Here is a 230,686-nt window from a genome sequence, read left to right on the forward strand (position 1 = left end):
GCCGTCGAAGCCGAGGAACAGGATGTCCGCGTGCAGACCCTGCAACGCCGCCTCGGCCTGCGGTCCGCCCAACGAATAAGAACTCGGTCGCAGCACGCCGCCCAGCATGATCAAGGTGACGTGTGGCGCGCCGGCCAGCAGCACCGCGATGTTGAGCGCGTTGGTGATGACGTTGACCGACTGCAGCTTCAGGCCGCGTATCTGCTTGGCGATTTCCGCCGTCGTCGTGCCCGAATCGAGCACGATGGTTTGTCCCTCGCCGATCAGTTGCACGGCCGCCTCGGCGATTCGCATCTTCTCGGCGCGCCGCAAGGTTTGCTTGACGCCGATCGGCAGGTCCTCGTCGGCCCGCTGGGCCAGCGCGCCGCCGCGCGTGCGCACCACCGCGCCGATCTCCGCCAAGGCGTTCAGGTCGCTACGGACGGTCACTTGCGAGATGTCGAACATCGTCACCAGTTCGGCCACCGTGATCCGGCCGCGTTCGGCGACCAGCTCGCGGATGTGGCGGCGCCGTTCCTCCACCAGCAGGTTGTTGTCGGCTGGCGCTTCCTTCGCTATGGCTTTCGTTTCCGTCTTCTGGGTTTTTTTCATTGCCGATCTTTCCGATTTTGCGCAAATAAAGAGTGTTCCCGATGATACAGGACGCCCGGCGCGAAAAGAATCGAAAGTTCGGCGATATCCCCGGTTCAGCCTTTGGCGGCCCTTGCCGACGCGTTTTGCCAGGCGTTCGGGAAGGTTTTTTCGGCGTTTTCCCGGAACAGCTTGTCGATTACCCGGCGCGGCAGGGACAAACCGCGTGCGGGCGTGTCCAGTTCAGGCACCGTCACGCTGTCGCCGGTCGCGAAGTAGCGCCAGTCGCGCCGCCAGACGGTGTCCAGGTCCTTTGCGAACTCCTGGTCGGGCTGGGCGGCCGATTGGGCCAGGTCGGAGCCGTACATCAGCTGGTCCTGATACTTGATGAAGAATGCCCGCACGCGCACGCGGTCGCGCTGCGACTGGTATTGCAATTGGCCGATGCGCGCGGCAACATCGACATTGACGGCCGGGTGGGCGTCCAGGAAACGCGCGAGCCGGTCGATGTCCCATTCGAGCGAGGCCAGGTGAACCCCGGTGAAGCGCAGCTTCGGATGCTGGGCCAGCAGGCGGTCGCGGGCGGCCATTTGTTGTTCGTAGCTTGGCATCTCGGGGTGCCGGTACATATGGTAGGCAGGATGGGCCTTGAAATATTCGCGGTCGCTGTTGACCGTCATTTTCTCGAGCGGCAGCCAGCAGTTGTGCGGTTCGCCCTGGTGGCCCAGCACCATGGCGTTGCGTTTGGTCAGACCGTCGAACAGGGGGGCGAAGCGGGCGTCGTCGACCATCACCAGTTTGCCGGCGGTGTCGCGCAGGTCCATGCCGATGTTTTTCCAGACCTTGACGCCGACGGCGCCGCCGGCCAGGGCGGTGTCGAGGTCTTTCAGGGTTGTTTCCGTCCAGTCGGGGCGCTCGAAGCCTTTGGTGGAGAATGTCGCAACCCATGCGACTTCGGTCGGATGGGCGTGGGCCAGTTTGCTGGCCACTTCGCGTTGCCGGGCGGGGGGAGGGAAGTCGCCGTAGTCGACGTTGATGGTCAGCGCGCGGAAGTTGTCCTTGCGGGCTTGCGCAAGGTAGGCGGTTTGGCTGTCGCCGTGCAGGTGCAGGTGGGCGTCGATCTTCGGCACTTTGTCGAAGTCGGCCATGGTGTAGTTGTCGTTGGCGGCTTGCGCCGGCAGGGCGGCCAGGGCGCCGAATACGATTGAAATGAGGGTGGAACGCATTGGTGCTTCCTCTTGTATTGGTGGTTTATTTATGCCGCGTGTCCGCACGCATGGCCGATTACGCTTCGCTAATCCGCCCTACGTGACTCCGTAGTTAAGCGGCTGGCCTGCACCACGATGGACATAGGGCGGATTAGGTGGAACGCCGTAATCGGCCATCTATGCGCCGTCGATATCGTATGCATGACCAATCACGCCGCGCCAACCTGCGCCAACCCGGACAAACGATGCAACGCGATGGCATCGAGCGGCGTGCCGGCGTTGCGGGCGGCGTACAACGCCGCGCCGATCACCGGCGCGAACAGCGGCGCCGCCACCTGGTATGGCCGCGCGCGACCCTCCAGCGCCTTGGTGAGCGGCACCCGCAACGGTCCGTCCGCGCCAACCAGCCCGCCGGTGAACGACACCGCGACCTTGACATCGTCCGCCACCCCCAGCGTGCCACGCACCGCATCGATCAGGTCCGCCAGCTCGCCGGCGGCGGCCTCGATGATCGCTGCCGCCTGGTGGTCGCCCAGCGCTGCGGCCTCGCTCACCAGCCTCGACAACCGCGCCACCCCGCTGCGTTCGCGTTTCAGATCGCCATAGACGACGCCGCACAGGTCCAGGTCTTCCCGCAGCGCCAGTCGCTCGCGCACCAATTCATACAGCTCGCCGCGCGGCGCCCGTCCATCGCTCATGCGCGAAAACAAGGCCAGCCCGGCGCGGGCGATCCAGTGCGCCGAACCCTCGTCGCTGAACAATTCTCCCCAGCCGCCGGCGCGGGCCCGCCTGCCGGCGACCTCGCCGTAGGCCATCGAGCCGGTGCCGGCGATGACGCTGATGCCGTCGGCGCAGGCCAGCGAGCCGGCCCAGCTGCACACCATGTCGTTGCCGCAACGGTAGCGGTCGTGGCCCAGAATGGCGCGTGGCAGTGCGTCGAGCGCGGGCAGGACGGCGCGGTCCTCGCCATAGGCGGGCAGGCCGAAGAACGCCTGCGCGATATCGCCGGCCTGCACACCGGCGGCGGCGAACAGCGCGCGGCAGCCCCGCTCCAGCATCGCGGCGACGCCGTCCATCCCCACTTCAAGGTAGTAGGCGCTGCCTTCCTCGTGCCATGCACGCACGTCGCCGTCCGCGTCCACCAGTGCGAACGCGGTCTTGGTGCCGCCGCCGTCAACGCCCAGAAACATCGTTTTTTCCTTCACATGGATAGATCGTCACGCCGCGCACCACGCGGTTGACCGTGCCAGAGACGCTGGGCGTGTCCGGCCGCAGGCCGAGGTCGAGCGATTGCAGCAGCGCGTAGCATTGGCAGAATACGATATACGGCAGTGCCAGCGCCAGTTCGCCGGCGCCGTCCATGCCTTCCAGCGGCATGCAATCGTCGCCCAGCGTCGCTTCTGCGACGCCGCTCAGCGCCAGGACGCGGCCGGCGCGGCCGTCGTTGCGCAGTTCGCGCAGCAGGTCGAGGTCGTAGCGGCGCGCGTGCGCGTCGTTCGACAGCATGACCACCACCAGCGTGCGGTCATTGACGATGGTCTTCGGCCCGTGGCGGAAGCCCAGCGGCGAATCGAACAGCGCCACCACCTGGCCGTCGGTCAGTTCCAGCAGTTTCAGCGCGGCCTCGCGCGCCAACCCCCGCAACTCGTTGCTGCCGAGGTAGACGACCCGGTTGAAGCGCTGCGCCACCAGCTCGTTCAGCAGCGGCAGGGCGCTATGCAGCAGTCGCCGCGCGGCGGCCGAGGGCGCTTGCACGGCGTCGTCCGCGACCGCGCCGAATGCCAGCGCGGCCGACAGCAGCATCGAGGTGAAGCTGGTGGTCATGGCGAAGCCACGGTCGTGCGTCGCCTCCGGCAGCAGGATCGCCAGCGCGTTGGCGCGGTCCCCGGCCATGCGATACAGTTCGCCGTCGGCGTTGCAGGTGATGACCAGATGATGCACGTCGGCGACCAGTTGGTCGGCCAGCGCCACCGCCGCCACGCTTTCCGGGCTGCTGCCGGAGCGGCCGAACGAGACCAGCAGGGTCGGCACCGCCGGTTGCAGGAACGACAGCGGACCGGATACCAGATCGGTGGTCGGCACGGCCTCGGCGCGCAGGCCTTGGCGCAGCAACGCGGGGACTAAGCATTCGCCGATGAAGGCCGAGGTGCCGGCGCCCGTCAGCACGATGCGCAGGTCGGGCCGCGCCAGCAGCGGAGCGAGGAAGGCGTGCATGTCGGCGCGCCGGCTATTCAGTAGCGCGGCGATCGTCGGCCAGACGTGACCTTGTTGTGCGACTTCGCGCGCCGTCAGGCCCGCGCCGGCCGCGTCCAGCGTGTCTTCGTCGATGCCGATGATGCTTGTTTTACTATCCACTACTAACATGTTTCCAACTCCTTTGTTGCGGCGCCTGCCGTGCAGGCGTCCATATATTGGCGCAGCACTTTGGCTACGCCCTCCTTGAGCAAGTCGGTCGGCCGGTTGCGCAGGCGGCCTTCGCGCACGGCCTCGTACTGGGCCGGCAGGTATTGGCTCAGCAGGGTCAGCGGCGGCGCGTGGTGTTCCAGGTAATCGATCAATGCCGTCTGGGCCTGCTGGATCGCCGGATGTGGCCAGTAGTAGCGAATCCGGTCGCTCAGGCTGTACTGCTGGTCGAAGCGGACCCGCACCGGATCGCCGTAGTACTTGAGCCAGTAGCCTGGTTCGGCGCGCATGGTCTCCAGCACCACGTTCTTGAAGTTCGAGCCGGGACGGCCGTCGAGCATTTCCTCCTCGATGTCGGCCAGCGCCCACAGCGTTTCGCGCAGCGCGAAGGTCAGGCCGGGGCCGACCTTGAGGATGGCGAAGTGGTCGCGCACCAGCGCGGCCAGGCTGTCGCGGATTTGGTAGTCGGTCGAATGGGCTTCGTAGACCAGCGTGGATTCGCTCTCGATGAAGCGGCTCAATTCGCGCGCCTTCTCGGGGCGGTAGTCGATCACCTTGTGGTGGTCGAACTCGACGCCCGGCTGCACCACCAGGCCGACCACGCGCGGCCACGCGGCGTGCAGGCCGGCCTCGGCGAATGCTGCGCGGTGCACCGCACTGGTGGCGGCGGCGGCCTGCGGCGTGGTGACCGCCAGTTCGTCGAGGTCCTCATGCGCGCCTCCCGGAACCGGTACTTCGGTGCCGACGATGTAGACCGGCGCCTCGTCGCCGGCCTGCTTCCAGGCGGTTTCGGCGACCGCGCACAGGCGCGCGGCGCGGCGGGCGACGATGGCGTCGGGCAGGGGCATCGGATCGCCGGCGCAGGACATCGAGCAGTCCAGATGGATCTTGCGGAAGCCTGCCAGCACATATTGTTCGATTAGCAGCTCGGCTTTCGCCATGGCGTCGTCCGCCGGCTGGTCCTGCCAGGCGTTCGGGCCCAGGTGGTCGCCGCCGAGCAGCACGCGTTCGCGCGCCAGGCCGACCTTGTCGGCGATGCCGTGCACGAAGTCGCGGAAGGTGGCGGGCGTCATGCCGGTGTAGCCGCCATCCTGGTTGACCTGGTTGGAGGTGGCTTCGATCAGCACCGGCTCGCCGGCGGCCGCCGCCACTTCCATGGCCGCTTCGATCACCAGCGGATGGGCCGAACACACCGAATAGATGCCGGCCGCTTCGCCGGCCTTATGGCGCCGCACCAGATTGAGAAGATATTGCATGTCAAGTTCCTTGAAGTCTGTGTATTCAGGCGGTTGGGTTGTCGTCCGGCTGCAGCGCCAGGCATAGCGCGGCGGCCAGCGACAGCGCGATGCCGGCCAGCTTGTAACCATTGGGCAGCGTGGCCGCCAAGGTCATGGCGATGACGGTGGTCAGCAGCGGCGCGCCGGCATTGACCAGCGGCGACACCACCAGCGCCTTGCCGTGCCGGAAGGCGTGCACCAGGGTGAGGGCGCCCACCGCGTTGAGGATTTGCGTGACGGCGGCCAGCAGCGGTCCGCTCGGGCCGTAGTTGATCGGCTGCGAGAAGTCGGTCATGGCCAGCGCCACCGGAATGAACAGCAGGGCGCTGGCGGTCATGTAGAAGAAGATGCTCTCGGCGTCCATGCTGGCGTTGGCCAGTTTCATGAAGTAGGCTTGCAAACCCCAGGCCAGCAACACGCCGATGGCCAGCACGAACCACAGGCCATACTGCCGTGGCGCGCCGCCCGGCGTGAAGTCGAACAGCGGCAGTGCGCACACCGCGAGGACGATGCCGGCCACACCGAGCATGCCCGTGCGCTCGCGCAGGAACAGGTAGGACAGCGCGATGGTGATCACCGGCGACAGCGAAATAAGCGGAAAGATCAGGTAGGTCGGTCCGGCCTTGACGGCGTAGAACAGGATCATCTGTCCGCCCGCGCCGAGCAGGCCTATCGTCAGTCCGAAGGCGACCGCGCGGCCGTCGCGCCGCACGCGCCAGCCATTCCGCGCCAGCACCAGCAGCGCCGGCGGCACCATCGTCAGCGCCCACACCACATAGATCAAAGTCTCGGGAAAGCCGTTCTGGCCCGGCAAGCCGGCGAAGGCGCCCCACACGCCCCACAACAAGGTGGTGGTCAGCGCGTAGCCGAGCCAGCCGGTGGGACGCGCGCCGACTTTGTTCGTCATCGTTATCGAAGAGGTCATGTTCAGAACTTCACGCTCATGCCGGCGGCGTAGGTGCGGCCCCAGGTTTCGAAGCCGTACTGCGCGTCGGCGCGGCCCAGGTTGGAGCGCATGACCGCGTCGCCGAGGTTCTTGCCTTCGACGAACAGCGTGATTTTCGGCGTGATGTCCCAGGAGGCCGAGGCGGTGATCCATGTCAGCGAATCGACCTTGTTCGGGAAACCGGCGATCACATTGGTGCTTTGCGTGTATTCGCCGGTGTAGTCGAACGAGATGGAGGCGTTGACGCCGCCCTTCTCATACAGGAAGCCGATCGACGAGGCGGTCGGCGCCACGCCTTCGAGCTGACCGACGTATTCGCCGCCCTGGTATGCCTTGGTCCACGTCTTGGCGAACTTGGCGTTGATGCCGAAGCCGTTGTCGAACAGGTGCTGGACGCCGATTTCCATGCCGCGCACGCGGGCCTTGTCGCCGTTGACCGGATGTGTGACGGTGTACAGGTAGCCCGGAACGCCGATGTCGACCTTCTCGTCGGTCTGGTAGGTGACGAAATTCTTGATCTGTTTGGCGAAGACGGCCGCCGTGATCGCAGATTTCGGACGGTAGTACCATTCGACCGACAGGTCCTGCTGCACGGCCGTCGTCGGTTGCAGGTTCGGATCGCCGACGATGTTGAGGATGTAGCTGCGGTCGAGCGTGTTGTCGGTGCGGGTCGGTGCCAGCTTGTCGAGCGAGGGACGGGCCATCACTTTGGCCAGCGCGCCGCGCACCACGAAGTCGTCGCGCGCCCACCAACTGAGGTTGGCCGATGGCAGCAGCTTGGTGTAGCTGCCGTCCTGCGACACCGGCACGGCCGGGCTGTAGGTGACGATCGGGCTGCTGGTCGGGATGTCCGGCGTGGCGTCGTCGATGGCGACGATCTGGTCGATCGCGCTGCGCGAGCTGGTTTTGGTGCGCACCAGGCGCGCGCCGATGTTGCCGCTCCAGTTTTCGCCGGACAGTTCCAGCTGGCCGTGCAGGGTGGCGGTCTTCTCTCGCACCGAGTAGGAATCGGTCGGCACGAACACCGGCTGCGATTTGCTGACGTCGAAGGTTTCGCCTGTCGGGTTGCCGCTGTCGTCGAGGACCGGCTTGCCGTCCAGGCTCTTGAGCGCGGCGAAGTAGGCCGGCACGTCGAAGCGCATGAAGCTGCCCGGGAAGCTGCCGCCGGCGTTGCGCATATAGTTCGGCAAGGTCATCGGGCTGACGACGTCGGCGCCCAGCGACGAGAAGGTGGTCGAGTACATATTGCAGTACTGGCAGGCGCCGCCGCTTTTCTCGTTGCCGATGGCGTTGCGGTCCTTCTTGCGGTTGGTGGCGCTGACGCCGAACTGCAGGCCGTCGACATGCCAGGCGCCGCCCAGCGACAGGCGGCCGTCGAGCGTGGCGCCGTCGACGGTGTCCTTGATGTCGGTGCCGGTCAGGCCGGCGAAGTGGACGCCGTAGTCCTTGTTGCCCAGGCGGCCGGCGGCCAGCTCGGTGGCGAGGTCGCGGCCATCCTCGAGCGTCACGCGGATGTCCGGCAGGCGGCCGTTGTTGGCGCGGTAGTAGCCGGTGTTGCGTCCGCCAATGCCCGCTACCACGAAGCTATCCTTGCCGCCTGAATTGCGCTCCGACGTGGAGCGGTACAAGTCTCCCGACAGCTTGAGCGCGGGGCTGGGTTTCCAGTCGCCGTGCCAGCCCAACTGCCGGGTGTCGACCACGCGGTCGGTGGTGACGTTGCTCATTTCGGGCACCAGGTCGCGCACCGTCATGCTGGTGATCAGGCGGTCCTTGACGACCACGTCGGACCAGCGGTCCGGCGCGTGCTCGACGTAGTAGGACTGCTGGTAGCCTACCTGCGGGGAATCGAGGCGGGTGGCCAGCGCGTCGACCGTCATGCGCAACTGCGGCGTGACCTTCCATTCGAACGCGCCGGACAGCGCTGTGCGTTTCTTTTCCTCGAAGATGGAACCGAAGGAGATGCAGCACGGCGCCAGCAGATTGCTTTCACCGGTGCCGATGGCGCCGTCGCCATTGGCGTCGAAGCTGCCCGGCGAGTCGGCGTTGAAGGTCTGGTAGCCGAGCGAATCGGTGCGCACGTTGCGCTTGGAGAGCACGGCGCCGACGATCACACCCATGGTGTTGTTGTTGAAGGTGTTGCTGACGACGCCGGAGAGCTTGCCGCCGTTCTTGCGCGACAGGTCGTTGCGGTCGCCCTCGAAGCGCACCGACGCGTGGTAGCCGGGATTGTCCATCGGCCGCGCCGAGCGCAGGTTGACCGAGCCGCCGATGCTGCCTTCCATTTGGGCCGCCTCGGCCGATTTCATCACGTCGGCGCCGCTGATCACCTCCGACGGCAGCACGTCGAAGGCGAAGTCGCGGCCGTCGCCGTCGGTGGCGAGGATGCGCTTGTTCAGGGTGACGATGTTGTAGCCCGAGCCCAGCCCGCGCACATTGATGTACTGGCCTTCTCCGCCGCGTGTGCGCGAGACCGAGATGCCGGAGATGTGCGTCAGCGAGTCGGCCACGTTATCGTCCGGGAAGCGGCCCAGTTCCGTCGCCGAGATCGAGTCCTGGATCACGTCGGCGTTGCGCTTCAATTCGAGCGACCGGGCCAGCGCGGCGCGCGCGCCGGTCACGACCACGACCGGCGGCGGTTCCTGCGCCGCGCCGGCTTGCTCCTGGACCGGCGCCGCCGGTTGGGTTTGGGCATGCGCGATGCCACACAACGCCATCTCCACCGCCACCGCCATCAGGCTGCGCCGAAGTCCCTTGCCGATTACTCCATCCATGCCATTCTCCTGTTTTTTTGTTGTCTGGAACCGATAGTAATAAAACGAAATCGGAAATGCAAGGAACTTTCGAATTCTTTCGATAAGTGTGGATGTAATCGCCGAATGACTCATGAAAAGTCATTTTTGTTGTAAAGCGAAATGTTTCGAAAGTTACTTGTGTTTTCTTTGTTTGCTTACTACTATTCTTTTCGCGACCCCGGATGAGATGGCCGGTCGCCTAACCTAATTGGAGAATCGCCTATGAACTGTGTCAAAACTGCCGCGCGCCACGTGGTTGCCGGCCTTCTGCTGTCAACCTGTGTCGGCGCCGCGCTTGCCGCCAGCATGACCGTCAACCCTGGCCAGTCGATCCAGGCCGCCGTGGACCAGGCGGGCGCTGGCGATACCATCCGGGTGCTGCCCGGCACTTACGCGCAAAAGGTGTCAATCTCGGGCAAATCCGGCACCGCGAGCGCCTTTATCACCTTGAAAGGCGATCCCGGCGCCATCATCAGCGGCAGCGGCTTGAGTCCGACCGGCCGCCAGGGCCTGATCACGATCAAGAATTCAAACCATGTGCGGGTGGAAGGATTCGACGTGACGGGGTTCACGTCCAGCGGCAGCAATACGCCGGTCGGCATTCTGGTCGAAGGGAACGGGGCGAAGCTGCAGATTGTCAACAACAAAATCCACGATATCCGCAACACCAGCACCTGCAAGGACCCGTGCTCGGTCGGCGCCCACGGTCTGGCCGTGTTCGGCACGAACGCGACCGGCGTCACCGACCTGCTGGTGCAAGGCAACGAAGTGTATAAAAACGTGCTGCAGGCCAGCGAGGCGCTGGTCATCAACGGCAATGTGGACCGTTTCGAGGTGCTGAACAACAATGTGCACGACAATAACAATATCGGCTTCGATTTCATCGGCTACGAGGGCGAGTGCTCGGGTTGCGGCGAGAACGACCGGGTCCGCAACGGCATGGTGCGCAACAACGTCGCTCAGAACAATTCGAGCACGAGCAACCCTTGGTACGGCGGGGAGGGCTCGGCCGGCGGCTTCTATGTGGATGGCGGACGCAATATCATTTTCGACCGCAACAGCTCGACCGGCAACGACATCGGTTTTGAATTCGCGAGCGAGCACAGCGGCAAGGCCACCGAAGACATCGTGATGACCAATAATTTCGTCTACAACAACCGCGAGGCCGGCTTGTCGGTGGGCGGTTATTCGTCGGGAGCGGGCCAGGCGCGCCGCATTCATGTGAACAACAATTCCTTCTACAAGAACATGGGCTGGGGGACGGAGGTGGTGTTCCAATACAAGGTGATCGATTCGCGCTTCAGCAATAACATCTTCTATGGCGAGGGCACGATCGCGGAAAACTACGTGCAAGAGGGTAGCGGCTATAGCGGCAATGTGTGGGGCGTCAATCTGTGGTGGGGCAGTGCGTCCGGCTCGACCAACCTGCCGGGCACCCAGGTCAAGGCCGATCCGCGTTACGTCGCGCCGCAGACCGGCAATCTGAACCTTCAACAGACGTCGCCTGCCATCAATGTCGGCAACGCCGGCGCCGCGCTGACCACCTGGACCTCGCCGCTGTGGGCGACGTATTTCCCTTCCGGCGCGATCCCGGTCAACGGCGTCAAGGACATCAACGGCCAGGCGCGGGCGGAAGGCGTGATCGATCTGGGCGCGGACGAGTACGGCACCGCGCCTTGACCGGGCTTTAGAATCCTGGCGCCGGCACCTCCGGGATTTGGTTGTGCAGACTGGCGTTGATCACGTTCCAACCACGGATCACCGCGATTGCGTAGCTCAGTTCGGCAATCGCGGTCTCGTTGAAGTGTTCTTTGAGCTGGGCGAAATCGGCGTCGGTCGGCTGCTTGTGGGGCAGCGCGTTGACGGCTTCGGCCCAGTTGAGGGCCGCCCGTTCGCTGTCGCTGAAGAACGACGACGGCGCCTCGCGCCAGCCGGCGATGGCGTTCAGGTGGCGCGGGTCGGCGCCTTGTTTGATCAGGTCGCGCCAGTGCATGTCGATGCAGACGCCGCAGCCGTTGATCTGCGATACGCGCAAATTGACCAGTTCGACCAGGCGGACGCCCAGCGAGCTTTTCTTGACCGACGCCGACAGCGCGATCATGGCTTGCAGATTGGCCGGGGCGACCGAGTAGAAGGAGGAAATGCGGGCGGTTTGCGTCATGATGATGTCCTTTCAAAGGGTAGGTGGCGCACCATTGCGCCCCTCATACCTTGTTAGACGGGCTGCCCGTACCGCCTGTGACAGCTTTTGGAAAATATTTTGCGGCACCGTTGTGGGAGCCTTCATGGCGGACCGGTCCGCTCACGGCCGCGCGTTGCCGGCGCCTTGCGTCGGGTTGACACGCGTCGAGGCGGCGGGCGCGGCGTCGCCAACGCATCGCTAAGCCGACTGATGAACCCTGGCTCGTCGCCGCGCGAACCGCCCCTGGCCGCCACCGCCACCGCCTGGCCCAGCGCCCGGGTGGCGATATGCCGCCCCAGGCTGCGATAGCTGTCGAACTGGCTTTCGTCGAACCACTGGTCGGCTGTCGTTTCGTGCGGAAAAGATGGATGCAAACGGCTGTAGTTGAAAATGTCGGCGTTCTCGCCACCGGTCAGCGCCGGCTTCAGGTACAACAGCACGCCTTCATGGCTGCCGCCGTCGGCCTGGTGGTAGTGGATGCGGCCGTTGACAAAACTGCCGCGCGGAGCGCCGCCGGCCGCGCCGGGCAGTTTGGCCACGTCCAGCGTGATTGGCACGTTGAAGTCGGTCAGGCATTTGCGGATGGCGTTGCCAAGGTCCTCGAAGCGGTCGTCGTTGTCGCAGCTGGCGTCGACCACAACGATCAGTTGGCAGCGGCGCCGCACCAGCTCGTATAAGCCGAGGTTTTCAAAATGGCCGCCGTCCGACAGGTAGACGAAGTCGGATTCCGCGTTGGTCAGGCCGAACAGTTCCTTGACGATGCAAAACAGGCCGAACGCCGGCGAGGCGCGCTGCCAGTTGGCTTGGGCGGGATTGGGCGACCAGCGTCCAAGGCGCAGATTGAACAGCGTCATCAGGAAGCTTAGCGGCGGCGACGAGTGGTAGCCCATGTTGGGGCTGGCGGCCGCGCCGGAGATCGCGACGGCGGTGCCCAGTTTGATGCCGTTGTCGTGGTCGTCACCGAAGGCGCTGTGCGTGGCGTAGGCGGCGGTGGGGCGAAAGCCGCCGGCCGCGCCGTTCGCGGCCGGCAGTTCGAAGCCGCAAAAAGCCGGGCTGAAAACAAAGTTGGCGGCCTTGCGGGTCTGCCACGCCAGTTCCGTGCCTTGCACCAGGTTGACCGCGCTATTGAACAGGTGGTAGGGCCGGGGCACCGGCCCGGCCCGCAACGGCTCACCCGGCGGCGGACGCGGATGCAGCAAGTCCTTCAGCGGCAGGTCGTCGCCGGGATCGAACCCGGTGAAGGGATGGGGCAGTCGGGCGGTGTTGCTGGCGCCGAAATAGGCGCGGGCCAGGCGCAGCCGGTACATCATATAAAGCGAAAATTTATTGATGTCGACCCGCCAGCCCAGCAGCAAGGCCGCCAGCGCACAGGCGGCCATGGTTGGCAGGATGTCGCGCCAGGCCAGGTTATCGCTGAGCATCAGGTAGCGCTCGAAGAAGAGCGGCAGGACCGCCGCGGTGTCGAAAAACGGTGGATACGTGACGGGTGGCAGGCCGCCGGCGATCAGCGTCAGCAAGCCGGTGGTGAGCAGGCCGAGAAACAGCAGGCTGAACGCGTAGGGCGCCAGTTGGGCCACCAGTTCCAGCTTGCCGGTTTTGCCCGGTTGGCCGGTCCCCTTGCCGCTGCCCGAGCGCAAGCCGAGGTAGGTGACCAGGGTGGTGAAGCCGGCGGCCAGCGACGCCGACGTGGCGTACCGGTCGAACGCCCAGGCCAGCAGCGGCGGCAGATAGAACGTGGCGCAGCACACCACCAGCCAGGCCACCGCCATGATCACGGTCCAGGCACCCTGGCGGGCCCACCATTCGCGGCTGGCGTCGCTGTAGAGGCGGCCGATCAGCCCGATCATCAAGGTCATCGTCACGCCGAAGACGCACAGCATGGCCGGCATTCCCAGCGTCACCAGGTGGACGTTGATCAAACCGCTCAAGGCGGTGGCGCCCAGGCTTTTACACAACCACACCGTCAGCAGGGTGCCAACCGCCAGCGCGCCGACGGCGCACAGGGCGTGGCCCAGCGCCTCGGAGCCGGTCTGGCGCCACGCGCCCGGCGAAAAGCGCCAGCGTCTCGGGGCGTCCGGCGCCAGCGCCGCGCGCCGGTTCAAAAGTTGCGCCAGCAGCCAGCCGCCGCCCCAGAACAGCGAGTACACGAGGCCCGGCAACAGCAGGTAGGCGGCCTCGCGGGATGGAAAGGTGAGCTCGTCCAGGTAGCGGATCATTTCGTCGCGGTACTGGACGAAGGCGATGCTGCCGAGGAAGGCGGCGATCATCAGCGGGTAGCAGACGCTGCGCAGCACCCACTTCTGGTCTTGCAGCCAGCCATAGGTTTGCAGCACCGGCCCCTTGAGCGAGATATTCAATGCCATGCTGGAGACGCATAGCAGGAAAATGAGCGCGCTCAGCGGCAGGACGACGGCGCGCTGATGGTCGCGGAGCCCGTCGACCACCAGCAGCATCACGCGCGGCAGCAGGAACAGCAGCGCCATCCAGGTCACCAGCATGGTCATGTTGAGCAGAGTGTTGCGCACATAGGTGCAGATCAGCGTCCAGGTGTCGGCGGTGAACAGGCCGCTTTTGGGCGTCAGGTAGTTGCTGTATTTGCGCAGGAATTGCACTTCCGGCGGCTCCGAGCGGGGCGCGGGACCGTCGCCGGCGCTGCGCAGTTGCTTTTCCACTTCAGCCACGCCGCCCGGCTCGCCATGTATCCATTTGCTCAGCCAGCCGCCGATGTAGCCGCCGCCCGACACGGTGGAGAGGTAGTCGAATTTGCTCAGCAAGCCCAGGTCCGCCAACGCCTGCAGGACGCCGAGATTGAACGTCGCGCTGCGGATGCCTCCACCGGACAGGGCCAGTCCGGCGAACTGCCGCTCGGCCGCCTTGTCGTAGAGCGACGACAACATGGCCGCCTTGGGCTGTCCGTCGGCCGCCGCCGTGGCCGATGAGGGTGCCGGCGTGAATAGCGCTTGTTCGTGGGCGAACACCTCGGCGAACGTGTGCGGCGTTTGTTGATCAGCCATGACATCTCCCCTTGATTTTTCTCAAGTCGTTGAAGCCGCTTGCATGATAAGCATACGCCCGCAGGATGAAACAAAAACGCCTTATGATATAAAAAATATAACTGTTGTAATTGTGAAGATATATGCCGTAAAAATTGTAATTGTGATATTTTTAAGGGTTGGCGAAAGCATGAACGGTTCGCCGCCGCCCGTGCCGACTTTCAGAAAATGGTTTGCGGAATGCCCGCCAGCTTGTCCGGATTGCGCACCACCAGCACGGCGGCGATGCGGCCGTCCTCGATGACGAAGGATTGCGCCGACTCCAGCTTGCCTTCGACGTAGCGCAGCAATCCCGGCTCACCGTTGACCCTGGCTTGGCGGTAGGCGACGTTGTGGGGATACTGGTGCTCCAGCGACCAGAACACGCCCGCCACCCGGCCGGCGCCGCGCAGGATGCGCAGGAACGATTTGATCTTGCCGCCGCCGTCGGCCACCAATTGCACGTCGTCGGCCATCATGGTCTTCATGGCCGCGCGGTCGCCGGCCTGGGCGGCGGCCATGAAGCGTCCCAGCAGGGCGCGGTGCGTGTCTTTGGGCACGTCGAAGCGGGGCGTTTGCTGCCGCACGCGCTCCTGGGCGCGGTGTACCATCTGCCGGCAGGCGGCCTCGCTCTTGCCCAGCATGTCGGCGATGTCCGCGTAGTCGTGGTCGAACACTTGCCGCATCAGGAAGGCGGCGCGCTCCTCGGGGGACAGGCGTTCGAGCACCCACAAAAAGGCCATGGATACCTCGCTGGCCATTTCGGCGCTGCTTTCGGGCGTGCGCTCGTCAAGCTCGACGATTGGCTCGGGCAGCCACCAGCCGACATAAGTTTCTCGCTCGGCCTGGCGCGCGCGCAGGCGGTCGATGGCCAGGCGGGTGGTGAGGGTGACCAGCCAGGCCTCGGCCGACTGCACGACCAACTGGTCGCTGCCGTGCCAGCGCAGCCAGGCGTCCTGCACCACGTCCTCGGCATCGGCGCGCACGCCGAGCATGCGGTAGGCGATGGAGAACAGGCGCGGTCGGAGGGCGGTGAAGGTGGCGGAGTCGGTCATGGCGTCTACAAATGGAGTGGTCTTCCCTGCTAGACGCGCGAATGGCGCGTTTTGTGACATCCTACCTCAACTGGCGCCCCCGCCCGGAATGGCCCGGGAGCGCCGTCTCTCAGTGATCCGTATGCAGATACGACGGCGTTTTGGGCAGGCGCGTGCTGAACAAGAAGGCGATCACCATCATCACCGTGACATAGATGAAGAACCAGTTCTCGTGGCCCAGGTTCTTGAACGTCAGGCCGACGAATTCCGCCGAGCCGCCGAAGATGGCGTTGGCGATGGCGTAGGAAAATCCGACACCCAAAGCGCGTACTTCCGGCGGGAACATCTCGGCCTTCACCAGGCCGCCGATCGAGGTATACAGGCTGATGATCGCCAAGGCCACGGTGATCAGCGCGAAGGCGATGTAGGGACTGGTGTTGCCGCGAAGGATGGCGAGGATCGGGTAGGTCGCCAGCGCCCCCAACGCGCCGAACAGCATCATCGAATGCCGGCGGCCGATGCGGTCGGCCAGCATGCCGAACAGCGGTTGCATGCACATATACAGGAACAACGCCCCCGTCATGACCACGCTGGCCGTCTTGGCGGGCATGCCGGAGGTGTTGACCAGATACTTTTGCATGTAGGTGGTGAAGGTGTAGAAGATCAGCGAACCGCCGGCGGTGTAGCCGAGCACGGTGATGAAGGCGGCACGGTGGTTCTTGAAGATGCCCGCCAGGGTGCCGGCATCCTTGTTCTTGCTGTCTTCCGGCTTGATGGTTTCGTGCAAGGTCCGGCGCAGCATCAGCGAGACCACGGCGGCGATGGCGCCGATCACGAACGGGATGCGCCAGCCCCAGGCCTTGAGTTCAGCTTCAGTGAGGAACTGCTCCAGCACCACCACGGTCAACACCGCCAGCAGCTGGCCGCCGATCAGGGTCACGTACTGGAACGAGGAGAAGAAGCCGCGCTGGCCGCGCAGCGCCACTTCGCTCATGTAGGTGGCGGTGGTGCCGTACTCGCCGCCCACGGACAGGCCCTGGAACATGCGGATGATCAGCAGCAGGATAGGCGCGGCGACGCCGATGGTGGCGTAGGTCGGCAGCACCGCGATCGCCAGCGAGCCGCCGCACATCATCAGCACGGAGATGACCATCGACTTCTTGCGGCCGACCCGGTCGGCGATGCGGCCGAACATCCAGCCGCCGATCGGTCGCATCAGGAAGCCCACCGCGAAGACGGCGGCCGCTTTCAGGAATTCGGCGGTGGAGTCGCCGCTGGGGAAGAACTGGCTGGCGAAGTAGATCGATGCGAACGAGTAGACATAGAAGTCGAACCATTCGACCAGATTGCCGGAAGATGCGCTGATGATGGCGAATACCCGCTTGCGTTTTTCTTCGGCGGTGTAGTGGGGTTGGTCAGTGGCGGCCATGTGGGTTCCTTGCTAGATAGTTGGATACTTTCATCGCGGCGCAATATGGATGGGGCCGCAATATGGGTTGCGATTGTAAAGTATCCCAGCTGAAATCGCTGGCGCGTTAGGTTGAATCCGGCCCGTCCTGGCTACGCGCCTTCGATCCCGCGCCGCCAGAGGCATAAAGTGGCGATGTGCGCCGCGTCGATTATCTGGAAGAGGATTTCGCAGCTAACTCCGCGTCGCAAGCGGGGCGTCAGGTCTTCGCACACGCGGAAGCGCATGCTTTGGGCGGACAAATCGATGTGTTCGAGCTCGATGGCGTCGAAGTTGAAGTAGCGTTGCACCTCGCCGTGCACCGCTTTGAAGAAGCTTTCCTTGGCGGAAAAAACCAGGGTCAGGGGAACGTTGGGACCGAGCCTGTCTTCAAATTGGGTGAGATAGCGCAGTTCGCCGTCGTTGGCCACGATGGCGCGCACCTCCTGCGCGCCCTGGCCGCCGAGGATGTTCTCGATATCGATGCCCACGCCCCGATAGCCCATGGAGACCGGCAGGACCACCGCCGCCGCCATGTCGGACGCGTGGGTGATGCTGCCGATGAGATCGGCCGGCCACAGCGGTTCGCGCATCGGGCCCGTGCCGATCTGGGGGAAGGCCCGGCGCAGCGGCTCCATCGCCGATCTAGCGCACAAGCGGCCATAGAAGAACTCCCGCTGTCGCTTGGGCACGGCGGCGGCGATGTGGGCAGGGCAGTCGATGCCGGCTGAACGGAAGCTATCCGCGTCGATCGGCGCCGGCTGGAAGCGGATGCAGGCCACGGGGAGCGTTGTCGCGCCATCGACCGGCCAATCCAGTAAATACACATGCTCTTGCAATATCACGCTCATTAAAATCAACCTCGGCGGTCGGTGCCGCCATCTTACCGGATTACCGGAGGACAAGCACTGCCGGTGGAGGGAAGGGCATGGTATCGTGTTCGTTTTCATATCACCGCATGACGGTCAAGGAATCCCATGTATCGAAACCCTCTCGGAGTACAACCATGACGCTGCGCTTTCGGGCGAGTATCGCGCTGGCGTCGCTGGCGTCGCTGGCGTCGCTGGCGTCGCTGGCCATGCTGGCGCTGACGGCGCCGGCCGCCGCCCAGCAGTTGGCGCCGACGCCGGACCCCGACTTGCCGTTGTGGGAGGTCGGCCTCTTCGGCGGCGCCGCCTCCACGCCGGCCTATCCCGGCTCCGAAGACCGTTCCACCCGCGCTCTGGTGCTGCCGATGGTGATCTATCGCGGCAAGGTGCTGCGCGCCGACCGCTCCGGCATCGGCGCGCGCCTGATCAACACCGAGCGGGTCGAACTCGATGTTGGTTTCGCGCTGTCGCTGCCGGCCCGCTCCGACGACGTCGCCGTCCGCGCCGGCATGCCGGATCTGCGTTCGCTGCTGGAGTTCGGTCCGCGCCTGAAGGTGATGCTGGCCGAGCCCACGGCGACCAGCCGAGTGCGGCTGGAGCTGCCGCTGCGGGTGCCGGTCGAGCTCAAAAGCGGTTTTAAGCGCCAGGGCCTGGTGTTTGAACCGCGCGTGGTGTTCGAGGCCGGCGACGGCACCGGCAAGTGGCAGGCCGACGCCAATGTCGGCGCGGTGTTCGGCAACGCCCGCCTGCATCAGTATTTCTATGGGGTCGAGCCGCGGTACGCGACGGCGACCCGCCCGGCCTACGAGGCGTCGGGCGGCTTGCTGATGACCCGGCTGGGCTTGAGCCTGTCGCGCCGCTTGTCGCCGGACTGGCGCGTGTTCGGCTTCACCCGCTACGACAATTACAGCCACGCGAGCAACCGCGAGAGCCCACTGTTCTTGCGCAACAGCGGCCTGTCGGTCGGCGCCGGCTTCACGTGGACGATACACCGCTCGGCGGCGCGGGCGTGGGAATAAGCGTGGCCGGAGCCTGACGCCGGGGGGATTATGGGCGACGACATTTGGGCGACATGGTCTCGCTACGATGGCGTCTCCCTTAACCACCAAAGCAAACCATGTTCCGTAATCGAACCGCTTTCCCGGCCGCATGCGCCGTGCTGACCGCGCTGCTGGCGTCGACCGCAGCCCAGGGCCAAACGGCCCAGCCTTCCCAACCCCGCGCGGCCGCCTGGCCGGCCCCCGGCCTGGCGCCGATGGACAAGGCGCACACATTCGCCCAGGTGCGCCATGGCGACAAGACCAGCACCTTGCTGGTGACCGCGCTCGCCGGCGGCACCGTCTCCGCGATCGACCTGAGCGAAATATCCGAACTCTACAGCGTTGATGCTTTCGATGTCATCGGCCGTTTCGACAACGCCGCGCTGGCCGGCCTGGCTGGACAGTCGCGGCGCGTCCGAACCTATGCCGTCGGCCGCTTGATCGGCGTCGGGCCGCGTGGTGTGGCGCATATCGCGGCCGGCACCAACTATCCGGCGCACGGCGAGGAAGTCGGCCATGAGCAAGCCTTCCTGTTTCCCAAAATATCAGCCGCCACTGGCCCGCGCTCGACGATCGTGGCCGACCCGGGCGGCCTGCTGGACTACGAAGTCGAGGTGTGCGCCCGTTTCGACCGCGAACTGCGTTCCGTGGCGGATTTCGATGCGGCGCGCAAAGGCTTGTTCCTATGCGGGGATTTCAGCGACCGCGCGACCCTGGTCAAAAAGCTCAACTTGCGGGATGTGGGTTCGGGCGATGGCTTTCCGGACGCTAAAAGCGGATCCGATCGTTTCCCCGTCGGCGCCTTCCTGGTGGTTCCGCGCGACTGGAAGTCGTTCCTGAAGGAGGTCGACATCGCCACCTATGTCAACGGCGGGCGCCGGCAGTACGCGCAAGCCGGCGACATGCTCAAAGACCTGCGCGCCATCGTGGGCGAGACCCTGGAGGGCGCGCAAACCCGCACGTGGCTGTTTAAGGACGGACGTATCGCCATGGTTGGCCGGACCGCCATCGACACCGGCAGCGCGGTGCTCACCGGCACGGGCGACGGCGTCGTGTTCAAGAAGCCTGGCGCGGCCGTCATGAAAAGCGTGATGCAGGCAAACGGACGTCCCGAGCAGCTGGCGGCGCTGGATCGCTACGTGAAGGACGAGATCAAGAAACGGATCTACCTGCAACCCGGGGACAAGGTGGTCTACGGCAGCAATTATCTCGGGACGATAGACACCAAGGTGGTCGCGGCCGCAGTGGGAGGCCGGTGAGAACGACATTTCGACGACATGCCCGCCGTAATATTCATCTTAAGGGCGGCGCTGGTGCCGCCCATAACTTGCCAGGTACTTCCATGAAACCTTCTTTATTGTTGTTTGCCGTCCTCTGCGCCGTATCCACCGTAGCGATCGCCCAAAACGCGGGCGCCGCGGGGCAGTCATCCCAGTCAGCCAACCCGCAGGCGCCGCGCTGGGGCCTCGGCGTCGGCGCGGCGGTATCGGACAGCGTCTATGCCGGCGAGGGCACCCGCGTGACGCCGTTCCCGCTGGTCTCCTACGAGGGCGAGCGCTTCTTCTGGCGCGGCATCTCCGGCGGCGCCCACCTGCTGCGCAGCGGCGCCTTCACGCTCGACGCGACACTATCCGCCCGCCTCGACGGCATAGACCGGGACGACTTCGGGCGCACGGAGCTGGCCGCGCGCGGCATCGACCGCTCGCTGCTGGGGAACCGCGACGACGGGGCCGATCTCGGCCTGGCGGGCGGCTGGCGCGGCGCGGCGGGGCAGTTGGAACTCGGCGTCAAGGGTGACATCACCAGCGCCAGCAAAGGTTACGAGGCCAGCCTGAAGTATGGCTATCCGGTGCACTGGGGGCGCACCAGGATCACACCCACCATCGGCGTGTCGCACCTGTCGAAGAAGCTGGCGAACTACTACTTCGGCACGCTGCCGGAGGAAGTGGCGCGCGGCGTGGTCGATTACCGCCCCGGCAGCGCCACCGTGGCGCGCATCGGTATCGACGTGGTGCGGCCGTTCGCCCAACGCTGGGTCTTCATCGGCAACGTATCGTATAAGCGCCTGCCCGGCAAACTGGCCGACAGCCCGCTGGTCGAGAAGGACACCGATGGCGTGGTGTCGGCCTTCATCGGCGTCTCGCGCGGCTTCTGATCGCCCGCCGCGACCGCTGACTGTAGAATGAAAGGCGGCGCCGGCCCGGTGGCAGCCGGGCCGGTTCCGTCAAAAAGAAGATTATGATCGATCAGAAACTGAGCGTGCTTATCATCGAGGACAACGCCTCGCTGGCGGCCAACATCTACGAGTACCTGGAGGCTTGCGGCCACACGGCCGACGCCGCGCCGGACGGCGAGTCGGGCCTCGGCCTGCTGGCGCTGCACCGCTACGACGCGGTGGTGCTGGACTGGATGATGCCGCGCCTCGACGGCATGGCCATGCTGGAGCGCCTGCGCACCGGGTTGAAGTCGCGGGTGCCGGTCATCGTCATCACGGCCAAGGACCAGCTGGAAAACAAGCTCCAGGGATTCATGACCGGAGCGGACGATTACGTGGTCAAGCCGGTGGCGTTGGCCGAACTCGAAATACGGCTGCGGGTGCTGGTGCGGCGCACCCGCCTGGCGCAGGAGGAGACGCGGGTGCTGGAAGTGGCCGACCTGCGCTTCGACCTCGGCACGCTGGAGGTGACGCGGGCGGGCAAGCCGTTGGCGATGACGCCGGTGCGGCGCCAGTTGCTGGAATACTTGATGCGCAAGTCGCCCAACCTGGTGCGCCGCGAGGAACTCGAGGGCGTGATCTGGAACGATCGCGTCCCGGACGGCGACGTGCTGCGCTCCCACATGCACATGCTGCGCAAGGCGGTCGATGGCGACGCCGCGCGAAAGCTCATCAAAACCGTCGCGGGCACCGGCTATCGCCTGTGCGTGGCGGATGACTGAGCCCCAAGCCAGGCGGACGCGCAGCCTGCCGTATAAGATCAGCGCGCTGTTCATCCTGTTCGGCATGGTCCTGGCGCTGGCGCTGACCATCCAGGGCAATCTGAGCCAGCGCCTGATCGTCCATCCGATCTGGAGGGAACTGCTGGAGGCGGGCACGGCGCAATACCTGGCCGGTACGGCGGCGGCGCCGGCGTCGAACCAGGCGCCGCCGGCCAACGGGCGCGTGCGCGGCTGGCGGATCAGGCCGGGGGAGGCCGCGCCCGGCATGCCGGCGTACTTCGCCACGCTGGCCCCCGGCTTTTACGACGAGGCCCGGACAGACGACTTCGACAGCGAGAACAGCTACGCGGTGCTGGTGACGCCGGTGGGCGCCGAGCGCGTGGTGATGGCGGTCGATATCAGCGATCTCGAGGATTTGCAAAACAGGGGGGCGTTGATCAGCCTGCTGATCGCGGCGTTGAGCGCGCTGATGATAGGCGGCTCGATCGTGTGGCTGTACCGCTGCATGCAAGGGCCGATACGGTCGCTGGCGCAGCGGATGGACGGACTCGATCCGGAACAGCCCGGGGAGCGCCTGCCGACGGCGTTCGCGTTGAGCGAGTTGAACGATATCGCCGTCATCGTCAACCGCCATCTGGACCGCGTCGAGCGGTTCATCGAACGGGAGCGCAGCCTGCTCGACCAGGCCAGCCACGAATTCCGCACGCCGATCGCCGTCATCGCCGGCGCGGTCGACGTGCTGAAGCTGCACGACCTGCCGCCGGCGGCCAGGGCGCCGCTCGAACGCATCGAGGCGACAACCGGGGACTTGACGCAGATTATGGCGGCGTTGCTGTTCCTGTCGCGCGAACCGAACGGCGCGGCGCTGCCCGAAACGACCCGGCTCGACCACCTGGTCGCCGCGCTGGTGGACGACCATGCCCATCTGGTGGCCAGCAAGAGCGCGCGCTTCGTGGTGGAGGCGTTGCAGCCGCTGTCGTTGAATTGTCCCGAGGCGATCGCCCGCATCGTGGTCGGCAACCTGTTGCGCAACGCGGCGGAGAACACCTACGACGGCGCCATCGCCGTGCGGCTGGCCGGCGGGCGCCTGAGCATACAGGACAGCGGCGCCGGCTTCGACACGGTCGCGGCCGCGCGCCGCTACACCCAGGGCTTGCGCGAGTCGGCCAAGCATGGTGGCGGGCAGGGGCTGGGATTGTTCCTGATCCGCCGCGTGTGCGAGCGGTTCGGATGGCGCTTGCACATCAGCTCGGACCCGGCGCGCGGCACCCTGGCCGAGATGGATTTTTCGACGGCGCACGCCGCCCAACCGACCGAGCCCGGGCGCTGACGCGACGTTGCCCTTTGGGTCCGGCGGCCGATTTGTTGTTCTGTGTCAATTATGCAGTTAATTGCCCCGCTACAATAATCTCTCCACCATGTATCACGGCCGGAGGCGAATGTATGAATCAGGGCGTCAACATCGGCAAGCGGCAGCGCGGCGCCATCGCCATCGTCTTCGGCCTGATGCTTGCCTGCCTGATCGGTTTCGTCGGCATCGCGCTCGATTTGGGGCGGGTGTACAACCGCCGGGCCGACCTGCAGGCGGTGGCGAACGTGGCGGCGCTGACGGCGGCGCGCCAGCTCAACGGCACCGCGGCCGGCATCAATGGCGCCACCACCCAGGCGTTGATCGCGATGAACGCGCTCAAGTATCAATACAACCAGTTGCCCGTGGCCTGGGACCAGCGGGCGCTGTCGTTCAGCGCCTCGCCCAGCGGCGGCTGGGTCGACGTCGACACGGCCCGCGCGGCCCCCGACGGCCTGACCTACGCGCGCGCCGCCACCGGCGATCTCGACGCGTCGATGGGGAACATCGAGCTGTTCTTCATGCGCGTGCTGTCCGATGCGCTGGCGTCGATGGATGTCGCGGTGACGGCGGTGGCGGGGCGCTCGGGGATCGACGTCGCGCCGCTGGCGGTGTGCGCGCTGTCCAACATCGCGGCCGCCCCGCGCGCCAATCCCTTGCCCACCGCCAACGTCGAACTGGTGCAATACGGCTTCCGGCGCGGCGTCGCCTACGACCTGATGCAGCTCAATCCCGGCGGCACCGGCGCCGAGAATTTCGTCGTCGACCCGTTTTCGCCGCCCGGCGTCGCCGGCGCGCTGGCCAACATCGCGCCCGGCGTGGTCGGCCCCTATGTCTGCACCGGGCAACTCGGCATGCCGCGCGTGACCGGCGGCGCCCTGACGGTCGGCCGGCCGTTCCCGCTGGCGTCGCTGTTCAACCAGCTCAATTCCAGGTTCGACCAGTACACCGGGGCGCTGTGCTCGTATTCCACCGCGCCGCCCGACACCAACATCCGGCAGTACGCGTTCGGCGCCGCCGGCAGCGGCACGCCATGGATGAGCGTGGCCCCGGCCGGGCAGGTGGCGCAGCCGACGACGGTCGACGGCAAGCTGTGGACCGTCGCCGATCCCCTGGCGCAGCCGCCGGGCACCACCGGTCCGATGTACGGGCCGCTGTGGGCCTACGCCCGCGCCGTCCCGTACAGCGCGTATGTGGCGGGCGCCGCCGAGCCGGCCGGCGGCTACACGCCGTTCGCCACCAGCGCCTGGAGCTCGCTGTACGGGCCGGGGGCGCCCGCCGCCGCCGCGTCGTACCCCGGTGGCAGCTCGACGCCCTACCGGGCCACCAGCGGCGCCAACTTCCAGGCGCCGCCGCTGGCGCGCAAGGGCGCGGCCGGGCGCCGCGTGCTGAACGTGGCCTTGCTGTCCTGTCCGGTGCCGGCCGGCGCGCTGTCGACGGCCACGGTGCTTGGCATCGGCAAGTTCTTGATGACGGTGCCGGCCACCGCCACCAGCGTGCGCGCCGAGTTCGGCGGACTGGTGGCCGAGCAATCGCTGGGCGGCGCGGTGGAGCTTTATCCATGAGGCGCGCGGACCAGCAGGGCGCCCGGCGCCGGCGCGCCGGCGCCATAACCGCCGAGTTCGCCATCGTGATCACGCTGTTCCTGGCGGTCGTCTGCGGCGTGGTCGAGATAGCGCGCCTGTTGTACATATTTAATACGCTGCAGGTGGTCACGCACCGGGCGGCGGCGGCGGCCGCGAACGCCGACTTCAGCGACGCGGCCGCCATGAGCGGCGTGCGCCAGCGCGCCATCTTTCGCGCTTCGTCCGGCACGCTGACCCTGGGCGCGCCGGTGACCGACGCCCACATCCGCATCGACTATCTGGCGCTGTCGGACGCCGGCGGCGGCGCGATGAACGAGATCCCGACCGCGTCGCTGCCGTCGTGCCCGGCCAACAACCGCGTCACCTGCATGCGCAACCCCTACGACGCGAGCTGCATCAAGCTGGTGCGGGCGCGCATCTGCGACCCGGCCGACACCGGCCAATGCGTCCGGGTCGCGTATCAGCCGATGTTTTCCTTCCTCGCCATACCGCTCAGCTTGCCGATGGCGCCGGCCGTCACGACGGTCGAGACGCTGGGAGCGCCGCCGGGGCAGGCGCCGTGTCCCTGAGCGGCGCCTGCTGGTCCGGCCGGATCTTGAACCAGATCGAATACATCGCCGGCAGGAACACCAAGGTCAGGATCGTCCCGGCGAAGGTGCCGCCGATCAGGGTGTAGGCCAGGGTGCCCCAGAACACCGAATGGGTCAGCGGGATGAAGGCCAGGATCGCCGCCAGCGCGGTCAGCACCACCGGCCGCGCGCGCTGCACGGTGGCCTCGACCACCGCCTGGAACGGCGCCAATCCCGCCTGCTCGTTGTGGTGGATCTGCCCGATCAGGATCAGGGTGTTGCGCATCAGGATGCCCGACAGCGCGATCAGCCCGACCAGCGCGTTGATGCCGAACGGCTGCGCGAACAGCAGCAACGTCGGCACCACGCCGATCAGGCCCAGCGGGCTGGTCAGGAAGACCATCACCATCGCCGAGATCGAACGCACCTGGAAGATCAGGATCAGCAAGGTGACGGCCAGCATGATCGGGAACAGCGGCAGCATCGCTTGCATCGCCTTGCCCGATTCCTCGATGGAGCCGGCCTCGTCGAGGCGGTAGCCGGCCGGCAGCTTGTCCTTGATCGGCTTCAACTGCGCGGTCATCGCGGCCGATACGTCGGGCGGCTGCAAGCCCTCGGCGATATCGCCGCGCACGGTGATGGTCGGCACGCGGTCGCGCCGGCGCATGACCGGTTCCTCGGCGCGCACCTCGACCGTGCCGACCTGCGACAGCGGGATGCGCTGGCCGTTGGCGCCGGTCAGGGTGAAGTCGGCGATCCGGGCCGGGTCGAGCCGTGCATCTCCGGCCGAGCGCGCCACCACCTGCACCGTGCGGATGTCTTCGCGCACGGCCGTCAGCGGCACGCCGCTGAGAAGGAATTGCAACTGCTGCGCCACGGCGCTCGAGCTCAGGCCGACGGCCTGCAAGCGGTCCTGCTGCAACGTGAAGTGCAGGGTCGGCACGCGCGTGCCCCAGTCGTTGTTCACGGTGCGCATCATCGGGCTGGCGTTCATCACTTGCTGCACCTCGGCGGCGATGGCGCGCAGCTGCTCCGGGTCCGGCCCGCTGACGCGGTAGGCGACCGGGAACGGCGAGTAGGGACCGAACACGAGCTGGGTGACGCGCACGCGCGCCTCGGGGGCCACGCCGTCGGCGATGGCCTGGCGCAGGCGGTGCTTGAGCGCCTCGCGCTGCTCCTGGCTGTCGGTGCGCACGACGATCTTGGCGAACGACGGATCGGGCAGTTCCGGTCCCATCGCCAGATAGAAGCGCGGCGCGCCCTGGCCGATGTAGGCGGTGACGATCTTCGCCTCCGGTTGCCTGGCCAGCCAGGCTTCCACCCTGGCGGCGCTGGCGCTGGTCTGCGCGATGGAGGAACCATACGGCATTTGCACCTCGACCAGCACCTCGGGGCGGTCGGAGATCGGGAAGAACTGCTTCTTGACGATGGCCATGCCCGCCACGGACAGCGCGAACAGGCCGATCACGGCCCCGGCCACCAGCCACTTGGCGGCGATGACGCGCGCCAGCGCCTGGCGGAAGCGGTTGTAGCGCGGCGTGTCGTACAGCGCCTCGTGGCCGCCCGCGACCTGCTTGAGTTCGGGCAGCAGCTTGACGCCGAGGTAGGGCGTGAACACCACCGCCACCACCCACGAGGCGATCAGCGCGATGCCGACGATCCAGAACATATTGCTGGTGTATTCGCCGGCCGTGGAGCGGGCGAAGCCGTTGGGCATGAAGCCGACCGCCGTCACCAGGGTGCCCGAGAGCATGGGCGCGGCCGTGTGGCTCCAGGCGTAGGCCGAGGCGGCGATGCGGCTGTAGCCTTCCTCCATCTTGACCACCATCATTTCGATGGCGATGATGGCGTCGTCCACCAGCAGGCCCAGGCCCAGGATCAGCGAGCCCAGGGTGATGCGGTCGAAGTTCTTGCCGGTCGCGGCCATGACGATGAACACCACCGCCAAGGTCAGCGGCACGGCCGCCGCCACCACGATGCCCACGCGCCAGCCCATGCTGACGAAGCACACCACCATCACCACCAGCAGCGCGACGAAGAACTTGACCATGAATTCGTCGACCGCCGAGCCGATATTGACGGCTTGGTCGGTGACCTTGGTCAAGGCCATGCCCAGCGGCATGTCGGCGTTGATGGCGCCGACTTCCTTGTCGAGGGCGGTGCCCAGGTCGAGGCCGTTCCAGCCGTCGCGCATGACGATGCCCAGCAGTAGGGCCGGCTCGCCGCCGTTGCGGATCATGAAGGTGGCCGGGTCCTCGTAGCCGCGCTCGACGCTGGCGATGTCCGACAGCTTCAGGGTGCGGCCCTGGGCCACGACCGGCGTGTCGCGGATTTTTTGCAGTTCGTCGAAGGCGCCGTCGAGGCGCAGGAACACCGACGGCCCCCTGGTTTCCACCGAGCCGGCCGGCGTCAGCACGTTCTGGGCGTTGAGCGCGGCGAACACCTCCTGCGGGCCGACGCCCAGGGTGGCCAGGCGCTCGTGCGAGAACTCGACGAAGATGCGCTCGGGCTGCTCGCCGACGATGTTGACCTTTTTGACGCCAGGCACGTGTAGCAGGCGCTGGCGCAAGGTCTCGGCGTCGCGCACCAGCAGGCGCTGCGGTTCGCCCTTGGCCTTCAAGGCGAACAGGGCGAACGTGACGTCGGCGTATTCGTCGTTGACCATCGGCCCGATCACGCCGGACGGCAGGTTGCCGGCCTCGTCGCCGACTTTCTTGCGGGCCTGGTAGAACTGTTCCTGGACCTCGGCCGGCGGCGTGCTGTCGAGCAGGGTGAGGGTGGTGAAGGCCAGGCCGGGACGGGTGTAGGTCTCGGCGCGCTCGTACCAGCGCAGTTCCTGCAGCCGTTTTTCCAGCTTTTCGGCGACCTGGTCCTGCATCTCGCGCGCGGTGGCGCCGGGCCAGGCGGTGATGACGGTCATCACCTTGACCGTGAAGGCGGGGTCTTCCGCCCGGCCGAGTTTGAAGAAGGAGAGGACGCCCGCCAGAGTGATCAGGCAGATCAGGAAGAGGGTGACGGAACGCTCGCGCACGGCCAGCGCCGACAGGTTGAAACGCCCCTCGCTCATGGCCGCGCTCCCTCGGTCCGGCCGGCTGTCGCCGCCGCGGGCTGGACGGCCAGGCGCACCTGCTCGCCTTCACGCAGCATATGCGCGCCCAGCGCCACCACCCGGTCGCCCTGCTTGAGCGGGCCCGACACGCGGGCGGTGTCGTCGCCGATGCGCTGTACCGTCACGGCCCGCCAGCCCACCTTCGCCGGTTCGCCCTGGATCACCCAGACCCCGGGACCCTTGCCTTGATCGGACAAGGCGCCGATCGGCACCGACCAGCCGGCTTCCGTGCCCGCATGGCCATCCGCTATCCGGATCGTGACCGTGGTGCCCAACGGCGCGTTGGAGAGTTGGCCATCGAGCACATAGCGCGCCTCGAAGGTGCGGGTCTGGCGGTCGGCGGCGTTGGAGAGCTGCCGCAGCCTGGCGGCGACGATGCCCCCTTCCTTGCCGAACAAGGTGGCCTGGCCGATCGAGCCCAGCGCGGGGCGCAGGGTTTCCGGCAACTGGACGACGGCCTCGCGCTGGCCGGCGCGGGCGACGCGCACGACGACCTGGCCGGCGCCGACGACCTGGCCGGGCTCGGCCAGCGTTTCCATGACGACGCCGTCGCTATCGGCCACCAGCTCGCCGTAGCGGCTGGCGTTGCGGGCCACCTCGGCCTGGGATTCGGCCGCGTTGAGCTGGGCCCTGGCGGCATCGGCCGCCGCCTTGACCTGGTCGTAGGCCGACGCCGAGATCGCGCCTGTGCCGCGCAGGTCGCGGTAGCGCGCCTCCTCGTCGGCCGTCTGGCGCGCGCGGGCGCGGGCGGCGGCGACTGTTTCAAGTTGGGCGTTGGCCGCCAGTTTCAGGTCGACCGGGTCGATGCGCATCAGCGTTTGCCCACGCTTGACGCTTTGGCCGGCGTCGACCAGCCGCTCCAGCACCTTGCCGCCGACCCGGAAGCCGAGGTCGCTTTGCACGCGGGCGGCGACGGTGCCGGTGAAGCTGCGCATGGTGGCGTCGGCCGCCCCCTGGACGGTGGCGGCGCGCACCAGCGGCGCGCCGGCGCGTGGATCGGGTGGCGTCTTGTCGCCGCAGGCGGCGAGCGCGAGCGGCAAGACGGCGAGGACGGAGGTGAGGGCGGAACGATGGCCGAGCATGGGAATCCCGTTGAGAACTGAACAGGACCTTATTTTGTAACTAGTGACCAAATTTGTCAATGGTCACATAAAAATGCCTGGTTTTACGGCGACAGGCTGCGCAGCACCAGGCTGGAAAGGAGGGCTGGCGCCACGGCGGTGTGATCGAGGCTGTGTTGTAACAGCAGTGGATTCAGATACGGGCGCATCACCAGATGGATCGCCGCCGCCGCCTCGTCGAGCGGGGTCTTGCGCTCGAAATCCTCGCTCTCGCGGCCCTGGCGCAGCACGTCCTGCAGCAGCAGCCGGATGCGCTCCTCGTAGGCGCGCGCGGCCGGCCACTGCTCCGTGGCCGCCGAGGCTGCGATGTCGTACAACTTGCGGTCTTCGAAGAACAGCCGCAGGCTCGATTCGACGGCGGCCTTGAACAGGCGCCGCAGCTTCTCCGGGGGGCGGTCGGCGCCGTCGACGGCGGCCCGGATGTCGCTTTCGATCTCGCGCAGGCAGTCGGCGCAGATCTGTTCGCCGATGGCCTGCTTGGATTCGAAGAACTTGTAGATATAGGACTTGGAAAAACCGATGGCCTTGGCCAGGTCGGAGACGGTGGTTTTCTCGTAACCGTACAGACGGAAATGTTCGGTCGCGGCGGCGACGATCTGGTCGCGCACGTCGTGATCGGCGGGGCCCCGCGCGGAGGCCGAAGGTGTGTTTGGTTTGGTCATGTGGTTTACGTTACTCGGTGTGCGGAGATTGTACAACGAGTGACGATTTAGTGATATAGTCACTAAATCGTCACTCACATGGAAAATCCCATGCCGCTCACACGCTCTCTCCTGATACTCGCCGCCGCCGGTGCGGCGGGTTGCGCCGTCGGACCGGACTACAGCCGGCCCGCCACTCCCTTGCCGGAACGCTACCTCGGACAAGCCGCCGTCGAGCAGCGCCAGGCCGTCGCCAGCGCCGACCTCGTCGCCTGGTGGGAGGGGTTCGGCGATGCGCAGCTGACCCGCTACGTTACGTTGGCGCTGGCGCAGAACCTGGACCTGGCGCAGGCGGCGGCGCGCGTGGCCCAGGCGCGCGCCGGACTAGGCGCGGCCAACGCCGCGCTGCTGCCGTCGGGCACCGTCGGCGCGCAGGGCGCGCGCGCCTACCAGTCGGTGGAGACGCCGCTGGGACAGGTGCTCAATTCGCAACCGGGCTTCGACCGTTACGGCAACTCGTACGAGGCCAATCTGGGCGTCGGCTGGGAAGTGGACGCCTTCGGCGGCTTGCGCCGCGGGCGCGAGGCGGCGCTGGCGGATTACCAGGCGTCGGCGGCGGGGGCGGCCGCGGCCCGGCTGGCCGTTGCGGCCCAGACCGCCGACATCTATATCGGCATCCGCGGCCTGCAAGCCCGCCTCGACATCGCGCGCGGACAGGTGAAGACGCAGCAGGAGTTGCTGTCGACGCTCAATCTGCTATACGGCAAGGGCCTGGCGGCCGAGCTGCAGGTGCGCCAGGTCGAGGGCGCGCTGGCGCAGGTCCGGGCCACGGTGCCGGTGCTGGAGGCCGGGCTGGACACCGCCATGAACGCGCTGGACGTGATGCTGGGCACGGCCCCGGGCACCCACCGCGACGAGCTGGCGGCGGCCGGCGCCGGTACTTCGATAGCGGCGACCGCGGCGATACCGGCGGCGCCGGCCATCGCCGCCACCGGAACGCCCGGCGACCTGCTGCGTCGCCGGCCCGACCTGATCGTGGCCGAGCGCCGGCTGGCGGCGTCGAACGCCCGCATCGGCGTCGCCGTCGCCGAGTACTACCCCAAGCTGTCGTTCAGCGGATTGATCGGCAGCGCGACAGCGGTGTCCGGCGGCAATCTGTTCACCGGCGGCGCCAGCCAGGCCGCCGGCGTGCTCGGCTTGCGCTGGCGCCTGTTCGACTTCGGCCGCATCGACGCCGAGATCGAACTGGCCAAGGGGCGCGAGGCCGAGTCGCTGGCCGCCTACCGGCTGGCCGTGCTGCGCGCCACCGAAGAGGTGGAAAACGCCTTGTCGGCGCTGGTCAAGCGCGAGGACCAGGCCGTCATCCTGGCCGGGGGTGTCGACGCGCTCGGGCGGGCCCGGGGCGCCGCGTTCGCGGCCTACCAGAAAGGGGTGGTCAGCCTGATCGAAGTGTTGCAAGCGGACGAGAACCTGTTGCGCGCCACCGACGCGCGGGCGCAGGCGCAAACCGAGTCCGCGCGGGCGGCGGTGGCGGCCTTCAAAGCGCTCGGCGGCGGCTGGCAGTCGGGGCAAGCCGGGCCGGCGGCGGCCGTGGCGCTGGCCGGCGCGCGTTTTTCGCGGTAATTGCTTAATAGTATCTTGTGGAGATCGCCCATCACAATTAAGATTGTGCGATTGAAAACAAAAGTCGTTGCGGCACGCTGGCGTCGCCGAAATGCGGAAAGTTAGCCGGTCACCATGTTTCAACCCCGCTATCGATGGGCCACTGGCCGCGCCTCATGGCGCGCCGCCGCCGCGTGGCTGGCTGCGGGGGTGATGAGTTGGTTGCTGGCGGCCGCCCCGGCGGCGGCCCAGCAGTTGTCGCTGCGTAACTACGGTCAGTTGGACGGCTTGGCCAATCTGGTCGTCATGGCGCTGGCCCAGGACCGCGCCGGCTATCTTTGGGTCGGCACCGAGAACGGCTTGTTCCGCTTCGACGGCAATCGGTTCCAGCGCATCGACCAAGGGCTCGACGACGCGCTGATCAGCGCGCTGCATGTGGATGCCGGCGGACGGCTGTGGGTGGGCACGGAGCATGGATTGTTCGTGCTCGACGGACAGCGGCTGCGTCCGGTGTTGGGAGCGGACGGCGGCGTGCTTGGGATGGCGACCGGGCAGCGGTTCGCGTCGGTGGACGCCAACGAGTTGCTGGTGCTGGATCAAAACCAGCTGCGGCGGGTGCGGCCGGACGGCAAGGGCGGCTGGCAGGCCACGCCGTTCTACAGCGCAGCGCAAATCGCCGCCACGCCCGCCCTGGCCGACATCGCCGGCATCCTGCGCGACCCCGACGGCACCTTGTGGCTGGGCTGTGGGCGCGCGCTGTGCCGCCAGCGGGGCGGCGCGCTGACGGTGCTCGGCGCCGCCCAGGGCCTGCCGGACCAGCGCTGGTTCGCGCTGCGGCGCGACGCCGGCGGCATGCTCTGGGTGGGGGATTCGAACCGGCTGATGGTGCTCTCGGCGGACGAGCAACATTTCAGCGAGCGCACCCCGGAGCACTTCGGCATGCCCAAAAAAGGCTGGCCGACGCCGCTGTTGCTTGACGGCGACGGCCGCATGCTCAGCATCACCGACAACGGCGTGTTCCGCATCGGCGCCAAGGGCACGGAACGTTACGGGGCGGAGCAGGGCCTGCGCGTCGGCACCGACCTGCATGCGCTGCTGCTGGACCGGCACGGCGATTTGTGGATCGGCGTGCCCGGAAACGGCCTGGTGCAGTGGCAAGGCTATCGCCGCTGGGAGAACTGGTCCACGGCCCAGGGCTTGCCGCATGACGACGTCTGGGCGCTGTTGCGCACGCGCGAAGGCGTATTGCATCTCGGTACCGGCGGCGGACTGGTGTCGCAACGCGGCAACCGTTTCGTGCCGTGGACCGGCGATCCGGCCCAGCCCCAGCGCTGGACCGCGTTGGCCGAGGACAGGCACGGCGACGTCTGGGCGGGAGGCCAGGGCCGCGTGGTGCGCCGCGACCGCAACAGCGGCGAGGGCCATATCGTGGCGCGCCTGCCCATCAGCGATATCTTCCAATTGTTGTTCGACGCCGACGGCCGCTTGTGGATCTGCACCCGGCGCGGGCTGTATGTGATCGACGATCCCTACGGCGAGCCGGTGGCGCGGCGGGTCGACACGCCCGCCGAATTATTGGGGGCGCACGCCGCCTTCGCCAGCGCCTGCCGCGACGCCGGCGGCCGCCTGTGGTTCGCCAGCGACAAGGGATTGCTGCGCCTCGGCATCGACGGTAAATGGTCGCGGCTGTTGTCGCCGCGGGCCGGCGACTTCTTCCAGCTCGTCGCCTGTGACGGCGATACGTTGTGGTTGGGCGACGACACGCATTTGTGGCGCGCCAACGCGGCCGAATCGCAGCCGCAGCCGCGCCAGATCGAGCATGCCGTGCTGGACGGCAGGAGGCTCCAATCGCTGCTGGTGGACCGGCGCCACTGGCTGTGGCTGGGCACCGACGCCGGACTGATGGTATGGAACGGCCAGCGCTGGCGCCTGTTCAACCAGCAAAGCGGCATGGTCTGGAACGACAGCAACCAGAACGCGATCATGGAGGATCGCGACGGCTCGATCTGGGTGGGCACCAGCAACGGCACCGCCCACCTGCTGCGGCCCGAGGAATTGTTCGGACCGCACACCATCCCGCTGCAGCTGGCGTCGATGCGCTATGGCGGCAGCGCGCTGGCGGGCGCGGTCGCGCCGTGGAGCGGCGCCACGCTGGACGTGCAACTGGCGGCGCCGGTGTTCCAGAACCACGAATCGCTGGCCTATCGCTACCGCCTGCTGGGCCAGGAGGAGCAATGGACGACCAGCAAAAATGGCGAGCTGCGCTACGCGGCGCTGGCGCCCGGCAGGTACCGCCTGCAAGTGGTGGCCGACCACGGGGCGTTGCAGACCAGCTCGGCCATGCTCGACCTGCCGCTGACCATCAGCCCGCCGTGGTGGCGCACGCTGTGGGCGTATGCCGGCGCCGCGCTACTGATCGTCGGCGCGCTGATTTATGCGTACCGGCTGCGGATCTGGAAGCTGGCGGCGCAGCGCGACGCGCTCGAGCGGGAGGTGGCGGCGCGCACGGCCGAGGTGCTGCGGCAAAAAGCGCTGGCCGACCAGCAGCGCCGGGAGGCGCAATCGGCCCGCGCCAAGGCGGAGGAGGCGACCCAGGCCAAGTCGATGTTCCTGGCCAATATGAGTCACGAGATCCGCACGCCGATGAACGCGGTGATCGGCTTGTCGCATCTGGTGCTGGCCGGCGAGTTGCCGGTCGGGCAACGCGACTACATCCAGAAGATCCACAACGCCGGCAACTCGCTGCTGGCCATCATCAACGACATCCTGGATTTCTCCAAGATCGAGGCCGGCAAGCTCGATATCGCCTATGCCGATTTCGACCTCGACGACACGCTGGCCCACGTCGCCGTCATCAGCGCCGGCGGCATCGGCGACAAGGCGCTCGAATGCCATTTCGACGTGGCCCCCGACGTGCCGCGCCGCCTGCGCGGCGACGCCCAGCGCCTGGGGCAGGTGCTGATCAACCTGCTCAACAACGCGCTCAAGTTCACCTTGCGCGGCGAGGTGGGGCTGGCGGTGCGCATGCTCGAACAGCAGGCCGGGCGGGTGTTGCTGGAATTTAGCGTGCGCGACACCGGCATCGGCATGTCGGCCGAAGAGCTGGGGCGGCTGTTCCAGGCGTTCACCCAGGCCGACAATTCCGCCAGCCGCCGGTTCGGCGGCACCGGGCTGGGCCTGAGTATTTGCCAGAACCTGATCGGCTTGATGGGCGGCACCATCCGCGTCGAGAGCGAGTTCGGCGTCGGCAGCCGTTTCATCGTCGAGCTCTGGCTGGAGCGCGCCGCCGCCGCCGCGCCGGCGCCGCACCCGGCGCCCGGCCAGCGCGCCTACGTCCCGCAATTCAAGGGCGCGCGGGTGTTGCTGGTGGAGGACAACGACATCAACCAGGAGATCGCCGTCGGCTTGCTCGGCGCCTGCGGGATCGAGGTCGACCTCGCGGTCAACGGCCGCGAGGCCATCGATCTGCTGCAGGCGCGGCACGCGGCCGGCATGGACCAGCCCATGGACCACTATTACCAGCTGGTCTTCATGGACTTGCATATGCCGGAACTCGACGGCCACGCCACCACCATGCGCCTGCGCCGGGACGCGCGCTTCGACGCGCTGCCGATCGTCGCCATGACGGCCAACGCCATGCCCGAGCAACGCCAGCGCTGCCTGGCGGAGGGATTCAACGACCATATCAGCAAACCGCTGATACCCGCCGAACTGCACCGCATGTTGCATCAGTACCTGCCGGCCGCCACGGCGGACCGGTCGGGCGGTGGCGGGACCGGCGTGCCGGCGCGGTCGCTGCCAGACAAGCTGCCGGGCCTGGACATGGCGTGCGCGCTGCGCGGCGTCAACGGCGACGAGGCGCTGCTGCTCAAGGTGCTGCGGCTGTTCCTCCGGGACGAGCGCGATTGCGCCGGCAGGATACGCGCGGCGGTGGCGCGGCGCGACTATGGCGCCGCCATGCGCCATGCGCATTCGCTGCGCGGCTTGGCCGCGGGCATCGGCGCGGCGCCGATCGCGCAGCTGGCCGGGGAGCTGGAGCAGGCGGCGCGCGGCGCGCCGTCCACGCTGTCGGCCATGGGGCCGGCGCTCGAGTCGCTCGAGGACGCGCTGGCGCTGCTGTGCGACGGTCTGGACGCGTGTTTGCCGGCGGAGGATGTGGCCGCCGCCGGCCCCGGGCGGGCGCGCGGGGATTGGCTGGCCGACTTGCGGCGCCTGGCCGACCTGATGCGCGACGGCGACACCGCCGCGATCGCCATGTTCGCCGCCTGCGCGGCGGAGTTCAAGACCGACTTCGGCGCGTGGGACGGCGAGGCGATACAGCGCGGCCTGGACGATCTCGATTTCGAGGGCGCGCACGCGGCCTTGCAATGGGTGATCTACAAGCATGAGCTGGCCCTATGAACTGGCCCTATGAACTGGCCCTATGAGCGGCCTGCGTGAGCTGTGCCGGCCGACCGGAGGCGCGCATTGACTTTTACGTCAAAGCGCGAGACTATATTGTGAAAACGTTTTCATAAAATAGGAGATCATCGTTGAAACCAGCACCAGTCCGCCGTCGAGGCGCAGGAAAAATCACCGCGATGGCGGCCTTGTTGCCGCTGTTGGCCGCCGTCGGCCACGGCCACGCCGCACCCGCCGCGCTCGCCGGCGAGCGTGAAATCAAGCTCGACCAGATCGGCTACCTGCCGGGATCGGCCAAGGTCGCCGTGGTCCCGAACGTCGACGGCGCCGCCTTCAGCGTCGTCAAGGCGGGCAGCGACACCGTCGCGATGCGCGGCACCCTGGGCGCGGCGGCGGCCTACGCGCCGGCGGGCGAAACCGTCCGCCTGGCCAACTTCAGCGACTTGGCGGCGCCGGGGCGCTACCAGCTGCGCGTGGCGGGGCTGCCCGATTCGGCGCCGTTCACGGTCGGCGCCGACGCCTACCAGGCGCTCAACGCCGCCGCGATCAAGGCCTATTACCTCAACCGCGCCGGCATCGCCTTGCCCGAAAAACATGCCGGGATCTTCGCCCGCAAGGCGGGGCATCCGGACACCAACGTGCAGATCCACGAATCGGCGGCCAGCGCCGCGCGCCCGGCCGGCACCGTCATTTCCAGCCCCAAGGGCTGGTACGACGCCGGCGACTACAACAAATACATCGTCAACTCGGGCATCACGACCTACACCTTGCTGGCCGCCTACGAGGATTCCCCGGAGTTCTACAAGGCGCAGAACCTCAACATCCCCGAGAGCGGCAACGGCATCCCCGACATCCTCAACGAGGTGTTGTGGAACCTGGACTGGATGCTCACCATGCAGGACCCCGCCGATGGCGGCGTCTACCACAAGCTGACCGACAAGTCCTTCGATGGCATGGTGATGCCGGACCAGGCCAGGCAGCAGCGCTATGTGGTGCAAAAGACCACCGCCGCAGCGCTCGACTTCGCCGCCGTGATGGCGACCGCGAGCCGCGTGCTGAAGCCGTATGACGGCAAGCTGAACGGGATCTCGGCGCGCGCGCTGGCCGCGTCCAAGGCCGCGTGGCAGTGGGCGCAGAAGAATCCCGCCGTCTATTATCGCCAGCCCAAGGACATCCGCACCGGCGAATACGGCGACGCCAATGTGAGCGACGAGTTCGGGTGGGCGGCGGCCGAGCTGTATATCGGCACCGGCGACGACGCCTACTACAAGGCGATGCGCGCGCCGCAACTGAAGGCGACCATTCCATCGTGGAGCGATGTGGGCGGGCTGGCCTGGATGTCGCTGGCGCGTCACCGCAAGCAGCTGACGCCGGCCGCCGACCAGGCGCTGATCGCCGCCAGGATAGACGGCCTGGCCGGCGATCTGGCCAAGGTGTGGAAGGACTCGGCCTATGGCATCACCATGCAGGCCGGCGACTATGTCTGGGGCAGCAGCGCCGTGGTGTTGAACCAGTCGATGATGCTGCTGCAAGGCTACCGGCTGAACGGCAAGCGCGAGTATCTGCAGGCGGCCCAGTCCGGGCTGGACTATGTGCTCGGCCGCAACGCGGTCGGCACGTCGTTCGTCACCGGCTACGGAACGCGGTCGGCGCTGCACCCGCACCACCGGCCTTCGGCGGCGGACGGCATCGCCGCGCCGGTCCCCGGCTTCCTGGTCGGCGGCCCGCAGCCGGGCCAGCAGGACAAGGGCGATTGCCCGGTGTCCTATCCGTCGGCGGTGCCGGCCAAGTCCTGGCTGGATCACGATTGCTCCTACGCCAGCAATGAAATCGCCATCAACTGGAACGCGCCGCTGGTGTACGTGTCGGGGGCGATCCAGGCGCTGACGCCGGCGCCGGAAGGATTATCAAAAAAGTAAGCGCCGCAACGGATAGTTGTGTATAAAGACACTTCGTTCAGCAACGTCGTGTCTGTTTATGAATCACCCTCGCATTCGCGCCATCCTGTGGGCGGCCGTTCTGGTTATCTGCCTGGGCGGCTGTTCCCTGGTCAAACTCAAGGACGACTCCAGCGCTTTTTACTCATCCACCGTGCTTGCCGGCTACGTCACCAGCGCGGTGCCATGGGACAAACCGGTGGTGGTCGCCGCCTATGCCCGCCACGGCCGCGATGGCTTGCCCGACATCGCTCACCATGCGCTGCTGCATGAAGCCGGCGGCTACGAGCTGATCGTGCCCAAGGGCGATTACACCGTCTTCGCTTTCGGCGACGCCAACGGCAACCTGGCGCTGGACGCCGGCGAACCGTTCGGCGTCTACACGACCGTGCCGGTGCGGGCCAGCGGCGCGGGCGCGCTGATCAATCTCGATTTCGCCATATCGAACCTGGCGCCGCCGCAGGAGCGCGCGGTGCCGCCTGGAACGTCCGTCGCCGGGCGCCCGGCGCACAGCACCCAGGGCGGCGCCATCGCCAGCCTGGACGATCCCGTGTTTTCGGCGGAATCCGGGCGGCGCGGCTACTGGGCGCCGGTCGAGTTCTTCAAGGAGGTGGGCGGCAATATCTACTTCCTGGACGAGTATGATCCGGCCAAGACACCGATTTTGTTCGTCCATGGCGCGGCGGGCTCGCCGCAGGACTGGCGATATTTTGTCGAGCATCTGGACCGCCGCCGCTACCAGCCATGGATTTTTTACTACCCGTCCGGGGCCTCGCTCGATTCGATGTCCTACCTGCTGTACTGGAAGCTGGGCAATCTGCAGCGGCGCTACCACTTCAATCGGCTCTACCTGACCGCGCACAGCATGGGCGGCCTGGTCGCGCGGTCCTTCCTGGCGACCTACGGCGATCAATTTCCCTCCATTAAGCTGTTCGTCAGCCTGTCCTCGCCGTGGGGCGGGGACCCGGCGGCCGACCAGGGCGTGGCGTACTCTCCGGCCGTCATCCCGTCGTGGCGCGATGTGCGGTCCGGCGGCCGCTTCGTGCACAAACTGTTCGACAAGCCCTTGCCGCGCGATCTGGATTATTACCTGTTCTTCGGCCACGGCGGCCGTTACAGCCTGCTGCGCCAGGCCAGCAGCGATGGCGTGATCACGCTCGACAGCCAGCTGCGTCCGGCGGCCCAGGCCGAGGCCCGGCGCCTGTTCGGCTACGGCGCCGACCACGTCGGCATATTGTCGTCGCCCGCGGCCTTCGCGCAGTATGCGGCGCTGCTGGGGGAGGCCGACCGCAAAGGCGGCGAGTCCGGCGCCGCGCGCGAGGGCCGCTTGCGCCTGGGGTTTTCCTACGCGCCGGGAAGCGCGGCGACGGCGGCCCAACCCGTGCTGGTGCTCACGCCCGAGCAGGCGGGTGGCGAGCCTATCGTCGTGCCGATCAGCGCGCTCGACAGCGGCCGCGAGTTGGGGCCGTTCCCGGCCGGCGCCTACCGTGCCGGCCTGGTCGCCCGCGCCTTCCGCAGTACGCCGGCGAGCGTGCCGGTCACCATCGGCGCCGGCGCGACCGCCGACCTGGCTTTTCTGCTGGCGCCGCAGGGAACCTTGTCCGGTTATATCGGCGCCGACGTCACCGCCGCCGACAACCCGGCCGGCAGTTTTCGCGAGGGGCGCCGCGACATCGGCATCGAGTCCATCGTGCTGACCGATGGCACCGACCGGCGCGAGATCCGGCCGGCCGGCGACACCCGGGACCGTTCGTTCGATGCCTACCTGGCGGGCGAGGATTATGCCTTCGGCTCGTTCTTTTCCTTCGTCGGCCTGAACGAAGGCAGCTATGAACTGACGATCAAGGTGAGCGGCTTTCAGCCGTACCGGCAAACTTATTCCGTTGCGCCGGGGACGTACGGGTACCTGACCCCGATCGATCTGGAACCGTTGCGATGAGCGCCGCCGGACGATTCAAGAGCGGTGCGCCAGACGGGCCTGGCGCCAGCGCCGCGGCGGCATGCCGGTGAGTTTTTTGAACACGGCGCTGAAGTGCGCCTGGGTGCGAAAGCCGACCATCAACGCCACGTCGAGCACCCCGTGATCGGTGTGCAGCAGGGCGGCCTGCGCGACCTCGATGCGACGACGCAGTACATAGTTGTGGGGCGAGAGGCCCGTGCTGGCGCGAAACAGCCGGGCGAAATGCATGGCGGTAAAGCCGGCAGCGCGCGACAGTTCGGCCAACGATAGCGGCTCGGACAGGTGCGCCTCGACATAGGCGCAGGCCCGTTTCAGCCGCCAGGATTGCAGGGGAGGGGACGGGTGCATGTGGCCCAGCGTACGCGCATGGCGCCGGCGTTCAGTGTGTTTCCGCGCATTGGGCGGAATAGTTTTCCGTGGTGCGTTTAGACAAACCGGCACCGCCCGGCGCGGCCATGCTGGGTGTGCCGCAGCCGTCGGCACGCCGCGAGCTTCGCTCAGAAAGCACCGCCATGATCCAGCACCTCCCTTTCTTTGGTCGCCGCCACGCGACCATGACCGCCACGGGCCGGCCGTGAAGGCGCTGGTCTACCGGGGTGGTGGCCTGATCGCGTGGCAGGACCACCCCATGCCGGCCTTGCGCGATCCCGGCGACGCCATCGTCCGCATGCTCAAGACCACCGTCTGCGGCACCGACCTGCACATCGTGCGCGGCGGGGTGCCCACCTGCACCCCGGGCCGCGTGCTCGGTCACGAGGGCGTCGGCGTCATCGAGTCGGCCGGCGCCGGCGTCACGCTGCTGCGCCCGGGCGACCACGTGCTGATCTCGGGCATCTCCAGCTGCGGCCGGTGCGGACACTGCCAGCGCGGATTGTTTACGCATTGCCCCGCCGGCGGCTGGAAACTGGGCAATACGATCGACGGCACGCAGGCCGAATACGTCCGCATTCCGCACGCGCAGACGAGCTTGTGCGCCATCCCCGCCGGCGCCGCCGAGGCGGCGATGGCCACGCTCGGCGACATGCTGCCGACCGGCTTCGAATGCGGGCTCTTGAGCGGCAAGGTGGCGCCGGGATCGGCGCTGGCCATCGTCGGCGCCGGAGCGGCCGGACTGGCCGCGCTGCTGGCGGCGCGCTTGCTCGCGCCGGCGAAGATCATCGTCATCGATCTCGGCCAGGACAGGCAGGCGCTGGCGTTGCGGCTCGGCGCCACCTACGCGCTCGACAGCGCGCGCGGCGATACCGTCGCGCGCGTGCTGGCCCTGACGGCCGGGCGCGGCGTCGACGTGGCGATCGACGCGGTGGGGGTGCCGGCCACCGTCGCGCTATGCCGCGACATCGCCGCCCGCCAGGGCGAGGTGCTCGAGCTCCGTACGGGGGACAAGGCGGCGCGCCCGGGGCTCGACAAGTTGTGGTCGCGCAACATCGCGCTGACGTCGCGGTTGATCGACCGGGTGTCGACGCCGGCGCTGTTGAAGAAGGCCGCCGCCGGCCTCGTCGAACCGCTGGACCTGGTTCCCCAGCGCTTCCAGTTCAAGCACATGCTCGACGCCTACGACGCCGTGCGCCGCGCCGCCGAGACCGGCGCGCGCCGGGTCATCGTCGAGGCCTGAGGGGCGTACGGGCGTCCGGCGCCGTCACGGGAAAAGCAGCGCGAGCTGGGCCTCGCCGGCGACGCCCTCGTCGCCGCGCGCGGCCGCCAGGCGGCGGTCGGTGCGGCCGGTGCGGCGGTTCGGCTGCGCGCCGCGCGCCGGCCTGTGCTCGGGCGCCGCGCCGGCCGGCGGCGACGTCGCCAGCAGGCGCGTCGTTTCGCGCCGCATCACGCCGTAGCACTCGCACACGTGTTCCTCCAGGCCGGCGCGCGTGAGCACGCGGATATGGCCGCGCCTGCAACTGATGAGGCCCAAGGTCTGCAGGCGGCCGGCCGCGTCGGTGATGCCTTCGCGCCGCACCCCCAGGATGCCGGCCAGCGCCTCCTGGGTCACCGCCAGCTCGCTGCTGGGCGAGTGGTCGAGCGCCTGCAGCAGCCAGCGGCACAGCCGTTGCACCGTCGAGTGGTGGCCGTTGCACACGGCCGATTGGGCCAACTGCACCATCAACACCCGGGTGTAGCGCATCAGCAGGTCGAACAGCGGCCCCTTGCGGTGGAATTCGGTCAGCAGCACGCCGGCGCGCAAGCGGTAGCCATGGCCGGCGCTGTGCACGACGGCGCGGTTGGGGGCCGCCGCGCCGCCCATGAACAGCGTCACGCCCAGCAAGCCCTCGTGGCCGACGCTGGCGATTTCCGACGCGCCGCCGTCCTCCAGGTCGTACTGCACCGAGATCACGGCCGTGGCCGGGAAATAGACGAACGTCAGCGGGCTGCCGCTTTGATACAGCACGTCGCCTTGCGCCATGTCCACCAGTTCGAGATGCGCGGCCAATCTACCGAACTCGGCGGGCGATAGCAGCGCCAGCATCGCGTTCTGTTTGGGATGGGCATTTCGCATGGGGTCAAATCCTTAATGAAAAAACAATTTCCATAATGCAGGCTGGCACCCCGGCCGCGCGCCGTCTGTGCGCTTCCCCACACAGCGAAGTCGATAACACGGCGATATGCGGATGTTTTGTGCGAAAACCCACAGAAGCGCGGCCGCGCCGACGTCAGCATGTGTCAACGGGACCGGCGCTTCGGGGCGATCCCGGAAACCCGCTCTTCGGCGAGGCTTTTACTGTGCAGTGCGTCGGATGGGAACCTCATGACAGCCGACACAGACTATCCGCAAGCTATTCTGACCTGGCTCGAAACCAACGATACGCTTTTGCTGTGCCGCCGCTCGCTCCAGCTGTGGAACGCGATCCATGAGGAACTGTCGCCCATCGTCGGCGCCGAGGGCTTCCTCGCGCTGTACGGCCGCTGTATCGACCTGTGCGGCGAGGGCCGCCCGTGGCTGCGGCGCGCGCCTGCCGGCAGCGCGCCGGCGCTGTGTTTCGTCACGCTGGGCCTGCAACTGGCTTCGCGCGGCGCGCCCGAGGCGCTGGCCGCCAGCGGCGCCCTGTTCGGCAGATTCCACGCGTTGCTGCGGGTGCTCATCGGCGCGCCGCTGACCGACGGCGTGCTCGACGCGGCCTGGCGCGCGCTGGCGCCGGCGCCATCATCGCCACCATCATCATCACCACCACCAGAGGTTACGCTATGAGCGGCAACAGCATCGATCCACCGCGCGGGGAGCGCCGCGTCACGCGGCTCGACCGGCGCGCCACGGGCAAGGCGGCCGACGCCGCGCTGGCCGACCGCGGGCGTCAGATGAGCGCGCGCGAGGCGGTCATCGGCGCCGGCGAGGAGGCGTCGGCGCAGATGAAGCGCACCTTGCACCGCCATATCACCAAGTTGCGGCAAGCCAACGCCCATCTGGTCATCGCCACCCTGGAGGCGCACGTGATGACCGAGGAGGTGCGGCGCGCCAAGGACGCGCTGGGCCACATGGCCCACCACGATTTCCTCACCAACCTGCCCAACCGGCTGCTGCTGATGGAGCGCATGGCGCAGGCGATCGGCATGGCGCAGCGCCAGGGCGGCAAGATGGCCGTGCTGTTCATCGACCTGGACCGGTTCAAGGTCATCAACGATTCGCTCGGGCACGCCATCGGCGACCTGCTGCTGCAGACGGTGGGGCGGCGCCTGCTGGCGGCGATACGGGCCAGCGACACGGCCAGCCGCCAGGGCGGCGACGAGTTCGTCGTGCTGCTGGCCGAGGTCGCCGACGAGCGTTCGGTGTCCGGCTTCGCCGACAAGCTGTGCCGCGCGCTGGCCGAGCCGTATGAACTCGACGGCCAGACCGTGCACATCGGTGGCACCATCGGCATCAGCATGTACCCGGACGACGGCGAGCAGGCCGCCACGCTGATCGGCAACGCCGACGTGGCCATGTACCACGGCAAGCAGAGCGGGCGCGACCGGTGTTATTTCTACCGGCCCGAGATGAACCTGCGCGCGCTCGAGCGCCAGCGCGTCGAGGCCGACCTGCACCGCGCGTTGACGCGCGGCGAGTTCGAGCTGTATTACCAGCCCCGCGTCAATCTGGCCACCGGCGCCATCGCCGGCGCCGAGGCACTGCTGCGCTGGGCACATCCCGAGCACGGCGCGATGGCGCCGGCGCGCTTCATCCCGGTGGCCGAGGCCTGCGGCCTGATCGTGCCGATCGGCCATTGGGTGCTGCGCGAAGCGTGCATGCAGGCGGCGCGCTGGAAACGGGGCGGGCTCGATCCCGGCGTCATCGCGGTCAACATCTCGGCGCTGGAGTTCCGCGACGACGGCTTCGCCGGCCGCCTGCGCGCCGTCCTGGCCGACAGCGGCATGGCGCCGCACTGCCTGGAGCTGGAGATCACCGAGGGCGTGCTGATGGACGACGCCGGCGCCAGCGCGGCCATTCTGGCCGAGCTCAAGGAAATTGGCGTGCTGTTGGCCATCGACGATTTCGGCACCGGCTATTCCAGCCTGAGCTACCTGAACCGGTTTCCCGTCGACGTGCTCAAGATCGACCAGTCGTTCGTGCGCGAGATCAGCGCGGCGCCGGGCGACGGCATCATCGTCGGCGCGGTGATCGCCATGGGCGCGAGCCTCGGGCACAAGGTGGTGGCCGAGGGCGTGGAGCACCAGGCGCAACTGGACTTCCTGCGCGCGCACCATTGCGACGAGGGCCAGGGTTTCCTGTTCGGGCGGCCGTTGCCGGCGTCGGCGCTGGCGCCGTTGCTGGCGCGGCGCGGCCCGTGACGGCGCCTTGGCGGGCGAGGTATTTCCCTGCCGGAGGGCAAACCGGGGTATGGTGTGCTCATGTGCGCGGCGCCGCCGCGACACCGTTTCATCTGACTATTCAAGGCTCGCTTCACGATTATGAATGACAACGCGGAACCCGATACCAGCGCCGTATCGCCAGTGCCGCCCGGCCGGGACGGCCAGTACACGCAGGCCTTGCACGACAAGGAGCGTGGCGATCTGCGCGCCTTGATCGCGCAGTTGCTGATGCAGCTGGAGGCGCTGCAACAGCAGCACGCCGGCGCGCAAACGGCCGAGCGCCACGTGACCCAGTTGCGCGAGGCCAACGCGCACCTGGTGCTGGCGACCTTCGATGCCCAGGACAAACAAGCGAGCGCGGAAGCGTCGATGCGGCGCCAGACCGACTTCCTGTCGATGCTGGCGCACGAATTGCGCAACCCGCTGCAGCCGATCGCCTACGCCAGCACCTTGCTGGCCAAGATGGCGGGCGGCGACCCGGAGCTGCCGCGCCTGCACGCCATCATCGAGCGCCAGATGGGCCATATGACGCGCCTGATCGACGATCTGCTCGACGCCTCGCGCATCAGCAGCGGCAAGATCGGCCTCGACAAGTCGTCGCTGCTGCTGGCCGACATCGTGGCGTTGGCGGCCGAGGGCAGCCAGCCCCGCCTCGATGGCCGGCACCAACAGTTGAGGATCACGCAGCCGGCGCGCGAGGTGCGCCTCTACGGCGACCGCACGCGCCTGGCGCAGGTGTTCGCCAACCTGCTCAACAACGCCTCCAAGTTCTCGCCCGAATACGACGTCATCGAGCTGGAGGCGCAGGTGGTGGGCGGCATGGTGCAGATCGCCGTGCGCGACCACGGCATGGGCATGGCGCCCGAACTGCAGCCGTTCATCTTCGACCTGTTCACGCAGGGCCTGCAATCGCTCGACCGCGCGCAGGGCGGGCTGGGCATCGGCCTGACGCTGGTGCGCTCGCTGGTCGAGATGCACGGCGGCACCGTGCGCGTGCGCAGCGACGGCATCGGCCAGGGCAGCGTGTTCACGGTGCTGCTGCCGCTGGGCGACGACGCGGCCGCGCCGCCGGCCCTGCCACTGCCGCCGCTGCCGAGCGCGCGCCCGCTGCGCATCCTGCTGGTCGAGGACAACCTCGACGCGGCCGCCACGCTGGACTTGCTGTTGCAACTGGGCGGCCACGCGGTCGACCAATGCCACGACGGCGCCGAAGGAGTGCGGCAGGCGCTGGCCGGCAGCTACGACCTGGTCATCTGCGACATCGGCCTGCCCGGCCTGGACGGGTTCACCGTGGTCGAACGCATCCGCGCCGGCACGACCGGCGCGATGCCGTTTTTCATCGCCACTTCCGGCTACAACCAGGCGCAGGACCGCGCCCGTGCCATCCGCAGCGGCTTCGACCGTTATCTGGTCAAACCGGTGGCGATCGATATGTTACTCGCGTTGATAGAGTTGCATGTACACTGACGGCCTTCGGCAATCCCACTCATCGCTTCACAGTATTCACACTTAATTATGGCGACTAACGAAGAGCGGCACCAGATGATCGAGCGCAACGTGATGCGCAGCCCGGACACGCTGCGCGCCAACGTCATCGTGCTGTGGGAGCGGCTTGCCGTCGAACTGACCGCCATCATCGGGCATAGCGGTTTCGATACGCTGTACGCGCGCAGCATCCACGTGGCGCGCGCGCGCCACCCGTGGCTGGAGGAGGGCGTCGACGCCGGCTTCGAGCGGCTCGGGGCCGGCCTGGAGGCCCAGGCGCCGGCGGCCGCGGGCGCCGCCAGCATCGAGCTGCTCACCACTTTCACCGACACGCTGGTCCGATTGATCGGCGCGTCGTTGACCACTGCCATACTGCGATCGGCCTGGGGCCAGGACACCGCGGACACTGCCGCTAAGGAATTGAACAATGAGCAATAAAGTCGATATTCAGCGCCTGGCGACGGGCGTGCCCGGGCTGGACGAACTGCTGGGAGGCGGCATTCCGGAGTTCTCGTTCAACCTGCTGGCCGGCACGCCGGGCAGCGGCAAGACCACGATGGCGCACCAGATCATGTTTTCGCTGGCCACCCCGGAGCGGCGCGCGCTGTTCTTCACCGTGCTGGGCGAGCCGCCGCTCAAGATGCTGCGCTACCAGCAGCAGTTTCCGTTCTTCGACATCGCCAAGGTCAACGAGTCGATCAGGTTCGTCAACCTGGCCGCCGATTTGCTTGACGGCGACTTCGACCGCGTGCTGGCGCGCATCGCCGACGAGGTGCGCGATTTCGCCCCCAGCCTGGTCTTTGTCGATTCGTTCCGCTCGGTGGTGCAGTCGGCCCAGGGCATGGACCGCGGCGCCGCCGGCCTGCAACACTTCGTCCAGCAACTGGGCATGCAGATGACCAGCTGGCTGGCCACCACCTTCCTGATCGGCGAATACCTGGCGCCGGAGGCCGAGTCGAGCCCGGTGTTCACGGTGGCCGACGGCATCATCTGGATGTCGCAGCTGGTGCACCGCGACGCGCTGGTGCGCAAGATCCAGGTGGTCAAGATGCGCGGCCAGGCACAGAGCCTGGGCGTGCACACGTTCCGCATCGGCGACGGCGGCATCGAGATCTTCCCGCGCGCGATGCTCGGCGCGGCCGCCACGCTGATCAGCATCGACGGCCAGCAGCGCCTGTCGATGGGGGTGCCGGAACTCGACGCGATGATGGGTGGCGGCGTGCCGGCCGGCTATTCGCTGTTGCTGGTGGGGCCGTCGGGCTCGGGCAAGTCGGTGCTGGCCACGCAGTTCCTGGCCGAGGGCGTGCGCAACGGCGAGGCCGGGGTCATCGCCGCCTTCGAGAAGAGTCCGAACCAGTTGCTCAGCCGGCAGCTCGACACGCTGATCGCCAGCGGGCGCGTCGGCGTGATCAACACGCGCACGCTGGACCTGTCGATCGACGAGATCCTGCACGACCTGGTCGGCATGATCAAGCGCATGGGGGCCAAACGGGTGGTGATCGACTCGCTGTCGGGCTTCGAGCTGGCGCTGGCGTCGGCGTTCCGCGACGACTTCCGCGAGTCGTTGTACCGCATGGTGGCGGTGCTGACGGCGATGGGGGTGACGGTGCTGATGACGGCCGAGCTGGAGGACCGCTACGAGGTGCTGCGCTTCAGTTCCTACGGCAACGCCTTCCTGGCCGATTCCATCGTCATGCAGCGCTATGTCGAGCTCGAAGGACAGTTCAAGCGGGTGATATCGGTGGTCAAGGTGCGCGCCAGCGAGCACAGCAAGGATATCCGGTTCTTCGACATCACCGCCGACGGCATCGTCATCGGCGCGCCGTTGACGCAATACGTGGGCATCCTGACGGGCCGGCCGGCGGCCGCGGCGCCAACGCCACCCTAGCCGCGCGGCGCCCAGGGTGCGCCGCCGCACACAAGTGGAAGATCCATTGCGCGCGCCGGGGGGCGCACGATTCAGCGTCGTGCGATTTCGATTATGATGGGCTTCGTTGTTAGTGTGTCATGCCCACATAATGAAAATACGCCCAAGCCCGCTCCAGTTCGCCAGTCTGCTGTTCTGTTCAATGTTTTCCTGCGCGCCAGCGGGCGCGGAGGAAGGCCGCCTCTCCCTCATGGTGCAAAACGATGTGTTCGTCGGCAGCGACGGCGGCGGCTACACCAGCGGCATCACCTTGTCGCATCTGCGCAGCGTCTCGCCCGGCGAGGCGTCGATCGCGCCGCTGCCGGTGCTCGGCACGGTGGCGCCGTGGCTCGGCGTCGGCCCGGCCGCGCTGACCCGGTTCTCGCTCAGCCAGATCCTGGTGACGCCGCGCGACATCACCCGCAAGGAGCCGGACCCGCTCGATTCCCCCTACGTCGGCGCGCTATGGCTGGGCGCGGGGCAGGTGTCGGTCGACGATAACGTGGCCGACATGCTCGGCCTGCGCCTCGGTGTCATCGGCCCGGCGGCTGGCGGGCGCCGTTCGCAGACGCTGATCCACCGCCTGATCGGCTCGGATCGTCCGGAGGGCTGGGATTCGCAGGGCCCCACGCGCCTGTTGCTCGGCGTCGAGCGCTACAGGGCCTGGCGCCTGGCCGCGGCCGGTGCCGACGACGGCCGGCCGCACGCCGACGCGATCGTGTCGGCCGGCGCCACCGCCGGCAACCTGCAATCGTCGCTCGGCGCCAGCGTGCTGCTGCGCTACGGCACCGGACTTCGACGCAACTTCCCCAGCGCTGTCCATCAGGAAATACGCGGCGGCGATCCGGTTTTCCTGGGCAATGGCTGGTTCGTATATGCCGGCCTGGTCGGCGACAGGGTGTTCTCGCATGCGGGCATCGGCAGGAACCACTATCCGGAAAACAATATCGCCGAATTGCGCCGCAATCAGAGCGTGGCGCTGGTCGGCGTCGCCTACGGCTTCCGTAGCGCGTCGGTGTCATTCTCCCTGCAAAGCGCCAGTCCGCTGGTCACGGCGTCGAGCTCCAAGCGCGAGCCCTATGGTTCGCTGACCTTGACGATACCGTTGTGACGCCGGCGCAGTCCGGTTGCTCAACACCTGGGCTAAGTCGCGGGACGCCTGCTTCGACGATGGGTGTCATTGGTTTGGGTCTCGGGTGCATCAGGCGTTGAGCGGACGGTCCTTGATGAACAGCGCCGTGACCAGCCCGATGCCGCACAGCGCCATGACGTAGTAGGCCGGCGCCAGCGGCTGGGTTTTCAGCATCAGCGTCACCATGATGGGCGTCAGGCCTCCGAAGATGGCGTAGGCGACATTGTAGGAAAAAGACAAGCCCGAAAAACGCACCGGCGCCGGAAATGCCCGCACCATCGCGCTCGGCACCACGCCAACCACGCCCACGCTCAGCCCCAGCAGGGCGTACAGCGGCAGCAGCAGATGCGGTTGTGCCTTGAGGGTAGTGTAGAAGACGTAGGTGCAGACGGCCAGCAGCACGGCGCCGGCGATCAGCATGCGGCGCGCGCCGAGCCGGTCTGCCAGCACGCCGTAGATCACGCAACCGAACGCCAGGCACAGGGTTGCCACTGTGTTGGCGGACAGTGCGGTGCGGGCGTCGAAGCCGTAGACCTTTTGCAGCAACGCGGGCGTCATCAGGATTACCACGACGATGGCGGCAGACAGCATCCAGGTCAGCAGCATCGACAGCGCGACCGCCTTGCGGTGCTCGCGCAGCACCGCCTTCAGCGGCATCTCGGCGGCCAGCGCCTTACGCTGCTGCAACTCGACGAAGACCGGCGTTTCGTGCAGCCAGCGCCGCAGATACATCGCGCCCAGGCCGAACACGCCACCCAGCACGAACGGCAGGCGCCAGCCGTAGTCCAGCACCTCCGCCGGCGTGAACACGCTGTTGATGCCGGTGGCCACGAGCGAACCGAGCAGGATGCCGAAGGTCAGGCCGGCGGTGAGGGTGCCGCAGGCGTAGCCGATGTGGCGCGCCGGCACGTGTTCGGACACGAAGACCCATGCGCCCGGCACCTCGCCACCGACGGCGGCGCCCTGGCATATGCGCAGGAAGAGCAGCAGCAACGGAGCGGCCAGGCCGATGCTGGCGTAGGTTGGCAGCAGGCCGATCAGCAAAGTCGGCACGGCCATCAGCAGGATCGACAGGTTGAACATCTTCTTGCGCCCCAGCAGGTCGCCGAAGTGGGCCATGACCATGCCGCCCAGCGGGCGCACCACGTAGCCGGCGGCGAAGATGCCGAAGGTTTGGAATAGCCGCAGCCAGTCCGGCATCGTCGGCGGGAAGAACAGCGCACCGATCGACGTGGCAAAAAAGACGAAGATGATGAAGTCATAGAACTCCAGCGCGCCGCCGAGCGCGGCCAGCGACAGGGTTTTGTAGTCCTGGCGGGTCAGCGGGCGTTCGGGGGCGGTGCTGTGGCCTGATGCGGCCTTGGCGAGCGATGCTTGGTTGTTTTCTTTGTTATGCATATGGGTTCGCCTCGTTGGTGTGGTCGATAGCCGGCGTTTCTTCGCGTCGCGGTGACCGGCTGAGCAAAAGCATTATACAAAGAGAAAGTTGATCGTAGGGATAGGACGATTGACCGAGGCGGCTATTTGCGGTGGTCTGCGGAGACGATTTTCCAGACCTGATCCAGGTGTTGCGTATATGCGGGCGAGGTCGAACAGGTCTCGCCATGTTTGTGTTCGCCGCCGAATGGCGGCTGGCCGGGCTTACAGCCTTTCCACCAAGGACAAGTTCGGAAGGTCCTGCCCGCTCGCCGAGCACGCAGACCGCTAGGTCCGGCTTATGAAATATGACTGCTGACATCAATAGGAATAATTTCTACTTCACCCAATTGTTCAAGCAGCAAAAGATGTTCAATTATTTTGACCTTTACAAGATTTTCTAGACGAGGCATGCCACCAATGCATAAGGCCGGTTCAAAGCCATACATTTCGTCCTGTTTTAACTTTCCCAGTTTTTTTAATGCCTTTTTGAATAAAGGCTTTTCATTCTCATCTTCGAAATCAAGATCTTTAGGGGCCTGATCACTAAAGAAGGATGCTATCGCGGACTCGGGGCGAGTTAGTAATCTCTTATCGTCCGGATAAAAATACATGGTAGCATCCAGCGGACTTATTGTAACGGTTTGCCCGCTTTTTTCACCCCATAAAAATAGTTCGCCAAAGGCGGTACGTGCAAAAGCGTGGTAAATGTCCCGATTTTCGGCCCCTGAGCCGGCAAGCCATTCTTCAACTATTGAGGCAAACTCTGCTGGATTGATCATCCAAAATAGCCCATCGTTATAACAGCCCCAACCATAATTTTTCCAATATTCCAACAAGCGTGCCGGCAGTTTTCCTTGGTACTTTTCTATGTCGCTGGGTTGCGGCTGCTGTGCTTCTCGGAACGCTGTACCAAAGGTTTTTAAGAAGTAATCAAAATCCTCATCCATTACTATATCCTTCAGTTAGTCTTTGCACGGGGCATGCACTTTTGCAATTTCCGAAAGATGTCTTCTGGAATGAAGTCATTACTTTGGCAGCTTCAGTCCCCTTGGGTAACAACGTTGGCGATTAAATCAGATCTTCCCTCGGTAGGCCAGGATATTCGATTTTTTGGTACCCATTGCCGTAATTGAATCGTGGCATTGTCTACATAGCTGCAGTAATTACAAATGACGGCTCACATCTATATGCATTATCTCGATTTCTCCAAGTTGCTCCAGAAGTACTAAATGCTCAATTATCTTAACTTTTCTAATGTTTTCCAATACGGGCATGCCGCCAATGCAGAGTGCTGGTTCAAAACCGTACATTTCGTCTTCGGCAACACGCCCCAATTTCTTCAGTGCTCGTTTGAATAATTTCTTTTCTTTCAAATCTTCTATATCGAGACGATCCGGTTCTCTTCCGATAAGGAAGGACTGTAATGGAATAGTATCCTCACCCGCCTCGATTTTTTTATTTGCGGGCGAAGTAATAATTTGTGATTCAAGGGAAACAATCGTCACATTTTGGCCAGTTTTTTTATTCCACAAAAAAATACGACCAAATGCTGTTCGCGCTATAGCCAAATAGGCGCTCTTATTTTCGACCTGCGTCCTTTCTAGCCAGGCATCGACAACTGAAACGTAATCATCTGGATTAACCAACCAAAAAAGGCCGTCATAGTATCCACCCCAACCGTAAAGTCTCCAGTATTCGAGAAGTTGTTCGGGTAAACGTTCCTGAAATTTTGCTATCTGCTGCGGAGATGGCTGCACCTTTACAAATTGTGGGCCTAGTTCCGAGAGGAATATTTCATAACAATCATCCATAATAGCGCCAGCTATTCAAAATTTTATTTGCCATGTTCCAAGCACGAGCGAGCGTAGGTCGGCACAGCGGTGGACCTGCGACATGACCGCTCTGCGTAACAATCCATGTTTCTTCTGAGACAGTACGCATGCGCCCTTAACCTGCTAATGCCTGTATTCTATCCAAGTTCTAGAGGTGCCGGCTTACGTCCATATGAAGTATTTCAACATCGCCAAACTGTTGTAATAAAATCAGATGTTCAGTTATTTTAACTTTCACGAGGTTCTCGAGCTTTGGAGGGCCGCCAATAACCAGAGCTGGCTCAAAACCATACATTTCATCGGCCTTTAAAGTGCCAAGTTTTTTTACGGCGCGTTTGAATAGCTTCTTCTCTTTTTCATCTTCGATATCTAAGGCATCTGGTTCCTTCGTCGCCATAAATGCCTCCACAGCACTAACCTCATCTCCAGCGAGAACAGATCTATTCGGCGGCGTGGTAATTATTTCGGAAAACAAGGCGTTAATGGTAGCAGTTTGCCCACTGGATTTATTCCATAAAAACACACGTCCGAATGCGGTTCTGGCAATTGCTAAGTAGCCATCGCAACCGTCGATACCGGTGTTGGTCAGCCATGCGTCAACAACCTCAGTGTAATCGCTGGGATTTACTAGCCAAAATAGTCCATTGTGGAAGCCGCCCCAACCATGATCCCGCCAATATTCCAGCAATTTCTCTGGCAGTTTTCCTCTAAATTTTTCGATATCCGATGGTGCCGGCTGTACCTTATCAAATTGGGGGGCAAAACTTTCTAGAAAATATTCAAAACACTCATCCATATTAATCTTCTCAACAATGTGGAAGTTTTACACTCATTTTAGTATTGGCCTTATCGATATCAGGGACATTAGGGGCAGGTCCGCCATTGTTACACGTCCTCGTCCGTTGGGACGGATAAACCATCCGCCCCAACGGTTTTGGACGATTGCGGCTAAGCCCGTGTAGCAATGGCGGACCTGACGCTAATGCCTGTTCGCGGCTGCTGCGACCTTAGGATTAGCTACATTCGCAAGAATGTTCACGCGTAAATTTTGCTTTGAGAAATCTTCGTACTCGATGCGTGCATCTCGTTGTGCGGCTCCGGTTCCTTTCCTCTTATTCGCTCCGAAAAACGCCCTAGCTTCGTTAAATTCCTTCAGGGTCATTTTGTTGATGGCATCTTCTTGTCGCCGTAACTGCTCCGCAAATTCCTTCGCCTTGGACGGATCGAGCTTTTTAGCGCTAAAGCAAGGTTTGACCTCAACCTGCTTCATTACCTTGGCTGGCTTGCTAGCTTTGCCGCAGTCCTCGCAATCATTATCTTTATCTTTATCTTTGGCCTTGGCCTTGGCTGCCGCCTTTTCCTGCTCCGTAGCGGCCTTTTCCGCGTCCTTCGCCTTCTTTGCGTCTGCTGCAATTTTAGCTTCTTTGGCGGCCAGTTCCGCAGCGTCCTTTTGCTTTCTCGGCGAATTGAGGTCTGCCAATTCCTTGGTCAACAAGGTCGCTTCTTTTTTGAGCGCCAGAACACGTTTGGTCACGCGCGCCGCCTTGATCGGCTTCGCTACGGCGTCACCGAGGTAGGGGATGGGTGGGAAAGAAGCCGGCATCGGAATCCAGGCCGGGGCAGTCGACACCGTCGCGTATGTTTCATTCTTGCCGCCAGGGCGATTGGCTCTTGGTGAAGTAGTTGGCGTTCACCCGGTAGGAATCAGCGGCAAGTGGGGGGCTAAGTGTAGGTTGCCACGCGAAGAGACAAATCAGCATTTCTAGCCGCCTGCACTGATAAGGTTGGCTTTTACCATCATTAATAAAGTCGTTTTGTTCAAGATCATAGAGGAAAAACGACGGAAAATATCGTAGGAAGAGGTATAGAACGCGGGAATTGCTTTCCAATCCCACTTTATGAAACGAAGCCCGCCGGACCACACCATCGACGGGCATGGTCGGTTCAAGCTGGCCGGTATTTCAGCAGCCTGCTAGTCACACGGTTGCCTCTTTGTCCTTCAAGTTCAAATAAAAGTGAGATGTAACCGTCGCGGCGTAGGCCGAGCAGATCAGCCCAATCGGCCATGCTGTTCAGTCAGGTGAGATCAGGAATTTTGTAGGGAAGAAAATTCTGAACTATTCCATCAAACCGACCTTTTGATATTGCTGTAACTGATAGATCGTCATGGTTGTGCAGTCCGGTTGTGGATATGCCAAGAGTGGGGAAAAACAGTATGCCCACATATTCTAACGGCAAATCAATCTGGCTCAATTTTATTAATGCTGAGTTGTCATTGAATATATCAATTCCATTTAATAACAACGTAATATTTGGCCGGAAAGACATTTCCAGTATTTTAGTCCCATCCGCTGGAAGAGTGAATTCGATCTCATCATAGACAAGCTTGGTTTCATTTTTGCGAGTTTTGGAACGTCGAACTGGTACTCCAAATATTTTTTCACATTCGACTTCAGACGTAGAAAACGACACCTGGTCGATCCCATGGTACGGTGTAAGAATAATGGTTTTCATTACTTTCCTTTCTTATTTAACCATTCCATTTTCTTTGAATACTCAAGCATTTCTTGAATGGCTTCGTTATATTTGGTAGGTTTGCCGGAGACAACGCCGGCAGCCCTGCGTACATCTTTAATTTCTTTGGCCATCGCATCCCGCATTCGCCCTGCGTCAAGCAGCTCTTTAACTTCTGCTCGATACTCAACTGCATCCAGACCGCTGCCACTGCTGGAGGTTTCTTTGTGGTCGGCCGGATCCATTTTGATGGCCGGCCCCTTTTCTCTTGGTATCGGGCTAATGGCATCCGCAGGTAAGTGGTGTGAGTCGAGCTTATCGCCGACAGGCAGTTTTGTCTCCGAGTGCGGTCCGCCACGATATGGTCCCTTTGGTGGCGGTTTCGGCGAGCTACCATTTGTTGCGGCGCAGTCCTCGCAATCTTTATCTTTCTTTGCAACGCTCTTTTCCTGCTGAGCAGCAGCGTCTTTCGCGGTATCCGCCTCTTTGGCAAGTTTGGCGTTCTTGGCCGCTTCTACAGCTTCCGCTTCTTTTTTTGCTTTCTTGAGATCGTTGACTGTCTTCGTGAGTGCCGCTACTTTCTTTTCAAGTCCTGCGATGGCTTTAGTCGCACGGACTGCTTTTACTGGCTTCGCAACCGCGTCGCCTAAGTAAGGCACCATGCTTACCGTGCTCAGCGCTGCGCCCCAATAATCTCCTCTGGCAATGGATATGCCCGCGCCGACCAGGTCTGAAGTCGGCGTCGGATCAACCAGGCCGGCTGCGTCGGCGGCGGCGCCCGCAATCTCCAGCTTCAAGTCCTTGTCCGCTTTGGCCAAAGCGGTCGTGGCATCGGTTAGTTTTTTGGTGATGTTTGTAAGATCCATTATGCCCGCCCGCCTTGTGGATCGGCCGGAAGTTCGAACAGTGCATCCATGCGCTTGCTTGCGGTGATTTGCTCCCAGGCTTCGCTTGGCAGGGCGCTGATCATATTGCTGAGTCTATCTGCTGGGGGCACATCCTCAGCTTTGAGGTACGACTTCACAAGGGCGTTGTCGTCGAATGAAGGCGACACGGTCATCATCAATCCCGCGAAAAGGTGTTGCGCTGCCGCGTCGCTGATGCCGTAGCTTTTCGCCCGCGCGACGGCGGTAATGGCAATCTCGCGCAACATGCTTGGCTTGATGCCAGCGATGTCATCGGGGCAGGTATCCCGCCACTGCTGGATGATGCTGTCGTACAGGTTTTCGTTGTCGAAGTACATGAGCTGATCGCGCTGCGGCAGCGTGAGGCTGATTGGGGCGAAGGCGAAGCGCGCGATGTCCGCCGACGTGGCCGGCTCGATATTGATGGCGTACCGTTCCTGGCGGCGCGGTTCCCACGCGATCCAGCTACTCACCGGCGCGAAGAAATACCGCTTTTGTTGCGCTGTCAGCGCCGATGGGAGGCCGAGCAGAATTCGCGGATCATAAAACCGCAGCACGACCTGCTGATCGTCGTTGATCTCGCACTGCAGCCTGCGGGTGAGCATTGGCGCCAGAACGGGCAGGGCGTAGGGGCTGCCGATCCAGCTCACGCTTGGCGCGGCCTGCTCCAACTCTTCCAGCCATGCGATGAGTTTGTCGTTGTCGCGCGGCGTGGCAATCAGCAGCGGTGCTGCTGTCACTAGATGTTCCTCAGGCGTGCCGTCAAAAAGCGACTTCCATTGCACATCGGCGAAGCGCGTTCTCAGGTCGCGGAAAGCATGCTCATGCGCCGAGCAATCGAGCAGAGCATAGGTATAGGTTTGCGTTTCCATGGATGTCTTTTATTAGCGGACCAAGAAGCTGCTGGCCTTGGCCGCCGCGTTCTTCAAGCATTCGATACAAATGGCGCTGCCGGTCGGCAGGGCGGGAAGCGCGGCAGAACCGCTGCCACCGCCTTGGAAGATATGCTGCCCGCCCTTGACCGTGAAATTTCCCGGGCAGGCGAAAGTGATGTTTCCACCCTCCAGCGTCACCGACGATTGTCCGGCCTGCAGTACGATCTTCTGATTGGCCTTGACTTCGATGACATCGTTGACCGACACGATCGTGATCGCCTTGTCGGCCAGGATCTCCAACTGATCCGTATGCGCCTGCAGCGACACCGGCCCGTTGGCCGCGATCGCCTGAATACCACCGGCGTGCGTGAACAACCCGGTCGCGTTGGCCGACACCGACGCCACCGTGAACGCGGCGGCCATGTGCATATCGGACTGCGTGGTCCACTGCAATTGCCCACCGGCGAACAGCACGGTGGATGCCGGCGTGGCCCAGTTGATGCTCGCCGGCGCTTCCATCAGCACGATCGGCTCGCCGAACTTCTCCACCGGCGCGCCGCTGTCGAGGTCGCGCGCGCCTGCGGTGGCTTTCAACGGATCGTGCCCGCCGACGGCGCCATCAAATTTCCCTTTTTGCTCAGGATCGATCTGTGTGATGAAATCGATCTGCGCCTGGTTGGCGTCCTTGCTGACGAGCGCCTTCTGCTGCGTGGCGGCGTCGGCCAGGTTCTTGCTCAGTTCGGAGGCGGCGCGCAGCAGGCCGGTGGCCTCCGCGCTGTCGAGCTGGGTCGAGGTGACGCCGGCGCCTTGTTGCGCGCGCGCGGTGGCCGAGATCAGCATGCCTTCGCCCGAGCGCAACACGCCCCAGGCGTCGGTGCGCAGCTCGAACCCTTGGCCACGATAGTTGCCGCGTTGCGCCGAACCTGGCGTCTGCTGCACCAGGTAGCCCAGGTTCAGCTGCGTGGCGGCGCTTGACGTGGCCAGGCGCGTGCGCAGCTGGCCGGGCGTGTCGTCGACCACCCATTGGTTGTAGCCGCCGCCGTCGAAATTATTGCTGTGCATGCCGGAGATCACCCCGGCGTGGTTGATGTCGGTATCGACGCCGGCCGAGTAGGGCGGGGTGTCGGCGCCGGTGTAGAGCTGCGCGACCACCAGCGGACGGTCCATGTCGCCCTCGATGAAGTCAACCAGCACCTCGGTGCCGATGCGCGGCGTGAACTGCGAGCCCCAGTTGGGGCCGGCCAGCGCCTCGGCCACGCGCACCCAGGTGCCGGAGCCGTCATTGCCGGGGGCGTTGCCCCTGTCGTCGGTGTTGTGCGGCAGGCCGCCTGCGTTGGCGCCGGCGCCGCGCTGCCAGGCGAACTGGATGCGCACCTGGTGTTCGCGCGTGGTGGTGTTGATGGCGTCGGGCAGGCCGACCACCAGCGCCGTTTGCGGTCCCAGCGAGGCGCCGTTGAAGCGCTCGGCGCTGGCGCGCGGGACGATGGCGACCGTGTCGCGCACGCAGGCGAAGCGGTTGCGGTAGGTGCCGGCCTCCAGTTGCGCGCCGGCGAACTTGGCCAGCGTGGCGAGGCCGGCCTTGGCCGCGCCGATCAGCTTGCCCAGGCCGCCAAGGGCCGGTTCGACGTTGTTGCGTCCCTCGTGCTCGACCCACAGCGCGGTGAATTTGTTGGCGCCGTCGGCGTAATGCTCGTGCTGGGTCAGCTGGAAGCCGTGGCCGGCCGCCAGGCGGCGCACCGATCCCTGGCCTTCGAACAGTTTGTTGTCGAGCTCGAGCGCTTGCAGCATCAGCCGGCTGTGCGGATCGGCGGCGGCGCTGTCGGCGTGGCGTCGCTCGGCGCTGCCGTCGTAGATCGACAAGGCCGGCAGTTCGCCGATGTCCAGGCTGGTCGCTTGCTCGGCGGCCGGGGCCACCAGTTGCGTCGGGTCCCAGCTGCTGATGGTCACGGCGTTGGCCTGGATGCGGCGCAGCGCGTTGAATTCGTCGACGGCGTCGTCGCTGTCGGTGGCGCGCACGCCGTGGAAGCGCAACGCGGCTCCGCCCACCGTTTCCGGCGCGACGGCCTTGCTGTCGAAGAAGACGACCTTGTGTTTGGCTTGCTTCTGGCCGCCGCCCGAATCGGCCGCGCCTTCTTCCTGGTCGTGTTCGAAGCGCCAGCTCAGGCCTTCGGATGCCAGCACCCGTTGCAGGAATTCGAGGTCGCTTTCGCGGTATTGCGTCCAGATCGGCCGCGCCACCAGGGTTTGCGTGATGTCGAATTCGAACCGCACCTGCTTGTAATCGGCCAGCAGCTCGGTGACCAGGTCTTGCGCGTTCTTGTCCTGGAAGATGTAGCTGTCGCGGCGCAGACCGAGCAGGGCCAGGCCCGGCTCGAGCCGCAGCCGGTAGCGCGCGAGGCCGCCGTCGGCGCCGAGCCAGGCGGCGTCGGTGCAGATGCCGTGCCAGGCGCGGCGCGTGCCGTCGGCCTGCAGCAGCTTGAGCGTGATTTCCTCGCCGATGAAGTCGGCCAGCTCAAGGTCGGTCGAGGTGCTGAGCGCGTCGATGTCGAAGCGGAACAGCTCGTTGACGGCTTCGCGCCCCGTGAAGCGCTCCGGCATCAGCGACTCGGGCAGGGTCGAGTCCTGCGCGCAGGCCAGGGTGATCAGGCGCGCGTGCTGGCTCAGGCCGGTTCCGAACAGCCCGTCCACCAAGGACGAGCCCGGCAGGTCGGGCATGCTCATCACGGCAAGGTGATGGTCAGGTTGGCCTGCTTGGGTGCGAGCTTGACCACGTCGTTGTAGGCGCTCATGCTGGTTTCGGTGCCATGGCCGAGCATGCTGCGCAGGCCGAAAGCAAAAAAGGCTGGCCGAGCGTCGAGAATCAAATAGGGGCTCCTAGTAGTCATCGAGTAGTATTCAGAAAGTGACGGCGGTAAGTCCAATTTTAGGTCGCGTCTATCGGTAGAAATTTAGATAGATCAATGGCACCAATAGCAAGCTCAATTAATGGCCATAGAACTCTTCCTTATCTGCTGATTACATGATCTCCGCGCTTTATAGCGTTTGCTTCGAGGATTTTTATCATCTCGCGAGTCGATTCAGTAGACTTTTTCTGTCTTTCCGTGCTGCCCCAACCCTTCTCGTCACCTTCTTTAAGACTAAGCTGGGTTCGTTGTTCATCTTTTCGCTTTTTGATAGAAAAGTCATCGAACTCCATAAAGAACTTATATGTAATGCCACGGCTGTCTTCGCTGTAGGCTATTCTGAACGTGGCGAGAACGCCATCGCCTATCCATTGGTATCTCTGCTCTTCGCGCATCATCTGGATCCACTCATCCTTGGTCAGCGTGTAACCTGGATCCAATGGGCAACCGGCTATTTGCCCAAGATTTCCCTCGGTGTCCAGAAATGACGAGCGTCCGGTTACGGCAGGGCAAAGTTCTTCAATATAACGGCGCCATTTTTTGCTGTTCATCTCTTCGATGACTTTTTCCGCAAATCGCTTTCCGTCTTCATGCGTTTTATACGGTTTGCTGGAAAACTGTAGAGTTGCGTTCTCCACGCCCAGATTGTTTTGATTGCTTTTATCCGCGTTCATAGTGAAGGCGAATAAAGGAGCCAAACTAATTTCATATCCGGGTTGTTCATAGCGTACCGCTATATCGGCAGGGATATCATTGATACTATAAGTAATGAAGCCTTGGATGTCCCGCGTACTGTATTCTGGAACCCCAGACTGTCGTGCTGTTTCAACTATGTTTTTATTAAGCACAAATCTAATTTCATTCATATCTTTATCTCGAATAAAAAGAAAGAACAACAGTGCGACCGCTATCATTCCGACCGCCAAGCCACTGGCCTTCACTACGTTGCTCATGCGTTCAACCAGCTTTGAATTTTTCGGAGTTCTCCATCCATATACGCTTTCCGCTCGCCCATAAGCCTGTTAAAGTCGTCCGCAATTTGGCCCACAAATTCCATCCTGTCTGCTTGATTGGGAAGACTTTTTACTTTCATTTTAAAACGATCCAGCATTCCTTTTGGCGCGTCGAAAACGGACTCAAGGCTAGGGTCATCTTTCTTGAGGGGAGCGAAACTATAAACGACCTTGAACTGCGGAGAAAGCCAACCACCGGTCATTCGGCTGAAACGATGATTCATATTCATAGTACTTGTCAAAGCCTCATCATTGTAGATCAGCGGTTGCAACACATTGATTTGTTCTTGCTCAGCAATAGCTACTAACTCGGACTGTTGGAACGATCGTTTTTTTGCTTCTGAGGCGGAGTAGCCCTTTATCATTAGATCGTAGGCGGTGCTTACTGCAGAAGTAGTAGAAAATTCGCGGCATTTCGTTAGGGCGGCAATTGCCGCGCTATCATTGATGACACGCTTCAACTCGATGTGCTCGGCTTCCATTATGTAATAGGCTTCCGGAAACCTCGTCCAGTACTGACTAGGAGGCGTGCGATATCCGTTGTCGTATTCTCGAACATGTTGCTTGCAGGAGTTATGGGCGAAGATCGCAGCGGCGGCGTGCTGTCCGTATCCTTCTCCGCTAATCCACGCTGGCTGGGCACCAAAGTATTTTCCTGCTTCTTGAAATACCGGATCGGCCGCGAGTCGCTGCTTCAGCCTGCCGAGCCAATTCGGTCCGAAGGGGAGTTCTTCGACGGCCTCCTTTGAAGCGACCTGATAGGTATTCCAATTTCTTTCGCCCTGACAAGCGTTAATCCGAGTTTTATTTAGGCTGCCATCGGCATTGATCCCAAACTCTAGGAAAAACCATAGCCAAGGGTGAATATCCATAAACAGCCAAAGGTTTCCTTTTGCCAGGGCCGTGTAAGTGCGAATGACGTGCTGATATGGTGAGTCACCGCTCATCGCCAAGCTACCTAGATCCGCCCCGATATTGTTTCGGGCGATGCTGGCGGCGCTATTCCACTCTCGTTGGAGCACCTCTTCACGCGAAAATCGAAAAGCTTCGACAATGTCTTTAACGACGAACGCGGCCAACGCTGGCCAATAAAATTGTAGTTGTCCTTTAGATTTCTCGGCGCTTTTGAAATAGAGATCAGCATAGTTTGCCGCAATACGCTTCGCCCGCCGTTCTGGATCCGTGATCAGGTGGTAACACGAGTCGCTTGCGACCTTTTCGCTCACTGCAATGAGCGCCGCCTGTTGAGCGTATGACCAAAGATGGCGATATTCGACCTTGGCATCGTGCTGCGATTCAGGCTTGGTGTTAGTCATGCATTGCCCTAAGACCTCTAGGGAAACACCTTTGTCCGCTGGTGTAGTGGCCATAGTTAGGGCTTTAAATTGACATTTTTATTTAAACTTGAACTTTGCGTAGCGCAAAGCGTATTCAAGTGGCTCAGCTTGCTTCGTATTCAACCGTTGCAGCGCACCTTCGGTGGGGACGGTATCGACAAGTTTCTGCTGGGTATTTGCCTTGTTGTTCACGGTGAAAGGCAGGCCCGGGATACTCTCGCCATGCGAGTCTTTGTAAACAATCTGCTCGTCGAAATTCGTTAGCAATGTTTTACCAGGTGGTACTATGGTGGCGGTGACACTGGGCAGTGTGCCAAGCTCTGCATTGACGCTCGCGCCGCCATCGAAAATATGCTGCCCACCCTTGACCGTAAAGTTGCCCGGGCAAGCGAAAGTGATATTCCCACCTTCCAGCGTCACCGTGGACTGTCCAGCCTGTAGCACGATCTTCTGGCTCGCTTTGACTTCGATGACATCGTTGACCGACACGATCGTGATCGCCTTGTCCGCCAGAATCTCCAACTGATCCGTATGCGCCTGCAGCGACACCGGCCCGTTGGCCGCGATCGCCTGGATGCCGCCGGCGTGCGTGAACAAGCCCGTCGCGTTGGCCGACACCGACGCCACCGTGAACGCGGCGGCCATATGCATATCGGACTGCGTGGTCCACTGCAACTGCCCGCCCGCGAACAGCACGGTGGATGCCGGCGTGGCCCAGTTGATGCTCGCCGGCGCTTCCATCAGCACGATCGGCTCGCCGAACTTCTCCACCGGCGCGCCGCTGTCGAGGTCTCGCGCGCCGGCCGTGGCCTTCAACGGATCGTGCCCGCCGACGGCGCCATCAAATTTCCCTTTTTGCTCAGGATCGATCTGTGTGATGAAATCGATCTGCGCCTGGTTGGCGTCCTTGCTGACGAGCGCCTTCTGCTGCGTGGCGGCGTCGGCCAGGTTCTTGCTCAGTTCGGAGGCGGCGCGCAGCAGGCCGGTCGCCTCCGCGCTGTCGAGCTGGGTCGATGTGACGCCGGCGCCTTGTTGTGCGCGCGCGGTGGCCGAGATCAGCATGCCTTCGCCCGAGCGCAACACGCCCCAGGCGTCGGTGCGCAGCTCGAACCCTTGGCCACGATAGTTGCCGCGTTGCGCCGAACCTGGCGTCTGCTGCACCAGGTAGCCCAGGTTCAACTGCGTGGCGGCGCTTGACGTGGCCAGGCGCGTGCGCAGCTGGCCGGGCGTGTCGTCGACCACCCATTGGTTGTAGCCGCCACCGTCGAAATTATTGCTGTGCATGCCGGAGATCACCCCGGCGTGGTTGATGTCGGTATCGACGCCGGCCGAGTAGGGCGGGGTGTCGGCGCCGGTGTAGAGCTGCGCGACCACCAGTGGGCGGTCCATGTCGCCCTCGATGAAGTCGACCAGCACCTCGGTGCCGATGCGCGGCGTGAACTGCGAGCCCCAGTTGGGGCCGGCCAGCGCCTCGGCCACGCGCACCCAGGTGCCGGAGCCGTCGTTGCCGGGGGCGTTGCCCTTGTCGTCGGTGTTGTGCGGCAGGCCGCCTGCGTTGGCGCCGGCGCCGCGCTGCCAGGCGAACTGGATGCGCACCTGGTGTTCACGCGTGGTGGTGTTGATGGCGTCGGGCAGGCCGACCACCAGCGCCGTTTGCGGTCCCAGTGAGGCGCCGTTGAAGCGCTCGGCGGCCGCGCGCGGGACAATGGCGACCGTGTCGCGCACGCAGGCGAAGCGGTTGCGGTAGGTGCCCGCCTCCAGTTGCGAGCCGGCGAACTTGGCCAGCGTGGCGAGGCCGGCCTTGGCCGCGCCGATCAGCTTGCCCAGGCCGCCAAGGGCCGGTTCGACGTTGTTGCGTCCCTCGTGCTCGACCCACAGCGCGGTGAATTTGTTGGCGCCGTCGGCGTAGTGCTCGTGCTGGGTCAGCTGGAAGCCGTGGCCGGCCGCCAGGCGGCGCACCGATCCCTGGCCTTCGAACAGTTTGTTGTCGAGCTCGAGCGCTTGCAGCATCAGCCGGCTGTGCGGGTCGGCGGCGGCGCTGTCGGCGTGGCGCCGCTCGGCGCTGCCGTCGTAGATCGACAAGGCCGGCAGTTCGCCGATGTCCAGGCTGGTCGCTTGCTCGGCGGCCGGGGCCACCAGTTGCGTCGGGTCCCAGCTGCTGATGGTCACGGCGTTGGCCTGAATGCGGCGCAGCGCGTTGAATTCGTCGATGGCGTCGTCGCTGTCGGTGGCGCGCACGCCGTGGAAGCGCAACGCGGCGCCGCCCACCGTTTCCGGCGCGACGGCCTTGCTGTCGAAGAAGACGACCTTGTGTTTGGCTTGCTTCTGACCGCCGCCTTCGGAATCGGCCGCGCCTTCTTTCTGGTCGTGCTCGAAGCGCCAGCTCAGGCCTTCGGATGCCAGCACGCGCTGCAGGAATTCGAGGTCGCTTTCGCGGTATTGCGTCCAGATCGGCCGCGCCACCAGGGTTTGCGTGATGTCGAATTCGAACCGCACCTGCTTGTAATCGGCCAGCAGCTCGGTGACCAGGTCTTGCGCGTTCTTGTCCTGGAAGATGTAGCTGTCGCGGCGCAGGCCGAGCAGGGCCAGGCCCGGTTCGAGCCGCAGCCGGTAGCGCGCCAGGCCGCCGTCGGCGCCCAGCCAGGCGGCGTCGGTGCAGATGCCGTGCCAGGCGCGGCGCGTGCCGTCGGCCTGCAGCAGCTTGAGCGTGATTTCCTCGCCGATGAACTCGGCCAGCTCGAGGTCGGTCGAGGTGCTGAGCGCGTCGATGTCGAAGCGGAACAGTTCGTTGACCGCTTCGCGGCCCGTGAAGCGCTCGGGCATCAGCGACTCGGGCAGCGTCGAGTCCTGCGCGCTGGCCAGGGTGATCAGGCGCGCGTGCTGGCTCAGGCCGGTTCCGAACAGCCCGTCCACCAAGGACGAGCCCGGCAGGTCGGGCATGCTCATCACGGCAACGTGATGGTCAGGTTGGCCTGCTTGGGTGCGAGCTTGACCACGTCGTTGTAGGCGCTCATGCTGGTTTCGGTGCTATGGCCGAGCATGCTGCGCAGGCCGATGTAGCCGAGCGCGCCGATCAGCGCGAACACCGAGCACAGCACCCACAGCGGGACGTCGTTGCGCAGCTTGTGGATGATCTGGTCGGGCCGTTCCGCGTGCGGCGCGAAGCCCGATTTCTTGCCCTTCATGTGGGCGATCTCGTCGCCCAGGCGCGCCGTCAGGTAGGCCAGCTTTTCCGAGCCCTCGATGATGTAGCGGCCCTGGAAGCCCAGCAGCAGGCACATGTGGAACACTTCGAGCGCCTGCAGGTGGGCGCTGCCGCGCGCGCGCAGGCTTTCGAGGCGGTTGAAGAAGTTTTCGCCGGCCAGCTGGTCGCCGAACAGCACCAGTTGCAGCGGGCGGCGCTCCCAGGCGTCGCGGATGCCGTACGGCGAGCGCAGGATGATCTCGTCGACCGCCGCGCAGAAGGCGTACTTGGCGTTGTCGATGTCGTCGGCCGAGGCGCCTTGCTTCTTGGCGCCACGGCTGAAGTCGTCGAGGAACTGCGTCATCTTGGCGATAAAGTCGGCGTTGGCCTGCGGACCGTTGCCGTTCTTGAGCATGAACAGGGCGTAAAAACCGTCGTACATCAGGTCCATCAGCGTGTGTTCGGTGCCCGGGCCGGCGGCGATGGCCGGCGAGAAGGCGGGCTGGCCGCCGGGGATCAGGGAAGGAGGGGCGCTAGTAGTCATGGGTTGGTCTTCAGGAAGTGACGGCGACGAGGTCCAGTTTCAGGTCGCGCATGCCGGACGGAACGTAGATCGAGATCGATTGCGCTTGCAGCATGCGCTCGTACATCTGACCTTTGGCTTCGAGGGCGAAATAATAGGTGTCGGGCCGCACCGGCACGGCCGCCGGCACTTGCGGCGCATGCGTCAGGCGCACGCCCGGCATGGCCGAGAGCACGAATTTCTCGACGTCGTCCGGGGCGCCGATCTTGAAGCGCAGCGGCACCACGTCGACCATTTCGACGCCCGGCAAATCGGCCGAGACGCCCAGGTAGAAGGTGGTCTGGGCGTCGATCTTGCCCGAGTCGAGCATGCCGTGGTGGTACGACGGCTTGACCTCGTTGAGCGCGATGGCGAAGTATTTCGACGAGATGACGGTGTCGAGCAGCTCGCGGATGATGCCGTGCAGGCGGGCGAAGCCGGGACCGGGATCGAGGTGGTCGTACTGCGGCAGATCGCTGAGCGAAATGCCCTTGGAAAAGGTCATCAGCGCGCCCGACAGGCCGAGCAATTGCTCGTAGAGCCGCTCCGGGTGCAGGGTCGGGTGGTGGAAGTAGTGGCTTAGCGAGGCGTAGGCCGAGCTGGCCGTGTGCAGCAGCCAGAACGAGGACATGTCGCCGGAGCGGAATTCGATGACGTGCTTGCTCGGCTCGCGGTGGTGGCCGTACAGCGCGTTGACCTTGGCCTGCAGCGCGTCGAGCAGGCGGCGCAGTTGCAGGAACAGCAACGGGGCGCTGCGGATCGACAGGCTCGGCGGAATGAACGACGGGTCCTGCTCGAAGCCGCCGGTCGACAGCCGGCGCAAGCGCAGCAGCGGCAGGCTGACGTAGGAGTCGCGCGGCTCCGATTCCGACACCAGGCGCAGCGTTTTCTTCAGGTAGGTCAGCTGCGCGTGCGCGGCCTGGGTGTACAGGTCGGGCGTGTCGAGGTTGCTCTGGGCGTAGCGGGCGGCGTTGCTGGGCTGGCCCTCGGGCGCGAAGTTGCCGCCGAAATGCTTGAACGCGGGCAGGGCGGCGTAAAAGGTCAGCGCCTGCTGCGATTGCGGGATATTGCTCAGGTCGATCTCGGCCGGCAGCTCGTCGGCGCCGGGCGCCTGGTAGATCTCGCCGTCCTGGAACACCAGCGCCAGGTCGAGCAGGCGCAAGGTGTTGTTGTGCAGGGCGTCGCGGTCCAGTTGCAACTGGCTCACGCCCCAGGCATAAGGATGCAGCGCCTTGACGCTGTCGTGCAGCCGCTGCTCGTGATAGCGGTCCTGCTGCTGAAAATGCTGGGGACGCAGGAACAGTCCTTCACCCCATAAAAGTTTTCCCGTGATGCTCATCGAATGCCTTATCGCCTCATGCCTGCGAACCAAAAAAAATAATGCCCAATCACAACTGCCAGAACAATAACATTTTCTGGCGCACTGTGAGTGTTTCTTCTACGTAACGTGCTAAGCTTTATAATCTTTCTTTTCGGTAACGCTGTACGGTTGAGTTCGTATTGTACGAGGTAAATTATTAAATTTATGATATTCTGCCGAAAAATGAGAAATTGGCAACAGTTTATGGCAACTGTTCCCGCGTTTAACACATCTGACTTTTGAGGAATACATGAGTACATCCATCCACTTTCGCCGCCTGTTGGGCGGTGCCGCCTGCATCCTGGCCCTGAGCGCCTGCACCACCGCGCCGGTGGTCAAAGTGCCAGAGGCGGTGCCGACCATCGCCGAAGTCATGGGCAAGGCCGCCGCCGCAGACAGCGCCGGCCAGAAGGAAGCGGCGATCGCGTTGTGGAAGCAGGCCGCCGCCGCCTACCCGGCCGACAAGGATCCGTGGACCCGCATGGCGCAGACCAAATACGAGGCCGGCCAGTATGGCGAAGCGATCGTCAACGCCCAGGAGATCCTGGTGCGCGACCCCAACGACCAGCTGGCCAACAGCATCATCGCCATCAGCGGCCTGCGCCTGTCGACCCGCGCGCTTGCCGACCTGAGCCGTCAAAACAACCTGTCCGGTTCGCTGCGCACCGAGTCGCAGGACCTGGCCAAGCTGCTGCGCGAGAGCCTGGGCGAGCAAGTGCTGGTGCCGCCGGCCAAGCCCGCCACGCCGCCGCCACGCAACACGGCAACGAATAAAAAGGGCGGCAAGCAGCCGACCCGCGAACCGAAGGCCGACCCCTTCGACGCGCTGAAGTAATCAGGGTCGAAACGGTCAGTAATTCAGCAATTCCACCCGGCGGCGTCGCCGCGACGCCGCTGTTTATTTTTGAAATGGGGATGTCATGTCGAAAAAAGAGAGTGTTCAGAAACGCCTGCAAAAGGTGCGTCCGCCACGGGTCCAGATGACCTATGACGTCGAGATCGGCGACGCGATCGAGAATAAAGAGCTGCCGTTCGTGATGGGCGTGGTGGGCGATTTCGGCGGCAACTCCGAAGTCGAACAGAAGCGCTTGAAGGAGCGCAAGTTCGTCAACATCGACCGCGACAACTTCGACGAGGTGCTCAAGGGCGTCGAGCCGCGCGCCGCCTTCCGCGTGGCCAACGAGCTGGGCGAGGGCGGCGGCGAGTTCGCCGTCGACCTGAAGTTCAAGTCGATGGACGATTTCCGTCCCGAGGCGGTCGTCGAACAAGTCGAGCCGCTGCGCAAGCTGCTCGAGGCGCGCACCAAGCTGGCCGACCTGCGCAACAAGCTGGCCGGCAACGACAAGCTTGAAGACATCCTCAACGACGTCCTGCACAGCACCGAGAAGTTGGCCGAACTGGGCCAGCAAACCACCCCGAAGAAAGATTGAGCCATGTCCGTCCAAACTTCCCCATCGTCGGCCGGCGCGGCCACCACCGAGCTGGCCCTGCTCGACCAGATCGTTGAGCAGAGCAAGGTCGCCAAGTCGAGCGTCGAGCACGCCCGCGCAAAGGACATCATCTCCGAGCTGGTCAGCCAAGTCATGGAGGGCACCGTCGTGGTGTCGGACAACCTGGCCGCCACCATCGACGCCCGCGTCGCCGAGCTCGACAGCCTGATCTCGAAACAGCTCAGCGCCATCATGCACGCGCCGGAATTCCAGAAGCTCGAATCGAGCTGGACCGGCCTGAACTACCTGGTCAAAAATTCGTCGACCGGCCAGAACCTCAAGATCAAGATGCTCAACGCGACCAAGAAGGAGTTGGTCAAGGATTTCCAGAGCGCGCTCGAGTTCGACCAGTCGACCATGTTCAAGAAGGTCTACGAGGAAGAGTTCGGCACGTTCGGCGGCGCCCCGTTCGGCTCGCTGATCGGCGATTTCGAGATCACCCGCCAGCCCGAGGACATGTACTTCATCGAGCAGATGTCGCACGTGGCCGCCGCCTCGCACGCGCCGTTCATCTCGGCCGCCTCGCCGGAGTTGTTCGGCCTGGAGACCTACAGCGACCTGGGCAAGCCGCGCGACCTGTCGAAGGTGTTCGACACTGTCGAGTACGCCAAGTGGAAATCGTTCCGGGAGTCCGAGGATTCGCGCTACGTCGGCCTGACGTTGCCGCGCTTCCTGGGCCGCCAGCCGTTCAACCCGGCCGACGGCATGACCGTCGAGGGCTTTAATTTTGTCGAGGACGTCGACGGCACCGACCACCACAAATATTTGTGGTGCAACGCCGCCTACGCCTTCGGCACCAAGCTGACCAACGCGTTCGAGGACTACGGCTGGTGCGCCGCCATCCGCGGCGTCGAAGGCGGCGGCCTGGTCGAGGACTTGCCGACCCACACCTTCAAGACCGACGAGGGTGAAGTGGCGCTCAAGTGCCCGACCGAGATCGCCATCACCGACCGCCGCGAGAAGGAATTGAGCGACCTCGGCTTCATCTCGCTGGTGCACTGCAAGAACACCGACTACGCCGCCTTCTTCGGCGCGCAATCGACGCAAAAGGCCAAGAAATACAACACCGACGCGGCCAACGCCAACGCGGTGCTGTCGGCCCAGCTGCAATACATCTTCGCCGTCTCGCGCATCGCCCACTACATGAAGGCGATGATGCGCGACAAGATCGGCAGCTTCGCCGCCGCCTCCAACGTCGAGGACTTCCTCAACCGTTGGCTGACCCAATACGTGCTACTGGACGACAACGCCAGCCAGGAACAGAAGGCCCAGTTCCCGCTACGCGAAGCGTCGGTGCAAGTATCCGAGGTGCCGGGACGTCCTGGCGTATACCGCGCCGTGTCGTTCCTGCGCCCGCATTTCCAGCTCGACGAGCTGTCCGTTTCACTCCGTCTGGTCGCGGAGCTGCCTCAATCGACCAAGTCGTAAGTTTTAACTGTTTGTTTTTTAATCCAAAACCGAAAGGAATACCATGGCAATCGACGTATATCTGCAAATCGACGGCATCAAAGGCGAATCCGCCGACAGCACCCACAAAGATTGGATCGAGTGCAAATCGGTCCAGTGGGAAGTGCTGCAGCCTAAATCGGCTACCGCCTCGTCGGCCGGCGGCCACACCGCCGAGCGCACCGAGCACAAAGAGATCGTGATCGCCAAGCTGGCCGACCTGTCGACCCCGCTGCTGCTGCAGACTTGCTCCTCGGGTAAAACCATTCCTAAGGCCAAGTTCGAGTTCCTGCGCGCCGATGGCCAGGGCGAGCGCATCAAGTACTTCGAAATCGAACTGGAAAACGTCCTGATCAGCAGCGTCGCACCGCAAGTGCAACCGGGCGACATCCTGTCCGAGCACGTGTCGATCAAGTACTCGAAAGTGAAGTGGAAGTACACCCAGCAGAAGATCGGTGGCGGTTCGGGCGGCAACACCTCGGGCGGTTGGGATCTGTCGGCCAACAAGACGGCCTAATAACCATTCGCCGTGGATTGCGTGGCGGCGTCGGGACGCCGCGCAATCGACGCCGGCGACCGGGACGACGCGCGTGCGCCATGACGCTCGCCGCGCCCCGTTCGCCATCGCGTCCGGTTCCCCTGTGGCGGCTTGATGCCGCCGCGAACGGGTAGGGAGCCGGCGCGAAAGCTGGATTTATTGTGGCAACCGCCGCCGCCCGACGCGGCGGCGGACGCTGCACTATGTCCGACATTGGGTTTTAATACTGATATTCAGGATGCACATGAAGGGTTTTTCGCCGGGACTGTTCGACCGCCTGATGGACGCGCCCGTCCACGGCGCCACCAGTGCCACCGTGTCCCGGTTGTCGATCGAGGACTTGAAGGACACCGTTGCCCGCGACCTCGAAGCGCTGCTCAACACGCGCACCGTCATCAGCGAGGAGCTGATCAAAAAATTTCCCGAATGCGGCCGCTCGATCCTGACCTACGGCCTCAACGATTTTGCCGGACTCAGCCTGTCGAGCGCCGACGACCGCGCCTACATCTGCGCCTGCCTGGAAAAGGCCATTGCCCGCCACGAGCCGCGCCTGCGCAACGTGCGCGCCTCGCTCGAGATCCAGGAGGGCACGATCAACCGCCTCAATTTCGCCATCACCGCGCTGCTGGTGGTGCACGCGGCGCAAGAGCCGGTCAACTTCGACGCCGTCCTGCAGCCGTCCAGCCTGCATTACACCATTAGCAAGGCGCGCCGTCTGGCGTCGCCGGGAGTCTGACTTGGAAGAACTGTTACCGTACTACGAACGGGAGCTGGGTTTTCTGCGCCGCTATTCGCGCGAATTCTCCGAACGCTATCCTAAAATCGCCGGCCGCCTGTTGATGGGCGGCGAGGTCTGCGAAGATCCGCACATCGAGCGCATGATCCAGTCGTTCGCGCTGCTCAACTCGCGCATCTCCAAGCGGCTCGACGACGACTACCCCGAATTCACCGAGGCGCTGTTCGAGGTGCTGTATCCGCACTACCTGCGGCCGTTCCCGTCGTGCTCGATCGCGCGCATGGACTACAGCGCCGCCGCCGCGCAACTGACCACGGCCACCGAGATCGCCCGTGGGACCGAACTCGACACGCGCCCCGTCAAGGGCGTCGCGTGCACCTTCCGCACCACTTATCCCGTCACCGTCGCGCCGATCGCGCTGTCGCACGCCTCGTTCGCCGCCATCATCGACGCGCCGGAGGCGGTGATGCTGCCGCCGAACGTCAGCTCCGGCCTCAGCATCACCATCGAGACCACCGCCGCGCAGGTCACCGTGTCGCAGCTGGGCATCAAAATGCTGCGCGTGTTCATCGACGGCGAACCGTCGTTCTGCGCCGCGCTGCGCGACGCGCTGTTCCTGCGCACCGTCAAGGCCTGGGTCGAGCCGGAACAGAACGGCCGCTGGACTCCGCTGGCGGCGGTGCCGGTGTGGCCGGCCGGCTTTGGCGAGGACGAATCGCTGATCCCGTTCTCGGCCCGCTCGCATCCGGCCTACCGGCTGCTGACCGAGTATTTCTGCTTCCCGGAAAAATTCAACTTCATCGACATCGACCTGTCGGCGATCGGCGTGTCGCTGCCGGTCGGCTGCAAGCGTTTCACGCTGCACTTGGGCATGAGCGGCCTGCGCACCGATTCGAACACCGCGCGCATGCTGGGCACGATGTCGACCAACAACCTGCTGCTGGGCTGCACGCCGGTGGTCAATCTGTTCCGCCAGCGCGGCGAGCCGATTCGCGTCACGCACACCACCGCCAGCTACCCGGTGCTGGCCGATGCCCGCCGCGCCTACGCCTTCGAGGTGCAATCGATCGACTCGGTCAAGCTGGTGCGGCAGACGCCGCAGGGCGAATCGGTCATCGAGTTCCGGCCGTTTTATTCGCTGCGCCACGGCGAGACGCCGGAAAAGAACGGCCACTACTGGGTCATGCGGCGCGACGAGGTCATCGCCCGCAAGAGCCCCGGCTACGAGACCGAGATTTCGATCGTCGACATCGACTTCGATCCGGCCGCCATCGAGACCAACACCCTGAGCCTGGAGCTGACCTGCACCAACCGCGACCTGCCGGCGTCGCTGACGTACGGCATGCGCGGTGGCGACCTGTTCCTTGAGGGCGGCTCGAGCGTGCGCAGCATCACCTTCCTGCGGCGGCCGACCGACTCCCACCGCTTCGAGCGCGGCCGTGGCGCCCACTGGCGCCTGATCTCCCACCTGTCGCTCAACCATTTGTCGCTGGCCGGCAGCGGCGTCGACGCCTTCCAGGAAATGCTGACCTTGTACGACCTGCCGCGCTCGCCGACGTCGCAGCGCCAGATCCGCGGCATCCACGCGATCAGCAGCAAGGCCGCCAACCACTGGCTGCCGGGCAACCCGTTCGCCTGCCTGGTGCGCGGCACCGAAGTCAGCATCACCATCGACGAGGAAGCCTTCGTCGGTAGCGGCATCCACGCCTTCACCCATATCGTCGAGCGCTTCCTCGGCCTGTACGTGCACGCCAACAGCTTTACGCAATTGGTGGTCGTATCCAAAAAATCAGGGGAGGAGCTGTTGCGATGCACACCACGAAGCGGCGATTTGAACCTAGTGTAATCGAGCGCCTGTTCGAGCAGCCGTATCGCTTTCAGTTCTTCCAGGCGGTGCGCATGCTCGAGCTCTGGCTCAAGCGCAACGGCCTGCCGCACGAGCAGGCGGTGGCCAGCTTCCTGCGCTTCCAGAACTCGCTGTCGCTCAATTTTCCGGCCAGCCAGCTCGAGGCGATGCAGCCCGAGCCGCGCGAGATCGGCCGCGACAGCCAGGCGCTGGGCGAGGCGCTGCGCAACGGTGAGCTGAAATACATCCGCATCACGCCCGCCTTCATGGGCTTTCTCGGCACGGCCGGCGCCTTGCCGGCGCACTACACCGAGCGGGTGGCCGCGCACGCGCTGTACGAAAAAGACGAAGGTCCGCGCGCCTTCCTGGACACCTTTTCCAACCGTGCGCTGGCGCTGTTCTATGAATCGTGGCGCAAGTACCGGCTGGAGCTGAAGTACCAGATCGACGGCAAGGACCGCTTCCTGCCGTTGTTGCTGTCCCTGGCCGGCATCGGCAACGAGTCGCTCAAGCACCGCCTGTCCGACCACGGCGAGGGCGTGCTCGACGAATCGATCGGCTATTTCGCCGCCGCCATGCGGCACCGGCCGGCGTCGTCGGTGTCGATCGGCCACGTGCTGAGCGAGTACTTCGGCCAGCGCGTGACGGTGACCCAATTCATCGGCGCCTGGTACGACGTGCCGCCCGGCCAGCAGAGCGCGCTGGGCGGCGCCAACGCCCAGCTGGGCACCAGCGCGCTGGTTGGCCAGCGGGTGTGGCAGCGCGACCTGCGTATGCTGCTCACGGTCGGTCCGCTGCCGCGCGCCAGCTTCGATTCCTTCCTGCCTGGTGGCAAGGCCGCCAAGGCGCTGGAGAAGATGCTGACCATGTTTACCGGCATGTCGCTCGAATACGAGGTGCAGCTGGTGCTGCGCGCGGCCGACGTCGAGGGTGTGACCCTGAGCGACGAGCGCGCCGGCGGCCGCCTGGGCTGGGACAGTTTCCTCATCACCGGCGACGAGCGGCGCGACCGCGCCGATGTGCGCTATGAAATCCATACCCTGTAATGTTTCCGCAAACCCGAACCTATTTAATCGAACAAGGAAAACCGCGCTATGAGCATTAACCTGAAGACGTTGATCGGCAAGCTGAACGACACCAGCCGCACCGCCGCCACGCGCGCCGCCAGCATTTGCGTCGGCCTCGGCCAATTCGAGGTCGATCTCGAGCACTTGTTCCTGGCGCTGCTGGAACAGCCGAAGAGCGACTTCGTCGTCATCGCCCGCAAGAGCGGCATCAGCATCCCGATGCTGGAGGCGGACCTGCAAGCGGAGGTGTCGCGCCTGAAGACCGGCAACACGCGCACGCCGGTGTTCTCGGCGCGCCTGCCGAAGCTGTTCGAAAACGCTTGGCTGATCGCCTCGCTCGACATCCAGGCCGGACGCCAGAGCAGCATCCGCAGCGGCCACCTGTTGCAGGCGTTGCTGACCGACAGCGAACTGGCGCAGCTGGCCTATCGCGGCTCCAAGCTGTTCAATAAATTCAATGTCGACGAGATCAAACACAAGCTCGACAAGCTGACCGAGGGTTCGCAGGAAGCGGTCGCGGCGGGCGAGGGCGCGCCGGCCGGCGAGCAGGATGCAGGCGGCGACCCGGTCGGCGAGCTGGCCGGCCAGGCCGCGTCGAAGACGCCGGCGCTGGACCAGTTCACCACCAACCTGACGCAGCGCGCGCGCGACGGCAAGGTCGACCCGGTGATCGGGCGCGACATGGAAATCCGCCAGGCCATCGACATCCTGATGCGCCGCCGCCAGAACAATCCTATCCTGACGGGCGAGGCCGGCGTCGGCAAGACCGCCGTGGTCGAGGGCCTGGCGCTGCGTATCTCGCAGGACGACGTGCCCGATATCCTCAAAGGCGTGGAGATCCACACCTTGGACATGGGCCTGCTGCAAGCCGGCGCCAGCGTCAAGGGCGAGTTCGAGAACCGCCTGAAAAACGTCATCGACGAAGTCAAGAAAAGCCCGCACGCCATCATCCTGTTCATCGACGAGGCGCACACGATGATCGGCGCCGGCGGCACGGCCGGCCAGAACGACGCCGCCAACCTGTTGAAGCCTGCGCTGGCGCGTGGCGAGCTGCGTACCATCGCCGCCACCACCTGGGGCGAGTACAAGAAATACTTCGAAAAAGACGCCGCGCTGGCGCGCCGCTTCCAGGTCGTCAAGATCGAGGAGCCGAGCGAGGAACTGGCTTGCGCCATGTTGCGCGGCATGGCGCCGCTGATGGAAAAACACTTCAACGTGCGCGTCTACGACGAGGCCATCACCGAGGCGGTGCGCCTGTCGCACCGCTACATCATGGGCCGCCAACTGCCCGACAAGGCCATCAGCGTGCTCGACACCGCCTGCGCGAAGGTGGCGCTGGGCCAGAACGCCACCCCGGCCCTAATCGAGAACCTGGTCAAAAAGCTGGACCGCATCGATGCCGAGATCGCATCGCTGGCGCGTGAGGAAAGCGGCGGCGGCAGCCATGCGGCGCGCCTGACCGAGCTGCGTTCGGAGCGCGCCAAGGCCAGCGACGAACACGGCACCCTGGCCGCGCGCTGGGAGCTGGAGAAGGGCCTGACCGAGAAGATCAAGGCGGCGCGCCTGGAACTGGAAACAGCCGGCGCCGAGAAAGCCCCGGCCAAGAACGCGGCGGCCGGTGTGCAGGCGCTGATCAAGGAATTGAAGGCGCTGCAGGGCGAGGCGCCGATGGTGCCGGTGCAGGTCGACGGCCATGTGGTGGCCGAGATTGTGGCTGGCTGGACCGGCATCCCGCTGGGCAAGATGGTCAAGGACGAGATCAAGACTGTGCTCAAGCTGAACGAGATGCTGGAGGAGCGCGTGCTAGGGCAACCGCATGCGATCGAGGCGGTGGCGCAGCGCGTGCGTACGTCGCGCGCGAATCTGGACGATCCGAACAAGCCGAAGGGCGTGTTCCTGTTCGTCGGGCCGTCGGGCATCGGCAAGACCGAGACCGCGCTGGCGCTGGCCGATGTGCTGTACGGCGGTGAGCGCAAGCTGATCACCATCAACATGAGCGAGTACCAGGAGGCGCACAGCGTATCGGGGCTGAAGGGTTCGCCGCCGGGTTATGTGGGCTATGGCGAGGGCGGTGTGCTGACCGAGGCCGTGCGCCGCAATCCGTACAGCGTGGTGCTGCTCGACGAAGTCGAGAAGGCGCATCCGGATGTGATGGAGTTGTTCTTCCAGGTGTTCGACAAGGGCGTGATGGATGACGCCGAGGGCCGCGAGATCGACTTCAAGAACACCATCATCATTTTGACGTCGAACGTGGCGTCGAGCACGATGATGCAGGCTTGCCTGAACAAGGAGCCGAAGGACATGCCGACGCCGGAACAGCTGGAGCAGGTGATTCGGCCGCATTTGATGAAGGTGTTCAAGCCGGCGTTCCTGGGGCGCTTGAAGGTGATTCCGTATTATCCGATCGCCGATGACGTGCTGGTCAAGATCATCGAGCTCAAGCTGGGCAAGATCGCGCGGCGGATTTCAGAGAACCACAAGGCGGAGCTGACGTACGACGAGGCGCTGGTCGAGGCGGTGCTGGCGCGTTGCACCGAGGTGGATTCGGGCGCGCGCAATGTCGACAATATTTTGAACGGGAGTTTGTTGCCGGAAGTCGCCGAATCGGTGCTGGCCAAGATGGCGGAGGGCGCCACGATCTCCAAGATCAAGGTCAGCGCCGACAAGAAGGGGCAGTTCAAGTACACCATTAAGTGATGCGTCTTGCTTGATTGGCGGATCACACATGGCGGATTACGCTTCGCTAATCCGCCCTACGTGTATCGGCGTGTGCGGCGCGGTTCCGAGTCGGCCGCACGCGTTGACGCGCGCGCCATGGCCCGTGTCGTCCGCGAATTCGAGGAGACACGTAGGGCGGATTAGGCGGAACGCCGTAATCCGCCATTTACGAGCCGCCGACGGCGCTACCTTATTCCGCTGGCTTCACGCCCAACAACTCCTCGATGTGCGCCATCGAATTCGGGTCCTTGACCACCGACCGCAACCAATCGTGCAGCGACTGCTCGCCCGCGTCGGCCGCCTTGTCGGCGAAATACGATACCGGGCTATGCGGCTCCGTGCGGCGGAAGAACGCCGCCACCGCCCGTAATTGCGCCAACGCCTGCGCCCGCGTGTGAATCGCGCCCGGCGGACCGGACGGCGGCGGCGCCGCCACCTGGCCACCATCGTGCGTAAAATCGACGGCAGCCGAACCAACATAAGCGTTATCGGCCAATTCCGTCTCCGCAACTCCGCCGCCGGCAACCGGCGCCGGCACCATCCGCTGCAAGGTCTGCAAGGCATCGCGCGCCGCCGAGAACCCGGGGCTATCCACGCCCAGCCGCTCATCGGCCACCTGTTCCAGCTCCCTCAACGCATCCAGACACATCTGCGCATCGGCCGCGAACGCCGTGGCGAACTGCGCCGAATTATTCCTGCGCGCCGTTTCCATCTCCGCCAGCTTGGCGCCCGGATTGCCCGACGAACTGTTGCCGTTGGTGGCGGCGGCCAGCTTGCGCGCCACCTCGAAATCGATCGTCGAGTACGCGCTGCCGCGACCCTCGGTCAGCGGAATCTCGCGCAGCAGCGCCGGCACCCGTCCCAGTATCCAGCTCAGGTTGCCGATGCGCTGGTCATGGTCGTTGCCGTCCGACTCGGGATACAGGCCCTGGTCCCAAAAATCACGGCACAGCCCGGCCAGCACCTTGAAACCTTCGCCCAGCGCGCGCAGGCCGACGGTCTTGGCGCCTGCCTCGGTCAGCCACACGGCCAGCCGCAAGTCCTTGCTCTTTTCCTGCAACAAGGCGGCGCAGCGGCGCACCACGAAGTCCCAGTCCGCTTCCTTCAGCTCGGTCACCCATTCGCCCTGGTCGAGCGATGGATCGTCGAAACGGCGCGCCTGGGCGATGGCGTCCAGGTCCGGCGAGAACGACAGGTCTTCGCCGCTGGGCGCGCCAGGGCTGATCGGGCCGAGCAATTGTTCTGCTGAAAACATACGTTACCTTTGAATGTAGTGTGCCGTTTACTGGGCGATGCGGAACTCGATGCGGCGGTTGCGCGCGCGGCCGTCCGGCGTGTCGTTGCTGGCGATCGGACGGTCCGAACCCTGGCCCGACGCGGTCAGCATGTCGCCGTTCAGGCCCTTGCCGGTCAGATAGGTCTTGACCGCCTCGGCGCGCGCCTGGCTCAGGTTCTGGTTGCTGGCCTTGAGGCCCTGGTTGTCGGTGTGGCCGATGATTTCCACCTTGCGGCCTTGCAGCTTCTGCATCGCCGCGCCCATCTGGTCGAGGATGGCCAGGCCGGTCGGCGTCAACGTCGCCTTGCCGCTTTCAAATTCGACGATGCGGTTGCCCAGCGTGTTGTCGAGGATGTTCTGCTCGGCTGCCGAGACGCGCAGCCCGTTGTTGACCACATAGGTCGGATTGAGGCTGGTGGCGAAGTCGCTGGCGATCTTCTGCCGCTGCGCCTCGTTGGCCACCTCGCCGCGCACGCTGACGGTGCTGCCGTCGATCTTGAGCTGGCCGCGGCTGATCTGCTTGAGGTTGGGCGTGATCAGCTTTTGCACGTAGGCGTTCCAGTTGGCCGGCTGCGCCACCTGGCCGACGGCGATCTGGTCGACCACCTTGTCGGCGCCGTAGACTTCGCGCAGGCGCGCCAGCACGCCGGCCTTGGTGGCCTCGTCGGGGACGGTGCCGCTGGCCAGCACCTGGCCGGGCTGCGGCGTGGCCGCCGCCGGCACCGCCTGGGCGGCGGCCGTGCCGGCCAGGCCGGCGGCGAGACTCGCGGTCATACTAATAAATACAGCTGTCCGGATAAAACGCATGATCAAGTTCCGATAAAGGCAGCGCGCACGGAGTCGCAGGCCGATTTGAGTGAAAGGTTGGGCTGGGCCAGGTAGGTCGAGACCTTTTTGATCGCGTAGTCGGCGTCGACCTGCTCCTCGACCCAGTCGAGCTCGTCGAAGGCGATATGGTGTTCGAGGCCGGCCTGCGGGTCCATGATCGCTTGCAGGGTCAGCGCCGAGGCGCCGCTAAAGCCCAGCACCAGCGCCGGACGCCCGCCCAGGCGGGTGGTGAACAGCGACAGTTCGAAGTCGGCGCGCATCAGGAACGGCGTGATCAGGTGCATCCAGAACGCGCCCACCAGGTTGCGGTACATCGGGTCCGACGGCAGCGGCAGCACCAGGCTTTTCTCCAGCCGGCTCGAGCTGCTGGCCATGACCGGCTGCAGCAGCAGGCCTAGCGCGAGCAGCACTTGCCGCACCGAACCGGGGAAGCCGGTCTGCGCCAGCATGGCATCCAGTCCGCCGACCGTTTGCAGGTCGAGGAAATCGTTGAAGGCCGCCTCGTAGGCGGCGCTGCGCAAGTCCACGTCGATGGTGCTGGCGGCGGCCGCCTGCAGCGCGCCGGCCGGCTCGGGCGCGGCCAGCACGCCGGCGCTGAGCGATTCGAACCGGTTCCACAGGCGCGACAGCACCAACGGGCTGTTGGGCACGAAGCCGGCCGGGTCTTCCACGTCCATCGTGCTCATCATGAGGAACGGGAAGCGCCGCTTGGACTGGTCGCTGCTGGCGACGATGTGGCCGGCGATCGCGCGTCCACGGCGCGGGCCGATGAAGGCGAAATGCAGCGGCGCCAGGGCGTCGTAGGTCAGCTTCCAGCGCGTGTCGGCGCTCAGCAGGTCCATCGCCTGGGCCAGCCAGGCGTCGAGGATGTTGATCAGGGCCGGATTCTCGCTGGCCTTGACGAAGTCGCCCCGGCTGGGAATCTTGCCGAAGTAACCGATGGAGATCGGGGTGGCGCGGCTCATGGCTGGCTCCTTGGTGCGGCCGGCGCCGCCGCCGGCGCGGCTGCCGCCGGGGTGGCGGCAGCGGCAGGGGCGGCAGGTGCGGCGACGGGCGCCGGCGCGGTGATGATTTCGGGCAGGCGCATGCGGCGGAAGCCTGCGGCGGAGCCGGGTGGCGGCGCGGCGGCCGGGGCCGCCTGCGTGGTGCCCACGATCTTCAGGTTGGCGCGCACGACCACGTTGCTGTTCTCCCAGCTCAGCTCGAACACGCCGCTATCCTTGCGGGTGCGCTTGGCGGCGTCGATCATCTTCTTCAGGCCGAAGTGGCCCGGCTCGTTGAGCAGCACCACGGTGCGGCCCTCGGGCGTGATGGCGGTGATGCGCGAGCCCGGCGTGCCTTGCGGGTTCGGCCACACCATATGCACCCACGGTTGCGGCTGGCCGCGCCAGCGCAGCGCCTGGCCGTCGATCTCGATGGTGAACTCGGTGGCGCCGGTCGCGCCCAGCGCTTGCACGTCGAAGCGCGTCTGCGACTCGGCCGCGCCGGCCTGGGCGGCCACGCCGCCGGCCGACAGCGGTGCCACCCAGCTCGGGAAGCTGTTGATCACGCCCGGCGCCAGGTTGATGCCCATGTTGGCCCAGGTCTTGGCGCTGAGGGTGTCGCCACGGCGCACCACCAACGGTCCGATGGTGGTGTTGAAATACTTGGCGATGGCGCCGTCCGGGCCGAACATCTGGCCGATTTCGGCGTCGGTCGCTTCGACCCGCGATTCCGGCGCGAACGGATACTTGAGCGCCAGGCTGCGGTTGAACGGTTCCAGCACCTGCGCGGTCCAAACCTTGTTGACCTCGGTTTCGGTCGGACGCACGATGACGGCGAAGGTTTGCATCAGCGGCCGCACCAGCAGCGGACGGATGGCTTGGCGCTGCTGATCGGTCATGCCGACCAGCATCTGCTCGTCGACGTACTTGAGCGCCTCGGCCAGTTCGGAGCCGGTGCCGTCGAGCGTCTGCTGCATGAACTGCTTGGCGCCGGGGCCGGTGTCGCCCTGGTTCTTGATCTGGTTGAAGCGGCCGCGCAGCTTGGACAGCGCGTCCATGTAGCCGCCCATCAGGGTCGCGCCCTTATCCTTGCTGACGACCAGCTTGGCGACGCCGGAGAACTCGCGTCCGACCGGCCCCATCGGGATAGGCGCGGCGCCGGGTGCCGCGCTGGTGTTGATGTTGACGTCGATGCCGGACGGCTTCTGGCGCAGGATGGTTTGCTTGAACCACTCGACCACGCCGCGCTGGGCGCGCTGCAGGCCGGCGTCGATCAGCGACGGGTTGTCCCACGAGGTTTGCTCGTAGACCGTCTTGATCAGTTTGTCGATCGGCGACGCTTGCGGATCGCCCAGGCGGTTCATGGCGCTGGCGGCCTGGTCGAAGCCGTTCAGTTCGCGGATGCTGACCCCCTGGATGAACTTCTGCCATTCCTTGGCGTAGTCGTTTTTATACAGCTCGACCAGCGCCTTCTGGATCTGCTCCGGGCTGCCTTCGAGGGTCAGATCGTCCTTGGCGGCGGTCTTCAGGACCCAGTCCGAGCTTTGCAGCTCGCGGTTGGCGGCGTCGCGGAACGCTTCCTGGATGAACTTGTCCCAGGCCTCGCGGGTGAAGGTGCCCGGGATGGCGTAGCTGCCCACCACCAGTTCCTTGTCCTGCTCGCCGACGATGCGGGCCACCGTCATCGACGGGAAGCGGGTGGCGGCGCGCGCCTTGACGTCGGCGTAGACTCTTTCGCGCGCCGGCAGGCCGCGCACCACTTTGCGCAGGTTGTCGCGGCTCTGGTCGACCAGGGCCAGCTTGGGCTCGATGGTCGGCCACGACGGGTCGCTCATCTGGCTCAGGTAGAACGAGATCATGCGCTCGGCGCTGCGGATCATTTGCTCGCGCGGCATGGTGCCGCGGTTGCTGTCGAGCCAGACGCGCCAGAAGCGGGTCAGCTGGTCGTTCAGGTGGCTGGCCTCGGCGCGCGACTTGTCGGTCAACATCAGGTAGGTCTTGAGCGCGTTGTAGGCGTCCTCGACGTTGGCCGGATTGGCGTCCTTGAACTGCAGCGCGCCGAAGTTGACGGCGGCGGCCGGCGACAGCGCGACCGTGCCGGGCAACGCGCCCGGCGCCGCGCCAGGCGCGACGGCGGGAACGACCGCGCCGGGGACGGCGGGAACGGCACCGGCCACCGGTGCGGTGGCGGCGTTCAGCGCGCCCGACTGCGGCGGACGCGACATCGGTTCCAACTTGTCGGCGCCGGTGTTGACTTCGCCCAGGAAGGCTTCGATCGATTGGCCGACCGGCTTGAGCATCACTTCCTTCAGGCCGGAGAAGTATTCCTCACGCAGCTTGCGCTCCAGGAACTCGCCCTGGTACAGGCCCAGGCCGAGCGACAGCGGACGGTCGGTGCGGTAGGATTCGAGTTGTTCGATACGGTCTTGCAGGATCTCCAGCGCCTCGAAGCGCGACGCCAGGTCCAGGCGTTTTTCCTGCACCTTGACGGCCTGCGCCAGATCGGCCTGGACGTTGTTGACCAGCTGGCGGTTGGCCAGATAGGACCAGCTCCAGCCGCCCAGCGCCAGGCCGACCAGCGCCATGGCGCCGAAGAAGGTGGCGTAGCGCATGCGCGTCTTGGCCGGGCTGGCGTATTGCGCCACCAGGTCCTTGTCGGCGAAGATCACCTTGCGGAACAGGTTGAGCAGGAAGTAGCCGTGCTGGTCGTGCACCTCGGACTGGGCCGCCGGCAGCATCTGCAAATCGAAGCGGTGGGCGACGCGCTCGGACGAGGCCGAAACGGATTCGCCCTCCTGCAGCGCGCTGGTGAAGTAGAAGCCGCGGAACACCGGCTTGAACTGGAACGGGTTTTCTTCGAACAGGGTGGCGATGAAGGTGCGCAGCGGCCCCTTGATCGAGCTGAACTCCAGCGGGAAGGTGAACACGCCCGGCGGCATGCGCTCGCGCCATTGCAAGGCCATGTTGGCCAGGCTCAAGTCCTTGAGGCCGTCGTACAGCTCGTCGAAGCGCTGGTCGAACTGCTCCAGCACGTCCTGCTTGGAGCTGGTCTGGCTGTAGGGCAGGGTGGCGCCCCACACTTTATCGCGCTCGCCGCGTTCGGCGTCCTGGAAGAACTCGTTGAAACCGGTGATCAGGTCGGCCTTGGTGAACACCACGTAGACCGGCGCGTGCACTTCCAGCTTCTCGGTGAGCTCCTGCACGCGCTGGCGCAGGTTCTTGGCCAGGTTGATGGCGAACTCGGGGCGGCTGCCGGTCAGCTCGGCGACGCTGACGGCGATGATGATGCCGTTGATCGGCGCGCGCTTGCGGTATTTCTTCAGCAGGCCGAGGAAGCCCAGCCATTCGCCACGGTCCTCTTCGCTGACCGAGTAGCGCCCTGCGGTGTCGAGCAGGATGCCGTCGGTGGTGAAGAACCAGTCGCAATTGCGCGTGCCGCCCACGCCCTGGACGATCTTGCTGTCGGCGAAGGGAAACTGCAGGCCCGAGCTGGCGATCGCGGTGCTCTTGCCGGCGGCGGGGTTGCCGATCACCATATACCACGGCAGCTCATACAGCGCGGCGTCGCCCGAGAGCTGGCCCAGCTTGGAGGTCTTGATGGTGCCGATGGCTTCCATCATGCGCTTGCGCAGCGCCTCGTTCTCCTCGCGCTGGGCGGCGTCGGCCTTGGACGCGCCGGTCTGCTGCTCGAGCATGCCGCCGAAGGCGGCGCCGGAGCGCTGGCGGCGGTAGCGCTTGAACAGCCAGACGGCGCCGTACAGCAGCAGCGCGGCCAATAGCACGATCAATACCCATTGGTAGGAAATCTCGAACACGGCGGCGGCGATCAGCAGCGCGGCGGCAAAGGCCGCGAAGCCGATCACGGCCAGGCTGAAACGAGCGGTGAGAAAGTGCCAGAATCGTTGCATCATAGTGGGGCTAAAGGGGCTAAGGCGTACTTGGGTTGAGTGAAATGGTTCATGCCGTGGCCGTTTCCGGCGGGGCGGCCGTGTCTGCTGGGGCCGCCAGCAGCACGGCGCCACGGTGGAATGGATCGAGATTGGTCACGCACAGCGCCGGGCCTTTGCCGGCGCGGACCTGCTGTTGCGCCAGCACCAGCGCGGCCAGGGTCGAGACGGCGCCGGCGTCGCCGCAGGCGGCGCCGACCGACAGCACCTGGCTGCCCAGGTCGAGCTCGGGCAGGGTGGCGCTGGCCATGCCCAGCAATTCGGTCATGCGGCCGACGCGCTGGTCGCTGTCGGCGCTTAGCGTGGCGATGTCGGCGGCGTTGACGCCGGCCGTAGCGATCGCCTGCGTGGCCAGCTCGGCCAGCAGATTGCTGTCGCCGCGCGGCTTGGTGTCGGCCGAGGCCGCGCGCAGCGCGCTGCTGGCGGGATACAACAGCGCGGCGTCGGCGGCGTCGAACAGGGCGCCCTGGGCGGCGTCGGCCAGCAGCAGGCCGGCCGCCCCTTCGCCCGGGATGCGACCCTGTGGATGGTTGCTGTCGAATAGCATGAAATGGTCGGCCCAGTCCTGCACGCTGGCCGCGCCGATGCGCGAGCCGCACGCCAGCACCAGGCACAGCAACGGTTGCTCGTCCTGCCGCGCCTGGGTGGTCAACTGGCGGATCAACTGCAGCGCCGGCTGGGCGTGCGCGGCCAGCAGCGGCGGCGCCAGGCGGGCTTGCGGCCAGCCGTGACGGGCTACGATGTGGCGCAGCCAGCCGCAGGCGGCGGCACGCTGGGCGTCGGTCCATTCGGCCGGCAGCAGGGTGACGACGTGCAGCGCCGGCAGCGGCGGCAACGGTTTGCCGGCCGCGACCGCGTCCAGGTAGGCCGGCAGCGCCGGATGCGGGCCGAGTTCGGCGGCCAGATCGGCGGCCACGGCGCTGCCGAGCGCCATTGCCCGCCATTGCTCGTCGCTGAAGTCGATTTCCGGATGGTGGGCGCGCAGCCAGTCGGCCATCTCGTCCTGCTGGGCGGGGACGTCGACGCCGTCGACCCGGCCGCTGAGGATGGGATAGCCGCTTTCATCGACCAGTTCCGGATCGAGGGCGAGGTTGGCCTTGCGCGATAGCAGCGCGTCGGCGAGACGGGCGGCGCTGTCGCCATGCGGCATGCGCAGCGTGCCGGCCAGCACGGTCAGCGCGGCGGCGGGAGGCGCGGCCGGGGCGCTTTGCGCGGCGGCGTCGGCGGCGCTGGCGGCAGCGGCGGCGGACGCGGCGGCCGCACCGGCGCTGGCGGCGGCCAGCAGCTTGCGCCCGCCCCACACCAGCAGCAACAGCAGCAGCGGCAACAGCAACAAATAGATGACCAGGTCGTCGGTGCCCGGCATGCGGCGCGTCTCGCGCCAATACCATACCGCACCCAACCAGCAGGCGGCGAAGGTCGCGGCGACGATCAGGCTACGACTCAACCACGGGCGCATCAGCGGCGCCCGCCCATGTGAATACTATGCATGTGTCTACACCTGGTCCGTGGTGGCTTGCTGGCTGGCGATCAGGCTGGCGCCGCAACTGGTTTTGTCGCCGTCGCGGGCGACCGGCATGCCGTCGACGATCATGGTGGGGTCGCCGCTGACGATCACGCCCGGCGTGTGGCCGGGAATAGGACACACCACCATGTCGCCGACGCGGGCGATCGGAATGCCGCCGCTGTCGCTTAACATCGAAGCGCTCACCACCACGCCGCCGTGCGACGTTTTGTCTCCCAACCGTATCACCGGACCAGCCATGTCGTCTCCTTAACTCTTTCGTTTCATCACGCCGGGCACGCGCAATTCGGTGTGCCCGAAATCCATCATTTTCCAGCGGCCGCCCCAAGTCAGGCCGACCGATTCGGCCACCTGGCCGTACAGTTCGTATCCGCGCATGGCCCACGGATCTTTTTCCGAGATCACCAGCTTGCCATCGCGCAGGAAGGCGCAATCGGCCGCCAGGCCATATTGGTGCCAGCTCTGGAAGGCGGCCGCGTTGGTCACGTTGCTGCCCATGCCGGCCAGCATGTTCTGGCGCTCGGGGCTGCGGTAGCCCTCCAGGATCGCCATATCATAACCGTGTTGCTCTTTCATTATCTTAAATACCATTAACAAGCGCTGGGTATATTCCGGGTCCATCAGCGACCAGTTGCGGCTGGCCGAGACCAGCATCGGACGCTCGCGCTCGATTTCGGCCGTGGCGAACACGGTCGGCGGCAACGCCACCGGCGGCACCAGCTCCTCGCCTTGCAACAGTCCCGCCACTTGCGTGTTCACTTCGCGCGTCGAGACGTCGTAGGCGCCCAGCATGTTCTTGCCGCTCGCCAGGAAGGCCAGCGTCGGCGGCAGGCTGAGCAGTAAGAGTCCGCCCAGGCACAGCAGGTAATGGCGCTTGGCGAACGCGGCCAGGCCCTGCGCGGACGCCGCGCTGGACTGCAACAACACCCCGGCACCGGCCGTCTGCCGGCGCTTCAGTCCGGCAAAGCGCCGCTGCAGCGCGGATTCGGCTCGCGCCGCCCGCTCCAGCACATAAGCGCGGCCGGCCGGAAACAGCACCAGCCAGCTGATCAGGCACGCCAGCAGAAAATAGAGCACCACCGCCAGTAAAAACACGACTACCTCAACCCTCACCACGTTCATCGGCGCCCTGCGGCGGCCAGTTTATAAACTTTCTGTATTGCCAGATTAATTATTGCTTGAGAGTATATCTTACTAGTCTGATAATGTGATGACTATTCGGTTCAATTGTGCGCATGTTGAGTGCGCGTTCAGTTAACGTTCTAACATGCGTCGCATCGCTGTTGAATATAGTAAAGTATTGCAATAACAGACAGGAGTTCGTATTTTGCAACGAAAAGATGAGAGTCCCAAGCCCTCCCGGCCCAGCTTGTTGACCCCGGCGCAGCAGGAAGAGGCGGACCGCAACCGCATATTATCCACGCTTGAGTCCGGCAGTGGCGCAGGCAAGCCGGCCGCCAAGCGCGGCCGCTCGCGTCTGGCATGGGCGGGATTGGGCGTGGGGTTGCTGGGGATCGCGGTGGGCATCGGCACTTATGTGACGCGCGAGAGTGCGCACAGCGAAGTGATGACGTCGGTCGCGGCGGCCAGCAAGGATCTGCCGCCGGCTCCCGCTCCCACTGCTGCGCCGGCTCCGGCCGCTGCTGCCGAGGTGTCGGCCGACGAGGTGCTGGCATCGGCGGCGCCGGCGGCGGTCATCAACGACGACCGGGCCGCCCAGCAGGCGCCCGAAAAGCAGGAAAGCCTGAGCGAAATGCTCAACGCCGGCGGCGAACCGGCGGCGGCCAAGCCCGGCCACGATGTGCTCAGCAAAGCGCTGGAGACGCCGTCCGCCGGCACGCCCGCGCCAGCGAAAAGCGCGGCCAAGCCGGTGCCCAAGCCCAAGCCCAAGCCTGCGCCCAAGGAAACCAAAAAGGCCCCGGCCGAACCGGCCACCACGCCGGAGCAGGAAAGCGATATCGCTCTGCTATCGGCCCTGGTCGCGCATGCGCAGGCCGCCGAGCGGGCCGAGGCGCCCAAGAAAGCCAAGCTCAGCCTGAAAGAACAACTGGCCCAGTGCAAAAAATTCGGCAAGACCAAGGCTGCCGAGTGCCGCGCACGCATTTGCGAAGGCCGCACCAAAACCGGCGACTGCAAGGTGGCGCGATGAGTTTTTCCTTGGTGGACCAGGTTGTCGGCGCGCTGGCGGAGTTCAGCAGCGCCACCCGGCTGTATGCGCTCAGCTTGGGCGACGACGGCCCGGCCCTGATGGTCGAGGCCTTCGCCGCCGACGAGGGCTTGCAGGCGATCGGCGCGCGCGACATCATCGCGTTGTCGACCGACGCCCACATCGAACTGGCGCCCTTGCTGGGCAAGCCGGCCACCTTGGAAACCAGCCTGGCCGATGGCACGCGCGCCCGCTTTAGCGGCTTGGTCAGCGAAGCGGCGATGCTGGGCAGCTTCGGCGGCCTGGCGCGCTACCGCCTGCGCCTGACGCCGTGGTTGTGGCGCCTGGGCCAGGTGCGCAACAGCCGCGTATGGCAAGACAAAACCGTCATCGAGATCGTCGAGGCGGTGTTCCAGGAGCACGCGCCGCTGGCGGTGTGGCGCTGGAGCGACGAGACGGCGCCGTTCATGGCCGCCGCCGGCGCGCGCAGCTATTGCTGCCAGTACCGCGAATCCGATTTCGACTTCATCACCCGGCTGCTGACCGAAGAGGGCCTGGCCTGGCGCTTCGAGGAAACCGGCGAAGGCCACGGCATGGTGCTGTTCGCCAATAGCGTCGAAACCAGCGCCACGCCCGAGGACGCCAGCAGCGCGGCCGGTGGCGGCATCCGCTTCCACGGCGCGCGCGTGGGCGAATCGGCCGACACCATCCAGGCGCTGCGCGCGCACCGCAGCCTGCGCGCCGCGCTCAGCACCGTTTTGAGCTACGACTACAAGGCCAAGAGCGCCGTCAGCGCCAGCGTGCCGACCAACCAGCCGGTCGGCGGCGCCAACGCGCCCATCCTGGAAAGCTACGACACGCCCGGCCAGTATTTCTTCGCCGACGGCGGGCAGGCGCAACGCTACGCCTTGCTGCAAATGGAAGCCAACGAAGCGCGCCGCCATCTGTGGGATGCGCGCTCGACGGTGCGCACCTTGCGTCCCGGCACCCGTTTCACGTTGACGCAAGGCCCGCTGGGCGGCGGCGAGGCCGAGGCGGCCTATGTGGTGTTGCGCGTAGTCAGCGTGGGCGTGAACAACCTGCCGACGCCGGCCAGGCAGGGCCTGGAGGAACTGTTCGGGCCGATACCGGAATTGCTGGAGGAATCGCTGCGTCAACAGCCGGAGAACTTCGCCGCCGTCATCGCGCAGGCGAGCGACAGCGGCTACGCCAACCACTTCGAGGCGATCGCCGCCGACACGCCATGGCGTCCGGTGGTGGGCGAGAACGGCCTGCGCCACCATCCGAAACCGACCGCGCACGGCAGCCAGAGCGCCATCGTCGTCGGGGTCGACGGCGGAGGCAGCGCCAACGGCGCCGACGAGATCTATTGCGACAAGCTGGGCCGGGTGCGCATCCGCTACCATTGGCAGCAGGACGCCAGCGCCACCTGCTGGGTGCGCGTGGCGCAGCGCTCGGCCGGCGGCGGCATGGGCAGCCAGTTCCTGCCGCGCATCGGCCAGGAGGTGCTGGTGCAATTCCTCGAAAACGACATCGACCGGCCGATCATCGTCGGCGCGTTGTACAACGGCCAGGGCGAGGGCGGCCAGGCGCCCACGCCGGGCGGCAAGAGCGAGCGCGACAGCGACACCGCCGTGTTCCAGTCGGCGCACGACCACGGCGTCTCCGGACAGGGCAACGTCGCCGGCGGCAACAGCCCGCTGTGGCACGGCGCGGCCGCCGACACCGCGGGCCACCGCAACAGCGCCGCGCAATGGGGCATCCGCAGCAAGGAGTTCGGCGGCGCCGGCTACAACCAGCTGCTGTTCGACGACACCGACAACCAGGGCCGCATCCAGCTCAAGAGCAGCCACGCGGCCAGTGAACTGAACCTGGGCCACCTGATCCACGCGGCCGACAACTATCGCGGCAGCCTGCGCGGCACCGGCGCGGAACTACGCACCGACGGCTACGGCGCCGTGCGCGCCGGCGCCGGCTTGCTGGTGTCGAGCTACAAGATCACGCACGCGGCCGACGCGCGCGAACCGGCCGGCGACAACGTTGCCGGCATGGCGCTGCTCAAGCAGGCCGTCAAGCTCGGAGAAACCTTCAGCGGCGCGGCCAAGACGCACGAGACGGTGGCGTACGCCAGCCACCTGGGCGCGGCCAAGGCCGACACCAGCAAGCTCGACGACAAGGCCGCGCCGTTGAAGGCGATGCTGACGGCCGCCTCGGGCATGCTGAGCCAGGACAGCATCGAAGCGGCACAAGCCGACGCGCCGGACAAGCCGATCGCGCCGGCCGACGACAAGCTGCCGCACACCAGCGGCGCCATCATCGCCATCGCCGCCAAGGCGGGATTGGGCGTGCTGGCGGGACAGAACCTGCAATTGTCGAATGGCGAAACCATCACCTTGATGAGCGGGCAGGACACGCAGTTCGCCACCGGCGGGCAGATGCGCGTGCACAGCGGCCAAGCCATTGGCATGCTGAGCGGGGCCGTCAAGGCCGGCGAGAACAACATGGGCCTGCAACTGATCGCGGCCAAGGATGTGATCGATCTGCAGGCGCAGGGAGACGTGCTCAACGTGCAGGCGCGCGACGACGTCAACATCGTCAGCGCCAATGCGCACATCGACTGGGCTGCGGCCAAGAGCATCAGCCTGTCGACGGCGGGCGGGGCGAATATCACCATCACGGGTGGCAATATCACAATCCAGTGTCCGGGCAAGATTACGATTCATGCGGCGAAGAAGAGTTTCTCCGGCGGGCAAGAAGTCAACTATAAGTTGCCGATTCTGCCGCAATCCGTGTGTATCGAATGCCTGGCCAAGCGGGCCGCGCAGCGCACCGCGTTCATTAACAAGGGGGCGTAGGCGTGATCCAGGCATCTAAAAGGCTTACCCGGCGCGTGCTATTGGGCGCCGCCGGTTGTCTGTTATTGGTTTTCGGCTTCGGCAAGAAGGACGTGGCTGCGGGCGAGGGTGACAGCATTGCGAAGCCGACGCCGGCGCCGCCGCAGGAGCTGTGCATCGAATGTCTGGCCAAGCGCGCAAAGCAGCGCACGGCCTTTATAAATAAGTGGGTGTAAGTATGGAAAAGTATCCGCATCTCGATGCGCTGGCTACGGTGGCTTCAACTCATCCCCAGTGGAACTGGTACGCCATCGCCGACAGCGCACAGAACAGTGCCTTGCCAGGTGCGCTGACGGCAGCTGGCGGTGAGGTGAAATGCCTGCTGGGCGCCACGCAGGGCAGTCCGCTGGCGGAAAAATCGCCCCATCTGGTCGGTCTGCCCAGTCCCGCGCGGGGCGGCGGGGCTTGGGAGTGGATCGGCCAAACGGCCAAGCGCCAGCCTTGTGTGACCGTGGTCGCCAGTCGGTTGCCGTTCGATTTGCTTTTCGAGCAGTTAAAACAGTTCGCCGAGATCCGTTTGCCCGACGGGACCGAAATGTTCTTCGCGTTCTGGGACCCGGCCATCCTCGGCACGCTGATCGGCCAAAAGGACGACCCCACCTTGCATGTACCAGGTCCCGTGCTCGATGAGGAACAGCGCAAGATGTTGTTCGGCGGCTTGTCTGGTTGGTGGTATTGGGACCGAGACGGCACGCAGCATTCCGTCGAAATCGACGGAGCGGCGCCCACGGTTCGCCTGACAAAACCATTGATGCTCGGGCAAGGACAAGTGGATGACTTGGTTGAGGCCAGCTTACCCGATCACGTGCTGTTTTATGTCGACTTGAATCAGCCATTCTTATTGAATGACATTCCACCGAAAGAGCACTATTCCTATGTGGCGAGGGCTTTGACCGGGGCGCGGGACATTGGTCTGGAGACCATGCAAGATTTGGTGAATTACGTTTGCGTGTCGCTGATCTATGGCGCTCGGCTGCGGGAAGATAAAGACCTGTTAGCGCTGTTGGCTCGGGTGAAAAGCGGCGAGATGCGGTTCGCCGCCGCGATGAGTCTGATGCCCGAATAGTCGGTGCGCATGGGCCACTGATCTCGGGCCCATTGAATAATGGATTGGAATATGTTGAAAACAAAAGTGGCGGAAGTTACCGGAGCAAAGCGGCGCAACATCATGCTGGCCGCTTGCGGTTTTCTTTTACTTAACGCTTGCGAGGCTAAGGATATGCGTGTCGTACTGGATTTGGTGTTGTTCAACTACTTGGATCGGCCGATTTTCGCGGTGAATGTGGATGGCGTCGGCTACGAGGTGTCTGGCGCCTATCCCGAGACCGGCAAAAGCACGACAACCGGCTTTGCGTTGACGCTGGGCCCCAAAGTCGTCACCTGGAAGCTTGATGGACCGAAAGGAACGCCCCGTAACGGCGAAACGGTTCAGAACAAAAACGCTTTGGCGCTGACCCAGAGCGAAATCGTACCCGGTGCGAAGTTTATCTCCGTTCACATTTATCCTGACGACACAGTTGAGCTCGTAACCTCGGCCCACTTCCCCCGCGCAACCGCGCGCGGTGAAAAGGCAGCCGCAAAAATGGACGATCGGCATGGCAAATGAAGCGATACCTGCGGCAGCGGCTGCTTCCCGCGATGTTCCCGATGAACCGGCAGGTCCATTCCAGGACTGCCGCGATGTTGTGCATATCAGTCTGTTCTTTGATGGCACCGGCAACAATCGCGAGGCCGATAACGCGGACAAGAAATGGAGCAATGTCGGACGTCTGTTGATGGCGATGCGCCAGCAAGACAACGTATATCCAGTCTACATCTCTGGCGTGGGTACGAAATTCAATGGCACGGCTGGCAATTGGTTAGATTCCGCCGGGGTGTGGATTGAAGATCACATCGAAGGCTTGGGCTTTGGTGGTGGTGGCGAGCGCAGGCTTCGGCAGGGCGAGGACGCTGTCAACCAACGCATGTTCGATGCGCTTCTTGTGCAGGCGAAAGCGCAAGGCCTTGAGGTGGAAAAATATGCCGCCGCCGCTAGCGCCAAAGGCATGGCGCAGGTCCACGAAGCCCTGGCAAAACATCGTCTGATCAAAATGATCGACATGTCCTTCTTCGGTTTCTCGCGCGGCGCAGCGCTAGCCAGGGCGTTTTCCCATCGCATCATCACGAACTGTAAGAAAAGCGGCAATGACCTGTTGCTCGAAAATTATCCGATGCGCCCCAGCTTCCTCGGCATCTTCGACACCGTCGCGTCTTTCGGACTTCCTGCGCACAATGTCCAGCTACCTTTCCGTGATCGTGAGCTGGTCGTTTCGCCGTTGATAGAACGTTGTGTTCACTATATAGCGGCGCACGAGGTGCGCGTCGCATTCCCGGTGGATCTGATCAGGAAAAACGGGAAGCTGGCCGGCGAGTGGGTGGAGAACGTTTATCCGGGCGTCCACTCCGATGTCGGCGGCGGTTATGCTGCGGACGACCAAGGCATCAAGAATAATTACGCTCGAATTCCGATGCGCGACATGATGCGCGAGGCCGTTTTCAACGGCGTCAGGATGAAGAGTTATAAGGAGATTGAGGCCAAGACGTATGCGATGTTCACGGAGCGATTTGAATGTCTGGAAACCACGGAGGCTGCGTATCGCGACTATATGGCAGCCTGCGGCGCCATGAGTGGGACGGTAGAAAACCAGATGAAACGCCACCTCGAAGTGTTTTACAGCGCCAGTGGAACCATACATCGCCGAGGTATCGAGACTCCAGGCGCTCGTAGCCGTGCCGCGAGTACGTTCAAGTCGTTGGGGCCCAAGGGAATGGCCTGGGAAGTGGACCGCTACCGCGAAGTGGCCAAAACCGGTGAATGGCTGCGGATTGGCGGTAGTGCCGTCAATAGCTATGCTCAGTATATTAAACCCGAAGACTGGCAATTGTCCGCTTGGGATAAGCCGGCGAACAACGGCGTGGTGAACTTCGTCTCCACGTTCATCCACGACTCCAAGGTCGACTTCATCGGCAACATCGAACCGTTCAGCTACTTCAAACCGCGTGGCGTTTGGGAATCGAACGTCAGTGTCTGGACCGAATGGGGTAATTGGGTCGTTGCCAAAAGCGATGCGGTGAGCAAAACGGTTGGCGACGCCTACGACTCCGGCAAACAGCAGGTGGGGGAAGCGGTCGACGCCACCACCAAGGCAGCGAAGGACACAGCCGAAGCGGCTCAGCGCAAGGCCGAAGAGGCAGCGGCTTACACCAAGCGTAAAGCGGAGGAGGCGGCAGCCTACACTCAGCGCAAAGCGCGGGAAGCGGCCGACTATGCGCGGCAAAAAGCCGATGAGGCGGCAGCAGCGGCCAAGCGGGCGTATGACGCCACCGCCAAAGCTGCCAATGACGCTGCCGAGGCAGCCCAGCACCAGGCGCAGGAGGCTGCGGCCTATGCTCGACGGAAAGCGCAGGAGGCATCCGACGCGGTGGAGGGCGCCTATAACGCCACAACCAAGGCCGGCAGGGATGCGGCCGCTGCAGGGGCTAAGAAAATGGGTGATATCGAGGACGGGGCTGAGAGGTTGTACGACCGGGGTATGAACTGGATTAAGCGTACAGTTAAGGGACAGTAGGGTGGTCTTCAACCTTCCGATGATATGGATCGCTACTCATTAATGAGCATAACGACTTGGCAAACTAAAGGTTGTGTCGCGTGCCGGCATCTTTGGGAATCGGGCGGTCGGCCTTCTCAGTTAGCCACCAATTTAGAGCTCCACTCGCGTCTTTACCGTTGTACGACATGCCTGAGCTATTGGGAAGAGAATGAGCGTTATGCGGATGTGGTGCCCGAAAGCACAGTACTGGCCGACTATCCGGATGTGATCCGAAAGTTGAAATGAACTTTGACAGCGACAGGCACGGTGCCTCGCTCTCTTGGCACTATGGCGCGCTCGATGCGCTGCCCAGGTGAGCTGTGTCTAAATTTATCGTGGCGAGCGAAATTGTGGGCGAGTTCCCCGAACCGCGCATTTTTCCCACACATCTTTAAAGTCACGTCGTCGGTATGGCTTCCTTAGAGATAATAAGCTCCCATGGGCGGGCACGCCTTGCCTAGCGCCTGAGATTTTTTCGTGGATTTAAATAGGTCAATTTGGGCAGGTGACGCTAACCCTAATGCTGCCCCCACCTTGTCCATCTCCCTTGCAAAAAACATGAAATCGTTCCAACTCATACCAACAGTTACTGCCAAAACTAACGCTATTCCGGAGCTTGGCGTCGCCAATAAGAGCCACAAAGGATACTCTGAGTTTGGCAACAGGAGGCCTTGGACCAAGAACACTACAACTGCGAACACCAAAGAGTATTTGAACAGGTGTTTCTTTTGCGCGGCGGAACCCCGTTCGCAGTGAGGCTGCATCCAGATCACATTGTCGACGTTTCTCACGACGGCTACGGCATGTAAAATCTTTCCGTTCACTGTACCCACAGCCCGTACTTGGTCACCGTCTTGGAATGTTGTTTGTCAGAAATTTCCACTGACAGCTTGTGCGCCTAGTCGCATACGGAAACCTTCCACAGGGTCGCCAGAATCGCTTGCTGCATAGGCGCTGTGAACGGCACCAGGTTCTCCTGCGGCAGCTTGAATCGTCGCAACTATGCCAGCGGTACGCTTTCTCTGCCCCGAATTATTTAAGAACTGGACGTTTTGCTTAAAATCTCCAGATTCTGGACGATTCCTTCGATGACCACGTAATTGCTTTCGCTCAGAAACTTTCTAACTACGATATTTCTTGTAGAGCTAAGCCTAACTCTTCAAACAATTTGTTAGGTGTCTTGAGACCCTGTGTCCTTACGAGTTTCTGCGTTTTCTTAAAGCTCCGCTCGTTCGGCTGGGCCGACAGCCGCACGGACCTCGCTTGACCATTCGATCGGCGTAGCGGTCAAATAGCTCAGCCATGAGAAAAAGCCAACAAACGTCGCTATAGGAAACGTAATTGGGAAAAAAATAAATCCTAATATGGTCAAATATTTCGCATTCCGCCACCATTGCTTTAGCGTATCGCCATAGGGGCCCGTGCGTGCCATACATTTGAGCAAAGTAGCAGGTTTCTCATGGCTCGACAAAGCGTCTCCCACTGGCACATGTGGGCCATTCTCCTCCATAAATTTTCTGACGTGCTCATAAACTGCAGGCACTGTTACCTCACCGTGCACCATGCTATTTCCTAAAGTGAAACTGTCGACAATTGTAGGATCAGTGCTGCTCTTTCGAACGAGGAATATCAACGTATGAATGCGGCTGATCGTTGAACCGTCTGCATTAATAGTTGCATGATGTTCGGCATCAATTAGGTTCCAATCATGGGTCGTTGCCTTGACTGGCCATTTCTTCAGCAGCCCTCTCCAACCCGGTTCAATCTCCCGAAAAATTCTGTAGACCTTCCGATGCTTGCGGTCGAAGATAATTGGCTCATCCTCGGGTCGAAAGAGCTCCATGCGAATGCACTTTAAGAAAAAGTACACTGCAAAGGTACTGAATATAGTTACAAAGAACACGGTCATGGAAAGGTCGAACAGCGAAGGATACTTCCTTTCGCGTTCGTAAGATATCAGATGTGCCATTGCAAATGCAAAAACAATAAGGATCAGAAAACCGAAGAAGGCTACGACACCTCGGTTTCCGTCAACGATTCCCTTATATTCAATCGCTTCTGAGAATTTGTTTTTGATCAGATTGAAGCTGATGGCAGCCGGCGCAGCCGGCACGTCCTTTTTATATGCCTCGATGACGCCTGATATATTTTTTTTGTTTTTTATCGAATTCAAAATTTATTCCTCTACTCTTATTCTAAAGATTACCGTACGCACTATTCGCAATCTTCACCTCCTGCATTTTTTGGTGGCGTGACCTTAGCAATTACTTCTTCTAAAGCTTTTTTCTCGATGTCCCAATTTCCTTTTGGAAACATGTCATCGCGTTGCTCGGTAATAAAAATACCCCCATCAAGTCCAAAATAGCTTTTTCCTAGCCACTCCTGCAAGTCGTCGGGCGTCAGTAATATTGCGCCGACTTGAAAAGCTACGCTCGCACCTAATAAAATAAGACCAATTCCGGAGACCGTTAGACCTATTCCACCTATGGTAGCCAACACAGCGTTTGCGCCTGCGCGCACGGCTATTGTTCGGACAATTTGCCCGGTTGCTCCACGGGCTACCAGTGTTCCTGCTGCCACACCAGCGGTAGACACTGCTGAAGTCGCCAACGTTCCCAGGGAGGCGTTCGCCGAAAAATAGTAGAGCTTGCTGGCGGTAAGGTTTCCCGCAGCCTCCTGATCCTTGCTTTTCTTTAGCGAAGCGACATAGTTGATTCCGCCGCCGGCAACGCCGGTAACACTCCCTAGAAATCTCAGCGCTCCGAAGCCCATGCTTCTGGCAGCAGCATTGGCCGCCGCTTCTTGGCCCACACCTCGGGCCAATTGAATTTGCCCATAGATAGTAACCATTTGCAATGCGCCGCCACTAAATCCAACCACACTGTCCAAAATGCCATAAGTTGCGTCAAGCGTTGCGCTATCCGATTTTGCTTTTTTTAAGGTCTCCATGCCGTTCCAAATTCCTATGGCTTGGATCACCATGCTTCCCAATGCGAGTCTAGCGTCGAGCGTCTTCGAAAGCTCGACAAAATTTGCGCCGGTTGCGGTTCGATTCAAGGCCGGCAGTGCGTCGCGAATTAAATTCGTGGCTTTGCCTGCCAAGGTCGCCTGCCGCTGGTAGAGAGTGAGGAAGGCTTCTTTGGACAGTACTGGTGCTTTACCTACTGCATCAGCAGCAGCAGCGGTGGTGGCAACATTACCAAGCTTCACCGTTCCGCTTGTGGCGCTATGGGCGATGTCTGAGACGTTACCGTTGACCGCCTTAATCGCATCAGTATCGGTCAGCAAAGTCAGCGTTACCATTCTTCCTGCAGTGCGATGCTGCTTGATTCTGCTTTTACTTGTGCCGAGATTTTGACCGGAGCGGGCTGCCATTATGGCCAGCGCCTCGTCCGCACCAACCTTGAGTTTGATTAGGACAGGGAGCTTTGGCGCGCTTCCTTTTAATGCTGCCTCGACTGCAGTCTCCAACATGCTCTGGAAAATCGCCAAAGTTTGCAGCTTCGCGATGGCCTTGGTCGTTACAGGATTGTCTGCCGCAAGTGATAGCGCAGCGCCCGTCAAGGCGCTGAGCTGCCCCACGCTATATAGCGCTAAAGCGTGCCCGATCCAGCCGTGCGACTGCATGTAAGGCCCTGATTTTGCGAGCTCGCTGTATCCCTTCAGTATATCGAACGTTTTGTCACGCATGCCTTCGGCGCCGGGATCGCCTGTCAATTGCACGTGAGCATCGGCGATCATACTACTTTTGTTGCAAACAAACTTGCGCAGCACGATGGCGCCATCGTCGGTAATTGGCTTCTCGAGCATTGCAACGTAACGCTCAGTGATCGCGCCGGCGCTTAGTGGCGCGGGCACGTGAATCAACTGGCTTTCGTGCGCGTAAGTGACCCTGTCGAGCGGGGGCTTTGACGCAGAGACTTTCGAATCCGGGTCGAAATGGCGCTTGAAGTAAGTCAACGTCTGGGCATCTTCTGCGGCGCTGAACCAATCTTCTTCCATTTTTCGAAGCGGGTCGTAATGCTCCTGTTTCATGCGCTTTTCGAAGTTGTTTATCCACGCCGAGCGCGCTTCTTCGTCGTGATATTTAGCGAACTTGGACCAGCTTGACGCAGCCTTCCGCTTCGTCCATTCCTGGGCCCGTTCCTCGTGATCGGGAAAAAAGACCCATACCATCGGGTCTGTTTTGTTGCGAATTTGCATGCGCCTATTGATCGGTAGAATCACGCTGCGATCTTTCAGCAACTCAGCACCTTCGTCTGCTGTCATTTCTCGGTAAGTCGTGCCGGGCGGCCATTTGGTTTGCTTATACTCAGTTAGCGATCTAACGGGCGTGACTTGTTCGAAGCTAGCAGCTTCGGCAGCATCGACGTAGGATTTCTTTAGTCCTAGAACCACATTGGAGCTATTGAGTGGATGCACAATCTCCGGTTTCTTAAATTCCCTCTTGATAGGCTCATTGCGTCGAACCCTGAGTGAATTGAGTTCCGCAGCGATGCCTACCGGATCGCGCAAAACCACCGCCAGCTCTTTACCAGCGGTTTTTGGATGCTTCGCAGCAGCAGCCGTCAATCCAGCCGCCAACTCATCAACACTCTGCGCCAAACTATTAAACGCAAAATCCTGCTCCGTCGAGCCGTCCATGGTGTAAGAGGGCAACGCGCATTCGAGCACTTGGGCCTTTAGTTTTTGCGCGGTTGGCGCGAAAGTGTTCGGTCCGTTCCCTCTCAAAGAGACGTGCTGCATCACCGTTGCATCACCGCCGTTTTTCTTGCGCAACGTGTCGTTCCAAAGGTTGGCGCTGTACGCAATCCAGATCTCAGCGATTTTGTCAGCTTGAGGGATATTCAATACCTTCATGCCTGTAGCGATGTGTACCTCTCGCTCGCAGGCGAAGGGCTTGTCCGGCTGGTCAAACAACGCATGTTCCTGCGGGAGTATGTCGGCCTGCTCGGTCACCCGGTAGACCCGCCAGTGCGTCATTCGGGGTGGAGGGTTGGGAATGTAGACGTGCACATAGCCTGCGCGCAGCAGGCGCAGTCCGAAGCGGGCCTCGGTTGGCAGGCGCGCGGGCAACAGCCCGGCGACCGACGCCGATTCGGCAGCAACGCCTTGCGAGCGGGGTTCGCGCAGCAGCGGACTTTTGGAGATGGGGCTAGGGCGTAGCAGCAGCAGCGAGAGCGAGCTTTTTTTGCATACATCGCAACCGGTAGTCGTGGCCATGTGTATCTAAATCCTTAGGTCAATCAAATCGGGCGGTTTTCTCCGCCTGTTGTATTAATGTGATGAGGTCGCGGTGCACAAAGCTCACCGGCTCGGCAGGCTCGCTTTCCGAACCTGGGTCGTCTAGCAGCTCTTGGATCGCCAGCAGCTTCGCCATCGATGGCCGCCACATCGCCAGCGCACCCCATACGGTGTCATCGACGTCGCTCTTGAAACGATGCGGCCATCGGAGCGCAGCATCCGCGACGAGGAGGCGCGCCATTTCGGCGGAGGAGTAGGTCGGCGGCGCTATCATGACATCGGTAAAGGTCGTCTCTCCGAGGTAGTGGGCCATCGCTCGATGCAGCATTTCGCCGGTAAGCATCCTTTGCCATTCAGTCTCGTCCAGGCGTAGTCGCTCGCGATGCTCGCCAGGCGATTGCAGACGGCACAGATCGCCATCGGCTTTCAAATAGGTCCAGCTCTGAAGGCGTCCGAATTGCGCGGCGACACGGCTTTGGCCGGCGACGTGGCATAAGAGATCAAGCACCCGGCGATCGCCCAGGCGCAAGTAAGTCGCCTTGGTGTTCGCATCGGTGTTGACTCGGCACATTTCCGCAACAAGCGCACCGAGCTCTGGCCAGCGCATGCTGCTTTGCAGCCAACCGCCGATGCGATGGGCTGAGCGGCCTGTTCCATCGAGCCCGCCTGACTGCGACGAGAGGCGCTCTTCTTCGGCGATGGCGAGTGTCACCTCCAGCAGCGGATCGTCCGGCCCATGTAGTTGAATCAGGTAAGGATGTTGATGCGCGGGCAGCGCAATGCTCTTTGCAAGCTCCACCGGGACAATGTCGCGCCCCCAACCCTGCATGCGCTGATCTGTCGCCGCTGATCCAGAGCCGGACGCGCTGATGCCGGGCAGGGGTTCGCCAACCATGGGATCGACCAGCACAAACAGCGGCGTGACAGGATCGATGCTCGCACGTAGCTGAGCGAGCTTAGATTGCACTCGTGCCCCCCGTGGCGGCATCCGATTGTGCTGATGAGCATTCAGCCAGCTTGCCGACGGCTGGCAACTTAAACTCGCTGGACGAGCTCGATGGCCCCGTCAGCTCCTTGCTGCTTGCTTTAAAGGTGATCGTACCCGGCCCGTGAAGCATGATATTGCCGCCCTCCATCTTCAGGCTGGCACCTTGGGAGGTCAGCGCAAGATATTGCTTGGCGCTAGCAGTGATGCTTTTCGCCGCGCTGGTCACGGTCACGGCTTTGTCGGCAGTGAGTTTCGTTTCGTCCGACTGGCTTTGAGCGCTGACCTTGCCGCTGGCCGCGTGCAAACGAATACCAATTTCCTTGTTTGGCTTTTCAGCGTTGGTCGCCTTGCCATAAGTGAATAGGCCGATGCCTGCCGCCACCGCATGGAATGTATTGCCCTGGGCCGCGAAGTTGATGTCGTGGCCGGCGCTCAGATTGCCGGTTTTGCCGGAGGCGAGCAGGGCGTTGGCCGGCGTCGCCGCCACGATCCCGGTCGGGCTCGAAAGTTGCGCATGGGCCTCGGTGTATGCGGCCGCCTTGAGCGCTTCGGATTGGCCGCCGGAGTCGGAGGACGATCCGCCATCCGTTCCACTCAGGACTTCGCCCACATGTTTCACCTGTTTGATCGACAGCAATTCCGCCGGCGCCGCCTCGTCCTTGAGCTTCGCATTATGTTTCTGCGCCATCTCGACCAAATCGGTTTGCAGCTGAAAACTCTTTTCCAGCTGCGTGATGGCTTCCTTCGAATCCATCTGGCTGCCGGTGGCGCTGCCGCGCGCGTCGGTCGACAGCAGCACGCCTTTGCCGGCGCGCACCGCGATGCTGTGTTCGGTCTTGAGCTCGGCGCCGAAGCCGGCCGCCTTCAGCCGCTGATTGTCGCTCTGGTGCAGCAGGTGGCCGAGGTTCAACTCGGCCGTGCCTTGGTGCGCGGTCGCATGTCGCTGCAGACCCAGGCGCGATTGCCCTGGGCTGTCGTCGAACACCAGCTGGTTGTAGGCGCCACTGCCGCCCTGGCTGGACTGGATCGCTTGCGTCTTGATGCCAGACAGCGCCGCCGGGTGTGCGTGTCCGCCGGCCTCGCCGGGGAACCACGCGGGCGCGTTGCCGGTCGCCACGCCGGCGCCGCCGGCCACCTGGTTGTGCTGGGCGTCGGCCTGGCCGCGTCCGTTATAGACGGTGCCGAGCACCACAGGACGATCGATGTTCCCCTCCAGGAAGTCGATCAGTACTTCCTGCCCGATACGGGGCAGGGCGCTGCTGCCCCAGTTGGCGCCGGCTACCGGCGCCATCGGCGTGGCCACGCGCACCCACGTCCCCGCTTGGTCGTCGCCGGGCGCGCCGGTGTGGCCGTCGGGCATCGGATGCGCCAGGCGGCTGTGGCTTTGCGCGCCCCGCTGCCAGTGGAATTGTACCTTCACGCGGTGATCGCGGTCCGTGTGGATCGGCGCGCCGGGCGGGCCGACCACGATGGCGGTTTGCTGGCCGTGGATGGTCGGGCGCGGATGGAGCAGTTGGCCGTGGGCGTCGATGCCGCTGGAACGGTAAGGGATGTTGCTGCGGATGGCGTCGATGCGGTTGCGGTACAAAGGTCGCTCGCCCATGGCTTTGCCCACCGCATGCAGGCTGGTCTTTTCCTCCTCGCCGATCAAGGCGTCAAGCAATCCCTGGCCGAGCCGCTGCATCAGGCTCGACTTCAGGTCGGCGCTGAGATTGTTGTGCATCAGATGCACGGTGCGCACCACCAGAAAGCTGCGCTCGTCGTCGTTGCCGGCCAGATCGAACTGGGCCTGGCCGGTGAGGGCGAAGGTGGTTCCCGGCGCGAGCGTGCGCACGGTGCCGGCGCCGACGTGGATCTCCTTGCTGGCCTCGAACGCCTGCAACTGGTTGTCGGCGATACGCTGGCCTTGTTCGCGCGACTGGTAGGCGTAGGCGCCGGGCGCATCACGGCTGACCAGCGGGGCGCCGTCGCCGCCGTCCGCGCTGGCGGCGCCGACCGGACGGGTGTCGAGCGAGCGATAATCCCAGCTGCTCAGTTCGATGGCGTTGGTTTGCAGGCGCAGCTCGTTGCGCCAGCGGTCCAGCGTGTCCTCCCGCATGGTCGCGCCGGGCTGGCTGAAGGCGATGCTGGCCTGCGCGTTGGGCTTGAAGCTGCCGTTGTGGTCGGCGATAACCATGGTGTGGCTGCCCAGACCCGGGCTGGCGGCGTCGCCGCTGTGCTCGAAGTAATCGAACAGGCCTTCCTCGCGCATCAGGCGCCGGGCGAAGGCGAGGTCGCTTTCCTGGTATTGGGTGGTGATGCTGCGCTTTGGGTAGACGGCGCGGTCGAGGATGTCGAAGCGCCACGCCGGCGCCAGCTTGCCCTGGCCTTGGTAGGCCTTAAAAATGGTGTCGAGGATGTCGAACACCGTCATGTCCTGGAAGATGCGGCTGTCGCGTCCGCGCGCGAGGAAGGCAGTCCAGGGTTCGACGGTGAGGTTGTAGCGGGCGAAGCCGCCGTTGGCGCCGGCCATGTCGATGGCTGTGACGTGGCCGTGGAACGGGCGCAACTGGTCGCGGCTGGCGGCCGTCATCAGCTCCAGTAGCACCGGCTGGCCGATCAGCGACTTGAGCGAAATGGCGGCGTCGGTCGACAGCGCTGCGATCTTGAAGCTGAAGCCGATGCCGATACCTTCCTCGCCGCGCACGCACTCGGCCAGCAGCACGTCGGCGCCGAGGGGCGTGGTGAGTTTGAGTATCCGAGTGCTTTGCGAGAAACCGGCGAGCAGTGCAGATGGAGAGGACGAGCTGTTTTGCGACGAAACCGGTTCTGACATGTTACTTCTACTCCAGATATGCCGCGCTGGTACCTCCAACGCCGGGCTAGATATAATCCATGCAAGATTACACCCTAGAAATTACTGTTTGACAAGAGCGATTCGATTGAAGAAGGTGGAAGCGCGGGATGCGGGTCTTGTCAAACCATCAATGAGGGCTCCAGGCGTTGCCCAGCTTTTCCATCATCGGTGCAATCCAGGCAAGATCGCAACCTAGAAATTACTAATTAATAAGCGCGATTTGATTGAGTCGCGGCAACAAGTCCCGCAAGCGCAGAGGCGGCCGGATCTCCTCCCCCGGCAGAAGTGCTTTGCCCTAACATTTCTTTCGTGTTTTCATGTACGATACCGGATTCGTCAAAGCATACGTGACGAAAAAATGGTAGTGCCTGCCGCCCGCCGCAAGGCGGGCGCGGAGGGTTGTTAATTTAGGGCAAGAGGATCATTGCACGTGCTTCCTTCATGTCCCGATCTCTTGGAGACGGAATGGGAGCTTCGCGCCCACCTTTGCAGCGGGCAGCCAGTCTGATCATACTGGCATGTGTCCTGGCCGTGACCACCGCGGTGGCGGCCGAAGCTTTGCGCTGGTCGCGTGCCGCCCAGCCCGGCGGCAAGCCGAAAGCGGCCCACACCACGGCCACGCCGATCGATCCCACACTGACCGAATTGTCCCGCGCCATCATTCCGATGCCCAAGGGCGTGCCGTCCGCGCACGCCAGCGCGCTGGCCAGCCTGCCCGGCGGCGACTTGATTTCCTTCTGGTGGGCCGGTAGCCGCGAGAGCGGTCCGGACGTGAAGGTCTACGCGTCGCGCTGGTCGCACGGCAAATGGAGCGATAACTGGGAAGTGGCCAGCCGCGAGTCCCTTGGCGCCGTGCTCGGCCACGGCGTGCGCCGCATCGGCAACCCGGTCGCCTGGACCGCCACCGACGGCACCGTCCACCTGTACGTGGTGGCCACCGGCCTGGGCGGCTGGGCCGCGTCGCGCATCGTGCAAATGGAGTCGCGCGACCAGGGCGCCAATTTCACCGTGCGCCGCGTGCTGCCGATGTCCCCGGTCTTCAATACCAGCGTGCTGGTGCGCTCGGCGCCCATCGGCCTGGCCGATGGCGGCTGGTGGCTGCCGGCCTATTTTGAAATCGGCAACAAATACCCGATGCTGATGGCGTTCGACGCCAGCGGCGCGCCGCAGCGCCTGACGCGCATCGGCGCGCGCACGCAATCGCTGCAGCCGACCCTGGTGCCGGTGTCGGCCACCGAGGTGCGCGCATGGATGCGCGACGCCGGCGAGGAGCGGCGCGTGCAGCAGGCGTTCAGCCGCGACGGCGGCCACAGCTGGCAAGACATGGACGCGACCTCGATGTCCAACCATGGCACCGCGCTGGCCGTGTTACGCCTGACTAACGGCAGCTTCCTGATGCTGCGCAACGAAGGCGCCGCCGACAACATGGCGCGCAGCACCCTGTCGCTGTCGATCTCGACCGACGCCCACGCGTGGCGCCCGCTGACCGATATCGTCAGCGGCAAGCCCGGCGACGAGTTTTCGTATCCGGCGATGTATCAAGTCGGCGATGAGCTGCATATCACCTACACCTATCAGCGGCGCGCGATCGCGCACCACCGCCTGAAAATCCATCCGGGGAAGGACCTGCTATGAGCTTGCCTGATCTCGCCCTGCAGATCGTCTATGGGCGCCTGGCCTGGGCGCTGGTCGCCGCCGCCATGCTGCTGGCGATCCTGCCGGTGCTGAAGCCGGCGCTGTTGTCGACCTGGCTGTCCAAGCTCTCGCCCAAACAGTCGCCCGCCGTCTTCGCGCTGCGCCCGCGCCGCTCGATGGCCAACGCCGCCTTCGTTCCCGGCGTGGTCATCGCCACGGTGGTGTTGATGGCCTTGCCCGACGCGGCGTCGCCGGCCTATTGGCTGTCCCTGGTGTTCCAATATCCGAGCGCGTTGCTGGTCGGCTTCAGCCTGGTGTCGCTGCACGCGCGATGGCAGGGCCGGCCGGTGCGGCTGGTCATGCCCGCAGGCTTGGCGGTGCCGCTGGTCGTCGCCGGCCTGGTGCTGTATCTGGACGCCTTCGGCGTGCTGGCGCTGGGCCTGTATTCCAGCGGCTTTGGCGCCGTCGCCGCGCCCCTGGTCGCCTGCGCGGTCGCCATCGCCTGCGCGGTGGCCATCGTGCGCGGCCAAGTCATCGCCGGCCCCGTCGCGCTGCTGGTCGCCGTGCTGCTGTTTTCGGTGCTGCGCCTGCCTTCCGGCAACCTGTGGGACGCGCTGCTCGACCCGCTGCTGTGGTCGTGGGCGCTGGGGTCGACGGTGGTGGCGCTGTTCCGGCAGCGCGCCGCCCGCCGCGCCGAGCTGGTGTCGCCGCTGGTGGAGTCCGAAACCTCGCCGATTCCGGAACCGGTGCTCGCGCACGCGGCCGCTAACGAACAAATTTAATCAGCAATGGAGTAGTGCATGGTAAAGAACAAGTGGTATGTGCATCCGGTCGTCGCGGTCGGGGTCCTCGTCAACATCTTCGTGCTGGCGCTGGCGATCATGTGGAAGAACGACCAGACCGCGCTTTGGCGTCTGGTGGTGGAGGACGGCATCGTCGAGTGGATGCAGTTCCTGTGCTTCACCGTCACCGCCGGCATGCTCGGCTTCCTCGCCGTCGAACAATGGCAGCGCACGCCCAAGATCAACCTGCAACTGCTGGCCTTCGTCGGCCTGACGGCGCTGGTGGCGCTGGCCGCGCTGGAGGAAATCAGCTGGTTCCAGCGCATCCTGCACATCGCCTCGCCCGAATACTTCCTGGCTAACAACCGCCAGTCCGAGACCAACCTGCACAACCTCGCCGTCGGCAACGCCAGCCTGCACAAGACGGTGCTGCTGAAGGTGATCGCCATCGTCGGCCTGACCCACAACATCATCCTGCCGTTGCTGGCGCGCAAGCGTCCGGGCGTGCGGGACTTCGTCGAGCGCTTCGGCCTGTACCTGCCGCCGCTGTCGATATCGGTCATCTACATCGTGCTGGTGGCCCTGTCTCACCTGCTCATCGAACACCCGCGCAAGGGCGAGCTGGGCGAGATGTTCGGCGCCGTCCATTACATGACCACCGTGTTCGCCGCCTATTACATCGGCGTTGGCTACGGCAAGCCGCCGGTGTTCGCGCAGCCGGACGACGCCCGCCGCGTGTCGACCTTGTTCGCCATGGTGGTGGTGTTCCTGCTGTTCACCGCCTGGCTGATGAGCGCCGGCAGCGGCGCGCCGCAGTATATGGCCTCGCATCCGATGGCCGTCGGCGCCGGCGCCGACTGAAGCGCCGCAAGGGGATCGCCATGACACAACGTTCGAATAGCCTGTTGAATCGCTGCGCGGCGCGGCTGGAAAGGCTGACCGCCTGGGCCGGCCCGTTCTCCAGCCTGCTGCAATTGCTGTTGCTCGGCCTGCTCATCCTCACGCTGTCGCGCGCCGGCCTGGTCGCCTGGCAGTGGAGCAGGGTGGCGCCCACCGGTATTCCGCTGCGGATCTTCGTCCAGGGCGTGCGGGCCGACCTCATCTTGCTCGGTTACTTCCTCGCCATCCCGCTGGTGTTGGCGCCGCTGCTGGCGCACCGGCGCACGCAGCGCCTGTGGCGCCTGTTGTCGGTCGGCTGGGCCACGTTCGCGTTGATCTTCATCGTGTTCATGGAAGTGTCCACGCCGCAGTTCATCATGCAGTTCGACGTGCGGCCGAACCGGCTCTTCATCGAATACCTGTCCTATCCGCACGAGGTCATCGCCACCTTGTGGAACGGCTTCCGCATCGCCCTGGTGCTGGGCGTTATTTCCACCATCCTGTTGGGTGTGGGCCTGTACCGGCTGCTCAAGGCCGCCTCGGCCAACATGGTCGCGTGGGGGCCGCTGAAGTTGCTGCTGGTGTGGCCGTTGCTGGTGGTGCTGGTGTTCGTGCAGATCCGCTCGACCACCGCGCACCGTCCGGCCAATCCGGCGCTGTTCGCGCTGACCGGCGACTCGATGGTCAACTCGCTCATCATCAACTCGCCGTGGTCGGTGTTCGACGCGCTCAACTCGATGAGCAAGGAAGCCAATTCGTCCGAGATCTACGGCAAGTATCCGCGCGAGAAAGTGTTCCAGGTCGTCAAGAGCGCGCCGTGGCTCAAGGACGCGCAGTTCACCTCCGCCGAGTTGCCGACCCTGCACAAGCAGGTCGCCACCGCCCAGCGCGAGCGTCCGCTCAACCTGGTCATCGTGCTCGAGGAGAGCCTGGGCGCGACCTTCGTCGAGTCGCTCGGCGGCGTGCCGGTCACTCCGGAGCTGGAAAAGTTGAAGAAGGAAGGCTGGTGGTTCGAACAGCTGTACGCCACCGGCACCCGCTCGGTGCGCGGCATCGAGGCGGTCGTCGCCGGTTACGGCCCGACCCCGGCGCGCAGCGTGGTCAAGCTGTCGCTGGCCCAGCAGAACTTCTACACCTTGGCGCTGGGCCTGGGCCAGAAGGGCTACCACACCGAATTCGTCTACGGCGGCGAAGCGCACTTCGACAATATGCGCGGCTTCTTCACCGGTAACGGTTTCCAGAAGGTGGTCGACCGCCGCGACATGAAGCCGGTGTTCGAAGGCAGCTGGGGCGCCTCCGACGAGGATTTGTTCGACAAGTCGCTGGAGCGCCTCAAGACGCTGCACGCGGCCAACAAGCCATTCTTCAGCCTGATCTTCACCTCGTCCAACCACGAGCCCTTCCAGTTCCCGGACGGACGCATCGAGCTGCACGACGCCGAGAAGCAGACCGTGAACAACGCCGTCAAGTACGCCGACTACGCGCTGGGCCGTTTCATCGCCCAGGCCAAGAAGGAGGCCTACTGGAAGGACACCGTGTTCCTGATCGTCGCCGACCACGACAACCGGGTCTATGGCGACAGCCTGGTGCCGATCAATAAGTTCCACATCCCCGGCTTGATCATGGGCGCCGACATCCAGCCCAAGGTCATCAAGACCATCGCCAGCCAGATCGATCTGGCGCCGACGATGTTGTCGCTGATGGGCGTGTCGAGCGAGCATCCGATGATCGGTCGGGACCTGGCCAGGGACAGCGAGACGCCGGGCAGGGCGTTGATCCAGTTCGACAACTACTTCGCCTGGCTGGAGGGCTCGTCGGCCACCATCCTGCGTCCGGGCCAGGAGCCGTTGCTGGGTAAGTACGACGCCGCCACCAAGACGCTGACCACCAGCGCCACGCCGCCCGATCCGCAGTTGGTGGACAAGGCCATGTCGCATGTGGTGCTGCCGTCCATCCTGTATCGCGAGCAGCGTTACAAGTTGCCGAAGTAAAAGCCGCTGCGTGGGGCGGATTTGCGCGCAGCGCGCAATCCGCCACTTGGCGGTCCCGCATAGCGCGTCGAGATTGTGTCCTCAACCCTTGGTGAAAGACATGGTGTTTCTTTTTGATAATTCATATATTATATGAACGTATCAATTAATTAACCATTCAAACGAGGCATTACAATGAAAAAGACATTAGGGCTGGCCGTGCTGGCCGCCACGCTTGTTACCGCCTCCGCCCACGCGGCCACGTTCGACTTTTCTTACACTTTCGCCGACAGCACGACAATCACCGGGAGGCTTGACGGCACGGCCAACGGCAACCTTGTCACCGATCTGTCGAACATTTATGTCAAACTCAACGGTGTCGATTTTGCCGGCAGCGGTTCGCTGTTCGCGGCCCGCTTCGACGGGAGACGTTGGCATGACGATCCGGTGGTCTCTTTTAGCGGCCTGGAAAATAATTTCTTTTTCTCGGATGGCCATTTTTTCGGTGGCTACGATGTCAATTACTTTACCCAACGTAGCGGGCCAGATGCCGATTTCAGCTGGGTGGAAACGTCTAGCGGCTTCAGGAGGAGTGACGTGCACACGGTTACGCCCGGGGGCACCTTGTCCGGCTGGACGCTGACTGCCGTCACCGCCGTTCCTGAGCCCGAGACGTATGCGATGCTGTTGGCCGGATTTGGTCTGCTCGGCGCGGTTGCGCGTCGGCGCAGGCAAGCCTGATTGCCGACGTCAACGCGAATGGACGGCTTTTTTCGGCGCGGGCGGCGCCGCCGGCGCTACGCCGGCTGACTGCCAACGTCGAGCACCCGCAGTGCGAAGGCGCGGCCCCACGGCGTGGTGATGTCCTGCCGTCCGTCGGGATCGAAGTTACGGATCATCTCGTTCACGCCGTTGACACCCAGGGTCGAGAAGCCGTCTACCGTCCGTACCTGGCCAACGCGCGGGTGGACGGCAAACCGGGTTAGGCGTGGACCGTTCGGACCGGATCGCCGTGGTCGAGAGTCCTCGCTTCGGGCAATTTATCAGCCGGAAAGGGCAAACGGTTATGCCGGTGACCATGACAAAATTCTTGTCATGGATACGGGTTCGAAGGTGACGGCATGGTGCGGTCGCGGGACCCGTCCTTCATCGAGAGACCTATGCCTACCTTCATTCGCACCGCCGCCTTCGTCACCGCCGTCGCCTTGAGCGCGAGCGGCCACGCGCAACAGGATCAGCCAGCCACACCGGCGCATGGCTACCTGATCGCCAATTTCAATATCCATGATCAGGCTGGATTTCAGAAGTATCTGGACGTGGTCGGGCCGATTGGCGCGAAATACAAGTTGAAACTCGTCGTCTTCAATATGAAGTCCAGCGCCGTGGAGGGGAGTCCCAAAGCGGTTAGCGTCGTCGCCGAGTTTCCGAGCCTCGCCGAGGCACAGCGCTTTTACTACTCGCCCGAATATACGGCGGCCAAGCAGTTGCGCATCGCTGCGACCGAAGGGACGGTGGTGCTGACGGAGGGCTTTGTGCCGCCACCACGATAATCCCGCCGGGCGGGGCAATGGCATAATGACGCGCTACCGACCCCAAAGAGAAACACATGTCCGATTTGTTAATGCGCTTGAACGGCAACCCGCTCACCGGCGCCATCGCCAAGGCGATCGGCCTGCCGAATCCCGTGCCGCTGTCGCGCGAGGCGGGTCCTTATGTGGAGCGGCCGTTCGATGGCAAGCGCGTGCTGTTGTGCCGTACCGCCGGCGGCTATGCGGCCGACGCCATGGCGGCGGCCTTGGCGCGCGCCGGCGCGGCAACACTGGACGCACCGCCCGCCAACTCCGGGCCGCTCGATATCGTCGCGATGGACGCGACCGGCTGCGTGATGCCGCAGGATTATCGAGCGTTGTACGACGGCTTGCATCCCGTCGTGCGGCGGCTGGTCCGCAATGGCCGGGTGCTGGTGCTGGCGGCCGATCCCGGCGCGGCGGCCACGCCCGTCGCGGCCGCCGTTGCGCGTGGTGTCGAGGGATTCGTGCGGTCGCTGGCGAAGGAGATCGGCGCGAAGGGCATCACTGTCAATCTCGGCTATGTGGCCCGCGACGCGCTCGATCGGCTCGATGGCCCGTTGCGGTTCTTCTGCGGCGCCCGCGCCACCTATGTGACCGGTCAGGCTTTTCACCTCGCCGGCAGCGTCGCCGCGCCCGCCGGCATGCCCTCGACGCAGGTCTTGTCCGGTAAGGTCGCGCTGGTGACGGGTGCCGCCAGGGGCATCGGACTGGCCGTGGTGGAGCGGCTGGCGCAGGAGGGCGCCACCGTGGTCGCGCTCGACGTGCCGGGCGCGGCGGACGATTTGCACAAGGCCTGCGACCGCTACGCCGCCGTTCCCTTCCTCGCCGATATCGCGGCGCCGGACACTGCGGAGCGCCTTGCCGGTTTCCTGCTCGAACGCTTCGGTGGCGTCGACATCGTGGTCCACAACGCCGGCATCACGCGCGACCGCACGCTGGCCAATATGCAGGAACATTTCTGGGATCTGGTGGTGCAGGTCAACCTGGCCGCCGTGATGGCGATAGACCAGCAATTCCTTGAGCGCGGCGTGCTGCGGGACGAGGGCCGCATCGTTTGCCTGTCGTCGGTCAGCGGCGTGGCGGGAAACTTCGGGCAGACCAACTACGCGGCGTCGAAGGCCGCGCTGATCGGTTATGTCACGGCGCAGGCGCCTTTGCTGGCGCCGCGCGGCATCTGCATCAACGCCGTGGCCCCGGGCTTTATCGACACGCCGATGACCGACGCCATGCCCATGGTCGTGCGGGAGATCGGCCGGCGCCTGAATTCCGTCAAGCAGAGCGGTCAACCGCGCGACGTCGCCGAACTGATCACCTTCCTTGCCACCCCGGGCGCGTTCGGCATCACCGGCGCGACGCTGCGCGTTTGCGGGCAGGGCCTGATCGGGGCGTGACGCCGAGCGCGGGAATCGGGACGTGGCTTACGGGTTTTTTGCAGCCAGCAGGGCGGCGGTGTCCTTCGCCCCCATCGTCTGCGCCAGCGAGATCGCCGTCATGCCCCGGCTGTCGACCGCGTCGACGGCCGCGCCGCGTTCGATCAACAGATTGAGGATATCGGTGCGGTTGAACATGGCCGCCATCATCAGCGGCGTCTTGCCGTCCGGGCTGGCGCCTTCGATATCCGCGCCATGGGCCAGCAGCAGTTCGGCGATGTCCAGGTAGCCTTTGTAGGCGACGCCGGCCAGCGGCGTCTGTCCCTGATCGTTGGGCACGTTCGGATCGGCGCCCGCTTCGAGCAGCACGCGCGCCGTGTCCAGGTGGCCGTGATAGCACGCCAGCATGATCAGGCTGTCGCCTTTTTCGTTGCGGAAGCCGACGGGCAGGCCCTTGGCCACCATCCCGGCCAGGCGCTCCGCATCGCCGGCGCGCACCAGCGTGAAGACGCCGCGTATGAATTCCAGGGTTTCGGCGTCCATCGCCGGGGCGGGCGTTGCCGCCTTTTCATTCTCTGCCATGTCTCGCCTTCATCAAGTTATTTCGGGGTAACGATAAGTATGCCTGAGTTCAATTTTAAGCGATGTACGCTGTCGCACCCGCAAGGCAGAGTCGCGCGCATAGCAGACTCAAGACCTGATGCTCTTGCGCGGGCGCAGGTGCGGGTCGGTTTTTTCGCACACTTTGTGTGAGATCAAAGGCGTTGCCGGACCTCCGGCGCTAGCATGATTTGGGTACGCACCTGCGTACGAGATTGTATGGAGCGCACAAAGGGGGAAACTATGACGATCAAGCGTAAAAAGCAGGCGGCAGCGCTTGCATGGGTGGCCGCGACGTTGCTGTCCGGCGCGGCGGTGGCCCAGTCTGGAAGCGGGCAGAGCGACCAAAGCGGCACCAGCGGCCAAAGCGGACAAACCGGATCGAGCGGACAGGGTGGCTCGGCAAGCCAGACTGGTGAGAGCGCCCGGAGCGGGCGTAGTGACACGGGCAATCTCGGCGCCAAGCCCGCCCAGCGGGCATCGCAACGCGTCAGCGACGCGCTGTCGGTGGTGCGCCGGCTGGAAGCGGAGCCGCGCATGAAACAATTGCTGCAACAGGCAAAAGGCGTGCTGATTGTCCCGTCGTATGGACGGGCGGCGCTGGGCGTGGGCGCCCATGGCGGTGCCGGCCTGCTGCTGCTTAAACGGTCGGACGGCACTTGGAGCGGGCCGGCGTTCTACGACCTCGGCGGCTTGACGGTCGGCCTTCAGGCCGGCGCGGAAGGCGGGCCGCTCGCGCTGGTTCTCAACAATGAGAAGGCGGTCAACGAGTTTATGAAGAAAAACAATCTTGCCCTGAGCGCCGATGCCGGCCTTACCGTGCTGAACTGGAGCCGGCTGGCGCAGGGAACGGCGGGCACCGGCGATGTCGTGGCCTGGAGCGGGACCAAGGGCTTGTTCGGCGACGTGGCGACGGTGGGTATCAATGATATCCGCTTCAACCAAAGCCTGACCAATGCCTATTACGGCCGGACGTTGTCGCCAAGGGAGATCGCGGCGGGCACCGTCAGCAACCCGCAGGCCGAGCCGTTGCAGCAGGCGCTGGGCCAGGCGGCGACCATCGCCCGTTGATGCCAGGGGCGCCGCCCCTCCGCCCCGCCACGGTCTACACCGGGTGTGTCAGCGGGGCGGACGGCGCCGACTCTTCATGGTCCCGCTGGACGATCGCGAGTTCGCTGGCGAAATCGGCCAGCGCTTGCTGGTAGTGTCCCGACAGCACGTCGCTCTGGCGCAGGCACAGGCTGGCGATGGGCAGTGTGTTGCACATTTCCGCCATCGACGTCAGCACGTCCTGGCCGTCGCCGCTCCCGGCCGTGCAGAACAGCCCGATGCGGCGGAAATGCTCGCGCTGCCGCAGGATGTAGCTGCGCATCGGCGCGCTCATTTGTCCGGCCCAGACCGGCGTGCCGAGCAAAATGAACGGATAGTCGGCAGGGCGGCGTTGCGCCGGGGCTATCTCGCCCGGCAGCTTGCGCCAGCCTTGCCACGCCGACCGCAGGAAGCCGGCGGCGCCGTCGCGCGGACGTAAATCCTGCAGTCGCTCGATGTCGGCACCGCAGGCCTGGGCCAGCGTGTTGGCCACTTTGGCCGTCACGCCGGTGCGAGAGTAGTACACGATGAGGCAAAGTTTCATGGCAGCTCCTTTCAGCGCAAGGCGGCCGGCGTGCCGGGTCTTCGCTGGTTTGACCGACAAGGGACGTCACGGTTCCCCGCCGCGACGATTGTCTGCCGTCCGTCGCCGCCGGTGCTGTGCCGGGTCAAGCTTATGGCGGCTAGATGATTGCCACCATGCCATCCGCAAATCCAACGGGGATAGTAAAGCCGCAATTTTTCGGGTAAGCTAGGCGCGTTGTGGCCAAAAACCACCGCCGTATCGGGAGAGACTGTTCCAGCCCAGGCTGACGAACGGCGCCGAAGGAGCAACCGCCCCGGAAACTCTCAGGCAAAAGGACCGATACAGCACTTTAAACTCTGAAGAGCGGCAGGACTCGGACGTCGTCCCCCCGCACCGAAGGAGCAAGCGCTGCCGCCATCGCGGCCCGGCGTGAATCTCTCAGGTCCAGAACAGAGGGGGTGTCTTTGCGCATGTGCGCCGAGACCATCCCCTTTGACGGTCTGGAGTCCTTCATGAAAACCATAGCAATCATTGGCGGCGGCATCACCGGCGTCACCACCGCCTACGCCCTCGCCAAACGCGGCTTCTCCGTCACCCTGCTGGAACGCCACCGCTACGCGGCGATGGAAACCTCGTTCGCCAACGGCGGCCAGCTGTCCGCCTCCAATGCGGAAGTATGGAATCACCGTTCCACCATCGCCAAGGGACTGAAGTGGATGTTGCGGAACGACGCGCCGCTGCTGGTCAATCCCAAGCCGAGCTGGCACAAGTTGTCGTGGTTCGCCGAATTCATCGCCGCCATGCCGCACTACCGCGACAACACCGTCGCCACCGCGCGGCTGGCGCTGGCCGCGCGCGAGCACCTGTTCCAGTGGGCCAGGGACGAGGACATCGCCTTCGACCTCAAGCGGGAAGGCATCCTGCACATCTACCGCGACCGCGCGGGATTCGAGCACGCCGCCGGGGTATCGAAGCTGCTGTCGCAGGGAGGCCTGTCGCGCCGCGCCGTCACACCGGAGGAGATGCGCGCCATCGAACCGACCCTGCGCGGCGACTATTACGGCGGCCACTACACCGTCAGCGACAGCACCGGCGACATCCACAAGTTCACCACCGGGCTGGCGCGGGCGGCGCAACGGCTGGGCGCCGAATTGCGCTTCGGCCAGCACGTCACGGCAATGCGGGCCGGCATGGACGGCGTGGACATCACCGTCGAGGAGGATGGTTTCAGCGCCACCAGCCGCTACGACGCGGTGGTCGTCTGCGCCGGCACCGCCAGCCGCGCCATGGCGGCCATGCTGGGCGACCGCGTCAACGTCTATCCGGTCAAGGGTTATTCGATCACGGTCCACCTGAACGACGCCGCCAGCCGGGCGGCCGCGCCGACGGTCAGCCTGCTCGACGACGAGACCAAGCTGGTGACCAGCCGCCTCGGGGACGACCGCTTCCGCGTGGCCGGCACGGCCGAATTCAACGGTTTTAACCGCGATATCCGCGCCGACCGCATCGCGCCGTTGGTGAATTGGGTCCAGCAGTGCTTCCCCGGGGTGAGCACGCGCAGCGTGACGCCATGGGCCGGACTGCGGCCGATGATGCCCAACCTGATGCCGCGCGTGGGGCGCGGCAAGGCGCCGACGGTGTTCTATAACACCGGCCACGGGCACCTGGGCTGGACGCTGTCGGCGGCGACGGCCGACATCATCGCCGATACCATTTGCGTTGCATCTGGCCGGGAGGGCAGCCGGCCCGCGCGGGTCGCGCAAGTGGCCTGACGGGTTTTTACATCCGCTCGCCGGGCAGCAGGCTGGCTTGCCGCACCCACTCGGCGAATTGCGCTTCGTCGAGTGGGTCGTTCTCACGCAGGTCGAGATGGCGCACACCGGCGGTTTTGGACGCCCCCGGCGGGAGCGGATCGAGAAAGCCGCCGTTGAAGAAGGTGACTTTGACATACTTGGTAAAACAATGAAAACCCAGGAACCAGCCTTGGTCGGCGATCCCGTATAGCGGGGTGTTCCATTTGACCGCCTTGTTCACGCCGGGTATGGTGTGGGCGATGATCTCGTCCAGACGTCGTCCAAGGTCGCTTTTCCAGCCCGGCATCGCCGCGATGTAGGCCTGCACCGGCGCGTCGCCGTAAGCTTTGGGGATTTGCGGATTGCCGCCCGATAGCAGGACCGGCACGGCTTTGGTATCTGGTTTTGTCGCCATGGCGTTAGCTCCACCGATAGAAGTGTGAGCAGCCCAGGATACGCGATTTTCACGCACCGGCGGCGCCGCGATCACACCCACAACATCAATGTATTGGCCGTGGCCTGCAGCGCCGGCACGCAGCGCGCGCTCGCCTCGGCCCGCGATGAACTGGCCGTCATCATCGACACGCTGAGCGCTCCGATCAGATTTCCGCGCCGGCTCTTGACCGGCACGGAGATGCCGCGAAAACCGATCTCGTACTGGTTTTCGGTGACAGCGAAGCCGCTCTCGCGGATCGCCACCAGTTCCTCGAACAGCTGCCGCTTGTCCGTCACGGTCAGGTGCGTGTAGGCGATCGGCTCCACCCGCGCCAGATAGGCGTGCAGCGCCTCGTCCGGCATGGCCGACAGCAGCACGCGTCCGGCCGTCGACGCATAGGCGGGCAGGCGCGTGCCCGGTTCGAAGCCGCTGGTGAGCTGGCGCGGCGCGTTCACGCGGCTCACGTACACCACATCATCCCCCTCAAGCACCGAATAATTGGTCGACTCCTGCAGCTCCGACGTGAGCTTTTGCAGATAGGGCAGGATGGCGCGCGGCAGGCGCGCTGAATCCAGATAGGAGCGGCCCAAAGTCAGCACCTTGGGCGTGAGCCAGAAGGTTTTGCCGTCCGTGGCGGCCATGCCGGTGTGGACCAGCGTGAGCAAATAACGCCGCGCGGCGCTGCGGCTGATCGCCACCTTCTCCGCCAGCTCGGTGGCGGTCAGGCGCGCGGTATCGTCGTTGAAGGCGGTGATGACGTTGAGGCCCGTGATCAATCCATCGATCAGGTCGCGCTCGGCGACATGCACATCCAGTAGCTGCGGCTTTTTCATGTTTTGTGCGCTAATCGCGCAAGTGGGGCGATTGGCGCAGTATAGCCGGTTTTCACGGGTTTTTTTGCGGCGCGGTGCTTCCTATACTGGCCTGACCTTAAGCACAAAAACGCGGGAGACCCTCACATGATCATCAAGGAACAGCTGCCGGAACCGAATAATCCGCTCGGTATCGCCGGCATTGAATTCATCGAATATGCCACCTCGCAGCCGCTGGCGCTGGGTGCGCTGCTCGAGCAGATGGGCTTCAGCGCGACCGCCCGCCATCGCTCGCGCGAAGTGACGCTGTACCGCCAGGGCGGCATGAACGTGATCGTCAACGCCGATCCGCGTGCGCTGCCGCAGGGGGAGGAGGGGCCGCAAGCGACCGTGATCAGCGCCATCGCGCTGCGCGTGCGCGACGCCGACGCGGCCTACCGGCACGCCATCGACATGGGCGCCTGGGCCATCCAGACCCGCGCCGGGGCGATGGAACTGAACATCCCGGGCGTGCACGGCGCCGGCGATTCCATCCTCTATTTTGTCGACCGCTACGCGGACTTCTCGATCTACGACGTCGATTTCAAGCTCATCCCCAATGTGCCGGCACGGCCGGAGGCTGTCGCGGGTCTGTACTTCTTCGGTGTGGTGCAAGCCATCGGCGAGGGCCGCAGCGCCGAGTGGGTCGATTTCTACCAGCAGTTGATGGATTTCCGTCCGCTGCCGGAGGGACGCTACTTCGGCGTGGTGCCCAAGGGCGTGCTGCTGGAGAGTCCTTGCCACAGCTTCTATCTGCAACTGGTGGAGCCGCCGGAGGGCGCAGGCGGCCTGCAATGGGAGGAACAGTTGATCCGTGTCGGCCTCGGTGTGCCGGACGTGATCGGCGCGGTGCGCGAGTTGCAGCGGCGCGGGATCGTCTTCATCGACCGCGCGCCGCAGGCGCCGACGGAACGCGGCGCTCTGACCCAGTTGTATCGCGGCGGCGTCAGTTTCGAACTGGTCGCCGGCGCCCAGGGAGGCGGCCATGCTTGAAATTACCGGCACGACGCGCATTTTCCCGGTCATCGGCTGGCCGGTGGAGCAAGTCAAGGCGCCGACGCTGTTCAACGCCTACTTCCAGCGCCATGGCATCGACGCCAGGGTGATCCCGCTCAAGGTGGCGCCGCAAGGCTATGTGGCCGCCGTGCGCCTGTTGATGGGAATCGAGAACGTGGGCGGCATCTTCGTCTCGATTCCGCACAAGCCGATGAGCGTGGAGGCGGTCGACGTGCCCAGTAGCCGCGCGCTGCTGGCCGGCTCCTGCAACGCCATCTACAAGGACGCGGACGGCCGCATCATGGGTGATCTGATCGACGGCGAGGGATTTGTGCGCGCCCTGGACCGAACACTGGCCGGCGCGCCCTTCAACTGGAGCGGGGCGCGGGCGCTGGTGGTCGGCAGCGGCGGCGTCGGTTGTGCCGTGGCCGAGGCACTGGCGGTGCGCGGCATCGCCGAGGTGGCGATCTGCGACAACCGGATCGAACTGGCCTTGGCCCTGCGCGGCCGCCTTCAGGCCGCGTTCCCGGCCTGCCACGTGGCGGAGGGCCTGCCGGTGGCCGAGGGCTACGACCTGGTGGTCAACTGCACGCCGCTCGGCATGCACGCCGATGACGCGATGCCCATCGACCTGCGCGGCGTGTCGAGCGAGTGCATCGTCGCCGATTGCGGCATGAAGATCGAAATGACCAAGCTGCTGGTCGAGGCCCAACGGCTCGGCTGCCGCATCCAGAAGGGCAAGGAGATGCTGATCGAACAGGCGCCCCTGTACCTGGCGCTGTTTGGCTGGCCCGGCGTGTCCTCCGACGAATTCCGTGAATTGGGGGCGCTATGAATCTGGCTAACTTCGGCATGGACAGCATCACCCTGGCCGGCCCGCTGGAATCCAAGCTGCGCGCCTCGAAGGCCGCCGGTTTCTCGCAACTGATGCTGTGGGCGAAGGACCTGGCCAACCATCCGGGCGGCATCGGGGAAGCGGTGCGGGTGGTGCGCGCCAGCGGCGTGCGCGTCACCGGCATCCAGGTCATGCGCGACTACGAAGGCTTGGAGGGCGCGCTGCACGACTACAAGCTCGATATCGCCAAGCAGATGCTGCTGGTCTGCAAAGCGGTCGGCGCGCCGTTGCTGATGGTGTGTTCGAGTACATCCAGCCATGCCGTCGGCGACATGGACAAAATCGTGCGCGACTTGGCCAAGCTGGCCACGCTGGCCGTGCCGCTGGGCGTGAAGGTGGGCTACGAGGCGCTGTCGTGGGGCCGCCATGTGAACCAGTACCAGCAGTCCTGGGAAGCGGTGGAGCGGGCTGGCCACGCCAATCTGGGTGTGGTGCTGGATTCCTTCCACATGCTGGCCAACGGCGCCGATCTGACTGAACTGGACGACATCCCGGCACACAAGATCGCGCTGGTGCAGCTGTCCGACTACATGTGGCGCGATTTGCGCAGCGCCGAAGAGCGGCTGGAGACTGCGCGTCATCTGCGCGTGTTCCCCGGCGAGGGCAGCCACGCGAAGGAGCTGTCCGTGATGCTGCGCCAGTTGAACCGCAACGGCTACCGGGGCGACTTCAGTTTCGAGGTGTTCAACGACGATTACCTGCAGTTCTCTCCGGAGGTGGTGGCGCAGCGTGCCTACCGCTCGGCCAAGTGGGTGACCGACCAGGTGCTGCGGCGCAGCCTGACCGTTCTGCAGGCCACCGCGGGCCACGCGGCGATGGCATAAAGGCCGCAAACGGCCGAAAACAAGCGAAAAACCGAGGTGCGTTACCTATAAGCGCACCCATAACAACAACGAGACAATCATGAGACAAACCTTGACAGCGGCCGGCGTGCTGGCGCTGGCGGCCGCCTGCGCCCCGGCACAAGCACAAACACACGCCCAATCCGGCACCACCATCTATGGCACCTTCGACGAATATATAGGTGTCATCCGCAGCAGTAGCGGTGCCCGGGTCACGGGGCTGAACGACGGCGCCATCCTGCGCAGCCGCCTTGGATTCAAAGGAGTCGAGGACATCGGCGGCGGCTACCGCATCACGTTCACGCTGGAGCAGGGCATCGGCGCCGATAGCGGCAGCGCCGCCGACGCCAATCGCCTGTTCGACCGGCAGGCGTGGCTGGGCGTCGTGACGCCGGTGGGCGAGTTCCGCGCCGGGCGCCAGAACACCCAGGTGTTCTACATCGGCGGCGCCATCGACTACACCGAGCGCACCACTTTCGGCTCCATGTTCAATACCTTCGGCGTACCTTCGCGTTACGACAACGATCTGTCCTACAAGTCGCCGCGCATGGCCGGGGTGCAGCTCGATGTGCACTACGCGCTGCCGGAGAACACCGCCGTCACGAACAACAAGGGGGTGTGGCAGCTGGCGCTGGACTATCAGAACGGCCCATGGCGCGCCGGTTACGCGGGCGTGCTGGCGACGCCCAACCGCGCCACCGCGACGGTGCGGGAGCGTATCGAGTACCACAACCTCTATGTCAATTACCAGTACGGCGCCGGCAAGATCTATCTGGCGGCGGGACGCAGCAACAACTCCACTTCGAACGCCAACGGTGCCAACGCCGGCGCGATATTGAGCCTGGTCGGCAGTCCGAACAACTTCTTCGCAGGGACCGACGCCAACGCGCGGCGCTACTACAACCTGTGGGAGCTCTCGGCCGACTACCGGGTCGGCCCGGCATTCCGCGTCGGCGCCATGCTGGGCGGCGCGCACGACACCAGCGGCGGCGGGGCCAGTGTGCGTTCGGCGAATGTGGGCGCGTACTACGACCTGTCGAAGCGCACGCAGTTGTACGGCTTCGCCAGCGTGATGAAAAACGACGACGCGGCGGGTTTTCGCTTTAGCAGTTCGGCCGCGCCGTCTGCCAATCTGGCGGGAGACGACATCAACGGCCGGCGCCTGACCGGGCTTCAGTTGGGCATCCTGCACCGGTTTTAACGCACTCGGACTACACTTACAATCTGGAGGAAGACATGGCTATCACAACGATTTCAATGCAGGCGTCCGCAGAGACGCGCGAACCGGCGGCACAGGAAGCCCGTCCCGAGCCGAAACGCTCGCCACGCAAGGCGGCTTTCGCCAGCTGGATCGGCAGCGCCGTCGAGTACTACGACTTCTTCATCTACGGCACGGCCGCCGCGCTGGTGTTCGGAAAAATCTTCTTCCCCTCGTTCGATCCGGCGGTCGGCGCGGTGGCGGCCTTCGCCACCTTCGGCGTGGCTTATATCACGCGTCCCCTGGGCGCCGTCATGCTGGGCCACATAGGCGACAAATACGGCCGCAAGAAGGTGTTGACCTTCACCTTGCTGCTGATGGGCGTGACGACGTTCGCCGTCGGCCTGCTGCCGACCTACGAACAAATCGGCATCGCCGCGCCGGTGATGCTGGTCATCCTGCGCATGCTGCAGGGGGTGTCGGCGGCCGGCGAACAGGCAGGCGCCAACTCCATGACCTTGGAACACGCGCCGGCGCACCGCCGCGCCTTTTTCACCAGCTTCACGCTGAGCGGCACGCAGGCGGGGCTGATCCTGGCGACGCTGGTGTTCCTGCCGGTGTCCGCGCTGCCCGAGGAGGACATGCTGTCGTGGGGCTGGCGCATTCCCTTCCTGCTCAGCGCCGTGGTGGTGGCGGTGGGTTTCTGGGTACGCCGCACGCTGCCCGAAACCCCGGCCTTCAAGGAGGAGGAAGCTGCCAACAAGGACGACCGCATGCCGCTGGTGGAACTAATCACCAACCACAAGTCCAACCTGGTGCGCGTGATCTTCGCCGCGCTGGTATCGGTCGTCAGTACCATCTTCAGCGTGTTCACCTTGTCATACGCGGTCAACACCATGCACCTGCCGCGCTCCACGATGCTGACGGTGCTGGTGCTGGCCAATGTCGTCGCGCTGTTCGCGATTCCGATGTTCGCCGCCTTGTCCGACCGTGTCGGGCGCAAGCCGGTGTTCATCTTCGGCGCGCTGGGGGCGGCGGCGCTGGCATGGCCCTACCTGTGGGCCATCGCCACGATGAACGTGCCGCTGATCTTCGTCTTCGGCCTGCTGCTGTCCGGGGTGGTGTACAGCGCCGCCAACGGCGTGTGGCCGGCGATGTATGGCGAAATGTTCGGCACCCGTGTGCGGCTGTCCGGCATGGCGATCGGCACGCAGATCGGCTTCGCGCTGGGTGGTTTCGCGCCGACCATCAGCGCGGCGATTTTGCAGCCCGGCGAGTGGGGCTGGGTGCCGGTCGCTGTTTTCGTCAGCATCACCAGCACCATCTCCGCCATAGCGGCGGCATCGGCCAAGGAAACCTATCGCACGCCGATGAACGAGTTGTAGGAGCGTGGCCGGGAAGCCGGCGCGTGCACCAGATTGACATCGACGCCGGCCTTGACGCCGGCGTTGCACCGTGCGGGTGCGGATTTCGAGTCGAATACCGTGTGGCTGATGGCACGTGGCTTGCATAATCGTCTGCATCGCCATCCTACAGGTATTCCGCCCGATGCCATCCGCCTCCCTTCATCTTCGTCAGTTGCGCGATATCGTGCTGGCTATGTTTCTCTTCTGCGGTGCTGTCGCCGCGCACGCGGCGGCCGGCAAGCCCAGACCCGTCAAGGTCATGGTGATCAGCATGTTCGCCCTGGAGGAGGCGGAATGGACAGGCAAGCTCAAACTCGATCGCGTGATACCGGTTCCGGGCCTGTCGCCGCTGTACCCGGCGGTGCGCTGCAACAAGGACGACGTCTGCCACCTGACCACCGACATGGGCAAGGCCAACGCCGCCGCCTCGATCGCGGCGATGGTCCTCAGCGGCCTGTTCGATCTGAAGCAAACCTACTTCCTGGTCGCCGGAATCGCCGGCGTCGACCCCGCCCGGGGAACCATCGGCACCGCCGCATGGTCGCGCTATCTGGTCGATTCGGACCTGGCGTGGGAGGTCGACGCGCGCGAACGTCCGGCCGGATGGTCGACCGGTTACCTGGGCATCAATACCGGCGCTCCCGGTCTCAAGCCGGACTTGGGCTACGGGACCGAGGTGTACAAGCTGGATGACCGGCTGGCGGATATGGCGTTGTCGCTGTCGCGCGGCGTCGTGTTGTCCGATTCCGCCGGTGCCCGGGCCTACCGCGCCCGATATCCTTCAGCGCCTGCCAACCAGCCGCCGCAAGTGACGCAATGCGATTCGATGACCGGCAATAACTGGTTTCACGGCGAGCTTCTGGGGCAGCGCGCGCGCGACTGGTTCAAGCTGCTGACCGACGACCACGGCACCTACTGCATGAGTTCACAGGAGGACAACGCGACCTACACGGCGCTCAAGCGCGGCGCCGAGGCGGGCCTGCTCGATCTGCGGCGGGTGGCGGTGCTGCGCACGGCGTCCAACTTCGACCGCCAGCATCCGGGGCAGACGGCGCTGGCGTCGGTGAAGGCGGATTCCGGCGGCTTCGCGCCGGCCGTGAAAAATCTGTACCTGGCCGGTGCGCCGCTGGTGGGCGACATCGTCAAGCGCTGGCGTTTGTGGAAGGATGGCGTGCCGTCGCGCGACGACAGCGCGCGGCGCCTGGCGCCGAAGGTCATGATCGTCAATATGTTCGGCGGCGAGGCAGCGCCATTTATCAAAGGCCTCAAGCTGACCACCGGCTACAAGGTACGGGGTTTGTCGGCGCGCTATCCGGAGGTGCTCTGCAACGGGGACGATGTCTGCCAGATGACCACCGATATGGGCTACAGCAACGCCGCCGCCAGCATGGCTGCGCTGATGTACGCCGGCGGCTTCGATCTGCGCAAGACCTACTTCATCGTGGCGGGGATCGCGGGGATCAATCCGCTGCGCGGCACGGTCGGTTCGACCGCATGGGCCGACTACGCCGTCGATTACTCGCTGGCGCACGAAATCGACGCGCGGGAGATGCCGTCGGACTGGCAGTCGGGGTATTTCGGCATTTTCACGGACTCGCCGGACCAGAAGCCGAAATTGAGCTACCGGACAGAAGTCTTTCAACTCGATTCCGCGCTGGTGGCGCGGGCCTACGCGCTGTCGAAGGATGTGGCGCTGCGCGATTCGCCCGCAGCGGTGGCCTACCGGGCCGGATATCCGTCGGCGCCCGCCAACCAGCCGCCGTCGGTGCTGCGTTGCGACACCGCGTCGACCGACACCTGGTTTGGCGGCGCGGCGCTGGCGCGCAGGGCGCAGGACTGGTCGGCGCTGCTCACCGACGGCAAGGCCTCGTACTGCACCGTGCAGCAGGAGGACAACGCGACCCTGGAGGCGCTGCGGCGCGGCGGAGAGGCCGGAAAGGCGGACTTCAAGCGCGTGCTGATCCTGCGCGCGGGTTCCGACACGGACCGTCCGCATCCGGGGCAAAGCGACAGCGATGTGCTGGTGAACTACAAGCAGCAGGGAGGATTCGGCCCGGCGGCGGAGAACCTGATGATCACCGCCCGTCCGGTGATCGAGGATATCGTGCGCCAGTGGCGGAACTAGGAATCATGAGCGGGCGACGGTGGCCCCCTCCGGCAGCAGCGACGCATCCATCCGCAGCACCGCACGATGTATCAACTCGCGCAACCACGTCAATCCCGGATCGAGCGTGCGGTATTTGTGCCATTGCAGCGATTGTTCCATGACCGGCATCTCCATCGGCATCGGCAGTATGCTGACCGGCAGCACCCGCGCGACACTGTAGGCGAGGCGCCGGTGTACCGTGGCGATCCGCTCGGTTCCGGTCAACAGCACCGGCACCGACAGGAAGCTGTGCGTGATCACGTCGACCCGACGCTTGATACCCACACGTTCCAGATAAGCCGTTTCGAAGCTGGACACTCCGATAGGTGGCTGCATCACCACATGGCCGGCCTCCAGATAGTCGTCCAGGGTCAGTTTTTTTCCAGCCAGGCGGCCCCGGTTCCACACCAGGCAGACAAACTGCTCCTGCCATAAAACCTCGGTGGGATGCTCGGGGGGACAGTACACCGAGGGGAAAACCAGCATGTCGGCCTCGCCGCGTTCCAGCGCGCGCTGCGGCGAGTCGACCTGCGCCATCATGCGAAAGCGGATCGTCTCCGATTCCTGGTTGGCCAGTTCGATCACGCGCGGGATCAATGTCATCAACGTGTAGTCCGACACCAGCAATGTGAATTCGCGCTCCGACTTCGCCGGGTCGAACTCCGGCTGCGCGGCGATGGTCGTATCGATGCGCATCAGGACATCGCGCACCGCCTCGCGCAGCACCAGACCGCGCGGCGTGATCTCCATCCGCCGCCCCACCTGCACCAGCAGCTTATCCTGGAAATGGTCGCGCAGCCGGCCCAGCGCATTGCTCATTGCCGACTGGCTCATATGCAGCCGCTGCGCGGCGACGGTGATGCTGGTCTCGGTCAGCATTGCGTCCAGGGCCACCAGCAGATTCAGGTCGAGCTTATTGAGCCGCATTGTCGTCCCCTTGTTTTTTACATGGCCGATGTATTGACCGGATCAATACATTGAATTGATACAAACCATTTTACCAAATAGATCATAGTTCGTAAGCTGGCTCCAGGCGATCAGGAATATCGCCAATAAAAATACCTACAACAACGGAGACAGCGATGCAAAAGAGTTCCAGGCAGGGCCGGTTGCGACTGGCGGTAGGCAGGTGCGCGTTCGCGGGGGCGGCGCTGGCGGCGGCTCCGGGGCAGGCGGTCGATCTCGATACCGGCAATCCAGATGTGGCACTGCGCTTCGATAACACCGTCAAAGCCAGCACCATCTACCGACTTCACGACGCCGATCCAACGCTGTTAAATTCATTTAACGCCAATGGCGGCCCGCAGGCGCTTAATTTCAACGCAGGCGACCAGAACTTCCGCAATGCCGGCTCGGTGTCGCAGCGGGTCGACCTGCTGTCGGAGTTCGATCTGGTGTACAAACGCGATTTTGGTCTGCGCGTCAGCGGCGCCGCCTGGTACGATCGGGTATATCACCGCGATACCGACGCCGCCAGCGATCCGACCCTCGGCCAGCAGCCCTACAATCGCTTCCAGTCCTACACCCGCAAGATGGCGGGCGAGAAGGCCGAACTGCTCGACGCCTTCGTCTTCGGTGGCGTCACGCTCGATGGGGGCGGCAAAGTCAGCGCGCGTCTCGGCCGCCATGCGCTGGTGTACGGCGAGAGCCTGTTCTTCGGCGATAACGCCATCGCCGCCGCACAGGGGCCGAGCGACATCGCCAAGCTGATGGCGTCGCCGAACGCGCAGTTCAAGGAGATCGTGCGCCCGGTGCCGCAGTTGTCGGCGCAATGGCAGGTGACGCCGAACGTCAGCGTCGGTGGCTATCTGCAGTTCCGCTGGGAGGAGAGCAGGGTGCCGCCGTCGGGCAGCTATTTTTCCAGCGCTAACATCCCGTGGCACTCCACCGGTCCGGAATACATTGGCATCCCTGCCGGTCCCGTGGCCGGCAACTACGTGCTCACGCCGGGCGGGGACGAGCACCCGCGCGATAGCGGCCAGTTCGGCCTCCAGCTCAAATGGCGCCTCGACGAGACCGACCTTGGCTTCTACTTCGCCCGCTATCACGACAAGTTCGGTCAGTTGTTCGGACGACTCAACCCGGGCGCGCCGGCCACCGACAGCCGCTGGTACTTCGTGTTCGGCGACGATATCAAGGTCGCGGCCATCAGCGCTTCGCGCTCGGTGGGCGACTTCAACCTCTCGGCCGAAGCCTCGGTGCGCGACAACATGCCGCTGGTGGTCAACAACGCGCTGTATTTCGGGCCCGCGGGCACCGCGCGGCCGGCGATACCGGTGGGGCGCACCGCGCACCTGAACCTGTCGACATTGGCGAACTTCGGTCCGAACTTCATCGCCAGCGAGAGCGCCTTCGTTGCGGAGTTGGCGTGGAACCGACGTTTGAGCATGGACGATCCAAACAATGAGCTGGACAAGGGCCGCACGCGCGACGCCAGCATCGTGCAGTTCACCTACACGCCGACTTATCGCCAGGCCTTGCCGGGACTGGACTTGAGCGTGCCGGTGGGCGCGCGCTACACGCTGTCGGGCCGCTCCAGCGTGACCGCCTGGGGACCACGCCACACCGGCAACGCCAGCATCGGCCTCGATGGCAATTATCTCAACGTGTGGCAGATCTCGCTGAACTACAACCACTACATCGGCGCCAGCGTGCCGTCGACCGACTACCGCACCACCGCCTTCGGCGACGGCAACCCGCTCGGCGACCGCGATTACATCTCGCTCAGCGTGCGCCGCACATTCTAAAAATACGGATACAACGGAGACCAGACCATGAACAAACATCTTATTTCCACCGCGTTGGCCGGCCTGGCGCTGGCACTGCAGGCCGGCGCCGCCTCGGCGGCCGCCACCCCCGCCGAAGCGGCCAAGCTGAAGTCCGAACTGACGCCCCTCGGCGCCGAAAAGGCCGGGAACAAGGAGGGTACCATTCCCGCCTGGACCGGCGGCTATACCACCGCCATCCCCGGCGACAAGGCCGGCGGCCGCCGTGGCGATCCGTTCAAGGACGAGAAGCCGCTGTACTCAGTCACCGCGCAGAACATGGAAAAATACGCGGAGCAGTTGACCGACGGCGTCAAGGCGCTGCTGAAAAAGTATCCGGAATACCGGCTCGACGTCTACCCGACCCACCGCACCGCCGCCGCGCCGCAGTACGTCTACGATAACACTTTCAAGAACGCCACGCGCGGGAAGATCGTCAACGAGGTGCCCGCCGACGTGGTCGGCGGTATTCCGTTCCCGCTGCCGAAAACCGGCGAGGAGGTGATGTGGAACCACATGCTGCGCTGGCGCGGCAGCGCCTTCCAGACGCATTACGCGCAGCATCAGATCACTGCCGCCGGCAAGGACGTGGTGGTCTCGGAAGGGGTGATCGACGCGCAGATTCCTTATTACTACCCCGAGGCGACGGTGGAGAGCTTCGCCAAGGCGCCGGAGACTTACCTGATCCGCCTGATCAACAGCGGGCCGCCGATCCGCGCCGGCGAGGCGATCATGGGCCGCGATCAGATCGATCTGGCCAAGACGCAGTCGTGGGTGTACCTGACCGGCCAGCGCCGCGTGCGCAAGCTGCCCAACCCGTGCTGCGATACGCCGTCTCCCGTCACCGGCGGTTTGATGAGCTTTGACGAGATCCAGACCTGGTCCGGACGGCTCGACCGCTTCGATTTCAAGATCGTCGGCAAGAAGGAGATGCTGATACCGTACAACGGCAACAAGCTGCTGCAGCCGAAGACCGACGCGGAGGTGATTTCCAAGATCGGCGTCAATCCCGCCTTCCAGCGCTGGGAGCTGCACCGCACCTGGGTGGTGGACGCCACGCTGCGCAGCGGCCAGCGGCACCCGGCCGCGAAGAGCCGCTACTACTGCGACGAAGATACCTGGGCGTGCGTGTTGGGGGACCGCTGGGACGCCAACGGCCAGCTGTGGAAGACGTTGTGGTCGGCCACCTTTGTCGCCCCGGACCTGCCGGGCACCGTGATCGGCTCGTTCGGCTTCAACGATCTGCTGTCGGGAACCGCCTATGTCGGCGATCTGTATAACAGCAAGAGCGCCCACTACGTGCTCAAACCTCGTTACCCGGACAGCGTCTTCACGCCGGAATCGATGGCCGGGGACAGTGTGCGATGAAGTTCCGACGTTCCATCAAGCTGGCGGGAGCCTTCGCGCTGACGGCGGTGTGTTGCGGTTACTGCGCCGCCGCCGATGTAGCCGGTATGGCCGGTGCGTCGGCCGCGGCCGGCGCGGCGCCGGTGCGCAGCGCGCTGGAACGCGCGGCTCCGGTGTCGGTGGCGCCCGAACGGGCGTTGATGCTGGGCGCGGCGCAGGCCGGCCAACGCCTGGTGGCGGTGGGTGAGCGCGGTATCGCGCTGTGGTCCGACGACGCCGGCGTCCACTGGCGCCAGGCCGCCGTGCCGGTCGCGGTGACGCTGACGGCGGTGCGACTGGTCGATGCGCGGCGCGGCTACGCGGTCGGCCACAGCGGCGTGGTGCTGCGCACCGCCGATGGCGGCCAGACCTGGACCAAATGCCTGGACGGCAGCATGGCCGCCGGCATCGCGCTGGCCGCCGCCGAGGCGAGCGGCGACGCCCGCGCCCTGGCAGAAGCGCAGCGGCTCAAGGCCGACGGCGCCGACAAGCCCTTGTTCGACCTGCATTTCTACGACGCGGATCACGGGCTCGTGGTGGGCGCGTACAACCTGGCGTTCCGCACCGCCGACGGCGGCCGCACCTGGCAAAGCCTGATGGCCGGCACGGACAATCCGAAGGCGATGCATCTGTACGCGCTGCGGGCCCACGGCGACACCTTGCTGGTGGCCGGCGAACAAGGGCTGGCATTGCGCTCGGATGACCGTGGCCGCAGCTTCCGCAAGCTGGCGACGCCCTACAACGGCAGCTTCTTCACCGCCGAATTCCTTGATGCCGAAGGTCGCGACATGATGCTTGCCGGCCTGCGGGGCAATGTCTGGCGCAGCCGCGACGGCGGCGGCAGTTGGACCCAATGGGCCACACCGCTGCCGGTGTCGATCACCGGCTCGGCGCTCATGGCGGTTCCGTCTACCACGTCGGCGCCTGACCTGGTGCTGGTCAACCAGGCCGGCCAGATCCTGCGCAGCGACGGAGAAACATTCAAATTGCGGGCCGGCGCGCCACTTGCGCCGCTGGCCGGAGTACTGCCGCTCAAGGATGGCGCAATGCTGGCACTGAGTTTCGCCGGCCCGGTGCGCATCGCCGCCAACGGAGGCACAAAATGATCTCCTCCAACCGTCCAAATACCGACGACAAGGCCGGCCTGCTGGAACGCCTGCTCTTCACGCATCGCTTGTGGGTGCTGCTGATCTGCGCCGTCATCACCGCCTTGCTGGGTTGGCAAACCACACGCTTGCAGCTGAACGCCAGTTTCGAGAAGACCATCCCGGCGCAGCATCCCTACGTGCGCAACTATCTCGCCTGGCAGGGCGAGCTCACGGGCCTGGGCAACGCGGTGCGTATCGCCGTCGCCAATCCGGCCGGCGACATCTATCAAACCAAGTACCTCGACACCTTGCGTCGGTTGAGCGATGAGGCGTTCCTGGTGCCCGGCGTGAACCGGGTACAGATGAAATCCCTGTGGACGCCGTCGACGCGCTGGGTCGGCGTCACCGAAGATGGCCTCGAAGGCGGCCCGGTGATCCCCGAGGGCTACGACGGTGGCGCCGCCAGTCTCGCGCAGCTGAAAATGAACGTTGCACGTTCCGGCGAAATCGGCCAGTTGGTCGCCGCCGACGGCCGCTCCACAGTCATCTATCTGCCGCTGTTGCAGGAGGCCGACGGCCAGCCGCTGGACTACGGCATGCTGTCGGAGCGCCTGGAATCCTTGCGCCATAAGTATGAGACGCAGGGCGTCACCGTCCATATCACCGGCTTCGCCAAGATCTCGGGCGACCTGATCGCCGGCGTGCGCGCCATGCTGGGCTTCTTCGTCGCGGCGGTGCTGATCGCCATGGCGGCCGTCTACTGGAGCACCCGCTGCGTGCGTTCCACCCTGTTGGTGGTCGGCGCCTCGCTGATCGCGGTGCTTTGGCAGCTCGGCATGTTGCCGATGCTGGGCTACTCGCTCGATCCCTACTCGATCCTGGTGCCGTTCCTGGTGTTCGCCATCGGCATGAGCCACGGCGCGCAGAAAATGAACGGCATCATGCAGGACATCGGACGTGGCGTCACACCTTTGGAGGCCGCGCGCCTGACCTTCCGCCGCCTGTTCCTGGCCGGCCTGACCGCGCTGCTGGCGGACGCCGTCGGCTTCGCAGTGCTGCTGATCATCGACATCCAGGCCATCCGCGAACTGGCGGCCGCCGCCAGCCTGGGCGTGGCGGTGTTGATCGTGACGAATCTGATCCTGCTGCCCATCCTCCTGAGCTACACGGGTGTCAGCGCCAAGGCGGCGCAGCGTAGCCTGCAAGCCGACCGCAAGGCGGAAGCGGCGTCCAGCGGGCACAATCCGCAGGGCCGTCCGACCGGCATCGCGGGTATGCTGGACCGCTTCACGCAGCGGCGCTGGGCGACGGTGGCGGTGGTTGTCGCGGTCGTCCTGGGAGCGGGCGGCTTCTTGGCCAGCCAGCACCTGGCCATCGGCGACCTCGATCCGGGCGCGCCGGAGCTGCGCGCCGGCAGCCGTTACAACCGCGACGCCGCATTCATGAACAGCAGCTACGGCGCGGCGGGCGACGTGCTGGCGGTGATGGTCACCACGCCGGAAGGCGGCTGCTCGCGCTACGATACCCTCAACAAGGTCGACGCGCTGGAATGGCGCCTGCGCCAGCTGCCGGGCGTGGACAACACCAACACGCTGGCCCTGCTGAACCGCCGCGTGCTGGTCGGCCTGAACGAGGGCAATCCGAAATGGTACGAGCTGTTGTCCAACCAGGACATGCTCAACACCGTCACCGCCGGAGCGCCGCGTGGGCTGTACAACGACGCCTGCAGCCTGCTGACGGTGTACGCCTACCTGCGCGACCACAAGGCCGAAACGCTGGCGGCTGTGGTCGCCAGCGTCGAGGAATTCGCCCGCGCCAACGACACCGCCGACACCAGGTTCCTGCTCGCCGCCGGCTCGGCCGGGATCGAGGCCGCGACCAATATCGTGGTGCGCGACGCCTGGCGCAAGATGCTGGCACTGGTCTACTGCGCGGTGGCGGTGCTGTGCTTCGTCACGTTCCGCTCATGGCGCGCGGTGCTGGTGGCGGTGCTGCCGCTGATGCTCACCTCCGTGTTGGCCGAAGCGCTGATGGTCGGCCTGGGCATGGGCGTCAAGGTCGCCACCTTGCCCGTGATCGCGCTGGGCGTCGGCATCGGCGTCGACTACGCGCTGTACATCCTCAGCGTGACCCTGGCGCGCATGCGTGCCGGCGCCACGCTGTCGCAGGCCTATCACCAGGCGCTGCTCTTCACCGGCAAGGTCGTCATGCTGACCGGGATCACGCTGGCCGCCGGCGTGATCACCTGGGTCGCCAGCCCGATCAAGTTCCAGGCCGATATGGGGCTGCTGCTGGCCTTCATGTTCCTCTGGAATATGCTCGGCGCGTTGATCCTGCTGCCGGCGCTGGCGCACTTCCTGTTGCGTCCTTCGCGGCCCGCGTCCGCGCTGGCCGCGACGTCGTCCACCCGTCCGGCCAGGGCCGAGGCGGATATTTCATCCACCCTGACATAAAGTTGATCATCATGTTCCGTTATTTCCCTACCAACTACGTCTGGAATCTGTCCGTCGATCTGTCGATCGAAATGGGCGCAAAAATCGGCGAGATCGAGGAGATGTGCGCGCCGTTGCAGGAAGCGGCCAGCCAACCCGATGCCGCCGGCACCGCCGCCTTCCGCGAAACCTGGCAGCGCATGGCCGACAAGCTTTGCGGCCTGGCCGAGGATGACGTGGCGCGCGGCCGCAAGATCTCGGCCGGCGACAAGTATCTGCGCGCGGCCAACTACCTGCTGACCTGCGAGCGGCTGCAGGCGCACGGCGCGCCCGGACGTGTCGAGCTGTATCAACGTTTCCTCGACGTGTTCGAGCGCGGCGCGCGCCTGTCCGGCGCCCCCTGCGAGCAGGTGCGCATCCCTTACGGCGACACTTTCCTCAGCGGCCTGTATGTGCCGGCCGAGGGCGTCGATGGCCCGGCGCCGCTGCTGGTGCAGGTCAACGGCCTCGATTCGACCAAGGAAATGAAGTATCTGGTCGGCCTGCCGGCGTGGCTGGCCAAGCGCGGCGTCGCTTCGCTGCTGGTGGATCAGCCGGGCACCGGCGACGCGTTGCGCCTGCGCGGGCTGACCGCGCGCTACGACAGCGAGCACTGGGCCAGCCGGGTTGTCGACTGGCTGGAGACGCGCGCCGACGTCGATGCCACGCGCATCGGCATGGAGGGCGTGTCGCTGGGCGGTTACTACTGCCCGCGCGCTGTCGCCTTCGAGCCGCGTTTCGCCTGCGGCGTGGTGTGGGGCGCGAATCACGACTGGCGCGACGTGCAGAAGCGCCGCATGGCGAAAGAAGGCAACCTGCCGGTGCCGCACTACTGGGCGCACGTGCGCTGGGTATGGGGCGCCAGGGACAACGACGATTTCATGCGCATCGCCGAGGACGTGCATCTGGACGGCATCCTTGACCGCATCAAGGTGCCGTTCCTGGTCACGCACGGCGAGAAGGACAGCCAGATTCCGCTGCACTGGGCCGAGCGCACCTACGAACAGCTCGTCAACAGCCCGCGCCGCGAGTTGAAGATCTTTACCGACCGCGAAGGCGGCGTGCAGCACTCCAGCTTTGACAATTCCGCCAACGCCGGCGCGTACATCGCCGACTGGGTGGCCGAAACACTGGGCGGCCGCACCGCCCCAACCAACTAACAAGGAAACCACGATGAAGATCATCGGACCCGATGCGCTGCTGTTTGGCGTCGACGACATGGCCGCATGCACGCAATACCTGACCGACTACGGCCTGGAGCCGGTCGGCGGCAACCGTTTCGAGGCGCTGGACGGCACCGCGGTGGTACTGGCCCACAAGGACGATGCCGGCCTGCCTGCGCCCATGCCCACCGCGACCATGCTGCGCAAGACCGTTTACGGTGTCGCCGACCAGGCCACGCTGGATCAAATCGCCGACGAGGTGGGCCGCGACCGCGAAGTGCGCAAGCTCGCCGACGGCTCGCTGGAGACAGAGGACAACGCCGGCTTCACGCTGGGCTTCCAGATCACCGTGCGCCGCCCCATCGCGCTGGCAGCGGAAACCGTCAACGCCCCCGGTGCGCCGGCGCAGCGCGGCGCCAACCGCATCGCCTTCGACATCAACGCCCAGCCGCGTCCGCGTTCGCTGTCGCACGTGGTGTATTTCGTGCCGGACGCCGACGCGGCCGAGGCGTTTTATACGCGCCTGGGCTTCGTGTGCACCGACCGCTTCACCGGCGTCGGGCCATTCCTGCGTCCGGGCGGCAGCGAGGACCACCACACGCTGTTCATGATCCAGACCCCGCCGTTCATGAAAGGGTGTGAGCACTTCACTTTCCACATGGGCGGCCCGACCGAGGTGATGCTGGCCGGGACGCGCTTCGTCGAAAAGGGTTACCAGTCGTTCTGGGGACCTGGGCGTCACCTGTTCGGTTCCAACTGGTTCTGGTACTTCAACAGCCCATTGGGCTGCCACGTGGAGTACGACGCCGACATGGACTTGCACGACGACGAGTGGACCGCGCGCGTGGCGCCGATGGGGGCCGACGCATCGCAGCTGTTCCTGTTCCAGCATCGCGAGAAGTGGGCCCCGAGCGGTCCGCCGCCGAAGCCATGACCGCCCGCACGCTGCTGTGCCGCGCCGACGAACTGCCGGACGGCGCGAGCAAAGGTTTTCCGCGCTGGGGCGTGTTCGTTGTTCGTGTGCGCGGCGGCGTGCACGCATACCGCGACGCCTGTCCGCACTACGGCGACACGCCGCTGGCGTGGCGCAGCGACGCTTACCTGAACGCCGATGGCACCCGCATCGTTTGCGCCGCGCACGGCGCGCAATTCGAGCCATCGACCGGTTTGTGCACGTTGGGACCGTGTCTGGGACAGGGTTTGACGCCGGCGCCGGTGACGGTCGCGCTCAACGGCGACCTGTGGTTGGAACATCGGTTGGACAAAATATAAACTAGGAGATAAGAACATGAATGCATTGAACAAGGCCCTGATTGTCGGGGGCGGGTTTTCCGGCATGGCGGCGGCGATCGAATTGCGCAAGCGCGGCGTCGAAGTGGACCTGGTCGAGATCGACCCCCAATGGCGCTCCTACGGCGCCGGGATCAGCCTGGGCGGAGCCACATTGCGCGCCTTCGGGGTGTTGGGGATTCTGGAGCGCTTCCTGGAACGCGGTTACGCTGCCGATGGCGTCGACCTGTACGCGCCGCATGGAGCACACCTTGCGCAACTGCCGACGCCGCGCATCGCTGGCGACAACGTCCCCGGCGGCGCCGCCATCATGCGGCCGGTGCTAGCCAAGCTGATGGCGGAGGCGACGCTGGAGGCGGGCGTGAATGTGCGCCTGGGCTGCAGCTTCACATCGCTGGCACAGGACGACGACGGTGTCGATGTCGAACTGACCGATGGCGGCAAGCACCGCTACGACGTGGTGATCGGGGCCGACGGCCTGTATTCCAGAATGCGCGCGCTGCTGTTCCCGGAGGCGCCGAAGCCACGCTATTCGGGGCAGGGCGTGTGGCGCGCGGTGCTGCCGCGTCCCGCCGATCTGGTGCGGCCGGCGATGTGGCTGGGACCAAAAATCAAGACCGGTGTCAATCCGGTGTCCGAGACCGAGCTGTATCTGTTCGTCACCGAGGACCGCGAAACCAATTGCCACATCCCGCTTGACCAGCAGCCGGAGATGCTGCGCGCCCTGCTGGCGCCATTCCCGGCGCCGCTGATGCAGCAGCTTCGCGATCAGATAGGCCCACATTCGCAGGTGATCTACCGTCCGCTGGAGAGCCTTCTGTTGCCGCATCCATGGTATCGCGGCCGCGTGGTGCTAATCGGCGATGCGGTGCACGCCACTACCCCGCACCTGGCTTCCGGCGCCTGCATCGGTATCGAGGATGGACTGGTGGTGGCCGAGGAGCTGGGCCGCTCCGCCAGTGTCGACGAGGCCCTGCGCCGCTTCCAGGAGCGCCGTTATGAGCGCTGCCGCATGGTGGTGGACAACTCGGACCGCCTCGGCGTGATTGAGATCAGCGGCGGGGACAAGCAGGAACACGCCGCCATCATGCGCGCCTCGATGATGGCGCTGGCCGAACCGATCTGATCGCACCGAACAATAAAAATGGAGACCGCATCATGATCAAGACCGATAGTTTCACGGGCCGCTGCGTCCTGATGGTGGCGCATTGCGCCGGCATGCTGGACCTGGTGGCGCTGCCGGTGTGGGTGGGCACGCTGATTTCAAAGTATGGGCTCGATCCGCAGCAGGCCGGCGGCCTGGCCACGCTCTTCCTGGTGGGCGCTGTCCTCAGTAGCCTGTTTTTCGCCCCGCGCCTGCCGCGCTATAACGGCCGCGTGGCGGCGACCTGCGGGTTCGGCCTGGCGGTGCTGTCGTTCCTGGCGTTGTCGATGACGCGCGACTACACCACTATGATGGCGCTGCACGCGCTGGCCGGCGCGTCGGCCGGCTGCGCCTTGAGCTTCACCCACGGCACCATCGGCCGCAGCGCCGATCCGCACCGGCTGTTCGCGCTGGTGGGCATCGCCATCGGCTTCTTCGCGCTGGCGTTTTTTGCCGTCGCGCCGCAACTGGTGGCCGCTTTCGGCGGCGGCGCGCTGTTCCAGCTGTTCGCCGCCATCATGGCGGTGGCCACGCTGGCGACGGCGGCCGGGTTCCCGCAACCGGCGCCGTCCGACAAGGCGCCCGGCATCGCGCCTACGGCGGGACGGCTCGACCCTGCCGTGTGGTACGTGGTGTTCGGCGTCGGCTGCCTGGCGCTGGTGCAGTCGATGACCTTCAGTTTCGTCGAGCGCATCGGCATTGACCGTGGTTTTGGTTTCGCCGCCGTCTCGGGCGTGTTGATCGCGCTGGGCATGGTTAATCTGGTGCCGGCGCCGCTGGCGGTGCTGCTGCAACGCCGCCTGCCGGGACATCGGGTGATGCTGGCCGGTCCGATCATCCAGGCGGCGATCGTGTTGACGATCACCCAGAGCTCGACCTTTCCGCCGTACGCGTTGGCCACCGCGGTGCTGGTCAGCGTGCTGATTTTCACCCATACCTTCGCCTTCGGCGCCATCGCGGCGCTCGATCCGAGCGGCCGGGCGGCGGCGGCCACGCCGGCGACCTTGATGACCGGTGCCGCCATCGGGCCGCTGCTGGGAGGCACGCTGGTTAAAAGCGCCGGTTACGGCAGCATCGGCATCGCGGCCGTCGTGCTGGCGGTGTTGGCGGTGCTTAGCTTCCGCCGCGCGCAGTCGCGTCCCGTTCTTGTTCCATCCCTGTGAGGTTTCGCATGAAAAACAAACGTTCGTATCGCTTCGTCGATTTGTCGATTTACCTGGAAAACGACGTGCTGTCCGATCCGCCGCCGCTGGCGCCGAAGATCACCTATCAAACCCACGCCGACACGCTGCCCGAGTTCATGGCGATGCTGCCGGGGACCAAGGCGGAAGATTATCCGGAGGGGGAGGCCGCTGCCGCCGAATGGGTCACCTTGACCACCCATAACGGCACCCACCTCGACGCGCCTTATCACTTCCATTCGACGATGGACGCCAGCCTGGGAGAGCGCAAGCCGTCGATCACCATCGACGAAGTGCCGCTGGAATGGTGCTTCCAGACCGGCGTCAAGCTCGATTTCCGTCACTTCGCCGACGGCTATGTGGCCACCGCCGCCGACGTCGAGACGGAGCTGAAACGCATAGGCTACGAGCTGCAACCGCTCGACATCGTGGTCGTCAACACCCGCGCCGGCTCGCGCTATGGCCATGCCGACTATCTCGGCGCCGGCTGCGGCATGGGTTACGAGGCGACCATGTACCTGCTCGAGCGCGGCGTGCGCCTGACCGGCACCGATGCCTGGAGCTGGGACGCGCCGTTCTCGTACACCGCCAGGAAGATCGCGGAGACCGGCGACGTGTCGCTGATCTGGGAAGGTCACAAGGCCGGCCGCGATATCGGCTACTGTCATCTGGAGAAGCTGCACAACCTGGAGGCGCTGCCGTCGCACGGCTTCACCATCAGCTGCTTCCCGCACAAGATCCGCCGCGCCTCTGCCGGTTGGACCCGCGCCGTGGCGATCTTCGACGACGCCGAGGTGGCCGCATGAGCCTTCCTGCCATCCATCGCGTGGTCACCGGCCACGACGCGCAGGGTCGCGCGGTGGTCGCTTTCAACGGTCCGCTACCCACCGTGATCGAGATCGCGGCCATTCCCGGAACGGTGTTCCACGAGGTGTGGAGCACCGGCGATACTCCGGCGACGCTCGATAACGGTCCCGATCCGACCCTCGCGCCCCTGATGCTGCCACCGCCGCGTCATGGCACGCGCGTGCGTTTCGTCGATATTCCGCCCGATACGGAGGAATTCCTGGCGCACGGCGCGGACAAGATGCACAAGGCGTTCACGCAGGCCGGCGACGCCGGGGCATCCACCGTCGCCGAGGATTCGCCGCATCCGCTGATGCACCGCACCGAGTCGATCGACTACGGCGTGGTGATCGAAGGCGAATTGACATTGATACTGGACCGGGGCGAAGTACGCCTCGGCGCCGGCAGCGTCGTGGTGCAGCGTGGTACCAATCACGCCTGGGCCAATCGCTCGGACCGGGTCTGCCGCATGCTGTTCGTGCTCGTAGGAGGACGCTACGCGCCCGAAATCGAAGCCGGCGCCGCCGGTGGCCGCTCATCAACATAGGATCAATATGAAATTTGCCACCCTTACCACCGGCCATTCGGACGGCCGGCTTCTACTGGTGTCGCGCGACCTGAAAACGGCGGTCGATGCCGGTTCCATCGCGCCGACGTTGCTGGCCGCGCTGGAGCAATGGGACCGCGTCAAGGCGCCGCTGGAACAGCTGTATGAAGCGCTCAACGCCGGCCGCGCGCAGGCCAGCTTCGCCTTCGCGCCGCAGCGCTGCGGGGCGCCGCTGCCGCGCGCACCGCAATGGCTGGACGCCTCGGCGTTCCTCAACCACGGACGCTTGATGGAACAAGCCTTCAACACCACGCCGATACCGGACTTCGACACCATTCCGGTGATGTACCAGGGCGCCAGCGACGATCTGCTCGGCCCCCATGTGGACATCGCCCTGCCCAGCGAAGCGGACGGCATCGACTTCGAGGGCGAATTCGGCGTCGTGGTCGGCGCGGTGCCGCTGGGCGCGACGCCGCAAGAGGCGCTCGACGCCGTGCGGCTGGTGGTGCAGATCAACGACTGGAGCCTGCGCGCGCTCGGACCACGCGAGATGCGCACCGGTTTCGGCTTCCTGCAGGCCAAGCCGTCGACCAGCTTCGCGCCGGTGGCCGTGACGCCCGATGAACTGGGCGACGCGTGGCGGGAGGGGCGCGTGCACCTGTCGCTGGAGGTCCAGCACAACGGCAAGCGCTTCGGCGAACCGCACGGACGCGAAATGCAGTTCAGCTTTGGGCAGCTGGTGGCCCACGCGGCGCGCTCGCGCCGCCTGAGCGCGGGCACCATCGTCGGCTCGGGTACGGTTTCGAATGTCGACCGTGCCGCCGGCTCGGCCTGCATCGCCGAACGCCGGGTGATCGAGATCATCGACGCCGGCTTCGCCAGTACGCCGTTCATGAAATTCGGCGACCGCGTACGCATGCAGGCGCGCGACGACGATGGCGCCGACGGTCCGTTCGGCGTGATCGACCAGCGCGTGGTGCAGTCCGCGCACGCCGGTTGAACCAGTCATTCAGGAGAACATATGCTGAAGTTGATGATCGTCGGCCGCCGCCGTGGCGGCATGACCTTGCGGCAGTGCCATAGCTATATGCGCGACGTGCACGGCGCCGCCGTGGTGCGTTTCATCGGCGGGCAGCCGCATCTGGCACCGCGCCGGTATATTCAGAATCACGTGTTCGACGGCTGCTTCCGGGCCCCCGACGGCGGCGCCGACACCTTTGCCGGCGCGCGGGACTTCGTCACCCAGGTCTGGTTCGACGATCCGGAGCAGGCGGCGGCCGCGATGTCCGCGCCGTTCTACCGCGAGATCCTGCAACCGGACGAGGATCGATTCGTCGACCAGGCCAGCGTGGTCAAGCTGCCGGTGGCGGAACGGGAAGTCCTTGGTCGCGGCGGTCGCGATGGCGCCAGCAAGGTGTTTGTGATGCTGCGCGCGGCTCCGGGTGTGATGCTGGATGATCTGGCCGCGGCCAGCGCACCGGTGTGGCGAAGGTTACTGGAGGAAGAGAGTCTGGGAATCGAATGCGTCGTTCGCAACCAGGTGTTGGCGCGTCCCGGCGTGCCGGCGCCCTCGGTCGACCTGGTGGATGAAGCCTGGCTGTCGAACGACGATGCGGCCCTCGGCCTGGGCGAGCGTTGGCTGGCACTAGCGGCCGACGAACATCTGGCGGCCATGCTGGCGCCGGGATCGGTCGTCGTGCTGGCGGCGCGGCAGCACGTACTGTTCGCCGGAGCGGCCGCATGAACGTCGTGGTCACCGGCGGCGGCGGCTTTGTCGGCCGGGCGCTTGTGCGGCGGCTGATGGAGGATGGCATCGGGGGCCGCGCCGTCACCGCTTTGACGTCGATAGACATGCGTTTCGACGGCGCCGCGACAGATCCGCGTGTGCGCCAGTTGCAAGGGAACGTGGCCGACACCGCGCTGCTGGCGCAAGCCTGCGCGCAGCCGGTCGATGTACTTTTCCATCTGGCCAGCGTGCCGGGTGGGGCGGCGGAGCAGGATTTCGCCCTTGGCCTGTCGGTCAACCTGCACGCGACGATGGCGCTGCTGGAGTGCTGCCGTGTCCAGGCCCAAGGCCAAGGGCGGGGCCGGCCGCCGGTGCTGGTCTATTCGAGCAGCATCGCCGTGTACGGCGCGCCGCTGCCGGAGCATATCGACGACGACACGCCGATGCGGCCACACCTGAGTTACGGCGCCCACAAACTCGCCTGCGAGGTGCTGGTCCAGGATTACAGCCGGCGCGGCTGGCTGGATGGGCGCATCCTGCGCCTGCCGGGCATCGTCGCGCGTCCGCCCGAGCCATCCGGCCTGCTGTCGGCCTTCATGAGCGACATCTTCTGGCGTCTCAAGGATGGTGAACGCTTCACGTGTCCGGTGTCGGCCCAGGCGGTCGCCTGGTGGATGTCGGTGGGGTGCTGCGTCGACAACCTGCTGCACGCGGCGGCCATGGCGCCAGCGCAAGCGGCCGGGCGCCGCGACTATACCTTGCCGGTGCTGCGGCTGACCATCGCGGAAGTGGTGGACGGCCTGGCCATGGAATTCGGCGACGATCGCCGCGCGCTGGTCGACTATCGGCCGGACGAACGGCTGGAGCAGGGCTTCGGCCGCCAGCCGCCGCTCGATGCGTCGGCCGCCGAGCGGGCCGGCTTCCACCACGACGGCGATCTGCGGCGTTTGATCGTCAACGCCGTGGCGGCGGGAGGACCATTCTGAAATCGCCATGCTCGCGGTATCGGGCACACCGTAGCCTTTGATTTAGAAAGTCCGCTAAGATATCGGCATTTTGTTTATTCAGGAGTCGATATGCACCGCCACACCGTCCCCGCAGCCGCCTTCTTGCTGGTTTTTACCGCCTTCGGTTGCAGCGCCAGCGAATCGGCCAATGGCAGTTTCACCGCCACCAAGAGCTGCGAGGCGTTTTCCTCCTTCGCCAAACAGAGCAACCCGGGTGCGCAGAAAGTCGTGCCGGGGACCGAATACACGGTCCGCGAAATCAACAAGGTCGATTACGACTGGATCAGGGTCGAGGTGCCGGGCGCGCAGCCATCGCTGCGCTGGGTGCGCAAGGAGTGCGGCACGCCGGAGTTGAGCGATAAGCCGAGCAAGGCCCAGCGCGGTCGCGAAATCGCCGCCGCCGGAGGTTCGTGCAACATCGCCAACCAGCAGGATAGCTATTTGCTGGCGATCACCTGGCAACCGGGTTTTTGCGAACACGTCAAGTACAACGGCAAGAAGCCGGAGTGCGACGCCATGAACGGTGGCACGCTGCAGGCGAAGAACCTGAACCTGCACGGCCTGTGGCCGAACAAGAAGGAGTGCGGCAACAACTACGGCAGCTGCAAGGGCGAGCAGTTCTCTCTGAAGCTGGAGACCATCGACAAGATCGCGCCGTGGATGCCGAACTTCTTCTACGAGCGCACCTTCGGCGCCTACGAATGGAACAAGCACGGCAAATGCCAGTCGCTGTCGCCGGACGACTATTTCATCAAGGCCGTATCGGCGGTGCGGGTTGTGAACGATTCTGAAGTGGGCAAGATCGTGTTGGGCAGCGTGGGCAAGTCGTTCCGCGTCAACGATTTCTTCGCGCGGGTCAAGGCCAGCTACGGCGCCCAGGTGGCGGACAGCATCACGCTGATTTGTACGCAGCGTAAATACCTGCAGGAGATCCGCATGTCGCTGCCGCTCGAATTCAGCACCGACGGGGAGTTGAAGCAAATGGTGGGCAACGCCGCGCCCGCGCGTACGCGCGCGGTGGGCTGTGGCGACGAGGTGTATGTGGAGGGCGCCGGCCGGGATTGACCGGCCGCCTGGTCGGCCTCAGTCGATCGTGACGGCGCGCGCCTTCTTGCGCTCCGCCTTGCACTTGTACATGGCATCGTCGGCGAAGGCGATCAAGTCGTCGGCGGTGCCGGCCGACTGCGGATACACGGCCACGCCGATGCTGGCGGCGGCCAGCAATGCATGGCCGTCTATCTCATAGGGCATCGCCAGGCGTTGCGAAAGCTTGTCGACGACGCCGGCCGCGTCGTCCTCGCCGCTGGCAACCAGCACCACCGCGAACTCGTCGCCCCCCAGCCGTGCCGCCATGTCGGATTTTCGCAGTTCCGAGCGCAGACGGTTGGCGGCGTCTTTCAACAGCTCGTCGCCGGCGCCGTGGCCGTAGGTGTCGTTGATGAATTTGAAGTTGTCCAGATCCAGGTACAGCACCGCCATCGGCTCCTGATTGCGCTCGCTGAGATTGAGCTGGCGGGCGAGGAATTCGGTGAACATGGCGCGGTTGGCCAGGCCGGTCAGCGGGTCGTGCGTGGCCTGGTGCTTGGCCAGCGCGTGCATCTTCGACGCCTTGACCAGCGCCTGTCCCACTTCGTTCGCCTCGCGCAGGCCGTAGGTGGCCGGCTCGATGCTGTCGCCGGCACCGAGGGCGAGCGCCGGCGCCACCAGGTCGCGGATCGAGCGGCTGATGCGGTTGCCGATGTGCCAGGCGAAGAGCAAGCCGCCGCCCAGCAGGAGGATGGTCGACAGCACCAGCGTCCACAGTTTGGCAAGCAGTTGGGAGTTCAACACCTCGATGGGAATGCCGATGGCCACCGTCCACTGCGAATTGGGGGCCTTGGCCAGCACGGCCAGGATAGGCTTGCCGTCGAGCGTTCTGGTCTCGAAAACGCCCTCCGGCAGTTCCTGCAGCCGTTCCAGCACCTCGGGAATCGCGCTCTGTCCGACGTAGCGCTGCATGTCGCTCGTGCGCGCCACCACCGTGCCTTTGTTATCGAGGATGGTGGTGATCCAGTGCTCGGGATACTGCTGCTGTTTGAGGATGGCGCCGAAGCGCTCGACCGTCACCACGGCGCTCAGCGCGTGGAAGCCGCTGGTCTTTCTGGTGACGGGGATGCCGACCGAGACGATGTAGCGTTTGGAGATGGGCCCCATGAACACCCGCGAAATGGCGGTGGCATCGTTGTTCTGCATGTAGGTCAACAGGTGGTCCATGCTTGCGCTGGGCAGCGCGCTGCCGTAGGGCCGGAAGGTGTTGACCAGTTGCTGCCCGGTGCCGTCTTCCAGCACGATGTTGAAAATGTCCTGGCTGGCGCAGATCGCGCGCGCCTGGCCGTAGAACTGTTTGAGGTCGTCGCCGATCAGGCTGGGGGAGGTGGCGAGCGCCTTGAGCGTCGATTCGATGACGGCGAATTCCTTGTCGATCGCCATCGCGTTGGCGTGGGCGGTCGTCATCGCGCTGCGGATAAACGCCGCGCGCGCGAGCTCGTAGTCGGAGGCGATCATCTTTACCACCATCAGCGACGCTGGGACGACGCAGGCCACCACCAGCCAGATTAGTCTCGTTCGAATGGAGGGCGCGTGAGCTCGTTTCATGATTAATCCTACCTCGCTATATTTATTCTTGATGAGGCGCGATACCCCTTTTTTCGTAATATTACAACAAGGAAAGTGCATCCGTAACCCAGTCTATCCCTTTGTTTTTATTTTCTGTACGAAAATGTTTGGGTGGCCGATATGGTCGTGTGATGACTTGAGATTTATCGTCTATCATGTTGACGAGTCTCAATCAAAATCCATATTTCGGAGCCCCAATGCAACTCATCAGCTGTACGGAAGAACGCCACGCCGCAGCCATCCTCGCCATCTTCAACGACGCGATCGCCAACTCGACCGCGCTGTACGAGTATCATCCGCGCACGATGGAAACGATGAGGAACTGGTTCGCGGCCAAGCGCGCGGGCGGCTATCCGGTCATCGGGCTGGAGGACGGGGCGGGCGAGTTGCTGGGATTCGCCAGCTACGGCGCGTTTCGCGGCTTTCCGGCCAATAAATACTCGGTCGAGCACTCGATCTATGTGCGTGGCGACCAGCGCGGCAAGGGGCTGGGACGCACTTTGCTAAGCGCCATCATCGACGCCGCGCGGCAGGCCGACCTGCACATCCTGGTCGGCGGCATCGACGCGGCCAACGCGGCCAGCATCGCCTTGCACGAGCAGTTGGGATTCGTGCACGCGGGCACTATTCGTCATGCCGCCTTCAAGTTCGAGCGCTGGCTGGATCTGGCGTTTTACCAGCTCATGCTCGCCACGCCGGCGCATCCGGTGGACGGCTGACACCAGGACGACTCGACACCGACCCGCGCACGATGGCATGATCGTCTTGCAATTCCGCAGGCGCAGACCTATACTGCGCCGGTAGTCAGCTTCTGGTATCTGCAAATGATCGTTTGCAGATTTAAATGGGAAGCCGGTGCGTCGTTCCGCTGGAACGGCAATGCCGGCGCTGCCCCCGCAACGGTAAGCGAGGTTAAGGATTTGTACGATGCCACTGTGCGATTGCATGGGAAGGCGCAAATCCAGGTGTGTCCGGATGGACGCCCACTCGCCAGCCCGGAAACCAGCCAGTAGCGGTAAACACGTTTGTATTGCGGAGGGCGATACGGGTGGAGAACTGCCAAGGCTCGATCCGCGCATCTTCGTTCCGGTCCTCCCTGGCGCCGCATTCGTCTCTCCCCTGGTCCATCTTCCGATACGAGCTTTTCGACCCCGTGGTCGTCGCTGCTTTTCGGAGAAACCAATATGTCCATCAACACTATCCACGCCGGCCAGGCCCATGCCCCCGTGCATGCCCGTCCCGTCGCACTGAAAGACAAGCTGATGGCGGCCTTGATGGCCGCGAGCCTGGGCGCGGTGCTGTTGTTCGGCGCGGGGTTCGCGTCGATGGAAGCGCTGCATAACGCCGCCCACGACAGCCGCCATTCGGCGGGCTTCCCGTGTCATTGAGCCGCGCAGGGGCCGGCGCGGGCGCCGGCATGTTCAATCGCATGGTGCGAACCGCTGCGGCGGCCGGCCTGCTGGCCGGTTTGCTGCTGACCGGCGTGCAGCACCTGCAGGTGACGCGCATCATCGCGCAGGCCGAGGTGCTGGAATCGGCGGGCGGGGCGGAGCCGGTGGCGCATATGCACGCCGACGGCGCGCGGCATGTGCACGACGTGTCGCAGGAAGTGTCGCACGAAGCCCCGCACGAACATGGTGGCTGGCAGCCGGAGGACGGCGTCGAGCGCACGCTGTACACCGCGCTGGCCGACGTCAGCATGGCCGTCGGTTATGGCCTGCTGCTGGCCGCCGCCATCGGGTTGCGCGGACGGCCGGTCGACTGGCGTTCCGGCCTGTTGTGGGGCGCCGCCGGTTACGCGGTGTTCTTTCTGGCGCCGTCGGTCGGATTGCCGCCGGAGCTGCCCGGCACCGCCGCCGCGCCGGTGGCCGTCCGCCAGGGCTGGTGGATCGCGACCGCGATGTCGACCGCCACCGCGTTGGCGATGCTGGCCTTCGGCCGTCATTGGGCGCTGAAGCTGGCGGCCGTCGCGTTGCTGGTGGTGCCGCATCTGGTCGGCGCGCCTCAGCCGCTGGTCCATGCCAGCGTCGCACCGGAACATTTGCAGCGTTCCTTTGTCTACGCCACGGCGCTCGCCAATGGCGTGTTCTGGCTGGTGCTGGGCGCGCTGACCGGCTTCTTCCACAAGCGCTTCGCCGATCGATGAGAACCCACCACCGTCACTTATTCATGTGCGTCGGTCCGCGTTGCGCTCCCGTCGAGGGACGCGCGCAGGCCGTGTTCGAGCGCATGGGCGAAATGATCGACGCCCATCCGGAGCTTGCCGTCAAGCGCACGCGCACCCATTGCATGGTGGCGTGCCGCTACGAGGGACCGGTGATGGTGGTCTATCCCGAAGGCGTGTGGTACCAGCGGGTGAACGAGGCCAATGCGGAACGCATCGTCAACGAGCACTTGATCGGCGGGCGCGAAGTCGGCGACCTGATATTCCATCGCCTTGGTGAAGGCGATACCTGCGCACCGGAACCCAAAGATGATTGAAACAGCAGCCGGCCCGGCGCACGTAGCACTGCTGACGCATGCGTCCAACGATCTGACGGTATTGCACCAGGCGCAGGCGCAGCTGCCTTCGGGCTTCGCTGGCGTGGCGGGAGTCAACCTGCAGTCGCTCGATGCCGATACCTCGATGGCGGCGTTGTTGGCGGGGGATTTGCGCGCGGCGCGGGTGATCATCGTGCGCGTGTTGGGCCGACTTGGCGGCGTTCCCGGATTTACGGAACTGGTGGATCACGCGCGCCGCCATGGCCGGCATTTGATCGTCGTCAGCGGAACCGGTGAGCCAGATCCCGAGCTGGCCGCTGTGTCGGCGGTATCGGCGGACGTGCTGCAGATGACATTGAAGTACTTCCAGGCCGGAGGCAGCGCCAATCTGGCGCAGCTGCTGCGCTATCTGTCCGACCACCTGCTGTTGACCGGCTTCGGTTTCGAGCCCGCGCATCCGCTGCCGGAACACGGCATTTATCATCCCGACCTGGCGCCCGGAGCCGGCCTGGCGGATTGGCTGGCGCTGCGCGATTCGGCGCGTCCAAGCGCGGGCATCGTGTTTTATCGCGCCCACTGGATGAGCGGGAACACGCGCTTCATCGACGCCATGCTGGCCGCGCTGGAAGCGCGCGGCATGAACGTGCTGCCGGTGTTTACGTCGTCGCTGCGCGCAGGCGCCGGCGATGGCGGCAGCTTGCCCAGCGCGCTGCGCTATCTCGCCGATGCGTCGGGAGTGCATATCGATGTGCTGATTAATACCACCTCGTTCGCGATGGGCGAGATCACGCCGGGCGGCCCGACGCCGGCTGGATGGTCGGTCGGCGTGCTGGAGGCGCTCGACGTTCCGGTGCTGCAGGCCATCGCCAGCGGCATGACCCTGGAACAATGGAGCCAGTCGGCGCGCGGCCTCAACCCGCTCGATACGGCGATGAACGTGGTGCTGCCGGAATTCGACGGCCGCATCATCACGGTGCCGCTATCGTTCAAGGCGCGCGCGGCCGGCTTGCCGAACGAGGCGGTCGAGTACGACCCGCTGCCGGACCGGGTGGCACGCATCGCCGGCATCGCCTCACGTTTCGCGCGTCTTAAGCGCTTGCCCAACGCCGAGAAACGCGTGGCTTTCATGTTCACCAATTCGAGCAGCAAGGCTTCGCAGATCGGCAACGCGGTCGGGTTGGATGCGCCGGCGTCGCTGATTCGCATCCTGGAAGCGATGCGGGCCGACGGCTACGATGCGGGTCAACCCACGGGTGACGGCACGGCGTTGATTCATGACCTGATAGCGCGCTGTTCCTACGACAATATCTATGTGACCGCCGAGCAGTTGCGGCATGCCGCCGGCCGGGTGCCGGCGGCGCTGTATGCGCAATGGTTCGCGGAGCTACCGGAGTCGTTGCGGGACAAGATGACCGCGCAGTGGGGAGAGGCCCCTGGCGAAGCCTATGTCCATGATGGCCATCTGTCGTTGGCGGGAATCGAGATGGGCAATGTCTTCGTGGCCTTGCAGCCGCCGCGCGGCTATGGCATGGACCCGGATGCGATCTATCATCAGCCGGACCTGCCGCCGACGCATCACTACTACGCGCTGTATCGCTGGCTGCGGAACGAGTGGCGCGCCGACGCCATCGTCCACGTCGGCAAGCATGGCACGATGGAGTGGTTGCCGGGGAAGGGTGTCGGCTTGTCCCAGGAGTGCTTCCCCGATGCGTTGCTGGGCGACGTGCCGCTGTTTTATCCGTTCATCATCAACGATCCGGGCGAGGGCTCGCAGGCGAAGCGGCGCGGCCACGCGGTCGTCGTCGATCACCTGACGCCGCCGATGACCACCGCCGACACATACGGCGCGCTGGCCCAACTGACGCAACTGGTCGACGAATACTATCAGGTCGAGGTGCTGGACCCCGCCAAGCTGCCGTTGTTGCAGCAGCAGATCTGGGAGCTGGTCAAGCAGACCAATCTGAATTCCGATTTGCAGATGCGGCTACTGCATCATGACCATGACCACGGCCATGGCCATGCGCACCACCATCATGATCACGACCACCATCACGACCATGATCATGACCACGATCATGGCGGCGGTCCACCGGCGGCGCTGGCGGCGATGGGCGGCTCCGATGTGGCCCACCTGATCGAGGACCTTGACGGTTATCTATGCGAACTGGGTTCGGCGCAGATACGCGACGGCCTGCATATACTGGGCCGCTGCCCCGACGACGAACAGATGCCGGACATGCTGGTGTCGCTTACGCGGTTGCCGAACCTCGACATCCCCGGTCTGCAATCCGAGGTGGCGCGGTTGTTCGGGCTGACCATGGAAATGCTGCTGGACCAGCAGGCGCGCCGTTTGAATGTCGTGCCGGCGCTGGCGCGGCTGGCCGGCCGCGCCGTCGTTTCGCGTGCCAATGCGCTGGACGCTGTGGATGTCTTGTGCCTGCGTCTGTACGAAGAACTGGGCGTCCGGCGCTACGATCCGGCGCATATCGATGCGGCAATCGACAGGGTGTTCGGTGCCCTCGATACGGCGGCCGCCACGACGCCTTTGCTGCAGCCTGCCTTGCGTGCCAAAGCCAATGTCCTGTCGCAGATGGGGAAGCCGCGCGCCAAACCGGCGGAGCCGCGCCAGCCGCCGCCTTCAACCGCCGTCGCAAGCGGTCCTGCGCGCTTCGATGCCATTCGCCGCATCCTTGGTTTTGCCTGCCGCGAGCTTGTGCCGAACCTGGTCCGCGCGACGGACGAAATCGATAATTTGTTGAATGGGCTGTCGGGCCGCTACGTGCCGGCCGGCCCCAGCGGGTCGCCGACGCGCGGCATGGCGCAGATTCTGCCGACCGGCCGCAATTTCTATTCGGTCGATCCGCGCAGTGTACCGTCGCAGTCGGCGTGGCGTGTCGGCCAGCAGCTCGCGCGCGAAGTGCTGGAACGGTATCAGCGCGAGAGCGGCGATTATCCGGAGAGCGTCGCCATCAGCATCTGGGGCACCAGCGCGATGCGCACCCACGGCGACGATGTCGCGCAAATCCTGGCACTGCTGGGCGTGCGGCCGGTATGGCGCGCGGAGAGCCGCCAGGTCAGCGGCGTGGAGATCATTCCGCTGGAAGAGCTGAAACGCCCGCGTATCGACGTCACCACCCGCATCAGCGGCTTTTTCCGCGACGCCTTCCCGCAATTGATCGACCTGATCGACGACGCCGTCAACCAGGTCATCGCGCTGGACGAACCGCCCACGCACAACTTCGTGCGCAAGCACTATCTGGCCGAGCTGGCGGACTGGCTTGGGCAGGGTGTCGATCAGGATGAAGCCGCGCGTCGCGCCGGGTATCGCATCTTCGGCGCCAAACCGGGCGCCTATGGCGCCGGCGTGCTGCCGTTGATCCAGCACCGCAACTGGGAGGCGGATGCCGATTTCGCCGAAGCCTATGTCAACTGGGGCGGCTACGCCTACGCGCGCGGCATGCAGGGCGCCGACCAGCGCGACGCCTTTCGCATGCGCCTGAGCGGCGTGCAGATCGCGCTGCACAACCAGGACAACCGCGAACACGATATTTTCGACAGCGACGATTACCTGCAATTCCATGGCGGGATGATCGCCACCATCCGCGCTCTGAGCGGCCAGCAGCCGCGCCACTATTTCGGCGACAGCCACGATCCATCGCGCGCACAGGTGCGGGACTTGAAGGAGGAAACGCTGCGCGTATTCCGTTCCCGCGTGGTCAATCCAAAATGGCTCGCCAGCATACAGAGGCACGGCTACAAGGGCGGGCTGGAGCTGACCGCGACAGTCGACTATTTGTTCGGCTACGACGCCACCGCCCAGGTCATGGACGACTGGATGTACGAGGACGTGGCGCAATCCTATGCCTTCGATCCGGCGATGCGGCAGTTCCTGCAGGACGCCAATCCCTGGGCGCAGAACGCCATCGCGGAACGTTTGCTGGAGGCGGCCAGCCGGGGCATGTGGGCCGAGCCGCGCCCGGAGACGCTGGACCAATTGCGCGAACTGTATCTGCGCAGCGAAGAACTACTTGAGGAACGCGGCGAGACCCCGCGTCATGGATAGGATGCGCCATATGAATTTCCCTTTCACCGCCATCGTCGGCCAATCGACATTGCGCAAGGCGCTGATGCTGTGCGCGGTCGATCCGAGCATAGGTGGGGTGTTGATACGGGGCGACAAAGGCACCGCCAAGAGCACCGCCGCGCGCGCGCTGGCCGATGTCTTGCCGCGCATCGAGCGAGTACCAGGCTGCGCGTTCAATTGCGCCGCCGGCGCGCCGTGCGAGCATTGCGATGTGTGCGGCGGGCGGGCGCCGGAATTGTCCACCGTACCTTTCGTCACGCTGCCGCTGGGCGCGACCGAGGACCGGGTGCTGGGCAGCCTGGATATCTCGCGAGCGCTGCAAGGGGGGCAACGGGCGTTTCAACCGGGATTGCTGGCGTCCGCGCATCGGGGCCTGCTGTATATCGACGAGGTCAATCTGCTGGCCGACCATCTGGTCGACGTGCTGTTGGACGTCGCCGCCATGGGTGTCAACAGTGTGCAGCGCGACGGGCTGTCGATCCGCCATCCGGCGCGCTTTACGCTGGTGGGCACGATGAATCTGGAAGAGGGAGACTTGCGTCCGCAACTGCTGGACCGTTTCGGCCTGATGGTCGAAGTGACCGCGCCGCGCGAGAAGACGGAAAGGTCGGAGGTCGTGCGGCGCCGTATCGCCTACGAGGCCGATCCAGCGAGTTATCTCGAACAGTGGAGCGACCAGCAGCACGCGCTGCAAACCAGGCTGGCGACGGCGCAGGCCTTGCTGCCCACGGTCGTGTTGGACGATGCCATGCTGGATCTGATCAGCCACCTGTGCTGCGAGTTCGACGTCGCCAGTCTGCGCGCCGATATAGTCATGCACAAGACCGCGCGCGCGCTTGCCGCGCTGGAGGGCCGGACGGTGGTGGATTTGCGGGACATACGTGGCGCCGCCGAGTTGGTGCTGCCACATCGCCGCCGGCGCAAGCCTTTCGAGCAGCCAGGCCTGGACCAGCAGCGCCTCGACGATTTGATGCCCCAGGCAGCCAGCGAGCCGCAGCCGCCGGAGCACACGTCCGGTGAGCATGGCGACGATGCGTCGGAGGACGCGCAGTCCGGCCGGGGCGACGACGAACAGATATTTGCAGCTTCCGCCGGCGGCGCCGCGCCGCGCATTGCGGTGGAAGCCACGACCGACGCAGCGCGGACACAGGGACGCCGCAGCGCTGCGAACAACACGGCGCGCGGGCAGATGCTGCGCGCGGTGCCGAATGAACAGCCGACCAGTATCGCCATCGGCGCGACTTTGCGCAGCGCGGCATTGCGCGACCCCGCCAGCATGCGCGTGGTCCGCGCCGACCTGCATCAGCAGGTCAAGGCCGGCACCAGCGGCAACCTGATTGTGTTCGTGGTCGACGCCTCCGGCTCGATGGCGGCGCAGCGCCGCATGGAAGCGCTCAAGGGCGCGGTGCTCAATCTGCTCACCGACGCCTACCAGCAACGCGACGAGGTGGCTGTCGTAGCGTTTCGTGGGCACGACGCCCAATTGCTGCTGGCGCCAACCCGCAGCGTCGATCTGGCGGAACGGAATTTGCGGGAGTTGCCGACCGGCGGGCGTACGCCGTTGCCACATGCGCTTCAACTGGCGCTGGAGGTCGTGGAGATTGCTAAAAAGGGCGCACAAAGCGGCCCGCCGCTGCTGGTATTAATGACCGATGGTAAAGCCAACGTGCCGCTGGCCGACGCAGGCGACCCGTGGCGCGAGTCGCTGGAGCTGGCGGAAATGCTGTCCGAACGCCGCATTCCATCCTTGGTGATCGACACCGAAAGCGGCTATACGCGGTTCGGCCGCGCCGCGCGGTTGGCGGAAGCGCTGAAAGCGGAGTGCCTGACGCTGGAAGAACTGTCCGCCGACAACCTGGCGCTGACCGTGCGCGCCCGGCTGGCCGGCGCATAAAGAGATAACCTAGGAGTAGTTGCATGATCATTTGTATAGGTGCGGGGCCGGGCGACATCGGCTATCTGACCCAACGCGGCGCGCAGCTGATACGCGAAGCCGACGTCGTCGCCGGTTTCGAGGCCGTGCTCAATGTCGTGCGCAGCCTGATACCGGAGACAGCGAAAGTGGTCAGCATGGGCTATCGCGACCAGGTGGAGCAGCTGGACAAGGTGGCGGTGGAACACCACGCCGGCAAGCGCTGCGTGGTCGTTTTCATGGGCGATATCCATTTCAGCGGCTTCCAGTACCTGGAACGGGTCGAACGCGCCTGCGGCCATCCGGTCGAATCGCTGCCAGGCATATCTTCCGCGCAGATACTCGCGTCGCGCGCCAAGGTCTGCTTCGACGAAACCACGTTCATCACATTCCATCGCCGTGGCGACCTGGAACCGTTCAAGCGCCACCTGGTGCATGTGCTGCAGGATCAACGCAACGCCATCGTCATCCCATGTCCTTGGGATGCGGCGCGCTCGTTCATGCCGTGGCATATCGCCGCCTACCTGATCGAGCATGGCATTCCGCCATCGCATCCGACCGAAGTGTGGGAGAACCTGACACGGGGCGAGGCGGAGTGGCATGGCACGCTGGCCGAATGCGCCGAGCATCAATGTTCGGACATGAGCATCATGTTGATCCGTACGCTGGCGCCCATGGACAGCCAGATCGAAGCGGCGCCGCTGAAATGACGGCTAGCGAGAAATTTGGCATCGTCATCGCCGGCCATGGCAGCCGCGATCCGGACGCCGTGCGCGAGTTCGAGGCGCTGGTGGAACTGGTGCGCGAACGCGCGCCGCGGGACGCGGTCAGCCACGGCTACCTGGAATTCGCCAGCCCGACCATCGCCGAGGCGGTGGCGGACAATCTGGCGGCCGGCGCCCGCCAGGTCGCGGTGGTGCCCGGCGTGCTGCTGGCCGCGCGCCACGCCAAGAACGACATGCCGGCCGAGATGCAGGCGGCGGCACGCGATTATCCGGAGATCGACTTCCACTTCGGCGCGCCGATGAGCCTCGATCCCAAGCTGCTGCAGCTGGCGCAGGAGCGCATCGTCGCGGCCGAAGCGACGTCGCCGCAAACGATCAGGCGTTCCGACACCTGTTTGGTGGTGGTGGGGCGCGGCACGACAGATCCGGACGCAAATGGCGAAGTGGCCAAGCTGGCGCGCATGCTGGAGGAGGGCATGGGCTTCGGCACCGCCTTCGTGTGCTATTCCGGTACTGCGCAGCCACTGGTCGCCGATGGACTTCGCAGCGCGGCGAGGCTGGGCTATGCGCGCATCGTGGTGCTGCCGTTCTTCCTGTTCGACGGCGTGCTGGTGAAACGCATCTATGCGGCGGCGGACGACCTGGGCGAGCGCGAGCCCGGGCTGGAGGTGCTGAAGGCTGGCTACTTCGGCGTCCACCCCCTCGTCGCCGACGTGATGATCGAGCGCGCGCGCGAGGCCGTCGCGGGCAGGGCGGCGATGAATTGCTCGCTGTGCAAATACCGCGTGCAGATCGTCGGCTTCGAGCAGCAGGTGGGTGAACCGCAGCGCGCACACCATCTCGCGGTGCGCGGACTGCTGGCGCAGGCCGATGCGGGCGGCGGGGAGCCGGCGGGTGCGGAACCGGTCTACAAACCCTACGATCCGCATCCGATCGAGGCGGAGAGCTTCCGCATCATCGCGGCGGGGCGCGAGTGGTTGTCCTTCCCGCCGGATCAACTGACGGTGCTGCAACGCCTGGTGCATACCAGCGGCGATTTCGACGCCGTCGACGACATCTATTTTTCGCCGGGCGCCGTCGACAGCGGCATCCGCGCGCTGTTGCGCTGCAAGCGCGTTCTGACCGACGTGACGATGGTGCAAACGGGTCTGAAACGCGCGCTGCTCGAGGAACTTGGCATCGATACCTGGTGCGGCGTGCATGACCGCGAGACGCATCTGATGGCCGAACAATACGGCATCACGCGCTCGGCGGCCGGCATCCGGCGCGGCTGGGAGAAGTTCGGCAACGACGTGGTGGTGGCGATCGGCGACGCGCCGACGGCGATCTTCGAGGCGGTGCGGCTGATCCGCGACCATGGTTGGCGTCCGCAGCTTGTGATCGCGCTGCCGGTCGGTTTTGTCGGCACGCGCGAGAGCAAGGATGCGCTGCGGCGCTGCCTGCAGGTGCCGCGCATTACCAATAGCGGTACGCGCGGCGGGTCGCCGTGGGCGGCCAGCGTCGTCAACGGCCTGATGATCGATGGGCTGAACCAGCTCGCCGGCTATGGCGCCGGAGATGATGCCGGCTGAACGCCAGCCCTTCGATCTGAGCGTGCCGGCCATGAATGGCCTGCGGCGCGGACGCACGACGGGCAGTTGCGCCACGGCGGCGGTCAAGGCGGCCTTGAAACTGCTGCTGCACGGCGAGCGTGACGCGCAGGTCGATATCAGCCTGCCCGATGGCGTGCATTTCCTGACGGTGCCGATACAGCACGTCGATTGGCTGGACGAGCAGGCGGTCAGGTCGGAGGTGCTGAAGGATGGCGGCGACGATCCTGACAACACGCACGGTGCCACCATCTTCGCCGAGGTGCGCCGCAACGCCGCCGGCGAGGTGCGGTTTTTTGCCGGGCGCGGAGTCGGCATCGCCACCGCGCCGGGGTTGCGGGTGGCGGTCGGCGAGCCGGCCATCAACCCGGTGCCGCGCCAGATGATGCGTCGGGCGGTGGACGAGGTGCTGGAAGACGCGATGGGCGAACCGGCCGATGCCGGCTTCGATCTGACCATCGGCTGCGAGGGCGGCGAGATCATCGCCAAAAAAACCTTCAATCCGAGGCTGGGCATCCTCGGCGGCATCTCGATCCTCGGAACGTCGGGGATCGTCGAACCGATGTCGCTGTCGACCTGGATAGCGTCGATCGAAGTGTATGTGCGGGTGGCGCTGGCGGGCGGCCAGCAATGTGTGGCCTACTTGCCGGGAAAGATAGGCCGCGAGTATGCGCGCGATGTGCTGCGGCTGCCGGAGCAGCGCACCGTGCAGATCGCGAATTTTCTGGGCGATGCGCTCGACTTTACGCAATCGGTGCTGGTGGAGGATGGCCGCACGCTGGACGTGCTGTGGCTGGCCGGCCATCCCGGCAAGCTGGCCAAGGTGCTGGACGGCGCCTGGGACACCCATTCCAGCAAGAGCAACATGGCCATGGGCGGCGTGGCGCGGGTGGCCGCGCAGTGGGGCTACCGCCCGGAAGTGGTGAACGATATTGAAACAGCAAATACAGTGGAAGCGGCAATGGAAAGATTAAAGCGGGAACCCGGTGCGCCGGCATTTTGGCGCGAGATTGAGCGCCGCATCGGCGAATTGGCACACGCGCGCGTGCCGTCGGTCCAAAGGCTGGAGGTCCGTTTGTTCGACCTGGCCGGCAATCTGCTCGGGGAGCGGGCATGAGCGGCGTCGGCACCCTGTGGGGCATAGGCGTCGGCCCCGGTCCGGCGGGCTATCTGCCGCTGGCGGCGCTGGATGCGTTGCGCCAGGCGGATCTGGTGTATGCACCGCGTGCGCGCGGCGCGGCCGATTCGGTGGCGCTGCAATGCCTGGCCGGCACCGGGTTCGAGCCCGACGCCGGCAAGCTGCGCGAGATCGAATTCAATATGGACCCGGACCGCGCGGTGCTCAGCGAGCATTATGCGCAGCTGGCCGACATGATCGCCGCCGAGCTGCGGTCCGGCCGCAATGTCGCCTACCTGACCATCGGCGACACGCTGACCTATTCGACCTACGGCTACGTGCTGGCGGCGCTGCGTGAGCGCATCCCCGGGCTGCCGCACCGCACCTTCCCCGGCGTGACCAGCTACGCGGCGGCGGCATCGGCGCTGGCATGGCCGCTGGGCGAGGGCAAGGAGCGCGTGCTGATATTGCCCTGTCCCGAGACGCCGGAGGAGCTGCGGCGCGACATCGAGAGCCACGATATCGTGGTGCTGATGAAAGTGGGCGCCCGTCTGGGTTGGGTGCTCGATCTGCTGCGCGAGATGGACATCGCCCGGCATTGCGCGTTCGCCCGCCGTATCGGACTGCCGGGGGAGTTGCTGGCCTCCGGCGTCGGCGATCTGGTGGCCGACGAGGCGATGGGTTATCTGGCCACATTGCTGGTGCGTCGCTCCCCGCGAAAGGAGCGTTGAGATGAAAGTTTACTTTGTGGGGGCCGGTCCCGGCGCCGCCGATCTGATCACCTTGCGAGGCGCGCGCTTGCTGGGCAGCGTCAGCATGGTGCTGTACGCCGGGTCGCTGGTGCCGACCGAAATGCTGAACCACTGCGTACCCGGCACGGAGTTGATCGACACCGCAGAACTGGATCTGGAGCAGCAGCAGGCCTGCTACGTCCGAGCGCAGGCGGCTGGCACCGACGTGGTGCGGCTGCATTCGGGCGATCCGGCGATTTACGGCGCCACGGCGGAGCAGATGCGCCGCCTGGAGGCGCTCGGTATCGAGTACGAGATCGTGCCCGGCGTGTCGTCGTTCACGGCCGCCGCCGCCGCGATCCAGTCGGAACTGACCAAGCCTGAGGTGTCGCAGAGCGTGATACTGACGCGCGTCTCCGGCCGCGCCTCGGCGGTGCCGGAACTGGAATCGATCGCGCGGCTGGCGGAGCATCGCGCCACCATGTGCATCTTCCTCTCCGGCCCGCACCTGAAGAAGATCGTGGCCGACCTGTCGCTGCACTATCCGCTGGACACGCCGGTCAGCCTGGTCTACCGCGCCAGCTGGCCGCAGCAGAAGATCTACCAGGGCACGCTGGGCACGGTGCTGCAAGACACCAAGCGCGGCGCGTGGAACCTGACCACGATGATGCTGATCGGCGCCGCGCTGGACAAGAACATCGCCGCCGAATCGAGCTTGTATTCGAAGGACTTCACCCATCTGTTCCGGGTGGTGAAGAAGAAGGACGCTGCATGATCCCGGCCCTGACCGCGACCCTGGGCATATGGCTGGTGCGCGCGGAGGGCGAGGCGCTGGCGACCACCCTGCAGGCGCGTCTCGGCGGCGAGATATACCGTCCATGGCTGTCGCCCGGCAGCAGCCAGAAGGCGCAATTCGCCGCCAGCTACCGGCGCCATGCCCAATGGATCATGGTCGCGGCCAGCGGCATCGCCTTGCGTTTTTTGGACGGTCTGCCGGCCGACAAGCACAGCGACCCGGCGCTCGTGGTGCTGGACGAGGCGGGTCGCTTCGCCATCGCGCTGCTGGCCGGCCACGAGGGCGGCGCCAACGCGCTGGCCTATCGGGTCGGGCGGGTGGTTGGCGCGGTGCCGGTGGTGACGACGGCCACCGAGGCGCTCAAGCCGCTGACGGTGGGCATAGGCTGCCGCAAGGGCGTCGCGGCGGACCGCATCGAGGCCGCCGTACTGCAAGCGCTGAAGGCGGGCGGCGGCTACGGCATCGGCGACGTGCGCGAAATGGCGACCGTCGACCTGAAGGCGGCGGAACCCGGCCTGCTGGAATTTTGCGCCCGGTACGATTTGCCGCTGCGCGTGTTTTCGCGGGCGGACCTGGCGGCCCGGCCCTGGGTCGGCAGGCCGTCCGACTGGGTGCGGCAGAACGTGGGGCTGGACGGCGTGTGCGAGCCGTGCGCCCTGGTGGCCAGTGCGCGCGGCGCGCTGCTGGTGCCCAAAACAAGCCTGGACGGCGTCGCCGTCGCAGTGGTACTGGATAAATGGATGGAAATCTGATGAGTGGTGTTTTGAATTTGGTGTCGGTGGGACCGGGCTTCGACGATTTGATCGTGCCGCGCGCCATCGCGGCCTTGCGCGACAGCGATGTCATCGTGGCCTATGAATTGTATCTGCGCTGGATCGCGCCCCATATCGAGGGCAAGGAGATCCACACGCCACCGCTGACGCAGGAGCGCGAACGTGCCATGCTGGCGATCGAACATGCGCGTGCCGGCGCCAGGGTCGCGCTGATCTCCAGCGGCGACATCGGCATCTACGCGATGGCCGCGCTGGCGTTCGAGGAAATGCGCGAAGACGATACCTACGAGGTGAATGTGGTGCCGGGTATTACCTCGGCCAATGCCTGCGCTTCCTTGCTGGGTTCTCCGCTGTCGCACGATTTCGCCACGCTCAGCCTCTCCGACCTGCTGTGCCCCTGGGAGTGGATCGAACACCGCGCCCGCCATATCGCCCAGGCGGATCTGGCTTGCGTGATGTACAACGTGCAAAGCGCCAGCCGGCAGGAGGGCGTCTACCGCGTGCTGCAGTTGATGCTGGAATCGAAAGCGCCGCACACGCTGTGTGGAGTGGTCAAGAATGCCTACCGTCCCGGCCAGGAAGTGGCGATTTACCGGCTCGACGAGCTGCCGTCGCTGAAGTTCGACATGCTGACCACCATCGTAGTGGGCAACCGCTTCACGATGCGAAAACGCGGCAGCATCTTCACGCCGCGTGGCTACAACGATTGGGCGCAGCCGGAGGTGAAGGATACAGCGCGGGAAGAGGAACTGCCGGACAACGCGCTATGGGTATTCTCCGGCACCAGCGACGGCAATGCCCTGGCCGCGCAGCTGGCGGAGGGACAGGATGGAAAAGTGGTGGTATCGGCGGCCAGCGACCATGGCGGCGACATGGCACGCCAGGATTGTCCCGGTGTCAGCATCTGGTCGGGCCGGCAGGGCGTGGAGGCGCGCCGCCGTGTGCTGACGCAAAAGAGCGCCCGTCTGCTGCTCGATGCCACCCATCCCTACGCCAGCGGCATGTCGGAACAGCTGATTGGATTGTCGAAGGAGCTGGGCATCCCGTATCTACGCTATGAACGCCCGAGCGAGTACCAGCCGCAAGACGGGGAATTGTGCGCTTCCATGGAACAGGCGGCCGAACGTGCCGCCGCCCTGGGGCTGCGTATTTTCCTGGCGACGGGATCGAAGGATCTGGCGACGTTCATGCGCACGCCTGGCGCCGCCGGCAAGCAGTGGTTCGTGCGCCAAACCGCCGAGCCGGAACTGATCGAACGCGCGCTGGCCCTGGGTATTCCGCGCGAACGTATTTGCGCGATGCAGGGACCGTTCTCCGCCGATTTCAATACGGCGCTTTGGCGCGACTGGGGCATCGATTGCGTGGTGACCAAAGATTCCGGCGGCGCGGGGGGCTATCAGGCCAAGGTGCGGGCGGCCAAAACGCTTGGAATTCCATTGCTGGTGGTGGCGCGTCCGCGTATCGAGTACCCGGCGATGGTGGCCGACGTCGCCGACGCGATCAGGGAATGCGCGGCGTTATGAAGCAGTTGATCCCCGTGACCATCGTCACCGGCTTTCTGGGCGCCGGCAAGACGACCTTGCTGCGCGGCCTGGTCGAGCGGCGGCAGACGCGCCGTCTGGCCCTGCTGATCAACGAGTTCGGCGAGATATCGGTGGACGGCGCCCTGGTGCGCGACGGCGTCGGCGACGACCCCCAGGTATGCATCCAGGATTTCCCCCATGGGTTGATCGCGTACGGTGACGATGTGCTGTTCGTGCCGGCTATGCGGGCGCTCGCCGGGCGGCGCGCGCAGATCGACCATGTGTTGATCGAGACATCCGGCCTGGCGCTGCCGACGGCGGTGATGGAACTGCTGCAAAGCGCGGAGCTGGCCGACGATTTCATCCTCGACGCCACGCTGGCGGTGGTGGACACGCCGTTGCTGCTGTCCGACCGCTTCGAATACGGACAGCAAGATGGCGAGAGCGCCGCCGCCACGATGTTCGACCAGCAGCTGGAATACGCCGACGTGGTCGTGCTGAACAAGATCGATGAGTTGGACGAGGCGGCGCTGTTGCTGGCCGAGACGCGGGTGCGCCGGCGCGCGCCCAAGGTGCGTTTTCTGGAGCTGGCGTACCGGGCGCAGCTCGATATCCGGCTGGCGCTGGGTCTGCGGCTGCACCAGCCCACCCGCACCGAGCATATCCACATCTTCACACCGCTGGCGACGGTGCCGGGAGCGCAGGCGGCACCGCTGGCCGGCCAGAACCGCCTGAACGGCCACGCGCATTCCGGTCTGGGCGCGCACAGTCACGGACTGGCCACCCACAAGCATTTTCATGAACAGGACCCGGGCTGGTTGTCTTTCGTGCTGCGCAGCGACGCGCCGCAGGACGAGGAACAGCTCAAATCCGCGCTGCTCGAAGCAGCGCGGGCCGAGCCTATCCTGCGCAGCAAAGGTTATATCCGGTTGCGCGACACGGACAACGCGGTGCTGGTGCAGGGCGTGCGCGCCCGCCTGACCTTGCGGGCGGACGCCGCCAGGGTTGCGGCGCGGCGTTCGCAGCTGGTCTTCATCGGCTATCACATCAACCGCGTCAAGGTCGCCGCGCTGCTGACGGAGCGCACCGGCACCGCGTGGCGCTGAGCCCCTCATTTTATTATTTACCTAAAGGAGTACCTATGAAATCCAAACTAATCCTGGCGTCGCTGGCGCTGATCCATGGCGGCGCCGCCCTGGCCCATCCGGGCCACTCGGACGGCGCGATGGCTGGCCTGATGCATCCGCTGACGGGCATCGACCATATTCTGGCGATGCTGGCCGTCGGCCTGTGGGGCGCGCAATTGGGCGGCCGCGCGCAATGGCTGCTGCCGGCCAGCTTCGTGGCTTTCCTGGCCGCCGGCGCGGCGCTGGGCGTGAGCGGCGCGGCGCTGCCGATGGTCGAAGCGGGCATCGTCACTTCCGTGCTGCTACTTGGTTTGTTGATCGGCTTCGCCGTCAAATTGAAGACCCCGCCGGCGGCGCTGATCGTCGGCGGCTTCGCCGTCTTCCACGGCTACGCGCACGGCACCGAGATGCCTGCCATGGGCAACGCCTGGCTGTACGGCGTGGGCTTCGTCTCCGCCAGCGCCGCGCTGCACATCACGGGGTTGGGGGTGGGGCGCGCGGTCCGTCGCCACAGCGGCTGGCTGCGCACCGGCGGCGGTGTTATCGCGCTGGCCGGCATGTGGCTCGGCATGGCCGCTTGAGGGGGCTCGTTTGAATGTATGCGCTTGACTATTTGGGTGCTTGAATTGTGACCAAGTAGCGTAAAATATTATCTATAAATTATTTTTTACGTGCGCTGCATCCAAAAGCAGTGGTCAAGGGTAGTGTAGGGGTGCGCTCCTCGTCATCACGGCCGGGCGGCACGTCCACTCACTTTTAAAAGAAGAGACCAACCATGCCACTGCCATTCAGCAAACTGTTACTGGTTTCCGCCATCGCCGCCTCGCTGTCCGCTTGTGGGTTCACCGAGGATATCGACAAGGACGACGATGACAAACCGCCGCAAGCCGGCGACACGGGTGATGTCATCATCTTGACCGTCAGCAATAAGCTGCTGTCTTTCGACCGTGCCACCCCGGCCACCATCCGCACCACGGCTACCGTGAGCGGCTTGCAGGCCGGCGAAAACCTGCTCGGTATCGACTATCGTCCCGCCGACGGCCAACTGTATGGCGTTGGCAGCACCGGCCGGATTTATACGTTGAACGGCGCGACCGGCGCCGCCACGCTGAAGTCCACGCTGGCGGCCGATAGCGCGGATACCAGCGCTCCGTTCACGGCGCTCGCGGGCACCGAATTCGGCGTCGATTTCAATCCGGCGGCCGACCGTTTGCGCATCGTCGGCAACGCGGGCCAGAGCCTGCGCGTGAATGTCGATACGGGCGCCACGACCACCGACGGTTCGATCAACGGCGGCGCGGCCAATACCGCCGTCAACGCCGCCGCCTACACCAACAGCTTTGCCGGTACCGCCGGCACCACGCTGTTCGTCATCGATGCCGTCAACGGCACGTTGTATACGCAGAATCCGCCCAACAACGGCACCTTGGCCAGCCCGCTGCCGCTGGGCGTCTCCGCCACCAGCGTGGCCGGTTTCGACATCGATGCGCGCACCAACACCGGCTACGCCGTGATGACCGTCGGCGGAGCGCGCAATCTGTACACCATCAACCTGGGCGCGACCGCCAATCCGGCCTCGCTGGTCGCCACAGTCGGCGCCAGCGAGGATTTGCGCGGGGTCGCCGTCCGCACTCCGGCCGCGCCAGTGGTCTACGGCCTGACTTCGGACGGTCGTATCGTCTCCTTCAAGGCCGCCACGCCGAATACCCTGGACACCAATGTGGCGATCACCGGTCTGTCCGGCAGCGAGCGGCTGCTGGGCTTCGATATTCGTCCCAAGGACGGTTTGCTGTATGGCCTGTCCTCGAACGGCCGCATCGTGACCATCGATCCCGCCACAGGGGCCATCACCGCCAAGGCGACACTCGCCGCCGACACTGCCGACAGCTCGTCGCCGTTCTCGAACCTGATCGGCACCGGTTTCGCGGTGGACTTCAACCCGGTCGCCGACCGCTTGCGCGTGATCAGCGATTCGGGCCAGAACCTGCGCATCAACGTCGACAACGGCGCCACCACGACCGATGGTCCGGTCAATAGTAACGGCGTGACGGCGGCGGCGTACACCAACAGCTACGCGGGCGCCACGGCGACGGTGCTTTACGATATCAACACCAGCGGCGGCAACCTGATGACGCAAAATCCACCGAACGACGGCATCCTGGTCAACGTGGGATCGCTGGGCGCGAGCGCGGTGGGCGACGTGGCGATGGACATCGCCGGCGGCGCCAATGGACTGGCGCTGGCGGCATTGCGTAGTTCGATCAACGGCGCGAGCCTGCTGTACCGGGTGGATCTGGCCACCGGCGCGGCGGTGCCGGTCAATGGCACGGGGACGGTCGCCAATTCCGCGATCGGCAACGGCCAGGTGGGCTTGATCGACCTGGCCATCTCCCTGAAGTGATCCTGAAGCGATCCCGAAGTGACCCTATTCCCGCCCGGCGATGTATAGCAAGGTCTTGACGTCGTTCTCGCTCGCGATGGTTCTTCGCAGTATGTCGTCGCGATGGATCGTCGCAACCGGGTCGCGGCGATAGTAGCTCATCAACGCGATCTCGCCGGACTTTGGGTAAGGGGGCGCGGCGGCCGCCGTCCGTCCGAAGATCGAGGAGGTTCCGCCATGTCCCCACGACCAGTGTATGCCGAAGGCGCTGGTGAGAAAGGCGTGGCCGATCTCGTGCGCGGCCGTCATCGCGAACATGGCGTCGGCGTCGCTCTCGTGCCGGGGCTCGTAGTAGAGGTTTCCGCGTAGTAGAGGGTAGGGATTGCTGGAGCGGCAGCTCAACGGCCCTAGCAGGGGGCTGCCGGTGTGGGCCAGGATCAGCGGCAGGCCGCCCGCCGCGTGCCGCGCCGAGACGGTTACCGCGTAGCCGGCGCCATGCAAGGTGATGGTGCGGCTCCAGTATTTGCGCAATCCGAGGTCCGCCAGTTGCGTGTAGTGGCTGAAGCGGTCGTCCGGGACGCGTCTGGACTGGCCGAGAACCCGGGCCGCGAGCGTCGGCATGCGATAGTTCAGCGTCACTTGAATGGCGACGGTACGGTTTTGATCGTCGATCGAGGCGGTCGCGTAGCGGACCGGTTTGGCGCGGCCGGACAGCAGTTGCGTGCATTCGAACGCGGTGACCGGATGTGGCGGGAAAGTGGTATCGCGGGGAGTCTTCGCCATCGCTATGTTATCGGGGTATCAGGATGATTTCGCGCTCACACGTCCATTCGGTGCACGCGGTTCACGCAAAACAGCCCGAGAGCGGCAATGCCGCCTTCAGGCCGGTGCTGCATCATACTACGCCGCGCTACACGCTATGCGGCGCCGGGACCGATCAGCGAGCCGGAGGCGTCGACTCGGGCGTGGTCGTTGCCGGCGGGGTCGTGGCGTCCGTAGGGTTCGGGCTGCCAGCGGCCGGTGGCGTGGTTGCGTCCGGAGCCGGGGTCGGCGTCGAAGGCGTCGCGCTGGGCGCCGGGGTTGGGGCGGTCGTGGCTTCTGGTGTAACTGGATCGGCTTCTTGTTTTTTGCAGCCGGTAACAGCTGCGGCAGTCAGGATCAACGCAAAGGCGAACTTGGCGGGTACATTCAGTTGTTTCATGGTGACCTCCGTGGTGTAGTGTTGATACGTATCTTAGCTACACCTGAGCTTGGGCGGTATAGGCGTTCTCGCGGCGTGTTTGTAGGACTAGTCTTAAATAGTGTCATGGCCCGGGGGCGCGGTTCACACATGCGGGCGCGTGCCGCCGGGGCGCGTTCTAGACTGAAGGAAACTGTTCTTGACCCGCGCCTATACTGTTTCGACCAATCGCGGGGATGGGCGGTGTCTTATCTGGCGCCGCGCTTGACGATCCTGGCCGGGGGCCGCATGCGCGGTGCCGCGTCCGACTGGCGCCGTATCAGTGCATAGTCCATCAACGCGTGTTCCGGCGGCTGCGGCGCGCCGCCGTGGCGGGCGCGGACCTGCTGTACCAGCGACCGCAGCGCCGCCTCGGCCATGCCGGTGATGGGCTGGCGCACGGTGGTGAGTTCGGGCCAGATCGTCGTCGCCAACGCGGTATCGTCGAAGCCGGCCACGGTCAGGTCGCCCGGCACGTCCAGTCCCAATCTGTGGGCGATCGCCACGACGGCGGCGGCCATGTCGTCGTTGCTGGCGAAGATGGCGGTAGGACGCGGTTCCTGCGCCAGCAGGATCTCCGCCGCGTCCAACCCCGAACGATAGGTGAACATCCCCGGCACGATCAGCTCCGGCGCGCCCTGCGCGTGATGCTCGGCGATGGCTGCCTTGAAACCGGCCAGCCGGCGCGCGCTCGCGCTCTGGTTCGGATGGCCGGCGACGAAGCCGATGCGCTGGTGTCCCAGCGCGATCAGATGGCAGGCCATTGCATGGGCGGCCGCGTAGTCGTCGATGCTCACGCCGCTGACACGCGGGTCCGGCTGGCCACAGGCAACCGTCACGGTCGGCGTGCCGGCATCGGTGATCAAGTCGATCAGCTGTTTCGAGTCGCACAGCGGCGGCGGCAGGATGATGCCGTCGACGCCATTGGCGATCAGGCGGCGCGCCTGTTCGACGCCGTGTTCATCGGCCTCGCACTTTTCCACCACCAGCTGGACGTTGTTCGGGCCGGCCTGGTTGAGCAGGCCGACCAGGAATTCGCTCAGGTAGCCGGCGCTTGGATTACTGTACAAGAAACCGATGCGGATCGAGCGCGAACCGGCCAGGCGGCGCGCCGCCTGATTGGGCACGTAGCTCAGGGCGGCGACGGCGTCGGCCACGCGGTTGCGGGTCTTCTCGCTCACTTTGGCGTCGCCGTTCATCACGCGCGACACGGTCATCGGGGACACGCCGGCCAGCTTGGCGACATCGGTCATTGTCGGTGCTTGCGCCGGCGGTTCCAGGGGGCCTTGCTCTCTACTTGTCATCTTCACTCCAGGGTCAGGTCCACCAATGCTACACGAGCTGGGCTGTAGATGCGATTTTAGCAAATGATTTTCCTGTTATCCCCGGCCCGGCGCGTAAGGGAAATGGATGGCCTTGTAGTAGTCCAGCGGCTTTGGCGGCGGCGCCACGCCCGGCGGCAGCGGCAAGCCGTTCACCGACTGGAAGTAGGCGATGCAGGCATTGCGCCACAATTCGGCGTTGGCCACCTGGCGCTGCAGGCGCTGCGCCACTTCGGCGTGGCGACGGGCGTCGATCAGCGGCCGCAGCGCCATCCAGCGCGATTGCAGCTCGCGCGCGCCGCGCACGCCGGTGTCGTAGTGGTGTATCAGTTCGGCCCACAGCGTGCGGCCCGATGGCATGGCGTAATCCCACGGCAGGTGATGGAACCACAGCAGGAATTCCGGCGGCGTGGTGCGCGGATCGGCATACTGGCGTGCGATCTCCGGCGCGTACTGGGCCAGCGCGTTGGTGCCCTTGGCGGTGCGGTCGAAGCCGATGCCGTCGCGGGCGGCGCGATGGTAGTAGACCGGATTCCAGTCCTCGCGCTCCAGATTGTCGATCCATGGCGCCGGGCCGTGGTGGTGGGAGGTCCCCATCATGTGGTGCAGGCCCAGTGGCGTCATGTAATCGACCACGGTTTCGCGCGACATCATCATGATGTCGACCACCGGCGCGGTGACGCTTGTGTCGGGACTGAAGGTCTGGGCGGCCCATTCGACGGCGATGTCGCGCGCCGATGCCTGCGGGTTCCACGCCAGGCGGCCGTACGCGTACCAGTTGGCCTGGTCGAAGTGGTGGCCGGTCCAGTTGCGGTCCGTGCCGATGTTGGCAACGCCGGCCATGCCGGTCAGGGGTGGGCGCCCGGCCGACGCCGGCGGCAGGGCCTTGCCCTCGACGACCTGCGCCACCGTCAGGCCTTGCGGCGCGCGCCTGGTGTCGGCTCGCAGCGTCTCTTCGAACATGGTGCCCAGGTAGGCCAGGTCGGTGGAGAAGCCGAGGTACTCCTTGGTGATCTGGAATTCCATCATCAGCGGCGTCTTCGGCATGCCGCCGAACAGCGGATGGAATGGTTCGCGCGGCTGGAAGTCGATGGCGCCGTTCTTCACCTGCACCATGACGTTGGACGCGAACTTGCCGTCGAGCGGCGTGAATTCGTCGTAGGCCTGCTTGGCGCGGTCGGTGGCCTTGTCGGCGCCGTGCGCGTAGACGAAGGCGCGCCACATGACGATGCCCTTGTGCGGCGCAACGGCGGCGGCCAGCATGTTGGCGCCGTCGACGTGGGTGCGGTGGTAGTCCTGCGGGCCTGGCTGGCCTTCCGAATTGGCCTTGACCAGGAAGCCGCCGAAGTCCGGGATCGCGCGGTAGATCTCGTCGGCCTTCTTGCGCCACCATGCCTGCACCGCCGGCGAGAGCGGATCGGCGGTGTCGGTTTCTTTCAGTTCCAACGGCGTCGAGAAGCGCGCGGACAGGTAAACCTTGATACCGTAGGGGCGCAAAATGTCGGCGACGGCCGCGGCCTTGGCGATGAAGGCTGCGGTCAGCACCTCCGGCTTGGAGTTGACGTTGTTGAGGACCGTGCCGTTGATGCCCAGGGAGGCGTTGGCGCGTGCGTAATCGGTGTAGCGCCGGTCGGCGATGTCCGGCAGTGCCCACCAGTCCCAAATGGAGAAGCCGGAGTAGCCGCGTTCCACAGTGCGGTCCAGGTTATCCCAATGGTTCAGCAGGCGCAGTTGCAGCTTGGGCGCCGAACTGGCTTCCGCCGCCGCGCCGGTGGCTGCCGCGCGCAGCCAGGCGAAGGAACCGTACAACAGGCCGATGTCGCTGTTGGCTGCTATCAAGGTCACGTTGTGGCCCTGTACGCGTGTTTGACGCAGCAGGTAGCCTTCCTGGCCCAAGGCCGCCAGCTCGGCGCGCAGCGGGGAGGAGGACGCGGACAGTTCCGGCAGTGTCGCCGGCGTCGCCAGTACCAGCGAACCATCGCGTATCGTCGTCGATGTCGCCGGCGTGCTTCCCAGCATGCCTTGCAGTCCCTTTTGCAGTTCGCTGAGCGTGGCCTGCGACGTGGGCGAGGGCTTGCCCGTCAGGACCAGCGTCCGGGCCTGCGCCTGTAGTTTGGCCTGCGACGCGCGTTCCAGTGGGTGGTAGCGCAGCCACAGGTCGTAGCCGTCTTCGTCGGCGGCGCATGCCGGCGCCGCAGCGGCCAACGACAACAATACAGTCGTCATCAGCTTGATAAATATGTTTGCCATCTTGTCTCCGTTTGTATTTTTTTAATCAGCGCGCGCGCGGGCTTTCCGGCGGGCCGAGATAGCTGTCGCGCTGGCCGCCGGTGTCGACCACCAGTTTTTGCAGCACCAGGGCGGGATCGATCACCCAGAATTTCAAGGTGTGCTTGCCCGCGCTTTCGATCGTGTGTTGGGACGTCATGACCGTCGCGCCATCCGAGACGGTGCGTTCCCACGCTTTTTCGGAGCTGTCCGCGTGCAGGTTGACGATCTGCGGTGCTTCGTCGTCGAACGATATCGCGTAGCGCAGGCCTGGTCCCGGCTGGATCTTCTGGGTCGGCGCCAGGGTGGCGTGCACGGCGACCTTGCCCTTCGTGGTCAACTGCATCTGGTACTCAAGCCGCATTTGCGGCACGCCGTCCGGTGGCGCATCGACCGGCAGCGTGGTCATGCCCGATAGCGTGCGGCCATGGTCGGGAATGCGCAGCCACTCGCGCTTTTCCGGCGCCACCGCCCGGGTGTAGTGCTCCGCTTCCATCGATACCACGCCGGCGGTTTCGATAAAGTCGCCTTTGGAGGCCTTCGCCATGCCGGTTGGCCGGCGCAGCGGAACAACCACCGTCGTCCTGGCGCCGTTCGGACCGGAAACGGTCAAGGTCGCGCGGTCCACGCCCGACGGAACGTCGGACCAGCGCACATCGACGCCGACGCGCTGCTCGCGCTCCACCCGTCCCGCAGGCTTATCGAGCACGATGCCCGGGGTGTTGGCGGTTACCTTGTAGTCGAAGGGCTGCTGGCCGCGATTGAAGATCTCGATGTGGCGCGGGCGTTCCTCGAACGCGTCAAGGGCCGGCAGCGCCAGGGCGTCGCCGGCGGGGCCGGGCCATACGTTGGCGCTGCCTTCGACGGCCACGCCCATGTCGCCTTCCTTCGGAACCTGTACCTCCGTCACCGGCGGCATCACGTTGCGGGGCGGCTGGTTCCAGTAGGTGTAGCCCAGGTGGGTCTGCGACATCATGTGGTTCCATTTGCCGCCGCTGATGTCCTCATGATAGCGACGCACCAGCTCCGCATCCTGCTGGAACAGCTCGCGCGTGCGCGCCGCCAGATCGTTGGTGGAGGTGCGTCCCTGCAGGGCGTAAAGACGGTTCATGCCGGCGGTGACATACAGCTCGTTGACCACCGCGCTGGCCTGCACCGGATAGAGCACCAGCTGGAAAAAGGCATCGCGCTTGGCCGCCGGCAGCGCGGCCGAAATGCGTTCCGCGCGCGCCGCGATGTCGCGGTACTCGTCGACGATGCGCGCCGCTTCGCCATAGTTGACCAGGCTGTAGGTGGTCGGCTCCAGCTGCTCGGGTTTGCGGCGGCCGTTGTACTTGGCGTACTTGGCGACGATGTCGGCGATGTCGTCGGCATGTTCAGGCCCGAATTCACGCGTGGCCCACAGTTTCAGGTAGTCCGGCAGGCGCTCTGCCGGCCAGGCGGCGGGATTCCACGCGTAAGTCAGGAAGAATTCGATCGGCACTTCCATCGGTTTGAGGTCGCCGACGTTGACGATCCACATGCGGTTGGCCTGGTACTGCCATGCCAGATGCATCTGTTCCCATATCTTTGGCAGCGGCGTGACGTTGATCCATTTATAGGAGCGCGGGCCGCCGACATAGTCGAAATGGTAGTAGACGCCGGCGCCGCCGGCGCGTTTGCGCTCCTCCTGCGTCGGCAGGCGGCGGATATTGCCCCAGTTGTCGTCGCACCAGAGCAGCATGACGTCGTCGGGCACGCGCATGCCTTTTTCGTAGTAGTCCTGGACTTCCTTGTACAGCGCCCAGGTTTGCGGCACCTTGGTGACGTCCGGGTCGATCTCCTTGGCGATGGCTTCGCGCTGGCGGTTGACGATGCGCTCCAGCAGCGAGACGTTGGATTCCTCCGACATCGGCTCGTCGCCGTCGCCGCGCATGCCGATGGTGATCATTTTTTCGTAGTCGCGCGTGTTGCGCAGGCCTTTGCTCCAGAAGTCATCGAGCACGCGCGCGTTCTTGTTGTAGTCCCAAGGGTCTTTACCCTGGCGCTTCCATTCCTGCTGCGCGCGCATCATCGGCTCGTGGTGGGACGTGCCCATGACGATGCCGTATTCGTCGGCCAGCTTGCCGTTCAATTTGTCGTCGTCGTAGAAGGCGGAGTTCCACATCGCCGGCCACAGGTAGTTGGCGCGCAGGCGCAGCAGCAGCTCGAACACCTTGGTGTAAAACTCGTGGTTGTAGCCGCCGTAGCGCTGCTTTACCCAACCGGTCAGCGCGGGTTGTTCGTCGTTGAGGAAGATGCCCCGATATTGCACCACCGGGGCGTCGCTGACGGCGACGGGGGCGGAGGCGTAGATGCTGGCGTGGCTTTGCGCCGGCACGTCTGCCCACCACTGCCACGGCGATACGCCGATCTGCTCGGAGATTTCGTAGATGCCGTAGATGGCGCCACGCTTGTCGCTGCCTGCGATGACCAGGGCGCGCTCGACGCCGGGCAGCGGGCTGCGCAGGGTTTGCACCTGCCAGCCTTCCCATTTGCCGTTGATGGCGGTGACGTTTAGTTTGCCGGCTTTGATCAGTTGGTCGATCAGGGGGCTTTTGCCGATGGTGCCGATGATGATGACGTCGGCGCCGGTGGGTTTGCCGGTTTGCTCCAGGGCGGGACGGGCATTGCTGACGCGGGCGATGTCTTCCTGGAGGTCGCGCGCGGCGCGGAGTACGCCGGGGTGGTCGGTTTTGTCGACGTAGATGGTGGCGGCGCGGCCGGCGTTGGCCAGCGTGACCGCGTCGGGAGCCGGGGTGTCGAATGTCGCCAGGCGTTTTTGGCCTAGCGCTTGGGCGGGGAGGGCGCAGGTCAACAGCGCCAGGAGGGCGGCGCCTGCGAGGTAGAGTTGTCTCATTTTTTTAATGGTTATCCATTTTTTTGTGTTTGTGGCCTGTTGCATTGGCTGCTGGCGAAGCTTGGCGGATTACGCTTCGTTAATCCGCCCTACGTGTTTCCTCGGTGTCTCTGGTGTCAGTTTCCTGGTTTTTTGCAGTTGCGGCGGAGTAGGTCCAATGGGACCGCTTCGGCCAGGGCGCGGTAGCCCGCCAGTGAGGGGTGCAGGTGGTCGCCGGAGTCCAGCGGTTTGCTGATTCTTTTCGGGTCGGCGGGGTCGCGCAGGGCGGCGTCGAAGTCGACCACCGCGTCGAATAGGCCGGAGTTGCGTATCCAGTCGTTCATCTCCTGGCGGTCGGCTTCGTTTTCCGGCTCCGGGTGGTAGTAGTCGCTGCCCACATAGGGGGTGATGGTTGCGCCAATCATACAGATTCCGCGTGCCTTTGCGCGTTCGGCCAGCTGGCGATGCGCGAGGCGCAGATCGGCCAGCAGTTTTTTGCGGTCGGCCGGCAGGTCCGGGGTGTTGCGGTGCTGGCCGCCCAGGTCATTGACTCCTATGAACACCAGCGCGTGCGTGACGCCGGCGCGCGACAGCACGTCGCGGTCGAAGCGCGACGCGAGATTCGGTCCCAGGCCGTCGCGCAGCATGCGGCCACCGCCGATTCCGGCGTTGACGATGCCCACTTGCTGGCCATCCTGGCGCAGACGCGCCGCAAGCAGGTCGGTCCAGCGGCTGTTGCTGTCGGTGGCGACGCCGTAGCCATCTGTGATCGAATCGCCGATGGCGACAAAGGCGCCGGTGCCGCGCGGCGCCTGCACGTCGACATCGCTCACCAGGAACCAGCGCGGTATCGTGCCGGCTTCGGCCCATTCGGCGTCCATGATGCGGTTACCCTTGGCGAAAAAGCTGGTGGCGCGCGAGCCGGAGTGGCTGGTCTGGCGTGGCGGCGCCTCCTTGAAGTACAGCGATACCGAGAGGTCGCTGGCCGGTTTGACGTCCAGCGCAACGGCGTCGCTATAATATTCGGCGCCGGCCGGGATCATCACCGAGGGGCTGCTGTCGAAGGTGAGCGTGCGCGAGGTGGCGCCGTCGATTTGCGCTTTGCCCGGCGCCAGCGCCAGGGCGACGCTGGCGCCTTCCACCATCAGCGGCGCGGTGCCGTGCACATTACTGAGCCGGACCCGCAGGCGGCTGCCTCCGAGCGACAGGCGTACCGTCTGGCGCAGGCTGCCGTCGCGCCAGTTCGCGGCGGCCAGCTCGTTGGCCGTGTCGGGAATCTGCTGCGCCGTGCCCCAGGAGGCGACCCAGCGCCCCTCCGATGGCGGGACTTCTCCGCCCGGGGCGGGGCCGTTCAGCGAGGCGCAGGCGGTCAGCGCGAGAGCGGGTACGATCGCCGCCAGGGCGGTGACCAACAATCCGCCGAAGCGCACGTGTGACGCGTGTTGACTTGGTCGCATAAATCCTTCACACTGGTTAAATGTTAGCGCTTATCATTTTAGGGTAAAGGCATGGTACAAGCAACAAATTTAGACAAGTCGGCAGCACCGGTGATCACGGAAATGCGGGTCATTCCGGTGGCGGGCCACGACAGCATGCTGCTCAATTTGTGCGGCGCGCACGCGCCTTACTTCACCCGCAATCTGGTGCTGTTGAAGGATAGCGCCGGGCACACCGGCATGGGGGAGGTGCCAGGCGGCGCGGGCATACTGCGTGCGCTGGAAAACGCCGTCCCGCTGGTGGTCGGCACGCAGATCGGACGCTATAACCGCACCCTGAACGGCATCCGCGACGCCATCGCCAACAAGGATGTCAGCGGCCAGCAGTACCAGGTGACGTCGGAGGCGGAGGCGCAGGTATTGAAGCAGCCGCACGAGATCAACCTGCGGCTGGAGAACGTGGTCACCGCCGTCGAGGCGGCGCTGCTCGATCTGCTGGGGCAGCACCTTGGCGTGCCGGTGTGCGAGCTGCTGGGCGCTGGCCAGCAGCGCGACAGCGTGCCGATGCTGGCCTACCTGTTCTACATCGGCGATCGCAATCGCACCGACCTCGGTTATCTGGCCGGGCAGGGCGCCGCAAGCGACTGGTACCACATGCGCCACCAGGAGGCGATGACGCCGGCCGCCATCGCCAAACTGGCCGAAGCGACGGTGGAAAAATACGGCTTCCGCGATTTCAAGCTCAAAGGTGGCGTGATGCACGGCGCCGAGGAGATGGAGGCGGTGGCGGCGATCAAGGCGCGCTTCCCCGAGTCCCGCGTGACCCTGGACCCCAATGGCGCCTGGTCGCTGCGCGAGGCGATAGATATCTGCCGCGGCAAGGGCCACCTTCTGGCCTATGCCGAAGATCCCTGCGGCCCCGAGAACGGCTATTCCGGGCGCGAAATCATGGCCGAATTCCGCCGCGCGACCGGCATCCCGACGGCTACCAACATGGTAGCCACCGACTGGCGCCAGATGGCCCATTCGCATTTGCTCGGCGCGGTCGACATTCCGCTGGCCGATCCGCACTTCTGGACCATGCAGGGTTCCGTGCGACTGGCGCAGCTTTGCCACGAATGGGGCCTGACCTGGGGTTCGCACTCGAATAACCATTTCGACGTGTCGTTGGCGATGTTCACCCACGCGGCGGCCGCCGCGCCGGGTAAAATCACGGCCATCGACACGCACTGGATCTGGCAGGAGGGACAGGAGCGCTTGACGCGCGAGCCGCTGCAAATCGTCGGCGGCGAGGTGAAGGTGCCGCTTGCGCCGGGTCTGGGCATCGAGCCGGACATGGATCGCATCGAGGCCGCGCACGAACTGTATAAGAAAGTGGCATCCACCGCCCGCGACGACGCGATGGCGATGCGCTATCTGGTGCCTGAATGGACGTATTACCCTAACAAACCGAGTCTGGGAAGAACATGAAAAATCAACTGAAGCATGCGCCGACAGCGGTGCATTTGCCGGCCGATCTGCCGCAAGCCTTGCTCATCGGCCGTGTGTGGCGCGACGACGTGAATGGCCCGTGCGTGGTGGTCGTGCGCGATGGTGAGGTATTCGATATCACCGCGAGCAGCGCCACTGTGGCCGATCTGCTGGACAGGGACGATGCCGCCGTTTTCGCGCGCGCCGCGCAAGGCGAGTCGCTGGGACGGGTGGAGGCGCTGATCGAGGCCGCGCTAGGCACGGATGCCACGGCGCGCAGCCCGCGCCTGCTGGCGCCTTGCGACGTGCAGGCGATCAAGGCTTGCGGCGTCACCTTCGCGGTCAGCCTGCTCGAACGTGTGATCGAAGAACAGGCCGGCGGCGACGCGGCGCGCGCCGACGCGCTGCGCAGCACCCTGCTCAAGGATATCGGCGCCGACCTGTCGGCCATCAAACCCGGCTCGCCCGAAGCGGAAAAGCTCAAGCAGCAGTTCATCGAGCGCGGCGCCTGGTCGCAGTATATGGAAGTGGGCATCGGGCCGTATGCGGAGGTGTTCTCCAAGGCGCAACCCATGTCGGCGGTCGGCTTTGGCGCCGATGTCGGCCTGCATCCGGATTCGAAGTGGAACAACCCCGAGCCGGAGATCGTGCTGGCCGTGAACAGCCGCGCACAGGCGGTGGGCGCCACGCTCGGCAACGACGTCAACCTGCGCGACATCGAAGGCCGCAGCGCGCTTCTGCTGGGTAAAGCCAAGGATAACAACGGCTCCTGCGGCATGGGACCATTCATCCGCCTGTTCGACGGTTCCTTCACCATCGACACCGTGCGCAACGCCGAACTGCGGTTGCTGATCGAGGGCGCCGAAGACAGCTTCCGCCTTGATGGCGAAAGCCGCATGCGGGAAATCAGCCGTGACCCGCTGGACCTGGTGGCGCAAACGGCCGGCGCGCATCACCAGTACCCCGACGGCTTTATGCTCTTCCTCGGCACCATGTTCTCGCCGATCAAAGACCGTGGCGCGCCGGGCGCGGGTTTCACCCACAAGCTGGGCGACCGGGTCAGCATCGCCAGCCCTTCGCTCGGTACGCTGGTCAATCATGTGCAGCGCAGCGACGCCATCGCGCCATGGACCTTCGGCGTGCGCGCGCTGTACCGCAATCTGGCGCAACGCGGCCTGCTGGGGGATATAACTTAACGAGCTTCATGGCGGGACCTGAATCAAACTAAAATAAAACGGAGATGAATAAGATGGTCCAAGCAACTTCCGCAGAGAAGAAGATGGTGTATGCGACGTATCCCAACCTGGCCGGCAAGCGGGTGTTGATCACCGGCGGCGGCAGCGGTATCGGGGCGGCGCTGGTGGAGGCATTTGCCGCGCAGGGCGCGCAGGTGTGCTTCATCGATATCGTGGAGGAGGCGTCGCGTGAGCTGGCGGCCAGGCTAAACGCCGCCAGGCATCCGCCGCGTTTTTTTCACTGCGACCTGACCGACCTCGATGCGCTGGCACAGGTGATGGCCACGATCGAAAGCGAGTGCGGCGCCGTGGAAATCATGGTCAACAACGCCGCCAACGATCACCGGCATGAGGTCCAGGAAGTCACGCAGAAGTATTGGGACGAGAGCATGGCCGTCAATCTGCGGCACCAGTTCTTCTGCGCGCAGGCCGTGGCGCCGGGCATGAAGGCCGCCGGCACGGGCGTGATCCTGAACTTCGGTTCGATCTCCTGGCATCTGGCCTTGCCGAAACTGACGCTGTACGTGACGGCCAAGGCCGCGATCGAGGGGATGACGCGCGGACTTGCGCGCGAACTCGGTCCGTTCGGCATCCGTGTCAACTGCATCATCCCCGGATCGGTGCGGACGCCGCGCCAGATGGCGCTGTGGCATACGCCGGAGGGCGAACAGGAAATCCTCGATGCGCAATGTCTGCGCGAGCGGGTGGAGCCCGAGGATATCGCCGCGATGACGCTGTTCCTGGCGTCGGACAACGCCGGCCGCTGCTCCGGCCGCGATTACTTCGTCGATGCAGGGTGGTACGGCGCATGAGCACATTCCAAATTGAACCCGAATGCATTTGGCCCCTGGCCGCGACCTTGGGCGAAGGCCCGGTGTGGCACGCGGAGAATAACGCCCTGTATTTTGTCGATATCAAGCAGCACAAGGTGCACCGCTGCGGCGAGGACGGCGGCTTGCGCCAGAGCTGGAGCCTGCCCGACGAAGTAGGCTTCGCACTGCCGATGCGCGGCGGCGATTTCGTTTGCGGCCTGCCGGGGCAGTTGATGCGGTTTTCCTTCGACAGCGGCGCCCTGGACCTGCTGCACGAAGTGGAGACGGATTTGCCGGGCAACCGTTTGAACGACGGTTATATCGACCGTCACGGCGCCTTGTGGTTCGGCTCCATGGACAACGCCGAGGTGCAAGCCAGTGGTTCGCTGTACCGCGTGCAGCGCAAGGGACAGCCGCGCCGCAAGGACAAGGGCTACGTCATCACCAACGGGCCGGCCTGCAGCCCGGATGGCCGCACCTTCTACCACACCGACACGCTCGAGAAGACCATCTACGCCTTCGATATCGACGATGCCGGCCATTTGACCAACAAGCGTGTCTTCGTGCGGATCGCGGGTGAGGGCTACCCGGACGGCACGACCGTCGATTCCGACGGCGCCGTGTGGATCGCCTTGTTTGCCGGCGCGCGCATCGAGCGCTATTCGGCGCAGGGTGAGTTGATCGATACCGTGGCCATGCCTTGTTCGAACATCACCAAGATCGCTTTCGGCGGTCATGACCTGCGGACGGTGTTCGTCACCACCGCGCGCAAAGGTTTGTCGGAGGAGGAGTTGGCCGCCCAACCGCTGGCCGGCGGCTTGTTCCGCTTCCGCGTGCCTACCCCTGGACAGATCCAGCATCAGTTCTAAAATGGGTTTTCATACCCCTGAAATCGTTTTCATATTATAGTAAGACGGTAGTATCGGTAAAACCAACTAAAAACATTTGGAGACGCAGCACATGAAAAGTAACCGCAGGCAGTTCCTGTCCTCGATGACCGGCGTCGCCGGCCTGTCCGTGATGTCGGCGCCAATGGCGCTGGCGGCGGCCGCGCAGGCGCCTTACAAGAATCCTTCGCTGCCGCTGGAAAAGCGCGTGGACGATCTGCTGGGCCGCATGACGCTGGACGAGAAGATCGCCCAGCTGCAGTGCATCTGGCAAAAGAAAACCGAGATGCAGGATGCCGCCGGCGAGTTCTCCGCCGAGAAGGCCAAAAAGAACTACCCCAATGGCATGGGCATGCTGGGTCGACCTTCCGACCGCCAGCTCGGCCAGGCGGCCGGCGCCGGCGACACCGGCGAAAAAGCCAACCGCAACGCGCTGGAGACGGCGAACTACGTCAACGCGGCGCAAAAATGGGCGGTCGAGCAGACCCGCCTTGGCATTCCGATGCTGACGCACGAGGAAGCGCTGCACGGCTACGTGGCGCGCGACGCCACCAGCTTCCCGCAGGCGATCGGCCTGGCGTCGTCGTTCGACCCGGAGATGGTCGAGAAGATTTTCAGCGTGGCGGCGCGCGAGATGCGCGTGCGCGGAGCCAATCTGGCGCTGGCGCCGGTGGTCGACGTGGCGCGCGAACCGCGCTGGGGACGCATCGAGGAAACCTACGGCGAGGACCCGTACCTGTGCGGCGAGATGGGCAAGGCGGCGGTGATCGGCTTCGCCGGCAAGGACAAGATTCTGGCCAAGGACAAGGTCTTCGTCACGCTCAAGCACATGACGGGCCACGGCCAGCCGGAGAGCGGCACCAACATCGGTCCGGCCGAAATCAGCGAGCGCACCTTGCGCGAGGATTTCTTCCCGCCGTTCGAAAAGCTGATCAAGGAAACCAACGTCGGCGCGGTCATGCCGTCGTATAACGAGATCGGCGGCATCCCGTCGCACGCCAATCACTGGCTGCTGCACAAGGTGCTGCGCGAGGAGTGGGGCTTCAAGGGGCTGACGGTTTCCGACTATTTCGGCATCAAGGAACTGGTCACGCGCCACAAGCTGGCCGCCGACTCGAAAGAGGCGGGCCTGTTGGCATTCAAAGCCGGCGTCGATGTCGAAACCCCGGATGGCGAGGGCTACCTGGCACTGGCGGCGCTGGTGAAGGAAAAGCGCATCAGCGAAAAAGAGATCGATGTCGTGGTGCGCCGCGTGCTGACCTTGAAGTTCCAGGCCGGCCTGTTCGAGCAGCCCTACGTCGACGCCAAGATCGCCGACAGCCTGACGGCTACGCCGGACGCGATCGCGCTGGCGCGCCTGTCCGCGACGCGCACGCCGGTCCTGCTGAAGAACGACAAGGGCCTGCTGCCGCTGAACGCCAAGAAGGTCGGCAAGGTACTGCTGCTCGGGACCCACGCCAAGGATACGCCAATCGGCGGGTACTCCGATATACCGCGCCATGTGGTGTCGATCTATGACGGTTTGCTGGCGGAGAGCAAGGCGCAGGGCTTCGAGCTGGCGTATTCGGAAGGCGTGCGCATCACCGAGGAGCGGATTTGGGGCAAGGACGAGATCAAGTTCGTCAAGCCGGAGGTCAATGCGAAGCTGATCGCCGATGCGGTGCAGGCGGCCAAATCGGCGGACACCATCATCATGGTCCTGGGCGACAACGAGCAGACCAGCCGCGAGGCGTGGGCAGACGAGCATTTGGGCGACCGCGCGAGCCTGGATTTGATGGGCCAGCAAAACGACCTGGCGGCGGCGATTTTCGCGCTGGGCAAGCCGACCGTCGTGTTCCTGCTGAATGGCCGTCCGCTGTCGGTCAACCTGCTGGCGGAGAAGGCCGATGCGCTGATCGAGGGTTGGTACATGGGACAGGAGACAGGTTATGCCGCCGCCGACCTGCTGTTTGGCCGCGCCAACCCCGGTGGCAAGCTGCCGGTGTCGATCGCGCGTAACGTCGGCCAGTTGCCGGTGTTTTACAACCATAAGCCGTCGGCGCGCCGTGGGTATATCGATGGCAGCACCAAGCCTTTGTATCCGTTCGGCTTTGGACTGAGTTACACGACGTTCGATATCTCGGCGCCGCGCTTGACCAAGGCGTCGATCGGCATCGCCGGCTCGACGTCGGTGCAGGTCGATGTGACCAATACCGGCAAGCTGGCAGGTGACGAGGTTGTGCAGATTTATATTCGGGATGACGTCAGTTCGGCGACGCGCGCGGTGTTGGAATTGAAGGCGTTCAAGCGCGTGACGCTGCAGCCGGGCGAGAAGCGCACGCTGACGTTCGATATCAAACCATCGGATTTGTGGTTCTTTAACGCGCAGATGAAGCGGGTGGTGGAGCCGGGTAGTTTTACCATCCACGCCGGTCCGGATAGCGTGAAGTTGAAGTCAGTGAAGTTGATGGTGGGGTAGAGAAGGGAAGGTGGCGGATTGGCGCGAAGCGCGTAATCCGCCATCTCGACTTACCGGTAACGGTACAATTTCACCCTCTGCATCGTGAAGTCGCCGGTCACCAGCATGATCTGCCGGCCCTGGTGGATCTCGTCGCCATTGAGCCAGCGTCCATCTTTCCATTTGCCGTTCTCGTAGGTCCCTTCGGTCACCTTCTCCAGTCCGACCAGATCTCCCGCGCCGGTGGCGTCGGTGAATTTCACCGTCAGCCCTTTGCCCGCCAGCAGGAACTCGTCGTCCGACAGTTTGATGATCAAACCGCCGCAACCCTCCAGATCCTTGCTGTCCGTCTTGGCCCAAGGGTTGCTGAAGCTGACTTGCAAATTAAAGCCGCCCATCGTCACCTGCTGCGGCGAAGCGTCCACCACGCCGTCATACGACACCTTGGCCTTGAAGCCGCGCATATTGCCGCTGCCTTGTACCTGATTGATCAAAGGCGTCAACTGGCGCAACAGGCGATACGCCTTCGGCAGCGGGTCGGTAGGCTCGCTGTCCTCGACGCCGAACGGCGAGAAGCCGAACGCGTCGAACTCGCCGATCGCGTAGAAAGCCTTGGCCGCCGCGTCATGCCGGCCGGCGTTGTCGGCCTCCGGAATGAACAGCGGGTTGTCCGCCCGCTTGAACTGCGGCGCCCATTCGGTGAAGTTGGGGAAGTAGGTGTCGATAGCCAGCACATCGATCGACGGCGCGCCGGCCTTCCAGATGTCGAACAGGTGTGGCAGCGGACCGGCGCTCGGGTACTCGCCAGGCTTCTTCCCGGGCCGGTTCAGCGCCGCGTTGACATACATCGGCAGCGGATAGGCCGCCTTGCCGGCGGCCGTCATGGTTTCCACAAAGGTGGCGTAGCCCCAGGCCTGGAACACCTCCTCGGCGGCCACCGACGTGCCGAAGACCTCGGCCCAGGTGCCGCTGGTGCGGTGGCCGTTGGCCGCCCAAAGCGCCTGCACCGACGGATGCAGCCTGGCGCGGTTGGCGCCCAGGTAATCGGTCAAGGCCTTGGGCACCTGGCCGGCGATGGCGGCGTTGGCCAGCGGGCTGTAGTCGCGCACGTCCGGCAGCATGCCGATCTCGTTCTCCACCTGCACCATGACGACGGTGCGCTCGGTGTCGACCTGTTTCAGGTGCGCCAGCAGCGCGCGGTAGGCGGCGGTGTCGGCGGCCAGCGTCTTGGGACTGAAAGGCGTGAGCACCTCCTGCGGCACGCCGTTGCGGGCGAGCGAGCGCGGGAAACGCTGGGCGTCGCGCTTGACCCACGGCGGCACGTAGGTCGACATCGAATTCTTCCAGGCGCCGAACCACAGCAGGATCAGCTTCTTGTCGTTCGCGCGCGCCTGTTTGAGCATTCCATCGAGGACGGTGAAATCGAAGCGGCCCTCGACCGGCTCGATCTGGTCCCACTGCACCGGCGCCAGCACGGTGTTCAGTTCCGCGCCCTTGAGCGCCGGCCAGAGTTTGTTCAGGTATGGCAGGTGCGATGCCGAGGAATTATGCAGTTCGCCGCCGAGGACGAGGAAGGGCTGGTCGTTGACCATCAATTGCGTGGCCGTGCCTTGCTTGCGCAGGTAAGGGACGGAATTGGCCGCCAGCGCGGCGCCACCTTCCAGCAGAAACAGCGCGAAGGCGCAGGTTAGCGCGGCGCGTCGTGTCGGTGCTCGCATGGTGCTCCTAAAAATCCAGTTAAAAAAACACCGTCCCCGTAAGGCGACGGTGTACAAACTGCCCCGGGGGATGGGGCAGGAGAGCTAGAACCCGTTACAGAAAAAATTCACCAAGCCGGTCCCGGTTCACATGTAGCCGGGGCTGGTCCGGGGTGCGAACCACCTGGATGATTGCGCGACCATTTCAGTGTAGGTTCGACCCACCGGGGTTGTCAACATAAAAATGCCACTAAATGTTATGCGCAAACATTTAGTGGCTTCAGTGGTGGTGGCCGGGCGCTATTTGACGAAATTGTCCTTGATCATGTCGACCACATCGCTACCGCGTCCGCTCAGCACGGCCTTGACCGAGTACAGCGCGGTGCCCAGCACCTGGGACGCTTGTATATTCGGCGGCATCACCAACTCGAAGCGGTCGGTGGTGACGTCGAGCAGCGCCGGTCCCGGGTGCGCCAGCCATGCCTGGACCTCGGCTTCCAGCTCCGCCGCCGATTCGACGCGGCGGCCGTAGATGCCGATCGCCTCCGCGACCGCGGCGAAGTTCGGGTTTTTCAGTTCGGTGTAGGCGTCCAGCAGGCCTTCGACCTTTTGTTCCAGTTCGACGAAGCCCAGCGATCCGTTGTTGTAGACGGCGACCTTGATGGCGATATTCTCCTGTACCGCCGTGATCAAGTCCCCCATCATCATCGTCAGGCCGCCGTCGCCGGACAGCGAGATCACCTGGCGCTGCGGGAAGGCTTTTTTAGCGCCCAGCGCCTGCGGCATGGCGTTGGCCATGGTGCCGTGGGTCAGGCTGACCAGGGTGCGGCGTTTGCCCGTGGCGCGCGTATGGCGCAGCACCCACACCATCGGCGAGCCGCCGTCGGCGGTGAAGATGGCGTCGTCGTCGGCGTGCTTGTCGATCATCGCGGTCAGGTATTGCGGGCGGATCGTGCCGCCGTCGCCCGGCGTGGCGCGCTCGTTCAGATGTTCGACGGCTTTCTGGTGGCGCTCGACGCACTGGTCGAGGAACTCGCGGTCGCCGCGTATCTGCACGCGCGGCAGCAGCGCGGCCAAGGTGGTGGCGATGTCGCCGACGGCGCCCACTTCGACCGGGTGGCGCCTTCCCAGGTGGGTCGGATCGATGTCTATCTGGATGATGCGCGCGTGCGCCGGGTAGTACTGGCGCCAGGCGAAGTCGCAGCCCAGCAGGAGCAGGGTGTCGCACTCGGTCACCGCGTGGTAGCCGGAGTCTATGCCGAAGATGCCGGTCATGCCGACGTTGTACGGGTTGTTGTACTCGACAAAATCCTTGGCGCGCGAGGTGTGGGCGATCGGCGCCTTGATACGCTCGGCCAGCGCCATCAGCGGCCCGTGCGCGCCTTCGCAACCGGAACCGGCGTAGATCGCGACCTTCTTGCCGTCGTTGATGATTTCGGCGATGCGGTTCATTTCCGTATCCGAGGGCCTTGTTTGCGGCTGCGGCAGGTGGACGGAGAAATGCGGCTCGTCGACCGCCGATTCCTTGGACAGGTCGACCGGCAGGATGATCACCGCCACGCCGCCCTTGGTCATCGCCGCCTGCGCCGCTATGGCGGTGATGCGCCTGGCGTGGGCCGGCGTGCGGATTTCCTGGCAAAACACGCTGCAATGGTCGTAGATCGGCTTGTAGTCGACCTCCTGCGGGAAGTCGGTGCCCAGTTCGTCGCGGGTGATCTGGCTGGCGATCAGCACCACCGGCGAGCGGTTGCGGTGCGCTTCGAACAAGCCATTGATGAAGTGCAGGCTGCCCGGGCCGCAGGAGCCCGCGCACAAGGTCAGGCGGTTGGCGACGATGGCCTCGGCGCCGGCGGCGAAACCGCCAGCCTCCTCATGACGCACATGCACCCACTCGATCTCGCTGCGGCGGATGGCGTCGGTGATGTAGTTCAGCGAATCGCCGGGAATGCCCCAGCAATGTTTGGCCCCGGCTTGCTGCAGGGTTTCGATAACGACTTCGGCGACTGTTTTGGCCATGATTGAATTCCCGTTCAATGATTGGATCTGTACAGTTTATCGCTGGTAACGGGGAGGGAGCGCACGCGTCTTTGGTGTATTGGCGGCAGGCAACGAGGGAGTGTGCCGTGAAGGAAAAGACGCGGTCGGATGCGTTCCGGTTGGCGATCCCGTACGCTGCCGTACATACTAATTTCCCGGAATCGATAATGCTGGGATTAAATTGTTATAGGAACGTTTTATGGCCAAGCACCGCTCTTCAAGCACCGGCGAACAGACCCGCTCCGCCATCGAGACCGCGGATTCGGGTTATGTCCGCGTGCGCGGCGCGCGCGAGCACAATCTTCAGAACGTCGATGTCGATATCCCGCGCAACGCGCTTGTGGTGTTCACCGGCGTATCGGGTTCCGGTAAATCGTCGCTGGCTTTCGGCACGCTGTATGCGGAGGCGCAGCGGCGTTATCTCGAGTCGGTGTCGCCCTATGCCCGGCGCCTGTTCCATCAGATGGCGGTGCCGGAGGTCGACGCCATCGACGGCCTGCCGCCTGCCGTGGCGTTGCAGCAGCAGCGCGGCGCGCCGACGACCCGCTCATCGGTCGGTAGTGTCAGCACTTTGTCCAATTCGCTGCGCATGCTGTACTCGCGCGCTGGCGACTATCCGCCCGGCCAGGAGTTGCTGTATGCGGAATCTTTCTCGCCCAATACGCCGCAGGGCGCGTGTCCGCAGTGTCATGGACTGGGCAGGGTGTACGAGGCGACCGAGCGTTCGATGGTGCCGGACGACAGCCTGACGATACGCGAGCGCGCGGTGGCGGCGTGGCCCACCGCCTGGCACGGACAGAACCTGCGCGATATCCTGGTGACGCTCGGCTACGACGTCGATACGCCGTGGCGCGAACTGCCCAAGAAGCAGCGAGACTGGATTCTGTTCACCGACGAACAGCCCACCGTGCCGGTTTACGCCGGCCTGACACCGGCCGAGGCGCGGCGCGCGCACAAGCGCAAGGAGACGCCGAGCTACCAGGGCACCTTCACCGGCGCGCGCAAATATGTGCTGCAGACGTTCGCCGGCACCGAGAGCGCGATCATGAAGAAGCGCGTGTCGCAGTATTTGGTCGGCATGGATTGTCCAACCTGCGAGGGCAAGCGCTTGCGGAAGGAATCGCTGTCGGTGACATTCGGCGGTCACGATATCACCGAGATCGGACGCCTGCCTTTGCAGCGCTTGGCGCAGTTGCTCGAGCCGTACGCGGAGGGCAAGCCCCCGGCAGCCAAAACCAAGGCCAGGGCGAAGGACGCCGAGCGGCATCCGGAGAAAGCCATCGTTACGCAGCGCATTGCCCAGGATCTGGTGGCGCGTCTGGCGGTGCTGCTGGACCTTGGCCTGGGATACTTGAGTCTTGAACGCGGCACGCCGACGTTGTCGCCCGGCGAACTGCAGCGCCTTCGGCTGGCGACGCAGGTCCGTTCCAGCTTGTTCGGCGTGGTCTATGTATTGGACGAACCGTCGGCGGGCTTGCATCCGGTCGATACCGAGGCGCTGTTGCGTGCCCTCGACCGGCTCAAGGCGGCGGGTAATTCGCTGTTCGTCGTCGAGCACGCGCTGGATGTCATACGCCACGCCGATTGGATTGTCGATGTCGGGCCGAAGGCCGGTCAACAGGGCGGCCGCGTACTGTATAGCGGCGTGCCGGATGGACTGGCCGACGTGGGCGAGTCGCGCACCGCGCAGTACTTGTTCGAGCGCGTGGAGCGAACGGCGCGCACGGCGCGCGCGCCGGCCGACTGGTTGCGCTTGCGCGGTGTGGAGCGTAACAACCTGCATGGCGTGGACGCCGATTTTCCACTGGGCGTGTTGACCAGTGTGAGCGGGGTGTCCGGCTCCGGAAAATCCAGCCTCGTGAGTCAGGCGCTGGTTCAACTGGTGCTGGCGCAGCTGGGCCAGAGCGCGGCCGTCACCGAAGCCGACACCGATCCGGTCGAGGCGGCACTCGACGATACGGGCAGCGGCGATGTGCGCGGCCGCATCGTCGCCGGCATGAAGGGCGTCCGGCGCCTGGTGCAGGTCGACCAGCGGCCCATCGGACGCACGCCGCGTTCCAACCTGGCGACTTATACCGGTTTATTCGATCACGTGCGCAAGCTGTTTGCCGCCACCAGGTCGGCGCGCGCGCGGCACTACGACGCGGGCCGGTTTTCGTTCAATGTCGCTAAGGGCCGCTGCCCGAACTGCGCGGGCGAGGGCTTTGTCATGGTCGAGCTGCTGTTTCTGCCGAGTGTGTACGCGCCTTGCCCGGAATGCGAGGGCGCGCGCTACAACCCTGATACGCTGTCGGTGCGCTACCGCGACCGCAATATCGCCGAGGTGCTGCGGATGACGGTGGACGCGGCGTGGGAGTTCTTCGCCGAGGAGGCGCCGCTGCGGCATGCGCTCGATGTGCTGCGGGCGGTGGGACTGGGCTATTTGCGGCTGGGGCAGCCGGCGACGGAGTTGTCCGGAGGCGAAGCCCAGCGCATCAAGCTGGCGACCGAGTTGCAGCGCGCCAGCCGTGGCGACACCTTGTACGTGCTCGATGAGCCGACCACCGGGCTGCATCCGTCCGACATCGAATTGCTGATGACGCAGCTGCACGGCTTGGTGGACGCCGGCAACACCGTGGTGGTGGTCGAGCACAATATGCAGGTGCTGGCCGACAGCGATTGGGTGATCGACGTCGGCCCGGGCGCGGGCGAGGAGGGAGGTGTCATCGTCGCGGCCGGGCCTCCGCAGGAGTTGGCCAAGGATAAGGCTAGCCGCACGGCGCCATACCTCGGCCGGGCACTCAAGGCTTCCACGGTGACGCGTGGCGCAGATTAGCGGGCAAGGCCCGCCAACCCGCCCCGGGAGCCCTTCGAAGGAGGCGGCCTGCCTACCGGTACGCCAGGCGGGTAGCCGTGTGTCCGGAACCCCGGCGGCGCGCGTCGCGTCCATAGCGACATCATCAGAACCGCGAGCCCGCATGCCAGCGTGGCCCAGGCCGACGGTTCCGGCACGGCGGTGACGGCGGGGTCCAGCCGCAGCGCGAGGCATTCGCCGTCGCGGCAGCCGGTGGCGGCGATCTGGCCGTGGTCATTGATGTCGTAGGCGAAATGAAGGGTCCAGCCGGAGGCCGGATCGATCAGTGCATTCAAGTCCGTCATGCCGCCGTCGGCGTAGAGAAACGCGTGGGTGCCGGTATCGCCCAAGACATTGGAGTCGCCGACCACCTGGTTGCGATTGTTGATGCTGTTGGCAAAGCTGTAAGTTCCTCCGAGGGTGCCCAAATCGTGCATGACGCCTTCGGCGTAGAGGAAAGCGTGGTCGGCGGCATTGTCGGCGGTGGCGGCATAGCCGACCGCGTGGCCGGCATCGTTCACGCCCCACGCGGCGCTGTAGTTGCCGCCGAAGGTGCCCAGGTCGCGCATGCCGGCGTTGTCGTACATGAAGGCGTGCGTCCAGCGGAATTCGTCGCTGACGGAGGCGCTGCCGACGACGTGGCCGTGGCGGTTGATGTCGGAGGCGCCACTCACACTGCCGCCCAGCGTGCCGAGATCCTCCATGGTGCCGGCGGAATACCGGAACGCATGCCAATCGTCATTGCCGTTGGCGGAACTGCCAACGATCTGCCCGGCGTTGTTGATGCCCGAGGCCAGCGCCTCGATGCCGCCCAGGGTGCCAAGGTCGGCCATGCCGCCATTGGAATAGAGATAGGCGCGCCGCCGTCCGTCGTCGATGGTCGACATGCCGACCACGTGCCCGTGGTCGTTGATGGCCATCCCCGTGCTCTCGGCGCCGCCGAGCGTACCGAGCCGGGAGAACGCACCGTCCGCATAGAGAAACGCTTCGGGTGTGCCGAAAATGTCGTGGACCGAGCCGGCGATCTCGCCGCTGTTGTTGATCGAATGGCCGTCGGCGCGCAGGCCGCCGATTTCGACCACGTTGTAACGAAAGGCGGCCTGCGCGCCACCGGCCGCCAGTGACATGCACAGCGGCAGCAACAGAGGTGGCAAGTAAATGTTTCTCCTGCGGTTCATGACAGTCGCCGTCGGATTGATCAAGCCAGCCATACCAGCCTACTGGCTCACGCAGGAATGCGTCTGCGGAAGATCAAACGAGCGATAGAGCATGTCGTTGCTCGGCCGTCACACAAGAGCTTCATTATGTTGCCGACGCCGACGCCGACGACCCGGAGCCGGATAACCGGCCCCGGAGCGACCTCATTCGCAGCTGAAGCTGGCGGCGTCCTCGATGTTGCCGGCCTTGTACTTGGCCGCCTTCGGATACGGGCACAACGGGCGGGTGCGGTTGGCCGACCAGCCGGCCGGCACGTCGGCGTTCACGCCACCGGCATTGCCGGCGCCACGCACGCTGGCGATGACCTGGTCGGGCGCCCGTCCGCGCTCGACCCAGTCGACCAGCGGCGTCAGCATGTCGAACTGTTCGGCCGACGGGCCGCCGGCGCAGTGGTTCATGCCGGGCACGCGGAAGAAGCGCGCGAAGGTCGACGCGTCGCCGCCGTTGGCCGCGCGCAAGCCGTCGTACCAGGCGGTGGTATCGTTGCTGGAGAAGATCGGATCGGCGGTGCCGTGGTACACCATCATCTTGCCGCCCCGGTTCTTCATCGTGGCCAGGTTGGTCGGGTTGGGCGGCAGCATGAACGATAGCGCGCTTTCGGTGTAGACGGAGGTGGTGGCGCCGACGCGGGCCAGCATGCTGTCGACACTGCCGGTCAGCGCGAATTGCGGTCCGTTGAAGGTCGCCAGGTTTTCCGGCGGCGCCTGCCAGATCAGGCCGACCGCGCCCGAGTCGCGGGTCAGCGGACTGCTGAACTTCCAGTCGGCCCAGCCGCCCGTCGAGATGCCGGCGTCGTATGGCCAGCTGGAATAGAACTTCGTTCCGGTACTGGTGGTGGCACCCGCGAACAGGCCGCCGATGGTGGTTTTCTGCGCCGCGCTCAGGCAACTGCCGTCGCGCGCGCCGGTGCAGGTCGGCACGTCGCGATTCAGGTCGAAGGCCGCCTGGCAGGCTTGCGTGTTTTGAATCAAGCCGTCGGTGGCGCCGTCCAGCGCGTCGCATTTCGCCAGGACCGCGTTCTCGACGGTGGTGCGTTCGGCCTTGGTGAAGCCGGTCGACAGGTCGCCTGGCGTGCTGGCCAGCGCATTGTAGGCCTGGCCGCCGGCGATGTTGGCGATCGCCGCCAGCGGCAGGCGGAAGCCTGGATTGCCGACCAGGAAGCCGTCGTACTGGTCGGCGAGGCGGGCCGCCGCCACCATCGTGTGACGGCCGCCGTTGGAACAGCCGCCGAAGTAGGACCGCTCCGGCGCCTTGCCGTAGGCGATCTGGATCAGGTTCTTGGCCATCGGCGTCAGCTTGCCGGCCGCCTGGTAGCCGTAGTCGAGCCGCGCTTGCGGATCGATGCCGAAGGCGGGATTGGGCGCGCCATGGCCGGCGTCGGAACTGATGACGGCGAAGCCCATGTTGAGCGCGCTGTCCAGCGGGCCGCCGCCGCCGACCTGGCCGGTGGCGGGCACGACGGAGCCGTCCAGACCGCCGTTGCCTTGATAGAAGAAGCGGCCGTTCCAGTTCAGCGGCAGGCGCATTTCGAAGCCGATCGCGTAGCGGGCGCCATCGACGGTGCTGACGCGGTCGAACATGCGGCCGGTCACCTGGCAATGGGCCGGGACGGGCTTGCCGGCGACGCGCAAGGTACCGGCGGCGATGCTGTTGGCGGCCGTGATGGTGGTGTTGGCGAGCTGGATTCTGGTGACCAGATCGGTGCAGGACGGCAGCGCCGCTCCGGTGGCTGCCGCCAGGCGGGGCAGGCCGGTGCTGTCGACGCTGTCGCCGCCGCCGGCGCAGGCGCTCAGCAGCAATGCCGCCGCGATGGCGGTGGCGAGTGGAATCATCGGCGGCGTGGATGGGTTGGTGTCGCGGCTTTTCATGCGAGTTGTCTCCTCTGTTCTTGCAAAGCGATGGACGTGCCGGCCCCGCGCGGCGTTCTGATGGCTGCGTCGGGGCCCGCTTGGGGGTATTGCGGGGTGTTGCGGGGTAAGACTGAACCTAGTTCGGCATCACGTCCTTGAGCGTGCTGATCGGCTGGTTGACCAGCTTGCCGTTGACCTTCTTGACTTCGCGGACGTACATGTTCTGCACGATATCGCGCGAGGCCGGATCGATGCTGATCGGGCCGCGCGGGCTGTCGAGCTTCATGCTGGACAGCACCTTCATGGCGGTATCGCCCGTGACCGTGCCGTTCAGTTTGCGGATGGTCTCGTACAACATCGCCATCGTGTCATACGCGGCCACGGTGACGAAGGTCGGCGGGCGGGCGTTCGGCAGGGCGGCGGCGTAGGCGGCCAGGAAGGACTTGTTGGCCGGATTGTCGAGCGCCGTCGAGTAGTTCAGCACCGTGATGGCGCCGAGCGCGCGGTCGCCCAGCGCCTCCAGGGTCGGATGGTCGCTGGTCATGTCGCCCACGCCGAGGAACTTGATGCCCGCCTTGTCCAGGCCCTTGTCGCTGAAGGCCTTGAGCAGGGCGGTGCCGTCTTCGGCGCCCGGGGCGAAGAAGAACAGCGCGTCCGGCTTCTCGTCCTTGATGCGCTGGATGAACGGCGAGTAGTCGGGATTGGCCAGCGGCACGCGCGACGAGCCAACCAGCTTGCCGCCGCCGGCGGTGAAGCCTTTGCCGAAGCGCGCCTCGGCGTCGATGCCGGTGCTGTAGTCGCTCACCAGGGTGTACACCTTGCCGACCTTGTTCTGGGCGGTCCAGGTGCCGAATGGCTCGGTCATCTGCTGCATCGTCATACTGGTGCGCAGCATGTACGGCGACTTGGCGGTGATGCCGGTGGTGACCGCGTTCATGACGATCATCGGGATCTTGGCCTGGGTGGCGATTGGCGCCACCGCCAGCGCGCTGGGCGTCAGCGAGAAGCCGATCAGGAAGCTGACCTTGTCGCGCGAGATCAACTCCTGGGCGGCGCGCTTGGACATGTCGGCGTTGGTGCCGCCGTCGTCCCGGTAGATGATCTCGATCTTCTTGCCGGCCACGGTGGCGCCGTACTGCTGCATATAGGTCTTGATGCCATCCTCGAACGGCTTGCCGGTGTTGGCAAAAGGCCCGGTCAGCGCGGCGATGACGCCGACCTTGATGGTGTCCTGCGCTTGCGCCACACCCATGCCGACCAGGGCCACGCTGACGATGATGCCGATGTTGGCCAGTTTTTTAAGTTTCATTGCTTGTCTCCGTCTTTTTTAGTTTATGCCGCGATGATTACTTGTGGATCGGTGCCTTCATACAGTGCGTCGACAACGGCGGCCCGCCGCGTCAGCACCGCCGACTGGTTGATCGAACCCTTGTCGGTCATCTCGCGATGATCGACGGATGGCGGTTCGGGTAGTAACAGCAGCCGGTCGATGCGCATCGACGAACCGCTGGCGTCCTGGTTCAACAACTTGAGCAAGCGTTCGAAGCAGGCCCGCACCGGCGCGCTGGCCAGCACTTCGGCGGCGCTGGCGTCGGGGCCCAGCTCCGACAGCACCTGGCAATGCTCCATGCGCGGGAACAGCAACAGGCCGATGGCGTTGCGGTCGATGCCGGTGACCACCGCGTCCAGCACATACGGCGCGGCGGCGCTGATCACCCTGGCGCGCAGCGGGCCGACGCTGACGAAGGTTCCGGTGCTGAGCTTGAAGTCCTCGGCGATGCGGCCGTCGAACATGAAGCCCAGTTCCGGTTTTTCGGGATCGACGAAGCGCAGGGCGTCGCCGGTGCAGTAGTAGCCATCCTCGTCGAAGACGGCGGCGTTCAGGTCCGGCGCGCGCCAGTAACCGGGCATCACGTGCGGGCCGCTGAAGCGCGCTTCCAGCTTGTCGCCGAACGGCACCAGCTTGACTTTGCAGCCCGGAGCCGGCACGCCGACATAGCCGGCCTTGATGATGGAGCCGGTGCCGAAGGTGCACGATGGCGACGTTTCCGTCATGCCCAAGCCCGTGATGATGCGCACCGATTCGCCGGTTTCGGCGATGGCGGCGTTGTCCAGCCTATCCCACGCCGCCTGCGACAGGCCGGCGCCGGCGCACAAAAACAGTTTGACGCGCGAGAAGAAGTTGGCGCTCAATCTGGCGTCGGTCTTCATGGCGTCGGTCAGCATCTCGAACCCTTTCGGGATATTGAAATACATGGTCGGCGCGATCTCGCGCAGGTTCCTCAAGGTGGTCGGGAAGTCGCGCGGGGTCGGCTTGCCGTCGTCCAGATACAGGGTGCCGCCGTTATACAGCACGATGCCGACATTGTGGCTGCCGCCGAAGGTGTGGTTCCATGGCAGCCAGTCCAGCAGCACCGGCGGCTCGTCGCCCATGAACGGGAAGGTTTGCAGCAGCATCTGCTGGTTGCTGCACAACATGCCGTGGGTGGTGGTGACGGCCTTCGGTTTTTTGATGGAGCCGGAGGTGAACAGGAACTTGGCCACGGTGTCGACGCCGACGGCGGCATGCGCCGCTTCGACGGTCGACGGCGTGACGTCGAGCAGCGACTGGAAGCTGCTGGCCTGGTGGCCCGGGACCTCGCCCTGGGCCAGTATCAGTTCCGCGTCGGCCGGCATCACCGCCTTGATGGCGCGGCTGTAGGCGGCGCCATCGCAGGCGAACAGCGCGCCTGGCGTCAGCTTGGCCAGCATTTCGGACAGCTTGGTGAAATCGGTCGCCACCAGCGAGTACGAAGGCGACACCGGCGCATACGGTATGCCGGCGTACATGGCGCCCAGCGCGAGCTGGAAGTGTTCCAGGTCGTTACCGGACAGGATCACCAGCGGACGTTCGGCCGACAGGCCGCGATCGAGCAGCGCCTGGCCGATGCTGCGCGCGCGGCGCAGCACCTCGGCGTACGACAGCCGTATCCATTCGCCGTCGCCATCGGCCGCGCGGCGCGCGACCAGGGTGCGCTCCGGATGGGCGGCGGCGCCCGACTCCAGACGGTCGGTGAAGCGCGACGGGAACGCCTCCAGCGGCGTGACGGCGTCCACGTGCCACAGGCCGTCGACCTGATAGGCCGCGATCTGCGGATTGCCCAGTTTGACCGGGCGTCGCTTTGCCGTGCCGCTGGACTGCTCCGCGATCATCGATTGATTCATGCGGAGCTCCTGTCAGATCGGGTAGTGGCGCGACGTCGTCTGGATCGTGATCCAGCGCAGCTCCGTGAACTCGGCGATAGCCGCCTTGCCGCCGAAGCGCCCGTAACCACTGCCCTTGACGCCGCCGAACGGCATCTGCGCCTCATCGTGCACGGTCGGACCGTTGATGTGGCAGATGCCCGATTCGATGCGGCGCGCGACCGCCATCGCACGGCCGATATCGCGGCTGAAGACCGCCGACGACAGGCCGTACTCGCTGTCGTTGGCCAGCGCGATGGCTTCCTCGTCGGTGTCGAAGCGCAGGATCGAGACGATGGGGCCGAACGATTCCTCCTGGTAGACCTTCATCTCCGGCGTGACGCCGTCGACGATGGCCGGCTGCATGATGTTGCCGACCACTTCCGCCGAACTTTGCGTGACCTTGGCGCCGCGATCGCGGGCATCCTGCAGCATGGCGGCCACGCGGGTGGTGGCCGACGGATCGATCATGCCGGACAGCGGGGCGTCGCTTTGCGCCGCCTTCAGCGTCGCGGTTTTGGCGGCCAGCTTTTCCAGGAAGGCCGGCGCCACTTTGTTGTCGACCAAAATGCGGTCGGCCGACATGCAGATCTGGCCCTGGTTGAAGAAGGCGCTGAACGCGGCCGCTTCGACGGCTTCGTCCAGGTCCGCGTCGTCCAGGATCAGCAGCGGGTTCTTGCCGCCCAGTTCCAGCAGCACGGGCTTGAGGTGGCGGGCGCAATGCTGGGCGATGATGCGGCCCACATTGGTCGAACCGGTGAAGTTGACGCGGCGGACGGCCGGCGCGGCGATCAGGCGCTCCACCACCTGCGGCGCGTCCTGCGGCGCGTTGGTGAGGACGTTGACGACGCCGGGCGCGAAGCCGGCTTCCTCGAACACGGTGCCGATCAGGCGATGCAGCGACGGGCACAATTCGGAAGCCTTCAGGATCACGGTGTTGCCGCAGGCGAGCGGCATGGCGATGGCGCGCGTGCCCAGGATGATCGGGGCGTTCCACGGCGCCAGGCCGACCACCACGCCGCAGGCCTGGCGCAGGCCCATGGCCATCGAGCCGGGGACGTCTGACGGAATGACTTCGCCGCTGATCTGGGTGGTCATCGACGCCGCTTCGCGCAGCATGTTGCCGGCCAGGGTGACGTTGAACTGATACCACATCGGGCTGCCGCCCGCTTCGGCGACGCCGCGCGCGACGAATTCGGCGCGGTATTTTTCCATCGTGTCGGCGGCCTTCAGCAGCAGGGCGCGGCGGGCGCCGGGCGCCATCGCCGACCAGGCGGGAAAGGCGTCCTGCGCGGCCTTCACGGCGCGGTCGACATCGGCCAACTGCGCGGCGGCGGCGCGGGTGACCACCTCGCCGGTGGCGGGGCTGCGCCGTTCGAAGGTGGTGTTGTCCTGGGCGGCGGCGCCTTGGCCGCCGATCAGCAGATCGGTATCAAACATGGTGGTCTCCTTTATTTTTGTTGTAGAGTTTAGCCGCGTTTGAAAGTCTGCAGACCTGGTTTGATCGTCTTATCGTCCAGGAACTGCTTAAGGCCTTGCGCGCGTCCTTTTTCCGGATCGCGGTAGTTGGACTGGTCGACCTTGGCGTACAGGTAGTCCTCGTTCTGGTCCCAATTCAGCTCGCGGCAGCGCTTGAAGCCGTTCTTGGCAATGCGCAGCACGGTCGGCGCCTTGGCCAGCAGTTTTTCGGCCAGCGCGATGACCTCGTCGCGCAGCTGGGCGCGTGGCACGCTCTTGTTGATCAGGCCCATGGCGGCCGCTTCCTGGCCGGTGAAGGTGTCGCCGGTCATGATGTAGTGCAGCGCCTGGCGGTGGCCCATGGTGTCGGCGACGGCTTTGCTGACCAGGTTACCGGGCGGGATGCCCCAGTTGATCTCGGACAGGCCGAATACCGCTTCGTCGGCGGCGATGGCCAGGTCGCAGGCCACCAGCGGCGAGAACGCGCCGCCGAAGCACCAGCCGTTGACCATGGCGATGGTCGGCTTGCTGTACATGCGCAGCAGCTTCCATTGCCACTGCGAGCAGTCGCGGCGCAGGCGCTCCTGGAAGATCTCCGGCTTGCCGTCGTTTTCGCGGAAGTACTCTTTCAGGTCCATGCCGGCGGTCCAGGCGTCGCCGGCGCCGGTCAGCACCACGACTTGCGCTTCCTCGTCGAGTTCCAGCGTTTCCAGAACGTCGATCATCTCGCGGTTCAGGGTCGGGCTCATGGCGTTGCGCTTGTCCGGGCGGTTCAGGGTGATCCAGCCGATACCTTTTTCAACATCGACTTTGACGGTTTCCCAGCGGGCTTCATATTTGGACATACAATGTGTCTCCTTTTAGTTGGCTGATCTTTGGCTAATGTTTGGCTAAGCTTTAGATTTAAGTATCAGGCTGCCTGATATGTGACTTATACTATACCCACCTCTTTTGTTTTACAAGAAAATTTTTATGGTCAAAGCAGATTTTTCCGATAGCACTAAACCATTGGGCTTGGCCTACCTGGTGGGGCGTCTCGATCACGTGTTGAACAAGCGCCTGCGCGATTGCTGCGCGCCGGCCGGCGTAACGGTGCCGCAGTACACGGCGTTGTCGGTGTTCCGGGCGCAGGGCGCGCTATCGAATGCGCAACTGGCGGTGCGGACGATGGTGTCGCCGCAGTCGGCCAACGAGATGGTGAAGTCGATCGAGGCGAAAGGCTGGATCGAGCGCACGCCCGATCCGTCGCACGGCCGCATCATCCAGATCCAGCTGACCGAGGCCGGGCACGCGATTTTGGCGCAATGCGACGGCAAGGTGCGCGAAGTCGAAATGCAGATGTTCCCCGACATGGATCACGAGGAGCGCGTGCGATTGCATGGCTTGCTGAGAAGCGCGGTGCGCGCCCTCAGTTTAGAAGGCATCTGATCCGCCGAGGGATCACGTAGGGCGGATTAGCGGGCGAGGCCCGCCAATCCGCCCCGGGGGCCCTCCGAAGGAGGCGGCCTACCTGCCGGTAGGCCTTAAGAGCGAAGCGTAATCCGCCATCCAAGAGCCGTCGGCGGCCATGACTAGCGTCGCGGCCAAACAGTCTCCATCAACGGCTTGACGCTCAAGCCGTGGACCACAATCGACAGCATGATGACGAACAGCGAAATATGCGTCAGCCGTTGCGCCAGGTCCGGCGCCAACCCCTGTTCGATCGCGTACATCAGATAGTAGATCGAGCCGATGCCGCGCACGCCGAACCACGCGGTCATCGATCGCAGCCGCATGCTGGTGTCGCCGCCGGCCAGGCCGAGGAACACGCTGGCCGGCCGCGCGATGAAGAACAGGAAGGCCGCCATCCAGACGGCATCCCAATCCAGGTTATGCAGCGAGATCATCCCGCCCAGTAGCAGCACCAGGGTCAGCTCCGACAACCGCTCCAGGTGCTCCTTGAACACCAGCGACTCGGTGCTGACGGTCATCGGTGCTTCGTGCGTCGCACTGGTCCTGGCGGCGGCCGATTTCGTCACATCCTGCTCCAGCAAGCCTTGCCGGTCCTTGGGCGCGCCGGCCAGCATCAACTCTGTCTGGCGCAGCGCCACGGCGGCGAAGAATACCGCCAGGAAGCCCCACGCGTGTATCAGGCTGGAGACGCCGTAGACCACGGCGATCAAGCCCAGTCCGACCAGATCGTCCATTATTTCATGCTGCGGCTTGATGATGCGCAGCCGCCAGCCGAGGCGCGCCGTCAGCGCGCCGCCCAGGTAGCCCACCGCGATCGCCGCGCCCGAGGCCCAGACGACGTCGACCAGGAACCAGCGCCAGTGCCAGGCGCCGGTGTCGTCGCCCATGCCCAGCATGGCCAGGCCGAGGAACACGAAGGGGAAGGCACTGCCATCGTTCATGCCGGCTTCGCAGGTGAGTGTGAAACGCAGCTGGTCCTTGTCGCCGGCGTGGCGGACCTGGACGTCGGTGGCCAGCACCGGATCGGTCGGCGCCAGGATGCCGCCCAGCAGGATGCCGGCCCCCAGCGGCAGGCCGAGGACGAAGAAGCCGAAGGCCGCCACCAGCGCCACCGTCAACGTCATGGACACCCAGGCAAGGCGCAGCGGGGCGTCCCAATGGTGCAGCTTGAACGGTACGGGCATCTTGATCCCGGCGGAGAAAAGGGAGATCAGGATGGCGATTTCGGTCAGCACCTCCAGCAGGTCCGATTGCAGCATCGGATCGAAGTCGAGGATGTTGAACACCGTGGGACCGAGCAGGATGCCGAAGCCGAGATAGACCATCGCCGACGTGAACGGCGACCTGGAAATCGTGGTCGCGGCCAGGCCGCGCGCCAGCATCAGCAGGCCGACCAGCAGGAACCAATGATTGGTGTTCACGCGGTTTCCTTGGTGGCGGTGGAATTACGAGGCTTCTTCACCGGGTCTGGTTGGGGAACTGGCGCAGGGTGTTCACCTCGCGGCCGGAGGTCATGAACTCGCCGTCGCCCCGGTAGTGCAGGGTCTTCGGCAGCTTGGGGGAGGCGGCCACATGTGCGCGCACGATCTCCCAGACGAACAGCGGGTGGTTGGGATTCGGACGCGCGTCGGCAAGGCGGCATTCGAAGCTGGCGTAACATTCGGCGATCATGGGGGCGGCGACATCGGTCGCGGCTTCCTTCGTCAGCCCGAAGAGGCTGAATTTGTCGGTGTCGGCGCCGCTGCAGTTGCCGATGCCGATCACCTGTTCCAGCAGATCGGCGGTTGGCAGATTGATCACGCATTCCTTGCTGCGGGTGACCATGTCGTAACTGTGGTTGCTCTCGTCGATGTAGCAGCCGAACAGGGCGGGCGAAAAGCCGATCATCATGTGCCAGCCCATGGTCATGATGTTGGTTCGGTCCTGCCAGGCGGAAGTCACGAGCACGACGGGGCCGGGCTCGAGCAGACGCCGGGTGTTGGCTGGGTCGAAAGGTTGCTTGCGGTACTTTTTCATTTGTGGCGATACTCCTGTGGTTATCGTAGGAATATCTGGGGGGGGTGTCTGTGGGTTAGGGCACATGTGCGCGAATTGGCGCTGCGCGGAAGCGATATGGGCGGAGCTTGGCGGATTACGCTTCGCTAATCCGCCCTACGTGTTTTAGATGTTGGTGCGTGGGGTGGCCGCCGCGTCCGTCCGGCGCGCGATACGTTCGTTGAACGTCGGTTCGCCACGGTTCCACGTAGGGCGGATTAGCGAAGCGTAATCCGCCATGCATGAGCCGTCGATGACTACAATGCCGGCGGCACGCTTTTCTCGCCCCACCACTTGCGGTAGTTCTGGGCGTACGCACCCGTCTTGACGTAATCCTCGACAAAACCGTTGACGAACTTGAGCAGATCCGGATCGCCCTTGGCAATGGCAATGCCGATCGGCGTCTGGCCGTGGATACCCGGCAGGACTTCGAGCTGCTCGTTCTTGCTGGCGAGGTAGTCGAGCAGCGACGAATCCTCGATCCCGGCGTCGACGCGCTTTTGCTTGAGCAGCAGCACGCCGTCCGGCGCGAAATTGTCGGTGTACACAAACACGGCTTGCGGCGCCGACTGCTTCAGGAAGGCGTCCGCCGTGGTGCCGCGACCAACCACCACGCTTTTGCCCTTTAAATCGGCCAGCGTCTTGATGCCGGCGCTTTTCTGCACGATCACGCGCAGCCCGGCCATGTTGTAGGGCTTCGAAAAATCGACCACGCGTGCACGCTGCGGCGTGATCGATACATTGGCCACCACCAGGTCCAGTTGCTTGGACATCAGCATCGAGATCCGAGCGTCGGACGAGACGTCCGAGAACCGCGCCGGCACCCCGAGCTTGGCCGCGAGCTGTGTGGCAACATCGACGTCATACCCGACCGGTTCATTCTTTCCGTTGCGGAATCCAACCGGCTCGCCACCGAGCGAGACGCCGATCCGCACGTAGCCGCGCGCCTTGATCTCCTCGATGCGGCCGGCCACGGCGGAACCGGCGATCATGGTTAAGACAGCGATGGCGGCGATGCGTTTCAATTGCGGCATGTTGATTCCCTTTTTAGCTTATTTAGCTTACACGGCGCTGGCGACGCGCGGTTCCGGCGCGGCCATGCGTTCGTCCCAGTACCAGTAACGTATCTCTTCATCGCAGCGGAAGCTGACGACCTTGTGATTGCCCACCGCATCCATGGCGTGGATGACGACTCCCGCCAGGAAGCCGGTCTTCAACTCGCCAAGTTCATCCACCGCCAGCTTGACGGCGTCGTCCAGCGAGTGCCCGAGCCGCAGCGCCAGCACGATGCTGCGCGAGGTCCCGCAGCGCATCGTCATCTCGCCGGTGTGGGTGCAGGCGGCGGCGCCGTACCGGCTGTCGGCGTAGAAGCCGGCGCCGACGATGGGCGAGTCGCCCAGCCGGCCCGGATACTTCCACGCCCAGCCGGAGGTCGACGTGACCACGCCCAGTCCCCGCGAGGCGTCGCGGGCGAGGAAAACGGTGGTGTCGCGCACCCGTTCCGGGTCGGTGATGGTGTTGCTGAGCGGGGCGAGGGGAATGTCCGGGAAGGCGGCCAACTGCTCCGGCGTCATTTCCTTTTGCAGGCGTTCCCACCATACGCGCTTGCTGTCCGGGTGCAGCGTCTCGTCGAACGCGAAGCCGCGCTCGGTGGCGAAGCGGCGCGCCCCGGCGCCGGTCAGCATCACATGCGGCAAGTGCTTCATGACTTCGTGCGCGAGCGCGGACACCGGCAACGTGGCCGGCACGGCGCCGACCGCGCCGACGTCGCGCGTGGTGCCGTCCATGACGCCCGCGTCGAACTCCATCTCGCCCAGCATATTGGGCCAGCCACCGTAGCCGACGCTGCGCACCTTGGCTTCGCGTTCGACCTTGGCGATGCCGGCGATCATGGCGTCGATGCCGGCACCGTCTTGTTTGAGCAGATCGACGGTGGTGTCGAATCCCGGCCAGGCCTCGGCGTTGGCAAGCAGCATTTTCATCAATGGTCTTTCTTCATCTTGGAGAGGAATTGCGCGATGCGCGGGTGCGCCAGTCCGCCGTCGGCGGCGAAGAATTCGGCCGTCGGCAGGTCGGCCAGCAGGCGGCCCTGTTCGAGGAATACGATGCGGCTGGAAATCTGGCGCGCGAAGTCGATTTCGTGGGTGACGAACAGCATGGTCGTGCCGGCGGCCGCCAGCCTGGCGAGGATGTCCAGCACCTCGGCGGTCATCTCGGGATCGAGCGCGCTGGTGACTTCGTCGAGCAGCAGGTAGCGCGGCTTCATGGCCAGCGCGCGGCAAATGCCGACACGCTGTCGCTGGCCGCCGGACAATTGCGCGGGATAGGCGTCGGCGCGCTCGGACAGGCCGACGGAGGCGAGCAGCTCGCGCCCCGCGTCTTCGGCTTCGCGCCGCGGCATCTTCAGCACCTCGATCGGCGCCAGCGTGATGTTTTGCAGCGCCGTCATGTGAGGGTACAGGTGAAACAGCTGGAACACGGTGCCGGAGCAGCGGCGCGCCTGTTGCAGTTGTTTGGGATCGTCGACGCGGAAGCCGTCGATGGAGATGCTGCCCTTGTCCAGTTTCTCCAATCCGTTGATGCAGCGGATCAGCGTGGATTTGCCCGAACCGCTGGCGCCCAGTATGGAGACCACCTCGCCCGGAGCGACCCGCAGATTTACGCCATCGAGCACCTTGGTCTGGCCGAAGCTTTTGCCGACGCCTTCGATCTGAATCATGCTACAGGCCTTTCCATTGGCTGTGGGCGCGCAGCCGGGTTTCCAGGCGCGCGCAGGTAGTGGCGATCAACTTGGCCATCAGGTAGTACAGCAGGCCGACCACCGTCCAGACGATGAACGGTTTGAGCGTGCGCAGGTTCAGGATGGCGCCGACCTTGGTCAGATCGAGCACCCCGATCACGGAGATCAGCGACGTCACCTGCAACTGATTGACCAGTAAACCGGTCAGCGGTCCAAGGCCGAAGGCGGCCGCCTGCGGGGCGACGACCTTGCGCAGGATTTGCCAGCGGCTCAAGCCGAACACGCGCGCCGTTTCAAACTGCTCGCGGCCTATCGATTCGATCGCGGAGACGGCGATCACGTAGATGAACGCCGCCGTGTTGCCGGACAAGGTGATGACGGCCGCCTGCACCGGTGTGATGTCGGTCTCCAGCAGCACAGGCAGGCCAAAGAAGACGAGGAACAGCTGCACCAGCACCGGCGAGTTTTTCAGCAGTTCCGCCACGGCGGCGAAGAAGGGCGCCAGCACCGGCGTGCGGTAGTAGCGCAGCACCGCCCAAGCCAGGCCGATCATCAGGCCGATGACGGTGGTGGCGGCGAACAGCGCGACCGACACGCCCGCGCCTTGCAGGAGCAACAGGATGTCGTGGGCGGTGAAGTCGGTATAGCGCATCAGTTGGCACCCAGCGCGCGTTCGCGGTTAAGGCGGCGGTGCAGGGCGCCCGCCGTCAGCGAGACCAGATAGGTCAGCGTGACGTAGGCCACCAGCAGCAGGGCGTAGACTTCGAACGGCGCGAAGGTGTCGGCGGCGACGATCTTGGCGGCGCCCGTCAACTCGTTGAGGGTGATGGCGGACAGGATGGACGACGTCAGGATCAGGTTGACGAACACGGAACCGAGCGGCCGCACCGACGTGCGCAAGGCGATCGGCAGCACTATCTTTTGATAGACGACCCGGCGCGACAGGCCGCTGACCTGGGCCGCTTCGATCACACCCGGATCGATGGCCAGGATGCCGGAGCGGATAACATCGGACGTGAATGCGCCGCCGGCCAGCGACAGCGCCAGCACGCCGGTGCTGAAGGCGCCGAGCTCAATGCCGATTTCCGGCAGGCCGTAGAACAGGAAGAACAGCTGGACGATGAAAGGGACGTTGCGGAAGATGTCGACGTAGATGTCGGTCAAACGGCGCGGCAGCGGGGCGGCCGAGGCGCGCAGCAGGGCGGCCACCACACCCAGCGCCAGGCCGCCGGCCAGGGCGAGCGCGCAGGCGAGCGCCGTCAGGCGTGCGCCGGTCGCGAGGTCGGGGAGATAGGGCGCGAGGAGCGTGGGGTCGAACGTCAAACAGTGAGCTCCAACCTGAAAAGCTGATTCGGTTTCACATCAATAGTCACGAGTGTCACACAAAGCGGGGCGCGTTTCAAGCGCCGCCGTTGGGTGCGTAAGCACATTATTTGGCGTCCAGCGCCGCTTTGAGGGCCGCCACCCGTGCCGCGCTGGTTTGCCGCCGCGCGCCGGTGTCGAAGCCGAAGGCCAGCACCGGCGGCGTGCTGGCCGCCACCGGCGCCGAACAGGACGCATGCACTTCCCGCACCGGCAGCTTGTATAGCAGCCTGTCGACGTTGTCGGCGCTGATGCCGGCGCCGGGCATGATGGTGATGCGGTCGCCGGCGGCGTCGAAGCAGCGCTGCAAACCATTCAGGCCCTCCAACGCCCGGGGCGCGCCGCCCGATGTGAGGATGCGCGCGAAACCCAGGTCGATGGCCAGCCGGGTCGCCGCCGCGAGGTCGGGACACAGGTCGATGGCGCGGTGCAGCGTGCTTTCGAGCCCGTGGTCGCGGGCGCGCCGCACCAGCCGCTCCAGGGTCTGGTGATCGAGTTCGCCGTTGCGCAGCGAGGCGCCGAGCACCACGCCTTGCAGGCCGATGGCGGCCACCGCGTCGATCTCGTTGAGCATCAGCTGGATCTCGACGTCGTCGAAACAAAAGTCGCCGCCGCGCGGCCGGATCATCGCCACCACCGGCAGCGGACTGGCCGCCGCCACGCGCAGCAGGCCGGAAGTGGGCGTCAGGCCGCCGACTTCCAATGCGCCGCACAGTTCGATGCGGTCGGCGCCGCCCGCGATCGCGGCCGACAGGCCTTCGACGTTGTCGACGCAGACTTCCAGCGTGATGGCGGCGGCGGGATGGGTCATGGTTGTTTTCTCGTTTCGGCGAGCCCCAGCCAGGCGGCCCCGATCAATCCCGGCTCGGCGCCGGACTGCCCTTGCACGATGATGGCGGCGCCGGTCTTGCGCAGGATGCGCGCGCGCACCGCCTGATCGAGCATGGCGATCAGCGGCGCGCTGTTGGACAGGCCGCCGCCGACCGGCAGCACCGACGCGCCGATGGTGTTGACCAGCATCGCCAGCGGGCCGGAGAGAATGTCGACGAAGCAGTCGATGGTGCGGGCGGCGTTGGCGTCGCCTTCCTGCCAGGCGTCGATGATTTGACGGCTGTCGAGCGGTGAGGCGCCGGGATGGAGGGCGGCGTGCACCCGTTCGAGTCCGCGCGCGCCGCCGATGGCGTCCAGGCAGCCGGTCTGGCCGCAGCCGCAGGCGAAGCGCGGAATCGCTTGCGGCGGCGTGCCGGCGAAGTGGGGCGATACCGGACCGTGTCCCCATTCGCCGGCGAAGCCGCCAGGCCCGCCGATCAGCCGCCCGTCGATCACCAGGCCGCCGCCGACACCGGTGCCGAGGATCAGGCCGAAGACGTTGGCGTGGCCGCGTCCCGCGCCGGCCTGCGCCTCGGCCAGCGCGAAGCAGTCGGCGTCGTTGGCGATCCACACCGGCAGGCCCAGTTCCACGGCGAGGTCGGCGGCCAGGGTGCGGCCGTCGATGCAAGGGATGTTGGCGCATTTGATGCGGCCGTCGGCGGGGTCGATGACGCCGGCGATGGAGATCGCCACGCCGCGTGACGGGCCGCCGGCGGCGATCAGCTCTTGCATGGCGGCGCTGAAGGCGGCGAAGTCGTGCGCGGGCGTGGGAATGCGGCGCAGCTCGCCGATGTGGCCGTCGGCGCTGGCGGCGGCGGATTTGATGGCGCTGCCACCGATGTCAAAGCAAGTGATCATGGTTCCCGAATAGCGATTTATATTGCATCAGGATGCACGTTCCGTTGGTGTTTGACAATACCCGCTTAAAACATCGTCACGATGAAGTGGATTACCACTCCCACCAGCCCACCGACCAAGGTGCCGTTGATACGGATGAACTGCAAGTCGCGCCCGATCGACAGTTCAATCCGGTTGCTCATCTCCTCCTTGGTCCAGGTGGCCAGTTGTGCCTCGATGAACAGGCCCACCTCGCCGCGATACTTTTTGACCAGCTGCGCGCTGCCGGCCTCGATCGCCCGGTTCAGGTTGTCCCCCACCGCCGGATTGTCGGTCAAGAGCTTGCCGGCGTTTTCCACCAGCCGCCGGGCGCTGGCGGGAATGCTCGGCGTTTCGCTGCGCAGGTCGGCCAGCAGCCGCGCCCGCAAGGTATCCCAGATGCCGTCGAACATGTGTTGCACCGTGTCGCTGGTCAGCGCCTGTTGCTGGTAGCGGCCGATGGCCTCCTGCCAGGCCGGGTCGCCCTTGAGCCGCAACGCGCTGTTGGCGATCCACACGCCCAGCCGCTGGCGCAGCTCGTGCGAGCGGTCCAGGCGCATCTCCGCCACTTTCTCGGTGGTCGAACGGATAATCCTGGGCATGGCCTTGCGCAACGCATATTTGAGCACCGAGCTTTCCGTGTTGACGGCGCTTTGCACCATCGCTTCGATGGTCGGGTGGTTGGCCGGATCGGACAGGTAGACGACGAACTGGTCGAGGGCCGCGTCCACCAACTGTTGCGGCTGGTCTTCGGCGACCAGCGCTTCCACACAATCGCCCGCCAGCCCGGACAGGTCGATGCGCGCCAGCTCGCGCGTAGCCACTTCGCGCAGCATGCGGCGGATGTTGTCGTGGTCGGCCATCTGCAGCAGCTTTTCCAGCGCCGGCCCGACCCAGGCGCTTAGTTGCGCGGCGTTGGTCTGCATGTAGCGGCCGGCGCGGCCGGCGATATCGACCTGGCGGATGCGTTGGGCGATGCCTTCCTCGGTGATGAAATGGTTCTCGACGAAATTGCCCAGGCTTTTGCCGATGCTGTCCTTGCTGTTGGGGATGATGGCGGTGTGCCACAGCGGAATGCCGAGCGGATGGCGGAACAGCGCCGTGACGGCAAACCAGTCGGCGATGGCGCCGATCATGGCCGCCTCGGAAAACGCTTCCAGATAGCCCCAGGCCGGATGACCGCCGTGTTGCCAGCGCGCCAGCGCGAACAGCAGGGCGGCGAGCACCAGCAAGCCCAGCGCGACCGCCTGCATGGTGCGCAGCCGGGCGCGCTTGATGGCGTCCTCGGTGTCGTCCAGTTGGCGGATGATGTCGATATCACGTTTCATGGGATTCGCTTCTGATAAAATTCTCCTTGATGATACATAACAACCCTAAGGTTTCCGGCGTGACGCTCGACAGGGCGGAACTTGAACAGCACCTGTCGCAATCCATCCTTCATTTCGATGGCTGCGACTTCGATGACGCCGATCTGTCGCGGCTCGATTTGCAGGGCTGCACGTTTGAACGCTGCACTTTTCCCGGCGCCATATTGTTCGCCTGCAAGCTGGCCCGCACCACCTGGCTGCGCTGCCGGGCAGGGGGCGCCGATTTCGAATCGGCCGACGCCGTCGACGCGCGGTTCGAAGGCTGCGACCTGAACAACACCAAGTGGCGGCGCGCCAAGCTGGCATCGGCATCGTATCGCGGCTGCAAGCTGACCGGCGCTTCGTTTGAAGAGGTGTCGCATCTGGGCATCCATTTCGAGGAAAGCCTACTGGTCGGCGCCGACATGCGCGGCTTTTCCTTCCGCAAGGCGACGTTGAAGGAACTGGACCTGTCCGACGCCTATCTGGCCGGGTGCGATTTCCGCGACGCCATCTTTGAGGGCGGCAGCCTGCGCAACGCGGTGCTAAAGCTGGCCAAGTTCCAGGGCGCGGACTTGCGCGGCACCGATATCGAGGGCGTGAAACTGGCCGACGCGGCGATGTTCAAAGGGGCTGTGATTTCGCATGCGCAGGCGGCCAGTTTTCTGCGCGAGCTGGGATTTATCGTCAGCTAGGTGGAAACAGGCGGTAGTTCCTCCCGTCATGCAAGTCTGAATGCGCAAAAAAACAACTGCCAAAAAACTTGACTTGTCATATGCCTTGCATATGAGATATGCTTTCCATCAAGAAATCTTTGACCTGATCCCAGGTGGAAAGACTCTTCATAACCGCCCCAACATCATCGGGGCGTACCTTTAAGCCGTTTGAAATCAAAGGCTTATTGCGGTGGCGCCACGTGTCTCCCGGGCGTAGTTCTGTTTCAGTACACAGTCGCGACGTTTCTCCAGAGAACTAAAATAAGTTATACGATATCTGATCAGTTAAAAAATAATCAATTCTCTGATTATTCCAGCCTACCGAGTATTGGTTTGGGTTAACTGTTAGTATTAGTTTTCATTCTGGCATCGTTGCGAATGATATAAGGGCCCATTTGAAGGCCCGAAACTAGACTAATCGGGAGACAAGCATGGCAACAAGAAGCACTGTACTGTGCGCCGCGGTCGCGGCGTTGTTCTCGGCCGGCGCGCTTGCCGCCGACCCCACCCTGGACAAAGCGCCGACGACCGGCTGGGCCGGCACCAACGGCGGCACCACGGGCGGGGCGGCCGCGCCGTCCACCGCCATCTACAAGGTGCAAGATCAAGCAGCGCCACGACGGCGCGCTCGACCTCAAGAACGCTTCGGACTTCTTCACCGTGTCGAACAATCGTTTCGAACTGCACGAGGAGAACAAGCTGGTTGGTTCGTGCTGAGCAACACGGGCACGGGCAAGTTCACCGTCAACTAATACTATTTGAAGCAATCCACGCCCCGCAATGACAGGGGCGGTCCCCTTTAGCCCGTTCTGGGCTACCACGGTGGCGCCAAGATTTCTCCCCGGGCGCGGTTCTGTTGCAGTTGTTCATTTCAAGTGGCCCGTTTGAAGGCCCGTAACTAACCCGTTTGGAGACGAAAATCATGGCACCAAAATATTCCGTAATGTGTGCGGCGCTCGCAGCGCTGTTTTCAACCAGCGCCCAGGCCGTCGATTGGCCGAGCGGCTTTTCGAAGTGCGCCGACGAGGGCGGCACTTGCAAGGCCGGCGCCAGCAGCCGGCAAGTGTCCTTCGGCCTGAAGGACAAGTGGGTGATCAAAACCTTGTCCGGCGACATAGCTTGCACCACGGCCACCTTCGGCGCCGATCCGAATCCAGGCATCAACGAGAAGTGCGCGGTCGGTCCGTTGTCGTCGACGCCAACACCGACTCCGACTCCGACGCCAACACCGACGCCTACCCCAACGCCGACGCCAACTCCCACCCCAACGCCAACGCCGACACCGACACCAACACCGGGCGACGCCACGTATCAATCGGCGCCTGCATCGGGTTGGGCCGGCACCAACGGCGGCACCACCGGCGGCGCGGCCGCGCCATCCACGGCGATTTACAAGGTCAGCTCGGCCTCGCAGTTGATGGCGGCGATCAAGGCCCAGGGCGACAATCCGAAGATCATCAAACTGTACGGCACAATCGATCCGACCTCGTCGGACAACGGCGGCCCGTACACCAGCAAGGACGACCAGGCCGCGCGTCTGCAGATCAAGCTGGGCAGCAACACCACCTTGATCGGGGTGGGCAGCGATGCCAAGTTGGTCAATGCCAACCTGGTCGTCAACGGCAAAAAGAATGTCATCATCCGTAACTTGAACATCAGCCTGCCATGCGACAAGTATCCATTGTGGGACCCGGAAGATGGCAGCAACGGCAACTGGAACTCGGAGTATGACGGCGTCACCATCCTGGCGTCGACCAATGTATGGGTCGACCACAACGTCTTCACCGACGCGCCGAAGACCGATGACCAGTTGCCGACCGAGAACGGCATGCTCAAGCAATGCCACGACGGCGCGCTGGACGTCAAGAACGCCTCGGACTATGTGACGGTGTCGAACAACCGCTTCGAGTTGCACGCGAAGAACAACCTGGTGGGATCTTCCGATAGCCGGACCACGGACGACGGCCATTTGACCGTTACCTTCAACAACAACCACTACCTGAACATCAGCGACCGCGCGCCGCGTGTGCGTTTCGGTAAGGTTCACGTGTACAACAACTACTTCGAGGGTTCGCGCAGCCATCCGGTGTACAAGCATCAGTACAGCCTTGGCGTGGCCTATAAGGCGAAGATGATCTCGACCAACAACGCGTTTGAGATCGCCGGGGCAAGCAGCTGCCCGGACATCGTCAAGAATCCGGGCTCGTCGAGCATGACCGGCGCGATTGTCGATACGGGGTCGTTGTTGAACGGTAGCGCGTTGAATGTGGCGGGTGCGTGCAGCTTCAGCAACGCTGTCGGTTGGACCGTGCCTTATTCGTATTCGCCGCTGGGCGCGTCGGCGGTGAAGGCGTCGGTGTTGAGTAACGCGGGGACGGGGAAACTGACCGTGAACTAAAGGCGGAGGGGTAGGTGGGGAAAATCCGGCGCGGCCAAGTGGTCGCGCCGGATTTTTTGTTTCAAGTGGTGAGGACGGCGGTTAAGCGCGTGCCGGCAACGGCTCATACATGGCGGATTACGCTTCGCTAATCCGCCCTACGTGTTTCAGAATGATGCTTGTTTCATTGGTTTGCGGCGGTCGCGTTCCAACGGGTCCACGTAGGGCGGATTAGGCGGCACGCCGTAATCCGCCACGAGCCGCCGACAGCGCCTCTAATTCATCACCGAATGCTTACGCGCGTAACCAAAATAAATCACCAACCCGATCGCCATCCAGATGACGAACGCGACCCAGGTATGCCAGCTCAGGTAAGTCATCAGCATGACGCAGAAGATTACCGCCAGCGCGGGAATCACCGGCACGCCAGGGCAACGGAACGCGCGCTTGAGATCAGGACGCTTCTTGCGCAGGATAACCACGGCGATCGCCACCAGGCTGAACGCGGCCAGGGTGCCGATATTGATCAACTCTGTCAGGATGTTCAGCGGCACGACGGCGGCGATCAGGCCGAACACAATACCCACCAGCCATGTCGCGAAGTACGGTGTATGGAAACGCGGATGCACCGTCGACAGACGCTTCGGCAGCAAGCCGTCGCGTGACATGGCGTAGATCACGCGAGTCTGGCCGTAAGCCATCACCAGAATCACGGTGGTCATGCCGAGAATGGCGCCGAGGTCGACAAACGCGGCGACCCAGTTCTCGCCGGCGTACTTGAGCGCCAGGGTGACCGGGTGGTCGACGCCGAGGAATTGTTGGTAAGGCACGATGCCGGTCATGATCGCCGACACCACCACATACAGGATCGTGCACGCCGCGAGCGAACCGATGATGCCGATCGGCAGATCGCGCTCTGGACGCTTGACTTCCTCCGCGGCCGACGTCACCGCGTCGAAGCCGATGAAGGCGAAGAACACCAGCGCGGCCGCGCTCAGCATGCCGTTATAGCCGTAAGGCATGAAGGGCTGCCAGTTGGACGGTTGCACGTGGCGCGAGCCGACGGCGATGAACAGCAGCACCACGCCGACCTTGATGGCGACCATGATGTTGTTCAGGCGGGCCGATTCGCGCACGCCCCAGCTCAGCATGGCCGTCAGCACCAGCATGATGCACAGCGCCGGCAGGTTGATCCAGGTGGTGACGCCGGGTACGGCGCCTGGGGCGGCCGTCAGCACCGTCGGCAGCTTCCAGCCGAAACCGGCGATCAGCGACTGGAAGTAGCCGGACCAGCCGACCGAGACGGCCGACGTGGCCAGGCCGTACTCGAGCAGCAAGTCCCAGCCTATCATCCAGGCGGCCAGTTCGCCCAGGGTGGCGTAGGTGTAGGTGTAGATCGAGCCGGCGACCGGCACGGTGGAGGCGAATTCGGCATAGCACAGCGCGGCGAAACCGCAGGCGACGGCGGCGACGATGAACGACAAGGTCAGGGCGGGGCCGGCGGTGACGGCGCCGGTTCCGGTCAGCACGAAGATGCCGGTGCCGACGATGGCGCCTATGCCCATCAATATCAGGTCGAAGGGACCAAGCACCTTGGCCAAACCGCCGGGTTTGCGGGCGTTGGCGATCATCTCATCCAGATTCTTCGTTCTAAAAAGGCTCAAAATTGGGCTCCGTTTATTTTTGTGTTTGTCTGTGTCTGTGGTGTGGGGGTCTGCCCCTCGCGCCGGATCGCGGCGCCGCCAAATGATACAGGAACTTGATACGAATTAATGATTTGCTTTAGTACAAGAAGCCATATGACTGACGGGGCCGTGTCCGAATGTCGGACCTGACCCCGGTGGTTTTTATCGGTCGGTTAGTAGCGCGGAGACGTATAACAGGAAGCGGTCCTCCAGCCTGCCGAGGTCGAGGCCGGTGATCTCGCCGATGCGGCGCAGCCGGTAGTCGAGCGTGTTGCGGTGGATGTGCAGCGCTTCGGCCGTCGCCGCCGGGTGGCCGTCGTGCGTGAACCAGGCTTCGAGCGTGCGCTGCAGCAGTTCCTTGCTTTTGTCCTGCGCCCGCAACCGGGCGATCGGCAGCTTCAGCTGTGTCGCTTGCCAGCCCGAGCCGAGGCCGGACAGCAGCACCGGCAGCGTCTGCTCGTAGTAGCTGAAGCGGGTGCCGCGCGGCTGGCGCGCGCGGCCGATGCGGGCCGCCGTGCGCGCGCTCTGGTAGGAGATGGCGACGCCTTCGATGCCGGTCAGGGCGATGCCCATCGTCAGGGTATGGGCGTCGCCGCCTTCCTCCTTCAGCATGGCGGACAGCGATTGCAGCCGCTTCCGCGCCCGCGCCTGGGCATCCTGGGCCTGGCCGGAAGCCTGCGTTTTGGCCGTGCCCGGGGCATCGTGGAAGTCGACGATGACCATTTCATGCGAGCTGGCCGCCGCCGTCAGCGCCGCCGGCTGCCGCGTCATCATGCGCATTTGCAGGCGCTGGATTTCGGTCAGCGCTTCGACGGTGCCGCCCGCCTTGTCGTCCACCTCCAGCACGAAGACCAGGTGGGTGCGGCCGAAATCGACGCCCAGCCGCCGCGCCCAGGCTTCCAGTCCCGCATGGTCGGCGTCGTCGCCGTTGATCAGTTTGAGGACGAAGGCCTCGCGGTAGCGGCTATCGCGTTGCAATTCACCGGTCAGTTGCGCCTGTTCGAGGATCATCTCGGCGGTGAGGCGCACCAGCTCGCCGAATTGACGCACCTCGTCGGGCGCGCCGCTCAGGCCGACCGCGCCGCACAGCTGGCCGTTGACCGTCAGCGGCAGGTTGATGCCGGGCTGGGCGCCGTGCATGTTGCGCGCGCTGGCGCTGTCGATCTCGACGGCCAGCTTCTTGGCCAGCGCCAGCATCGCGCCCGTGTGCAGCTCGCCGATGCGCGCCGGATTGCCGCTGGCGATGATGCTGCCGCTGACATCCATGACGTTGACGTTGTAGGGGATGATTTTCATCGTGCGCGTGACGATGTCCTGCGCCAGTTGGGTGCTGAGTATGCTCATGGTCGTTTCTGTTGTAATAATTTCCCAAGGATAGCGGTGATTCTAACCTTTTATTGGGGAAATATTTGTGCGTATGCCCAATAATCTCCGCCGCAGGCCGCCGATTCTCGTGCGTTTGGCCGATGATTTTTGGTGGGCTATTCCAGATAATCAGCTCCACTATAAAAAACTTAGGAGACCTGGAGTGAGCAATCCGTCCATCGCCGCGCCACAGCCTGCGGCATCCGTCCTCGAGGGGGCGTACAAAAAGGCGACGTGGCACCTGATACCGTTTATCTTCGTCTGCTACTTCTTTAACTACCTCGACCGCGTCAACGTGGGCTTCGCCAAGCTGGAAATGCTCGACGCGCTCAAGTTGAGCAACACCGTCTACGGCCTCGGCGCCGGCATCTTTTTCATCGGTTACGTGCTGAGCGGCGTGCCGAGCAACCTTATCCTCCACAAACTCGGCGCGCGGCGCTGGATCGCGGTGATGATGGTGGCGTGGGGCGCCTTGTCCGCCTGCATGCTGTTCGTGACGACGCCATTGTCGTTCTACGTGCTGCGCTTCTTCACCGGTGTGGCCGAGGCCGGCTTCTTCCCGGGCATGGTGCTGTACTTCACGCATTGGTTTCCTTCGCAGAAACGCGGCCAGGTGATGGCGCTGTTCATGTCGGCGATTCCGATCTCCGGCCTGATCGGCGGCCCGCTGTCGGGCTGGATGCTGGCGCACTTTTCGGCCGGCCAGGGCGGCATGATGGGCTGGCAGTGGCTGTTCCTGCTGCAGGGCCTGCCGACCGTGCTGCTCGGCATAGGCGTGTATTTCTACTTGAACGACGGCATCTCGCAGGCCAAATGGCTGGGCGCCGACGAGAAGCGCGCGATGCAGGACGCGCTGGCGGCCGATGAAAAGCAGCGCCAGTCCACCAGCACCGTCGGCCAGTCGTTCGGCGACGTGCTGCGCAACGGTAACGTGTGGATGCTGGGCGTGATTTACTTCTGTATCCAGATGGGCGTATACGCGATCAATTTCTGGCTGCCGTCGATCATCAAGTCGCTCGGCTACCAGAGCGCGGTCACGGTCGGCTGGCTGAGCGCCGTGCCGTATCTGTTCGCCGCCGTCTTCATGATTTGGGCCGGACGTTCGGCCGACCGCCACGGCGAGCGCCGCTGGCACGTCACCGCGCCGATGCTGATGGGGCTTGTCGGTCTGACGATGGCGGCCAACTTTTCCAGCAATCCGGTGATCGTCATCGCCGGCCTGAGCATGGCGACCATGGGCGCGCTGGCGGCGTTGTCGATGTTCTGGGCGTTGCCGGCGGCCTTCCTGGGCAGCGCGGCGGCGGCGGGCGGCCTTGCGTTGATCAACTCGCTCGGTCAGATCGCCGGTTTCGTCAGCCCGTTCCTGGTCGGCTGGATCAAGGATGCGACCCAGAGCACCGACGTGGCGCTGTATATTCTGTCCAGCGTGATGCTGCTTGGTGCGATACTGGTGCTGCGTGTGCCGGCCAAGCTGGTCAACCGTTGATGGGACACATAATAGGAGTGCCGATGAAAATCGTCATAGCGCCTGATTCTTATAAAGAGAGCCTGTCGGCGATGGCGGTCGCCAACGAGATCGAGGCCGGCTTTCGCGAGATTTTTCCCGACGCCGAGTACCTCAAGGTGCCGGTGGCCGACGGCGGCGAGGGCACCGTGCAGGCGATGATCGACGCCAGCGGCGGGCGCCTGGTCGAATTGCGCGTGCGCGGTCCGCTCGGCGAGCCGGTATCGGCGTTCTACGGCATGATGGGAGACGGCGCGACGGCGGTGATCGAGATGGCCGCCGCCAGCGGTCTTGAACTGGTGCCTGTGGCGCTGCGCGATCCGATGCGCACCACCAGCTACGGCACCGGCGAGTTGATACGCGACGCGCTCGACGCCGGCGCGCGGCGCTTCGTGCTCGGCATCGGCGGCAGCGCCACCAACGACGGCGGCGCCGGCATGCTGCAGGCCCTGGGCGGGCGCCTGCTGGACGGCGCCGGCAAGGACCTGGCGCCGGGCGGCGGTGCGCTGGCGACGCTGGCCAGGATCGATTTGTCGGCGCTCGACGCCCGCATCGCCGATTGCGTGTTCGATGTCGCCTGCGATGTCAGTAATCCGTTGGTCGGGCCGCAGGGCGCCTCGCACGTCTTCGGGCCGCAGAAAGGCGCGACGCCGGAGATGGTCGAACTGCTGGACGCCGGCTTGCGCCACTACGCCGACGTCATCGCCCGCGATCTGGAGCGGCCGGTGGCCGACGTGCCGGGCGCCGGCGCGGGCGGCGGCATCGGCGCGGCGATGCTGGTGTTCCTGGGCGGGCGGCTGCGGCCCGGCAGCGAGATCGTGACCGCCGCCGTGGGCCTGGACGCGGCCGTGGCGGACGCCGACCTGGTCGTCACCGGCGAGGGCCGCATCGACAGCCAGACCATCCACGGCAAAACGCCGGTCGGCGTGGCGCGGGTGGCGCGGCGCCACGGTGTGCCGGTGATCGCCATCGCCGGCTGCCTGGCGCCGGGCGCGGCGGCGGTGCACGAGCACGGGATAGACGCCGTCTTCGGCGCCGTCAGCCGTCCGTGCACGGTCGAGCAGGCGCTGGCCGACGCGGCGCGCAATGTCCGCGTGTCGGCGCGCAACATCGCCGCCGTATTGCGCTTGGGGAGCACGCTGGGGTTGTGATAAAGTTTCTTCCTGAGTAAGACATCGGTCAGGAAGGACTTTTATGGCGCAGGACCGTGGGAACCAGGGGTATGTGGCCACGTTGCCAACCATCCGGTCGCAGATTTACAGTCTGGTTTGGGCCTGCGCATTGCCTGCCATCATAGGATTCGCGCTGCTAACGGATAATTTTTACGAGCGGGAGCGCACCCAGATCAAGCAGGACACCCTGATAACCGCGCGCGCGCTGATCCAGGCGGTGGACCGGGATCTGAACACCGGCGTCACCGTGGCGATGGCGCTGGCCAACTCGCCCAGTCTCGATAGCGGCGACATCGCCGCTTTCTACAAGCAGGCCTCCAGCGTGCTGCGGCCTGAATTCCCCGGCTTTAACTTCGTTCTGAGCGACCGCGATTCGGTGCAGTTGATGAATACCGCGCGGCCCTACGGCCCTTTGCTGCCAGATCCCGGCAGCGCCCAGCGCATCGGCAAGGTGTTCGAGACCGGCAAACCGTTGATCTCCGACCTGTTCATCGGCGGTGCGCTGAAACGGCCGTTGGTGGCGATCCATGTGCCGGTGCTGCGCGATGGTAAAGTCATCTACGTCATCTCGACCGGCTACGTTCCGGAGCGGCTCGGGCAGGTGCTCAAGGAGCAGCGGCTGCCGCCGGACCGGGTGATCGCCATCCTCGATTCGAAAGGCGTGGTTGTCGCGCGCACGCACGAAGCGGCCCGCTTCGTCGGGCACAAGGGTGCGCCGATGCTGCTGGCGAAGCTGCCTTTCAAACTGGAGGACGCGATCGAGGCGGTCACGCTCGAAGGCATTCCCGTGTACTCGATGTTCAGCCGCTCGGTGACGAGCAATTGGGCCGTCGTCATCGGCGTGCCGAGGAGCGTGGTGCTGTCGGAGATGCTGGCGTCGATCAAGTGGATCACCGCATTGCTGTTGGTGCTGCTGGCCACCGGCTTCGGCGTGGCGTGGTACTTCGCGCGCAATATCGCCCGTTCCGTCAGCGCCTTGTCGTCCGCCGTGGTCAGGCTGGCCGGAAAAGGGGGCGTGCCGGCGTCGCCCCAGCGCCTGAGCTTCCGCGAAGCCGACGACGCCATCGCTACACTGCGCACGGTCGAAGCGGAATTGCTGCGCTATCGCCATCACCTGGAAAACTTGATCGAGCAGCGCACGCTTCAACTGCAATCGGCGGTGAAGCAGGCGCAGACCGCCAACGCGGCCAAGGACGTTTTCGTCGCCAATATGAGCCATGAGCTGCGCACGCCGATGAACGCGGTGCTGGGGATGGCCCACCTGCTGGGCACCACCGGGCTGTCGCCGGAGCAGGCCCGCTATCTGGAAATGATACGGGCCTCCGGCCAGTCGCTGCTGGGCATCCTGAACGATATCCTCGATTTCTCCAAAATGCAGGCCGGGAAGGTGGAGGTGCATCCGGTGCGCTTCAATCTGGACGAGGTGCTGCACGCGCTGGCGACGATCATGAGCGTCAGCGCCGGCGACAAGGATCTGGAATTGTGCATCGGCGTCGAACCCGATGTGCCGCGCGCGCTGGTGGGCGACGCGCTGCGCTTGCAGCAGGTGCTGGTCAACCTGGCCGGGAACGCGATCAAGTTCACCGAAAGCGGCGAGGTGTCGGTGCTTGTCGAGCTGGTTGCGCCTTTGCCGCTGACCCTGGGCTTTGTCGTGCGCGACACCGGCATCGGCATGAGCGAGGAGCAGTTGGCCCGCTTGTTCCTGCCCTTTACGCAGGGCGACCTGTCGACCACGCGCCGCTTCGGCGGCACCGGTTTGGGACTGACCATTTCCAAGGGACTGGTCGAACTGCTGGGCGGCGATATCGAGGCGCGCAGCACGCCCGGCGCCGGCAGCGAGTTCCGTTTCACCTTGCCGATGATGGCCGGCGACGAGGCTTCGGCGTCGGTGCCGGCGCGCACGGCGCCCGCCGGCCTGCGTCTGCTGGTGGTGGACGATAACCACACCAGCCGATCGTTCATCTGCAAGACCATCGAGGCCTGGAGCTGGGCGTGCGACAGCGTCGCGTCCGGGCCGGAGGCGCTGGAGCGTTTGCGCGGTGGCGCCGTCTACGACGTGGTGCTGGTCGACTGGCACATGCCCGGCATGGACGGGGTCGAGACGATCAGGGCGATCCAGTCGCAGATGGCCGATGCCAGCGCGCCTGTCGTTTGCATGGTCAACGCTTACGGGCGCGGGAAGCTGATGGAGGATATGGCGGAGGTCTCCACGTCGGCCTATCTGACGAAACCGGTGACGTCTTCCAGCCTGTTCGACGCCGTGCAGACGGCGCTCGCGCGGCGTGAATCCGGCGTGGCCGGCGTCGCGGAGGCGGCGCTTTCGCCGGAGCTGGCCGGGGTTCGGCTGCTGCTGGTCGAGGACAATCCGATCAACCAGAACGTCGCCAAAGGCATACTCGAACAGGCCGGGGCGGTGGTGGCCGTGGCTGAAAACGGCGCGGTGGCGGTGGAGCTGCTGCGTGGTGAGCGCTATGATCTGGTGTTGATGGACGTGCAGATGCCGATGATGGACGGCTTTGCCGCCACGCGCCTGATACGCGAGGAGCTGCGTCTGCAACTGCCGGTGATCGCCATGACGGCCGGGGTGATGGAGTCCGAGCGCGAGCAATGCATCGCCGCCGGCATGGACGATTTCATCGCCAAGCCCATCGATGTCGAGCAAATGTTCGCGACCATCCAGCGTTGGCTGATTTCCGAATAAGCTAGATCGGAATTGTTCGTTTTATTACGCAAGCCGCCCGTTTATATTGGCGGCCATGAGCACCGTTTCCTTCGCATCCGCCACGCGCGACACTTTTCTGGGCAGTGAATTTCGCCGCAGCTACGGCTGGCTGACCGCCAGCATGCAACGGCTGGTAGGCTCGCGCAACGATGCCGAGGACCTGGCCGCATCTGCCTTCACCGAACTGGCGGGCCTCGATGACGTGAGCCACATCCGCCAGCCGCGCGCGCTGTTAACGACCATCGCCCGGCGCCTGACCTACGAGTTCTGGCGCCGACGCGATCTGGAGCGCGATTATCTGGCCGAGCTGGCGCTGGTGCCAGAGCAATTCGACGCTTCGCCGGAGGAGGTGTGCCTGGCGGTCGACGAGCTGCTGCGCATCGACGCGGCGCTGGAGCGCGTCAGCGCCAGGGCGCGCGAAGCGTTTGTCCTCAGCCAGTTCGAGGAGCTTGGGTATGCGGAGATTGCGCAGCGCCTGGGTGTATCAGTCAGCATGGTTCGCAAATACGTCGCACAGGCCTTGATGGCATGCTGCGAGTGCGCGTGATGGCGGAGGCATTGTCCCCGCAACGGGAGGCGGTGATGTGGGAGGTGCGCCTGCGCGAAGGCGACGCCGATGACGCGGAGCTGCGCGCCTTCGAGAGGTGGCGCAGCGCCACGGTGGACAACGCGCAGGCCTGGAACGCCGTGCAGGAGCGGCTGGCCCGAATGGGCGGCGGCGGATCGCGCGCGTCGGCGGCGATGGCGCATGCGCTGCGGGCGCCTTCGACAGAAAGACGAAGGGCATTGCGTGCCGCCTTCGGTCTGCTGGCGCTGGGCGTCGGCGCGTGGGGCGCGCGCGAGGGCGCGCTTGGCTTGGGGCTGGACGCCGACTGGCGCAGCCCCGTGGGTGAGCGCGGCGCGGGCGTTCTGGCGAATGGCACACCGCTGGCCTACGATGCGGACAGCCGTATTTATCTTGCCGGCAGCGCCGCCGCGCCTTTGCTGGATTTGCGGCAGGGGCAACTGCTGCTGAAGGCTCTACCGCAATCCGTCGGCATTCTCACCGTCTCCACGGCGCACGGCGCCGTCGTCTCCAGCGGCGCGGTTCTCAATGTCGGCCGGCTGCGCGAGCGCAGTGTGGTGTCGGTGAAGGCGGGCACCGCGCTGCTGCGGCCAGCGGGACGGGCCGCCGTGCCGATCGAGGCCGGCCAGACTTTCTATTTCGATCGCCATGGCGCCAAGGCCAGCGACTTGTCGTTCGCCGCTGTCAGCGCGTGGACGCGGGGAGTCTTCGTCGCCGATCGCCTGCCGCTGGCGGAACTGCTGGAGGTCTTCGGGCGCTATCGTGCAGGGCTGCTGCGCGCCAGCGGCGAAGCCGCAACCCGGGAGATAAGTGGCGTGTTCCGTCTCGACGATATCGACGGCGCGCTGCGGCAGGTGGCCGCCGCGTTGCCCGTCAAGCTGACGCGGTACGGCCGCTATGTGGCGGTTTTCAGCTGATCGCGCGCTTCCAATAAAAATATTTACGCAACGTGCTGACGCTTTTGTGTTCTCGCCGCACATGTCTTGTGAAGCGCCTCGGTTGAGGTGCGTAACCACTCTTGTGAGGCACGTCTTGAAGAAACCACACCACATGCTGGCCATCCTGGCCGCCACCCAGTTACTCGCATTGCCGGCCGCGCTGGCGCAGGACGCCACGCGCCAGCCGTACCAACTAGCCGGGGCGCCGCTGGACAAGACACTCTTGCGCATCGCCGCCGAAAGCGGCGTGGCGCTGGCGTACGATCCGAAACTGGTGGAGACGGCCCGCTCGGCCCCCGTTAGCGGCAATTTCAGCGCCACCGAGGCGATCACGCGGGCGTTGGAAGGCACCGGCTTCGAGCTCGCCACCAGCACCGGCGGGCGCACGCTGACGATACGCCGGGCGGCGACGCCCGTGGCGCCGGTTCGCTCCACCGCGCCGGTCCAGGCGCCGATTGTGCAAACGTCGCTGCGCCAGCCGGTTGCCGCCGTGGCCGCGACGCCGGTCACCGAGGTGCTGGCGCGCGTGACGGTCAAAGGCGCCCGCCGTAACAGCGCCGATCAGGAGACGGACAATATCCAGCGCGCGCCGACATCTTCGTACCGCGTGACCGGCGACGAGGCGGAGCGGCAGAACCTGACGACACTGGAGGATTTACAGCAGCTGATTCCGGGGCTGGTTATACAAAGCACCGATCCGTCCGATACGCAGATCACCATCCGTGGCGTGGGCGACGGCGGCGGCCAGGCCAGCGGCGACGCCAATATCGGCATGCCGAGCAGCGTGGCGATTTACGTCGACAACGTGTACCTTGCGCGCGCCGGCATGCTGGGGAATGGCTTGGGCGACATCGCGTATGCCGAGGTGTTGAGCGGCGCGCAGGGTGCGGCCTTCGGCGCCAACGCCACCGGCGGCGTGTTGAATATCCACACGCGGGAGCCATCGTTCACGCCGGAGGCATCGGCCACGGTGTCGGTCGGAGAAAATGGTTACACGCGCGGACGGGCGATGGTGTCCGGCCCCTTGTCCGATAATTGGGCGGGACGCCTGAATCTGGTCTACAGCAATAACGACGGCGCGGTCACCAATGTCCGCAACGGCCATCGTCTCAACGGCGGCTCAAGCACCGGCGCTCGCGGACAGCTGCTGTACAAGCAGGGAGACGCGTTCCGTCTGCGTTTGAGCGCGGACTACAGCAACACCAATAGCAAGCCGACGCCGGTGCTGCTGGCCACCAATGTCTTCAGCGGCACCGACGGCTATGTGGCGAAGTCCAAGGTGATCGGGAATAACATCGTATTCGGCCCGCGGATCGATCTGGACGACGAAAACCGCGTGCACGTGGTGCAGGGGGGCGCGTCGGCGGTGGCGGATTGGCAGCTCGACAACGGCTACAAGCTGCGCTCCGTGACATCCGTGCGCTACTTCCGCACCAATCCAACGATGGCCGACGGCTTCAGCGTCAATATCTATAACAATACCGGCACGCAGGTGCGCGACCATACGTGGTCGCAGGAGCTGCGCCTGGAATCCCCGATCGGCGAGGATTTCGACTACGCGGCCGGCCTGAATTATTTGGGCCAGAATTTGGACACCGTGGCGCATACGCGCTATGCGGCCGGCACCCTGGCCGGTGTTTACTACGCCTCGGCGGCCTACAACAACCTGGACGTGATCCGCTTCGGGAAGTTGCGCGATCATATGCTGTCGCCTTATGTACAGGGCACCTGGCACATCGCGCCGGGCTGGGATTTGAACGGTGGTCTGCGTTTCAACTATGAGGAGAAGAGCGGCCAGTTCGTGCGCCTGAACCGCGTTCCCTTCAATTCGGGCAATCTGAAGGAATACCACCAGCTGCCATCGGGCACGCTGGTGCTGAAGTATCAATTGACGCCGGAATGGAACACCTATCTGGCCGGCTCCTACGGCGAGAAGTCCGGCGGCCTGAACGTCTCCGCCGGCGCGGCGCGGCAGGCCGGCAACGACTCGCTGTACATCAAGCCGGAGAAGACCAGGACCGCCGAACTGGGGGTTAAAGGCTCGCTGTGGGACGACAAGGTGACCGTCAAGGCGGACCTGTTCCTGACGGAGATCAGCGACTTCCAGACCCAGGGCTACAATCCGGACGACCAGCAGACCTACCTGATGAACGCCGGCAGCTTCCGTTCGCGCGGCGCCGAGACCAGCATCCGGGCCGAGCTCACGCGCAATCTGCAGGTCGATTTGGCCGCCGTGTATAACGACGCCACCTACACCGATTACGACAACGCGCGCTGCGCGCCGGAGGTGACGCTGTCGCCCAAACCGCCGCCGTCGTGCAACCTGACCGGCCAGCGCGTGTTCAACGCGCCGAAGGTCACGTGGAACGCCAGCGCGCGCTATAGCTGGCGCGGCGAAAATGGCTTGAACAACTTCGTCGGCGCGCGCTATTCCTATCGTGGCTGGATGTACGGCACGGTGGACAATTCTTCGCTCACCCGCGTGAGTAGTTATGGCCTGGCCTCGTTTTCGGCCGGCACCGGTGGTAAGCTCCAACGCGGCGACTGGAGCGCCTCGCTCTGGGTCAACAACGCCTTCGACAAAACGTACTACCGCCGTCTCTCCAGCGGCGACTACGGAACGGTCTGGGGCTGGCTGGGCGAGTCGCGCACAATCGGTGCGACCCTGGCTTACAAATACTGAGTACGGAGCGGCGGCAAATGAGCGATACACTGGAACGGCGTCAATTTCTTAAACTGGCGTCTTTGCTGACGGGCGGCGTCGCCGTGCTGGCCGACGTGTTGCCCGGCCAGGCGCTGGCTGCGGAGGGTCCGGGTTCCGGTGAGGGCGTCGGCGCACCGGCCGCCGAGACGGCCCTGCATTGGCTCGAGGGCGCTCCCGCCAGCTTTACCGGCGCGACCTGGGGCGTGCCATGGCCGCAGGGACGGGTGCCGAAGAACGCGGCATTCGAGTTGCGTGGGGCCGCCGGCGCGGGAAGCGGCATAGGGCGCGTGAAGGCCGTGCAATCCTGGCCGTTGGCCTATTGGCCCGACGGCACGCTCAAATGGTCGGCGCACGCGCTGCCGCCGGACGCCGGCGGCGGCAAACCGGAAGCCGGTTATACGCTGCATCCGCTGATCGGCGCGGAAGCCTCCAACGCCGCCGCGCCCGGCGCGATGCTGGCAAGGGACGGATCGGGCGGCATCGACATCGATACGGGCGTGCTGCAATGCGTGCTTCCCCGCTCCGGCTCCGTGCTGGTGACGGCGATGAAGCGATCCGGAAAACCGCTGCTGCGCGACGGCCGGCTGGTGCTGCTGGTGGACGACTCGATCGACGACGAATCCGCGGGCGCGGCGCGCCGCTCGTACGACGGCGCCATCGACAAGGTGACGCTGGAGCAGAACGGACCGCTGCGCGCGGTGGTCCGCGTCGACGGCAGCCACCTGCACGCGGATGGCGCCCGGCTGCTGCCGTTCGTGGTTCGCCTCTACTTTTACAAGAATTCGGACACGGTTCGCCTGCTCCACACGCTGGTGTACGACGCCGACCCGGCCAAGGCCTATATTCGCGGCGTGGGCCTGCGCTTCGGCGTGCCGCTGGCCAGCCCGTTGCACGACCGTCACATCCGCTTCGTTGGCGATAACGGCGGCGTGTTCGGCGAGGCGGTGCGCGGCCTGACCGGCTTGCGCCGCGATGCCGGACAATCCGTCTACGACGCCCAATTGTCGGGCCGCGCGGTTCCGCTGAAGGAGATGTCTGCGGCGGTGACCAAGGGCCTGCCTTACATTCCGGCTTTCGGCCACTACACGCTGCTGCAATCGCACCCGGACGGATTCTCGATCAGCAAGCGCACCAAGGCCGGTAATGGCTGGATCCATGCTGCCAGCGGCGCGCGCGCCACGGGCACCGGTTATGTCGGCACGCCGGATGGCGGTGTCGCTTTCGGCGTGCGCAATTTCTGGCAAAGTTATCCCGGCCAGATCGATATCAGTGGTGCGGAAACCTCGCTCGCCACGGTCACGATGTGGCTCTGGGCGCCGAAGGCTGCCGCGATGGATCTGCGGTTCTACCATGACGGCATGGGCGAGGATACGTTCGAGAAGCAGCGCGCGGCGCTCGACATCACCTACGAGGACTACGAGCCGGAATTCGGCACGCCATACGGCGTGGCGCGCACCAGCGAGCTGGAATGGCAGCTGCTGCCGGCGACGCCGGCGGCCGATGATCTGGTGGCCATCAGCCGCCGCATCCAGTCTCCGCCCCAGCTACTGGCTTCCCCCGCGCGCTTGTATCGGGCCGGCGTCTTCAGCGAATACTGGAGTCCCGCGCAGGAACGTCCGTCGCCGGAAGCGGCCAAGCTGGAAAAGCAGCTGGCGTGGAGCTTCGACTTTTACCGCAACCAGGTCGAGTACCGCAAATGGTATGGTTTTTGGGATTACGGCGATGTGATGCACACCTACGACGAGCAGCGTCATGTCTGGCGCTATGACGTGGGCGGCTACGCCTGGGACAACTCGGAGTTGAGCACCGATATCTGGTTGTGGCACTACTTCCTCCACAGCGGCCGCGCCGACGTGTTCCGCATGGCCGAGGCGATGACGCGCCACACCGGCGAGGTCGATGTCCACCATATCGGCCCGTTCGCGCCGCTCGGTTCGCGCCACAGCGTTCAGCACTGGGGCGACAGCGCCAAGCAGTTGCGCATTTCGACCGCCGTCAACCGCCGCTTCATGTACTACCTGACGGCCGACGAAAGGATCGGCGATCTGCTGACCGAGCAGGTCGATGCGGTGGAACGTCTGCGCACCGTCATCCCGGGCCGCAAGATCGGTCAGGTGGCGCCGACGGACGATCCGAAAAACTATGCGAGCGTCGCCTTTGGTACCGATTGGGGCGCGGTGGCGGCGGCCTGGTTCACCGAGTGGGAGCGCAGCGGCAAACCTAAGTACCGGGACAAGCTGTTGGCCAGCATGGCCAGTATCGCCGCGCAGCCGCTCGGCTTCCTCGCCGGTGGCGGCGTGATGGACCTGCGCACCGGCGCGTATGTCATCGATCGGGAGAAGAAGGTCGATGTCTCGCATCTGAGCGCGGTCTTCGGGCTGCCGGAGATTTGCAGCGAATTGATACGCACCGTTCCACAGCCGGCCTTCCGCGACGCGTGGCTGCGCTACTGCCGTTTGTATAACGCCAGCGCAAGTGAGCAGAAGGCGGAACTTGGCCAGGATCTCGGTAAGCTGAATCTGGGGCAGGGCCACGCGCGCCTGCTGGCCTATGCGGCGGTGGAGTGGCAGGATCGCGCGATGCTCAAGCGCGCCTGGGCGCAGTTTTACGAGGGGCGGGCGGGCCTGGTTGACAAGGATATGGTATCGCGCCGCGTGAAGCCCCCCATTGTGCTGACGGAGGTGGAAGAGGCGCCGAGGATTTCGACCAATGCGATCGCCCAATGGGGGCTTGGCGCGCTGGGCATGATGGCGCTCGATGCGACCGGTGCCACGGTCTACAAGGACGACTTCCAGCGCTTCGATCCGCAGGCCTGGGCGGTGGAAGCGGAGGCCGGCGACGCCGGCAAGGCGGCGCAGGCGGTATCGCGCGCGCTGGTGCTGGACGCCAGCCGTGGCCTGACGGTTTGGCTGCGCAGGCAGTTGATCGGCCACTATGAGATCAGCTTCACGCGCACCGTGCTGGCCGAGGGTAAAGCGCATGAGCGCTTGTCGGATCTGAACTTCTTCTGGGAGGCGCAACTGGCGGGCGGCGAGGCTCCCCAGCCGTTCCGCCGTTCGGGCAAACTGGAAGAATACGACAAGGTGCCGATGTTCTATGCCGGCATAGGCGGCAATACGAATACGACGTCGCGCTTCCGCTACTACGACGGCAGCGGTGATCGCAATCTGCTGCAGGAATACCTGGCGCCGGAGTATCTGCTCAAGTCCAATCACCCTTATCGCATTCGGATCGTGGTCGACGCCCGGGGGACGCGTTTGTATGTCGACGACCGCGAATTCTTCTCGGCGCCCGGACCGCTGGCGGGCGGCGGCTATTTCGGCTTCCGCACCACGCAGTCGCGCCAGAAAGTCGAGAATTTCGAGGTGCGGCGGGTGGCTTGACTGGTCAGAGTATCAGGATGCCCTGGAGCGAGGATATCTTGTGCGGGTCGGACCAGCTGTCCAGCAGCTTTCCGGCCGCGCTGAACTCCAGCAGCTGGCGGCCTTTGTGGCCGTTTTCGGGACCATGGCCCTGCCAGTTGGCCACCATGAAGCGGCCATCGTCAAGCACCTGGAACGTCGCGTAGAAAAACGGCGACACGTCCTCGGGCATGGCGTTGACGCCGCCGAAAGTCGATATCAGATTGCCGCGCCGGTCGAAGCGCGCCATGAAGGCGCCGTAGCCGGCCGACACCAGCGTGGAGCCGTCGGCCATGCGCTCGGCCTTCCACGCGTGCTCGAAACCCGGCGCGCGCATCGCGTTCAGCGCGATCAGCGAGGTGTCGGTTTCCAGAATATGGTCGTTCATGCAGAACAGGTAGGTGCCAAGATCGGTGGTGCGCATCAGTCGCACATAGTCGCCGTCGCGCCGCGCGCTGGAGACCTGGCGGTACTCGCGGTCGAGGGTGAGCACGTTGATGCCGCCAGTGCCGTCGAGGTTATGGCCTGTGACCAAGATGGCCCCATTGACCATGCGGCGGGCGGAGGTGACATTGTCCCAGCGGTCGCAGGTGGAGAGCACTTCGCCGGAGGAGATGGACAGTTCGAAGAAGCCGCGCTCGAAGCCGACCAGGGCGCGGTTCGGGCCGATGCGCTGCATGTCGCGGGCGGCGGGGAAGTCGGCCAGACTGCGCGTCCAGCCGTAGCGGGGATTGGTGGTGTCGATCAGCGACAGCTGCTGGCGGCCCTCGTCGATGGCCAGAAATTGGTGCTTCATTCGTCTCCTCGTGGCTTTTTGCAGATCGTATCATGGCGGGACGAACGATGGAAACGACACGGTAGGATGCGCATGGCCACTGGGGCCAGGAACGCTACCGGACCCCGGAGACACGTAGGGCGGATTAGCCGAAGGCGTAATCCGCCAACTCACGCGACCCACACCAATCAGGCGGATAAACCCCTGCCGCGACATAACGATGAAAACTCGACCACGGCCAATCCTGTACCCGCTCAACCAATCCATGCTTGACGGGGTTCCAATGTAAATAATCCAGGTGGTTGCACAAATCGCGTTCGTCGCGGACCGCGTGTTCCGAGTAGCTGTGTTGCCAGAGCCGTTTTCCGTGCCCCGCGTAGCGGGTCATATGGGTTTTAATCAGGCGCCAACGCAATGAGAAGTCGCAGTCGTTTGCAGGCAGACGCCAGAGCGCGTGCAAGTGGTCGGGCAGAACCACCATGCCCACGATCTCGAAAGGATGCCTTTGGCGCACTTTTTGTAGGGCTGTGCGAAGTATCAGCCGGGCCTCGGGCGCAGAGAATACCGGTGCGCGGCGCGCGGTTACGAGGGTGAAGAAATATGTGCCGCCATCAACATATAGGCGTTTGTACTCTGACATGTGAGTCTCCTGGGAGAGTCACTTAGCCTATTCCGGTAGTAGCTATGGCGGTTGTGGTATCGCAAACGGGGAGCTCTTTCGCACTTATTGCTCTGTTCTCGGCGGCTCTTGGCCGATTACGCCTTCGGCTAATCCGCCCTACGTGTTTCCGTGGTGTTCGAATGTCCCGGTGTATGGTCGCTTTTACCCTAATACCGATGGGTTGCGTTGCCATATGCTGTAGCACAACGCCGTTGCGTAGCTGACCCACAGGATATATGGCACCAGCAGCAACCCTGCGATTCGGTCGCGACGGCCGAAGGCGCGGATCGTGGCGGCGATCATTAGCCATAGCACGAGGATCTCCACCAACGCCCAAGCGCCTTGGCGCCAGGCGAAAAACAGCCATGTCCACAGCCCGTTCAAAGCCAGTTGTGCCACATACAGCGTCATCTCCGACCGCACGCCGGCCTGGCCGTCGGTGCGCTGCACCCGCCATGCGGCGATGCCCATCAGAAGATACAGCAAGCTCCACGCGGGGCCGAACAGCCAGGCCGGCGGCGCCCATGCCGGCCGGTCGAGCTGCAGGTAGAACGCGCCAGCCTTCGCCGATGCAAAGGCGCCGATCGCGGCGAAGGCGAACGTCAGCAGCAACCAGCCGGCAAGCGCCGGCAGTCGGAGTGGTCTGGCATGGGACGGGGCGGCTGGCGTCATGACTCGGGTTCTTTAATCGTTGTGCCGCGAGTTTACCCGGCCGCCGCTCAGATGTCTGTACGCGATCGTACCTTTTGCCGCCTTCTGCGCCAGGCCAGGACGATGCCTCCCGACAGGCAAAGCACACAGGCCGCCATGACGTAGGTCGCGCTGACCGATTGCGGCCGCTTTTCCTTCGGCGCCAGCGGGTTTTTCATCGACGCCGGAAAGTCGCGCGGCCCTACCGGGATGATTTTCCAGTCGGCGCGGTCGGCCGGGGCGCGCTTTTGATATTCGCTCAGCGACATCACCGGATCGGAGCCGAATGCGCGGGAGGAAGGGAACTGCGGAATGCGCACGAAGACGATCGCCTCCAGGTCATCCGCCAGTTGTGCTTCGATCGTGCTGCGCGCCCCACCTTTGTTCGTCAGCCGGTTCAACATATCCTCGCCTATCGTGTTGAAGGCGACGAACGGCATCAATTCCGTACGCTCGGTCTTGAGGTAGTCGTAGGCGCTTTGACCGCTGGCGAGACTGATCTCCTTGAGGGCCATATAGGGTAGCGCCACGGCGGCTTTCAGCGGACTTTCGCCGCCAAGGCGCGGAATTTCCCAGCCCAGGGTGCGCAGCGTTTCGACGTTGATGCCGGCGCAGTTGGCGCCCGCATGGCGGTAGTGGAAATCCTGGCTGTAAAAGTGGTTGAAGACGCGGCTGATGGCCTCCTGATAGAGTGCGGGTACCCGCTGGTCTTTCATGACGGCGACCAGCATGTAGGAAGGTCGATACCAGGATTGGCCGCTGTTCAAGTCCGCCATGTAGGCGTCCATCGGCAAGGTCGAGGCGATGATGCCTTTTTCGCTGACCGATCCGAGGTTGTAGAAGTTGTTGACCAGCCAGTTGTCCCAGCCGCCTTGCGGATCGAAGCGGCCGGTGGCCACCGCGAAGTGGCCGCCATAGGCTTCATCGTCGTCGCCCTGCGCGCCGTTCAGAATGAAGGCGAGCGCCGGTTTTCCGGCCAGGGAGGATTGGCCGGCGCCGGCGCCGTCGCGCCGCCACAGGGTGCGCGCGGAGAACGGCTCGCGCGCGCCGCCGCCGTCGATGCGCACCAGGCTTTCGATGGATTCGCCGTTCTTCAGCGGGGACAGGAGGGGCAGGGCTGGCATGGCGTAGTCCTTCGGCCACAAGGTGCGCGCGTGGAAGGTGCCATCCTTGAGCACACCACGCGCCTTCATCTCGCGTCCGGCGAAGTAGGCCCGGCTGCCGGCGTCGAAGTACGAGCGGTTGCTGGCAAGTCGGGCGGTCAGCGCCACCGGTAGCGCGGCGTGGGCGCCGGCGCCGATCAGCGATGCCGCATCCCCGGCGAGGCGTCCTTCGGCGATTTGCGGAGACCCGATCCACAGCAGTTGCGGCGGCTTGCCTTGGGCCTTGGCGGAGGTGGCGGCCAGCCAGGCGCGGACGTCGTCCTGCGCGCGCAGATGGGGTGTGGAGCCGACAGCGTGTTTGCCGGCGACGGCGACGGTGTCGTCGCCGAAGTACCACAGCGCTTGCGGGGAGACGGGGCAGTCTTTGCAGTTGGCTTTCGTGACGCGGAAATCGGTTCCGGGATAAAGGCCAATGTGCGTTGCAGCCAACGCATCATGCGGCTGGCCGGCGCTCGGTTCCGCACCCGCGATCGGCGCTGTGGAGATCAAGTAAAAAGCGATGGCGCCCATGGTCAGGGCCAGGCGCGCGGGAGGTGGCAAAAGGGGGGATTGCGGCATGTGGCGCTCCGTATCGGTGAACGCGCGATAGCCGCCGTTTGTCGGCCGGCTTCGCGAATCACCACTGTACGGGAGTTGCTATGCGGCATTCTTAACATCCGTCAACAGTCCAGACAGGCCCATGATGACATGTTTCGATTACCGAGGCACGTCGGCGATGCCTCCATCCATTCGCGTATCGTCGCCACGTTACCGGCGCGCACGCAGTCGTCGACGCAGCGGGCGATCAGCGCGTCGCCGTCGAGCGGCAGCGGCTTGTGCCCGGTCCGCCGGTGCGCCGACGTTCAATTCTGCTCGGAATTGAACGTCGGGCGGGCCGCAAGATTGGTAGCATGGAGTCGATCTGGCGGTGGCGCCGTCGCTTTCACACGCGGGGAGTCGCATGAGTTTGACTGAACCTCTGTTTGAATATCCGCGCCCGCAACTGGTGCGCGACGAATGGCAATCGCTGAACGGCGAATGGGAGTTCGCCTTCGATGGCGACCGCCGGCACGGCATTGCCGGAGACGAGGTCGAGTGGACCCACCGCATCAACGTGCCGTTCGCGCCCGAGTCCGCCGCGAGCGGGCTGGGCGACCGATCGTTTCACTGCGTCTGCTGGTACCGGCGCCGCTTCGAGCTGGCTTGGCGCGCGCCGCGCACGATGCTGCATTTCGGCGCGGTCGATTACCATGCGCGCGCGTGGGTCAACGGCATGCTGGTGGCCGACCACGAGGGCGGCCATACACCGTTTTGCGCCGACATCACCGACGTGCTGGCCGATGCGCCGGTGCAAACGCTGGTGGTGCGGGCCGAGGACGATCCGGCCGACCTGGCCAAGCCGCGCGGCAAGCAGGATTGGCAGCTCGAGCCGCATTCGATCTGGTATCCGCGCACCACCGGCATCTGGCAAAGCGTCTGGCTCGAGCCGCTGCCGGCGACCTATATCCGCGCGCTGCGCTGGACGCCGGTGTTCGACGGCTTCGAGATCGGCTGCGAGGTGCTGGCCGGCGGCGATCCGCGCGGGGACATGTCGGTCGAGGTGCGCGTCACCCACGACGACACGCTGCTGGCGGCGGACCGCTACCTGATGGTCGGCATGGAGGCCACCCGCAAGATCGTGCTGTCGGACCCCGGCATCGACGATTCGCGCAACGACCTGCTGTGGAGCCCGGAAAGTCCGACCCTGCTCGACGCCCAGCTGACCCTGTACCACGGCGACCAGGTCATCGACCGGGTCCGCTCGTACACGGCGATGCGCTCGGTGGCGATCAACCGCGACCGCTTCATGCTCAACGGCCGTCCGTATCCGCTGCGGCTGGTGCTCGACCAGGGCTACTGGCCCGACACCCTGATGACGGCGCCGTCGGACGCCGCGCTGCGCCGCGATGTCGAACTGGCCAAGGAGATGGGTTTCAACGGCGTGCGCAAGCACCAGAAGATCGAGGACCCGCGCTACCTGTACTGGGCCGACCGGCTCGGCCTGCTGGTGTGGGGCGAAATGCCGTCCGGCTACGCCTTCAGCGCGCGCGCGATCACGCGGCTGCTGAAGGAATGGACCGAGGCGATCGAGCGCGACTACAGCCACCCGTGCCTGATCGTGTGGGTGCCGTTCAACGAGTCGTGGGGCGTGCCGAACCTGACGTCGATGCAGGCGCACCGCAATGCGGTCGAGGCCTTGTACCACCTGACGCGCATGCTCGATTCGACCCGCCCGGTGATCGGCAACGACGGCTGGGAGGCCTCGGCCACCGACATCCTGGGCATCCACGACTACGACGCCGATCCGGTGCGGCTGCGCCAGCGCTACGAGGTGAGCGACCCGGTGCGCACGCTGTTCGACCAGCGCCGTCCCGGCGGGCGCATCCTCACCCTGGACGGTTTTCCGCACCGCGGCCAGCCCATCGTGCTCACCGAGTTCGGCGGCATCGCCTACGACACCCGCGCCACCGGCAGCCGTACCTGGGGCTACTCGCGCGCGACCGACGCCGAGTCCTTCCTGACCCAATACACCGAGTTGCTCAAGGCGGTGTCGGAGACGACGATGTTCAGCGGCTTTTGCTACACGCAGTTCACCGACACCTTCCAGGAGACCAACGGCCTGCTCAACGCCGACCGCAGTCCCAAGGTGGCGCTCGACGCGATCTGCGAGGCCACCCGCCACGGCGCCAACCTGTTTCCACTACCCGGGGTGTGAATGAGCGATACGCCGAAAAGAAAGAGCGCGCCGGCCGTCATCGGCACCGACTGCGACGACCGTCCGCGGGACCTGCCGCCGCTGGCGCGGCAGCTGCTCGACCTGCGCGAGCAACTGATGGGCGATTGGACGGCGGCCATCCTGGCCGATATCCAGCGCGCCAACCAGTTGCTGCCGCCAATACTGATCAACACCTTGCCGACGTTCTACGACAACCTGGTGCAGGCGTTGGCGCCGGGTTATCCGCGCCGTGACGCCGTCGAAGGCGCGTCGATCGCCTCGGCCCATGGCGACGAACGGGCCCGCATGACCGGTTACCAGCCGCACGAGCTCATCGCCGAGTACCAGATCTTCAAGCGCGTGTTCCTGAGGATGGTCGAACGGGAGCGGGTGCCGCTGACGCCGGAGCAACTGGTGCAGGTGCACGAATCGGTCGACGCCGCCGTGCGGGAGGCGATCGCCGCCTACACGGCCACCCAGGAGCGGCTGCGCCAGGACTACGTGGCCACCCTGGCGCACGATCTGCGCACGCCGCTCAGCACGATCGGCATGGCGGCGACCCTGCTGGCGAGGCGGCCCGAGCCGGAACATGCGGCCGACCTGGCCGCCCGCATCCAGTCAAATGTCGAGCAGATCGATGCGATGGTGCGCGAGCTGCTCGACACGGCGGCGCTGAACAGCGCCCAGAAGCTGCCGCTCGATATCAGCTGTTTCGGCCTGCGCGAGCTGGCCTGGGAGGTGCTGCGCGACGCGCCGCAGCGGCCCGGCCCCTACCAGCTGGAAGGCGACGCGCCGCCCGGCCACTGGAGCCGGCGCATGCTCAAGCGCGCGCTGGATAACCTGCTGCGCAATGCCTGGAAGTACGGCGATCCGGAGCGGCCTGTGCGGATCGCCATTTCCGCCGCGCCGGGCCGCGCCAGCATCGCCGTCAGCAACAGCGGCGAGCCGATCCCCGAGGACCGGATCGCCGACGTGTTCCTGATGTTCCACCGCCATGCGCGCGACGGCGTGCAGGGCTGGGGGCTGGGCTTGCCGTTCGTCCGGCATGTGGCCGAGTCGCATGGCGGCAGCGTGCTGATCGATAGCTCGGCCGAGCGCGGCACGACCGTGACGATCGACCTGCCGACCGATGCGCGGCCGTTCTCGGCCCGGCAACCGGGTCAGCAACAAGCCCGGCAACATGGTGCGTGAAGTTGGCCGTCAAGCGGGCTAGGACCAATCCCACGCGGGGGCGGCGTGAGAGCCGATAGCAGCGGTGTCTCAGGCTTCGGATAATCACTCGACCGGCCGCCCGGCCGGCTTTTTCCAACAAGGGGGATGCGATGAATCTGATACTTTGGATAGTCATAGGCGGCGTTCTGGGCTGGCTTGCCAGCCTGGTCATGAAGACGGACGCGCAGCAAGGGGTGATATTGAATGTCGTGGTCGGCATCGTCGGCGCGTTGCTGAGCGGCTGGCTGCTGGCACCGTTGCTGGGGACCGGCACCATCAATTCGGACGATTTCAGCCTGGCGTCGCTAGGGGTGTCGTTCATTGGCGCGCTGATCCTGCTGGCGATCGTCAACCTGGTGCGGCGCGGCCGGGTGCGCTGAAGCACCGTCGCCACGCGGACGGTGCATCGTGGGTGCGTGGTGGACAGAACCAAGGGCTCCGGATGGAGCCCTTTGATGGTGCGCGTTTTGGCAAGAACGAGGACATGGGAATACCGCGTGGCGCCATGTGGGAGAGCTGGCCGC

177 protein-coding genes, 2 pseudogenes and 3 riboswitches (1 of these 182 only partly in view) are annotated in these 230,686 nt (G+C 64.7%); of the genes and pseudogenes, 101 read left to right on the top strand and 78 right to left on the bottom strand.

The window, feature by feature from the left end; genetic code table 11:
• The 7 genes from AC07P1_RS09595 to AC07P1_RS09625 form a co-directional block, all read right to left on the bottom strand.
• Positions 1 to 591 carry the 5' portion of a DeoR/GlpR family DNA-binding transcription regulator gene (locus AC07P1_RS09595; protein ID WP_494695571.1) on the bottom strand. 237 nt of this gene lie to the left of the window's left edge, so 591 of the gene's 828 nt are visible here — the first part of the coding sequence; its start codon is at positions 589 to 591; its stop codon lies off the left edge, out of view.
• A 95-nt stretch (positions 592 to 686) separates the two neighbouring features.
• Complete coding sequence (locus AC07P1_RS09600) at positions 687 to 1,796, bottom strand: amidohydrolase family protein (RefSeq protein WP_494695572.1); 1,110 nt, start codon at positions 1,794 to 1,796, stop codon at positions 687 to 689.
• A 191-nt stretch (positions 1,797 to 1,987) separates the two neighbouring features.
• The gene (locus tag AC07P1_RS09605; protein WP_494695573.1) at positions 1,988 to 2,968 is read right to left on the bottom strand and encodes an N-acetylglucosamine kinase; all 981 of its coding nucleotides are present in this window, start codon (positions 2,966 to 2,968) and stop codon (positions 1,988 to 1,990) included.
• The gene (locus AC07P1_RS09610) at positions 2,952 to 4,142 is read right to left on the bottom strand and encodes an SIS domain-containing protein (RefSeq protein ID WP_494695574.1); all 1,191 of its coding nucleotides are present in this window, start codon (positions 4,140 to 4,142) and stop codon (positions 2,952 to 2,954) included. The genes AC07P1_RS09605 and AC07P1_RS09610 overlap by 17 nt, the downstream gene beginning before the upstream one ends.
• Complete coding sequence (locus tag AC07P1_RS09615; RefSeq protein WP_494695575.1) at positions 4,136 to 5,437, bottom strand: D-tagatose-bisphosphate aldolase, class II, non-catalytic subunit; 1,302 nt, start codon at positions 5,435 to 5,437, stop codon at positions 4,136 to 4,138. The genes AC07P1_RS09610 and AC07P1_RS09615 overlap by 7 nt, the downstream gene beginning before the upstream one ends.
• Before the next feature lie 25 nt (positions 5,438 to 5,462).
• Complete coding sequence (locus tag AC07P1_RS09620) at positions 5,463 to 6,383, bottom strand: EamA family transporter (RefSeq protein ID WP_494695576.1); 921 nt, start codon at positions 6,381 to 6,383, stop codon at positions 5,463 to 5,465.
• Between the two features lie 2 nt (positions 6,384 to 6,385).
• Positions 6,386 to 9,175 (bottom strand): TonB-dependent receptor, encoded by a 2,790-nt coding sequence (locus AC07P1_RS09625; RefSeq protein ID WP_494695577.1) that lies wholly within the window; start codon positions 9,173 to 9,175, stop codon positions 6,386 to 6,388.
• Between the two features lie 243 nt (positions 9,176 to 9,418).
• Between AC07P1_RS09625 and AC07P1_RS09630 the strand changes: the two genes are divergently transcribed.
• Entirely contained in the window at positions 9,419 to 10,876 is a 1,458-nt protein-coding gene (locus AC07P1_RS09630) for a right-handed parallel beta-helix repeat-containing protein (RefSeq protein ID WP_494695578.1), read from the top strand.
• Between the two features lie 7 nt (positions 10,877 to 10,883).
• On the opposite strand, the gene AC07P1_RS09635 is transcribed toward AC07P1_RS09630, so the two are convergent.
• From AC07P1_RS09635 to AC07P1_RS09655, 5 genes are all read right to left on the bottom strand, one after another.
• A complete protein-coding gene (locus tag AC07P1_RS09635; protein WP_494695579.1) occupies positions 10,884 to 11,357 on the bottom strand; it encodes a carboxymuconolactone decarboxylase family protein in 474 nt (157 codons plus the stop codon).
• Between the two features lie 122 nt (positions 11,358 to 11,479).
• Complete coding sequence (locus AC07P1_RS09640) at positions 11,480 to 14,392, bottom strand: patatin-like phospholipase family protein (RefSeq protein ID WP_494695580.1); 2,913 nt, start codon at positions 14,390 to 14,392, stop codon at positions 11,480 to 11,482.
• A 200-nt stretch (positions 14,393 to 14,592) separates the two neighbouring features.
• Positions 14,593 to 15,465 carry an RNA polymerase sigma-70 factor gene (locus tag AC07P1_RS09645; protein WP_494695581.1) on the bottom strand — a complete coding sequence of 291 codons (873 nt, stop codon included), beginning with the start codon at positions 15,463 to 15,465 and terminating at the stop codon, positions 14,593 to 14,595.
• Positions 15,466 to 15,574: 109 nt separating this feature from the next.
• Positions 15,575 to 16,873, bottom strand: a complete 1,299-nt coding sequence (locus AC07P1_RS09650; RefSeq protein ID WP_494695582.1) for an MFS family transporter — start codon at positions 16,871 to 16,873, stop codon at positions 15,575 to 15,577.
• 131 nt (positions 16,874 to 17,004) lie between these two features.
• On the bottom strand, positions 17,005 to 17,742 hold the full coding sequence (locus tag AC07P1_RS09655; RefSeq protein WP_494695583.1) for a 4'-phosphopantetheinyl transferase family protein: 738 nt from the start codon (positions 17,740 to 17,742) through the stop codon (positions 17,005 to 17,007).
• Between the two features lie 155 nt (positions 17,743 to 17,897).
• Between AC07P1_RS09655 and AC07P1_RS09660 the strand changes: the two genes are divergently transcribed.
• The 7 genes from AC07P1_RS09660 to AC07P1_RS09690 all read left to right on the top strand — a co-directional run bounded on the left by AC07P1_RS09660 (position 17,898) and on the right by AC07P1_RS09690 (position 25,240).
• Positions 17,898 to 18,779 carry a MipA/OmpV family protein gene (locus tag AC07P1_RS09660; RefSeq protein ID WP_494695584.1) on the top strand — a complete coding sequence of 294 codons (882 nt, stop codon included), beginning with the start codon at positions 17,898 to 17,900 and terminating at the stop codon, positions 18,777 to 18,779.
• A 98-nt stretch (positions 18,780 to 18,877) separates the two neighbouring features.
• Positions 18,878 to 20,059: a fumarylacetoacetate hydrolase family protein gene (locus AC07P1_RS09665; RefSeq protein ID WP_494695585.1), complete on the top strand. Its 1,182-nt coding sequence runs from the start codon at positions 18,878 to 18,880 to the stop codon at positions 20,057 to 20,059.
• An 83-nt stretch (positions 20,060 to 20,142) separates the two neighbouring features.
• Positions 20,143 to 20,955: a MipA/OmpV family protein gene (locus tag AC07P1_RS09670; protein WP_494695586.1), complete on the top strand. Its 813-nt coding sequence runs from the start codon at positions 20,143 to 20,145 to the stop codon at positions 20,953 to 20,955.
• A gap of 83 nt (positions 20,956 to 21,038) precedes the next feature.
• Positions 21,039 to 21,737: a response regulator transcription factor gene (locus AC07P1_RS09675; protein WP_494695587.1), complete on the top strand. Its 699-nt coding sequence runs from the start codon at positions 21,039 to 21,041 to the stop codon at positions 21,735 to 21,737.
• Positions 21,730 to 23,067 (top strand): sensor histidine kinase, encoded by a 1,338-nt coding sequence (locus AC07P1_RS09680; RefSeq protein ID WP_494695588.1) that lies wholly within the window; start codon positions 21,730 to 21,732, stop codon positions 23,065 to 23,067. Before AC07P1_RS09675 ends, AC07P1_RS09680 begins: the two co-directional genes overlap by 8 nt.
• 113 nt (positions 23,068 to 23,180) lie before the next feature.
• Entirely contained in the window at positions 23,181 to 24,650 is a 1,470-nt protein-coding gene (locus tag AC07P1_RS09685) for a pilus assembly protein TadG-related protein (RefSeq protein ID WP_494695589.1), read from the top strand.
• A complete protein-coding gene (locus AC07P1_RS09690; protein WP_494695590.1) occupies positions 24,647 to 25,240 on the top strand; it encodes a TadE family protein in 594 nt (197 codons plus the stop codon). The genes AC07P1_RS09685 and AC07P1_RS09690 overlap by 4 nt, the downstream gene beginning before the upstream one ends.
• Here the strand turns inward: AC07P1_RS09690 and AC07P1_RS09695 are convergent.
• The 3 genes from AC07P1_RS09695 to AC07P1_RS09705 all read right to left on the bottom strand — a co-directional run bounded on the left by AC07P1_RS09695 (position 25,188) and on the right by AC07P1_RS09705 (position 30,132).
• Positions 25,188 to 28,307, bottom strand: coding sequence for an efflux RND transporter permease subunit (locus AC07P1_RS09695; RefSeq protein WP_494695591.1), 3,120 nt, complete (start codon positions 28,305 to 28,307; stop codon positions 25,188 to 25,190). The genes AC07P1_RS09690 and AC07P1_RS09695 overlap by 53 nt on opposite strands.
• On the bottom strand, positions 28,304 to 29,431 hold the full coding sequence (locus AC07P1_RS09700) for an efflux RND transporter periplasmic adaptor subunit (protein WP_494695592.1): 1,128 nt from the start codon (positions 29,429 to 29,431) through the stop codon (positions 28,304 to 28,306). The genes AC07P1_RS09695 and AC07P1_RS09700 overlap by 4 nt, the downstream gene beginning before the upstream one ends.
• Before the next feature lie 83 nt (positions 29,432 to 29,514).
• On the bottom strand, positions 29,515 to 30,132 hold the full coding sequence (locus AC07P1_RS09705; protein WP_494695593.1) for a TetR/AcrR family transcriptional regulator: 618 nt from the start codon (positions 30,130 to 30,132) through the stop codon (positions 29,515 to 29,517).
• A gap of 90 nt (positions 30,133 to 30,222) precedes the next feature.
• On the opposite strand from AC07P1_RS09705, the gene AC07P1_RS09710 reads away from it, so the two are divergent.
• The 4 genes from AC07P1_RS09710 (at position 30,223) to AC07P1_RS09725 (ending at position 39,990) form a co-directional block, all read left to right on the top strand.
• On the top strand, positions 30,223 to 31,734 hold the full coding sequence (locus tag AC07P1_RS09710) for an efflux transporter outer membrane subunit (protein ID WP_494695594.1): 1,512 nt from the start codon (positions 30,223 to 30,225) through the stop codon (positions 31,732 to 31,734).
• Positions 31,735 to 31,848: 114 nt separating this feature from the next.
• Complete coding sequence (locus AC07P1_RS09715; protein ID WP_494695595.1) at positions 31,849 to 36,114, top strand: hybrid sensor histidine kinase/response regulator; 4,266 nt, start codon at positions 31,849 to 31,851, stop codon at positions 36,112 to 36,114.
• 131 nt (positions 36,115 to 36,245) lie between these two features.
• Positions 36,246 to 38,033, top strand: a complete 1,788-nt coding sequence (locus tag AC07P1_RS09720) for a glycoside hydrolase family 9 protein (protein ID WP_494695596.1) — start codon at positions 36,246 to 36,248, stop codon at positions 38,031 to 38,033.
• A gap of 58 nt (positions 38,034 to 38,091) precedes the next feature.
• Positions 38,092 to 39,990, top strand: coding sequence for a lipase family alpha/beta hydrolase (locus AC07P1_RS09725; protein WP_494695597.1), 1,899 nt, complete (start codon positions 38,092 to 38,094; stop codon positions 39,988 to 39,990).
• Between the two features lie 15 nt (positions 39,991 to 40,005).
• Here AC07P1_RS09725 and AC07P1_RS09730 read toward each other — a convergent pair whose 3' ends face one another.
• Positions 40,006 to 40,359, bottom strand: coding sequence for a helix-turn-helix domain-containing protein (locus tag AC07P1_RS09730; RefSeq protein ID WP_494695598.1), 354 nt, complete (start codon positions 40,357 to 40,359; stop codon positions 40,006 to 40,008).
• 226 nt (positions 40,360 to 40,585) lie between these two features.
• Here AC07P1_RS09730 and AC07P1_RS09735 point away from each other — a divergent pair, with 226 nt between their 5' ends.
• Positions 40,586 to 41,623 carry an alcohol dehydrogenase catalytic domain-containing protein gene (locus AC07P1_RS09735; protein WP_494695599.1) on the top strand — a complete coding sequence of 346 codons (1,038 nt, stop codon included), beginning with the start codon at positions 40,586 to 40,588 and terminating at the stop codon, positions 41,621 to 41,623.
• A gap of 24 nt (positions 41,624 to 41,647) precedes the next feature.
• Here the strand turns inward: AC07P1_RS09735 and AC07P1_RS09740 are convergent, their stop codons facing one another.
• A complete protein-coding gene (locus AC07P1_RS09740; protein WP_494695600.1) occupies positions 41,648 to 42,499 on the bottom strand; it encodes a Crp/Fnr family transcriptional regulator in 852 nt (283 codons plus the stop codon).
• A gap of 249 nt (positions 42,500 to 42,748) precedes the next feature.
• Between AC07P1_RS09740 and AC07P1_RS09745 the strand changes: the two genes are divergently transcribed.
• The 6 genes from AC07P1_RS09745 (at position 42,749) to AC07P1_RS09770 (ending at position 49,286) form a co-directional block, all read left to right on the top strand.
• Positions 42,749 to 43,189: a hypothetical protein gene (locus AC07P1_RS09745; RefSeq protein WP_494695601.1), complete on the top strand. Its 441-nt coding sequence runs from the start codon at positions 42,749 to 42,751 to the stop codon at positions 43,187 to 43,189.
• Entirely contained in the window at positions 43,186 to 44,763 is a 1,578-nt protein-coding gene (locus AC07P1_RS09750; RefSeq protein ID WP_494695602.1) for a putative bifunctional diguanylate cyclase/phosphodiesterase, read from the top strand. The genes AC07P1_RS09745 and AC07P1_RS09750 overlap by 4 nt, the downstream gene beginning before the upstream one ends.
• Before the next feature lie 120 nt (positions 44,764 to 44,883).
• Complete coding sequence (locus tag AC07P1_RS09755) at positions 44,884 to 46,251, top strand: hybrid sensor histidine kinase/response regulator (RefSeq protein WP_494695603.1); 1,368 nt, start codon at positions 44,884 to 44,886, stop codon at positions 46,249 to 46,251.
• Positions 46,252 to 46,299: 48 nt separating this feature from the next.
• Positions 46,300 to 46,707, top strand: a complete 408-nt coding sequence (locus AC07P1_RS09760; protein WP_494695604.1) for a hypothetical protein — start codon at positions 46,300 to 46,302, stop codon at positions 46,705 to 46,707.
• The gene (locus AC07P1_RS09765) at positions 46,697 to 48,157 is read left to right on the top strand and encodes an ATPase domain-containing protein (RefSeq protein ID WP_494695605.1); all 1,461 of its coding nucleotides are present in this window, start codon (positions 46,697 to 46,699) and stop codon (positions 48,155 to 48,157) included. Before AC07P1_RS09760 ends, AC07P1_RS09765 begins: the two co-directional genes overlap by 11 nt.
• Positions 48,158 to 48,287: 130 nt before the next feature.
• Positions 48,288 to 49,286, top strand: coding sequence for a lipid A deacylase LpxR family protein (locus AC07P1_RS09770; protein ID WP_494695606.1), 999 nt, complete (start codon positions 48,288 to 48,290; stop codon positions 49,284 to 49,286).
• 90 nt (positions 49,287 to 49,376) lie between these two features.
• On the opposite strand, the gene AC07P1_RS09775 is transcribed toward AC07P1_RS09770, so the two are convergent.
• From AC07P1_RS09775 to tssK, 15 genes are all read right to left on the bottom strand, one after another.
• Positions 49,377 to 50,705 carry an MFS transporter gene (locus tag AC07P1_RS09775; RefSeq protein ID WP_494695607.1) on the bottom strand — a complete coding sequence of 443 codons (1,329 nt, stop codon included), beginning with the start codon at positions 50,703 to 50,705 and terminating at the stop codon, positions 49,377 to 49,379.
• Positions 50,706 to 51,022: 317 nt separating this feature from the next.
• Entirely contained in the window at positions 51,023 to 51,673 is a 651-nt protein-coding gene (locus AC07P1_RS09780; protein WP_494695608.1) for a GAD-like domain-containing protein, read from the bottom strand.
• 216 nt (positions 51,674 to 51,889) lie between these two features.
• A complete protein-coding gene (locus AC07P1_RS09785) occupies positions 51,890 to 52,537 on the bottom strand; it encodes a GAD-like domain-containing protein (RefSeq protein WP_494695609.1) in 648 nt (215 codons plus the stop codon).
• Between the two features lie 169 nt (positions 52,538 to 52,706).
• Positions 52,707 to 53,354, bottom strand: coding sequence for a GAD-like domain-containing protein (locus AC07P1_RS09790; RefSeq protein WP_494695610.1), 648 nt, complete (start codon positions 53,352 to 53,354; stop codon positions 52,707 to 52,709).
• Positions 53,355 to 53,537: 183 nt separating this feature from the next.
• A complete protein-coding gene (locus AC07P1_RS09795; protein WP_494695611.1) occupies positions 53,538 to 54,161 on the bottom strand; it encodes a polymorphic toxin type 15 domain-containing protein in 624 nt (207 codons plus the stop codon).
• A 473-nt stretch (positions 54,162 to 54,634) separates the two neighbouring features.
• On the bottom strand, positions 54,635 to 55,072 hold the full coding sequence (locus AC07P1_RS09800; RefSeq protein ID WP_494695612.1) for a hypothetical protein: 438 nt from the start codon (positions 55,070 to 55,072) through the stop codon (positions 54,635 to 54,637).
• On the bottom strand, positions 55,072 to 55,938 hold the full coding sequence (locus AC07P1_RS09805; protein WP_494695613.1) for a hypothetical protein: 867 nt from the start codon (positions 55,936 to 55,938) through the stop codon (positions 55,072 to 55,074). The genes AC07P1_RS09800 and AC07P1_RS09805 overlap by 1 nt, the downstream gene beginning before the upstream one ends.
• Positions 55,938 to 56,849 (bottom strand): DUF4123 domain-containing protein, encoded by a 912-nt coding sequence (locus AC07P1_RS09810; RefSeq protein ID WP_494695614.1) that lies wholly within the window; start codon positions 56,847 to 56,849, stop codon positions 55,938 to 55,940. The genes AC07P1_RS09805 and AC07P1_RS09810 overlap by 1 nt, the downstream gene beginning before the upstream one ends.
• A gap of 12 nt (positions 56,850 to 56,861) precedes the next feature.
• A complete protein-coding gene (locus AC07P1_RS09815; protein ID WP_494695615.1) occupies positions 56,862 to 59,567 on the bottom strand; it encodes a type VI secretion system Vgr family protein in 2,706 nt (901 codons plus the stop codon).
• A 5-nt stretch (positions 59,568 to 59,572) separates the two neighbouring features.
• Positions 59,573 to 59,716: a hypothetical protein gene (locus AC07P1_RS09820; protein WP_494695616.1), complete on the bottom strand. Its 144-nt coding sequence runs from the start codon at positions 59,714 to 59,716 to the stop codon at positions 59,573 to 59,575.
• Positions 59,717 to 59,856: 140 nt separating this feature from the next.
• Positions 59,857 to 60,708: a hypothetical protein gene (locus AC07P1_RS09825; protein ID WP_494695617.1), complete on the bottom strand. Its 852-nt coding sequence runs from the start codon at positions 60,706 to 60,708 to the stop codon at positions 59,857 to 59,859.
• Entirely contained in the window at positions 60,705 to 62,084 is a 1,380-nt protein-coding gene (locus AC07P1_RS09830) for a DUF2515 family protein (protein WP_494695618.1), read from the bottom strand. Before AC07P1_RS09830 ends, AC07P1_RS09825 begins: the two co-directional genes overlap by 4 nt.
• A 78-nt stretch (positions 62,085 to 62,162) precedes the next feature.
• The gene (locus tag AC07P1_RS09835) at positions 62,163 to 65,051 is read right to left on the bottom strand and encodes a type VI secretion system Vgr family protein (RefSeq protein ID WP_494695619.1); all 2,889 of its coding nucleotides are present in this window, start codon (positions 65,049 to 65,051) and stop codon (positions 62,163 to 62,165) included.
• Positions 65,051 to 65,833, bottom strand: coding sequence for a type IVB secretion system protein IcmH/DotU (icmH, locus tag AC07P1_RS09840; protein ID WP_494695620.1), 783 nt, complete (start codon positions 65,831 to 65,833; stop codon positions 65,051 to 65,053). The genes AC07P1_RS09835 and icmH overlap by 1 nt, the downstream gene beginning before the upstream one ends.
• Positions 65,834 to 65,843: 10 nt before the next feature.
• Positions 65,844 to 67,190, bottom strand: coding sequence for a type VI secretion system baseplate subunit TssK (tssK, locus tag AC07P1_RS09845; protein WP_494695621.1), 1,347 nt, complete (start codon positions 67,188 to 67,190; stop codon positions 65,844 to 65,846).
• Positions 67,191 to 67,461: 271 nt separating this feature from the next.
• On the opposite strand from tssK, the gene AC07P1_RS09850 reads away from it, so the two are divergent.
• The 8 genes from AC07P1_RS09850 (at position 67,462) to tssH (ending at position 77,031) form a co-directional block, all read left to right on the top strand.
• Positions 67,462 to 68,046 (top strand): tetratricopeptide repeat protein, encoded by a 585-nt coding sequence (locus tag AC07P1_RS09850; RefSeq protein WP_494695622.1) that lies wholly within the window; start codon positions 67,462 to 67,464, stop codon positions 68,044 to 68,046.
• A gap of 85 nt (positions 68,047 to 68,131) precedes the next feature.
• Entirely contained in the window at positions 68,132 to 68,641 is a 510-nt protein-coding gene (gene tssB / locus AC07P1_RS09855; RefSeq protein WP_471706281.1) for a type VI secretion system contractile sheath small subunit, read from the top strand.
• A gap of 3 nt (positions 68,642 to 68,644) precedes the next feature.
• Positions 68,645 to 70,129 (top strand): type VI secretion system contractile sheath large subunit, encoded by a 1,485-nt coding sequence (gene tssC, locus AC07P1_RS09860; protein WP_494695623.1) that lies wholly within the window; start codon positions 68,645 to 68,647, stop codon positions 70,127 to 70,129.
• A 43-nt stretch (positions 70,130 to 70,172) separates the two neighbouring features.
• Complete coding sequence (locus AC07P1_RS09865; protein ID WP_090313453.1) at positions 70,173 to 70,664, top strand: Hcp family type VI secretion system effector; 492 nt, start codon at positions 70,173 to 70,175, stop codon at positions 70,662 to 70,664.
• A 265-nt stretch (positions 70,665 to 70,929) separates the two neighbouring features.
• On the top strand, positions 70,930 to 71,421 hold the full coding sequence (tssE, locus tag AC07P1_RS09870; RefSeq protein ID WP_494695624.1) for a type VI secretion system baseplate subunit TssE: 492 nt from the start codon (positions 70,930 to 70,932) through the stop codon (positions 71,419 to 71,421).
• A gap of 1 nt (position 71,422) precedes the next feature.
• Positions 71,423 to 73,267 (top strand): type VI secretion system baseplate subunit TssF, encoded by a 1,845-nt coding sequence (tssF, locus tag AC07P1_RS09875; RefSeq protein ID WP_494695625.1) that lies wholly within the window; start codon positions 71,423 to 71,425, stop codon positions 73,265 to 73,267.
• Positions 73,231 to 74,313: a type VI secretion system baseplate subunit TssG gene (tssG, locus tag AC07P1_RS09880; protein WP_494695626.1), complete on the top strand. Its 1,083-nt coding sequence runs from the start codon at positions 73,231 to 73,233 to the stop codon at positions 74,311 to 74,313. The genes tssF and tssG overlap by 37 nt, the downstream gene beginning before the upstream one ends.
• Before the next feature lie 48 nt (positions 74,314 to 74,361).
• Complete coding sequence (tssH, locus tag AC07P1_RS09885) at positions 74,362 to 77,031, top strand: type VI secretion system ATPase TssH (RefSeq protein WP_494695627.1); 2,670 nt, start codon at positions 74,362 to 74,364, stop codon at positions 77,029 to 77,031.
• A gap of 211 nt (positions 77,032 to 77,242) precedes the next feature.
• On the opposite strand, the gene tssA is transcribed toward tssH, so the two are convergent.
• Genes tssA through AC07P1_RS09920 form a run of 7 tightly spaced genes read right to left on the bottom strand, consistent with a single transcriptional unit; the run spans position 77,243 to position 86,706 of the window.
• Positions 77,243 to 78,307: a type VI secretion system protein TssA gene (tssA, locus tag AC07P1_RS09890; protein WP_494695628.1), complete on the bottom strand. Its 1,065-nt coding sequence runs from the start codon at positions 78,305 to 78,307 to the stop codon at positions 77,243 to 77,245.
• A 27-nt stretch (positions 78,308 to 78,334) separates the two neighbouring features.
• Positions 78,335 to 79,102 (bottom strand): OmpA family protein, encoded by a 768-nt coding sequence (locus AC07P1_RS09895; RefSeq protein ID WP_494695629.1) that lies wholly within the window; start codon positions 79,100 to 79,102, stop codon positions 78,335 to 78,337.
• Between the two features lie 35 nt (positions 79,103 to 79,137).
• A complete protein-coding gene (gene tagF / locus AC07P1_RS09900; protein WP_363496336.1) occupies positions 79,138 to 80,121 on the bottom strand; it encodes a type VI secretion system-associated protein TagF in 984 nt (327 codons plus the stop codon).
• A complete protein-coding gene (gene tssM / locus AC07P1_RS09905; RefSeq protein ID WP_494695948.1) occupies positions 80,118 to 84,047 on the bottom strand; it encodes a type VI secretion system membrane subunit TssM in 3,930 nt (1,309 codons plus the stop codon). The genes tagF and tssM overlap by 4 nt, the downstream gene beginning before the upstream one ends.
• A 49-nt stretch (positions 84,048 to 84,096) precedes the next feature.
• Positions 84,097 to 85,545, bottom strand: a complete 1,449-nt coding sequence (locus tag AC07P1_RS09910) for a hypothetical protein (protein WP_494695630.1) — start codon at positions 85,543 to 85,545, stop codon at positions 84,097 to 84,099.
• 36 nt (positions 85,546 to 85,581) lie between these two features.
• Positions 85,582 to 85,851, bottom strand: a complete 270-nt coding sequence (locus tag AC07P1_RS09915) for a PAAR domain-containing protein (protein WP_494695631.1) — start codon at positions 85,849 to 85,851, stop codon at positions 85,582 to 85,584.
• A gap of 9 nt (positions 85,852 to 85,860) precedes the next feature.
• A complete protein-coding gene (locus tag AC07P1_RS09920; RefSeq protein WP_494695632.1) occupies positions 85,861 to 86,706 on the bottom strand; it encodes a M15 family metallopeptidase in 846 nt (281 codons plus the stop codon).
• A gap of 232 nt (positions 86,707 to 86,938) precedes the next feature.
• Here AC07P1_RS09920 and AC07P1_RS09925 point away from each other — a divergent pair, with 232 nt between their 5' ends.
• Genes AC07P1_RS09925 through AC07P1_RS09950 form a run of 6 tightly spaced genes read left to right on the top strand, consistent with a single transcriptional unit; the run spans position 86,939 to position 94,259 of the window.
• A complete protein-coding gene (locus AC07P1_RS09925; RefSeq protein ID WP_494695633.1) occupies positions 86,939 to 87,760 on the top strand; it encodes a hypothetical protein in 822 nt (273 codons plus the stop codon).
• Positions 87,757 to 90,612 carry a type VI secretion system Vgr family protein gene (locus AC07P1_RS09930; protein ID WP_494695634.1) on the top strand — a complete coding sequence of 952 codons (2,856 nt, stop codon included), beginning with the start codon at positions 87,757 to 87,759 and terminating at the stop codon, positions 90,610 to 90,612. The genes AC07P1_RS09925 and AC07P1_RS09930 overlap by 4 nt, the downstream gene beginning before the upstream one ends.
• A gap of 2 nt (positions 90,613 to 90,614) precedes the next feature.
• A complete protein-coding gene (locus AC07P1_RS09935; protein WP_494695635.1) occupies positions 90,615 to 90,827 on the top strand; it encodes a hypothetical protein in 213 nt (70 codons plus the stop codon).
• A 2-nt stretch (positions 90,828 to 90,829) separates the two neighbouring features.
• Positions 90,830 to 91,717 (top strand): DUF4123 domain-containing protein, encoded by an 888-nt coding sequence (locus AC07P1_RS09940; RefSeq protein ID WP_494695636.1) that lies wholly within the window; start codon positions 90,830 to 90,832, stop codon positions 91,715 to 91,717.
• A gap of 51 nt (positions 91,718 to 91,768) precedes the next feature.
• A complete protein-coding gene (locus tag AC07P1_RS09945) occupies positions 91,769 to 92,257 on the top strand; it encodes a hypothetical protein (protein WP_494695637.1) in 489 nt (162 codons plus the stop codon).
• Positions 92,247 to 94,259, top strand: a complete 2,013-nt coding sequence (locus tag AC07P1_RS09950) for a phospholipase effector Tle1 domain-containing protein (protein WP_494695638.1) — start codon at positions 92,247 to 92,249, stop codon at positions 94,257 to 94,259. The genes AC07P1_RS09945 and AC07P1_RS09950 overlap by 11 nt, the downstream gene beginning before the upstream one ends.
• A 1,237-nt stretch (positions 94,260 to 95,496) precedes the next feature.
• Here AC07P1_RS09950 and AC07P1_RS09955 read toward each other — a convergent pair.
• The 4 genes from AC07P1_RS09955 to AC07P1_RS09970 are packed head-to-tail and all read right to left on the bottom strand — an operon-like array spanning position 95,497 to position 103,327.
• A complete protein-coding gene (locus AC07P1_RS09955; protein ID WP_494695639.1) occupies positions 95,497 to 96,453 on the bottom strand; it encodes a DUF6708 domain-containing protein in 957 nt (318 codons plus the stop codon).
• 41 nt (positions 96,454 to 96,494) lie between these two features.
• Entirely contained in the window at positions 96,495 to 99,503 is a 3,009-nt protein-coding gene (locus AC07P1_RS09960; RefSeq protein ID WP_494695640.1) for a T6SS effector BTH_I2691 family protein, read from the bottom strand.
• A gap of 19 nt (positions 99,504 to 99,522) precedes the next feature.
• Positions 99,523 to 100,491: a hypothetical protein gene (locus AC07P1_RS09965; RefSeq protein WP_494695641.1), complete on the bottom strand. Its 969-nt coding sequence runs from the start codon at positions 100,489 to 100,491 to the stop codon at positions 99,523 to 99,525.
• A complete protein-coding gene (locus AC07P1_RS09970; protein WP_494695642.1) occupies positions 100,481 to 103,327 on the bottom strand; it encodes a type VI secretion system Vgr family protein in 2,847 nt (948 codons plus the stop codon). The genes AC07P1_RS09965 and AC07P1_RS09970 overlap by 11 nt, the downstream gene beginning before the upstream one ends.
• Before the next feature lie 552 nt (positions 103,328 to 103,879).
• On the opposite strand from AC07P1_RS09970, the gene AC07P1_RS09975 reads away from it, so the two are divergent.
• The 7 genes from AC07P1_RS09975 (at position 103,880) to AC07P1_RS10005 (ending at position 111,576) form a co-directional block, all read left to right on the top strand.
• Positions 103,880 to 104,983, top strand: coding sequence for a sialidase family protein (locus AC07P1_RS09975; RefSeq protein ID WP_494695643.1), 1,104 nt, complete (start codon positions 103,880 to 103,882; stop codon positions 104,981 to 104,983).
• A complete protein-coding gene (locus AC07P1_RS09980) occupies positions 104,980 to 105,765 on the top strand; it encodes a hypothetical protein (protein ID WP_494695644.1) in 786 nt (261 codons plus the stop codon). The genes AC07P1_RS09975 and AC07P1_RS09980 overlap by 4 nt, the downstream gene beginning before the upstream one ends.
• A gap of 18 nt (positions 105,766 to 105,783) precedes the next feature.
• Complete coding sequence (locus tag AC07P1_RS09985) at positions 105,784 to 106,626, top strand: hypothetical protein (protein WP_494695645.1); 843 nt, start codon at positions 105,784 to 105,786, stop codon at positions 106,624 to 106,626.
• Between the two features lie 20 nt (positions 106,627 to 106,646).
• Complete coding sequence (locus tag AC07P1_RS09990) at positions 106,647 to 108,635, top strand: LTA synthase family protein (protein ID WP_494695646.1); 1,989 nt, start codon at positions 106,647 to 106,649, stop codon at positions 108,633 to 108,635.
• A gap of 174 nt (positions 108,636 to 108,809) precedes the next feature.
• A complete protein-coding gene (locus AC07P1_RS09995) occupies positions 108,810 to 109,355 on the top strand; it encodes a PEPxxWA-CTERM sorting domain-containing protein (protein WP_494695647.1) in 546 nt (181 codons plus the stop codon).
• 419 nt (positions 109,356 to 109,774) lie between these two features.
• On the top strand, positions 109,775 to 110,164 hold the full coding sequence (locus AC07P1_RS10000; RefSeq protein WP_494695648.1) for a DUF1330 domain-containing protein: 390 nt from the start codon (positions 109,775 to 109,777) through the stop codon (positions 110,162 to 110,164).
• Positions 110,165 to 110,220: 56 nt separating this feature from the next.
• Positions 110,221 to 111,576: a 3-oxoacyl-ACP reductase gene (locus tag AC07P1_RS10005; RefSeq protein WP_494695649.1), complete on the top strand. Its 1,356-nt coding sequence runs from the start codon at positions 110,221 to 110,223 to the stop codon at positions 111,574 to 111,576.
• A gap of 27 nt (positions 111,577 to 111,603) precedes the next feature.
• On the opposite strand, the gene AC07P1_RS10010 is transcribed toward AC07P1_RS10005, so the two are convergent.
• Positions 111,604 to 112,137 carry an ankyrin repeat domain-containing protein gene (locus AC07P1_RS10010; protein ID WP_494695650.1) on the bottom strand — a complete coding sequence of 178 codons (534 nt, stop codon included), beginning with the start codon at positions 112,135 to 112,137 and terminating at the stop codon, positions 111,604 to 111,606.
• A gap of 261 nt (positions 112,138 to 112,398) precedes the next feature.
• On the opposite strand from AC07P1_RS10010, the gene AC07P1_RS10015 reads away from it, so the two are divergent.
• Positions 112,399 to 113,226, top strand: coding sequence for a lipid-binding SYLF domain-containing protein (locus tag AC07P1_RS10015; protein WP_494695651.1), 828 nt, complete (start codon positions 112,399 to 112,401; stop codon positions 113,224 to 113,226).
• 34 nt (positions 113,227 to 113,260) lie between these two features.
• On the opposite strand, the gene AC07P1_RS10020 is transcribed toward AC07P1_RS10015, so the two are convergent.
• Positions 113,261 to 113,788, bottom strand: a complete 528-nt coding sequence (locus AC07P1_RS10020; RefSeq protein WP_494695652.1) for a flavodoxin family protein — start codon at positions 113,786 to 113,788, stop codon at positions 113,261 to 113,263.
• 231 nt (positions 113,789 to 114,019) lie between these two features.
• A riboswitch (glycine riboswitch) is annotated at positions 114,020 to 114,119 on the top strand.
• A riboswitch (glycine riboswitch) is annotated at positions 114,120 to 114,233 on the top strand. It abuts the riboswitch before it with no gap.
• A 49-nt stretch (positions 114,234 to 114,282) separates the two neighbouring features.
• On the opposite strand from AC07P1_RS10020, the gene AC07P1_RS10025 reads away from it, so the two are divergent.
• Positions 114,283 to 115,542: a D-amino acid dehydrogenase gene (locus AC07P1_RS10025; protein WP_494695653.1), complete on the top strand. Its 1,260-nt coding sequence runs from the start codon at positions 114,283 to 114,285 to the stop codon at positions 115,540 to 115,542.
• 7 nt (positions 115,543 to 115,549) lie between these two features.
• Here the strand turns inward: AC07P1_RS10025 and AC07P1_RS10030 are convergent, their stop codons facing one another.
• Positions 115,550 to 115,978, bottom strand: coding sequence for a DUF1801 domain-containing protein (locus AC07P1_RS10030; protein ID WP_494695654.1), 429 nt, complete (start codon positions 115,976 to 115,978; stop codon positions 115,550 to 115,552).
• A 71-nt stretch (positions 115,979 to 116,049) separates the two neighbouring features.
• Positions 116,050 to 116,832 carry an IclR family transcriptional regulator domain-containing protein gene (locus AC07P1_RS10035; protein ID WP_494695655.1) on the bottom strand — a complete coding sequence of 261 codons (783 nt, stop codon included), beginning with the start codon at positions 116,830 to 116,832 and terminating at the stop codon, positions 116,050 to 116,052.
• 126 nt (positions 116,833 to 116,958) lie between these two features.
• Between AC07P1_RS10035 and AC07P1_RS10040 the strand changes: the two genes are divergently transcribed.
• The 7 genes and pseudogenes from AC07P1_RS10040 to AC07P1_RS10070 all read left to right on the top strand — a co-directional run bounded on the left by AC07P1_RS10040 (position 116,959) and on the right by AC07P1_RS10070 (position 124,312).
• Complete coding sequence (locus tag AC07P1_RS10040) at positions 116,959 to 117,843, top strand: 4-hydroxyphenylpyruvate dioxygenase (protein WP_494695656.1); 885 nt, start codon at positions 116,959 to 116,961, stop codon at positions 117,841 to 117,843.
• A complete protein-coding gene (locus AC07P1_RS10045) occupies positions 117,836 to 118,681 on the top strand; it encodes a shikimate dehydrogenase family protein (RefSeq protein ID WP_494695657.1) in 846 nt (281 codons plus the stop codon). Before AC07P1_RS10040 ends, AC07P1_RS10045 begins: the two co-directional genes overlap by 8 nt.
• Complete coding sequence (locus AC07P1_RS10050; RefSeq protein ID WP_494695658.1) at positions 118,678 to 119,565, top strand: sugar phosphate isomerase/epimerase family protein; 888 nt, start codon at positions 118,678 to 118,680, stop codon at positions 119,563 to 119,565. The genes AC07P1_RS10045 and AC07P1_RS10050 overlap by 4 nt, the downstream gene beginning before the upstream one ends.
• Positions 119,566 to 119,644: 79 nt before the next feature.
• Positions 119,645 to 120,784 carry a porin gene (locus tag AC07P1_RS10055; protein WP_494695659.1) on the top strand — a complete coding sequence of 380 codons (1,140 nt, stop codon included), beginning with the start codon at positions 119,645 to 119,647 and terminating at the stop codon, positions 120,782 to 120,784.
• A gap of 35 nt (positions 120,785 to 120,819) precedes the next feature.
• A complete protein-coding gene (locus AC07P1_RS10060) occupies positions 120,820 to 122,166 on the top strand; it encodes an MFS transporter (protein WP_494695660.1) in 1,347 nt (448 codons plus the stop codon).
• A gap of 214 nt (positions 122,167 to 122,380) precedes the next feature.
• A pseudogene (locus AC07P1_RS10065) lies at positions 122,381 to 123,370 on the top strand (purine-nucleoside phosphorylase); the annotation flags it as partial.
• A 33-nt stretch (positions 123,371 to 123,403) separates the two neighbouring features.
• Positions 123,404 to 124,312 carry a purine-nucleoside phosphorylase gene (locus tag AC07P1_RS10070; protein ID WP_494695949.1) on the top strand — a complete coding sequence of 303 codons (909 nt, stop codon included), beginning with the start codon at positions 123,404 to 123,406 and terminating at the stop codon, positions 124,310 to 124,312.
• A 3-nt stretch (positions 124,313 to 124,315) separates the two neighbouring features.
• On the opposite strand, the gene AC07P1_RS10075 is transcribed toward AC07P1_RS10070, so the two are convergent.
• Positions 124,316 to 125,260, bottom strand: a complete 945-nt coding sequence (locus tag AC07P1_RS10075; RefSeq protein WP_494695661.1) for a LysR family transcriptional regulator — start codon at positions 125,258 to 125,260, stop codon at positions 124,316 to 124,318.
• A 155-nt stretch (positions 125,261 to 125,415) separates the two neighbouring features.
• On the opposite strand from AC07P1_RS10075, the gene AC07P1_RS10080 reads away from it, so the two are divergent.
• From AC07P1_RS10080 to AC07P1_RS10150, 15 genes are all read left to right on the top strand, one after another.
• Positions 125,416 to 127,080, top strand: a complete 1,665-nt coding sequence (locus tag AC07P1_RS10080; RefSeq protein WP_494695662.1) for a DUF1302 domain-containing protein — start codon at positions 125,416 to 125,418, stop codon at positions 127,078 to 127,080.
• Between the two features lie 27 nt (positions 127,081 to 127,107).
• Positions 127,108 to 128,466, top strand: coding sequence for a DUF1329 domain-containing protein (locus AC07P1_RS10085; protein ID WP_494695663.1), 1,359 nt, complete (start codon positions 127,108 to 127,110; stop codon positions 128,464 to 128,466).
• Positions 128,463 to 129,590: a WD40/YVTN/BNR-like repeat-containing protein gene (locus tag AC07P1_RS10090; RefSeq protein WP_494695664.1), complete on the top strand. Its 1,128-nt coding sequence runs from the start codon at positions 128,463 to 128,465 to the stop codon at positions 129,588 to 129,590. Before AC07P1_RS10085 ends, AC07P1_RS10090 begins: the two co-directional genes overlap by 4 nt.
• Complete coding sequence (locus AC07P1_RS10095) at positions 129,587 to 132,025, top strand: efflux RND transporter permease subunit (RefSeq protein ID WP_494695665.1); 2,439 nt, start codon at positions 129,587 to 129,589, stop codon at positions 132,023 to 132,025. The genes AC07P1_RS10090 and AC07P1_RS10095 overlap by 4 nt, the downstream gene beginning before the upstream one ends.
• 11 nt (positions 132,026 to 132,036) lie before the next feature.
• Positions 132,037 to 133,203, top strand: coding sequence for an alpha/beta hydrolase family protein (locus tag AC07P1_RS10100; protein WP_494695666.1), 1,167 nt, complete (start codon positions 132,037 to 132,039; stop codon positions 133,201 to 133,203).
• A 13-nt stretch (positions 133,204 to 133,216) separates the two neighbouring features.
• Positions 133,217 to 134,140 (top strand): VOC family protein, encoded by a 924-nt coding sequence (locus tag AC07P1_RS10105; RefSeq protein WP_494695667.1) that lies wholly within the window; start codon positions 133,217 to 133,219, stop codon positions 134,138 to 134,140.
• Entirely contained in the window at positions 134,137 to 134,478 is a 342-nt protein-coding gene (locus AC07P1_RS10110; protein WP_494695668.1) for a Rieske (2Fe-2S) protein, read from the top strand. The genes AC07P1_RS10105 and AC07P1_RS10110 overlap by 4 nt, the downstream gene beginning before the upstream one ends.
• Positions 134,479 to 134,494: 16 nt before the next feature.
• Positions 134,495 to 135,622 (top strand): FAD-dependent oxidoreductase, encoded by a 1,128-nt coding sequence (locus AC07P1_RS10115; protein WP_494695669.1) that lies wholly within the window; start codon positions 134,495 to 134,497, stop codon positions 135,620 to 135,622.
• Positions 135,623 to 135,654: 32 nt separating this feature from the next.
• A complete protein-coding gene (locus AC07P1_RS10120) occupies positions 135,655 to 136,803 on the top strand; it encodes an MFS transporter (RefSeq protein WP_494695670.1) in 1,149 nt (382 codons plus the stop codon).
• Between the two features lie 8 nt (positions 136,804 to 136,811).
• Positions 136,812 to 137,627: a cyclase family protein gene (locus AC07P1_RS10125; RefSeq protein WP_494695671.1), complete on the top strand. Its 816-nt coding sequence runs from the start codon at positions 136,812 to 136,814 to the stop codon at positions 137,625 to 137,627.
• Positions 137,624 to 138,214, top strand: coding sequence for a cupin domain-containing protein (locus AC07P1_RS10130; RefSeq protein ID WP_494695672.1), 591 nt, complete (start codon positions 137,624 to 137,626; stop codon positions 138,212 to 138,214). The genes AC07P1_RS10125 and AC07P1_RS10130 overlap by 4 nt, the downstream gene beginning before the upstream one ends.
• A 7-nt stretch (positions 138,215 to 138,221) precedes the next feature.
• Positions 138,222 to 139,214 carry a fumarylacetoacetate hydrolase family protein gene (locus tag AC07P1_RS10135; protein ID WP_494695673.1) on the top strand — a complete coding sequence of 331 codons (993 nt, stop codon included), beginning with the start codon at positions 138,222 to 138,224 and terminating at the stop codon, positions 139,212 to 139,214.
• A gap of 21 nt (positions 139,215 to 139,235) precedes the next feature.
• Positions 139,236 to 139,958: an EthD domain-containing protein gene (locus AC07P1_RS10140; RefSeq protein WP_494695674.1), complete on the top strand. Its 723-nt coding sequence runs from the start codon at positions 139,236 to 139,238 to the stop codon at positions 139,956 to 139,958.
• Entirely contained in the window at positions 139,955 to 140,926 is a 972-nt protein-coding gene (locus AC07P1_RS10145; protein WP_494695675.1) for an NAD-dependent epimerase/dehydratase family protein, read from the top strand. Before AC07P1_RS10140 ends, AC07P1_RS10145 begins: the two co-directional genes overlap by 4 nt.
• Before the next feature lie 90 nt (positions 140,927 to 141,016).
• Entirely contained in the window at positions 141,017 to 142,012 is a 996-nt protein-coding gene (locus AC07P1_RS10150; protein ID WP_494695676.1) for a ribonuclease T2 family protein, read from the top strand.
• A gap of 18 nt (positions 142,013 to 142,030) precedes the next feature.
• Here AC07P1_RS10150 and AC07P1_RS10155 read toward each other — a convergent pair whose 3' ends face one another.
• The gene (locus AC07P1_RS10155; protein WP_494695677.1) at positions 142,031 to 143,581 is read right to left on the bottom strand and encodes a cache domain-containing protein; all 1,551 of its coding nucleotides are present in this window, start codon (positions 143,579 to 143,581) and stop codon (positions 142,031 to 142,033) included.
• A 218-nt stretch (positions 143,582 to 143,799) separates the two neighbouring features.
• Between AC07P1_RS10155 and AC07P1_RS10160 the strand changes: the two genes are divergently transcribed.
• The 16 genes from AC07P1_RS10160 to AC07P1_RS10235 all read left to right on the top strand — a co-directional run bounded on the left by AC07P1_RS10160 (position 143,800) and on the right by AC07P1_RS10235 (position 162,861).
• A complete protein-coding gene (locus AC07P1_RS10160) occupies positions 143,800 to 144,321 on the top strand; it encodes a GNAT family N-acetyltransferase (RefSeq protein WP_494695678.1) in 522 nt (173 codons plus the stop codon).
• Between the two features lie 76 nt (positions 144,322 to 144,397).
• Positions 144,398 to 144,627, top strand: a riboswitch (cobalamin riboswitch).
• A gap of 159 nt (positions 144,628 to 144,786) precedes the next feature.
• Positions 144,787 to 144,990 carry a CbtB domain-containing protein gene (locus AC07P1_RS10165; protein ID WP_494695679.1) on the top strand — a complete coding sequence of 68 codons (204 nt, stop codon included), beginning with the start codon at positions 144,787 to 144,789 and terminating at the stop codon, positions 144,988 to 144,990.
• Between the two features lie 29 nt (positions 144,991 to 145,019).
• On the top strand, positions 145,020 to 145,748 hold the full coding sequence (locus AC07P1_RS10170; protein ID WP_494695680.1) for a CbtA family protein: 729 nt from the start codon (positions 145,020 to 145,022) through the stop codon (positions 145,746 to 145,748).
• Positions 145,745 to 146,083: a (2Fe-2S) ferredoxin domain-containing protein gene (locus AC07P1_RS10175; RefSeq protein ID WP_494695681.1), complete on the top strand. Its 339-nt coding sequence runs from the start codon at positions 145,745 to 145,747 to the stop codon at positions 146,081 to 146,083. Before AC07P1_RS10170 ends, AC07P1_RS10175 begins: the two co-directional genes overlap by 4 nt.
• A complete protein-coding gene (locus tag AC07P1_RS10180) occupies positions 146,076 to 150,146 on the top strand; it encodes a cobaltochelatase subunit CobN (RefSeq protein ID WP_494695682.1) in 4,071 nt (1,356 codons plus the stop codon). The genes AC07P1_RS10175 and AC07P1_RS10180 overlap by 8 nt, the downstream gene beginning before the upstream one ends.
• Before the next feature lies 1 nt (position 150,147).
• A complete protein-coding gene (locus AC07P1_RS10185) occupies positions 150,148 to 152,061 on the top strand; it encodes a putative cobaltochelatase (protein WP_494695683.1) in 1,914 nt (637 codons plus the stop codon).
• A 23-nt stretch (positions 152,062 to 152,084) separates the two neighbouring features.
• Positions 152,085 to 152,789, top strand: a complete 705-nt coding sequence (locus AC07P1_RS10190; protein WP_494695684.1) for a cobalt-precorrin-7 (C(5))-methyltransferase — start codon at positions 152,085 to 152,087, stop codon at positions 152,787 to 152,789.
• Positions 152,786 to 154,375, top strand: coding sequence for a precorrin-8X methylmutase (locus tag AC07P1_RS10195; protein WP_494695685.1), 1,590 nt, complete (start codon positions 152,786 to 152,788; stop codon positions 154,373 to 154,375). The genes AC07P1_RS10190 and AC07P1_RS10195 overlap by 4 nt, the downstream gene beginning before the upstream one ends.
• The gene (cbiD, locus tag AC07P1_RS10200; RefSeq protein WP_494695686.1) at positions 154,362 to 155,510 is read left to right on the top strand and encodes a cobalt-precorrin-5B (C(1))-methyltransferase CbiD; all 1,149 of its coding nucleotides are present in this window, start codon (positions 154,362 to 154,364) and stop codon (positions 155,508 to 155,510) included. Before AC07P1_RS10195 ends, cbiD begins: the two co-directional genes overlap by 14 nt.
• Positions 155,507 to 156,241, top strand: a complete 735-nt coding sequence (cobI, locus tag AC07P1_RS10205) for a precorrin-2 C(20)-methyltransferase (RefSeq protein WP_494695687.1) — start codon at positions 155,507 to 155,509, stop codon at positions 156,239 to 156,241. The genes cbiD and cobI overlap by 4 nt, the downstream gene beginning before the upstream one ends.
• Position 156,242: 1 nt before the next feature.
• Positions 156,243 to 157,016: a precorrin-4 C(11)-methyltransferase gene (gene cobM, locus AC07P1_RS10210; protein ID WP_494695688.1), complete on the top strand. Its 774-nt coding sequence runs from the start codon at positions 156,243 to 156,245 to the stop codon at positions 157,014 to 157,016.
• A complete protein-coding gene (locus tag AC07P1_RS10215; RefSeq protein ID WP_494695689.1) occupies positions 157,013 to 157,789 on the top strand; it encodes a cobalamin biosynthesis protein in 777 nt (258 codons plus the stop codon). The genes cobM and AC07P1_RS10215 overlap by 4 nt, the downstream gene beginning before the upstream one ends.
• Entirely contained in the window at positions 157,789 to 159,333 is a 1,545-nt protein-coding gene (gene cobJ / locus AC07P1_RS10220) for a precorrin-3B C(17)-methyltransferase (RefSeq protein WP_494695690.1), read from the top strand. The genes AC07P1_RS10215 and cobJ overlap by 1 nt, the downstream gene beginning before the upstream one ends.
• Positions 159,330 to 160,439 (top strand): CobW family GTP-binding protein, encoded by a 1,110-nt coding sequence (locus tag AC07P1_RS10225; protein ID WP_494695691.1) that lies wholly within the window; start codon positions 159,330 to 159,332, stop codon positions 160,437 to 160,439. The genes cobJ and AC07P1_RS10225 overlap by 4 nt, the downstream gene beginning before the upstream one ends.
• A gap of 35 nt (positions 160,440 to 160,474) precedes the next feature.
• A complete protein-coding gene (locus AC07P1_RS10230) occupies positions 160,475 to 161,041 on the top strand; it encodes a HupE/UreJ family protein (RefSeq protein WP_494695692.1) in 567 nt (188 codons plus the stop codon).
• Between the two features lie 194 nt (positions 161,042 to 161,235).
• On the top strand, positions 161,236 to 162,861 hold the full coding sequence (locus tag AC07P1_RS10235) for a DUF4394 domain-containing protein (protein WP_494695693.1): 1,626 nt from the start codon (positions 161,236 to 161,238) through the stop codon (positions 162,859 to 162,861).
• 24 nt (positions 162,862 to 162,885) lie between these two features.
• Here AC07P1_RS10235 and AC07P1_RS10240 read toward each other — a convergent pair whose 3' ends face one another.
• From AC07P1_RS10240 to AC07P1_RS10260, 5 genes are all read right to left on the bottom strand, one after another.
• Positions 162,886 to 163,623 (bottom strand): hypothetical protein, encoded by a 738-nt coding sequence (locus AC07P1_RS10240; RefSeq protein ID WP_494695694.1) that lies wholly within the window; start codon positions 163,621 to 163,623, stop codon positions 162,886 to 162,888.
• 645 nt (positions 163,624 to 164,268) lie between these two features.
• Complete coding sequence (locus tag AC07P1_RS10245) at positions 164,269 to 165,363, bottom strand: LacI family DNA-binding transcriptional regulator (protein ID WP_494695695.1); 1,095 nt, start codon at positions 165,361 to 165,363, stop codon at positions 164,269 to 164,271.
• 75 nt (positions 165,364 to 165,438) lie between these two features.
• On the bottom strand, positions 165,439 to 167,631 hold the full coding sequence (locus tag AC07P1_RS10250; RefSeq protein ID WP_494695696.1) for an alpha-glucuronidase family glycosyl hydrolase: 2,193 nt from the start codon (positions 167,629 to 167,631) through the stop codon (positions 165,439 to 165,441).
• A gap of 25 nt (positions 167,632 to 167,656) precedes the next feature.
• Positions 167,657 to 170,527 (bottom strand): glycosyl hydrolase 115 family protein, encoded by a 2,871-nt coding sequence (locus AC07P1_RS10255; RefSeq protein WP_494695697.1) that lies wholly within the window; start codon positions 170,525 to 170,527, stop codon positions 167,657 to 167,659.
• A gap of 116 nt (positions 170,528 to 170,643) precedes the next feature.
• Positions 170,644 to 171,963, bottom strand: a complete 1,320-nt coding sequence (locus AC07P1_RS10260; RefSeq protein WP_494695698.1) for an SGNH/GDSL hydrolase family protein — start codon at positions 171,961 to 171,963, stop codon at positions 170,644 to 170,646.
• Between the two features lie 51 nt (positions 171,964 to 172,014).
• Here AC07P1_RS10260 and AC07P1_RS10265 point away from each other — a divergent pair, with 51 nt between their 5' ends.
• The 5 genes from AC07P1_RS10265 to AC07P1_RS10285 all read left to right on the top strand — a co-directional run bounded on the left by AC07P1_RS10265 (position 172,015) and on the right by AC07P1_RS10285 (position 178,804).
• The gene (locus tag AC07P1_RS10265) at positions 172,015 to 173,412 is read left to right on the top strand and encodes an enolase C-terminal domain-like protein (RefSeq protein ID WP_494695699.1); all 1,398 of its coding nucleotides are present in this window, start codon (positions 172,015 to 172,017) and stop codon (positions 173,410 to 173,412) included.
• Complete coding sequence (locus AC07P1_RS10270) at positions 173,409 to 174,608, top strand: fumarylacetoacetate hydrolase family protein (RefSeq protein ID WP_494695700.1); 1,200 nt, start codon at positions 173,409 to 173,411, stop codon at positions 174,606 to 174,608. The genes AC07P1_RS10265 and AC07P1_RS10270 overlap by 4 nt, the downstream gene beginning before the upstream one ends.
• Before the next feature lie 44 nt (positions 174,609 to 174,652).
• On the top strand, positions 174,653 to 175,459 hold the full coding sequence (gene xylB, locus AC07P1_RS10275; RefSeq protein ID WP_494695701.1) for a D-xylose 1-dehydrogenase: 807 nt from the start codon (positions 174,653 to 174,655) through the stop codon (positions 175,457 to 175,459).
• Entirely contained in the window at positions 175,456 to 176,328 is an 873-nt protein-coding gene (locus tag AC07P1_RS10280) for an SMP-30/gluconolactonase/LRE family protein (protein WP_494695702.1), read from the top strand. The genes xylB and AC07P1_RS10280 overlap by 4 nt, the downstream gene beginning before the upstream one ends.
• A 91-nt stretch (positions 176,329 to 176,419) precedes the next feature.
• Positions 176,420 to 178,804: a glycoside hydrolase family 3 N-terminal domain-containing protein gene (locus tag AC07P1_RS10285; RefSeq protein WP_494695703.1), complete on the top strand. Its 2,385-nt coding sequence runs from the start codon at positions 176,420 to 176,422 to the stop codon at positions 178,802 to 178,804.
• 50 nt (positions 178,805 to 178,854) lie between these two features.
• Here AC07P1_RS10285 and AC07P1_RS10290 read toward each other — a convergent pair whose 3' ends face one another.
• The gene (locus AC07P1_RS10290; protein WP_494695704.1) at positions 178,855 to 180,501 is read right to left on the bottom strand and encodes a GH35 family beta-galactosidase; all 1,647 of its coding nucleotides are present in this window, start codon (positions 180,499 to 180,501) and stop codon (positions 178,855 to 178,857) included.
• 279 nt (positions 180,502 to 180,780) lie between these two features.
• Entirely contained in the window at positions 180,781 to 182,496 is a 1,716-nt protein-coding gene (locus AC07P1_RS10295) for a thiamine pyrophosphate-dependent enzyme (protein ID WP_494695705.1), read from the bottom strand.
• A gap of 220 nt (positions 182,497 to 182,716) precedes the next feature.
• Between AC07P1_RS10295 and AC07P1_RS10300 the strand changes: the two genes are divergently transcribed.
• On the top strand, positions 182,717 to 185,332 hold the full coding sequence (locus tag AC07P1_RS10300; protein ID WP_494695706.1) for an excinuclease ABC subunit UvrA: 2,616 nt from the start codon (positions 182,717 to 182,719) through the stop codon (positions 185,330 to 185,332).
• Here the strand turns inward: AC07P1_RS10300 and AC07P1_RS10305 are convergent.
• The 6 genes from AC07P1_RS10305 to AC07P1_RS10330 all read right to left on the bottom strand — a co-directional run bounded on the left by AC07P1_RS10305 (position 185,329) and on the right by AC07P1_RS10330 (position 193,943).
• Entirely contained in the window at positions 185,329 to 186,504 is a 1,176-nt protein-coding gene (locus tag AC07P1_RS10305) for a DUF3466 family protein (protein ID WP_494695707.1), read from the bottom strand. The two genes, AC07P1_RS10300 and AC07P1_RS10305, sit on opposite strands and share 4 nt — an antisense overlap.
• A gap of 207 nt (positions 186,505 to 186,711) precedes the next feature.
• Positions 186,712 to 188,436: a tannase/feruloyl esterase family alpha/beta hydrolase gene (locus AC07P1_RS10310; protein ID WP_494695708.1), complete on the bottom strand. Its 1,725-nt coding sequence runs from the start codon at positions 188,434 to 188,436 to the stop codon at positions 186,712 to 186,714.
• Positions 188,437 to 188,554: 118 nt separating this feature from the next.
• Positions 188,555 to 189,727 (bottom strand): ABC transporter substrate-binding protein, encoded by a 1,173-nt coding sequence (locus AC07P1_RS10315; RefSeq protein ID WP_494695709.1) that lies wholly within the window; start codon positions 189,725 to 189,727, stop codon positions 188,555 to 188,557.
• A gap of 23 nt (positions 189,728 to 189,750) precedes the next feature.
• Complete coding sequence (locus tag AC07P1_RS10320) at positions 189,751 to 191,622, bottom strand: feruloyl-CoA synthase (protein ID WP_494695710.1); 1,872 nt, start codon at positions 191,620 to 191,622, stop codon at positions 189,751 to 189,753.
• A gap of 12 nt (positions 191,623 to 191,634) precedes the next feature.
• On the bottom strand, positions 191,635 to 193,080 hold the full coding sequence (locus tag AC07P1_RS10325) for an aldehyde dehydrogenase (RefSeq protein WP_494695711.1): 1,446 nt from the start codon (positions 193,078 to 193,080) through the stop codon (positions 191,635 to 191,637).
• A 29-nt stretch (positions 193,081 to 193,109) separates the two neighbouring features.
• Positions 193,110 to 193,943, bottom strand: coding sequence for a p-hydroxycinnamoyl CoA hydratase/lyase (locus AC07P1_RS10330; protein ID WP_315393051.1), 834 nt, complete (start codon positions 193,941 to 193,943; stop codon positions 193,110 to 193,112).
• 127 nt (positions 193,944 to 194,070) lie between these two features.
• Between AC07P1_RS10330 and AC07P1_RS10335 the strand changes: the two genes are divergently transcribed.
• Entirely contained in the window at positions 194,071 to 194,526 is a 456-nt protein-coding gene (locus AC07P1_RS10335; RefSeq protein WP_494695712.1) for a MarR family winged helix-turn-helix transcriptional regulator, read from the top strand.
• Positions 194,527 to 194,669: 143 nt separating this feature from the next.
• On the opposite strand, the gene AC07P1_RS10340 is transcribed toward AC07P1_RS10335, so the two are convergent.
• The 10 genes from AC07P1_RS10340 to AC07P1_RS10385 form a co-directional block, all read right to left on the bottom strand.
• Positions 194,670 to 195,971 (bottom strand): cation:proton antiporter, encoded by a 1,302-nt coding sequence (locus AC07P1_RS10340; protein WP_494695713.1) that lies wholly within the window; start codon positions 195,969 to 195,971, stop codon positions 194,670 to 194,672.
• 37 nt (positions 195,972 to 196,008) lie between these two features.
• Positions 196,009 to 196,497, bottom strand: a complete 489-nt coding sequence (locus AC07P1_RS10345) for a flavin reductase family protein (RefSeq protein WP_494695714.1) — start codon at positions 196,495 to 196,497, stop codon at positions 196,009 to 196,011.
• A 344-nt stretch (positions 196,498 to 196,841) separates the two neighbouring features.
• A complete protein-coding gene (locus tag AC07P1_RS10350) occupies positions 196,842 to 197,618 on the bottom strand; it encodes a transporter substrate-binding domain-containing protein (RefSeq protein WP_494695715.1) in 777 nt (258 codons plus the stop codon).
• Positions 197,619 to 197,645: 27 nt separating this feature from the next.
• On the bottom strand, positions 197,646 to 198,566 hold the full coding sequence (locus AC07P1_RS10355) for an isoaspartyl peptidase/L-asparaginase (protein WP_494695716.1): 921 nt from the start codon (positions 198,564 to 198,566) through the stop codon (positions 197,646 to 197,648).
• Positions 198,566 to 199,303, bottom strand: coding sequence for an amino acid ABC transporter ATP-binding protein (locus AC07P1_RS10360; RefSeq protein ID WP_494695717.1), 738 nt, complete (start codon positions 199,301 to 199,303; stop codon positions 198,566 to 198,568). The genes AC07P1_RS10355 and AC07P1_RS10360 overlap by 1 nt, the downstream gene beginning before the upstream one ends.
• Position 199,304: 1 nt before the next feature.
• Complete coding sequence (locus AC07P1_RS10365) at positions 199,305 to 199,976, bottom strand: amino acid ABC transporter permease (protein WP_494695718.1); 672 nt, start codon at positions 199,974 to 199,976, stop codon at positions 199,305 to 199,307.
• Positions 199,976 to 200,647: an amino acid ABC transporter permease gene (locus AC07P1_RS10370; protein ID WP_494695719.1), complete on the bottom strand. Its 672-nt coding sequence runs from the start codon at positions 200,645 to 200,647 to the stop codon at positions 199,976 to 199,978. Before AC07P1_RS10370 ends, AC07P1_RS10365 begins: the two co-directional genes overlap by 1 nt.
• A 106-nt stretch (positions 200,648 to 200,753) precedes the next feature.
• On the bottom strand, positions 200,754 to 201,497 hold the full coding sequence (locus AC07P1_RS10375; RefSeq protein ID WP_494695720.1) for a copper homeostasis protein CutC: 744 nt from the start codon (positions 201,495 to 201,497) through the stop codon (positions 200,754 to 200,756).
• Complete coding sequence (locus tag AC07P1_RS10380; RefSeq protein WP_494695721.1) at positions 201,494 to 202,414, bottom strand: ROK family protein; 921 nt, start codon at positions 202,412 to 202,414, stop codon at positions 201,494 to 201,496. Before AC07P1_RS10380 ends, AC07P1_RS10375 begins: the two co-directional genes overlap by 4 nt.
• Before the next feature lie 65 nt (positions 202,415 to 202,479).
• The gene (locus AC07P1_RS10385; protein ID WP_494695722.1) at positions 202,480 to 203,760 is read right to left on the bottom strand and encodes a DUF445 domain-containing protein; all 1,281 of its coding nucleotides are present in this window, start codon (positions 203,758 to 203,760) and stop codon (positions 202,480 to 202,482) included.
• A 29-nt stretch (positions 203,761 to 203,789) separates the two neighbouring features.
• Here AC07P1_RS10385 and AC07P1_RS10390 point away from each other — a divergent pair, with 29 nt between their 5' ends.
• The 4 genes and pseudogenes from AC07P1_RS10390 to AC07P1_RS10405 all read left to right on the top strand — a co-directional run bounded on the left by AC07P1_RS10390 (position 203,790) and on the right by AC07P1_RS10405 (position 206,892).
• Positions 203,790 to 204,473, top strand: coding sequence for a pentapeptide repeat-containing protein (locus tag AC07P1_RS10390; protein ID WP_494695950.1), 684 nt, complete (start codon positions 203,790 to 203,792; stop codon positions 204,471 to 204,473).
• 452 nt (positions 204,474 to 204,925) lie between these two features.
• Positions 204,926 to 205,043: pseudogene (locus AC07P1_RS10395) on the top strand (hypothetical protein); the annotation flags it as partial.
• Positions 204,987 to 205,211 (top strand): pectate lyase family protein, encoded by a 225-nt coding sequence (locus AC07P1_RS10400; RefSeq protein WP_494695951.1) that lies wholly within the window; start codon positions 204,987 to 204,989, stop codon positions 205,209 to 205,211. The pseudogene AC07P1_RS10395 and the gene AC07P1_RS10400, both read left to right, overlap by 57 nt.
• A 205-nt stretch (positions 205,212 to 205,416) precedes the next feature.
• The gene (locus AC07P1_RS10405; RefSeq protein ID WP_494695723.1) at positions 205,417 to 206,892 is read left to right on the top strand and encodes a pectate lyase family protein; all 1,476 of its coding nucleotides are present in this window, start codon (positions 205,417 to 205,419) and stop codon (positions 206,890 to 206,892) included.
• A gap of 254 nt (positions 206,893 to 207,146) precedes the next feature.
• Here the strand turns inward: AC07P1_RS10405 and bcaP are convergent, their stop codons facing one another.
• The gene (gene bcaP, locus AC07P1_RS10410; RefSeq protein WP_494695724.1) at positions 207,147 to 208,535 is read right to left on the bottom strand and encodes a branched-chain amino acid transporter BcaP; all 1,389 of its coding nucleotides are present in this window, start codon (positions 208,533 to 208,535) and stop codon (positions 207,147 to 207,149) included.
• Between the two features lie 183 nt (positions 208,536 to 208,718).
• Positions 208,719 to 209,900, bottom strand: a complete 1,182-nt coding sequence (locus AC07P1_RS10415; RefSeq protein WP_494695725.1) for a sugar diacid recognition domain-containing protein — start codon at positions 209,898 to 209,900, stop codon at positions 208,719 to 208,721.
• Positions 209,901 to 210,084: 184 nt separating this feature from the next.
• On the opposite strand from AC07P1_RS10415, the gene AC07P1_RS10420 reads away from it, so the two are divergent.
• The 7 genes from AC07P1_RS10420 (at position 210,085) to AC07P1_RS10450 (ending at position 222,909) form a co-directional block, all read left to right on the top strand.
• A complete protein-coding gene (locus AC07P1_RS10420) occupies positions 210,085 to 211,407 on the top strand; it encodes an MFS transporter (RefSeq protein ID WP_494695726.1) in 1,323 nt (440 codons plus the stop codon).
• Between the two features lie 23 nt (positions 211,408 to 211,430).
• Positions 211,431 to 212,576: a glycerate kinase gene (locus tag AC07P1_RS10425; RefSeq protein WP_494695727.1), complete on the top strand. Its 1,146-nt coding sequence runs from the start codon at positions 211,431 to 211,433 to the stop codon at positions 212,574 to 212,576.
• A 130-nt stretch (positions 212,577 to 212,706) separates the two neighbouring features.
• Positions 212,707 to 215,298 carry a hybrid sensor histidine kinase/response regulator gene (locus AC07P1_RS10430; RefSeq protein ID WP_494695728.1) on the top strand — a complete coding sequence of 864 codons (2,592 nt, stop codon included), beginning with the start codon at positions 212,707 to 212,709 and terminating at the stop codon, positions 215,296 to 215,298.
• Between the two features lie 55 nt (positions 215,299 to 215,353).
• Entirely contained in the window at positions 215,354 to 215,866 is a 513-nt protein-coding gene (locus tag AC07P1_RS10435; RefSeq protein ID WP_494695729.1) for a sigma-70 family RNA polymerase sigma factor, read from the top strand.
• Positions 215,848 to 216,801: a DUF4880 domain-containing protein gene (locus AC07P1_RS10440; RefSeq protein WP_494695730.1), complete on the top strand. Its 954-nt coding sequence runs from the start codon at positions 215,848 to 215,850 to the stop codon at positions 216,799 to 216,801. The genes AC07P1_RS10435 and AC07P1_RS10440 overlap by 19 nt, the downstream gene beginning before the upstream one ends.
• Before the next feature lie 115 nt (positions 216,802 to 216,916).
• The gene (locus tag AC07P1_RS10445; protein WP_494695731.1) at positions 216,917 to 219,505 is read left to right on the top strand and encodes a TonB-dependent receptor; all 2,589 of its coding nucleotides are present in this window, start codon (positions 216,917 to 216,919) and stop codon (positions 219,503 to 219,505) included.
• A gap of 17 nt (positions 219,506 to 219,522) precedes the next feature.
• Complete coding sequence (locus tag AC07P1_RS10450; RefSeq protein WP_494695732.1) at positions 219,523 to 222,909, top strand: exo-rhamnogalacturonan lyase family protein; 3,387 nt, start codon at positions 219,523 to 219,525, stop codon at positions 222,907 to 222,909.
• Between the two features lie 4 nt (positions 222,910 to 222,913).
• On the opposite strand, the gene AC07P1_RS10455 is transcribed toward AC07P1_RS10450, so the two are convergent.
• The 4 genes from AC07P1_RS10455 to AC07P1_RS10470 form a co-directional block, all read right to left on the bottom strand.
• Positions 222,914 to 223,723: a hypothetical protein gene (locus tag AC07P1_RS10455; RefSeq protein ID WP_494695733.1), complete on the bottom strand. Its 810-nt coding sequence runs from the start codon at positions 223,721 to 223,723 to the stop codon at positions 222,914 to 222,916.
• Positions 223,724 to 223,847: 124 nt separating this feature from the next.
• Positions 223,848 to 224,342, bottom strand: coding sequence for an REP-associated tyrosine transposase (locus tag AC07P1_RS10460; RefSeq protein ID WP_494695734.1), 495 nt, complete (start codon positions 224,340 to 224,342; stop codon positions 223,848 to 223,850).
• 183 nt (positions 224,343 to 224,525) lie between these two features.
• Positions 224,526 to 225,035 (bottom strand): TspO/MBR family protein, encoded by a 510-nt coding sequence (locus tag AC07P1_RS10465; protein ID WP_494695735.1) that lies wholly within the window; start codon positions 225,033 to 225,035, stop codon positions 224,526 to 224,528.
• A 47-nt stretch (positions 225,036 to 225,082) separates the two neighbouring features.
• Entirely contained in the window at positions 225,083 to 226,774 is a 1,692-nt protein-coding gene (locus AC07P1_RS10470) for a hypothetical protein (RefSeq protein WP_494695736.1), read from the bottom strand.
• Positions 226,775 to 227,156: 382 nt separating this feature from the next.
• On the opposite strand from AC07P1_RS10470, the gene AC07P1_RS10475 reads away from it, so the two are divergent.
• The 3 genes from AC07P1_RS10475 to AC07P1_RS10485 all read left to right on the top strand — a co-directional run bounded on the left by AC07P1_RS10475 (position 227,157) and on the right by AC07P1_RS10485 (position 230,542).
• A complete protein-coding gene (locus AC07P1_RS10475; RefSeq protein WP_494695737.1) occupies positions 227,157 to 228,950 on the top strand; it encodes a glycoside hydrolase family 2 protein in 1,794 nt (597 codons plus the stop codon).
• On the top strand, positions 228,951 to 230,141 hold the full coding sequence (locus AC07P1_RS10480; RefSeq protein WP_494695738.1) for a sensor histidine kinase: 1,191 nt from the start codon (positions 228,951 to 228,953) through the stop codon (positions 230,139 to 230,141). It abuts the gene before it with no gap.
• 131 nt (positions 230,142 to 230,272) lie between these two features.
• Positions 230,273 to 230,542, top strand: coding sequence for a GlsB/YeaQ/YmgE family stress response membrane protein (locus AC07P1_RS10485; RefSeq protein WP_494695739.1), 270 nt, complete (start codon positions 230,273 to 230,275; stop codon positions 230,540 to 230,542).
• The last annotated feature ends 144 nt before the right edge of the window (positions 230,543 to 230,686 follow it).

Source organism: Duganella sp. GW821-FHT07F09 (genome assembly GCF_059418705.1).

What these genes read in the sequence shown, in the direction of transcription:
- AC07P1_RS09600 (WP_494695572.1), bottom strand. Translation starts at nt 1,796, where the DNA reads ATGCGTTCCACCCTCATTTCAATCGTATTCGGCGCCCTGGCCGCCCTG.
- AC07P1_RS09605 (WP_494695573.1), bottom strand. Translation starts at nt 2,968, where the DNA reads ATGTTTCTGGGCGTTGACGGCGGCGGCACCAAGACCGCGTTCGCACTG.
- AC07P1_RS09610 (WP_494695574.1), bottom strand. Translation starts at nt 4,142, where the DNA reads ATGTTAGTAGTGGATAGTAAAACAAGCATCATCGGCATCGACGAAGAC.
- AC07P1_RS09615 (WP_494695575.1), bottom strand. Translation starts at nt 5,437, where the DNA reads ATGCAATATCTTCTCAATCTGGTGCGGCGCCATAAGGCCGGCGAAGCG.
- AC07P1_RS09620 (WP_494695576.1), bottom strand. Translation starts at nt 6,383, where the DNA reads ATGACCTCTTCGATAACGATGACGAACAAAGTCGGCGCGCGTCCCACC.
- AC07P1_RS09625 (WP_494695577.1), bottom strand. Translation starts at nt 9,175, where the DNA reads ATGGATGGAGTAATCGGCAAGGGACTTCGGCGCAGCCTGATGGCGGTG.
- AC07P1_RS09630 (WP_494695578.1), top strand. Translation starts at nt 9,419, where the DNA reads ATGAACTGTGTCAAAACTGCCGCGCGCCACGTGGTTGCCGGCCTTCTG.
- AC07P1_RS09635 (WP_494695579.1), bottom strand. Translation starts at nt 11,357, where the DNA reads ATGACGCAAACCGCCCGCATTTCCTCCTTCTACTCGGTCGCCCCGGCC.
- AC07P1_RS09640 (WP_494695580.1), bottom strand. Translation starts at nt 14,392, where the DNA reads ATGGCTGATCAACAAACGCCGCACACGTTCGCCGAGGTGTTCGCCCAC.
- AC07P1_RS09645 (WP_494695581.1), bottom strand. Translation starts at nt 15,465, where the DNA reads ATGACCGACTCCGCCACCTTCACCGCCCTCCGACCGCGCCTGTTCTCC.
- AC07P1_RS09650 (WP_494695582.1), bottom strand. Translation starts at nt 16,873, where the DNA reads ATGGCCGCCACTGACCAACCCCACTACACCGCCGAAGAAAAACGCAAG.
- AC07P1_RS09655 (WP_494695583.1), bottom strand. Translation starts at nt 17,742, where the DNA reads ATGAGCGTGATATTGCAAGAGCATGTGTATTTACTGGATTGGCCGGTC.
- AC07P1_RS09660 (WP_494695584.1), top strand. Translation starts at nt 17,898, where the DNA reads ATGACGCTGCGCTTTCGGGCGAGTATCGCGCTGGCGTCGCTGGCGTCG.
- AC07P1_RS09665 (WP_494695585.1), top strand. Translation starts at nt 18,878, where the DNA reads ATGTTCCGTAATCGAACCGCTTTCCCGGCCGCATGCGCCGTGCTGACC.
- AC07P1_RS09670 (WP_494695586.1), top strand. Translation starts at nt 20,143, where the DNA reads ATGAAACCTTCTTTATTGTTGTTTGCCGTCCTCTGCGCCGTATCCACC.
- AC07P1_RS09675 (WP_494695587.1), top strand. Translation starts at nt 21,039, where the DNA reads ATGATCGATCAGAAACTGAGCGTGCTTATCATCGAGGACAACGCCTCG.
- AC07P1_RS09680 (WP_494695588.1), top strand. Translation starts at nt 21,730, where the DNA reads ATGACTGAGCCCCAAGCCAGGCGGACGCGCAGCCTGCCGTATAAGATC.
- AC07P1_RS09685 (WP_494695589.1), top strand. Translation starts at nt 23,181, where the DNA reads ATGAATCAGGGCGTCAACATCGGCAAGCGGCAGCGCGGCGCCATCGCC.
- AC07P1_RS09690 (WP_494695590.1), top strand. Translation starts at nt 24,647, where the DNA reads ATGAGGCGCGCGGACCAGCAGGGCGCCCGGCGCCGGCGCGCCGGCGCC.
- AC07P1_RS09695 (WP_494695591.1), bottom strand. Translation starts at nt 28,307, where the DNA reads ATGAGCGAGGGGCGTTTCAACCTGTCGGCGCTGGCCGTGCGCGAGCGT.
- AC07P1_RS09700 (WP_494695592.1), bottom strand. Translation starts at nt 29,431, where the DNA reads ATGCTCGGCCATCGTTCCGCCCTCACCTCCGTCCTCGCCGTCTTGCCG.
- AC07P1_RS09705 (WP_494695593.1), bottom strand. Translation starts at nt 30,132, where the DNA reads ATGACCAAACCAAACACACCTTCGGCCTCCGCGCGGGGCCCCGCCGAT.
- AC07P1_RS09710 (WP_494695594.1), top strand. Translation starts at nt 30,223, where the DNA reads ATGCCGCTCACACGCTCTCTCCTGATACTCGCCGCCGCCGGTGCGGCG.
- AC07P1_RS09715 (WP_494695595.1), top strand. Translation starts at nt 31,849, where the DNA reads ATGTTTCAACCCCGCTATCGATGGGCCACTGGCCGCGCCTCATGGCGC.
- AC07P1_RS09725 (WP_494695597.1), top strand. Translation starts at nt 38,092, where the DNA reads ATGAATCACCCTCGCATTCGCGCCATCCTGTGGGCGGCCGTTCTGGTT.
- AC07P1_RS09730 (WP_494695598.1), bottom strand. Translation starts at nt 40,359, where the DNA reads ATGCACCCGTCCCCTCCCCTGCAATCCTGGCGGCTGAAACGGGCCTGC.
- AC07P1_RS09740 (WP_494695600.1), bottom strand. Translation starts at nt 42,499, where the DNA reads ATGCGAAATGCCCATCCCAAACAGAACGCGATGCTGGCGCTGCTATCG.
- AC07P1_RS09745 (WP_494695601.1), top strand. Translation starts at nt 42,749, where the DNA reads ATGACAGCCGACACAGACTATCCGCAAGCTATTCTGACCTGGCTCGAA.
- AC07P1_RS09750 (WP_494695602.1), top strand. Translation starts at nt 43,186, where the DNA reads ATGAGCGGCAACAGCATCGATCCACCGCGCGGGGAGCGCCGCGTCACG.
- AC07P1_RS09755 (WP_494695603.1), top strand. Translation starts at nt 44,884, where the DNA reads ATGAATGACAACGCGGAACCCGATACCAGCGCCGTATCGCCAGTGCCG.
- AC07P1_RS09760 (WP_494695604.1), top strand. Translation starts at nt 46,300, where the DNA reads ATGGCGACTAACGAAGAGCGGCACCAGATGATCGAGCGCAACGTGATG.
- AC07P1_RS09765 (WP_494695605.1), top strand. Translation starts at nt 46,697, where the DNA reads ATGAGCAATAAAGTCGATATTCAGCGCCTGGCGACGGGCGTGCCCGGG.
- AC07P1_RS09770 (WP_494695606.1), top strand. Translation starts at nt 48,288, where the DNA reads ATGAAAATACGCCCAAGCCCGCTCCAGTTCGCCAGTCTGCTGTTCTGT.
- AC07P1_RS09775 (WP_494695607.1), bottom strand. Translation starts at nt 50,705, where the DNA reads ATGCATAACAAAGAAAACAACCAAGCATCGCTCGCCAAGGCCGCATCA.
- AC07P1_RS09780 (WP_494695608.1), bottom strand. Translation starts at nt 51,673, where the DNA reads ATGGATGAGGATTTTGATTACTTCTTAAAAACCTTTGGTACAGCGTTC.
- AC07P1_RS09785 (WP_494695609.1), bottom strand. Translation starts at nt 52,537, where the DNA reads ATGGATGATTGTTATGAAATATTCCTCTCGGAACTAGGCCCACAATTT.
- AC07P1_RS09790 (WP_494695610.1), bottom strand. Translation starts at nt 53,354, where the DNA reads ATGGATGAGTGTTTTGAATATTTTCTAGAAAGTTTTGCCCCCCAATTT.
- AC07P1_RS09795 (WP_494695611.1), bottom strand. Translation starts at nt 54,161, where the DNA reads ATGCCGGCTTCTTTCCCACCCATCCCCTACCTCGGTGACGCCGTAGCG.
- AC07P1_RS09800 (WP_494695612.1), bottom strand. Translation starts at nt 55,072, where the DNA reads ATGAAAACCATTATTCTTACACCGTACCATGGGATCGACCAGGTGTCG.
- AC07P1_RS09805 (WP_494695613.1), bottom strand. Translation starts at nt 55,938, where the DNA reads ATGGATCTTACAAACATCACCAAAAAACTAACCGATGCCACGACCGCT.
- AC07P1_RS09810 (WP_494695614.1), bottom strand. Translation starts at nt 56,849, where the DNA reads ATGGAAACGCAAACCTATACCTATGCTCTGCTCGATTGCTCGGCGCAT.
- AC07P1_RS09815 (WP_494695615.1), bottom strand. Translation starts at nt 59,567, where the DNA reads ATGCCCGACCTGCCGGGCTCGTCCTTGGTGGACGGGCTGTTCGGAACC.
- AC07P1_RS09825 (WP_494695617.1), bottom strand. Translation starts at nt 60,708, where the DNA reads ATGAGCAACGTAGTGAAGGCCAGTGGCTTGGCGGTCGGAATGATAGCG.
- AC07P1_RS09830 (WP_494695618.1), bottom strand. Translation starts at nt 62,084, where the DNA reads ATGACTAACACCAAGCCTGAATCGCAGCACGATGCCAAGGTCGAATAT.
- AC07P1_RS09835 (WP_494695619.1), bottom strand. Translation starts at nt 65,051, where the DNA reads ATGAGCATGCCCGACCTGCCGGGCTCGTCCTTGGTGGACGGGCTGTTC.
- icmH (WP_494695620.1), bottom strand. Translation starts at nt 65,833, where the DNA reads ATGACTACTAGCGCCCCTCCTTCCCTGATCCCCGGCGGCCAGCCCGCC.
- tssK (WP_494695621.1), bottom strand. Translation starts at nt 67,190, where the DNA reads ATGAGCATCACGGGAAAACTTTTATGGGGTGAAGGACTGTTCCTGCGT.
- AC07P1_RS09850 (WP_494695622.1), top strand. Translation starts at nt 67,462, where the DNA reads ATGAGTACATCCATCCACTTTCGCCGCCTGTTGGGCGGTGCCGCCTGC.
- tssB (WP_471706281.1), top strand. Translation starts at nt 68,132, where the DNA reads ATGTCGAAAAAAGAGAGTGTTCAGAAACGCCTGCAAAAGGTGCGTCCG.
- tssC (WP_494695623.1), top strand. Translation starts at nt 68,645, where the DNA reads ATGTCCGTCCAAACTTCCCCATCGTCGGCCGGCGCGGCCACCACCGAG.
- AC07P1_RS09865 (WP_090313453.1), top strand. Translation starts at nt 70,173, where the DNA reads ATGGCAATCGACGTATATCTGCAAATCGACGGCATCAAAGGCGAATCC.
- tssE (WP_494695624.1), top strand. Translation starts at nt 70,930, where the DNA reads ATGAAGGGTTTTTCGCCGGGACTGTTCGACCGCCTGATGGACGCGCCC.
- tssG (WP_494695626.1), top strand. Translation starts at nt 73,231, where the DNA reads ATGCACACCACGAAGCGGCGATTTGAACCTAGTGTAATCGAGCGCCTG.
- tssH (WP_494695627.1), top strand. Translation starts at nt 74,362, where the DNA reads ATGAGCATTAACCTGAAGACGTTGATCGGCAAGCTGAACGACACCAGC.
- tssA (WP_494695628.1), bottom strand. Translation starts at nt 78,307, where the DNA reads ATGTTTTCAGCAGAACAATTGCTCGGCCCGATCAGCCCTGGCGCGCCC.
- AC07P1_RS09895 (WP_494695629.1), bottom strand. Translation starts at nt 79,102, where the DNA reads ATGACCGCGAGTCTCGCCGCCGGCCTGGCCGGCACGGCCGCCGCCCAG.
- tagF (WP_363496336.1), bottom strand. Translation starts at nt 80,121, where the DNA reads ATGAGCCGCGCCACCCCGATCTCCATCGGTTACTTCGGCAAGATTCCC.
- tssM (WP_494695948.1), bottom strand. Translation starts at nt 84,047, where the DNA reads ATGCAACGATTCTGGCACTTTCTCACCGCTCGTTTCAGCCTGGCCGTG.
- AC07P1_RS09910 (WP_494695630.1), bottom strand. Translation starts at nt 85,545, where the DNA reads ATGCGCCCGTGGTTGAGTCGTAGCCTGATCGTCGCCGCGACCTTCGCC.
- AC07P1_RS09915 (WP_494695631.1), bottom strand. Translation starts at nt 85,851, where the DNA reads ATGGCTGGTCCGGTGATACGGTTGGGAGACAAAACGTCGCACGGCGGC.
- AC07P1_RS09930 (WP_494695634.1), top strand. Translation starts at nt 87,757, where the DNA reads ATGAGTTTTTCCTTGGTGGACCAGGTTGTCGGCGCGCTGGCGGAGTTC.
- AC07P1_RS09940 (WP_494695636.1), top strand. Translation starts at nt 90,830, where the DNA reads ATGGAAAAGTATCCGCATCTCGATGCGCTGGCTACGGTGGCTTCAACT.
- AC07P1_RS09945 (WP_494695637.1), top strand. Translation starts at nt 91,769, where the DNA reads ATGTTGAAAACAAAAGTGGCGGAAGTTACCGGAGCAAAGCGGCGCAAC.
- AC07P1_RS09950 (WP_494695638.1), top strand. Translation starts at nt 92,247, where the DNA reads ATGGCAAATGAAGCGATACCTGCGGCAGCGGCTGCTTCCCGCGATGTT.
- AC07P1_RS09960 (WP_494695640.1), bottom strand. Translation starts at nt 99,503, where the DNA reads ATGGCCACGACTACCGGTTGCGATGTATGCAAAAAAAGCTCGCTCTCG.
- AC07P1_RS09970 (WP_494695642.1), bottom strand. Translation starts at nt 103,327, where the DNA reads ATGTCAGAACCGGTTTCGTCGCAAAACAGCTCGTCCTCTCCATCTGCA.
- AC07P1_RS09980 (WP_494695644.1), top strand. Translation starts at nt 104,980, where the DNA reads ATGAGCTTGCCTGATCTCGCCCTGCAGATCGTCTATGGGCGCCTGGCC.
- AC07P1_RS09985 (WP_494695645.1), top strand. Translation starts at nt 105,784, where the DNA reads ATGGTAAAGAACAAGTGGTATGTGCATCCGGTCGTCGCGGTCGGGGTC.
- AC07P1_RS09990 (WP_494695646.1), top strand. Translation starts at nt 106,647, where the DNA reads ATGACACAACGTTCGAATAGCCTGTTGAATCGCTGCGCGGCGCGGCTG.
- AC07P1_RS09995 (WP_494695647.1), top strand. Translation starts at nt 108,810, where the DNA reads ATGAAAAAGACATTAGGGCTGGCCGTGCTGGCCGCCACGCTTGTTACC.
- AC07P1_RS10000 (WP_494695648.1), top strand. Translation starts at nt 109,775, where the DNA reads ATGCCTACCTTCATTCGCACCGCCGCCTTCGTCACCGCCGTCGCCTTG.
- AC07P1_RS10005 (WP_494695649.1), top strand. Translation starts at nt 110,221, where the DNA reads ATGTCCGATTTGTTAATGCGCTTGAACGGCAACCCGCTCACCGGCGCC.
- AC07P1_RS10010 (WP_494695650.1), bottom strand. Translation starts at nt 112,137, where the DNA reads ATGGCAGAGAATGAAAAGGCGGCAACGCCCGCCCCGGCGATGGACGCC.
- AC07P1_RS10015 (WP_494695651.1), top strand. Translation starts at nt 112,399, where the DNA reads ATGACGATCAAGCGTAAAAAGCAGGCGGCAGCGCTTGCATGGGTGGCC.
- AC07P1_RS10020 (WP_494695652.1), bottom strand. Translation starts at nt 113,788, where the DNA reads ATGAAACTTTGCCTCATCGTGTACTACTCTCGCACCGGCGTGACGGCC.
- AC07P1_RS10025 (WP_494695653.1), top strand. Translation starts at nt 114,283, where the DNA reads ATGAAAACCATAGCAATCATTGGCGGCGGCATCACCGGCGTCACCACC.
- AC07P1_RS10030 (WP_494695654.1), bottom strand. Translation starts at nt 115,978, where the DNA reads ATGGCGACAAAACCAGATACCAAAGCCGTGCCGGTCCTGCTATCGGGC.
- AC07P1_RS10035 (WP_494695655.1), bottom strand. Translation starts at nt 116,832, where the DNA reads ATGAAAAAGCCGCAGCTACTGGATGTGCATGTCGCCGAGCGCGACCTG.
- AC07P1_RS10040 (WP_494695656.1), top strand. Translation starts at nt 116,959, where the DNA reads ATGATCATCAAGGAACAGCTGCCGGAACCGAATAATCCGCTCGGTATC.
- AC07P1_RS10045 (WP_494695657.1), top strand. Translation starts at nt 117,836, where the DNA reads ATGCTTGAAATTACCGGCACGACGCGCATTTTCCCGGTCATCGGCTGG.
- AC07P1_RS10050 (WP_494695658.1), top strand. Translation starts at nt 118,678, where the DNA reads ATGAATCTGGCTAACTTCGGCATGGACAGCATCACCCTGGCCGGCCCG.
- AC07P1_RS10055 (WP_494695659.1), top strand. Translation starts at nt 119,645, where the DNA reads ATGAGACAAACCTTGACAGCGGCCGGCGTGCTGGCGCTGGCGGCCGCC.
- AC07P1_RS10060 (WP_494695660.1), top strand. Translation starts at nt 120,820, where the DNA reads ATGGCTATCACAACGATTTCAATGCAGGCGTCCGCAGAGACGCGCGAA.
- AC07P1_RS10070 (WP_494695949.1), top strand. Translation starts at nt 123,404, where the DNA reads ATGATCGTCAATATGTTCGGCGGCGAGGCAGCGCCATTTATCAAAGGC.
- AC07P1_RS10075 (WP_494695661.1), bottom strand. Translation starts at nt 125,260, where the DNA reads ATGCGGCTCAATAAGCTCGACCTGAATCTGCTGGTGGCCCTGGACGCA.
- AC07P1_RS10080 (WP_494695662.1), top strand. Translation starts at nt 125,416, where the DNA reads ATGCAAAAGAGTTCCAGGCAGGGCCGGTTGCGACTGGCGGTAGGCAGG.
- AC07P1_RS10085 (WP_494695663.1), top strand. Translation starts at nt 127,108, where the DNA reads ATGAACAAACATCTTATTTCCACCGCGTTGGCCGGCCTGGCGCTGGCA.
- AC07P1_RS10090 (WP_494695664.1), top strand. Translation starts at nt 128,463, where the DNA reads ATGAAGTTCCGACGTTCCATCAAGCTGGCGGGAGCCTTCGCGCTGACG.
- AC07P1_RS10095 (WP_494695665.1), top strand. Translation starts at nt 129,587, where the DNA reads ATGATCTCCTCCAACCGTCCAAATACCGACGACAAGGCCGGCCTGCTG.
- AC07P1_RS10100 (WP_494695666.1), top strand. Translation starts at nt 132,037, where the DNA reads ATGTTCCGTTATTTCCCTACCAACTACGTCTGGAATCTGTCCGTCGAT.
- AC07P1_RS10105 (WP_494695667.1), top strand. Translation starts at nt 133,217, where the DNA reads ATGAAGATCATCGGACCCGATGCGCTGCTGTTTGGCGTCGACGACATG.
- AC07P1_RS10110 (WP_494695668.1), top strand. Translation starts at nt 134,137, where the DNA reads ATGACCGCCCGCACGCTGCTGTGCCGCGCCGACGAACTGCCGGACGGC.
- AC07P1_RS10115 (WP_494695669.1), top strand. Translation starts at nt 134,495, where the DNA reads ATGAATGCATTGAACAAGGCCCTGATTGTCGGGGGCGGGTTTTCCGGC.
- AC07P1_RS10120 (WP_494695670.1), top strand. Translation starts at nt 135,655, where the DNA reads ATGATCAAGACCGATAGTTTCACGGGCCGCTGCGTCCTGATGGTGGCG.
- AC07P1_RS10125 (WP_494695671.1), top strand. Translation starts at nt 136,812, where the DNA reads ATGAAAAACAAACGTTCGTATCGCTTCGTCGATTTGTCGATTTACCTG.
- AC07P1_RS10130 (WP_494695672.1), top strand. Translation starts at nt 137,624, where the DNA reads ATGAGCCTTCCTGCCATCCATCGCGTGGTCACCGGCCACGACGCGCAG.
- AC07P1_RS10135 (WP_494695673.1), top strand. Translation starts at nt 138,222, where the DNA reads ATGAAATTTGCCACCCTTACCACCGGCCATTCGGACGGCCGGCTTCTA.
- AC07P1_RS10140 (WP_494695674.1), top strand. Translation starts at nt 139,236, where the DNA reads ATGCTGAAGTTGATGATCGTCGGCCGCCGCCGTGGCGGCATGACCTTG.
- AC07P1_RS10145 (WP_494695675.1), top strand. Translation starts at nt 139,955, where the DNA reads ATGAACGTCGTGGTCACCGGCGGCGGCGGCTTTGTCGGCCGGGCGCTT.
- AC07P1_RS10150 (WP_494695676.1), top strand. Translation starts at nt 141,017, where the DNA reads ATGCACCGCCACACCGTCCCCGCAGCCGCCTTCTTGCTGGTTTTTACC.
- AC07P1_RS10155 (WP_494695677.1), bottom strand. Translation starts at nt 143,581, where the DNA reads ATGAAACGAGCTCACGCGCCCTCCATTCGAACGAGACTAATCTGGCTG.
- AC07P1_RS10160 (WP_494695678.1), top strand. Translation starts at nt 143,800, where the DNA reads ATGCAACTCATCAGCTGTACGGAAGAACGCCACGCCGCAGCCATCCTC.
- AC07P1_RS10165 (WP_494695679.1), top strand. Translation starts at nt 144,787, where the DNA reads ATGTCCATCAACACTATCCACGCCGGCCAGGCCCATGCCCCCGTGCAT.
- AC07P1_RS10170 (WP_494695680.1), top strand. Translation starts at nt 145,020, where the DNA reads ATGTTCAATCGCATGGTGCGAACCGCTGCGGCGGCCGGCCTGCTGGCC.
- AC07P1_RS10175 (WP_494695681.1), top strand. Translation starts at nt 145,745, where the DNA reads ATGAGAACCCACCACCGTCACTTATTCATGTGCGTCGGTCCGCGTTGC.
- AC07P1_RS10180 (WP_494695682.1), top strand. Translation starts at nt 146,076, where the DNA reads ATGATTGAAACAGCAGCCGGCCCGGCGCACGTAGCACTGCTGACGCAT.
- AC07P1_RS10185 (WP_494695683.1), top strand. Translation starts at nt 150,148, where the DNA reads ATGCGCCATATGAATTTCCCTTTCACCGCCATCGTCGGCCAATCGACA.
- AC07P1_RS10190 (WP_494695684.1), top strand. Translation starts at nt 152,085, where the DNA reads ATGATCATTTGTATAGGTGCGGGGCCGGGCGACATCGGCTATCTGACC.
- AC07P1_RS10195 (WP_494695685.1), top strand. Translation starts at nt 152,786, where the DNA reads ATGACGGCTAGCGAGAAATTTGGCATCGTCATCGCCGGCCATGGCAGC.
- cbiD (WP_494695686.1), top strand. Translation starts at nt 154,362, where the DNA reads ATGATGCCGGCTGAACGCCAGCCCTTCGATCTGAGCGTGCCGGCCATG.
- cobI (WP_494695687.1), top strand. Translation starts at nt 155,507, where the DNA reads ATGAGCGGCGTCGGCACCCTGTGGGGCATAGGCGTCGGCCCCGGTCCG.
- cobM (WP_494695688.1), top strand. Translation starts at nt 156,243, where the DNA reads ATGAAAGTTTACTTTGTGGGGGCCGGTCCCGGCGCCGCCGATCTGATC.
- AC07P1_RS10215 (WP_494695689.1), top strand. Translation starts at nt 157,013, where the DNA reads ATGATCCCGGCCCTGACCGCGACCCTGGGCATATGGCTGGTGCGCGCG.
- cobJ (WP_494695690.1), top strand. Translation starts at nt 157,789, where the DNA reads ATGAGTGGTGTTTTGAATTTGGTGTCGGTGGGACCGGGCTTCGACGAT.
- AC07P1_RS10225 (WP_494695691.1), top strand. Translation starts at nt 159,330, where the DNA reads ATGAAGCAGTTGATCCCCGTGACCATCGTCACCGGCTTTCTGGGCGCC.
- AC07P1_RS10230 (WP_494695692.1), top strand. Translation starts at nt 160,475, where the DNA reads ATGAAATCCAAACTAATCCTGGCGTCGCTGGCGCTGATCCATGGCGGC.
- AC07P1_RS10235 (WP_494695693.1), top strand. Translation starts at nt 161,236, where the DNA reads ATGCCACTGCCATTCAGCAAACTGTTACTGGTTTCCGCCATCGCCGCC.
- AC07P1_RS10240 (WP_494695694.1), bottom strand. Translation starts at nt 163,623, where the DNA reads ATGGCGAAGACTCCCCGCGATACCACTTTCCCGCCACATCCGGTCACC.
- AC07P1_RS10245 (WP_494695695.1), bottom strand. Translation starts at nt 165,363, where the DNA reads ATGACAAGTAGAGAGCAAGGCCCCCTGGAACCGCCGGCGCAAGCACCG.
- AC07P1_RS10250 (WP_494695696.1), bottom strand. Translation starts at nt 167,631, where the DNA reads ATGGCAAACATATTTATCAAGCTGATGACGACTGTATTGTTGTCGTTG.
- AC07P1_RS10255 (WP_494695697.1), bottom strand. Translation starts at nt 170,527, where the DNA reads ATGAGACAACTCTACCTCGCAGGCGCCGCCCTCCTGGCGCTGTTGACC.
- AC07P1_RS10260 (WP_494695698.1), bottom strand. Translation starts at nt 171,963, where the DNA reads ATGCGACCAAGTCAACACGCGTCACACGTGCGCTTCGGCGGATTGTTG.
- AC07P1_RS10265 (WP_494695699.1), top strand. Translation starts at nt 172,015, where the DNA reads ATGGTACAAGCAACAAATTTAGACAAGTCGGCAGCACCGGTGATCACG.
- AC07P1_RS10270 (WP_494695700.1), top strand. Translation starts at nt 173,409, where the DNA reads ATGAAAAATCAACTGAAGCATGCGCCGACAGCGGTGCATTTGCCGGCC.
- xylB (WP_494695701.1), top strand. Translation starts at nt 174,653, where the DNA reads ATGAATAAGATGGTCCAAGCAACTTCCGCAGAGAAGAAGATGGTGTAT.
- AC07P1_RS10280 (WP_494695702.1), top strand. Translation starts at nt 175,456, where the DNA reads ATGAGCACATTCCAAATTGAACCCGAATGCATTTGGCCCCTGGCCGCG.
- AC07P1_RS10285 (WP_494695703.1), top strand. Translation starts at nt 176,420, where the DNA reads ATGAAAAGTAACCGCAGGCAGTTCCTGTCCTCGATGACCGGCGTCGCC.
- AC07P1_RS10290 (WP_494695704.1), bottom strand. Translation starts at nt 180,501, where the DNA reads ATGCGAGCACCGACACGACGCGCCGCGCTAACCTGCGCCTTCGCGCTG.
- AC07P1_RS10295 (WP_494695705.1), bottom strand. Translation starts at nt 182,496, where the DNA reads ATGGCCAAAACAGTCGCCGAAGTCGTTATCGAAACCCTGCAGCAAGCC.
- AC07P1_RS10300 (WP_494695706.1), top strand. Translation starts at nt 182,717, where the DNA reads ATGGCCAAGCACCGCTCTTCAAGCACCGGCGAACAGACCCGCTCCGCC.
- AC07P1_RS10310 (WP_494695708.1), bottom strand. Translation starts at nt 188,436, where the DNA reads ATGAAAAGCCGCGACACCAACCCATCCACGCCGCCGATGATTCCACTC.
- AC07P1_RS10315 (WP_494695709.1), bottom strand. Translation starts at nt 189,727, where the DNA reads ATGAAACTTAAAAAACTGGCCAACATCGGCATCATCGTCAGCGTGGCC.
- AC07P1_RS10320 (WP_494695710.1), bottom strand. Translation starts at nt 191,622, where the DNA reads ATGAATCAATCGATGATCGCGGAGCAGTCCAGCGGCACGGCAAAGCGA.
- AC07P1_RS10325 (WP_494695711.1), bottom strand. Translation starts at nt 193,080, where the DNA reads ATGTTTGATACCGATCTGCTGATCGGCGGCCAAGGCGCCGCCGCCCAG.
- AC07P1_RS10330 (WP_315393051.1), bottom strand. Translation starts at nt 193,943, where the DNA reads ATGTCCAAATATGAAGCCCGCTGGGAAACCGTCAAAGTCGATGTTGAA.
- AC07P1_RS10335 (WP_494695712.1), top strand. Translation starts at nt 194,071, where the DNA reads ATGGTCAAAGCAGATTTTTCCGATAGCACTAAACCATTGGGCTTGGCC.
- AC07P1_RS10350 (WP_494695715.1), bottom strand. Translation starts at nt 197,618, where the DNA reads ATGCCGCAATTGAAACGCATCGCCGCCATCGCTGTCTTAACCATGATC.
- AC07P1_RS10355 (WP_494695716.1), bottom strand. Translation starts at nt 198,566, where the DNA reads ATGAAAATGCTGCTTGCCAACGCCGAGGCCTGGCCGGGATTCGACACC.
- AC07P1_RS10360 (WP_494695717.1), bottom strand. Translation starts at nt 199,303, where the DNA reads ATGATTCAGATCGAAGGCGTCGGCAAAAGCTTCGGCCAGACCAAGGTG.
- AC07P1_RS10365 (WP_494695718.1), bottom strand. Translation starts at nt 199,976, where the DNA reads ATGCGCTATACCGACTTCACCGCCCACGACATCCTGTTGCTCCTGCAA.
- AC07P1_RS10375 (WP_494695720.1), bottom strand. Translation starts at nt 201,497, where the DNA reads ATGACCCATCCCGCCGCCGCCATCACGCTGGAAGTCTGCGTCGACAAC.
- AC07P1_RS10380 (WP_494695721.1), bottom strand. Translation starts at nt 202,414, where the DNA reads ATGATCACTTGCTTTGACATCGGTGGCAGCGCCATCAAATCCGCCGCC.
- AC07P1_RS10385 (WP_494695722.1), bottom strand. Translation starts at nt 203,760, where the DNA reads ATGAAACGTGATATCGACATCATCCGCCAACTGGACGACACCGAGGAC.
- AC07P1_RS10390 (WP_494695950.1), top strand. Translation starts at nt 203,790, where the DNA reads ATGATACATAACAACCCTAAGGTTTCCGGCGTGACGCTCGACAGGGCG.
- AC07P1_RS10405 (WP_494695723.1), top strand. Translation starts at nt 205,417, where the DNA reads ATGGCACCAAAATATTCCGTAATGTGTGCGGCGCTCGCAGCGCTGTTT.
- AC07P1_RS10415 (WP_494695725.1), bottom strand. Translation starts at nt 209,900, where the DNA reads ATGAGCATACTCAGCACCCAACTGGCGCAGGACATCGTCACGCGCACG.
- AC07P1_RS10425 (WP_494695727.1), top strand. Translation starts at nt 211,431, where the DNA reads ATGAAAATCGTCATAGCGCCTGATTCTTATAAAGAGAGCCTGTCGGCG.
- AC07P1_RS10435 (WP_494695729.1), top strand. Translation starts at nt 215,354, where the DNA reads ATGAGCACCGTTTCCTTCGCATCCGCCACGCGCGACACTTTTCTGGGC.
- AC07P1_RS10440 (WP_494695730.1), top strand. Translation starts at nt 215,848, where the DNA reads ATGCTGCGAGTGCGCGTGATGGCGGAGGCATTGTCCCCGCAACGGGAG.
- AC07P1_RS10450 (WP_494695732.1), top strand. Translation starts at nt 219,523, where the DNA reads ATGAGCGATACACTGGAACGGCGTCAATTTCTTAAACTGGCGTCTTTG.
- AC07P1_RS10455 (WP_494695733.1), bottom strand. Translation starts at nt 223,723, where the DNA reads ATGAAGCACCAATTTCTGGCCATCGACGAGGGCCGCCAGCAGCTGTCG.
- AC07P1_RS10460 (WP_494695734.1), bottom strand. Translation starts at nt 224,342, where the DNA reads ATGTCAGAGTACAAACGCCTATATGTTGATGGCGGCACATATTTCTTC.
- AC07P1_RS10465 (WP_494695735.1), bottom strand. Translation starts at nt 225,035, where the DNA reads ATGACGCCAGCCGCCCCGTCCCATGCCAGACCACTCCGACTGCCGGCG.
- AC07P1_RS10470 (WP_494695736.1), bottom strand. Translation starts at nt 226,774, where the DNA reads ATGCCGCAATCCCCCCTTTTGCCACCTCCCGCGCGCCTGGCCCTGACC.
- AC07P1_RS10475 (WP_494695737.1), top strand. Translation starts at nt 227,157, where the DNA reads ATGAGTTTGACTGAACCTCTGTTTGAATATCCGCGCCCGCAACTGGTG.
- AC07P1_RS10480 (WP_494695738.1), top strand. Translation starts at nt 228,951, where the DNA reads ATGAGCGATACGCCGAAAAGAAAGAGCGCGCCGGCCGTCATCGGCACC.
- AC07P1_RS10485 (WP_494695739.1), top strand. Translation starts at nt 230,273, where the DNA reads ATGAATCTGATACTTTGGATAGTCATAGGCGGCGTTCTGGGCTGGCTT.